Origin of the sequence: Citrobacter sp. L55 (assembly GCF_002850715.1) — a bacterium.
Taxonomy (GTDB): Bacteria; Pseudomonadota; Gammaproteobacteria; order Enterobacterales; family Enterobacteriaceae; genus Citrobacter; species Citrobacter braakii.
The window spans coordinates 1-230,686 of record NZ_KZ559404.1 but is presented as its reverse complement, the minus strand read 5'-3'; the positions used below and the strand labels follow the sequence as shown (position 1 = coordinate 230,686).

Genomic DNA, 230,686 nt, shown 5'->3' with positions numbered 1-230,686 from the left:
TACCGACCGTTTTACCATGACGTTGAAACTCGCCAACCTCAAACCAGAAGACCTGGTGGTTGCATTTTCTCACTCAGGCGAAACACCGGAAGTGGTTAATGCCTTCCGGCTGGCCAAAAAAGCGGGCGCGCATTGTCTGGCAATAACGCACAGTCCGCAGTCACCGCTGACTGAACTGGCAGACACCTGGTTGCTGACCAGCGGTAGTGCTGGCCCCTACCAGGGAGACTCGATCGCCACCCGTATGTCACAGCTGTTCATGATTGAGTTTCTGTGCACAGAAATCACTCGCCACAATCTGCGCGACAGCGAATCGACCGGACTGTCTATTAAAGAATTGTTGATAAAAGAAAGGATTAAACGTGAGTCTACAGGATAATACTCCGTCAATACGCCCAAAGGGGAAGTGGTGGCTTGAGGGCAAAACCCCCGATTATCGTTTTACGCTCGCCAACGAGCGTACATTTCTTGCCTGGATCCGTACTGCGCTGGCACTCATGGCCGGTGCTGTCGGCATCGAGCAGTTTTCCCCCCAATTATCTTCTGCGGAACTGCGTATCGGTATTTCAACACTGCTGCTGGTCGCTGCATCAGCGATGGGATATATGGCCTGGCGACGCTGGCGCAAGAATGAATATGCTATGCGTCTTGAAAATGATTTACCTTACACCCGTTTGCTGGTGGTTCTGTCAATACTGATGCTGGTTCTCGCAATATTGCTGGGTATATTACTCTGGCAGGGAAGACCATTATGAAAAGAGATCCGGGCTTACAACCAGAACGTACACACCTGTCATGGCGAAGAACAGGATGGTCAATGCTCGCGCCTGGTCTGTTGTGTTTTCGGGGATGGAGTCATACTGGTAATCTTCTCTACGGTGTGGCGGGTATGCTGCTGATGGCTGGTTCTTTCGCTATTTTCTGCGGAGCCCTCACTTGCCGGCATGTAGTGATCTCATTCAATGTAATGATTGCAGGTGTATTGCTCTTGTTATCTCAGTTATAAGCGCACCGTGAAGGACGTAGAGGTAGAATTTAGTTTACAGGAAGGATTTCGTCTCAGGGCAGTCACTCTTTCACTCGGTTGGCGGGCCTGTTTTAGTTGACCTCTACACTGGAAGCAATCGGAATCTCCGATGCGTTATCTGCCGTCGTCCAGCATGTCAGTTGGTGCTAATATTAAATCAATGGATTTATGAGAAATTATCCCCTTAATTATGCATGTAGAAGATGAAGAATGAAAAGACTGCTGATATTGACCCTTCTAGGGTTTTCCTGTGTGTCACAAGCCAAGTCAGTAATGCGTTGTGAGGGCGACAAAGCGGTTGTCTTCGACAAAGAGCGGGCGACCATTGTTTATGACGGTCGTGTTTTGAGAATGCATACCAGAGAACGCTTAGTGGTATGGTCATAATCAGTGGCACTGACGATCTGGGCTATGAAGGTGAATTGTTGTTTTCGAAAGTCGAAGACGTTGGCGCATGGAGCTTCAATATCAGCGAAAGTGACGAAATGACCCCTCCAGAAGCTAAGACGCGGAAAACGATTTTATCCATAGATTGCACTCCACAGTAGGATGGAGGTGCGGGCGTTACTATTGAACTGCCACATGTCCGCTCCTCGTGCCAAGCAGACCGTCACGTTCCCATTTTATTTTTTTGATAAAGCTGATGTTTGTATTGAGCCCTCAATAATGAAGGCTCAATATTATCTCTTTCTATTGCAGATCTTTCTCCTTCAGGAATTGACTCACCAAATCAGCAATCTGCACATTATTTAAATCAGAGAACGGGAAGTGGGTATTCCCTTTGATTCCTTCCTCAGGCAGATGCGTCACAGTGACATTGAATTTTTTACGGTGCTAACGCCAATGGAAGTGAGAGCGCGAACTGGGTTTCATGTAACGCAACAACATGTGAACTGGCTTACATCTTTGACCTCTATCACACTTTATAGTGACATTACTTTTTAGAGGACACATTTCATCATCATGGCTTCCATTAAAGATGTTGCAAAAAAAGCAGGAGTATCAACGGCTACTGTATCGCGGGTGCTTAACAATCACCCCAGCGTAGTGCCTGAAACGCGTCAGGCGGTACGTGATGCAATGGATTTCCTGTGTTATGTGCCCAGTAAAAGCGCGATTCAACTGAGCGGCAAATGTTCAGGCCTCATCGCCGTCGTGTTGCCGAACCTGGTCAATCCGCACTTTTGCGAGCTGCTGGCGACTTTTGAGGAAGAAGCGCGATACATAGGCAAGACGGTGATCGTTAAAACGCATCAAAACCAACCGCAGCAGGATAAACAGATAGTTCATACCCTGATCGGTACGGGAATTGATAGTCTGCTGTGGGTACCGACGGAAGCGGAATCTGAACTTGCAGAGTGGCTCGCGGCTACTCATATTCCGGTTGCGGTGGTAACACAGGTTTCCCGGTTTTTTAATTCGGTATCGATTAATCAGAGCAAAGGTGCAGAAAGCATTGCAGAACATTTTATCCAGACCGGACATACCGCCTTAGGTTTTATTGCGCAGGAGGGGGTCGACAATCGCAAAGTGTCAGCGTGGAGTAAAAAAATCACCGGTCACGGATTAACCATTAACCCACAGAATCAATTCTGGATTACGAAAGGCGAAGGTGAAAAAATATCAGGTCATATAAGTACCCTTGACGACATTATAGAAAAATTAGCCAGGCGGGAAACAGTATGTACATGCCTGATGGTCTATAATGACGTCGCCGCCAGTTATATTATTGATGGATTAAATAATCATGGCATTTCCGTTCCACAGGACATTGCCATTGTCAGTTTTGATAACACATTTTTGGCACAAACTAAAAAAATAACAAGTATAGCTCAGCCGATAAATGAAATTGCGCATCTGGCATTTCAGATGGTCAGCAATAAAAACAATCAGGAGAGTATTGAAATGTATGAAATTGTATCTCGCTTAATTATTCGTGAGAGCAGTGTTAATATTAACATTACAGCTTTGTAAGAATAATATTTACAAATTAAGAAGAACTCAAAGTAGAGAGTATAACCCCGCCTATTTTTACTACGGCATGCGCCGCGCATAAACCGTGCTTTGTAATTATGGCTGTTCAATATTAAGGGATATATATGTCTAATACAGCCGCTGAAAAACACAGCTATTATGAAAGATTGAGCCTGAAAGAAAAGATTGGTTACGGTATGGGTGATGCCGGTTCCTGTATGATTTGGAGCGTACTGGCACTCTATCTGACCTGGTTTTATACCGATGTCTATGGCCTTGATCCCGCGATTGTCGGCACTCTTTTTCTGGTGATCCGCGTTTTTGACGCCTTCAGCGATCCAGTTATGGGGGCGATTTGTGACCGGACCCGCACCCGCTGGGGGAAGTTCCGACCGTGGCTATTATGGATGGCCGTGCCGTTTGGCCTCGGTGCTGTCTTAATGTTCACCACGCCCGACCTGAGCATGAATGGAAAAATCATCTATGCTTGGATCACCTATTTAGTCATGTCATTGATTTATACAGCAATAAATATCCCTTATTGTTCGGTCGCAGGCGTCATTACGCTCAACCCGAAAGAACGCATGGGGTGCCTGTCATGGCGCTTCTTCCTTAACGGCCTGGCCACGCTGATCGTCTCTTCCTCGATTTTACCATTAACCGATTGGCTGGGTGATGGCAGTCGTGCATCCGGTTTCCAGTTAACGATGATGATCATGGGCGGCGCAGCTACCTTAATGTTCCTGTTCTGCTTCTTCAGTATTAAAGAGCGCGTGGTCTCAATTAAAACCAATGAGACCTTAAGAAAGGATCTCAAAGACATTATTAAAAATGACCAATGGTTATTGATGATCTCGATTACCTTCTTGAATGTTTTTCCGGCATTCATTCGCGGGGCCGTGACCATTTATTATGCCACTTATGTGATGCAGGCTTCGGTAGGATTTATTACCTTCTTCATGGCGCTCGGTGTGGCCTGCAACATGTTGGGTAGCGTAATTGCTAAACCGCTAACGGATCGCTTTGATAAAATTAAATTATTCCGCATTATTAATATTATTCTCGGCATACTCTCTTTCGCTCTGTGGTTTGTCGATCCACATTCACTGACGCCGCTGCTGGCACTGTTTATTGTGATTAATATTTTGCACCTGATTCAATCGGGGCCTATTTTGTGGGCAATGATGTCCGACGTTGACGATTATGGTGACTGGAAATTAGGTAAACGTCTGACCGGTATTTCTTTTGCTGGTAATCTATTCATGCTGAAAATGGGACTGGCAGTCGCAGGCGCTATTGTTGCGTGGATATTGTCTTACACCGGTTATATTGCCAATAAACCACAACAAAATACACAGGCCCTCCAGGGCATTATTATGATGTTTTCGTTATTGCCGATGGTGAGTTATTTCCTTAGCGCCTGGATAGTACGCTATTTCAAACTAAACGATACGTTCCTCAGAAAAATTAAAGTCGACCTCGCTAAACGCGAATTGCAAAACGGCTCTGCCCAGACTCAGGAGTATAAAGATGTCCCTGTTGTTGAATGTTAAGCAAGGCCAGCGTATTGATTTATGGCTAAAAGAAACCAAGCCAGCCAGTGAAGCCTTATTTTCCATCCGTATTGAGAGTGAGGTGGTATTCAAAATCAAAACGGCCCCTTGTTATTATTCCTATTTTACCTGGACCGCCTGGCAGGATGGCAATGCTTGTCTGGACTGGTTGCAAGATAATAGCGAGATCTCGCTATGTTATACCTGGCATCCGGATACACTCTCCGAGAATGGAGTCAGTTTTATCGCCACAGAGGGCAATGCGCTTTGTTTGCTGAATGATCGCGACATTGCCAATGGATATCTGCAAGATCCTTTACGTCCGACGCTGCATTTTTCGCCTCACACCGGCTGGATGAATGATCCAAACGGCCTGCATCGCAAAGGCGACGAGTGGCATCTGTTTTACCAGTATCACCCGCATAGCACCCAGTGGGGACCGATGCACTGGAATCACGCGGTGAGCAAAGACCTTTATCACTGGCGGCATTACCCGGTCTTTCTCCAGCCAGAGCAAAATCTGGCGGCGCTGGGGGCGACAGGCGGTGCCTTTTCCGGAAGCGCGTCTATTGATATGCAAGGGCAAACCCATTTTTGGTATACCGAGCGTCTACCGGCATACGATCTATATCGCGGTTATCGCGAAATTCAGAAAATGGCCGTGCCACTGGACAGTTACGACAAACCTGCGTCAGTGAAAACGGTGTTAACTGAACTGCCTTCCGGCGTCGATTGTGATTTTCGCGATCCTAAAGTCTGGTATGAGGAGGCCGATTCCTCTTTTTATATGATCCTCGGCGCCTCTGTGCATGGCGATCCGGCGATGCTGCTGTTCCATTCTTCTGACAGTGAACGCTGGGAATTTCACCATGTGCTATACGTGGCCCCGGCTTACTTTCGTGAAAATGGTGGTCGTTGCGTTGAATGCCCAGACTTTTTCTGCCTTGATGGCGTGTGGGTGTTAATCCTTGGCGTTGTGGGATATACCGAACCTGTCACCGGTCGCCACAACCTGTTGTTCGCACAAACCGGTGATTTTCAACACGGTCATTTCACCCCTTCGGCACAAGCGCTGCAAATGCTGGATTTCGGCACCGATTTCTACGCCCTGCAAACCTGGGGTGAAGAAGAGGGACGTACCGGTTTTGCCTGGTTATATAACTGGGCCACGCAAAAAAACGTTGATTCCACGTATTGCGGCGAAATGTCTTTACCGCGTCGCTTTCATCTCAACGCGCAACAAGAACTGTGTATGACCCCGGTTTTACCGCCAGAGTCACTGGTCATCAATCAGAACAGGCTGGCTGATAACATGCTTTGGTCAAGTGCAGAGGGCAGTAAAGCCTGCATGATCACGTTCACGCCGACAGCCGAGTTTTGTCTGAGGCTAAACGGAAACAGCGGCCAGGAAATTGTCTTCGAATATGACGGCAATTCGTTGTCACTGCGGGAAAAAGGTCAGGATGATGGCCGTTACCATGCACCACTGACCCACGTAGAGGATGTCACATTGTGCTTCGATGCCGGGATCGTGGAAGTCTTCACCAATCAGGGTAGCGTCTGTGGAACACGACGATATTATTCGTGCAATGCACTGACACAAATACAACTCGCCGGTGCTCCGGCAATAGTCACTCATTATCGTGCCGCTTATGCGCAACAATAAAATGGTTTAATTTTAATTCCCCACAAGGATTTAACATATGTCGAGTAATAATTATTACGATGTCACTGAATGGAAAACCGGTAATCCGTATGATGATATTGGTGAAGTTATTAATAGCATCATCGCCGATATTAAGAGCCGACAAACAAACATTGATGTGAATGAAGGCGGTAAACCCGGTGCGGTGATTTATATTCCACCAGGCGATTATCATCTTCTCACCCAAATCGTGATCGATATTAGTTATCTAAAAATAATGGGTTCCGGGCATGGTTTTACGTCCTCCAGCATCCGCTTTAATACCCCCGAAAGTGATTGGCCAAACTGGCACGAAATATGGCCGGGTGGCAGCCGTATCCTGGTGGATAGGTTACCGGAAGATGGCGCAGCGGAATCTGCCGGGGCCGCATTCTATATCGCACGCAGTGGCGACCCACGTATAAGCTCGGTCGAGTTTGCAGACTTCTGTATTGACGGCTTGCACTTTGGTGATGACGGTACTGGTAGCAATGATCCGGAGAATAGCTATCTCAATGGCAAGACGGGCATTTACATTTCCAGCGCGCAAGACTCCTTCCGCATCAACGGCATGGGGATGGTCTATCTTGAGCACGGAGTGACGATTTATAATGCTGATGCCTTGGCTATCCATAACAACTTCATTGCTGAATGCGGGAACTGCATCGAGTTACGCGAGTCTGGCCAGGCCTCGAAAATAACCGATAACTTGATAGGTGCTGGCTACAGAGGCTATTCTGTTTATGCGGAAAACTTCGGTGGCTTGTTAATTACCGCTAACAATATCTTCCCGCGTGGTAAAAGTAGCGTTCATTTATCCAATGTGGTTCGCTCATCCATTAGTAGTAATCGCTTCCATTCATTTTATCCAGGCATGCTGATCATGGAAAATGGTTGCACTGAAAACCTGGTTTCGTCCAACCATTTATTCCGCGAACGTGAACCATGGGGACCGATGCAAGTTTACGATAACGGGTTAGATGATTTATATGGACTGCTGTATATCAGTGGCGATAATAACTCGATCATTGCCAACCATATTTCTGAAACTATAGATAAGCAATATATTATGCCAACTGGCGCAACCCCGGTTATTATTCGGGTTGTCTCTGGCAAAGGCAATACGGTTTCTAATAACCATATTGTTGCTACGACCGAAACCTCCGACGTACAGACAGTAGCTAACGCCAATGCATGTTTCTCTACCCAGGTCAGTGCGTTGTTGTCTACACAGGGCCTGGAAACGCTGACGGTAACTACCGTCCAGATAGAAGCGGCCTCGCAGCAAAATATCGTGTTGGACTCAGGCACTGACGGCCAGGTAATGATAGATAAAACCCTGAATGCTTTCAGAGCGACACCCGTTCCCGGAGTGACGGTGGAGGAACACCGTTAATGCGTGGTCACAACATCGCCTGCATTGGCGAACTGTTAATTGATTTTGTCTGTACCGACATTGGTCTGGGGCTGGAGTTCGGGGCCTCCTTCCTCAAAAAAGCTGGGGGAGCCCCGGCAAACGTTGCCGTAGCAATCAACCGTAGCGGTGGGCAAGCCAGGCTGGCGGCAAAAGTCGGCTACGATCCCTTTGGTGATTTCCTGCTTCACACGCTGAAATCGGAAGGCATCGATTGCAGTGGTGTGTCGCGCAGTTCTACAACCACAACGTTAGCATTTGTCGGATTGCAGAACGATGGCGAGCGCGATTTTACCTTTTGCCGTGGTGCGGATGGTGAGCTTGGCTGGCAGGATATCCCCTCAGATTTTCTTGACGATGTCGGCATCGTTCATTTTGGTGCCGCCACAGGCCTGCTGGACGGCGAACTCTATGCTACTTATCAGCGCCTTCTGCATGAAGCCAAACGGCGTGGTTTATTGGTCTCATTTGATCCCAACTATCGAGGAGGGTTGTGGGGGCAAAATCCCCAAGAATTTATCGTCCGCTGCACACCCTGGTTTCAGCAGGCGGATATCGTGAAAGTCAGTGAAGAGGAACTGCACTTCATTACCGGTGCGAAAACGGATACAGAGGGGTGTCAGATACTGCATGAGGCTGGTGTCAGCTATGTCACTGTCACCTGTGGTCGTCGAGGAACGTGGGTCAGTCATCGAGCTGGCATGCAACAACTTATCCCCTCTGTGCCAGTGGATGCTGTTGATTCGACCGGGGCGGGGGATGCGTTTATCGGTGCCTTGTTAGCGCAAATTGCCCGGTCCGGCAGCAGATTAGACGATGGTCCACAGTTCCTGCATGCGGTGCGTTGGGCCAATATCTGTGGCGCATTAACTTGCATGAAATTTGGTGCTATTGACGCTATCCCCGTTCTGCAAGATGTTGATAAATATTTAAACAAGTAGTTAGTGTCGAGAAAAGAAGTTGAAATATCCTGAACTTTCCAGCGCCAAAAATGGCGCTGTGTCGGTATATCCCATTCTGGAAACAGAAGTCGACGTTATAAGGCTATGTTCCTGTTTCTTGCTCATGAAATTCATACGAACATTGTTAATGTGTACAACTGACCGACTTCCCATAGCTCAAGAAGGTTCGATGTAAGAATAAATTCAGAACGTCCGCTTTTCGCTGTGAGTTCAACCGATGGACGCAACACAGGGCTATTGGTAGATATGCTCGTGTAATATAACTTACAATCCGTAAGGAAATGACTTAGGTCTTCATTTACATAAACTGGAAAACAATCATGAATAACCTCGATGATTTGCCTAAGCGCGATCAGAATCATGTTCACGATACAATTGCTAAGACTGCGTTCGAAGCTTGTATCGCTTCGTCAGGTGTGGTTCTGTAGTGGCACAGTTCATTTGGCTACTTGAACAGCCGATTATCGTTGATTCCATGCTCACGAGCGAGTTTCGCCACGGAGATCTCTGGTCGATCTGAGCGTTCAACCATTTTGATTTTGAACTCAACGAGATAATTAGGGCTTTTTTACGCACTGTAGTTAACAATTTCATGGATAGCGCCCATCTTATTTGGTGTCCGCTATGCTGTCAGAAAATTGAGAGTCTGCCAGACGGTGCTGAAATGACGCCTACAATAGGTGAGCTGGGTGTGGATGACAAGCCTGAAAAAGACGAAGGCATCACCACAGTGATGGCTATTCTCGTCAAAGGAAAAAGGGAATATCTGTACCGTTCACAGGGAACAGTGGGCGGCACAGTATATTCTGCGGGTACTGGTTTTTTACTTAATACTGGCCAGATCCTTCGCAATATCACGACGGCGTCCATTATCAGCAATCTCTCGTCCTGGGCGCGCCGGAGCTTTCAGTGCTTTATCCAGATAGCGCTTCGCGTCCTGGTTTTTTTTCTCCTGCAATAGAAAGTCACCATAAAAATAGTTAGGGTCAATACCGTCAGGATTGATCGCCAGCGCTTTCTTTAACATTTCTTCGGCTTTTTCTTTATCACCAAAACCAATCGGCCAGCCTGGTACCTGATAATACAGCGCACCGAGGCTAGTCCAGGCTGACCCCTGCAATGCGCCTGGATCAATCTCAATGGCTTTTTCCAGATTACTGCGCGCCTGTTTAACAAGGCTCAGCGCGCCAAGACCGCCTTTGGCGCCAGCCCAACTGCTGTCAATGATACCTGACCAGATTAACAACGGTGCATCGGTATTGTTAGCTTGAATAGCATTGTGGGTCTTTTGGCTGAGCGCACTGAAACAACTCTCTTTTTTCGCGGCTAACGTCTGATATTGGCAAATGGACCACTCATGCTGTAAATCTTCCAGCGTCGTATTCGCCATTGCAGAGACAGGTATCACTGTCGCAATAATGAGTACATGTAGAATTCTCATTTATGTTCTCCCTTGAGCGGTTTTCTGGCAAATAACTGAATCACAGGTAATTTCTTTCCTAATGCCCCATCGATGACGGTGGGAAACCAGGCATTGATTTTGACAAACAGGCGTTCCATCACGCCAAAGCGGTAGCGTTTCTGTTCAGTTTCAAGTAGACGGGTGAGTCGCGCGGCAACAAAGTCGGGGGAATCGCTACTGTTGCCGAGTTTCTGATTCAGGGCATACACATGTTCGTTGTTCAGCAAGGTTTCTGTTGAACGCGGAGCGGCATACAGTACCGTGATGCCGCTACCCTGTAATTCACGCCCTAATGCTTCAGAAAAACGGTGTGTCGCTGCTTTGGTCGCACTGTAAACGCTCCAGGCTGGATGACCAATTTCCCCAAAGATAGACCCTATATTGAGCACGATCCCTGGTGTATTCATCTTTTGCATTAAAGCACGGGTGAGTAAGGCCGGGATCTCAATGTTGGCGCGGATCTGCTCACGAATATCGTCAAAAGATTGCTGTTCAAACAACGCAAAGCGACTACTTCCCGCATTGTTTATCAGGATATCCAGCCCACCATCCTGGCTAAATCGTGCGGCCAGCGCGTTGATTTCATCATCAGAATAATTACGCATTAGCGCGATGCTGTGCCGCTCCGCATAGGGAAGTGTCTGTTGCAGAAGCTTCATTGCCTGCTCGTTGCGCCCGACAAGGCAAAGCCGTGCCCCTTTTTTCGCCAGCGACAGTGCCAGCGATTGACCGATACCCCCGCTTGCGCCGGTGAGTAAAACCGTCTTGTCATGCAGGTTCATTTGCGTCATTTCCCAGTTGCTCAAGCATCTGCCCATACAAGTTATAAACACGACGGGCGGTGTGGATAATGGCAGTCTGATCGTCCTTATCGGTAATGGTATCCATCAGAGATGCAAAAAATCGCAAATGTCCCTGATCAAGCTCGCCATGTGAACGCAGATAAGTGGTAGCCTGCTCAGGTAGCGCCAGCGTATGCTCAACTTGTGCGGCAACGGCTGATGCTATCGACACGCTGGTACCTTCCAGTACCTGGACCATGCCAAAGAGGCTCATTGGATTGATTCGTTCAATACGATAGTAGAGGTAAGCGATCATCATTTCGATTGGCAGCCCAGGCGTTCCATTTCTGACTTTTTCCGCGTCGCCACCACAGGTGCGAATATCATTGAGGATCCATTCCTGATGTCCGTACTCTTCATCAATATATTCGGCAATGGCTCCTCGCACTGCTTCATGTGAAGCACCAAGACGACTGCCGGCGCACATCAGCAGCGGTACGGTATGGCTGACGTGGTAATATGCCTGCGTCAGAAAGTGGATATACATTGCGCGGGAAATATCGCCTTGCTGGCAGCGGGCGATGATTGGCGATGCCAGTAACCGCTGACGGTCCTCAGCGGTTTGTTTTTGCAGTTCCTGATAAAAACTCATGATTATTCCTCCTCACTGCAGGTGAGAATATCTTGTTTCAGGGAGTGCCAGATGGCGCTCCGCCGGGGACGCCCATTGGCGGTAAACATATCGGGAGATGACAGGACTGAAGTAAAAAGCAGTCGATGGAACCGGGCATAGTCAGGCAAGCGAGCGGAGAGGGCCTGAAGTTGCTCACGGGCCAGTTCCTGTTGACCTTCAAAGACATCAACCAGGGCAACATTGCGTCGCAATCCCTCGCCGAAGATCACAATACGTCGGACCGCCGAACATGCCATTGCTTCAGCTTCCGGCCATTCTGGCGAGAAATTGCGACCAAAAGCATTTATCTGAATATTTTTTAGACGCCCATGAAGATATATAAATCCTTCTTCATCCACTTTGCCGAGATCGCCAGTCGCAACATTCTGCGAGGGTGGTTCAGTCCCCAGATAGCCCAGCGCATTGGCCGGGCTGTTTACATACAGTTGCTGACTGGCATCAACCGATACCTTGATACCCGGTAACGGTTTGCCGACGCTGCCCGCTTTTGCCGCATCAGGCAGATTCAGTGCCACAACGGAACCACATTCCGAAAGGCCGTACCCTTCAAATACCGGTAGACCGCTTTGTCCCGCCAATGCCAACAACTGGGTTGAAATTTTTCCACCGCCGACGGCGATAAAGCGCAAGGATTGCGTGCTTTCCGGGATCTGCTGGTGCAGGTGGAGCAGCGCCCGTAACAGTTCTGGCACCAACACCAGACTTTGTGGATGCCATTTCATCAACACGTGGAAAAACTGAGAGGGATTAAACTGGCTGGAACCTGCGAATCCAATCTGTGCAGAGGGCAGTACCACTGTCTGTGCGCCCAGCAACATAGGGATATAGATTCCGCACAAATTCTCCAGCAGAATGCTGAGCGGTAGTGTGACCAGATGCTTTTGCGAATTGATATTCTGCAGGGCCCTGGCCAGCGTTTGTGCAGTCCAGAACATCCCTTCCTGGCTCAGACAGACGCCTTTAGGTTCACCTGTAGTGCCAGAGGTATACGTTATTTTGGCCGTCCCGGCAGGCAGGGGCGTTGGAGCAGTAATCTGGCGAGTTTGCAGTCTGCCGAATGGGAAATCATGCCTCAGCCAGCCGACCATCAACTCGCCGCCGATTTGCGCATCAACCGATGCCGATGCGCGTACCCACTCTTTTTGTGCGTCGGTGAAGAAGGCGGGGACAGGGATAATAATGATCCCACAAGCCAGACAGGCGAGATCGATGATCGCCCACTCCGGGCTGTTGTCGGCTTCCAGCGCCAGACATTTAACTCCGAGTGACTGTAATCGTGTTGCGGTGTCAATCACGGTTTCATGATATTGCCGCCAGCTCCAGAACCGGGTTTCTCCTTGCAGGGCTACGCTATCGGGATGTAGACGAGCCTGCTGCTCAAGCGCGTTAAGAAACATGGCGTCCTCCTGAAAGATCAGTCCATGGGGCATCTGGTAATGGCGTAAACAGGGCTAACAGCATGGTGTTCTGACTCAGCGCTGTGTATCCGCCAGTCAGTTCTCCTGCCATTATTTGTGGATCATGTTGGTAGTACTCACCCCATTCCAGGGCCGCATCGCCCAGTCTGCCAGGATCAGCAGACATCAACTGAATGGGATGTAGATTCAGACGGTAGAAGGTGTTGCGGATTTTCTTCGTACCAGTAAACACGATCCATCCGTAGTGATATTGATTAAGCAACAGACAGAGGGCGGCATACATAATCCGCGCGCTGGCACCATCACGCGCGCCGAAATTGCCGATTTCGACAATTGCTTCACGCGGAACAGGCAGTTCCAGCCGCGACGATAATGTCGTTTCAATTGGAGTATCAAGGTATTGTTCCAGGTATAACGTTCCATGAGATGCCACCTGGACGCCGCATGCGGCTTTAAGTTCACCGTTGGCGTCATACATACCAAGAAGCCAGGGCATACAGCGGGAAAGTGAAGCATGGTAAACCTGATGATAGTTTTCGCGTATTAATGCAGAAATATCATTATGTTCGCTTCCGCCATGTAGCCATTTTAATGTGTAGGGCGAGATTATTCGCATGATAAGACCTCTCACAGATGTCCTATCAATAATGGGGAGATATTATTATGTTAACCTTAAGATGACTGATTATTTAAATTTTCCAAATTTAATAAAACTTTAAGGTTTTCTATCTATAATTCATCACTTTCGTTAACGGCTTTACGACATGCCCCTTTTTTAGAAGTAAATACCGGTATTTATGCTCGGGTATATGGTGAAAGAACACCAACTGGGATGCTATCCTTAATATAATGTGAAATTAGCGGGAAGCAAAATTCCGCCTCTCCCTTATAGCAGACTTTCGCTCCCCCATTTTATTTTTTTTTGATATAACTGATGATTGTATTGAGCCCTCAATAATGAAGGCTCAATACTAGCTCTTCCTATTGTAGATCTTTTTCCTCCAGGAATTTACTCACCATATCAGCAATCTGCACGTTATTCAGATCCGAGAACGGGAAGTGGGTATTCCCTTTGATTCCTTCCTCAGGCAGATGCGTCACAGTGACATCCCCGCCATGCTTGTTCACCACGTCACGCCACTCGCGAGCCATTGCCAGACGTACGCGCCAGCTGTCCTGCGCGGGCATGGCGACAGGTTTATCCGGGATGTTATCGCCGTAAATAATCAGAATCGGAATTTTAGTCAGTGCCATAAACTGCTCCATCGGCACCGGTTCACCCTTCAGCGTGTCGAACGCGCTTGGCATTGGGGCAGGGAGCTCTTTCTCCGGGAAGACAAAGCTGCTACCAGGCTCGAAGGCGACAATGGCTTTGACCTTGTCATTTTTCATCGCCGTGTACCAGCCTGGTCCGCCACCCTGGGAGTGGGTGAAAAGGATAGCCGGGCCAGATTTATCCACGACGGCGGACATCGCATCGGAGATAACATTGATATCAAACGGCCCGGTATTTGGGGTCATCTGACGGAAATACTGATTCAGGGCTTCTTTGTCGTGAGAAAACTGAACGCCCTTAAAATACTCTGGCCACACGCCAACGCGGAACTGGTTAAACCACATCTGTTCATCCGGTTTAGGCGTAACCGTACCTTCTACCGTCGTGCGCCCGGCGCTGCCCCGGCGGGGCTGATCGACAAGATAAGTTGAGAATCCACGACGCAGGAATATGTTCTGGAATCCTTCGCGACCATCCGGGGTGGTTTCCCAGGTGCGGGAGAACTGGCCTGCGCCGTGCAGCATGACGATAGGGTATTTATGCGGATTCTCCGGAATTTGGTAGAACACAGACGCATGATCGCCATGCCAGGTTTGACCCGCAGAGTCCAGCGGCGTTTTCGCGTCAAATTTCCCTGGTGCGGTGATGATTGTGCCACCAGCAGAAAAGCTTCCCTGTTCCTGAATGACCAGCGGCTCGGCGTATACCGACTGAGCCACCATGCCACCCGCCATCGCGCAGATGGCCAGCGTTTTTAAGACAGTTTTCAAGATTACATCCTCTGTTATGTTTGCCGTTCAATCATATCTGAGTTGTCAGCGTGAATTATTTAGCACCTTTGATTGCCCTTATTTGGCAGACTCATGAATGCGGAGGATTAGCACCGTATCGTCTCAAACGAACGCCTAACTGTTTGCTAACGCCTGTTGCAGCGCCTGTTCCGCCCGCGTAGCCGCATCTTCTTCGCCATGTTCACGCAGAACCTGTGCCAGTTGGCGCAGTTGCGCTGCCGTCAGGCCGACTCGCATGCTGGCTCGCGTATGCGATAACAGCTGAGCTTCAACGCCCGGCGTGGCGGCTAATGCGCCAACCGTTGCCAGCTCGCGGCTTTGCCAGTCGAGGTTATCGCGGGCGAAAATGTCGCCGAACAGATGCGTTTGTAGAAATTGATTAATGACCGGGGCAAAATCAAACAGAGGTCCCTGGACGGGGGCGCCGGAGATTTTAGTCTGGTTTGCGGTACCGACACGGCGAAGCTCATCTCCGACAGGGATGGCGGCGACCGGCTCTTTACCTTCAACGTCTTCAACGCCACGTTGTTTACGTGCTTCGACGACTTTCATCAGTTCATTCAGCGCGTTCAGGCTACGGGGAAATCCCGTATAGGCATAGAGCTGGACGAGAATCTCTTTGGTCTCGTTTATCGTGAGTCCTGCATCAAGCCCCTGATTCAGTGCCGCATTCAGCTTATCCATCTGACTGCTGGCCATTGATGCCGCAATCAACGGAATGGCTTGCTGGCGAGCTGACAGCGTATCTGAAACCGTTTGTTCGTGGTTCATTTCTGAGGCTCCTTTATTGACGGGCGCAGCATGTGCCGTGAGACCCAAACCAAAGGTCAGCAGTACCGCTGCCGTTAATGCCTTAATGGGCGTGGTATTGTTCATCTGTCACTTTCTCCATCCAGTTAACGCTTTTGCCATCCACAATCCCGGTTATCGCCAGGTGCGTCATTGCGCTGCCGGGTGCCGCCCCGTGCCAGTGTTTGACGCCCGCTGGGCAAGAGACAACGTCGCCAGCGCGGATGACCTGCACCGGCTGGCCTTCTTGTTGGGTAAGCCCAACTCCCGAGGTCACAATCAGCCGCTGGCCTGCCGGATGCGTATGCCAGGCGGAACGAGCACCTGGCTCAAAGGTGACATAAGCCCCGGAAACGCTAATTTCGTTATCTGGTTTGAAGAGAGGATCAACCCGGACGCGACCGGTAAAGTTCTCTGCTGCCCCGTACACCGCATTCTGGCTTCCGGCGGTGGCGATATGGACAGCGGGATTTTGCTCCGCCGCCCAGGATGAAAACGTAAAGAGGGGCAGTAACAGCCCGAGGTAACGTAAATGTCTGATCATGCAAAGCGTCCTTATCTACAATGATGGAGAGGGTCTGCAATGATTCTAATCAGGGGGAGATGTCGTCAGACTGACGCCAGCCTGACAATTCTGTCAGTTAACCCTTATTATGGTGACGCGGCTTTGTCTTTTCTAAAAATAAGGCCCCAAAGCGAAAACCGTGTCATTAATGAAAATAAAACAATAATGGCCAGGTAGCGTAGATAAAAAAGTAGGGCAGATTCATCGTAATCGAAAAAGGAGAAATCGACCTTTATCAACAAATAATCGAGATAGTCCTGGTTCAGTAATTCGTACAATCCCAGTAGTGCGATTAGCGAAAAAACTCCTGGCATCATGACATTTGCAAAGAATAAATTGCTGGAGATGTTCAGGACCCGGCAGAAAAAAGTCGCCAGCATTTTCCAGTGCAACCCGATATGCAGCGCCAGAATGAGCATTCCCCAGTGGACGGACGTCATGTGTACTTTCCTGACCCAGCTCGCCGGGTTGTGGAACGCCTGGTCCAGAAGGATATGTCGGGACAGCATCATGCCCGAGACAATCGCGGTCAGAATGACAACGAATGTCACTGCATTAATGATTCTGTTAACTACCAGCATGGTTAACGGAATATTGGGCGACAGTGACCACAAGCGATGCCGGTTAAGATATAAATGCAGCATGATGAGCAGCGTAAAAATAATACCCGCCCATTCATGCACGATTTCACCGTGAAGGTGAAATCCCATCAATACCAGCAGAAGTAACGTCATCAGCGCATCCTGCATGACCTGGAAAATATAAATTTTCTTCATGTCGAGGGATTAACGCTGTGACTGGACTTGTTTTACCCATTGCTCAACCTGCGCGGGCACGTCAGGAGCTGAAATATCGTTGCGCGAGATCGCGAGCGCACGAGTGATTAATTTGGCCTGTGGCTGCATGCGAGCAATTTCTCGCAGGGAGTCGGCTAACCTGCTGCCACCATGGGTGGTAAAGGGAACGACCGTTTTGCCTGCAAAGTCATTTTGCTCAAAGAGGCTGTATATCACCATTGGCATGGTATACCACCAGATGGGGTAGCCGACGTAAATGGTGTCGTAATCGCTCAGGTCAGGGAGCGGCGTTTTTAGCGAGGGTCTGGCTTTCGTTTGCTGTTCCTTTTCGGCAACGCGCAAAAGTGCATCATGCTGGCGAGGGTAGGGAGTGGCGGTTTCAATGCGAAACAGGTCGCCGTGAGTCTGCTTCTGAATCAGTTGCGCAATAAACTGCGTGCTGCCGGTCTCCGGCGTATTTTTTTGTAATACGCTGGCCCCGGAAAAACCATCCACGGCACCAGGTTTCATCTCCTCTGGCTGTGAAAAGTAGATAATCAGCGTGCGGGCGTGTGCGGATGAATCCTCTGATGCGAACGCGGGCTGCCCCAGAAGCCCCATGACCATCATCGCCAGAAACCCGCTAAATACCTTTTTCATTCTCACTGTTTCATTCCTTCAATCAGCCGTGGTGAGTATCAGCAGTGATTCTGGCGCAGATAGCCTGACATCAGACTGACGACTCTCTGACAATTTTGTCAGAAGTCTTTGCGCGCGGAGATCCCGATTTTGTCTCTGAAATCAGTCTCCCGGGTCGGATAGCGTCAGGCTGTTTAGCAAACGTCAGGCCAAAGGTATTGATACCGTTCTCGCTACGGGCAAAGACATCTCCCCGGTGCATAATGGCGACGGCGCGGACGATCGACAGGCCCAGCCCATGATGGGTATCACTCCTGGCTCGGGAGGTGTCAACACGATAGAACCGTTCGAAAAGCCGGTGTAAGTGCTCTGGCGCTATCGGATCGCCAGGGTTAGAAACGTCTACACAAGCTTGATTGCCTTTTTCGCTTAAGCGCACCGTAACCGTGCTATTGGAGGGGGAATGCCTGGCGCTATTTTCCAGCAAATTAGCCAGTGAACGATGAAACAGCCGCCTGTCGATATGCGCCGTGACGTCGCCCTCAACCTCCAGCGAAAGCTGTTTTTCAGCAAAAGAGGGTTCAACATATTCCGCTGTTTTCAGGGTTTCTTCTCGCAGGGAGACTTGCGTAAGCTGGGAAGCATGTTCACCCGCGTGCGCGTGCGACAGGAACAGCATGTCGTTAACTATCGACGTCATGCGTTCAAGCTCTTCCAGATTGGAACCCAATAACTCTTCCAGTTCATCTTGTGAACGTCGGCGTGATAGCCCGAGTTGCGTCTGACCGATCAGGTTAGTCAGCGGGGTACGAAGTTCATGCGCAACATCGGCATTAAAGCTCTCGAGCTGTCGCCAGGCGATTTCCTGACGCTCTAACACACCGTTAAATGATGATGCCAGTTGCTGCAGTTCTTCGGGCAACGCGCAGGTATTCAGGCGCTGGCCATGGTCACCTGGTGCAAGGTGTTGTGCCTGCTGACTGAGCATGCCCACCGGACGCAGGCCAATCCGTGAAACAACGTATCCCAGTAAGGCGACAATCAGTACGCCCAGCGCGGCAATAATCAGCAGCGTCCGTGTGAACGCATCAAGTGTGCCCATATACGGCGTAGAGTCGATGGCAACCACATAGCGCAGCTCAGGCCTTTCACCGTTGGCGGGGATGGTTTTCACTAACAGGAACAGTGAGCATGCACCTTCCGATGCGCCGGGCACTTTATTAAATCCCTCCTGCAAAGAAGACCACTGAACGCCCACCGGTGGTATTCCCCCCATGCTAAAGCGCGGGTTATCGCTCACTATCCAGTAGCGAACGCGCTCACCTTCAGAATTGGTTAGCAGAGTAAATTTATTAGCCAACGTCGACCAGCCGTCAGCCGAGGTTCGTGCGGCGATCCACGGACTCATTAATGATTCCCGGAACAACAGTTCGTTGTGCATCTGCTTTTGCAAAGAGTCATGTAAGGAGCTTCTGAGCAAGATGCCGATAATGGACACAATCAGCAGCGCGGATAAGGCAAACATCAGCGCCAGGTGAACGGAGATGGAACGTTTAGGCATGCTGAGCCTCTTCATTTATTCCGACCGGACTTCGAGGACATACCCCATGCCACGAACGGTATGTAACAGTTTGACGTCGAATGGGGCATCCACTTTGGCTCGCAGACGTTTAATGGCGACTTCAACCACATTGGCATCGCTGTCAAAATTCATGTCCCATATCTGCTCAGCAATCATCATTTTTGACAGGATCTCCCCCTGATGCCGGGCCAGAAGACTTAACAGGGAAAACTCTTTTGCGGTCAACTCCAGTCGCGTTCCGGCGCGAAATACGCGGCGGGCCAGCAGGTCGAGATGCAGATCGTGAATTTGCAGCTGGGTGATGTCTGCGCCATCCGTAGCGCGGCGACGCACCAGTGCCTGAATGCGCGCCACCAGTTCAATCAGCGAAAAGGGCTTAGGGAGATAATCATCCGCGCCAAGCCGAAGCCCTTTGACGCGCTCGTCGACCGAACCGCGGGCCGAGAGCATCAGTACCGGCGTTTGTTTGACGGCCCGCACCCCCTCGAGTACCCGGTAGCCATCCATCCCCGGCAGCATTACATCAAGGATTATCGCGTCGTAGTCAAGCTCCAGTGCGTAATGTAGACCTTCAGCGCCATCTGCAGAGACATCTACCGTAAATCCGGATTCACTCAACGCACGGTTGAGATAGGTTGACGTTTTTTCTTCATCTTCGACTAGCAACAGGCGCATAACGGGATTTCCTCTTAACTGTTCAATCGGGCTTATTCTGCCTCTTGATTGCCAACATAAAGCTGACGCTTACCTGACAGCATTGTCAGAAACATGAAGCCATCTCAGCCTGCTTGCTGACAAAAATGTTATTTACCTGTCACGATGCTGACAGGCCTCTCTCTCTAACCTGAGTCTGCACATTTAAATCCGCAAGCCTGAAACTCATCGGGAGAGACCATGAAATTCAATCTGTTAACTGCAATACTGCTCACGGCAATAACCGGGGCCACCTCAGTCAATGCGGCTGATTACAAAAAAAATCCATTCACCCTGGCCTATGACGGTGCCATCACTGAGAACGTCAAAGGCAAGGTCAACATTCATCCGGTGAAGTACGATCTGCATGGCATTCAGATAGCTGCGAATGTCTATACCCCTGCTAACTACGATCCCGCCGAAAAATATCCTGCTGTGGTGGTTGCACATCCGAATGGCGGCGTAAAAGAGCAGGTCGCAGGCTTGTATGCCCAGCGTCTCGCCGAACAGGGCTACATCACGATTACTGCCGACGCGGCTTATCAGGGCGCGAGCGGTGGGATGCCTCGCAGCGTGGATAAACCCGCTAATCGCATCGAGGATATCCACGGCATGGCTGACTACATCAGCCAGTATCCGGGAGTGGATACTTCCCGCCTCGGTCTGCTGGGTATTTGCGGAGGTGGCGGTTATTCACTTGTTGCGGCCGAAACGGATCAACGGTTTAAATCGATCGCAACCATCAGCATGTTTAATTCAGGCCTGGTGCGCCGCAACGGTTTTCAGGACTCACAGCTGGATACTATTCAGCAACGTCTTCAGCAGGCTTCTGACGCACGTGCTCAGGAAGCTTCCGGAGGCGAAGTCCTGTACTCCGGTGATGCCAATCTGACTGATGAACAGATCGCTAAGTTACCCTTTGCCTTATATCGACAGGGCTATGAGTACTACTGGAAAACTCACGCGCACCCGAACTCTACGTTTAAATACACGACAAGCAGCCTGTTAGATTTGATGAGTTTTGACGTTACGGACCATATCAATCTCATCAATAAACCGCTGCTGATGATTGCTGGCACAAAAGCGGATACGCTCTATATGACGGAAGATGCGTTTGCGAAAGCCACCGGTACAAAAGACAAAGAACTCTTCCTGATCGATGGCGCTACCCATATCGAGACGTATTGGGTTCCTGAGTACGTCGACAAGGCTTTGCAAAAGCTGGACGTCTTCTTCGATAAGAGTATTTAACCCCTATCAGACGATACCTTTGGCCAGCCACTCAGGCTGGTCATATCAGGACATAATGAGTGTGTCCGCATGTGACCAAGACTAACGAAGTCGGGAGGAAAGATAATTACGCACATTAAATAGCCGCTATGAATGAAATTCATAAAACGGCAGCGACATCAGAGGATTATTTTTTGCCTGTAAGGTTTTACTTCGTGGTACAGGCCAACTTTAGGTTTAGCATTACGGCATTGAATTCCGGTGAGCATAACGAGCTCTTGTTTGTACTGTCTCGTTACGAGATGGATTTACACTCTATGAAATGAAAAAATCCACGCAATTGCGTGGATTTTATAGACTTTTTCGATATTCATGAGATTTGATGAAACCTCATGAGACGAGAAGTTTTATTAGACGTTGAACAGGAAGTTCATCACATCGCCATCTTTAACGATGTAATCTTTACCTTCTGCACGCATCTTACCGGCTTCTTTCGCGCCTTGTTCACCTTTATAGGTGATGAAATCTTCAAAAGCGATGGTTTGTGCGCGGATAAAGCCTTTCTCGAAGTCAGTATGAATTTTACCCGCCGCCTGCGGAGCCGTTGCGCCAACAGGAATGGTCCATGCACGAACTTCTTTCACGCCAGCGGTGAAGTAGGTCTGCAGGTTCAGCAGTTCGTAACCAGCGCGGATTACGCGGTTCAGACCAGGTTCTTCCAGACCCATTTCAGCCATGAATTCTTCACGGTCAGCATCATCGAGTTCTGCGATGTCAGCTTCAACGGCAGCGCAAACTGCAACAACCACGGAGCCTTCAGCTGCGGCGATTTCACGCACTTTATCGAGGTATGGGTTGTTTTCAAAACCGTCTTCGTTGACATTGGCGATATACATGGTTGGCTTCAGCGTCAGGAAGCTCAGGTATTTGATAGCCGCTTTGTCTTCATCGGTCAGCGTTTTCAACGCACGCAGCATGCCAGCGTTTTCCAGCTGTGGCAGGCATTTTTCCAGTGCAGCCAGTTCCGCTTTAGCGTCTTTATCGCCGCCTTTAGCCTTCTTCTGTACGCGATGGATAGCGCGCTCACAGGTATCCAGGTCAGACAGCGCCAGTTCGGTATTGATAACCTCAATGTCGTCAGCCGGATCCACTTTGTTATTAACGTGGATGATGTTGTCGTTTTCAAAGCAGCGAACCACGTGGCCGATAGCTTCGGTTTCACGGATGTTCGTCAGGAACTGGTTACCCAGACCTTCGCCTTTGGACGCACCTTTTACCAGACCGGCAATGTCGACGAATTCCATCGTTGTTGGCAGGATACGCTGCGGTTTGACGATTTCGGCCAACTGATCCAGACGCGGATCGGGCATCGGGACAACACCTGTGTTCGGCTCGATAGTACAGAACGGGAAGTTTGCCGCTTCAATACCCGCTTTTGTGAGCGCGTTGAACAGGGTGGATTTGCCTACGTTTGGCAAACCGACGATACCGCATTTGAATCCCATGTTTAAATCACCTTAATCTTTTGATATTCAACCTGTTATGGAAAACAGATTGTAGAAAAGTAAATAACTCTGCCTATTATACACAGCACGCGAGAAAAATGCCGCACATCGCTGCTTATTGCGCTTTAAAGGTGTGTAACCGGCTCGTTGCCTTGGTCAGACCATCTTTGAATAAAATCTCGGTACAACGTGCCGCTTCGTCAATTGCTTCATCAATTAACTTCTGTTCTGAAACAGGCGGTTTGCCTAAAACAAATCCGACAACTTTGTTTTTATCACCCGGATGACCAATTCCCACGCGTAAACGATGAAAGTTGGGGTTATTGCCCAACTTGCTGATGATGTCTTTCAGGCCATTATGTCCGCCATGACCGCCACCGAGCTTAAATTTTGCCACGCCAGGCGGCAGGTCTAATTCGTCGTGCGCGACCAAAATTTCATCGGGGTTGATACGATAAAAACTGGCCATCGCACCCACTGCCTTGCCGCTGAGATTCATAAATGTGGTCGGTACCAGCAAACGGACATCTTCCCCTTCGAGCGTTACTCTGGAGGTGTAGCCGAAGAATTTCGGCTCATCACGCAGGGGCGCGCGTAATCTCTCTGCCAGTAAATCGACATACCATGCGCCTGCGTTGTGTCGCGTTGCCGCATACTCTGCGCCGGGGTTCGCCAGGCCGACAATCAATTTAATCGTCACGTGTTTTGTCCTGAGTGTTTCCATAAACGACGTGTAGTTTACTGTCTGATGCTGCTCTTGACAAAAAACTGCGTTCTAATCGCCAAAAACTGAATAATTGCACAAATGGACTATTAGAAATTGAGTATGTTCAGTAGCTTATTTGTAAAGTTTTGTTGCGCGAGTGTTTGTAATTGTGATCGCTCCCGCACTTGCGAACGGCAGTGTTGTCTATACTTTACACATAAGGATTAGGGGTATTCCCTGTAGCAACCCAAAGTTCCGGAGGTGACACATGAAACGCAAAAACGCTTCGTTACTCGGTAACGTGCTCATGGCTTTAGGGTTGGTGGTGATGGTGGGGGGTGTTGGTTACTCTATTTTAAACCAATTGCCGCAATTTAATCTGCCACAGTTTTTCGCACATGGTGCTGTGCTCAGTATTTTTGTAGGTGGTGTTCTGTGGTTGGCGGGAGCCAGAGTGGGCGGGCACGAGCAAATCAGTGACCGTTACTGGTGGGTACGCCATTATGACAAACGCTGTCGTCGCGGTGATACCACTCATCGTCATAACTAAATCGTTTCCCGGCAGAAAGGGCTGCGGTTTGAATACAAAGTCCTGGTTGAAAAACCAGGACTCTGCTTGTTCATTATCCTTGCATAGAAAGCACTTTTATATTCGCTACGGAATATAAGAAACGTTATTCGAATAACCGATAATGTAACGTTTTAACCGCGCTATCCGCGTCTTCAGCGGGCAACAGGAAACACAGGTTGTCATTTGACGCGCCGTGGCAAATCATTCGCACCGTATGCTCTTCAAGCCAGGCAAAAACGTCTTTGCAAACCCCCGCCGCCTGAGTCAGCCGATTCCCCACCAAAGTCACTAATGCCAGTCCGGTTTCCACTTCCACACGACAGTGGGAGGACAATGCGGTAAACAATGCGCTGGTCAGTATATGATCTTCACCTGAGGTTGCGTGAGTCGCGTCCAGCGCCAGCGCAATACTGTTCTCTGAGGTTGTAACCAAATCCACCGTGACCGCGTGGCGAGCTAAAATGGCGAAGGACTGCGCCAGGAAAGAACCGGACGGTTGTGTCTCCAGACTATGTAATCGCAACAGCGTCTGTTTACGGCGCACGGCAAGCGCACGATAGCGAGGTGGGTTGTCGGTGGTGTTATGCACCAGCGTACCACCGGCAGCCGTATCCTTACTTGAGCCAACAAAAACCGGAATGCTTTTGCGCATTGCCGGAAGCAGCGTAGCCGGGTGGAGGACCTTCGCACCGAAGGCGGCCATATCGCTGGCCTCGGAAAATGAGATGTGGTCAATCCGTTTGGCCCGCGGCGCAATGCGCGGATCGGTGGTGTAGATCCCTGCGACATCGGTCCAGATGTCCACGCGTGCGGCGTGAAGCGCCTCACCGAGAAGCGTCGCCGTGTAATCACTACCACCGCGTCCCAGCGTAGTGGTATGCCCTGCGGCATCCCGGCCGATAAACCCCTGGGTCACCATAATCGCTTGCTCAAGACGAGGGCGCAGGTGAGTCTCCACCAGGTGGTGCAAGGTACTGAGTTCGGGTTCGGCGCAGCCGAAACTCGAGTTGGTACGCATCACGCTGCGGGCGTCAAACCACCCGGCCTCGGCATGCCGTTCACGTAAGACTTCAGTAAACAGTAAAGAGGACATCAGCTCGCCGTGACTGACCAATTCATCGCTTAGCGCATCAGACGGTGAAACGGTCGCCGTTTGTGCAAGATGGCGGATGTTGTTGAGAAGATTATCGATTTCCGTGCTGATAACGGACGGCTGCTTCAGGCGGGAAATAATGTTGTATTGGATGGCGCGTAAGGTCTCAAGCTTATCTAATTGTTGATGCGTTTCCAGACCTTCAGAAAGCTCGACCAGTAAGTTTGTAACGCCTGCAGAAGCAGACAGTACGACTAAACGGACATCTTGATCAGCAAGGACAATGCTGGCGCTTCGGTTCATCGCATCAAAATCAGCGACGCTGGTGCCGCCAAATTTGGCAACGACGGATGGTGGATAAATGCGAGTCATAACAATCTCATATCAGGGCGCCATAAAAGTATGGCTAGAAAATTTTCATTCTCGGCATAAGGGGAAACGGTGTTCGCCTTACGAAATGTCCGCCCGCGAACATTTCTGCTGACAACCCAGGGAATTCCTGTTGTCGAAAACGCGTGTCGCCTGTACGCGTTACCGGGTGCTGCGCATTAATTTTATTTACATAGCCTGCAAATAAGCGCGCCATACTAAGTGATTTATATTTAGGGATCGACTTTTTTATTCGATTTATCGACAAATAAGTGAAAAATCATGTCGTAACAAGAAAACGCGTACATTATTAATGGTAAAAACGTGTAAAAAAATAATAAAAACATGAAAATTACATGGTTTTTATAACATCGTATGCGTTGCAATTGGCTACGGTAATTGTTAATTAAATAGATATATTTCTTTAGGATTTCGTAATGAAGGGTGGCTGTTACACTTTGAATTATAAAGAAAAAACACCCGCTAAATGTGTTGAAAAATAAATGATTGAGTCCAGGGCTAAAACAACATATATTAGCCGCGCTTTTTTACAGGTAACCCTTATAACCATTTATTCAATCAGGCGTTAATCTACACCTGGTTGTAGGAGTGATATGATGACGGATAAAGTCCGTATTGATACTTTAAGTGCTAATTCATTACCACAGAGCAATGATACCTTTTTAGCAAGACAGGCTGAGTTTGAATCTAATGTCCGCAGCTATCCACGTAAACTGCCATTAGCGATTGCTAAAGCGCAGGGCGTCTGGATTACTGACGTAGAAAATAATCAATATCTTGATTGCCTGGCAGGTGCCGGAACCCTGGCGCTTGGTCATAATCATCCTGAAGTGCTGCAGAGCATTCAAAGTGTCATCACAAGCGGCTTACCGTTACATACGCTTGACCTTACCACACCGTTAAAAGATGAATTCTCATCGTATTTACTTTCTTTATTACCGGGCCAGGGCAAAGAGTATTGCCTGCAGTTCACCGGGCCGTCCGGTGCCGATGCCGTTGAAGCGGCGCTGAAGCTGGCGAAGAAAGTTACCGGCCGTTCCAGCATCATCAGCTTCTCCGGTGGCTACCACGGGATGACCCACGGCGCGCTGTCCGTGACCGGCAACCTGTCGCCGAAAGAAGCCGTCAGCAACATGATGGCGGAAGTGCAGTTTATGCCGTATCCGCATCAGTACCGTTGCCCGCTGGGTATCGGCGGCGACGCTGGCGTCAAAGCATTGACCTACTACTTCGAAAACCTGATCAACGACGTTGAGAGCGGCGTGCGTAAACCGGCTGCCGTGATCCTCGAAGCGGTGCAGGGCGAAGGCGGGGTAAACCCGGCTCCGATCGAGTGGCTGCAGCGTATTCGTAAAGTGACCCAGGAACACGGCATTCTGCTGATTATCGATGAAGTTCAGGCAGGCTTCGCGCGCACGGGTAAACTGTTCGCCTTCGAACACGCCGGTATTGAGCCGGATATCATCGTGATGTCCAAAGCGGTTGGTGGCGGTCTGCCACTGGCGGTACTGGGCATTAAAAAGCAGTTCGATGCTTGGGCCCCGGGCCATCACACTGGCACCTTCCGCGGCAACCAACTGGCGATGGCGACCGGTCTGACAACGCTGAAAATCCTCAAAGACGACAAGATTGCCGATAAAGTTGCTGCCCAGGGCGAGTGGCTGAAAGGCAAACTGACTGACCTGCAGAAACGTTACCCGGTTATCGGCCAGGTACGTGGTCTGGGCCTGATGATTGGTCTGGAAATCGTTAAGCCGAACGAAGCGCAGGATCACATGGGCTGCTACCCGGCCGATGGAGAGCTTTCCGCGCTGCTGCAGAAAAAATGTTTCGAAAACGGCCTGATTCTGGAGCGTGGCGGCCGTAACGGTTGCGTACTGCGTCTGCTGCCGTCTCTGTTGATCACCAACGCAGAGCTGGAGATTTTCCTCGATAAATTCGAAAATGCCCTGCTGGGCGCTGGCGTGAAGCCGGTTTAAACGGAGTTGGATCGAATGTCAGACGTAAATCCGATTCTGTCCGGCTCGGCACAAAGCATTGCTGCCTACCAGGACGCTATCGAGCAGAGTACGCAAGCGGTCGTTGAATGGTTGAAGCAACCTGAGATGTATCAGGGCAAAACCGTTGAGCAACTGCGCGAACGTATCAACCTGAATTTTACGTCTCAGGGCCTGGGCAACCAGGCCGCTATTGAGCGTGCGGTTGAATACTTTCTGAAAGACAGCTTGTTGGTTCACCATGCGCAGTGCGTGGCGCACCTGCACTGCCCGAGCCTGGTGATTAGCCAGGCGGCAGAAGTGCTGATCAACGCCACCAACCAGAGTATGGACTCCTGGGATCAGAGCCCGTCGGCGACCATCATTGAGATCAAACTGATCGAATGGTTGCGTGAGCAGGTGGGCTATGCGGCAGGCGACGCGGGCGTGTTCACCAGCGGCGGCACCCAGAGCAACCTGATGGGCCTGATGCTGGCGCGCGACGCCTTCTTTGCCCGCCAGGGGCATTCCATTCAGCAGAATGGTCTGACCGGCGACCTGAGTAAAATTAAAGTATTTTGCTCTGAAAGCGCGCACTTCTCTGTGCAGAAGAACATGGCGCTGATGGGGCTGGGTTACCGTTCCGTCACCCAGGTGAAGACTGATGCGTTCTCACGCATGGATCTGGCTGACCTGAAAGACAAGCTGGCCCAGGCGAAAGCCAACGGCGAACAGGTGATGGCGATTGTCGCCACTGCTGGTACTACCGATGCGGGTGCGATCGACCCGTTAGCGGACATTGCGGCGCTGGCGGCAGAACACCAGATCTGGATGCATGTGGATGCAGCATGGGGCGGGGCGTTACTGCTTTCTGAGCAGTATCGTCACTTCCTGAACGGCCTTGAACTGGCGGATTCCGTGACGCTGGACTTCCACAAACAGTTCTTCCAGACCATCAGCTGCGGCGCGTTCCTGCTGAAAGACGCGCGTCATTACGAGCTGATGCGTTACCAGGCGGCGTACCTGAACTCTGATTTTGATGAAGAGGCGGGCGTACCGAATCTGGTGTCGAAATCGCTGCAGACCACGCGCCGTTTTGACGCGCTGAAGCTGTGGATGGGGCTCGAAGCGCTGGGCAAAAAGCAGTATGCCGAAATCATTGATAACGGCGTAACGCTGGCGCGTGATGTGGCTGCGTTTGTGAAAACTCAGCCGCATCTGGAACTGGTGATGGAGCCGCAACTGGCAAGCGTGCTGTTCCGTTTCCGTCCGCACAGTGACGACATGGCGTTCGTTGCGCTGTTGAACCAGCGTATTGGCGACGTTCTGCTGGCTTCTGGTAGCGCCAATGTTGGCGTGACCGAAGCGGATGGCGTAACCTGCCTGAAGCTGACGCTGCTGAACCCAACGGTGTGTCTGGAGGATGTCAAAGTCCTGCTGGCAAGCGTGAAAGCGACAGCTGAGCAACTGCTGAACGCGTAAGCAATAAGCTGATTATAAAAATGGCTCCCACACACGGGAGCCATTTTTTTGCCTGTCATTTGTAGTCCGGCGGCGCTTCGCCTGGCTGGGCTACACGTCAGCTGATATCTGCCAGCGCGGCGTCTTTATTCGGGAAGAACGTCAGGCGTCCGGCAATCGGCTGAATGCCCGCGCGCGCCATGGTACGTAACGGCTGGAATTCCAGATTACTGATCCGCAGTTCACACCCTTCCGGGAGGCGTTTTACAAAACGCTGGAAAGCGTCCAGACCACCGGCATCCAGTACCGGGACCGCGTCCCACTTTAAGACCACAATACGTTTACCTGCAATACGCGATTCGAGATCGGTAAATAATCCCTCCGCAGCGGCAAAGAAAAGTGGGCCAATAACGCGCAGCACCAGCACATCGTCAGGTACATCTACGTTGACCGGCGCCAGACGCGTCATGCGCGCGATACGACGCATAAACAGCAGGGAGGCGAGAACGATACCGACGCTGATGGCGATCACCATGTCGAATAGCACGGTCAGCGACATACACATAAGCATGACAATGATGTCGTCTTTTGGCGCATGACGCAGCAGATCCACCACTTTATGCGCTTCACTCATGTTCCATGCCACCATCAGCAGCAGGGCGGCCATGGCGGAAAGCGGTAACCAGGAAAGCAGCGGCGCAAGCACCAGCAGGGCAAGGATCACCAGAATCGCGTGGATGACCGCTGAAATTGGTGAGGTCGCCCCGGCGCGGACGTTTGCCGCAGAACGGGCAATTGCCGCCGTGGCGGTGATACCACCGAAGAACGGTGCCACGATGTTACCCAGGCCCTGGCCAATCAGCTCACTGTTGGCTTTATGCTTGGTGCCAGTCATCCCATCAAGTACGACGGCGCACAGTAGAGATTCAATCGCCCCGAGCATCGCCATGGAGAAGGCGGCCGGTAACAGCGCCTGTAACGAACTCCAGCTCAGGGTAAAGTTTGACTCCGGCATGTCCCACGGTAATACCAGTTGCGGCAGCAACTGCGGGATGCCATTACCCTGCGAGCCATCAGCCAGAATGTAGTGGAACTGAGAACCGATGGTGGCGACATGGCCGCCGGTCAGGTTCACAATCCCCATTACCGCACAGCCTGCCAGCAGCGCAGGAAGGTGGCCCGGCAGTCGGATCCCCAGACGCGGCCAGAAAATCAGGATCCCCAGCGTCACCACGCCAATTGCGGCATCGCCAACGTTGAGGGTTGGCAGGGCCATAAACAGCGCGCCGACCTTTTGCAGGTAGTGCTCCGGGACATGGGCCATTTGCAGACCGAGAAAATCTTTAATCTGCATGGTACCGATGGTGATACCAATACCCGATGTAAAACCTAACGTAACGGATACCGGGATATATTCGATCAGGCGACCAAAACGGGCGAGGCCGAAAAGGATCAGGAATATCCCGGACATTAGCGTTGCGACCAGCAGGCCTGCCAGCCCAAACTGTTGCGACACCGGATACAGAATCACCACGAAGGCGGCAGTTGGTCCAGATACGCTAAAACGTGAACCCCCGGTAAGGGCGATAACAATCCCAGCCACGGCTGAGGTATACAAGCCGTACTGCGGCGCCACGCCACTGCCTATTGCCAGGGCCATCGCCAGCGGAATGGCAATGATCCCAACGGTTATCCCGGCGATCAGGTCGCGGGTAAAGCGAGAAGCGGTATATTTTTCTTTCCAACAAGCGTCGATGAGGGCGCGGAAAGGCATCACATGTGAGGAAAATAATCTGTTCACAATAATGTTTCATCCATGAGCGCATCATCTGTCAACTAAATGGCAGGTGAAGGAGGCATAAGTCATACAAATAGATGTTGCAGATAAAAAAACCCGCCGCAGCGGGTTTTTGAGCCGGGCTCGATTAATGTTCGAACATAGCAGAGATGGATTCTTCGTTGCTGATACGACGAATCGCTTCGGCCAGCATACCCGACAGGGTCAATGTACGCACGTTTGGCAGTGCTTTGATTTCGTCAGTCAGTGGAATAGTGTCACAGACAACGACTTCATCAATCACTGAATTGCGCAGGTTGTTTGCCGCATTACCTGAGAAGATCGGGTGGGTAGCGTAAGCAAATACGCGTTTTGCACCACGTTCTTTCAGTGCTTCTGCTGCTTTACACAGCGTACCGCCGGTATCGATCATATCATCAACCAGCACGCAGTCACGACCTGCAACGTCACCAATAATATGCATCACCTGAGAAACGTTCGCGCGCGGGCGTCGTTTGTCGATGATAGCCATGTCGGTATCGTTCAGCAGTTTAGCGATAGCGCGGGCACGCACGACGCCACCGATGTCCGGAGAAACCACAATCGGGTTGTCCAGATTCAGCTGCAGCATGTCTTCTAACAGAATCGGGCTACCGAATACGTTATCAACCGGTACGTCAAAGAAGCCCTGGATCTGTTCAGCATGCAGGTCAACGGTGAGGACGCGGTCAACGCCAACGCTGGACAGGAAATCAGCGACGACTTTAGCAGTAATCGGTACACGAGCGGAACGTACGCGACGATCCTGACGTGCATAGCCGAAGTAAGGAATAACGGCGGTGATACGGCCTGCGGAAGCACGGCGCAGCGCATCAACCATAACGACCAATTCCATCAGGTTGTCGTTAGTAGGGGCACAAGTGGACTGGATGATGAAAATATCACCACCGCGTACATTTTCATTAATTTGTACGCTGACTTCGCCGTCGCTAAAGCGACCTACAGCGGCGTCGCCGAGTGAAGTGTACAGGCGGTTGGCAATACGTTGTGCTAGTTCCGGGGTGGCGTTACCAGCAAAAAGCTTCATATCAGGCACGAGAAGAACCTCAGGCATGCGTCCATTGGTGGAAAGAATCTGCCGAAAACTGTGCGGGCCAGGCAGTATCCTCTCCATGCGGTGTATTAAAGAGCGCGATGCAACGTCTGGAACAGGGTGACGTTGTCACCGCAACTCAGCTTGCCCGGCTTACTCGTCATCTTTCACGTTTCATGTGTGCTGGCATATTTCGCCATCTTCCTGAAACCCGAACGATTTAGAGTAACGCTCTGTGCAATGGGGAGAGGTTGACACCTTTCGCCACAAAGCCTTTGAGCCATTCCGGGGCTTGCTCAAGCACCTGGCGAGCACGAGACTCAGTGTCAAATTCAGCAAAGACACAAGCCCCTGTACCAGTCAGGCGCGACGGCGCGTATTCTAACAGCCAGGAAAGCGCCGCATCAACCTCGCGAAAACGTTTTCTTGCGATAACCTCGCAATCATTGCTGAATTCACATTTTAGTAACGTTTTTATTGACCTTTTTGGCGTGTTGCGCGGGAGGTCGGGATCTTTAAAAATCACCGGCGTCGGAATACTGACTCCCGGGTGGGCGACCAGATACCATTTTTCCGCTGGCTCGACCGGGGTCAGAATTTCACCTACGCCTTCAGCAAAGGCCGCATGGCCGCGCACGAATACGGGAACGTCCGCCCCCAGCGTTAAGCCGAGTCCTGCCAGTTCATCAACCGAAAGTCCGCACTGCCAAAGGTGATTCAGCGCCACCAGGACGGTAGCTGCATTAGACGAACCTCCGCCAAGACCGCCGCCCATCGGCAGGCGTTTTTCGATACTGATGTCGGCGCCGCTCCCTTTGGGAAGGCGATCGCTTTCAGACGCCGCCTTCATCAGCAAGCGCGCCGCACGGACAATGAGATTGTCTTCATGTGCAACGCCTTCCACCGGCGTTAACAGGCGGATTTCGCCGTCGCCACGCAGCGCAATACCTATCGTGTCGCCATAATCAAGAAACTGGAATAGCGTCTGCAAGGTGTGATAACCGTCCGCACGCTGCCCGGTGATGTATAAAAACAGATTCAGTTTTGCCGGAGAGGGCCAGTGGGTCATCATTTCACAATCCAGTTATCCATTTTCAGCTTAATACGCTGATCGCCGTCGGACAGTTCCATGTTTGCCGGCATCGCAGGCTTAATTTTGCTGTCGTAGGCGCTATAGACCACTTTCCAGTTTTTACCGTCTTTGCTGTAGTTCACTTCACTCAGACGATACTGATCGTCGAGTTTGTAATCGCTGGCGTCTCCCGGCAGGCCAAGGATCCACTGGCGCAGGCTATTCAATGGAATAGGCATGCCGGTCAGCTTACCAATCATCTCTTCGGCGTCGTCAGCGGTGTAGTGCTTGCCTTTGTTATCGACAAGTTCGACGTTGCCCGGCTGGGCATTGAGTTCCAGTTCAGTGCTGCCCAGGGGATTGGTCAGCAGGAGACGGTAGCGATCCTGTCCGGTTTGTTGCCAGAAAAAGCGGGCATAGACTTTCTGTTGATCGGAAATATACGCAAATGCACCGCGCGTCTGATATTGGTTCAGGGCGCGTACTTCCTGCTGGTGCTGGCGCCACTGTGGAGAGTCAGGGCTTTTGCCGGGACCTTTCGGCGCATTGAGCGTACAGGCGGTAAGAGCCAGGGCCGCGAGCGGCAGCAGGCGAATCAGGCGAAAATCAGGCAGGGTCATAATGATGACAAATCCTTGAGATACGTTGCAGTTATAACTCTTAATGCTAGCGCCGCCATCATACATCGTCTACGTTCAAGTTATCTTAAATCGCTCAAATTTGTGCACTAAGCTATTACTCCAAAAGGGGGCAGTCTCTTTTATTGACCGCACGCATCCTGTATGATGCACCCAGTCTAACCTTATCAACGCTGGTACTATTCCCGCACACATGACCCTTTTAGCGCTTGGTATTAACCATAAAACGGCACCTGTATCGCTGCGAGAACGCGTAACGTTTTCGCCGGATACGCTCGATCAGGCGCTGGACAGCCTGCTTGCGCAGCCAATGGTGCAGGGCGGGGTGGTGCTGTCGACGTGTAACCGTACGGAACTGTATCTCAGCGTTGAAGAGCAGGATAACCTGCAAGAAGCGCTGGTTCGCTGGCTGTGCGATTACCATAATCTTAATGAAGAAGACTTGCGCAATAGCCTGTACTGGCACCAGGACAACGACGCCGTCAGTCATTTGATGCGTGTTGCCAGCGGTCTGGATTCGCTGGTGCTTGGTGAACCGCGATTCTGGGGCAGGTGAAAAAAGCTTTTGCGGATTCGCAAAAAGGTCACCTGAACGCCAGTGCGCTGGAGCGCATGTTCCAGAAATCATTCTCTGTCGCTAAACGTGTACGTACAGAAACAGACATCGGTGCCAGCGCCGTGTCCGTGGCTTTTGCCGCCTGTACGCTGGCGCGGCAAATATTTGAATCGCTCTCCACGGTGACCGTGCTGTTAGTGGGCGCAGGCGAAACCATTGAGCTGGTGGCGCGACACCTGCGTGAGCATCAAGTGAAGAAGATGATCATCGCCAACCGTACCCGCGAGCGGGCGCAAGTGCTGGCGGATGAAGTCGGCGCCGAAGTGATTTCGCTGAGTGATATCGACGCGCGTTTACAGGATGCTGATATTATTATCAGTTCTACCGCCAGCCCGCTGCCGATTATCGGCAAAGGAATGGTGGAGCGCGCGCTTAAAAATCGCCGTAATCAACCTATGCTGCTGGTGGATATCGCCGTACCGCGCGATGTCGAGCCGGAAGTGGGTAAGTTGTCCAACGCCTATCTGTACAGCGTTGACGACCTGCAAAGCATCATTTCGCATAACCTGGCCCAGCGCAAAGCGGCGGCCGTGGAAGCCGAAACCATTGTGGCGCAGGAAACCAGCGAATTTATGGCCTGGCTACGCGCTCAGGGCGCAAGTGAAACTATCCGCGAGTATCGCAGTCAGTCAGAACAGATCCGTGATGAACTGACCGCCAAAGCGTTGGCCGCTCTTCAACAGGGTGGTGATGCGCAAGCCATTATGCAGGATTTGGCCTGGAAACTGACCAACCGCTTGATCCATGCACCAACCAAATCACTTCAACAGGCCGCCCGTGACGGGGATAATGAACGCCTGAATATTCTGCGCGACAGCCTCGGGCTGGAGTAGCAGCACACCAATCTTATTTTTTACAGGGTGCATTTACGCCTATGAAGCCTTCTATCGTTGCCAAACTGGAAGCCCTGCATGAACGCCATGAAGAAGTTCAGGCGCTGCTCGGGGATGCGGGTACTATCGCAGACCAGGAACGCTTTCGTGCACTGTCGCGCGAATATGCGCAATTAAGCGATGTATCTCGCTGTTTTACGGACTGGCGACAGGTTCAGGAAGATATCGAGACGGCTCAGATGATGCTCGACGATCCTGAAATGCGTGAAATGGCGCAGGATGAACTGCGTGAAGCAAAAGATAAATGCGAGCAGCTGGAGCAACATCTGCAGGTTCTGCTGTTGCCTAAAGATCCTGATGACGAACGTAACGCCTTCCTCGAAGTGCGTGCGGGAACCGGTGGTGATGAGGCCGCGCTGTTTGCCGGCGATCTGTTCCGCATGTACAGCCGTTACGCTGAATCGCGTCGCTGGCGGGTAGAGATCATGAGCGCCAGCGAAGGCGAACATGGTGGGTTTAAAGAAGTCATTGCCAAAATTAGCGGCGAAGGCGTGTACGGTCGACTGAAATTTGAGTCCGGTGGGCATCGTGTGCAGCGCGTACCTGCGACGGAGTCACAGGGCCGTATTCACACTTCTGCCTGTACGGTCGCGGTCATGCCGGAACTGCCGGATGCCGAACTGCCGGACATCAACCCGGCCGATCTGCGTATTGATACCTTCCGCTCATCAGGCGCAGGGGGGCAGCACGTTAACACCACCGACTCCGCAATCCGTATTACCCACTTGCCGACCGGTATCGTAGTGGAATGCCAGGACGAACGTTCGCAGCATAAAAACAAAGCGAAAGCGATGTCGGTGCTGGGGGCGCGAATTCGTGCCGCCGAAGTGGCAAGACGTCAACAGGCAGAAGCCTCTGAGCGTCGCAATCTGTTGGGCAGTGGCGATCGCAGCGATCGCAACCGTACCTATAATTTCCCGCAGGGTCGCGTGACCGATCACCGCATTAACCTGACGCTCTACCGTCTGGATGAAGCGATGGAAGGCAAACTGGATATGCTCATTGAGCCAATTGTCCAGGAATACCAGGCCGACCAACTGGCGGCGTTGTCCGAGCAGGATTAATGGATTATCAGCACTGGCTGCGTGAAGCGATAAGTCAATTACAGGCAAGTGAAAGCCCGCGCCGTGACGCCGAGATTTTGCTCGAGTTTGTTACCGGTAAGGGACGCACCTTTATTTTGGCTTTCGGTGAAACGGTATTAACCGAGGCGCAGCGTCAACAGCTCGACACATTACTGGAGCGCCGTCTGCGGGGTGAGCCGGTGGCGCATTTAACCGGCGTGCGGGAGTTCTGGTCGCTGCCGCTGTTTGTGTCTCCGGCTACGCTTATCCCTCGTCCGGATACTGAGTGTCTGGTGGAACAGGCGCTGGCTCGCCTGCCGACCTCAGCGTGCCGCATTCTCGACTTGGGAACCGGCACGGGCGCCATTGCGCTGGCACTGGCAACCGAACGTCCGGATTGCGCAGTAACGGCGGTTGACCGCATGCCGGATGCCGTTGCGCTGGCCACTCGCAACAAACAGCATCTGGGCATCGACAATGTTTGCGTGCTGCAAAGCAACTGGTTCAGCGCTTTGCAGGGACAGCAGTTTGACATGATTGTCAGCAATCCGCCGTATATCGACGAACAGGATCCGCACCTGGCGCAAGGCGATGTACGCTTTGAACCTCTGTCGGCACTGGTGGCGGGCGATCGGGGACTGGCGGATATTGTGCATATCATTGACCAGTCTCAGCGCGTGTTAACGCCCGGCGGCTATCTGTTGCTGGAACATGGCTGGCAGCAGGGGCAGGCCGTCCGGGACGTCTTTACTCGTGCGGGTTACCAGGCGGTTGAAACCTGCCGTGATTATGGCGGCAACGAGCGAATTACGCTTGGACGCATCCCATCATGAGTACCTTCAGTGTGTTACTCAACATTCATCTCATCAGTATTGCGCTTTCCGTTGGCTTGCTGACGCTGCGTTTTTGGTGGCGTTACACCGACTCGCGTCTTGCCTGCGCACGCTGGACGCGCATTGTGCCACCGGTTGTGGATACCGTTTTATTACTCAGCGGCGTGGCGCTAATGGTTAAAGCGCACATCCTGCCATTCACTGAGCACGGGACATGGCTGACTGAAAAGCTGTTTGGGGTTATCATTTACATCGTTTTGGGTTTTATTGCGCTCGATTATCGTCGGGCGCGCAGTCAGCAGGCGCGATTAGTCGCATTTCCGCTGGCGCTGGTGGTGCTGTACATCATCATTAAACTCGCCACCACAAAAATACCGTTACTGGGGTAAGCATGAGGTCGTTAGCTGATTTCGAATTTAATAAAGCGCCATTGTGTGATGGGATGATCCTGGCGTCGGAGTCTATCCGTCTGGATTTTCCAACACAAACTGTCTACGACGAACTGGAACGTCTGGTCAGTCTGGCGCAAGAAGAAATTAGCCAGCTCCTGTCTCAGGATGAGCAACTGGAAAAACTGCTGGCACTTTTTTACGGCGAATGGGGATTTACGGATACCCACGGCGTCTATCGTCTTTCTGATGCACTCTGGCTTGACCAGGTACTGAAAAATCGGCAGGGTAGCGCCGTGTCTCTGGGGGCGATCTTATTGTGGATTGCCAACAGACTGGAGCTGCCGCTGGTACCGGTGATTTTCCCGACGCAACTGATCCTTCGTATTGAGTCGCTCGATGGCGAAATGTGGCTAATCAATCCATTCAATGGCGAAACGTTAAATGAGCACACGCTGGAAGTGTGGTTGAAGGGGAATATCAGCCCGGTCGCGGAGCTGTTTAACGAAGACCTGGATGAGGCGGATAACGCGGAAGTGATCCGCAAACTGCTCGACACGCTGAAATCATCACTGATGGAAGAGCGGCAAATGGAGCTGGCGCTGCGTGCCAGTGAAGCACTATTGCAGTTTAATCCTGAAGATCCGTATGAAATTCGCGATCGTGGTTTAATATACGCGCAGCTCGAGTGCGAACATGTTGCGCTGACAGATTTAAGTTATTTCGTTGAACAGTGTCCGGAAGACCCGATCAGCGAAATGATTCGTGCGCAAATTAATACTATTTCGCACAAACAAATTGTATTGCATTGATTAATCACACTTTACCTACCGTTTAAGGCGATCCTATGAAACAAAAAGTGGTTAGCATTGGCGACATCAACGTGGCAAATGACCTGCCGTTCGTGCTGTTTGGCGGAATGAACGTGCTGGAATCCCGCGATCTGGCGATGCGCATTTGTGAGCACTACGTAACTGTTACTCAAAAGCTGGGTATCCCTTACGTGTTTAAAGCCTCCTTTGATAAAGCCAACCGTTCTTCCATCCACTCTTACCGTGGACCGGGCCTTGAAGAAGGGATGAAAATCTTCCAGGAACTGAAACAGACTTTTGGCGTTAAAGTGATCACCGACGTTCACGAAGCCAGCCAGGCACAGCCTGTTGCTGATGTGGTGGATGTGATTCAGCTTCCGGCATTCCTTGCTCGTCAGACCGATCTGGTGGAAGCGATGGCGAAAACCGGTGCTGTAATCAACGTTAAGAAACCGCAGTTCATCAGCCCGGCTCAGATGGGCAACATCGTGGATAAATTCCATGAAGGCGGCAACGATAAGGTTATTCTGTGCGACCGTGGTGCGAACTTTGGTTATGACAACCTGGTTGTGGACATGCTGGGCTTCAGCGTGATGAAGAAAGTCTCCGGCAACTCACCGGTGATTTTTGACGTTACCCATGCGCTGCAGTGCCGCGATCCGTTTGGCGCAGCAAGCGGTGGTCGTCGTGCGCAGGTTACCGAACTGGCGCGTGCCGGTATGGCGGTTGGTCTGGCAGGTCTGTTTATTGAAGCGCATCCGGATCCAGCCAATGCGAAATGCGATGGCCCATCCGCGCTGCCGCTGGCGAAGCTGGAACAGTTCCTGACGCAGATTAAAGCGATTGATGACCTGGTGAAAAGCTTCGACGAGCTGGATACCGAGAACTAAGTGAGTGTGACAGGCCGGAGTTTCCCTCCGGCCTGCTATTTGAAAAGGGTATAAAGGTCGCCGTCAGGCACCAGACGCGCCATCGATTGTGTTATATCGACAGAAAAGAAAACGGCCCTGAAGCGGACCGTGGGGTACGTCTAAAATAATAATCAGGCAAATATTGTCATCAGATAGGCGATAAACAGTGCCAGATGCGCTGCACCGTTAAGCACATTGGTGCGTCCGGTGGAGAAAGAGATCTGACACAGAACCAGTGATGAAACCATCACAATCATCTCTGGCGCACCCAGCGCAAACATCAAATCATTCCCGGTTGCCCATGCAATCAGCGTCACCACCGGTACGGTCAGCGAAATTGTGGCTAATACCGAACCGAAGAATAAATTCATTGCCCGCTGTACCTGATTGCTCAGAACCGCTTTCAGTGCGCCCAGTCCTTCAGGCGAGAGGATCAGTAACGCGACCAGGAAACCCGTAAATGCGACTGGCGCATTCAGTTCAGTCAGCAAGGTCTCAAGCGGGCTGGCGTTCATCTTGGTCACGGCAATAACAGCGATCAGATGAATGATAAGCCAGGCGGCGTGCCACAGATTGCTGTGCGCAGACGGCTTACCGTGATGCGGGTCATCGTCGTCACCCTCGTCTTCATGCTCGTAAATGAACAGACTTTGGTGCGTTTTAGTTTGAATCAGCAAAAATACGCCGTACATCGCCGCAGAAATTAACGCCACCAACAGCGCCTGCGCGGTAGTGAAATTTGCCCCCGGCAACGCCATCGGGAATACCAGTACAATAATGGCCAGTGGGAACAGGGCGATTAAATACTGCTTAATACCAAATAGGTTCATATACTGAGTGGCAAATTTACGGCCACCTAATAGTAATGAAAAACCGACCAGCCCCCCGGTTACGATCATAATGATTGAATACAGCGTATCGCGCATGAGCGTAGGTGCGGCATCGCCGGTTGCCATTAATGCGGATATTAAGCTGACTTCAAGAATAACAACGGACAAACTGAGGATCAGCGACCCGTAGGGTTCGCCAAGTCGATGGGCTAATACGTCCGCATGACGGACAACGCTGAATGCGCTGCTTAATATACCAATAAGGGCCAGCGCATTAATACCGATGACCACTGGTAGTGACTGACTGCTCCCCCAGAAGAACAGGACTACCAGCGCCAAAATCGGGAAGACGAGAGAGGTCTCCTTGTGGCGGGTTTTTACCGCCTCATGTGCTTGTGTCATTGCATTAATTCTCCATCTCTGCAGGTATTTATAATTATAAAAAGTATTAAAGAATGTAAAAAATAACAGAAAACGTGGTTTTGTAGGTGACATTTTACGAAATTTTACTACATCACCTGTTTTCCCTCTCAAAGCGGCCAAAAACCAATTTCTTGTTTATAGACTGTTTAATTAACAGAAGGTTAGGTAAAGAAAATTTCTAAAAATGTCCATTATTGGCGTCTCGCCGCATTGTTAACCACACTTAAGGTTTAGCCTAAAAAGAGGAGTTCACAATGCCCTATAAATCTAAAAGCGATCTGCCTGACAGCGTGCAGCACGTTCTGCCAGCCCATGCTCAGGACATTTATAAAGAAGCTTTCAACAGCGCCTGGGAACAGTATAAAGACAAATCTGACCGCCGTGACGATGCCACCCGAGAAGAGACGGCACATAAGGTGGCGTGGGCCGCGGTTAAAAATGATTACCAAAAAGGTGATGATGGTAAATGGCATAAAAAGACGTAACAGTATCAATTATAATGCCTTTATAAACTCGCTTGCATCAGGCGTTAGCGAATCGTGCTACGCCGCGCGGTTACTGGCTTGCAAGCGAGCGGTGAATTGCCTATTGTCCAGCTATTGGTTTCAAAATGAGCAGTAAAAAAGCCCGGAAGGCGTCAAAAAAGTTGTCGCAGGGAAGCAGCAGTGGCGGAGGTGTAAGGTGTTAACGCGTGATTTTTTATTGAATGCCGACTGTAAGACGGCATTTGGTGCTATTGAAGAATCACTACTCTGGTCAGCGGAGCAACGTGCAGCCTCACTGGCCGCCACGCTCGCTTGTCGACCAGATGATGGACCGGTGTGGATCTTCGGTTATGGATCGTTGATGTGGAACCCGGCCTTAGAGTTTGAAGAGTCCTGTACCGGCACATTAGTCGGCTGGCACCGTGCATTTTGTCTGCGCCTGACGGCGGGGCGAGGAACGGCGTGTCAGCCAGGCCGCATGCTGGCCCTGAAAGAGGGCGGACGTACCACCGGTGTGGCCTACCGCTTGCCGGACGCGTCGCTGGAACAAGAGCTTTCTCTGTTGTGGAAGCGAGAAATGATCACCGGATGCTATCTGCCGACCTGGTGCCAGCTGGCGCTTGATGACGGCCGTACGGTGAACGCGCTGGTGTTTATTATGGATCCGCGCCATCCGTTGTTTGAGTCAGACACGCGCGCGCAGGTGATCGCGCCGCTTATTGCCGCGGCCAGCGGACCTTTAGGCACTAATGCCCAGTATCTGTTCTCGCTGGAACAAGAGCTGGTCAAGCTGGGGATGCAGGATGATTGTCTTAATGATCTGGTGATCACGGTCAAACGATTGCTGGGAGAGAACCTGCCGGAAGGCGTTATGCGGCCAGGGTTTGCCTGAACCCGGCGTGGAATTGTATGCCCGAAAGCCAGGTGCTTTTCGGGCATGTCACGCTTAGGCTGCAATATAACTTATCGAATGCTCAAGCGACTGACTGTGGCTGTCGATCAGCACGTTCCAGACGCCGGTATAGGGCACGGTCAACCATGCGTTATCACGATCCTGCACGCTTAAGATGTCGGACTGCGTGTCTTTGACGTGATTTTTTTCGCTCATCAGATGGATGTGACAGCGCTCGGAACAGCGCACAACCACCGTATCGCCACCAAATAACTTTAAACTTGCCTTCACTAATGCCATTTTTCACCCCGTTCTTGAAAACAACGTACTTTCTGTCGAAAGTGCTGCGTGATGTTGTTCACATTTCACTCATTGCATAACACCAAAGGGGGAGCAACAGGATGCTGATTTTGATCAAAAAATGGCATAACGATTAAACAAAAGTGACAAAACACCTCAGAAGGGTTGAACGGGCGTGCTAACGTTCAACGAAACCGCGCCCATCAAATATTAAATCCGGAAATTATCGACACTTTCAGTGCGCTTGCCTGAAAACGGTATATCAGAAGGTCAACACTTTATCTGCAGCCAGCGTCCATTGAGCCAGTTCTACCAGCGTGCCGACGGCCACTCCGTCAATTAACGGCAGCGCCGTGACCCCACGACCATCGGTGCAGGTTTTGCATAGTTTTACCGGAACATTTTGCGCTGTCAGGATCTCCAGCATTTGCTGAATATTGTAGCCTTCCGCGGGTTTCTGACCACGTAATCCTGCGGTTACGGCATCAGACATTAAAAACAGACGCAGGTCGAGAGCGGCTTCTTGTTCGCGCAGGGCGATAGCCAGACGCAGGCTGTTAAATAACGATTCGCTTCCATAAGCCGCTCCGTTTGCGACGATCACTATCTTTTGCATTTTTACTCCTGTTACTGCATGTAAGCGTTAATAACCGACACGTATGTTACACCTATTTCTCAATGCCAGGATAATGCCGAAAAAAGGGGGAGGGGCTGAAAATCAACGCTGAAAACGTTATGGTTTAAGATAAGTATGCCACTGTGGCTAATTGATGTAAGAAACCACTAACGATTTGAGCCGTATTATCTGTTCTTCTCTTGCTGTATTCGCACTCTTGCCGCTGGCAGGCGGTACTGCTAACGCGCAGTCGTCCTTTGTGCACCAGGCTGAAAACCCTTTCGATAACAATAGTGATGGCTTGCCCGATCTTGGCATGGCCCCGGAGTCGCGGGCAGGCGAAAAGCATTTTGCCGAAATGGTCAAAGCGTTTGGTGAAGCCAGCATGACTGATAACGGGCTTGATACCGGTGAACAGGCGAAGCAGTTCGCGTTTGGCCAGGTGCGAGATACGGTCAGCGAACAGGTGAATCAGCAACTGGAATCCTGGCTTTCTCCCTGGGGAAACGCCAGCATCGGGTTGCAGGTGGATAACGAAGGCAGTTTTACCGGGAGTCGGGGAAGCTGGTTTGTGCCGTGGCAGGACAACCAACGTTATCTTACCTGGAGCCAGCTAGGAGTGACGCAACAGGACGACGGCTTAGTCAGTAATGCGGGGATTGGGCAACGTTGGGTACGCGACGGTTGGTTACTGGGTTACAACACCTTTTATGACAACTTACTGGATGAAAATTTGCCCCGGGGAGGCCTCGGCGCGGAGGCATGGGGCGAATATTTGCGCTTATCCGCTAACTATTATCAACCGTTGTCTTCCTGGCAGGATCGTTTTGCAACCCAGCAACAACGGATGGCCCGCGGCTACGATCTGACTGCGCAAATGCGGATGCCGTTCTATCAACACCTCAATACCAGCGTCAGCGTGGAACAGTATTTTGGCGACCGGGTGGATCTATTTCATTCGGGAACCGGGTATCACAATCCGGTGGCGGTGAACCTCGGGCTGAGCTATACACCGGTGCCGCTAATCACGGTGACAGCGCAGCATAAGCAGGGGGAAAGCGGCATCAGCCAGAATAACCTCGGCTTAACCCTTAGTTACCGTTTTGGCGTGCCGTTAAAAAAACAGTTGATGGTCAGTGAGGTGGCGAACAGCCGTTCACTGCGCGGCAGTCGTTATGACGATCCGCAGCGTAACAATTTGCCGACGCTGGAGTATCGCCAGCGTAAAACGCTGTCGGTATTTTTGGCCACGCCACCCTGGGATCTCAAACCGGGAGAGACGGTGGCGCTGAAGCTGCAGGTGCGTAGTTTGCATGGGATCCGCCACCTGACGTGGCAGGGCGATACTCAGGCGTTGAGCTTAACGGCTGGCAGCAATAACCGAAGCGCGCAGGGCTGGACGATTATTATGCCGAAGTGGGACAGCAGAGAAGGTGCGACGAACCGCTGGCGGTTGTCTGTGGTGGTAGAAGATGAGCAGGGCCAGCGTGTCTCTTCCAATGAGATCACGCTATCACTGACCGAACCGTTTACTACCGTTTCGGAAAATGATCCTCGTTAACAATGACGCATACGCGCGTTATCAGAAAATACGTTCCTGGTGCACCCATACCGCGGCTTCAACACGTGATTTGAGCTTCATTTTCTTCAGCATATGCTTCACGTGAACTTTTACCGTGCTTTCGGTGATGTCCAGGCGGCGAGCGATCATCTTGTTAGGCAGGCCCTGGGCGATGAGCTTAAGAATATCGCGTTCGCGCGGCGTCAGTTGAGTAACATCACGGTCGGACGTTGCACGATTGGCGCGTAGGCTGGCGGCCAGAACCGGCGTTAAGGCTTCGCTCAGCACCATTTCACCGGCAGCCGCTTGCTGCAATGCTTTCAGCAAATCTTCCGGCTCCATATCTTTCAGTAGATAACCGTCGGCACCGCGCTTCAGTGCAGTAACCACGTCTTCTTCATGGTTGGATACGCTAAACACGACGATACGGCCTGACAGTGATTTCTCACGCAGCTTGTCGAGTGTTTCCAGACCGTTCATGCCGGGCATGTTGAGATCAAGAAGGATCAGATCGGGATCAAGGGATTCTGCCAGCTCGATACCCTGCTCACCATTGCTGGCTTCGCCGACAACGGTGATATCGGGCGCCATGCTGACAAGCTGTTTTACACCGGTTCGCAGCATCGGATGATCGTCGATCAACAGGATGGTTGCCGGTTCCAGATTACTCATGGGTATCTCCTTGGACTTCTGTGAAGTTTGTTTCGGGAATAAAAGTGACAGCAACTTCAGTACCGCCTGTCTCGCGACGGCGTACACGGCAATCGCCGCGCAAGCTCTGCGCACGGTCGCGCATGATTATCATGCCGTAGTGGTTACTGCGTTCGGCGTTTTCCGGTACGCCGCAGCCGTTATCTTGCACTGTTAGTTTGACCTGCTTACCATTTTGCACCACCGTCACGACCACTTCATCGGCCTGAGAGTGTTTGAGGGCGTTGCTCAGGGCTTCGCGCGCAATTTGTAGCAGGTGAATCGCCTGATGCGAAGGGACCAGACGCGGTGGCAGCTGATAATCCAGCTTAACCGTAAAGCCAAAACGCGCGCTGTATTCCTGACAGCTGGCTTCCAGCGCCGGTCTCAACCCAGGTTCCGTCAGCTGTAAACGGAAGGTCGTTAACAGCTCGCGCAGTTGCGCCCAGGAAGCGTTTAGCTCGTTACGAATCTGACTGAGCAGCTCGCGGCAGTTATCTGAAAGCGCATCGCCCTGCATCTGCAAACAGCTCACCTGCATCTTCATACAGGAGAGCGATTGTGCAATAGAATCATGAAGTTCGCGCGCAATGGTGGCACGCTCTTCCATCACGATCAACTGCTGCTGACGCTCCTGATGCCTGTCGAGTGCAAGCGTTGCGGTCAGTTGCTCAACCAGGGTATCAACCAGTTGCTGCTGATCGTGGCTGAGATGGCGTCCGTACGGCAAAGTCGCGAGCAGGATACCATACTGGGTATGGGCGTCGGTTAGCCGCCATTTCAGTGTGATACCGCCGTCAATGGCGGGTAGCGTACCGCGCGGACACAAATGGCAGCCTTTCTCATCACAGCTGACATTGGACTGGCAGGTAAATTCCTGATGATTATCTTCATCTTCCAGGTCATAGACCCGCAGTTCAATATCATGCAGCAGGGTCAAATTTTGCAGACCGTTCAGTACCGGAGAGAGGCGTTCGCACAACGGCACCTGAGAGTGCAGACGGCGGTTGGCTTGCCACAGGAAAGAGAGGATCTGATTTTTGTGCTCCAGACCCGCCGTTTTCTCCTGTACCCGCTGTTCCAGCACCGCGTAACTTTCGGCCAGTTCTTCCGACATATTATTCAGCGCCGAGCCCAGCGCTGCCATCTCATTACGCCCACTGATATGTGCGCGTTGGGTAAAATCACGTTGACTGACGGCTCGCGCCATCGCCAGCAGTTGTTTCCACGGCTGTAACAGGCGCACGCGTAGCCAGATAATGGTGAAGACCAGCAGCAATGCCATAAATACGGCCATCAGGCGATGCAGCAGAACGACGCGTTCAATGCGTAACTCGGTGGTATGGTCAAAGGCGGTGACCAGCTTATCCAGTCCGCCCACAAAGCGCCTGACATCCTGCGCTACCGCATCAGGCGTTTGCGCATGCGCAAGCCCCGGTGCCAGTTTGGTGTGCCAGTAATCCTGTAAGGCTTTTAATTGCGCCTGTTGTCGGTCACGCTGCGCGGCACGCGTCAATTCCGGGCTAAACGCCGTTTGCTCCATTTCATCCAGCAGTGGTTGATCGTTGGCGTCCAGCGGTATGGCCGCCAGCAGGCGATAGCTTTGCATGCGTAGCGATCCCGCTTTGTTGATTGCATGCGCGCTACCCTGAACGCCCTGAACCAGCCAGCCAGAGACTGCCATACCCGCCACGCCGATGGCAGTAGACAATAAAACAATCAGCGCCACCTGGTTGACCAGCGTAAGCGGGGAAAGACAACGTTTAAACATGGTGACTTGTTCCTTCGGGTTTTCGTAAAACCGAAAACCTTATTGAATGACGATTCTGCTGCAGGCAGTGGCGTTATTCTCGGCGATACACTGGAGTATACCCATACCTCAAACGGGCTACCCCTTAATTGCCGCCAGAGGGAGAGATCCTAAACGAGGGGGAGTAGGGGACGACAGAAGCGTGAAAAACCACATCTTTTTTACCGAAGTTATGTACTCATTTAGGATGATGATAAATTTCAGGCATCAATAATGACACCTTTTCCTTTGATTTATATCAACTTACCTCCAGCTGTAAACCCTAATGTGGCAGGCATCGAAACAAGTATCAGAGGTGTCTATGAGTCACTCATCTGCCCCGGAAAGGGCATCTGGAGCTGTAATTACCGAATGGCGGCCGGAAGATCCCGCCTTCTGGCAGCAGCGTGGTCATCGAATCGCCAGCCGTAACCTGTGGATTTCCGTCCCTTGCTTGCTGTTGGCGTTTTGCGTGTGGATGTTATTTAGCGCCGTGGCGGTGAACTTACCGAAAGTCGGATTTGATTTCACCACTGAACAACTGTTCATGCTGACGGCATTACCTTCGGTGTCCGGCGCGCTGCTGCGTGTACCGTACTCCTTTATGGTCCCCCTGTTTGGTGGACGTCGCTGGACGGCGTTCAGCACCGGTATCCTGATCATTCCTTGCGTATGGTTAGGTTTTGCGGTGCAGGATACCTCCACGCCATTTAGTACCTTTATCATTATCTCCCTGTTGTGCGGTTTTGCCGGCGCGAACTTTGCCTCCAGCATGGCAAACATCAGCTTCTTCTTTCCAAAACAGAAGCAGGGCGGCGCGCTGGGTCTGAACGGTGGTCTGGGTAACATGGGCGTCAGCGTGATGCAGTTGGTCGCTCCGCTGGTGGTTTCACTGTCAATCTTTGCCGCATTTGGCAGCCAGGGTGTTGAACAACCGGATGGTACGCAGCTGTATCTGGCAAACGCCGCATGGATTTGGGTCCCGTTCCTGGCTGTATTAACGCTGGCCGCATGGTTTGGTATGAATGAACTGGCAACCTCAAAAGCTTCGCTGAAAGAGCAATTGCCGGTGCTGAAACGCGGGCACCTGTGGATTATGAGCCTGCTGTATCTGGCAACCTTCGGTTCATTTATCGGTTTCTCTGCCGGTTTCGCGATGCTGTCAAAAACGCAGTTTCCTGAGGTACAGATCCTGCATTACGCCTTCTTTGGACCGTTGATTGGCGCTCTGGCTCGTTCAGCAGGCGGCGCAATCTCTGACCGACTGGGGGGGACCCGCGTAACGCTGGTGAACTTCGTGCTGATGGCTATTTTCAGTGCCTTACTGTTCCTGACGCTGCCATCAAACGGTGTCGGTGGCAACTTTATCGCCTTCTTTGCGGTGTTCCTGGCGCTGTTCCTGACGGCTGGTCTGGGGAGTGGTTCAACCTTCCAGATGATCTCCGTTATCTTTCGCAAGCTGACGATGGACAGAGTGAAAGCTGAAGGCGGTTCAGAAGAGAAAGCGATGCGCGAGGCGGCGACCGACACCGCGGCGGCGCTGGGCTTTATCTCAGCTATTGGTGCGATCGGCGGCTTCTTTATCCCGAAAGCATTCGGTACGTCCCTGGCATTAACTGGCTCCCCGGTCGATGCGATGAAAGTATTCCTGATCTTCTATGTCGCCTGTGTGGTTATCACCTGGGCGGTGTACGGACGTCATTCTAAAAAATAAAAAAGTAGTAACTGTTGATTATCCATTGCGCGGTGTTAGACCGCGCTTTTTTTTGCCCGCTATTAGTTACAACATACTTTTATATTGTGACGCGACAACAGCCTGTTAGAACGGCGCTCGCAATATGCTAAACAGGGGGGATACCCCTTAATACCCACTTATAAAGAATTTAACATTTGTATGATAAGTGAGTTTAAAAAAACTCAATAAAATTCAATATGTTGATTGATTTATCGATATCCCACTAAGGGGGTATGTGAAAATCGACCCTTAATTTTCATCCCTGCCTGCCTTGATCGTTATCAATTCTCACGCCCTTTCAGAGCGTTACCTTCGCTCTCAATCAAGCAATGTCGATTTATCAGAGAGCCGTCAGGCTCCTACAGGAGAAAACCGATGAGTAAATTCCTGGACCGGTTTCGCTACTTCAAGCAGAAGGGCGAAACCTTTGCCGATGGGCACGGCCAGCTTCTCAATACCAACAGGGACTGGGAGGATGGATACCGCCAGCGTTGGCAGCATGACAAAATCGTGCGTTCAACCCACGGTGTAAACTGCACCGGCTCATGCAGCTGGAAAATCTATGTGAAAAATGGTCTGGTGACCTGGGAAACCCAGCAAACTGACTACCCACGCACTCGTCCAGATATGCCCAACCACGAGCCTCGCGGCTGCCCGCGTGGTGCAAGCTATTCATGGTATCTCTACAGTGCTAACCGTCTGAAATACCCGCTGATGCGCAAACGTCTGATGAAGATGTGGCGTGAAGCAAAAAGACTGCACAGCGATCCGGTAGATGCATGGGCATCCATTATCGAAGACGCCGATAAAGCAAAAAGCTTCAAACAAGCGCGTGGTCGTGGTGGATTCGTTCGTTCTTCCTGGCAGGAAGTGAATGAGCTGATTGCCGCATCTAACGTTTACACCATCAAAACCTATGGTCCTGACCGCGTCGCAGGCTTCTCGCCGATCCCGGCGATGTCGATGGTTTCTTATGCGTCCGGCGCACGTTATATGTCGCTGATTGGCGGGACCTGCCTGAGCTTCTATGACTGGTACTGTGACCTGCCGCCAGCTTCCCCGCAGACCTGGGGCGAGCAGACCGACGTACCGGAATCTGCCGACTGGTATAACTCCAGCTACATTCTGGCATGGGGCTCTAACGTACCGCAGACCCGTACCCCGGATGCGCACTTCTTTACTGAAGTTCGTTATAAAGGCACCAAAACAGTAGCAATTACTCCGGACTACGCAGAAATCGCCAAACTGTGCGACCTGTGGCTGGCTCCGAAGCAGGGAACCGATGCGGCGATGGCAATGGCGATGGGTCATGTCATGCTGCGCGAGTTCCACCTCGATAACCCGAGCCAATATTTCACCGACTACGTTCGTCGTTATACCGACATGCCAATGCTGGTGATGCTCGAAGAGCGCGACGGCTACTATGCTGCTGGTCGTATGCTGCGTGCTGCGGATCTGGTTGACTCTCTGGGCCAGGAAAATAACCCGGAATGGAAAACTGTCGCTATTAACAGCAACGGCGAAATGGTTGCGCCAAACGGTTCAATTGGTTTCCGTTGGGGCGAAAAAGGCAAATGGAACCTTGAGCAGCGCGATGGCACGTCCGGTGATGAAACTGAACTGCAGCTCAGCCTGCTGGGTAGCCAGGATGATATCGCTGAAGTGGGCTTCCCGTACTTTGGTGGCGAAGGCACCGAGCACTTCAGTAAAGTCGAACTGGAAAACATTCTGCTGCATAAATTGCCCGTTAAACGCCTGCAACTGGCCGATGGATCTACGGCGCTGGTGACCACCGTTTACGATCTGACTATGGCCAACTACGGCCTGGAACGTGGTCTGAACGATGAAAACTGCGCGACCAGTTACGATGACGTGAAAGCGTACACGCCAGCGTGGGCAGAAAAAATTACAGGCGTATCACGTTCTCAGATTGTACGCATCGCCCGTGAATTTGCGGATAACGCAGATAAAACGCACGGTCGTTCGATGATTATCGTCGGCGCCGGTTTGAACCACTGGTACCACCTCGATATGAACTATCGTGGCCTGATCAATATGCTGGTGTTCTGTGGCTGTATCGGCCAGAGCGGCGGCGGCTGGGCCCACTACGTAGGGCAGGAAAAACTGCGTCCGCAAACCGGCTGGCAGCCGCTGGCGTTTGCTCTTGACTGGCAGCGTCCGCCTCGTCATATGAACAGTACCTCCTACTTCTATAACCACTCCAGCCAATGGCGCTATGAGACGGTGACTGCGCAGGAACTGCTGTCCCCAATGGCAGACAAATCCCGCTATAGCGGTCATTTGATTGACTTTAACGTTCGCGCTGAACGTATGGGCTGGTTACCGTCGGCGCCGCAGTTAGGGACTAACCCGCTGTATATCGCGAAAGAAGCGCAGAAAGCAGGTATGACGCCGGTAGACTACACCGTTAAATCCCTGAAAGAAGGTTCTATTCGCTTTGCGGCAGAGCAGCCGGAAAACGGTAAAAACCATCCGCGTAACCTGTTTATCTGGCGTTCAAACCTGCTCGGTTCTTCCGGTAAAGGCCACGAGTACATGCTCAAGTATCTGCTGGGTACTGAACATGGTATTCAGGGCAAAGATCTCGGCCAGCAGAGCGGCGTGAAGCCAGAAGAAGTGGAATGGCAGGATAACGGACTGGACGGCAAACTGGATCTGGTCGTTACGCTGGACTTCCGCCTGTCGAGTACCTGTCTGTATTCCGATATCGTGCTGCCGACCGCTACCTGGTATGAAAAAGACGACATGAATACCTCGGATATGCATCCGTTTATTCATCCTCTGTCTGCGGCCGTTGACCCGGCCTGGGAATCGAAGAGCGACTGGGAAATCTATAAAGCCATCGCCAAGAAATTCTCTGAAGTTTGTGTGGGCCACCTCGGTAAAGAAACCGACGTCGTTACGCTGCCGATTCAGCACGACTCCGCCGCTGAACTGGCGCAGCCGCTGGACGTGAAGGACTGGAAAAAAGGGGAATGCGACCTGATTCCAGGTGTTACGGCACCGCACATCATGACCGTTGAGCGTGATTATCCGGCAACGTACGAGCGTTTCACCTCCATCGGTCCGCTGATGGAAAAAATCGGTAACGGCGGTAAAGGGATTGCCTGGAACACCCAGAGCGAAATGGATCTGCTGCGTAAGCTCAACTACACCAAGGCTGACGGTCCGGCGAAAGGCCAACCGATGCTGGATACCGCAATTGATGCTGCTGAGATGATCCTGACGCTGGCTCCGGAAACTAACGGTCAGGTTGCCGTTAAAGCCTGGGCGGCGCTGAGTGAATTTACCGGTCGTGACCATACGCATCTGGCGCTGAATAAAGAAGACGAAAAAATTCGTTTCCGCGACATCCAGGCGCAGCCGCGCAAAATTATCTCCAGTCCGACCTGGTCAGGTCTGGAAGATGAACATGTGTCTTATAACGCCGGTTATACCAACGTTCATGAGCTGATCCCATGGCGTACGCTGTCTGGTCGCCAGCAGTTGTATCAGGATCACCAGTGGATGCGTGACTTCGGTGAGAGCCTGCTGGTGTATCGTCCGCCAATCGACACCCGTTCGGTGAAAGCGGTGATCGGCGAGAAATCTAACGGTAACCCGGAAAAAGCGCTCAACTTCCTGACGCCGCACCAGAAATGGGGTATCCACTCCACCTACAGCGACAACCTGCTGATGCTGACGCTGTCTCGCGGTGGTCCGATTGTGTGGATGAGTGAAGTTGATGCGAAGGATCTTGGTATCGAAGATAACGACTGGATCGAAGTCTTCAACAGCAACGGGGCGCTGACGGCGCGTGCAGTTGTCAGCCAGCGTGTGCCGGCCGGGATGACCATGATGTACCACGCGCAGGAACGTATTGTTAACCTGCCGGGTTCTGAAATCACCCAGCAGCGCGGCGGGATCCACAACTCGGTAACCCGTATTACGCCGAAACCAACTCACATGATCGGTGGTTATGCGCAACTGGCATACGGCTTTAACTACTACGGTACCGTCGGTTCAAACCGCGATGAGTTCGTAGTTGTACGTAAGATGAAGAACATTAACTGGTTGGATGGCGAAGGCAATGACCAGGTACAGGAGAGCGTAAAATGAAAATTCGTTCACAAGTCGGCATGGTGCTGAATCTCGATAAGTGCATCGGCTGCCACACCTGTTCAGTGACCTGCAAAAACGTCTGGACCAGCCGTGAAGGTATGGAGTACGCCTGGTTCAATAACGTCGAAAGTAAGCCTGGCGTTGGCTTCCCGAACGACTGGGAAAACCAGGAAAAATGGAAGGGCGGTTGGATCCGTAAAATCAATGGCAAGCTGCAGCCGCGCATGGGTAACAAAGCACTGCTGCTGGGTAAAATCTTTGCTAACCCGCATCTGCCGGGCATGGATGATTACTATGAGCCGTTTGATTTTGACTACCAAACGTTGCACAACGCCCCTGCAGACAGTAAGGCGCAGCCGATTGCCCGTCCGCGTTCGCTGATCACCGGTCAGCGGATGGATAAAATCACCAGCGGTCCGAACTGGGAAGAAATTTTGGGGGGCGAGTTCGAAAAACGCGCCAAAGACCAGAACTTCGAAAACATGCAGAAGGCGATGTACGGTCAGTTCGAAAATACCTTCATGATGTATCTGCCGCGTTTGTGTGAGCATTGCCTTAACCCGGCGTGCGTGGCGACCTGCCCAAGCGGCGCTATCTACAAGCGTGAAGAAGATGGCATCGTGCTGATCGACCAGGATAAATGCCGCGGTTGGCGTATGTGTATCACTGGCTGCCCGTATAAGAAGATCTACTTCAACTGGAAGAGCGGGAAATCTGAGAAGTGCATTTTCTGCTACCCGCGTATCGAAGCCGGTCAGCCGACCGTTTGTTCCGAAACCTGCGTAGGCCGTATTCGTTACCTCGGCGTACTGCTGTATGACGCAGATGCGATTGAAAGTGCGGCAAGCACGGAGCACGAGAAAGATCTGTATCAGCGTCAACTGGACGTGTTCCTCGATCCGAACGATCCGGCTGTTATTGAACAAGCGCTGAAAGATGGTATTCCGTTGAGCGTCATTGATGCTGCACAGCAGTCGCCGGTTTACAAAATGGCGATGGACTGGAAGCTGGCGCTGCCGCTGCATCCGGAATACCGCACGCTACCGATGGTCTGGTACGTGCCGCCTTTGTCACCGATCCAGTCTGCCGCCGATGCGGGCGAGCTGGGCAGCAACGGTATTCTGCCGGACGTTGACAGTCTGCGTATCCCGGTTCAGTACCTGGCGAACCTGCTGACCGCAGGCGACACTCAGCCGGTACTGTTGGCGCTGAAACGTATGCTGGCGATGCGTCACTACAAACGTGCGGAAACCGTTGACGGTAAAGTTGATACCCGTGCGCTGGAAGAGGTGGGCTTAAGCGAAGCGCAGGCACAGGAAATGTATCGTTATCTGGCGATTGCTAACTACGAAGATCGTTTCGTGGTACCGAGCAGCCATCGTGAACTGGCGCGTGACGCGTTCCCGGAGAAAAGCGGTTGTGGCTTTACCTTCGGTGACGGTTGCCACGGTTCTGATACTAAATTCAATCTGTTCAACAGCCGCCGCATCGACGCTGTCGATGTGACCAGCAAAACGGAGCCGCACCAATGATTGAACTTGTCATTGTTTCGCGTCTGCTCGAGTACCCGGATGCTGCCTTGTGGCAGCATCAGCAGGAACTTTTCGATGCACTCGCGTCATCTGAGAACCTGGATAAAGAGGATGCCCAGACTCTGGGCATTTTCCTGCGCGATCTCACCGCGCAGGACATGCTGGATGTGCAGGCAAGCTATAGCGAACTGTTTGACCGTGGCCGCGCCACCTCGTTGCTGCTGTTTGAACATGTACACGGCGAGTCCCGCGATCGTGGTCAGGCTATGGTTGACCTGATGGCGCAGTATGAACAGCACGGTCTGCAGCTCGACAGCCGCGAACTTCCCGATCATCTGCCGCTGTATCTGGAATACCTTGCGCAGTTGCCGAAAAGCGAAGCATTAGGGGGGTTACAGGATATCGCGCCGATTCTGGCGCTGCTCAGCGCTCGCTTGCAACAGCGTGAAAGCCGTTATGCGGTGCTGTTCGATCTGCTGTTAAAACTGGCGAATACCGTTATCGACAGCGATAAAGTGGCTGAAAAAATTGCAGATGAAGCGCGTGACGATACCCCACAAGCGCTGGATGCGGTCTGGGAAGAAGAGCAGGTGAAATTCTTCGCCGATCAGGGGTGTGGTGAGTCGGAAATTTCCGCTCACCAGCGTCGTTTTGCCGGGGCTGTTGCGCCGCAGTATCTGAATATCACCACCGGAGGACAGCAATAATGCACTTCCTGAATACGTTCTTCTTTGACATCTATCCATACATCGCGGGTTCTGTCTTTCTGATTGGCAGTTGGCTGCGTTATGACTATGGGCAGTATACCTGGCGCGCGGCTTCCAGTCAGATGCTGGATCGCAAAGGGATGAACCTGGCGTCAAACCTGTTCCACATCGGGATCCTGGGGATTTTTGCCGGGCACTTCCTTGGCATGCTGACACCACACTGGATGTATGAAGCGTGGCTGCCGCTTGAAGTGAAACAAAAGATGGCGATGTTCGCGGGTGGTGCCAGTGGTGTGATGTGTTTGATTGGCGGCGTTCTGCTGCTGAAACGCCGCCTGTTCAGCCCACGTGTGCGGGCGACCACTACCGGAGCGGACATTCTGATCCTCTCCCTGCTGGTGATCCAGTGTGCGCTGGGCCTGCTGACCATTCCGTTCTCCGCCCAGCATATGGACGGCAGCGAGATGATGAAGCTGGTGAACTGGGCGCAGACAGTGGTGACCTTCCAGGGGGGGGCGTCTCAATATCTGGATGGCGTCGCGTTCATTTTCCGTATGCACCTGGTGCTGGGTATGACGCTGTTCCTGTTGTTCCCGTTCTCGCGTCTGGTGCACATCTGGAGCGTTCCGGTCGAATATCTGACGCGCAAATACCAGATTGTTCGTGCGCGTCATTAATCGGTTATCTGTGTAAGACAAAACCCCGCTCCGGCGGGGTTTTTTTACGACTAATTGCCGGATAAGCATAGTGCATCAGGTAAATTGCCGACCCGAATTGAGGCTTGATCGAGGGCAGAATATGAGGCATTACAGATGGATTGGATGCTGGTGCGTTATGAAGTGATGGTGGTGGGGGAAGGATTCGAACCTTCGAAGTCGATGACGGCAGATTTACAGTCTGCTCCCTTTGGCCGCTCGGGAACCCCACCAGGGGTATACTAATTTTATGAATCTATCGGAATGAATGGTGGTGGGGGAAGGATTCGAACCTTCGAAGTCGATGACGGCAGATTTACAGTCTGCTCCCTTTGGCCGCTCGGGAACCCCACCACGGGGTAATGCTAGTTACTGGCCTGCTTCCGTTGGAAGCGGGGCGCATCATATCAAATGATGCGCCCCTGTAAAGTATTCCGTTGATAAAAAAGAACTGGTTGCCTGATTTTTACGCGTAAAGATGTAAAGGTAACCAATTCAATTATCAATCGATTACAGAATAATCGTTCGGTTACCGTAAACAAAGACGCGTTGAGCCAGAACCTGATACAGCGCGCGGCTTAATACATTTTTCTCAACGTCGCGACCCGCACGCATCATGTCTTCCGCGGTGTAGGTGTGATCCACATGAATTACGTCCTGCATAATGATTGGGCCTTCATCGAGGTTATCATTCACGTAGTGGGCTGTCGCACCGATGATCTTCACGCCGCGCTCATAAGCCTGATGGTAAGGGCGAGCGCCAATAAACGCTGGCAGGAATGAATGGTGAATATTGATAATCTTATTCGGGAAGCGTGAAACAAATGTTGGCGTCAGAACGCGCATGTATTTTGCCAGCACGACATAGTCAGGTTGGTGCGCGTCGATAGCGTCGGCCATTTTCAGATCATGTTCGTCACGCGTTAAACCTTCGTGGCTGACCAGCTCAAACGGGATATCAAACCGCTCAACCAAAGGTCGCAGCGTCTCGTGGTTGCCGATCACAGCGGCGATTTCAACATCCAGCCCGCCATAATTGGCCTTCATTAACAGATCACCCAGACAATGTGCTTCTTTGGTGACCAAAATGACGATACGGCGGCGTCCTGCTGGCGTTAATTCACGAATGGAGCCATCTGGAAGGGCACTATCCAGATCGGCAAGCAGCGTGACGTCGTTAAAAATACCCTCCAGTTCGGTACGCATAAAAAAGCGCCCGGTACGGTGGTCCACGAACTCATTGTTCTGCACGATGTTCAGTTCATGCTTGTAACAGATATTCGTAATGCGCGCGATCAGACCTTTTTGGTCCGGGCAAATAGTACGCAGCACTTTTCGTTGTAATGAATGCATTTGCAGCGGTGATCCTGTTGAGAATGTTTGCAAAATTGATACTGTCGGGCGTTGATTAGCCGCAGCACTTTTTAAATTTTTTACCGGAGCCACAAGGGCAGGTATCGTTTCGTCCAATTTGAGGGCGTGTACCGTCTATATAGTACCACTGACCGTTTTCTTTTAAAAAACGAGAGCGCTCGATAATTGCACCTGTTTTACCTTGTTCAGAAAATCGCGCAACAAAGCTGACATAGCCGATATTTTCTGTGTCTGCCGTTTGTTGTTCAAAAACGGTCAGCCCGAGCCATTCAGTGTGGCTAAATCCTGCGATAATGTCGTCGCGAAACTCGGCTGCATGACAGTCCGGATGCCAGGTCTTGATAAGGTAATCTGCGTCTTTCATCACAAAAGCACAGTAACGAGAACGCATGAGATGTGACGGCGTAGGTGCTACTTGCGCGCCAGACACATAACGGTAGCAACATAGGCTATACTCGACAGCGCTACCACAGGGACAAAGCTGAGACACAAAGTACTCCCTGGAATAAAAAAACGGCGTAAAAACGCCAGGGTAGCACTATGTTAACTGAGCGGTAGCGATGTTGCTACGTCTGCAAGCCAGGGGAAGTTTGTACGTACAATGAGAAAAATAAAAATTGGGCTGGCGCTAGGTTCCGGCGCGGCGCGAGGTTGGTCGCATATTGGCGTTATTAAAGCCCTAAAGCATATGGGCATTGATGTTGATATTGTGGCAGGGTGCTCCATTGGTTCGCTGGTTGGTGCAGCCTACGCATGCAATAAGTTACCTGCTCTCGAACAATGGGTTTGTTCTTTCAGCTATTGGGATGTCTTACGTCTGATGGATCTCTCGTGGCGCAGGGGCGGTTTACTGCGTGGTGAACGGGTATTCAATCAGTACCGTAATGTCATGCCGGTAGAAGCAATTGAGCAATGCACTCGCCGTTTCGCAACTGTGGCTACTAATCTGAGTACGGGTCGGGAGCTCTGGTTCACGGAAGGTGATTTGCACCTGGCTGTTCGGGCCTCCTGCAGTATTCCTGGTCTGATGTCCCCTGTAGCGCATAATGGTTACTGGCTGGTCGATGGCGCGGTGGTGAATCCCGTTCCTGTATCCTTAACTCGCGCGCTGGGCGCTGACATCGTTATTGCCGTCGATCTGCAACACGATGCGCATCTTATGCAGCAAGATTTACTCTCCTTTAACGTCAGCAGTGATGCCGAAACGGGTGATGATGTCGACGCGCTTTCATGGCGTGCCCGACTGAAAGAGCGCTTGAGCAACATAACGGCCAGGCGTGCGGTAACCGCGCCGACGGCGATGGAGATCATGACGACTTCTATTCAGGTTCTGGAAAACCGTCTGAAACGTAACCGCATGGCCGGTGACCCGCCAGACATCCTGATTCAGCCGTTTTGTCCGCAAATATCCACGCTGGATTTTCACCGCGCCAGCGCAGCCATTGCTGCTGGACAACTGGCGGTCGAGAAGAAAATGGATGAGCTTCTACCCCTGGTGAAAACCAACATCTAACGCATTTTTTATCAACACTTAAGCAAATTCTGACAGGCGTGAGTAGCAATAGCATGCCACTATTTACTAAAGCCAGTCAGGGGGGAGAATATGACGCAGCCATTGGTCGGAAAACAGATTCTTATCGTTGAGGATGAGCCGGTATTTCGCTCACTCATGGACTCATGGTTTTCCTCTTTGGGAGCGACAACGGCGGTAGCTGGCGATGGACTTGAAGCACTTGAATTACTCGGGCACTTTAACCCCGACCTGATTATCTGCGACCTGGCTATGCCACGAATGAACGGCCTTAAGCTAGTAGAGTATCTGCGTAATCGTGGCGATCAGACCCCAATCCTGGTGATATCAGCGACGGAAAACATGTCTGATATAGCCAAAGCACTGCGATTGGGTGTGGATGATGTGCTGCTAAAGCCGGTAAAGGACCTGAACCGCCTGCGCGAAACCGTCTTTGCGTGTCTGTATCCGAATATGTTTAATTCACGCGTGGAAGAAGAAGAGCGGCTGTTTCGCGACTGGGATGCGATGGTTGGTGATCCCGCCGCTGCAGCGAAGCTGTTGCAAGAATTACAGCCTCCTGTGTCGCAAGTTATTTCACGATGTCGGATCAACTATCGTCAATTGGTGGCTGCCGATCAGCCGGGGCTGGTACTGGATATTGCACCGCTATCGGACCATGACCTTGCTTTTTATTGTCTGGATGTGACGCGGGCAGGGGATAATGGCGTTCTGGCAGCATTGTTACTGCGGGCGCTATTTAACGGTTTGCTGCAGGAACAGCTCGCGCATCAAAATCAACGATTGCCGGAGCTCGGTGCGTTATTGAAACAGGTTAACCATTTATTGCGCCAGGCTAATTTGCCCGGACAATTCCCTTTGCTGGTGGGTTATTACCACAGCGGATTAAAAAACCTGATTCTGGTATCAGCAGGGCTGAATGCGACATTAAATACAGGTTCCCACAATGTACAAATCAGCAATGGCGTTCCGTTGGGAACCTTAGGGAATGCGTATCTTAATCAACTGAGCCAACGTTGCGAATCCTGGCAATGCCAAATTTGGGGGGCCGGTGGTCGGCTGCGCCTGATGTTGTCTGCAGAATGAACAACCGAGTGGAGTGAGAATGAAATTGGCTCACCCCCCTCATGCTGTGAGTGCTACTATCAGCGCCAGATTTATTCGTATTTATCTTAATTATACCGACGCGCGTCCTTTTCAGACCAGAAGCTTGTCGCGGTACTGATATACTTGGATGCGATACAGATTGATGAACACGTTCAATACATGAACAGTCCAGGAGAGTTTTAAATGGCTGCCCTTAATTCAAAAGTCAAAAAGGCCGTTATCCCGGTTGCGGGATTAGGAACCAGGATGTTACCGGCTACGAAAGCAATCCCGAAAGAGATGCTACCGTTGGTTGATAAGCCATTAATTCAGTACGTCGTAAACGAATGTATTGCTGCGGGCATCACTGAAATTGTACTTGTAACTCACTCGTCTAAAAATTCGATTGAAAACCACTTCGATACCAGCTTTGAACTTGAAGCTATGCTGGAAAAACGTGTAAAACGCCAGCTTCTGGAAGAAGTGCAATCTATTTGTCCGCCACATGTCACTATTATGCAGGTGCGTCAGGGACTGGCCAAAGGTCTGGGCCACGCGGTATTGTGCGCGCACCCGGTGGTTGGCGATGAGCCCGTTGCGGTTATCTTGCCGGACGTCATTCTTGACGAATACGAATCTGATTTATCACGCGACAACCTTGCCGAAATGATTCATCGTTTCGATGAAACAGGCAGCAGCCAGATTATGGTTGAACCGGTAGAAGATGTTACCGCTTATGGTGTTGTTGATTGTAAAGGCGTTGAATTAGCACCAGGCGAAAGCGTACCGATGGTTGGCGTTGTTGAAAAGCCGAAAGCGAATGTTGCGCCATCTAATCTGGCCGTCGTGGGGCGTTACGTCCTTAGCGCGGATATCTGGCCTCTGCTGGCAAAAACGCCTCCGGGAGCCGGTGACGAAATTCAGCTGACTGATGCTATCGATATGCTGATTGAAAAAGAAACGGTTGAAGCTTATCACATGAAGGGCAAAAGCCATGACTGTGGTAATAAGCTTGGCTATATGCAGGCGTTCGTTGAATATGGTATTCGCCATAATACTCTCGGCGCTGAATTTAAAGCCTGGCTGGAAGATGAGATGGGTATTAAGAAGTAACCTGCTGGTATTATCAGGTCTGAACGGTGCTGTTAATCCAGCACCGTTTTTTTATACCTGAACTGGGTAGGGACTGTGCGAAGTACAGGTAAAAAAATCCCGCCACTGGCGGGATTTTAAGCAAACTATTTCTGGATTATTCTTTGATTAAGAAATCGTCCAGTTGTTTACCTTGTTCTTCCATCGCTTTTTTGATCACTGCCGGTGTACGACCCTGACCAGTCCAGGTTTTAGTTTCACCGTTTTCGTCAACATAGCTATATTTAGCCGGACGTGCAGCGCGTTTAGCTTTGGTGCCAGATTTAACAGCAGCCATGCTATTCAGCAGTTCGTTCGGGTCAATGCCGTCAGCGATCAGCATTTCACGATATTGTTGCAGTTTACGAGTACGTTCTTCAACTTCAGCAGCTGCAGCGCTTTCTTCTTCACGGCGCTCGCTAACAACAACTTCTAATTTTTCCAGCATTTCTTCAAGCGTTTCCAGAGTACATTCTCTTGCCTGCGCACGAAGAGTACGGATGTTGTTCAGAATTTTAAGTGCTTCGCTCATTGTAGTAATCTCAAACTTATATTGGGGGTGGTTTGTTGAGCTAATAATAGAGCGATAAATTCAGTTGTGCAATAGCCAGGAATGTAAGGAATTCAAAATTGCGCTTTATTTAGTATCAGAATTAATTCATCTGTCTTAAATTCACCGCGACGTTGGGCATAAAAAAGGCTTATTGGTGAGGGGGCTTCTCAGCGGCTGAGAGTAAAAATTCAAGATTCAGGTCACATTTTATGGTGTACAAATAGTATCTCTTTGCAGTGATTTCAACCTTTTGTATTAGTTTTGCTTACATGAATTCGCTAATACATGGCGACAGTGGGTAGATTCAATAACAATAAGGGAAGGGTTTCTTTATTGCCGTAAGAAGATAAGAGGTATGGATAAATTTCATGAGCACTATTTGTGAAAGAGTGTGTATATACCCGTCAAGTTTCAGGCTACCTGGGCTATGACTGGAGTGTACTAGCGCTCCCATGTCACTTAAAGGATCGGTTATTTAGGCGACACTGAGCGAGTCTGAACGCCTATTTATACGCCTATGCAGGCAACGCTACACCGACACGTTCGTGAAATATGGTACAATCCTTCCCATATTTATTTCCCCGGGTGAGGGCCTACGGTCAATGGCACAGCTATATTTTTACTATTCTGCAATGAATGCCGGTAAGTCGACTGCATTGCTGCAATCTTCGTACAATTATCAGGAACGTGGGATGCGTGCCGTGGTATATACAGCGGAAATTGATGACCGCTTTGGTGCTGGAAAAGTAAGTTCGCGTATAGGTCTGTCGTCACCTGCAAAATTGTTTAACCAAAATTCATCATTGTTCGAAGAGATTCGGGCTGAGAATGAGCAGCAAAGAATTCACTGTGTACTGGTTGATGAGTCGCAGTTTCTGACTCGACAGCAGGTTTATGAATTATCTGAAGTTGTCGATCAGCTGGATATTCCCGTGTTGTGCTACGGTTTGCGTACCGATTTTCGTGGTGAGTTATTTGGCGGCAGCGAATACCTGTTGGCGTGGTCAGATAAACTGGTTGAATTAAAAACCATTTGTTTCTGTGGGCGTAAGGCCAGCATGGTGTTACGTCTTGATCAGGCAGGACGACCTTATAACGAGGGCGAACAGGTGGTGATTGGCGGGAACGAACGCTATGTATCGGTATGCCGTAAGCATTATAAGCAAGCACAGTCTGAGGGCTCTCTGACGGCGATACAAGAACGACACAACCACGACTAACTCTACGCGCTTCTGGGCGCTTATTAGCACAGGGTAGGCTGAGCATTCGCTAATGTTCGCTACCCTGTCAGACACTCTCCTGACGCTATTCTCGCATCCTCCTAAGCATCCTTTTACAGGTCCATCCTTTAAACGTCGCTGAATTGGTCATGTTTCGATTCTGATAACGTAAGATGCAAAAAAAAACGGCCCCAATTCGGGACCGTTTATGGTGAAACTAAAACTTATCTGGATGAATTAAGCGGATTTCTTCGCTTTCTTCTCAGCTTTCGGAGCAGCTACTGCTTCAGTCTTAACGGCGGTTTGATCTTCGCTGTATTCACGACCGTAGTAGGTATCCATCAGGATCTGTTTCAGTTCAGAAATCAGCGGGTAACGCGGGTTAGCACCAGTACACTGGTCATCAAACGCATCTTCAGACAGTTTGTCCACGTGTGCCAGGAAGTCAGCTTCCTGAACACCAGCTTCACGGATAGACTTAGGAATACCCAGTTCAGCTTTGATTTCGTCCAGCCAGCCCAGCAGTTTCTGGATTTTTGCAGCAGTACGGTCGCCCGGTGCGCTCAGACCCAGATGGTCTGCGATTTCAGCGTAGCGACGACGAGCCTGCGGACGGTCGTACTGGCTGAATGCAGTCTGTTTAGTCGGGTTGTCGTTCGCGTTATAACGAATAACGTTGCTGATCAGCAGGGCGTTCGCCAGACCGTGAGGAATGTGGAACTGAGAACCCAGCTTGTGCGCCATTGAGTGACATACACCCAGGAAGGCGTTAGCAAACGCAATACCGGCGATGGTTGCTGCACTGTGTACACGCTCACGCGCTACCGGGTTCTTAGAACCTTCGTGGTAGGACGCTGGCAGGTTTTCTTTCAGCAGTTTCAGCGCTTGCAGAGCCTGACCGTCGGAGAACTCAGAAGCCAGCACGGATACGTAAGCTTCCAGGGCGTGAGTGACGGCATCCAGACCACCGAACGCACACAGGGACTTAGGCATATCCATCACCAAGTTGGCGTCAACAATCGCCATATCCGGAGTCAGCGCATAGTCTGCCAGCGGGTATTTCTGACCAGTTGCATCGTCAGTAACAACCGCAAACGGAGTAACTTCAGAACCAGTACCGGAAGTGGTGGTGACGGCAACCATCTTCGCTTTTACGCCCATTTTCGGGAACTTGTAGATACGTTTACGGATGTCCATAAAGCGCAGTGCCAGTTCTTCGAAGTGGGTTTCTGGGTGTTCGTACATAACCCACATGATTTTCGCGGCGTCCATCGGGGAACCGCCACCCAGCGCGATGATCACGTCTGGTTTAAAGGAGTTAGCCAGCTCAGCACCTTTGCGTACAACGGTCAGAGTTGGGTCAGCTTCAACTTCAAAGAACACTTCGGTTTCAACGCCAGCAGCTTTCAGCACGGAGGTGATCTGGTCAGCATAGCCATTGTTAAACAGGAAGCGGTCGGTCACGATCAGCGCACGTTTGTGACCATCGGTAATCACTTCATCCAGTGCGATTGGCAGAGAGCCACGACGGAAGTAGATAGATTTCGGAAGTTTGTGCCACAACATGTTTTCAGCTCGCTTAGCAACGGTTTTCTTGTTGATCAGGTGCTTAGGACCAACGTTTTCAGAGATGGAGTTACCACCCCAGGAACCACAACCCAGAGTCAGGGAAGGCGCGAGTTTAAAGTTGTACAGGTCACCGATACCACCCTGTGAAGCTGGGGTGTTAATCAGGATACGTGCGGTTTTCATCATCTGACCGAAGTAAGCAACACGTTCAGGCTGGTTGTCCTGGTCGGTGTACAGGCAAGAGGTATGACCGATACCGCCCATCGCAACCAGTTTTTCAGCTTTAATAACGGCGTCTTCGAAGTCTTTCGCACGGTACATTGCCAGCGTTGGAGACAATTTTTCGTGAGCGAACGGTTCGCTTTCGTCAACAACTGTCACTTCACCGATCAGAATCTTAGTGGTTTCTGGTACGGAGAAGCCTGCCAGTTCAGCAATTTTGTATGCCGGCTGACCAACGATAGCCGCGTTCAGTGCGCCATTTTTCAGGATAACGTCCTGAACGGCTTTCAGCTCTTTGCCTTGCAGCATGTAGCCGCCGTGAGTCGCGAAACGCTCACGTACTGCGTCGTATACAGAGTCAACAACGACAACGGACTGTTCAGAAGCACAAATCACGCCGTTATCGAAAGTTTTAGACATCAGAACAGATGCAACAGCACGCTTGATATCAGCGGTTTCATCGATAACCACAGGGGTGTTACCTGCGCCTACACCGATTGCCGGTTTACCGGAGCTGTATGCTGCTTTAACCATGCCTGGACCACCGGTCGCAAGGATCAGGTTGATGTCCGGGTGGTGCATCAGCGCGTTTGACAGTTCTACGGAAGGTTGATCGATCCAGCCGATCAGATCTTTCGGTGCGCCAGCAGCAATTGCTGCCTGCAGAACGATATCAGCCGCTTTGTTAGTGGCATCTTTAGCACGCGGATGCGGAGAGAAGATGATGGCGTTACGCGTCTTCAGGCTGATCAGTGATTTGAAGATTGCAGTAGAAGTCGGGTTAGTGGTTGGAACGATACCGCAGATGATACCAATCGGTTCAGCGATGGTAATGGTACCGAAAGTGTGGTCTTCAGCCAGCACACCACAGGTTTTTTCGTCTTTATATGCGTTATAAATGTATTCGGAAGCAAAGTGGTTTTTAATCACTTTATCTTCGACGATGCCCATGCCAGATTCGGCAACGGCCATTTTCGCGAGAGGGATTCGAGCGTCTGCGGCAGCCAGAGCGGCGGCACGGAAGATTTTGTCAACCTGTTCTTGAGTGAAACTGGCATATTCACGCTGGGCTTTTTTTACGCGCTCTACAAGTGCGTTAAGTTCAGCGACATTAGTAACAGCCATAATGCTCTCCTGATAATGTTAAACTTTTTTAGTAAATCATCTGCTCGATACGAGAGTATAGACAGATCGACGAAAATTTGTGTAACGTTTTGAAAATCAAACGGTTAATTAACGTCCACTTTACCTTGATTTACTAAAAGAGCTTATACGCTAGCGCCACTTAATTCTAACGCGCTACCTCCAGGTAGCGTAAGCAAGATTACTCACTTCTGAGTAGTAATTGCGTGATCTGGATCAAAATTTTGCAAAGCTGACACCTTTCAGCAGGCCCTTTTAGCGTTTATCGGTAAGTGTTAATAAATTGATGGGGTGAATGTCATTAACATTAGCATATTTAATACATATTAATAACACTAAGTATTGGAAGTGTATTTACGTAGATATACACAGATAGAAGGTGAAGTATGCTGACAAAAGGCGTATCTTCAGCGCGGATTTTATCAATTTTTATGACTCATTTTATCCGGCTAACGCTTCGGAGCTAACCGTGATCCAAACGCTATTTGATTTTCCTGTCTATTTTAAATTTTTCATTGGGTTATTCGCATTGGTTAACCCGGTCGGGATCATCCCAGTCTTTATCAGTATGACCAGCTATCAAACGGCTGCTGCGCGAAATAAAACCAACCTTACGGCAAACCTGTCAGTTGCCATCATCCTGTGGACTTCGCTGTTCCTTGGTGACGGTATTCTGCAGCTCTTCGGTATCTCGATAGATTCGTTCAGGATTGCCGGCGGCATTCTGGTGGTGACTATCGCGATGTCGATGATTAGCGGAAAACTGGGCGAAGATAAGCAAAACAAACAGGAAAAATCAGAAACAGCAATCCGCGAAAGTATCGGCGTAGTGCCGCTGGCATTGCCGCTGATGGCGGGGCCAGGGGCGATAAGCTCAACTATTGTTTGGGGTACGCGTTATCATAGTGCGATTAACCTGTTTGGTTTTTTTGTGGCGATTGCGTTGTTTGCCCTGTGCTGTTGGGGACTGTTCCGCATGGCACCGTGGCTGGTACGGCTGCTGGGCCAAACCGGTATCAACGTCATTACGCGTATTATGGGGTTGTTGTTAATGGCCTTAGGGATCGAATTCATTGTGACTGGAATCAAGTCCATTTTCCCCGGTTTGCTTGCCTGATATTCCTCTTCGGCATCAACGGAGCCTCTTTCGGCTCCGTTTCCTTTCGTTATTAGTAAAACTTCTCACTAAAGTTGAAAATCAGCATAGAAATATAAAAAGATCTGATGGTTATTCATTAATTTATTCATTGATTTTATGGATATAACACTCAATGGTCCACCAGAGGGATCCCGATGTCACTGTTATTTTATTAACATCATACTCTGGGGCTTGCTGAAGGATTATCGAAATGTTATTAGTTATTTCAGCGTTTTTTTTAGATGAATGTGCTAATTAATAACCAATTGTTAAATTTATGTGCATTTTGGCGTGGTGTTGACACAGGACTGGGGAGTTAACACTGCGCGTTATGCAATATATTGATTTTTATCGTTTTATTGTCATAATCTTTCATTCGTAAGACTTTTTTAGTGAGATTTATTTCCAATAAAAGAGAATTGGTTAACAAATTTGTAAATGTATTGGCGGTTAAGAAACGCATTTGATACTTTCCGGCCAGGTATTATGCAGAAGAATTCACGTTGATGAGAATCATTTTCAATTAGTTTCTCTCAACAGGGTAATAGCGTGTTTCCGGCAGGGGAGGCACGTAGATAATCGACGCAAGGCGATCATACGAATCGCCAGAAATAAATAAAGTCGGTGATAGCAAGCAGTAAAACAAGAAACTACCTGACGGCAGAAAATCTCCGGTGCCGTACAGGGATCCTGACAGGATTAACAGTCTGGTTAAAAAACCAGCCATAATAATGAGGGAGTACAAACACAATGACTAACATCACTAAAAAAAGTTTAGTAGCTGCGGGGATCCTAACTGCGCTAATCGCTGGGAATGTTGCTACGGCGGCAGTTGTGCCAGCAGGTGTGCAGCTTGCTGAAAAGCAGACTCTGGTGCGTAATAACGGTTCGGAAGTTCAGTCACTCGATCCACATAAAATCGAAGGTGTACCTGAATCCAATATCAACCGTGACCTGTTTGAAGGTTTATTAATCAGCGATGTCGATGGCAAACCATCGCCTGGCGTGGCTGAAAAGTGGGAAAATAAAGACTTTAAGGTGTGGACATTCCATCTGCGTAAAGACGCTAAATGGTCTGACGGCACGCCTGTTACCGCGCAAGATTTCGTGTATAGCTGGCAACGCCTGGCTAATCCAAATACCGCGTCACCGTACGCCAGTTATTTACAGTACGGTCACATTGTCAATATTGACGATATTATCGCCGGCAAAAAGCCGATCACCGATCTCGGTGTCAAAGCTCTCGACGATCATACATTTGAAGTCACCCTGAGCGAGCCGGTTCCTTATTTCTACAAATTGCTTGTGCACTCATCCGTTTCTCCGGTTCCTAAAGCAGCGGTTGAAAAATACGGTGAGAAATGGACCCAGCCCGCTAACATCGTCACCAACGGCGCCTATAAGCTGAAAGACTGGGTGGTCAACGAGCGCATTGTACTTGAGCGTAACACCAACTACTGGGACAACGCCAAAACGGTTATTAACCAGGTTACCTACCTGCCAATTTCTTCTGAAGTGACTGACGTTAACCGCTATCGCAGCGGCGAAATCGACATGACCTATAACAACATGCCGATCGAGTTATTCCAGAAACTGAAAAAAGAGATCCCGAACGAAGTTCACGTTGACCCGTATCTGTGCACCTATTATTACGAAATCAACAACCAGAAAGCACCGTTCAACGATGTTCGTGTTCGTACCGCCCTGAAACTGGCGTTGGATCGTGACATTATCGTCAACAAAGTTAAAAACCAGGGGGACCTGCCGGCGTATAGCTTTACCCCTCCTTACACCGATGGTGCGAAACTGGTTGAACCAGAGTGGTTCAAATGGTCTCAGGAAAAACGTAATGAAGAAGCGAAAAAACTGCTGGCTGAAGCCGGGTATACCGCTGAAAAACCGTTGACCTTTGACCTGCTGTATAACACCTCAGATCTGCATAAAAAGCTGGCCATCGCTGCGGCATCTATCTGGAAGAAAAATCTGGGCGCCAATGTGAAGCTGGAAAACCAGGAATGGAAAACATTCCTCGATACGCGCCATCAGGGTAACTATGATGTTTCGCGTGCGGGCTGGTGTGCGGATTACAACGAACCAACATCCTTCCTGAATATGGTGCTGTCTGACAGCTCCAACAACACCGTCCACTATAAGAGCCCGGCGTTTGATAAGCTGATTGCGGATACGCTGAAAGTGACTGATGAAGCGCAGCGCAGCGAACTGTATTCGAAAGCGGAACAGCAGCTGGATAAAGATTCTGCGATTGTACCGGTTTATTACTATGTTAACGCCCGCCTGGTAAAACCATGGGTTGGCGGATACTCCGGTAAAGACCCGATGGATAATATCCACGTTAAAGACTTGTATATTATCAAGCATTAATGGCAAGACGTGGGGCAATCATTTTGCCCCACAGTGTCTTTTTCTTCGAACTATTAACACCGCTTTACCTGAACGTCGGGGTAGAAGAGGTGTAAAGGCACACGCCAGAAGGTACGGGCAATGTTAAAATTTATATTACGTCGCTGTCTGGAAGCGATTCCGACGCTGTTTATACTTATTACGATTTCATTCTTTATGATGCGCCTTGCGCCGGGAAGCCCATTCACCGGGGAACGCGCGTTACCGCCAGAGGTACTGGCTAATATCGAAGCGAAATATCATCTTAACGATCCTATCTCGACGCAGTACTTCAGCTACCTCAAGCAGCTGGCACATGGCGATTTTGGGCCATCTTTTAAATATAAAGACTATACGGTAAACGACCTCGTGGCCTCGAGCTTTCCGGTTTCTGCGAAGCTGGGAGCTGCGGCCTTTATTCTGGCGGTCCTCGTTGGCGTTAGCGCTGGGGTGATAGCCGCGCTGAAACAAAATACGCGTTGGGACTACACGGTGATGGGGGTGGCAATGACCGGGGTGGTTATCCCCAGTTTCGTGGTCGCTCCCTTATTGGTCATGATATTTGCCATAACCTTGAAATGGCTGCCCGGAGGCGGCTGGAACGGCGGGGCGTTGAAATTTATGATCCTGCCGATGGTGGCCTTGTCACTGGCTTATATCGCCAGTATCGCCCGTATTACCCGCGGTTCGATGATTGAAGTGCTGCACTCTAACTTTATTCGTACCGCGCGCGCTAAAGGGTTGCCGATGCGGCGGATTATTTTCCGCCATGCGTTAAAACCTGCGCTGTTGCCCGTGCTGTCCTATATGGGACCAGCATTTGTCGGCATTATTACCGGTTCGATGGTTATTGAAACCATCTATGGTTTGCCGGGCATTGGCCAGCTGTTCGTCAATGGAGCGTTAAACCGCGACTATTCGCTGGTCCTGAGCCTCACCATACTGGTAGGGACGCTGACCATCGTGTTTAACGCGATTGTTGACGTGCTGTATGCCGTTATCGACCCGAAAATTCGTTACTGATACTGGAGCTCGCTATGATGTTAAGTAAGAAAAACAGCGAAGCGCTGGAGAATTTCAGTGAAAAGCTGGAGGTCGAGGGCCGCAGTCTGTGGCAGGACGCGCGTCGACGCTTTATGCATAACCGCGCGGCGGTAGCAAGCCTGGTCGTGCTGGTGATTATTGCGCTGTTTGTGACGCTGGCGCCGATGCTGTCGCAGTTTACCTACTTCGATACCGACTGGGGCATGATGTCCAGCGCGCCGGATACAGAATCTGGACACTATTTCGGCACCGACTCGTCAGGTCGAGACCTGCTGGTTCGTGTGGCGATTGGCGGTCGCATCTCGCTGATGGTCGGCATTGCCGCGGCGTTGGTCGCGGTAGTTGTCGGCACGCTATACGGTTCTCTGTCGGGCTACCTCGGCGGTAAAATCGACTCCGTGATGATGCGTCTGCTGGAAATCCTCAACTCCTTCCCGTTCATGTTCTTCGTGATTCTGCTGGTCACTTTCTTTGGGCAAAATATCCTGCTGATTTTTGTCGCTATCGGGATGGTATCCTGGCTGGATATGGCGCGTATCGTGCGTGGACAAACGCTGAGTCTCAAGCGCAAAGAGTTTATTGAAGCAGCGCAAGTGGGTGGGGTATCTACCGTGCGCATCGTTATCCGTCATATTGTGCCGAACGTGCTGGGCGTGGTGGTGGTGTACGCTTCGTTGCTGGTGCCCAGCATGATCCTGTTTGAATCCTTCCTGAGCTTTTTGGGATTAGGGACGCAGGAGCCGTTAAGTAGCTGGGGGGCGTTGCTGAGTGATGGTGCCAACTCGATGGAAGTCTCACCATGGCTGCTGCTGTTCCCGGCAGGATTCCTGGTGGTCACTTTGTTCTGTTTTAACTTTATTGGCGATGGCCTGCGTGATGCCCTCGACCCGAAAGACCGTTAAGGAGTGCAGCCATGAGCGTAATTGAAACCTCAACCGCGCCGCTCGCGCAACAACAGGCTAACGCACTGCTGAACGTTAAAGATCTGCGCGTGACGTTTGCCACCCCCGACGGCGATGTAACTGCGGTAAACGATTTAAACTTTTCTCTGCGAGCTGGAGAAACGCTGGGTATTGTTGGGGAATCCGGTTCAGGGAAATCGCAAACGGCCTTTGCCCTGATGGGCCTTCTGGCAGCAAATGGCCGTATCGGAGGATCTGCAACTTTCAACGGACGTGAAATTCTGAATTTACCGGAACGTGAGTTGAACAAACTGCGCGCCGAGCAAATCTCGATGATTTTCCAGGACCCGATGACCTCTCTCAATCCGTACATGCGAGTCGGCGAGCAGTTGATGGAAGTTCTCATGCTGCATAAAGGCATGAGCAAAGCGGAAGCCTTTGAAGAATCGGTCAGAATGCTGGATGCGGTGAAAATGCCGGAAGCGCGTAAGCGTATGAAAATGTATCCGCATGAATTCTCCGGCGGGATGCGTCAGCGCGTGATGATCGCCATGGCGCTGTTGTGCAGGCCTAAATTACTGATAGCCGATGAGCCGACTACTGCGCTTGATGTTACGGTACAGGCACAAATCATGACCCTGCTGAATGAACTGAAAAGCGAATTCAACACTGCGATTATCATGATCACCCACGATCTGGGAGTAGTTGCCGGTATTTGCGATAAAGTTTTGGTGATGTACGCCGGACGTACCATGGAATATGGCAGTGCGCGGGATGTCTTTTATAAGCCCGTTCATCCGTATTCGATTGGTTTGCTGAATGCCGTACCTCGTCTGGATGCCGAAGGGGAAGAGATGCTGACTATCCCGGGCAACCCGCCGAACCTGTTGCGTTTACCAAAAGGTTGCCCATTCCAACCGCGTTGCCCGCATGCGATGGAAATCTGTAGCAGTGCTCCGCCACTGGAAGAGTTTAGTCCGGGCCGCCTGCGCGCCTGCTTTAAACCGGTGGAGGAACTGGTATGAATGCGGTCACCGAACAACGAAAAGTGCTCCTTGAAATTGCCGATCTTAAAGTCCATTTCGACATTAAAGACGGCAAGCAGTGGTTCTGGCAGCCGTCTAAAACCCTGAAAGCGGTTGATGGCGTGACTCTGCGACTGTATGAAGGTGAAACCCTGGGCGTGGTCGGCGAATCAGGCTGTGGAAAATCGACTTTTGCCCGTGCGATTATTGGCCTGGTGAAAGCCACCGATGGAAAAGTCGCCTGGCTGGGTAAAGATTTGCTGGGCATGAAACCCGATGAGTGGCGGGAAGTGCGTAGCGATATTCAGATGATTTTCCAGGATCCGCTGGCATCACTGAACCCGCGCATGACCATCGGTGAAATCATTGCCGAACCGCTGCGGACTTATCATCCGAACCTGTCTGGTCAGGAAGTCCGCGACCGTGTGAAGGCGATGATGATGAAGGTGGGGTTGCTGCCAAATCTGATTAACCGCTACCCGCATGAATTTTCAGGCGGTCAGTGTCAGCGTATTGGTATTGCCCGGGCGCTGATCCTCGAGCCGAAGCTGATTATTTGCGATGAACCGGTTTCGGCGCTGGACGTATCCATTCAGGCCCAGGTGGTGAACCTGTTACAACAGCTCCAGCGTGAAATGGGATTATCGTTAATCTTCATTGCTCACGACCTGGCGGTGGTGAAACATATCTCCGATCGCGTGCTGGTCATGTATCTCGGACACGCGGTGGAATTAGGGACTTATGATGAGGTGTACCATAATCCGCTGCACCCTTATACCAAGGCGTTGATGTCTGCAGTGCCGATTCCCGACCCGGATCAGGAAAGGAACAAGGTTATCCAGTTGCTGGAAGGCGAATTGCCGTCGCCGATTAATCCTCCTTCCGGCTGCGTGTTCCGTACGCGCTGCCCGATTGCCGGACCGGAATGCGCAAAAACCCGCCCGGTTCTCGAAGGAAGTTTCCGTCACGCAGTTTCCTGCCTGAAAGTAGACCCGCTATAATCCTGAGGGCTGACAAAGGTCAGCCCTTCTTTTTGGTGAGGTATATGTGTCAGGTTTAGTCTCTTCTGTCCGCCGCGCGCTCTATCGCAAATTATTCGATTTAAGCACCCGTTCAGGGCGTCGCTTTGAAGGTATGTGCGCGCTGTTCGCCTTGCTCAGCGTTATTGTTATCTTCATTGAGTCCGGCGTCGGGGCGCAATACCATTTAACCTTCGAGGAATGGCGCATTTTTGTCTGGCTGGAGGTCTTTATTACTCTGGTCTTTACTCTCGAATATTTTCTTCGCTTATGCAGCTGGGCCAATCCCGCTAAATATGTGTTTAGCTTCTGGGGGATTATCGATCTGGCCACCATTCTACCGCTGTACGTGATGTGGCTATGGCCTGAAATCAGTTTGAGTTATGTCTTCGCCTGGCGAGCGATGCGTGTCCTGCGCGTCTTGCGTATTCTCAAGCTGCTGCGTTTTATGCCTTCTCTGCGAGTGTTCTGGAATGCGTTAAAAAGCGCCCGTCATCAACTGATGTTGTTCTATTCCTTTATTGCCATTCTGATGGTTGTTTTCGGCGCGATGATGTATCTGATAGAAGGGCCCAAATATGGCTTTACTACGCTGAATGCGTCAGTGTATTGGGCAATTGTTACGGTCACCACCGTCGGCTACGGTGACATTACACCGCACACGCCGTTGGGACGCATGGTGGCGTCAGTGCTTATCCTGATTGGATACTCTGTGATTGCGATACCGACCGGATTGATAACCACACACATGAGCAGTGCGTTCCAACAGCGCGGATATCAGCGTAGATGCCCACAGTGTCAGCAGGCGCAGCATGAACATAGTGCGCAGTTTTGTAACCGCTGCGGAAGTAAACTGCCGGGCTAAAAATGAAAAAAGCTGCGAGAGCAGCTTTTTTGTTTGTTATTCGCGCCAGAGAATATGGCAGAGTTTGTGATCTTTTTCGCGACATAATAAAACGCGCGCAAAAATATCGTTAATCTCGCCGTCTTCTGTATCTGCCAGACCAATCACCACTTCAGCAAAGAAGTCAGGGTTCAGGTCAAAATCAACATGCTCCTGCCAGTCTTCTGCCGGGTCGAATAACTCGGCACCACCGCGCTCTTCAAACTGTAAATTGAACAGAATGATGTCGGCTGGATCCAGGTTGTCCGCAGCCAGTTCGAGAAAAATATCGTAAGCCTGCTCAAGCGTTTCGTCTTCAGTCAGGCGATTGTTCAAATCCATATCCATAATGACTACCTGTTTACTGTCTGATGGGCACGTTTTACAGCAACGGACTAAAGAAGTAAAACAGTCGCTCAGCGATCCGCTGCCAGAGTGGTCGTTTTACCCACAAACGGGCATCAAGCAGACGGGAACGCGAAATATAATCATCCTGTACTGCCGCGAGATCGCCACCGAACCCGGCATCATCAATGACCAGCGTGATCTCAAAATTGAGCCACAGACTGCGCATATCTAGGTTAACGGTACCGACCAGGCTCAGCTCGCCATCGACCAGTACGCTCTTGGTGTGCAGTAAGCCACCTTCGAACTGATAGATTTTAACGCCAGCCGCCAGCAACTCAGTGAAAAAGGCCCGGCTTGCCCAGCCAACCAGCAGGGAATCATTCTTGCGTGGAAGAATAATACTGACGTCGACCCCGCGCTGCGCCGCTGTACAGATCGCGTGCAGCAGATCGTCGCTGGGAACGAAGTAGGGCGTGGTCATTATTAAATATTCACGCGCCGAATAAGCTGCGGTTAACAGCGCCTGATGAATCAAATCTTCAGGGAAACCAGGTCCCGAAGCGATTGTGTGAATGGTGTGGCCGCTGGCCTGCTCAAACGGCATGATATTGACGTCTGGCGGCGGGGGCAGAATGCGCTTGCCGGTCTCAATTTCCCAGTCGCAGGAATAGACAATGCCCATAGCGGTGGCTACCGGGCCTTCCATTCTCGCCATCAAATCCACCCATTGCCCGACGCCGGCATCTTGTTTGAAGAAACGCGGATCGACCATGTTCATGCTGCCGGTATAAGCAATATAGTTATCGATCATGATCATTTTGCGGTGCTGACGCAGGTCCATACGGCGTAAAAATACACGCATCAGGTTTACTTTCAGCGCTTCAACAACCTCGATACCCGCGTTACGCATCATCGCCGCCCATGGGCTGCGGAAGAACGCCACGCTACCCGCGGAATCCAGCATCAGGCGGCAGTGAATTCCACGCCTTGCGGCAGCCATTAATGACTCGGCGACCTGATCGGCCATACCGCCTGGTTGCCAGATGTAGAACACCATCTCGATGTTGTGACGCGCCAGTTGAATATCACGGATCAATGCCTGCATCACGTCCTCTGAACTGGTGAGCAACTGCAGTTGATTCCCTTTAACGCCAGCGATTCCCTGACGACGCTCGCACAGCTTAAATAAGGATGACGCGACACTGCTGTTTTCCTGCGCAAAAATATGCTTACAGGCTTTTAGATCGTTCAGCCACTTGGCCGTTGACGGCCACATTGCCCGGGCGCGTTCGGCGCGACGTTTACCCAGGTGGAGCTCACCGAAGGACAGATAAGCAATGATCCCTACCAATGGCAGAATATAGATGATCAAAAGCCAGGCCATTGCGGAGGGCACTGCGCGTCGTTTCATTAGAATGCGTAATGTTACGCCAGCAATGAGTACCCAGTAACCCAGAATGACCAGCCAACTCACCACGGTGTAGAAGGTTGTCATAAATTTAAAAATCCTTTTGAAAGCGTATTGTTAAGAGTTTACGCATCAGGATTAATCTGGCAAATAAAAACACGGGAAAACCACTGGTCTGCATTCGGTGTGGCGTTATAATGGCCGCTCAGTGACTGAAAGAGTAGTAAACATGAAGCGTAGTAGAACGGAAGTGGGACGCTGGCGGATGCTGCGTCAGGCAAGCCGCCGTAAAGCACGTTGGCTTGAAGGACAATCGCGCCGTAATATGCGTATCCATACCATCAGAAAGTGTATTCTCAACCATCAACGTAACTCGTTGCTGTTTGCGATCCACAACATCTGATCTCAAAAGGGCACCGCTGTCGGTGCCCAATGTCTGCTTTTCGTTTTGTTTTTAAAATACTTTTTTGTACGGTTTTACTGAAACCTGCGCATAAACACCTGCCGCCACGTAGGGATCGGCTTCAGCCCACGCCTGCGCGGCTTCTAAAGATTCAAATTCTGCAATCACCGTTGAGCCGGTAAAGCCTGCGGCGCCCGGATCGTTACTGTCAACCGCTGGCATGGGACCCGCCGTGAGCAAACGGCCTTCGTCATGAAGGAGTTGCAGACGAGCCAGATGAGCAGGGCGTACGGAAAGACGTTTTTCGAGAGAGTCTGCGATATCTTGAGCGTAAATAACGTACAGCACGGGTAGAGCTCCTTGAACGGTAAAAGGTCATATTTACGTTATTGGAAAGGCCTGGTAACTGCAACGGAAAGATAACTAATATGTTAAGGCCATACTTTGAAAATGGTTTTTTATCATAAAATCGCGTTTTAAATGCCAGTTAGCTTCACGGTCTTATTGAATATGATTGCTATTTGCATTTAAAATCAGGGCCTGGTTTTTTTACTGAAACGATTATGACTTCAATGACCCTTGATTTACCTCGTCGCTTTCCCTGGCCTACGTTACTTTCTGTCGGCATTCATGGTGCTGTAGTGGCAGGTTTGCTGTATACCTCGGTACATCAGGTTATTGAACTGCCTGCGCCAGCGCAGCCGATCTCCGTTACGATGGTTGCGCCTGCCGATCTTGAACCGCCTCAGGCCGTTCAGCCGCCGCCGGAACCCGTCGTCGAGCCTGAACCGGAGCCAGAACCGATCCCCGAACCGCCAAAAGAAGCGCCGGTAGTGATTGAGAAACCGAAGCCCAAGCCTAAACCGAAGCCAAAACCGGTGAAAAAGGTGGAAGAGCAGCCGAAGCGTGATGTTAAACCAGCAGAGCCGCGTCCGACGTCCCCGTTTGAAAATACGGCGCCTGCGCGTCCAACAACCAGTACCGCTCCGGCAACCACTAAACCGGCGGTGAGTGCTCCATCGGGTCCGCGAGCCTTAAGTCGTAATCAGCCTCAATATCCGGCACGTGCACAGGCGTTGCGCATTGAAGGCCGTGTGAAGGTCAAATTTGACGTGACCTCGGATGGCCGGGTTGAAAATGTGGAAGTTCTGTCCGCACAGCCTGCGAATATGTTTGAGCGTGAAGTGAAAAATGCGATGCGCAGATGGCGTTATGAAGCCGGTAAGCCAGGTTCCGGGCTGGTGGTGAATATTGTTTTCCGCCTGAACGGCACAACACAGATCGAGTAAGCATCAGGCCGGATTTGGCGTTACGTCGCCAAATCCGGCAGAATGATTGCCGGATTGCGATGCTTGGGCGTGCTATCAGGCCAGGGAGGGAATCGGCCGCGGTTTACCGTCTTTATCAACGGCAACGTAGATAAACAGGGCTTCGGTAGCTTTATAGCGCTGGCCAATAGGTTCTGAAGCGACTTTCTTCACCCAGACTTCAATATTAATGCTGATCGAGGTCGTCCCGCGTTTCACGCAGCGTGCGTAGCAACAAACCACATCGCCCACGGCAACCGGGCGCAAAAAGCTCATTCCTTCAACCCGCACCGTTACCACGCGACCATGTGCGATCTCTTTGGCCTGAATAGCGCCACCTATATCCATTTGTGACATCAGCCAGCCGCCAAAAATATCACCGTTTGCGTTGGTATCGGCAGGCATAGCCAGAGTGCGTAAAACCAGTTCGCCCTGGGGAGTGTTATTCGTTATTGTCATTGTAGAACCGACTATAGAGAAAGATTACAGGCGCGATGCTACTAGAATTTACGCGCTGAGAACAGAGGGGATGCGGTCTGCGGGGCGGAAGTAAGCCAGGTTGATGGCAACAAGGAACGCGAAGGGATAAAAATTCGCCAGATCCGGAGATCTGGCGAGCATTTATTACGATTTATCTTCCTGCGGAAGGTGGCGGTAAATATAGACTCCGCTCAGTAACGTAAATAGTAAAGTCAAGGCGGTCAGGCCGAACACTTTAAAGTTGACCCAAATATTCTGCGGTAGCCAAAACGCGATATAGATATTCGCCAGACCGCACAGGATAAAGAAGACGGCCCAGGCGAAGTTAAGTTTTGTCCAAACCGGCTGTGGCAAGCTCAGCTCTTTACCTAACATGCGCTGAATCAGCGGCTTTTTCATTACCCATTGGCTAACCAGCAGCGCACCGGCAAACAGCCCGTAAATCACCGTTACTTTCCACTTAATGAATTCATCATTGTGGAAGAAAATGGTCAGGCCACCGAACACGGCTACCAGAACAAAAGTGATCAATGCCATCTTCTCGACCTTGCGATAGCGGACCCAGCTGTAAATCAAAACCACAGCCGTCGCAACAATCAGCGCCGAGGTCGCCGCGTAGATGTCATAGAGCTTATAAAAAGCAAAAAAGACAACCAGCGGTAAAAAATCAAGAAACTGCTTCATTCTTCGATTCCGTCATCAAAAGCACCGGGTACAAGCCCGGAATGCGTTCAGGGTTTATTGGCGAATTAGCATGTACAGGCGGAACAAATAGATCAGCAACACGGCGGAGATCATATTGCTCAGCGTATTCGCCAATACCGCGCCTACATTTGGCGTAAGTACCGCAAAACTTGGCGCAAAAAGCAACAACAACGTTTTTGCCAACAGCCAACCGATCACTGCTGGTGCAACCAGGCGCATATTCGACCACGCCAGACGCATACTGTTGCGCATCGCGGCAAAGACACCCATTTTGTCCTGTACTAACATCACCGGTGCAAGTGCCAGCAGGATAGCCAGCAGAATACCGGGTACCACCACCAGCATAATACCGATTTGCACCAGCAGAGTAGTCAGAAAAATCAGAATAAACAGCTTCGGCAAAACCGGCGCGCTGGCACCGATGGCGCGTAACGCGCTGACCCGATGACCGGCTGAAATCAGCTGAATCATCAGGATAATGCCTCCGGCGAGGATGGCATTACCAATCAGACCGGAAAACGTCGACGCCGCGGAAGCGCGTAGCAAAATTTGCTGTTGCTCCGGGGTCATGTTTTGCACCAGATCGAACAATCCCACGCTGCTGGTTAACTGATCGCCTTCACTGAGTTGCGCAATTTGTGCGTCGGTGGGAGAAAAGGCATGCCCTAACACCACTGTGATAAACGCGCACAACAACGATACCAGCAAGATGGTAATGAATTGATTACGGAAAAAGTTTCCCGTGTCACGGTAAACGGATTTCGCCGTGATAGACATGCACTCTCCTTGAGTTTTGCAGGTGTTCATTTGTGGGCAATTGTACCCTGGATAACTCTACAGTGGCAGCATCGCGCGGTGTATGGAAAAGCATATCTTTGTAAAGCCCCGGTAATTTTTGACTATGACTTCAGCGTCATGCAAGAACGTTGGTTGTTCTCTGCGCATCACGAACAAATAACCATCGCTATTCTGCAACGGAGGCCAGGTACTTGCGTGGCGAAAATATATCAAAATTGATCTGAATTAGGTTAACCAGGATTTTGAATGCAAGTTCTAACTTAATCTGGATCAATAAATGTTAAATTATCAAAGTCAATGTGATCCAGGTTAGATCACTTATTACTCCAATGTGGGTATATTCGTTCCGCTTTTATAACCATAACGATGGAGCGGACATGAAAAAATTAACAGTTGCAGCAGTGGCTTTAACAACTCTTCTCTCTGGTAACGTATTTGCGCATGAGGCCGGAGAATTCTTTATTCGTGCAGGTTCTGCCACCGTCAGACCGACGGAAGGCGCGGGTGGTACGCTGGGAAGCCTGGGTGGCTTTGATGTCAGCAATAACACGCAGTTGGGTCTGACATTTACCTACATGGCAACCGACAATATCGGTGTTGAATTACTGGCAGCTACGCCGTTCCGCCATAAAATTGGCACTGCCACAACAGGTGATATTGCGACCGTTCACCATTTACCACCAACCTTAATGGCGCAGTGGTATTTCGGCGATTCCAGCAGCAAACTGCGTCCGTACGTTGGTGTCGGTGTGAACTACACCACCTTCTTTGACGAAGGCTTTAACAATAACGGCAAAGAAACCGGTTTATCTGACCTGAGCCTGAAAGACTCCTGGGGCGCAGCAGGGCAAGTGGGTATGGACTATCTGATTAACCGCGACTGGCTGATTAACATGTCGGTCTGGTACATGGATATCGACACCACCGCGAGCTATAAACTGGCTGGCGCGCAGCAGCATGACAGCGTCCGCCTCGATCCGTGGGTGTTTATGTTCTCCGCGGGTTATCGCTTCTAAGTCCGTGATTAAAATACGGAAAAGCTGATCGTTCCACGGTCAGCTTTTTTATTACCAGTTTATTTCTTCCTGCCTTTCTCCCCGTCGATGTAATGCTACTCTTTAAGCAAACTGGCTTTGAGGGCATTGACGATGATGTTGACTCGCCACCTGCTACAACAAAAAATCACACTTTTGGAACCATTCACCGGAGATGAAACGGCAGAGTTCGCCGTGAGCGCTGCGCGTGACTTATTGAATTTTATGGATAAAATTGAAGTGCTGGAGAAACGCATTGCGACTCCGGTTAAACTACCTTATTGCAGCGCCAGTCCTGTTTGTGAGATCGAAGCGGGCTATGCCGCAGGCGTGAGCGATTGTCGTGAGGCTATTCGTCGGGCAGGGTATCCGATTGAGGGTGATGATTAGTTTGCATTTATGTTAACAAAAATGTGCTTTTATTGTATAAGTCTGTAACTTTAGCGCACACAACGGCGGGCTTCTAAGGCATCAGCTTAGGGACGGTTAACATTCTCAATCAACATACAGCGCAGCTATGCAATGACAGAAACGGGTAACCGGTTTGGCAATATGTTAACTATCAGGGTGAACTCGTGAAGATTGTGCAGGACAAGCTCAGAAACAGGCAGGCACTGCTGGTATCAGGGCTCATTACGTTGATATTTACGTCGTTGTTTCTGTTTATAATTTATGAGCAGCGGATGGCTGCAGTCAGTGACGGTGTTAACCGCATGCAAGCGCGCATGATGGACATTTTTAACGATAATGAGCTGATCGCCGATGCGATTGGTGAGCGCTATCACCATATTAAATCGGGTGAGCAATGTGGCGATATTTCACAATTTGCTCCCCGCAATGAAATGGAATGGGGAATTAACGCCGACCCAAAGCGTCTGCATTCGGTAACGGGGACAATTATTGCCCAGCAAGCCAGCCACAACGCGCTGTGTATGTATACGGCGGCGGAGTTTATTCGCGGTATGGTTAATGAGCTAAATCCGGGCAGCTTCGATGCACATCGTTATATTATCGCCAAAAATTCAGATTATTTTTACTGGTTTATGGCTTCCGATTCGCGCAACTTCAGTTTCTCAAATTCTGAAATGGCGCGGGATCTCACCAACTTTTTCTATCCGCCGGTCGATTTCTATACCCGACTGTTGCAAAAAAACGTCAAAAACAAAGCCCTTAGTTCAACGAACTTCTATACCGATAAAATTACCGGTGAAAAAGCTTACAGCGTGGTGAGCTATATCTACGATCTGTCTGGCAAAGAGATATCAGACCAAATCGTGGCCTATCTGGTTTATGACCATTCAAAGCCCGAATTGCAGGAAGCGTTGGCTCAAGCATTTGACTACCGACTCCCACCAGAGCTGAATGTGGAATTGGTAAATTTGACCAACAATAAAAGTCTTTGTTTATCCGGTAAATGTACAGGTCAATCCCGTTTTTTAGTGCGCAATTTTTCGGAGAAATATGCGCTGCACTATTCGCTTTCATTAGGCCGTTTTATGACACGCGATCCCCATGCCGGGATCGTGATCCTGCTGGCACCGTTCTTTTTCATCATGATTAGTTTCTCGCTAAAATCATGGCTAAACGAAAGCGACCTGAAGGTTTATATAGACACCCTGACCGGTTGCTTTAATCGCCGAATACTCGACATCATCAAGCGCCGTGATTTATCCCACTGTTCGGTGGTGCTACTGGACTGCAATAAGTTCAAGGCCGTCAATGATACCTGGGGTCACGCGGCAGGCGATCGTGCGCTGCAAATTATCGCCAACAGGATGTTATCAAACACCCGCACCAGCCACGATATTGTGATTCGTACCGGCGGGGATGAATTTATGATCCTGCTGTTTCGCTCGCAGGCAACTGATGCCATCGCAATTGCTCAACGTATCAGCGGGCAGGTGACCAGTCATGTGTTTGTAGTGGACGGTCATACCGTGCCATTGTCAGTATCGTGGGGGATTGCAGAGGTGAACGGTGAACTGGATGTGGCTATTCAGAATGCAGATAGCGCCATGTATAAAATGAAGCACACGAAAGAAGCGTAAAACCGCCAGAAGTCTCTGGCGGTTGATTTAGCTTACTGCCGGGTGGCGGCTTTCATCGCGCTGACAAAAGCTTTCAGCTCAGCCAGCATCTGTTCCGGTGCCGCAACATTTTTCTCAATGATTTTCACAATTGCCGAGCCGGAAATAGCGCCGGCAGCGCCAGCGTCAATCGCGCCGGTTACCTGTTCAGGTGCAGAGATACCAAACCCCTGTAAAGAAGGCGGAGCATCATATGCTTTCAACTTTTCGACCAGGTGATGCAGCGGTAATGCCGCTCGATTTTCTGCACCGGTCACGCCCGCACGCGAAAGCAAATAGGTATAGCCGCGGCCATGAGAGGCGATCTGGCGCAGCAGTTCTTCATCAGCGTTCGGTGGGCAGATAAAAATTGGCGCAATGTTGTGGCGGAGCGCCGCAGCTCTGAATGGCGCGGACTCTTCAACGGGAACATCGGCTACTAACACGGAATCCACGCCCACTTTTTCACACTGGGCGTAAAACTCGTCAATGCCCTTGCTAAACACCAGGTTGGCATACATCAGCAAGCCAATGGGAATCGTAGGGTGCTTCTGGCGAATCAGCGCCAGCATTTCAAAGCATTGCGACGGCGTGACGCCGGCGGCAAACGCACGCAGGGTGGCTTCCTGAATGGTTGGACCGTCAGCCAGCGGATCGGAGAACGGAATACCGAGCTCAAGGGCATCGGCACCGGCTTCAATCAGCGTATCAATGATTTTCAGTGACTGCTCAACAGACGGATCGCCCAGGGTTACGAAGGGGACAAAAGCACCTTCTTTGCGGTCCTTCAGCTGTGCAAACAGGTTTTCGTAACGTTCCATCAGATTTCCCCTCGCGCTTTCAGAATATCGTGTACGGTGAAAATGTCTTTGTCGCCGCGACCGGAGAGATTAACCACCAGTAACTGCTCTTTTTCCGGGTTTTCACGCATCATTTTCAATGCGTGTGCCAGGGCATGGGAGGACTCCAGCGCCGGAATAATCCCCTCGTGCAGACACAGCGTTTTAAAGGCCTCGAGCGCTTCGTCGTCGGTGATCGAAACATAATCGGCGCGACCAATGCTGTTCAGATACGCATGCTGCGGCCCGACAGACGGGAAATCCAGCCCCGCGGAAATAGAGTAAGACTCTTCAATCTGTCCTTCTTCGGTCTGCATCATCGGGGACTTCATGCCGAAGTAAATCCCGACACGACCATGCTTCAACGGTGCGCCATGTTCCCCTGATTCAATCCCATGACCGCCAGGCTCGACGCCAATCAGACCGACGCTGGTTTCATTAATAAAGTCCGCGAACATACCGATGGCGTTAGAACCGCCGCCCACGCAGGCGATAACCGCGTCCGGCAGGCGACCTTCTTTTTCAAGGATCTGCGCTTTAGTTTCCTCGCCGATCATGCGCTGAAATTCACGAACAATGGTCGGGAAGGGATGTGGACCCGCCGCCGTACCGAGCATATAGTGCGCGGTATCGTAGCTGCCAGACCAGTCGCGCAGCGCTTCGTTACAGGCATCTTTCAGCGTTGCAGAACCGCTGTGAACCGGGATAACTTCAGCCCCCATCAGACGCATACGGAAAACGTTTGGCGACTGGCGTTCAACGTCTTTTGCACCCATATAAATACGGCATTTCAGCCCCAGCAGTGCGCTGGCGAGAGCTGATGCAACACCGTGCTGGCCCGCGCCGGTTTCGGCGATGATCTCCGTTTTCCCCATACGTTTCGCCAGCAATGCCTGGCCCAGCACCTGGTTGGTTTTGTGCGCGCCGCCGTGCAGCAAATCTTCACGTTTGAGATATAGCGTAGTGTTGGTGCCTTGAGTAATGTTCTGGCATTTGGTCAGTGCAGTTGGACGACCAGCATAGTTTTTCAGCAGGTCTGTAAACTGCGCCTGAAATTCAGGATCCTTTTGCGCGCTGACAAAAGCTTCTTCCAGCTGGCGCAGGGCAGGCATCAGAATCTGTGGCACATACATACCGCCAAATTCACCAAAATACGGATTGAGTAATGTTGTCATGTCCTTTTCCTTAATATGCGCGCAGCGTCTGAAAGACCGAAGCCAAAAGACGTGCATCCTTGATGCCCGGCTGTGACTCTACGCCAGAATTGAAATCGAGACCGGCACAGCCGGTTTTTGCCGCGTCAACGCAGTTATCAGCGCCGAGTCCGCCAGCCAGTAAAACGTTATCCAGCGATTGTCCGCCTAAAAGTGACCAGTCGAAGCGTTGACCGCTGCCGCCTTGACCATTGTCGAATACGTATTTATCGACGTGCTGATAATCACGAGTTGGCAACGTTTCGCTGACGCTTAATGCCTTCCAGATTTGCACCTGTTCGGGTAGCGCGTCGCGCAGGGCGTCAACATAGGCCTGGTCTTCGCTACCATGCAATTGCACGGCTGTTAGCCCCAGAGCCACCGCTGTTTCGCGCACGTCGGTGATCTCTGTGTTGCGGAACACCCCGACATATTGCAGCGGTGCGCCGGTCATGACCTCGCGTGCGCGTTCAACGCTGACCGCGCGTGGCGATGTGGACACAAAAATCAACCCGCCGTATATGGCACCCGCTTCGTATGCCGCGTTTGCATCCTGAGCCCGGGTTAAACCGCAGACTTTATTTTCGCCGAGCAGAACGCGACGCACGGCAGCATGCAGATCATCATGCGACATCAACGCGGAGCCAATCAGAAAACCGTTGGCGAAGTGGCTGAGTTCTCGCACTTGACCATAGGTATTGATACCGGACTCGCTGATGACGGTTACGCCATGACCCAGTCGCGGCGCCAGTTGGCGGGTGCGATTCAGATCGATCGACAGGTCGCGTAAATCACGGTTGTTGATACCGACGACTTTGGCACCCAGTGCGATAGCACGCTCCAGCTCTTCATCGTTACTGACTTCAGTCAGTACGCCCATTTTCAAACTGTGGGCGACGGCGGCGAGTTGACGATATTGCTCATCATCAAGCACCGACAGCATCAGCAGACAGGCGTCCGCCTGATAGAAGCGCGCCAGGTAAATCTGGTAAGGATCGATAATAAAGTCCTTACACAGAATCGGCTGCGGTGCGATGCGGCTGACGATGGGCAGGAAATCAAAGCTCCCCTGGAAATATTTCTCATCGGTCAGTACGGAAATCGCGGAAGCATATTGTTTATATACGCCCGCAATCTGTGCCGGGTCGAAGTCATCACGGATCACGCCTTTTGACGGAGACGCTTTTTTGCACTCCAGAATAAAGGCGGTGCGTGCACCTTGCAGCGCATCGTAGAAATCACGAGCGCTGGGTTGAACATCATTCTGAAAGCTGGCCAGCGGTTGTTGCTGTTTGCGGGCTTCTACCCAAATCGCCTTGTCTGCGACAATTTTCGCTAAAACGGTTTGCATCATTTACCCTCTTGCTGCCAGTGCAGTGACACGGTCATAGGCCGCACCGCTGCGCAGTACATTAATCACGGTTTGCGCATTGGCTTTTAAATCTTCTTCACCGTGCAGGCGCATTAACATGGCGACATTCGCGGCAACAGCAGCTTCATGAGCGGCTTCACCTTTACCTTGTAACAAGCGACTAAGAATGTCACGGTTTTCTTCCGGCGTGCCGCCAGCCAGCTGTTCCTGGTGGTAAGGCGTCAGGCCAAAGTCTTCTGCCGTCAGTTGATAGCTCTTGATTTCGCCATCATGCAGCTCTGCCACAATGGTCGGTGCATGCAGCGAAACTTCATCCATGCCACCGCTGTGCACCACGGCTGCCCGCTGGTACCCCAACACGCGCAGCGTTTCGGCAATCGGCAGCACCAGTTCCGGACTGTAAACGCCGATCAGCGCCAGCGGCGGATGTGCCGGGTTAATCAACGGGCCGAGGACGTTAAACAGCGTACGGGTTTTCAACTGTTGGCGTACCGGCATAGCATGGCGAAAACCGGTGTGGTATTTCGGCGCAAACAAGAAACACACTCCGAGGTCGTCAAGTGCCTGACGGGATTTATCGGCGTTCATATCCAGATTGATGCCAAAAGCCGCTAACAGATCCGAAGAGCCCGACTTGCTGGAGACGCTGCGGTTGCCGTGTTTGGCGACTTTCAGTCCGCAAGCGGCCGCCACAAAGGCGCTGGCGGTGGAAATATTGATACTGTTGCTGCCGTCCCCGCCGGTACCAACAATATCGGCAAACAGATAATCAGGTCGCGGGAACGGGGCGGCGTTTTCCAGCAACGCGGTTGCCGCACCGGCAATTTCATTCGGGTGCTCGCCGCGAATTTTCATGCTCACCAGCGCCGCAGCCAGTTGTTCCGGCTTCAGTTCACCGCGTACCACGGCGGAGAACAGCTGGTGGCTTTCCTGCTGAGACAGCGTCTGGGCCTGATACAGTTTCTCCAGAATAGGTTGCAGGGTATTGGTCTGTTCGAGTTTCTGTTGCGCCCAGGCCAGCGTTTGCTCCAGCAGACGTGCGCCCTGGGTGGTCAGAATGGATTCTGGATGGAACTGGAAGCCACATACGCGATCGGTATCGTGACGTACCGCCATCACCATGCCGTTAAAGTGGGCGTTGATGGTCAATCCGGCCGGAACGTTGCTGCCAACCAGCGAGTGATAGCGCGCCACCGGCAGCGGATTTGCCAGACCGGCGAACATTGCCTGACCGTCGTGTTCAATGCTGGACGCTTTGCCGTGCAGGATTTCCCCCGCCTGTCCCACGTATCCACCATAGGCCTCGACAATGGCCTGATGCCCCAGACAAATGCCGATGATCGGCAGCTTGCCGCGCAGGCGGGTTAACAGCTCCGGCATGCAGCCCGCTTCGCTTGGCGCACCTGGACCTGGGGAGAGCATCAGCACCGGATTTTTCATGGTCGCTAAGCGGTCTATTAATGTCTGGGCCGGAATATGGTTGCGGTAAATCACCACGTTATGACCGTTAGTACGCAGCTGATCTGCCAGGTTATAGGTAAAAGAGTCGATATTATCGAGCAGCAGAATATCAGCCATTAGAAGGTCTCCTGTGCGTGGTGTGCGGTGGCGATAGCACGCAGAACCGCACGCGCTTTATTACGGGTTTCATCGGCTTCTGACTGCCCAACGGAATCCAGAACAATTCCGGCGCCAGCCTGTACGGTGGCAATACCGTCTTCCACGAGGGCGGAACGAATCACAATACAGGTATCCAGATCGCCATGAGCCGTGAAGTAACCTACTGCACCGCCATAGCTGCCGCGACGACGGCCTTCGGCCTCGGCGATAAGCTGCATGGCGCGAACTTTCGGCGCGCCGCTTAGCGTACCCATGTTCATACAGGCGCGGTAAGCATGCAGCACATCCAGATCGCTACGCAGCTCGCCGACTACGCGGGAAACCAGGTGCATAACGAAGGAATAACGATCCACTTTGGTGAGGTCAGCAACGTAGCGGCTGCCGGGCGTACAGATGCGCGCCAGGTCGTTACGCGCAAGGTCTACCAGCATCAGGTGCTCGGAAAGCTCTTTATGATCGGTACGCATCTCCAGCTCAATACGGCTGTCGAGATCGCGGTCCAGTGACCCGTCCGCACGACGACCGCGTGGGCGGGTCCCGGCAATCGGATAGATTTCAATCTGCCGGCTGGTGGCATCGTATTTCAGCGAGCTTTCCGGAGAGGCGCCGAACAGTGTGAAATCGTTGTCCTGCATAAAAAACATGTACGGGCTGGGGTTACTTTTCTTCAGCACATAGTAGGCCGCCAGCGGTGACGGGCAGGGCAGCGAGAAACGACGGGATGGAACCACCTGGAAAATTTCGCCAGCGCGAATGGCCTTTTGCATACCACGAACTACGGCGGCAAACTCTTCATCGCTCTGATTGCATTCGCAGCGCATGTGCGGAACTTCAGTGACGGGCAGCGGCGGCGCAGGTTCGGTAAGCTGCTGGCTCAGTTGCGCCAGACGGGCATTAAGACGCTGTTTTTCTGCATCGCTGGGGGTAAATATGCTGGCCTGAATGCGGGTGCTTTTCTTCTGATGGTCGATGACCATGAGCGTTTCTGCCAGATAGAAGCAGTAGTCAGGGCAACGGTTGCCCGCTTCAAGCTGAGGTAAATCTTCAAAACCGGCAACCAGGTCGTAGGAAAACAGACCGCCGAAGAACATCGCTTCACGTTCTTTCGCAGGAACATTGACCAGCTCCTGCAATAAACGGAAGGCATCAAATACGGACAGGGAACATAAGCGGGCGTCTTCATCCAGCAGCGGGCTAACAGCAGGGAATCGCAGATGGCGACCATTCGGCTGTTGTTTGTTCTCAACACCCGCGGGCAGGGCAGCATCCAGCAGCGGCAGCAGCGATGCGCCGTTAGCGGATAATGCCTGAATGGTGACAGTGTCACCGATGGCGGTAATGCGTAATGCGCTGTCGACCAGCAGCAGGCTCTTCAGATCGTCTTTGCTGTCGATATCGGCAGATTCCAGCAGCAGCGTTGCCGGACGTGCGCCACACACCTGATGAAACAGCGCCGTCGGATTTTCACGGTAGGCGGCATCGCAGGCAAGCAGTTCGAGTGTCGGTTTTTGTGTTTGCATCGTTATTCTCATTAATTTTGTTCAAAAAAAAGCCCGCTCATTTGGCGGGCCGGGTATCTGGTTGCATATTGCAGACGTAAGACACTGCCCGAAATCAGGAAGTGCGCCACCAACCGTGCAGAACAAATGTTGCTTTCATCTCAGATACCTTCTTCATGTGAACTTGCGTACTAGTTAACTAGTTCAATGGAATAAAGTCAACACCTGATTTCAGTATATTTGTCTAAACCGCTATGATGGGCGGGTTAAGACATTTAGTGAAACGGGAGCCGCATTGAGCGACACGAATTACGCAGTGATTTATGACCTGCACAGTCATACTACAGCCTCCGATGGGCGATTAACGCCAGAAGCCTTAGTACACCGTGCGGTAGAGATGCGAGTCGGTACACTGGCGATCACCGATCATGACACCACGGCGGGTATTGCGGCGGCAAGAGAAGAAATTTCACGTGCGGGTTTAGCGTTAAATTTGATCCCTGGCGTCGAGATATCAACAGTCTGGGAAAACCATGAGATCCATATCGTGGGTCTGAACATTGATATCGCCCATCCAATGATGTGCGAATTTCTGGCGCAGCAAACGGAACGTCGTCAGCAGCGCGCGCGCCTGATTGCTGAACGACTCGACAAAGCGCATATTCCCGGCGCGTGGGAAGGGGCATTACGCCTGGCTGATGGCGGGGCGATCACTCGGGGGCATTTCGCGCGTTTCCTGGTGGAGTGCGGAAAAGCCACAACCATGGCGGATGTCTTTAAAAAATATCTTGCTCGTGGGAAAACCGGTTACGTTCCGCCACAGTGGTGTACAATAGAACAAGCTATTGATGTCATTCATCATTCTGGCGGTAAGGCAGTTCTGGCTCATCCTGGGCGGTACGATCTTAGCGCTAAGTGGCTGAAAAGACTGGTTGCGCATTTTGCTGAACATCACGGCGACGCGATGGAAGTGGCACAGTGCCAGCAGTCTCCCAATGAACGCACCCATCTGGCGACGCTTGCGCGTCAGCATCAACTGTGGGCATCGCAAGGGTCTGATTTTCATCTACCCTGCCCATGGATTGAGCTGGGTCGTAAACTCTGGTTGCCCGCAGGCGTAGAAGGCGTCTGGCAACTTTGGGAACAGCCCGAGACCACAGAGAGGAAAGTATGAGCCAGTTTTTTTATATTCATCCCGAAAACCCACAGCAGCGCCTGATCAATCAGGCCGTTGAAATCGTGCGTAAAGGAGGGGTGATCGTCTATCCAACTGATTCCGGCTATGCGTTGGGTTGCAAAATTGAAGATAAAGGCGCAATGGAGCGCATTTGTCGCATCCGTCACCTGCCGGACGGGCACAACTTTACGCTGATGTGTCGTGACCTGTCCGAACTGTCGACCTATTCGTTTGTCGACAACGTGGCCTTCCGTTTAATTAAAAACAACACGCCGGGCAACTACACGTTCATCCTGAAGGGGACGAAAGAAGTACCACGTCGACTGTTGCAGGAAAAACGTAAGACCATTGGTTTGCGTGTACCCTCGAATCCGATTGCGCTGGCGCTGCTGGAAGCGCTGGGTGAGCCTATGCTCTCTACATCACTGATGCTGCCGGGCAGCGAATTTACCGAGTCAGATCCGGAAGAAATCAAAGATCGTCTGGAGAAAGTGGTGGATTTGATTATCCACGGTGGATATCTCGGCCAGCAGCCAACCACGGTTATCGATTTAACCGATGATTCCCCGGTGGTATTGCGCGAAGGCGTCGGCGACGTTAAACCTTTCTTATAAGGGCGCGAACCGCTATACTACGCGGCCTTAAAATGGCGCTGACTGGCGCCGTTGATTCTCCTGTTCGACGCCTGTGAAGGCGACATCTAAAGGAAGCTCTATGAGCGAAAAGTTACAAAAAGTGCTGGCGCGCGCTGGCCACGGTTCTCGCCGTGAAATTGAATCCATAATTGCCGCGGGTCGCGTGAGCGTTGATGGCAAAATTGCCACGCTCGGCGATCGCGTTGAAGTTACGCCGGGTCTGAAAATCCGTATCGACGGTCATCTGATTTCGGTGAAAGAATCTGCGGAGCAAATCTGCCGTGTTCTGGCTTATTACAAGCCAGAAGGTGAACTGTGTACCCGTAACGACCCGGAAGGTCGTCCGACCGTGTTTGATCGTCTGCCAAAACTGCGCGATGCGCGCTGGATTGCCGTGGGACGTCTGGACGTGAATACCTGTGGTTTACTGCTGTTTACCACCGATGGCGAACTGGCGAACCGTCTGATGCACCCAAGCCGCGAAGTTGAACGTGAATATGCAGTGCGTGTGTTTGGTCAGGTTGATGACGCAAAACTGCGCGATCTGAGTCGTGGCGTGCAGTTGGAAGATGGTCCGGCCGCATTTAAAACGATCAAGTTCAGCGGCGGTGAAGGGATCAACCAGTGGTATAACGTCACGTTGACCGAAGGGCGTAACCGTGAAGTCCGTCGCCTGTGGGAAGCCGTGGGTGTGCAGGTAAGTCGTCTTATCCGTGTACGTTACGGTGATATCCCACTGCCGAAGGGCCTGCCGCGTGGCGGCTGGACGGAACTTGACCTCGCGCAGACCAACTATTTGCGTGAACTGGTGGAACTGAAGCCGGAAACTACCTCTAAAGTTGCCGTCGAGAAAGATCGTCGCCGTATGAAGGCAAACCAGATCCGCCGTGCGGTGAAGCGCCACTCGCAGGTTGGCGGCAGCCGTCGTCCGGGCGGTCGCAGCAACAACGGTTAATCATGAGTAGGCCTGATAAGCAACGCGCCATCAGGCGTTAGCGTGGAGCCGGATGCGGCGTAAGCGCCTTATCCGGCCTACTGTCAGTAATCGATCCCCATCTGGGCTTTCACGCCCGCTTCAAAGGCGTGCTTAACCGGCCGCAGTTCGCTGACCGTATCCGCTAACTCCAGAATATCGCGATGACATCCACGACCGGTGATAATGACCGTTTGATGGGCAGGGCGCGCGTTTAGGGCATTGATGACCTCGTCGAGTGGCAGATAGTCGTATGCAACCATATAGGTCAGCTCGTCCAGTATCACCATATCCAGCTCAGCGTCGGCCAGCATCCGCTTGCCGTGTTCCCATACGGCCATGCAGGCTGCGGTGTCGGACTCGCGGTTCTGCGTTTCCCAGGTAAATCCTGTCGCCATGACCTGAAACTCAACGCCGTGGGGTTCGAGTAAGTTTCGTTCACCGTTTGGCCATGTCCCCTTAATAAATTGCACTACGCCGACTTTTTTACCGTGGCCTACTGCGCGCGTGGCGGTACCGAACGCGGCGGTGGTTTTACCCTTACCATTTCCGGTGAACACAATAATAATCCCGCGCTCGTCTCTGGCGGCGGCAACACGGGCGTCAACCCGGTCTTTTACGCGCTGCTGGCGCTGCTGATAGCGTTCTTCACTCATTGGGCGATTCCTGGTTTACGGCCCGGCTGGGCATCGAAAGTCATACCGGTTTTACGGCGGCTGTCATCGCCCATCAGCCACAGGTAGAGCGGCATAATATCGGCGGGGGTTTTCAATTTTTGCGGATCTTCCGTCGGGAACGCGCTGGCTCGCATGCCGGTACGCGTTCCACCAGGATTGATACAGTTTACGCGCAGGTGGCGGTTCTGATATTCATCAGCCAGAACCTGCATCATTCCTTCGGTAGCAAATTTGGAGGTGGCGTATGCCCCCCAGTTGGCGCGCCCCTGGCGACCGACGCTGGAGGAGGTAAAGACCAGCGATCCGGCATCGGATTTGAGCAACAACGGCAGCAATGCCTGAGTCAGCATAAAGGTGGCGTTCACGTTTACCTGCATCACGTCCTGCCATACCTGCGGGTTTTGCTCGCTCATCGGGCAAATGTCACCGAGCAATCCGGCATTATGCAATACGCCATCCAGACGCGGGAAATGCGCGGCAATGCGCTGTGCGAGCTGGTGGCATTCGTCAGACGTACAGGTGAGCAGATCCAGCGTGAACCAGTGTGGTTGCGTACCTTTTTCTTCGGCGATGGAGCGGGCAACCTGACGCAGTTTTTCTTCGTTACGCCCTAACAGAATCACGGTCGCGCCGTAACGCGCGTAGGTCTGTGCGGCTTCACGCCCGATACCATCGCTGGCACCGGTGACCAGAATAATGCGGTCCTGTAGAAGATCTTGTTTCGGTTGATAATGCACGGCTACTCCTCGGCGACGTCCTGGCCATCTCGTTCGCGATAACTTTTGGGCTTTATGCCTTAAACCCTGTTCTTTTTCAATCAGCCAAAGGCAATAACACCGCAAAATGAACGTGTTGTCATGCTTTTTACTGAATGGATGAAGCAAGACGGGTTAACAAGGCTGTTGTACACTGAGCGAAAGTAGCGTTGTTTAACCAAGGTGGGTCACGTGGAATTGTTGTCTGAATATGGGGTGTTTTTGGCAAAAATTGTCACTGTCGTGGTGGCTATTGCGGTGGTAGTTATGCTGATCGTAAACGCGACACAACGCAAACGTCAGCGTGGGGAATTGCGGGTTATTAATCTCAGCGATCAATATAAAGAGATGAAAGAAGACCTGTCGCTGGCTTTATTGGATGGGCATCAGCAAAAATTCTGGCATAAGGCGCAGAAAAAGAAACACAAACTTGAGGCGAAGGCCGCTAAGGCAAAAGCGAAACTGGGAGACAGTACGTCATCTGATAAACCACGGGTATGGGTACTTGATTTTAAAGGCAGTATGGATGCCCATGAGGTCAGCGCATTACGCGAAGAGGTGACGGCAGTGCTGGCGGTCGTTAAACCCCAGGATCAGGTCGTGGTTCGTCTGGAAAGTCCGGGCGGCGTAGTACACGGCTATGGCCTGGCCGCGTCCCAGTTACAACGTCTGCGCGATAAGCAGATCCCGCTGACCGTTACGGTAGATAAAGTCGCTGCGAGCGGCGGATATATGATGGCTTGCGTGGCGGATAAAATTGTCTCGGCGCCGTTTGCTATTGTCGGCTCTATTGGCGTTGTGGCACAGATCCCGAACTTTCACCGCTTCCTGAAAGGGAAAGATATTGATATCGAACTGCACACCGCCGGACAGTATAAGCGTACGCTGACCTTACTTGGTGAAAACACGGAAGAAGGGCGGCAGAAATTCCGCGAAGATCTGAACGAAACCCATCATCTGTTTAAAGATTTTGTACAGCGCATGCGTCCGGCTCTGGACATTGAACAGGTTGCCACGGGTGAACACTGGTTTGGTCAACAGGCGCTGGCCAACGGGCTGGTGGATGAGATCAATACCAGTGATGAGGTGATCCTCGGACTGATGGACGGTCGTGACGTATTAAACGTACGTTATCTGCAGCGTAAAAAACTGATGGACCGTTTTACCGGCAGTGCCGCCGAGAGCGCCGATCGTTTACTGATGCGCTGGTGGCAGCGGGGGCAAAAACCGCTGATGTAAAATTGTAATTGCCGGATGAGGCGCAGCCGCCATCCGGCAAATCATTTCTCGTGTTAATCGATCAAGTGATACTTTTCAGAAAGTACGTGCGCCAGATGTTTAAACATATTAAACACCGCCGTACTTTTGGGCGTCGGTAGCCCTTGCTCGTCTAAAAAGTAATCTCCGCTGAAAACCAGCACGCCATTTCGCTGCGTTACGCCGGTGGCGACAATCCCCGCCAGCGTGTCCTCATGCTCACGAATGATTTTGTTGGCTTCAATCAGCAGTGTTTCGCGATCGATGGGTTGAGTGTCTTTATGCATTATTTACTCCTTAAACAAGGACATTAGTCTACGCCGAGCCCGGCTTATGGGCAAATATTCCCTGACTTAAATGAAGGTCTTACGACAGTGTTGCAAGTGGCGAGATTTGTTTTTGCATGCTAATAAAGTTGCGTAACGCATTTTATCAGGTACAGTGTGACGCTTTCGTCAATCTGGCAACAGATTTGCTTGACATTCGACCAATACTCCGTCGTGCTATAGCGTTTGTGAGCGAAAAAGCCTGTTAACTCAGTTACATGAGAGTTACATTACAAGCGCGAATCAGTTTAAGGGTTGATATCCGCCGACGCAGAGACCATATCGATGTCTCGTCGCCAGTGGAAGGTGAATCAACGTGCGACGCATTCTGGAAGAATCAAATTAGGTAAAGGTGAATATGGGTAAAGCTCTTGTCATCGTTGAGTCCCCGGCAAAAGCCAAAACGATCAACAAGTATCTGGGTAATGACTACGTGGTGAAATCCAGCGTCGGTCATATCCGTGATTTGCCGACCAGTGGCTCAGCAACTAAAAAGAGCGCCGACTCAACCTCCACCAAAACGGCTAAAAAGCCCAAAAAGGATGAACGTGGCGCTCTCGTCAATCGTATGGGTGTTGACCCGTGGCACAACTGGGATGCGCGCTATGAAGTGCTGCCCGGTAAAGAAAAAGTTGTTTCTGAACTGAAGCAACTGGCTGAAAAAGCCGACCACATCTATCTCGCAACCGACCTTGACCGCGAAGGGGAAGCCATTGCGTGGCACCTGCGGGAAGTGATCGGCGGCGACGACACCCGCTACAGTCGCGTGGTGTTTAACGAAATTACCAAAAACGCTATTCGTCAGGCGTTTGAAAAGCCGGGCGAGCTGAACATCGACCGCGTCAATGCGCAACAGGCGCGCCGCTTTATGGACCGTGTTGTGGGCTATATGGTGTCGCCGCTGCTGTGGAAAAAAATTGCGCGAGGCCTGTCAGCAGGCCGCGTACAGTCGGTTGCCGTGCGTCTGGTGGTTGAGCGTGAACGCGAAATCAAAGCATTCGTTCCTGAAGAGTTCTGGGAAATTGATGCTAACACGACGACGCCAGGCGGTGACGCGTTACCGCTTGAGGTGACGCATCAGAATGATAAACCGTTCCGTCCGGTCAACCGGGAACAAACGCTTGCCGCCGTTAGCCTGTTGGAAAAAGCGCGCTACAGCGTTCTGGAACGCGAAGATAAGCCGACCAGCAGCAAGCCGGGTGCGCCGTTCATCACCTCCACGCTACAGCAGGCCGCCAGCACGCGTCTGGGGTTCGGCGTGAAGAAAACCATGATGATGGCGCAGCGCTTGTATGAAGCGGGCTACATCACTTATATGCGTACTGACTCAACCAACCTGAGCCAGGATGCGGTGAACATGGTTCGCGATTACATCAGCGATAATTTCGGCAAAAAGTATCTGCCGGAGAGCGCGAACCAGTACGCCAGCAAAGAGAACTCGCAGGAAGCGCACGAAGCTATCCGTCCTTCCGATGTCGCCGTTCAGGCGGAATCGCTGAAAGATATGGAAGCCGATGCGCAAAAACTGTATCAGCTGATCTGGCGCCAGTTTGTTGCCTGTCAGATGACGCCTGCTAAATATGATTCCACCACGCTGACGGTGGGCGCGGGTGATTTCCGTCTGAAGGCGCGTGGTCGTATTCTGCGCTTCGATGGCTGGACGAAAGTGATGCCTGCGCTGCGTAAGGGCGATGAAGACCGCATTTTACCTGCGGTGGATAAAGGCGATACGTTGACGCTCATCGAACTGACACCTGCGCAACACTTTACCAAACCGCCTGCGCGCTTCAGTGAAGCTTCGCTGGTTAAAGAGCTTGAAAAACGTGGTATTGGTCGTCCATCCACGTATGCGTCGATCATTTCTACGATTCAGGATCGCGGTTATGTTCGCGTTGAGAACCGTCGCTTCTACGCTGAAAAAATGGGTGAAATCGTCACCGATCGTCTGGAAGAAAACTTCCGCGAACTGATGAACTACGACTTTACCGCGCAGATGGAAGACAGCCTCGACCAGGTGGCAAATCACGAAGCCGAATGGAAGGGCGTACTCGACAACTTCTTCACTGATTTTACTCAGCAACTGGATAAAGCCGAGAAAGATCCTGAAGAGGGCGGTATGCGTCCGAACCAGATGGTGCTGACCAGCATTGATTGCCCAACCTGCGGACGCAAGATGGGTATTCGTACCGCCAGCACTGGCGTTTTCCTGGGTTGTTCTGGCTATGCGCTTTCCCCGAAAGAGCGTTGCAAAACCACCATTAACCTGGTGCCGGAAAACGAAGTGCTGAACGTGCTGGAAGGCGACGATGCGGAAACCAACGCTTTGCGCGCCAAACGTCGCTGCCAGAAGTGCGGCACGGCGATGGACAGCTACCTTATCGATCCTAAGCGCAAGCTGCATGTATGTGGTAATAACCCTACCTGCGACGGCTATGAGATCGAAGAAGGCGAATTCCGCATCAAGGGTTATGACGGTCCTATTGTTGAGTGCGAGAAATGTGGCTCTGAAATGCACCTGAAAATGGGACGTTTCGGCAAGTACATGGCGTGTACCAACGACGAGTGCAAAAATACCCGTAAGATCCTGCGTAACGGTGAAGTTGCTCCACCGAAAGAGGATCCGGTTCCGTTGCCGGAACTGCCGTGTGAAAAATCTGATGCGTATTTCGTGTTACGTGATGGCGCTGCAGGGATCTTCCTGGCGGCAAATACGTTCCCGAAATCACGTGAGACACGTGCGCCGCTGGTTGAAGAGTTGTACCGCTTCCGCGATCGTCTGCCGGAAAAACTGCGCTATCTGGCAGATGCGCCGCAGACTGACCCGGACGGCAACAAGTCGATGGTTCGTTTCAGCCGTAAAACCAAGCAGCAATACGTTGCTGCGGAGAAAGACGGTAAGGCGACCGGCTGGTCCGCGTTCTTCGTTGACGGTAAATGGGTAGAAGGGAAGAAATAACAGCATTGCGGCTGAATTTCTCCTCAAAGGGTCGCGTAAGCGGCCCTTTTTGTTTCTGGCGTATTATTTTTTGTCATCCCTATACAGCTCACATAGAAATGATATAGTGGTTATAGTTAACACACTTTTTATTATTAAATCGTATTAGCAGCGCCAACGAGCCTGCTCTGAAACGATGATTTGATGGCGCAAATCGGGATGGCTTAACATGAAATTACAGCAGCTTCGCTACATTGTTGAGGTGGTGAACCACAACCTTAATGTCTCCTCAACGGCGGAAGGGCTTTATACCTCGCAGCCAGGTATCAGTAAGCAAGTTCGTATGCTGGAAGATGAACTTGGCATCCAGATTTTTGCCCGTAGCGGTAAGCACCTGACCCAGGTTACGCCAGCGGGGCAGGAAGTCATTCGAATCGCGCGAGAAGTTTTGTCGAAGGTGGACGCCATTAAGTCCGTTGCTGGCGAACATACCTGGCCGGACAAAGGCTCACTGTATATCGCCACCACGCACACTCAGGCGCGTTACGCTTTGCCGAACGTTATTAAAGGCTTTATTGAGCGTTATCCACGCGTCTCATTGCATATGCACCAGGGGTCGCCGACGCAAATCGCCGAAGCCGTCTCGAAAGGGAATGCAGATTTTGCTATCGCGACGGAAGCCCTGCACCTGTATGACGATCTGGTGATGCTGCCTTGCTACCACTGGAACCGTTCGATTGTCGTTACGCCGGACCATCCGTTGGCGGGCAAATCCGCCGTATCCATTGAAGAACTGGCGCAGTACCCGCTGGTGACCTACACGTTTGGATTTACCGGACGTTCGGAACTGGACACCGCGTTCAACCGTGCGGGTCTGGAGCCGCGTATAGTTTTTACCGCGACCGATGCCGATGTCATTAAGACCTATGTACGCCTGGGACTCGGCGTGGGGGTAATTGCCAGTATGGCGGTTGATCCTGTCTCCGACCCTGACCTGGTGCGCGTTGATGCCCATGATATCTTCAGCCATAGCACCACCAAGATTGGTTTTCGTCGCAGCACTTTTTTACGCAGTTACATGTATGATTTTATTCAACGTTTCGCGCCGCATCTGACGCGTGATGTGGTGGATACTGCGGTGGCGCTACGTTCCAACGACGATATTGAAGCCATGTTTAAAGATATTAAATTGCCTGAGAAATAATAACGGCTGTTACCTCGTCGGTATCCTCAAACATAAAGCGATACCGACGGCAGAGTCTGAATCTATTCAATATTTTTCCTCTATATATTAACCATATATTGTTTATGGTAAACACTTGCTAAAGTAGTTTCAAATTAGTAAGGTCGCCAAAAATCCCTCTCAAATATTTATAACCGATCAAATAATTAATTTATTTATCAGGTCGAGTATGAAAATTAACTGGCTTTTTTTGACCTTTTTTATTAGGATTCCTCCTATCTGATGATTAATTGTACCGATTGTTTGGTGCTTAAATGATAAGTGATTTCGATAGTATGAGGTTAGCGATGCCTTCAGGAAACCAGCCAGCACGCCGGGATCCCGTCATGAAACGTAAAGCCTGGTTCGCTGTGTTTCTTGGCTCTGCCGTGTTCTGGGTTATTGTCGCGCTCGTGGCCTGGAATGTGTGGGGGTAGGTCATGTCCACACTGGAACAACGCTCCACCGTGATGCCATCTCCGGATGACCATGAACAAGAGGGTCAACGCAGCGCAGAGAATAAGCCGAATATTCCAGCGACCTGGAAACTCTCTCCTGAACAACGGGCGTTTATCGATCTGTTTACGGATGATGATGAACAGAAACAATAATTGATACGAATTTTATAATTATTATTAGTCCGTTGTCTTGTACTGCAAATATTTTATTCCGGGCAATCGTGATGAGCCATGCTTATCACCGTATTAACCTTGACCGCTTAAACCTTTCTCCTCGCCAGATACTTCAGTTGCCCCTTTTGTAGCCCTCCACTTTTATCAATTTGAGTTGTTATCAAAGCGTTACATTTTGTTTGTGTTATCTTTAATACTAACCCTGAGGAAAATCAGGGGATCCAACCCTGTCATTAAGGAGGAGCTATGTCGTCGACCCTAGAGAAGCCAGTAAGGACACATTGCAGGTTAAAGATAAAACCTACCGTTACTACAGTCTGCCGCTGGCCGCTAAATCACTGGGTGATATCACCCGTTTACCGAAATCGCTAAAAGTTTTGCTGGAAAACCTGCTTCGCTGGCAGGACGGTAATTCCGTTACCGAAGATGATATTCATGCGCTTGCGCATTGGCTGAAGACCGCTCATGCCGATCGAGAAATTGCCTATCGACCTGCTCGTGTTCTGATGCAGGATTTTACCGGCGTGCCGGCGGTGGTCGATCTCGCCGCCATGCGCGAAGCGGTGAAACGTCTGGGTGGGGATACGGCAAAAGTGAATCCGCTTTCGCCAGTGGATCTTGTCATTGATCACTCTGTAACGGTGGATCGTTTCGGTGATGATGATGCTTTCGAAGAAAACGTGCGCCTGGAAATGGAACGTAACCATGAACGTTATGTGTTCCTGAAATGGGGACAGCAGGCATTTAGTCGCTTCAGCGTTGTACCGCCGGGTACGGGGATTTGCCACCAGGTTAACCTTGAATATCTTGGCAAAGCTGTCTGGAGCGAGTTACAGGACGGTGAGTGGGTGGCTTATCCCGATACACTGGTCGGTACCGATTCCCATACCACGATGATTAATGGTCTCGGTGTGCTGGGCTGGGGCGTTGGAGGCATTGAAGCTGAAGCAGCAATGCTGGGTCAACCGGTCTCAATGCTGATCCCGGATGTTGTGGGCTTTAAACTGGTGGGTAAACTGCGGGAAGGCATCACTGCCACCGACCTGGTTCTGACCGTCACCCAGATGCTGCGTAAGCACGGTGTAGTCGGTAAATTCGTTGAATTCTACGGTGATGGGCTGGACACCTTACCTCTGGCCGATCGAGCAACCATTGCGAACATGGCACCGGAATACGGCGCAACCTGCGGTTTCTTCCCGATCGATGACATTACCCTTGAGTATATGCGTCTGAGCGGGCGCAGTGAGGAACAGGTTGAGTTGGTCAATGCCTATGCCAAAGCGCAGGGAATGTGGCGTAACCCAGGGGATGAACCTGTGTTTACCAGTTCGTTGGAGCTGGATATGGGCAGCGTAGAGGCAAGCCTTGCTGGACCGAAGCGTCCGCAGGATCGGGTGGCGCTGGCTGATGTGCCGAAAGCCTTTTCGGCGAGTAATGAACTCGAGGTGAATAGCTCGCTGAAAGACCGTCAGCCAGTGGACTATACCATGAGCGGTCAGCAGTATAAGCTGCCGGACGGCGCGGTGGTGATAGCCGCTATCACCTCTTGTACCAACACCTCAAACCCAAGCGTATTGATGGCGGCGGGGCTGCTGGCGAAAAAAGCCGTAACGCTTGGTTTGAAACGTCAGCCATGGGTGAAAGCCTCGTTGGCGCCAGGATCGAAGGTGGTTTCCGATTATCTGGCAAAGGCAGGGTTCACTCCGTACCTTGATGAGCTGGGATTTAATCTTGTGGGTTATGGCTGTACCACCTGTATTGGCAACTCTGGACCCTTACCCGATCCTATCGAAACAGCCATCAAAAAAGGCGATCTTACGGTTGGGGCAGTGCTTTCTGGTAACCGTAACTTTGAAGGTCGTATCCATCCGCTCGTGAAGACCAACTGGCTGGCGTCTCCGCCGCTGGTGGTAGCCTACGCGCTGGCGGGGAATATGAATATCAACCTGACGAAAGATCCGTTAGGCCATGACAGAAAAGGCGATCCCGTTTATCTGAAAGATATTTGGCCGACAGCCAAGGAAATTGCCCGCGCCGTTGAGCAGGTCTCTACCGCCATGTTCCACAAAGAGTATGCTGAAGTCTTTGAAGGCACGCCAGAATGGAAAGCAATCCAGGTTGATCGCGCTGATACCTATGGCTGGCAGTCTGACTCGACCTATATCCGTTTGTCACCGTTCTTCGATGGTATGCAGGCTACGCCGGATCCGGTTCAGGACATTCACGGTGCGCGTATTCTGGCGATGCTCGGAGATTCTGTTACCACCGACCATATTTCTCCTGCCGGCAGTATTAAACCAGACAGTCCGGCGGGGCGTTATCTGCAAAGCCATGGCGTTGAGCGTAAAGATTTTAACTCCTACGGTTCGCGACGCGGGAATCATGAAGTGATGATGCGTGGTACCTTCGCCAATATTCGTATTCGCAATGAGATGGTACCTGGCGTGGAAGGTGGCATGACGCGTCATTTGCCGGGAACCGAAGTGGTGGCTATTTATGATGCGGCCATGCAATACCAGCAGGAGAACGTGCCTCTGGCGGTGATTGCTGGGAAAGAGTATGGATCCGGCTCCAGCCGTGACTGGGCGGCGAAAGGCCCACGTTTGCTGGGCGTTCGCGTGGTTATCGCAGAGTCTTTTGAGCGAATTCACCGTTCTAACCTGATTGGCATGGGCATTTTACCGCTGGAATTCCCGCAGGGCGTCACGCGTAAAACGCTGGGATTAACCGGTGAGGAGGCGATCGATATTACGGACCTACAAAACATTAAACCGGGGGCGACAGTTCCGGTGAGTATGGTACGCGCAGATGGGCGTAAAGAGGTGATTCTATGCCGCTGTCGCATTGATACCGCGACGGAGCTAACGTATTACCAAAACGACGGCATTCTGCACTACGTGATTCGTAATATGTTGAATTAAAATGCAAAAAAGCCTGCGAGAGCAGGCTTTTTGATAGGCGGTGACAACGATTATTTGCCCAGCAAATGTCCCATCTTGGCGGCTTTGGTGTCCAGATAATGTTCATTTTTTGGATTACGGCCCACGATCAGCGGCACGCGTTCAACAATATTGATTCCCGCTTCGGTCAGGATTTCTACTTTCTTCGGGTTATTGGTCAGCAAACGTACCGCATCCACGCCCAGCAGCTTGAACATATCGGCACACAGCGTGAAATCGCGCTCGTCTGCCGCAAATCCCAACTGATGATTCGCTTCAACGGTATCATAACCCTGGTCCTGCAACGCGTAAGCGCGGATTTTGTTGAGCAGGCCAATGTTGCGTCCTTCCTGACGGTGATAAAGCAGAATGCCACGCCCTTCTTCAGCAATGTGGGTGAGGGCCGCTTCAAGCTGGAAACCGCAATCGCAACGCAGGCTAAACAGCGCATCACCAGTCAAACATTCGGAGTGGACGCGCGCCAGGACAGGTGTTTGGCCTGTTATATCACCAAAAACCAGTGCGACATGATCGTGTCCGGTTGCCAGTTCTTCAAATCCCACCATCAGGAAATCACCCCAGGGGGTTGGCAGTTTGGCTTCTGCCACACGTTTAAGCTGCATGTAATTCTCCAGATTATGCTGGCACTCGTCGTGCCTTCGCCTGTCGGCTTCTGTTCTGTATTACACTATTTTGCCATAAGGCAACGACGTTCACCTAATCGCGACCACGGATTCGCTTTTGGAATGGCACAAAATTGTCAATTTTCCCGACGTGTGAATTTTTCAGTTATGATTGTGATACTTATCGACGAAAGGAGAGGCAATGCTGTCTATTGCAAAGCGCACCGCAGTGGGGACCGGACTGCTACTTATCATGCCGGTTGCCGTATGGGTATCAGGCTGGAGCTGGCAGCCGGGGCACAATGTCTGGTGGTTAAAGTCCTTGTACTGGGTAACGGAAACGGTGACGCAGCCGTGGGGAATTATCACTCACGTTGCGCTTTGTGCATGGTTTCTGTGGTGCCTGCGTTTTCGTCTTAAAGCCGCGGTAATGTTGTTTGCTATTCTGGCCGCAGCGATTTTAGTGGGACAGGGCGTGAAGTCCTGGGTCAAAGACAGGGTGCAAGAACCGCGACCTTTTGTTGTGTGGCTGGAAAAAACGCACCATATTCCGGTTGATGAGTTCTACACTTTAAAACGTAAAGATCGTGGGCATTTAGTCAGAGAACAATTGGCTGAACAGCAGGATATTCCAACGTTTTTACGCAAGCACTGGCAAAAAGAAACGGGTTTTGCCTTTCCGTCCGGACATACGATGTTTGCCGCCAGTTGGGCTTTACTGGGCGTAGGGCTGTTATGGCCGCGCAGACGTACGCTGACGATTGTGTTTTTGCTGATCTGGGCGACCGGCGTGATGGGCAGCCGCTTGCTGTTAGGCATGCACTGGCCCCGTGATTTGGTGGTGGCAACGCTGATTTCGTGGCTGCTGGTGACGCTGGCAACCTGGCTTGCACAGCGGGTATGCGGACCATTAACCCCACCAGTGCAGGAGAAAAAAGAAATCGCGCAGCGAGAACAAGAAAGCTAGCGATGATTGATTTTTCAAATTTTGCCCTCAAATCAGAAAGTGGAAAGCGCTTTTCCGTTTCGCACTCGTTGTGAAAATGGTAATTTAAAGGGCTCAACGCGGTAAGTTGGACACGATTTATTCGCTCAAACCACATAACGGGAAGTAATGTGAAATATTTACTCATTTTCTTACTGGTGTTGGCGATTTTTGTTATTTCGGTGACATTGGGTGCGCAAAACGATCAACAGGTTACGTTTAATTACCTGCTGGCTCAGGGTGAGTATCGTATCTCTACGCTGCTTGCTGTATTGTTTGCCGCAGGGTTTGCGATTGGTTGGCTAATTTGCGGCCTTTTCTGGCTGAAGGTTCGTGTGTCTCTTGCGCGCGCCGAACGTAAAATCAAACGACTGGAAAACCAGCTTGCGCCTGCGACCGACGTTGCGGTATCTGCCGATTCGTCGGTTGTGAAGGAATAATTATTTATGTTGGAGTTGTTGTTTCTGCTTTTACCTGTAGCCGCTGCCTATGGGTGGTATATGGGTCGCAGAAGTGCGCAACAAACCAAGCAGGATGAAGCTAACCGTCTTTCTCGTGACTATGTCGCCGGGGTTAACTTCCTCCTGAGCAATCAACAAGATAAAGCGGTGGATCTGTTCCTTGATATGCTAAAAGAGGACACAGGCACCGTTGAGGCTCATCTCACCCTCGGAAACCTGTTCCGCTCTCGCGGTGAAGTCGATCGCGCAATCCGCATCCATCAAACGTTAATGGAAAGTGCCTCGCTGACCTACGAGCAGCGTTTGCTGGCCGTGCAACAGCTGGGGCGCGACTACATGGCCGCGGGACTGTACGACCGCGCGGAAGACATGTTCAATCAGCTTACCGATGAAACTGATTTTCGGGTTGGCGCATTACAGCAACTGTTGCAAATTTATCAGGCCACCAGCGAATGGCAAAAAGCCATTGATGTAGCAGAGCGTCTGGTAAAACTCGGCAAAGACAAACAGCGTAATGAGATAGCCCACTTCTACTGCGAACTGGCCTTACAGCAAATGGGTAGCGACGATATGGATCGCGCCATGACGCTGTTGAAAAAAGGCGCGGCGGCAGACAAAAACAGTGCACGGGTATCCATCATGATGGGTCGTGTGTACATGGAAAAAGGTGATTACGCGAAGGCGGTTGAAAGCCTGCAACGGGTCATTTCCCAGGACAAAGAGCTGGTCAGCGAAACGCTGGAAATGCTGCAAAGCTGCTACCAGCATCTGGGGAAAAACGATGAGTGGGCGGAGTTTTTACGTCGTGCCGTCGAGGAAAATACTGGTGCCGCCGCCGAACTGATGCTGGCTGATATTCTTGAGGCGCGTGAGGGGGCTGATACCGCTCAGGTCTATATCACTCGTCAGCTGCAACGTCATCCTACGATGCGCGTGTTCCACAAGCTGATGGATTATCATCTCCACGAAGCCGAAGAAGGGCGTGCCAAAGAGAGCCTGATGGTTCTGCGCGATATGGTCGGAGAGCAGGTACGCAGTAAACCGCGTTACAGCTGCCAGAAGTGCGGTTTTACGGCGTATACGCTGTACTGGCACTGTCCATCCTGCCGTTCATGGTCAACCATTAAGCCCATTCGCGGACTTGATGGGCTGTAATTTTTTAAAAAATCTCATTTTAGTTACAACATACTGTTGGGGTGTAATAGATCCATCCTCAACCTCCGTTGCCGGTTCGCCTGGCAGAAATGTAATCGCGCCTGTTAATTTTCTATTACCGCAGGTAGAATGCACGCCGTTTACCCATTTCGCGCCGCCGTGGGCGCCCATCCTCAAGAAGGTCTGGTCATGACGTTTACTGCTTCATCTTCTTCTCGTGCTGTTACCGATTCTCCTGTCGTTGTCGCTCTCGATTATTCTAATCGTGATAAAGCATTAGCTTTTGTCGACAGAATTGATCCTCGTGATTGCCGTTTGAAAGTGGGCAAAGAGATGTTCACGCTTTTTGGACCTCAGTTGGTTCGCGATCTACAACAGCGTGGTTTTGACATCTTTCTTGATTTGAAATTTCATGATATTCCCAATACCACCGCACATGCAGTTGCCGCTGCTGCTGAACTTGGTGTCTGGATGGTTAACGTTCACGCTTCTGGCGGGGCGCGTATGATGACTGCAGCCCGTGAAGCCTTAGTGCCTTTTGGCCAGGACGCGCCGCTGCTGATTGCCGTGACGGTTCTGACCAGTATGGAAGCCAGCGACCTCGCCGATCTCGGCGTGACGTTGTCACCTGCGGATTATGCTGAAAGACTGGCGCGCTTAACCCAGAATTGTGGTCTGGATGGTGTCGTATGCTCAGCTCAGGAAGCGGTGCGATTCAAGCAGGCGTTGGGCCAGGCATTTAAGCTGGTGACGCCGGGGATTCGTCCAGAAGGCAGCGAGGCGGGCGATCAGCGTCGTATTATGACACCGGAACAGGCGCAGTTAGCAGGTGTGGATTACATGGTGATTGGTCGTCCGGTCACCCAGTCGGCCGATCCCGCGCAGACGCTTAAGATGATCAATGCTTCCCTGAAACGAGGTGCGTAAATGAACGACTCAAACTCTCGTCTGGTCTACTCTACGGACTCCGGGCGTATTGATGAACCGAAAACAGCGCCTGAGCGTCCAAAAGGCGATGGCATTGTTCGTATCCAGCGCCAGACCAGTGGTCGCAAAGGGAAGGGCGTGTGCCTGATTACCGGTATTGATCAAGACGATGCCGAACTGACCAAATTAGCCGCAGAACTGAAGAAAAAGTGTGGTTGCGGTGGAGCAGTGAAAGATGGCGTGATTGAAATTCAGGGGGATAAACGCGACCTGATTAAATCGCTGCTGGAAGCTAAAGGAATGAAAGTTAAACTGGCTGGCGGTTAATAAAAAAGCCACGGAAAATTTCCGTGGCTTTTTAATAATACAGACCTGAAAAAGTAAACGTATTATTATATCGAGCCGTTTAACCGTAGATTATTTACCCACCTGGTGGCCAATAATACCACCTACTGCAGCACCACCCAGCGTACCCAGCGTGCTACCGTCAGTCAGGACTGCACCACCTATTGCACCTGCACCAGCACCGATTGCGGTGTTACGATCTCGTTTGGACCAGTTAGAGCAGGCACTCAGCGACATTGCCAGAGTAATCGCCAGAATGGCAGCGGTCATTTTTTTGCTCGTTACTAACATAATACTTTCTCCTGAATTATTGATTCACGGAATCCAGTGTTCTTTAAGGATAGCGTCAAATTAAGACTATCGAAGATATTTCCGTGAAACCGTTTAGCGAAGGCATTACAAACACTATCCTGAAGTTGGAGGTTCGTTCCTGTTATATCGCTAACATTAATTTTACGACTTTATCCTGTTAACGACAGGTAAAAAGTCTTAATTGGATTGTCAGATAACTCTCAGAGAGCAGATGATTTGTCTGCTGACAAACCATCTACTGAAGATTTTATGCGTGGGCATCAATGATATTGACGATTAATCCTGAATGTTCGAGCTGCATTTGTACGCTGGCGCTGAGTCTGGAGTCCGTTACTACGCGGCTGAATCGCTCTAATGGACCCAGCGTGTAAGGGTGAATGGCGTCGAATTTTGAGCTGTCGGTCAACACAATAACTTCTGCGCCTTTTTCCAGCACCGCGTTAACCACGTCAGAACGCATCATATCGCGCCCGGTAAAACCGGTATCAGCCTGCCAGCCGTCAATGCCGATAAAGGCCTTACTGAAGTGTACCTGTTGGATAAACTGGCGAGTTAAGGGGCCGACCATGCTCTCACTTTTTTTCTGGTAAATTCCACCGAGAAGTATCACTTCACAGGGCGTTTCTTTGAGCAGATGAGCAATGTAGCTGCTCACGGTGATGATGGTGACATCTTTTTGCTCTGCCAGCGTTCTGGCCAGAAGTGCATTGCTGCTGCCATTCTCAATGAATACGGATTCGCCTGGACTGACCAGAGATGCAGCGAATTCAGCCAGTTCACGTTTCAGAGTGAAATTGGTCATCATGCGCGTTTCAACATCATCGCTGTTCAATGAAACAGCAAAACCGTGAGCTCGGCGTAAGTAACTCTGTTTTTCCAGCGTGTTCAGATCCTGTCGAATCGTCACTTCGGAGACACCGGTGACTTTTGCCAGATCGGCGACGCTCATCTGACCTTTATCGGTCACCATCTGCAAAATAGATTGTTGTCGGGAATTCATAGTATTAATTTTATTGCGATATCGTATCGGAAATTAAACGGAAACTGCATTATCTGCAGTTTGCTGATAGCAGCGACATCAAAAGATCACTGTCATCAGATCTCCCATGGCGCCTTCTGCTTTTTCGCCAAAGATTCGGCATCTTCTTTGACTGTGTTTAACAGTTCAGCTTTCAAAATTTCAAGATTGTGGATGGCTGAGTGGTAATCACCTGCAACGAGGATATCCAGCACGGTATCAATACGTTCGGCCAGACGCTGAGCGTCGATATCAGACATGGTCGTCATCCTAATGGCAATAGAGTGTGAATTTCATGATGCAGAATTTCATGGCAAAAGAGAAGGGAAAAATAGTATTAACCTGAACGATTGAAGAATATTATATATTCTGTGATTACATGCGGATAGCGTCGTCATGTAATGTCCATTTATGGCTATTTATCGCCTTCATTCTCTCTGCATTAGCGCAGTTTTTTACTCAGGTGGCGGCGATACCAACGTTCAAATGCGGCTGCTGGCATTGGTTTGGCGAATAAAAACCCCTGACGCTCATTGACGCCATTTTTGGTCAGAAACGCATCCTCTTTCGCGCTTTCCACGCCTTCGGCGATGACCTGCAGGTTGAGCGCCTGTGCTACCGCAACTATGGCCCGTACCAGCGATTGTGAAATGGATTGTTTGTGGATCTCTCTGACAAAGGTCTGATCCAGTTTAATGGCATCTAGCGGGAAGCGGGCCAGTTGAGACAGCGACGAATAACCGGTACCAAAATCATCCAAATGGATTTGCGCACCTAACTGGCTAAACTGCTGAATGACTGACAACGCCAGTTGCTCATTTTCTATCAAACTGCTTTCTGTTAATTCAACATCGATGGGGCAATACTCAAAGTTGAGCTCGTGAAGCACCTGCTTAAGTGCGGTAAAAAGCGTCTGGTCGGCGAGCTGGCGGGCAGAAACGTTTACCGCCACGCGCAGGTTTATTCCCTTGTCACGCCATTTCGCGACCTGGCGCACAACGTCGAGAATAACCCAACGCCCCAGCGGGACGATGAGCCCCGATTCTTCGGCGTAGGATATAAACTCCAGCGGTGGAATGAGGCCGCGTTCCGGAGATTGCCAGCGAACCAGCGCCTCCAGGCTGCGCACTTCACCGCGCCAGGTTATCTTTGGCTGATAATGGATAACCAGTTGATCGTTATCCAGTGCCTTACGCAGATTAGTATCCAGCCACAGATATTCAAATACCCGCTGATTCATTTCCGGAGAAAAAACACAAAACTGCCCACGGCCGCCTTCTTTCGCGGTGTACATGGCTGTATCCGCGTTACGAATGACGCTCTCGCAGTCCTGACCATGCTGAGGCGCGAGGGATATACCAATAGAGCATCCGGTATAGACTTCAATCAGACCGATGCGGAAGGGCTGGCGCAGGCGCGTCAGAATGCGTGATGCGGTGGCTTCCAGTGTGCCCTGGGATGTTTCGGTGGCAAGAACAATGAATTCATCGCCGCCAAATCGCGCCAGGATCTGGTTGTCTTCGAGGCAACTGAGGATTGCCAGCGACACGCTTTGTAGTAGCTGATCGCCAAACATATGCCCGTAGGCATCGTTTACCTTTTTGAAGTTATCCAGATCGAGGTACGCAATACCGACCTGCGTATCGCCCGCGTTCTCAATCGCATTGCTGATCAGTTCATGAATTGCGTTGCGGTTTGGTAATCCAGTGATGGAGTCGGTATTCGCCAACACCCGCAGTCGTTCCTGCGCGCGGCGTTCTTCAGTGATATCGGTCCCGGAACAGATCAGAAAAATTTCGTTCTTGCCGCTACCGTTATGCACAAATTTATTGCGAAAAAGAAACAGACGCTGGCCTTTGCAGGTCTTGACCCAGCGTTCAACCTCATACGAGTTACCTTCGCGAAAAAAGACCTCAATATTGCGCCGTGAAGCCGCCGCTTCACGACGGCTCATAAATAATGTGAATACACTTTGACCAATGACTTCACGTTCTTTGAGGCCGGTGTACTCTTCGCACAGGCGATTAAACCGCTGAATGTTGCCCATGCGGTCAAGAATGACAATAACGGAATTGGCTTCGGAAACGACTTGTTCGGCAAAAGAGAGGCCGTGGGCCAGATCGCGGGCGACGGAAGGGGTGTCATCCCAGGCGGATGCGCTACCAGCCCATTCGCGCTTATTGATTTTTCGACCGACCAGATGCACGGGAATGTCGTCATCTTCAATGGGCAACGTCATTAACAGACTTGACGTGATCACCGTCATCTCGCGAATGCGATCGGCTTGTTCAGGTAATAATTCGATGGTCTGATCAGCTTCTGACGCTTCGTCGATAGAGAAATGCAGGATGTTGCAATCCTCTGACAAACGCCAGTAGGGGTTATGAGTGCCCACATAGCTATACAACGTAACCAGCTCCCGGACGTCTTTCATCATGTGTACTATCCCGTTTAAAGCGCATAGAGCCTCAAAAGTATGGGTAGCCATGATTCATTCGGGGTGATTATGGCTGAACGTATTGTTTTTTTTATATATTTATGTTTAATCCAGAATCCGTAAAAAGCAAAGCCAGCGGAACTGAAAAAAGTAAAAAAATAAAATTGACCGAATGAAAGAAGTGTAGTGCGGTGGTGGGAATTTGGGCGGAAAAAAGAAACGACCTTTCACAAAATGAGAAAGGTCGCTGGATTGATACGAGTTACGCGGCTGGACGCGCGATAACGCTGCGGGTTTCCATGCGAACTTCGGCGATGGTTACGTCAATCACATCCGTGACTTTGTAAACCACTTCACCTTTAATTTGCACCGTGCCGCTTTCCTGGCTGCATACCAGCTCGTCCCGAACGGCGTGCAGGAATGGGGCAGGAATAAATGCGACTGCGCCATTATCAACTAAACGTACGCGCATACCGCCGCGGCTAACGTCAATTATCTCGGCCGCAAAGCGGGTATCGGTCCCGGCTTTGTCACTCAGGAAACGGGCATATAACCAGTCGCCCACATCGCGCTCAGCCATCCGGTTCAGGCGACGACGTTCCGCCATTTGCACCGTGGTATCATCCCCAGGGCGGGCGATGGTTTCACCTTTGATGACGGCCTTAAGCAGGCGGTGGTTAATCATATCGCCATATTTTCGAATAGGAGAGGTCCAGGTGGCATAAGCCTCCAGACCCAGCCCAAAGTGCGGCCCTGGCTCGATACTGATTTCAGCGTAAGACTGGAAACGGCGAATTCGGCTGTCGAGGAAACCAGAAGGCTGCGCATCCAGCTCGCGGCGCAGTTTGCAGAAACCTTCCAGCGTCAGGACTTCCTCGGCATCAACGTGCATACCATGGGTTTTTAGCAGCGCGGCCAGAGCGTCGGCGTTGGCCGGGTCGAATCCCATATGGACGTTATAAATACCGAAGCCGAGCTTGTCGCGAAGCACGCGGGCGGCGCATATGTTTGCCGCAATCATGGATTCTTCCACGATTCGGTTTGCGATGCGGCGTGGCTCAGCGACGATGTCCAGGACTTCACCTTTTTCACCAAGAACAAAACGGTAATCCGGGCGATCTTTAAATACCAGAGCATGGTTATGACGCCATTCACCGCGGCTCAGGCAAATACGGTGTAGCAGACGGATTTGTTCAGCAATCGCGTCATTTGCAGGCTGCCAGTCGCCGGCGCCTTCCAGCCAGTCGGAGACGTTGTCGTAGACCAGCTTCGCTTTCGACTCAATCGTCGCTGCGAAGAAGGTGATGTTGTCTTCAATCGCGCCATCCGCGGCGATGGTCATACGACAAGCCAGAACCGGACGCACTTCGTTCGCGCGTAAAGAGCACAGATCGTCAGACAGTTCGCGTGGTAGCATCGGGATGTTGAACCCCGGCAGATAGTTAGTAAACGCGCGAATTTTTGCTGTTTTATCCAGCTTGCTGCCTTCTGCAATCCAGGCCGTAGGGTCGGCAATGGCGACAGTTAATTGCAGTTTGCCGTCGGCCAGCTCTTCAGCATAAAGCGCATCGTCCATATCTTCGGTGCTGGCGCTGTCGATGGTGACAAAGTTGAGGGCGGTTAAGTCCTGACGAACCAGACCTTCATCCAGCATCTCAGTTGCCACACCGTCCGGCGCTTCTTTTTCGAGATTATGGCGTGCCAGCGTGACCCACCACGGGACAAAGTGGTCATCAGCAAAAGTGATAAATTGGGTTAACTCGGCATAGAAGGTGCGATCGCCTTTCAGCGGGTGGCGACGCATTTCAGCGACGGCCCAGTCACCTTCTTTAAAATCGTGCTCAACGCCGCGGGCGGCACGGCAAGGGATCGCTTCTTTCAGTAACGGATGATCCGGCACAATGGACAGACGATCATTTTTGCCCTGAACTTTACCCACGAAGCGCGTCAGGAAGGGTTCGATCAGTTCTTCCGGCTCGGCAGATTCACGATCTTTTTCTGTATGGATAACCGCAACAATGCGGTCGCCATGCATCACTTTTTTCATCTGCGGCGGTGGAATGAAATAGCTTTTTTGTGCATCGACTTCCAGGAAGCCAAAGCCTTTTTCCGTGGCTTTTACCACCCCTTCAGCACGTGGCGTCTGGGAATGCAGTTGCTGTTTAAGCTGCGCTAGCAGCGGGTTGTCCTGAAGCATAATTGTCTATTTTCGTGGCTAAAAGAGCGGCTGACAGTTTTACGCGATTCTCTCAGTTGCGGCAAGCGCTCTTTCAGTAAGTGGATCGGTTAATAAGTCTCGCCCAGCGCGATTTTCAAGCGATTCAACCATCCGCACAATCCGCTCCAGGCCAGCAGGTTAATCGCTTGTTCAGAAGAGATGCCCTGATCGAACAAAGGGGTTAACAGCGCGGCGCTAAAACGGTCGGGCGCTCGGGTTAGCCATTGTACCGCCTGCAGGGTGACGCGCTCAACCGGATGTCGCTGTTCCCAACGCTGTAATTCACGTTCCTCCTGGCGAAGCAGGGCGATAACGTTGGCTAATTCATTGGCTGTATGTGCCTGTTCATTAAAGCAGGCCACGCTGCCGTTAATCCGTGACGTCATTAGCGCCGCCAGTGAAAATGCCCGCACCGGTACAGCGCTACGCCGGGTACTGGAAATCAGTGTCGTGAATAAATCCAAAATGACCGGTGAATGGATCAGTAATGGCACCAACGCTTGCAGTTCATCGGGAAAATGTCTGGCCGTCGTCTCGTCCTGAGAATGATATTTTTCGATTGGGAATGGCGCAGCGTGCCAGGTAGCGTTTGTTGCACTAAATGGCGAAGCGTGAGCGAATTGCTGTATATCCAGCCCCGGTATTCGGCGTACCGGATGTCCAAACCAGGCCTGAAACAGGGCCACGGTCCGGGCCTGAAAACCGACGAACCCGATGATTTGATTCATCAAAATACTATCGCTGGTAGTCAGCCCGACCGCATCCAGATGCTGGCGATCGCGTGCGCCTATCACGTCAGGAGAGCTGGCAAGTTGGCGAGCATATTGGGTGATTTGCGCCAGCCGATGGTTACTTTCCCGTGACGAGTCAGGACCAGGAAGCGGTGTTAACCGCGCGGCATAGTGATTGCACAATCGCTGGACGCCATACACCTGAGCGACGGTTAGCGCCGTACTCATCCGCTCATAGGCGCTGAATGTGTGCATCTGATTCAGGTTTACGTGAACCGGGAAGAGAACCTGGGCAAGTTTACGGGCAGGGGTTAACCAGGATTGAAAAGGCAAAAGGGCGTCATCAGGTATCGCCAGATCCAGTAAAAAGCAGTCGTCGACATGAGCGGCTTCCGGCACCAGCGGCAGAATATCTTGCGGATGCTTGCTGGATTGCGTCTCATGATACCAGTGGCTTTTGCCTTCAATTCGGCGTTGTTCCATGGGCGGTCCTTGGTCTAAAAAGTGGCGACCCGGACACGTCGTCTACTACTACGCCGGATCGTTTGCGCTGCAATATCCTGACGTAAGCAGAAGAGGGGATGAAAGATTGTTCCGTGATAATAAATATCAGAAAAGCATATATGGCGGCAGGCAGAGGAGAGTCATGGGCGGGGCAAGACCGCCCATAGAAGACTTACGATTATTTCAGTTCCAGTTCGTTCATTGCCGCGATACTGAAGCCACCATCGACGTGAACGACTTCACCCGAGATGCCGGCAGCGAGATCGGAGCACAAAAATGCTGCGGAGTTACCCACATCTTCAATGGTTACAGTGCGGCGAATCGGCGTAACCGCTTCACAATGCGCCAGCATTTTACGGAAATCTTTAATGCCGGAAGCGGCGAGTGTACGGATAGGACCGGCAGAAATAGCGTTCACACGCACACCTTCAGGACCCATCGCATTAGCCATATAGCGGACGTTCGCTTCCAGTGAGGCTTTTGCCAGGCCCATCACGTTGTAGTTAGGGATGGCGCGCTCTGCGCCCAGATAGGATAGCGTCAGCAGCGCCGAGCCTGGGTTCAGCATGGAACGGCAGGCTTTTGCCATCGCCACAAAGCTGTAAGCACTGATGTCATGAGCAATTTTGAAGCCTTCGCGGGTGACTGCATTCACATAGTCGCCATCCAGTTGGTCTGCGGGCGCAAAACCAATGGAGTGCACGAAACCGTCGAATTTCGGCCAGGCTTTGCCCAGTTCGGTAAACAGTGCATCAATGCTGGCATCTTCCGCCACATCACACTGCAGTACGATGCTGGAACCCAGTTGAGCTGCAAATTCTTCGACGCGGCCTTTTAGTTTGTCATTCTGGTAGGTGAACGCCAGTTCAGCCCCTTCGCGATGCATTGCCTGAGCGATACCCCAGGCGATGGATAGTTTGCTGGCAAGACCCGTTACCAGAATGCGCTTACCGGAAAGAAAACCCATAGCTTTAATCCTTATGGTCATTGCTTATTTTTAGCAATCAATGAGTTATGATCACAATTTGAAGGTGTTTCGAAATGGGGCAGCAATTATATCCCACTCTTTGTGCCTTGTAGAATAGTTATCATCCCTTACTGATAATCACTTTTCATTACACATGAGGGTTATAACACTTTCCCTGGTTAAGTCTCATTCATTCTGCGAAGCGCGGGGGGATGGAGAAAATACAAGGCTTTAAAGGCATCTCAATGGTATTATTAACTGCTAGCTTATGTTTTAAAACATAGCAATGTAGGAACTTTCTTAAAACAAAAAATATGACCGTATTCAGTTCGTTATGATATATTGTTTTTATCGATCGATATTGATACATTGATCGATATTATTGATTGATTGTGATTAAAAGTGCATTATCAGGAAGTTATGATCAATTGGAGTGGTCTTATGCACTATCATTTCATCGCGGAACCGATGAGAGACACAACTGATACGTTACTGGGTGTTGAGATGAGCGTCCGGTTTGCTTCAGATACGGTTTCGCCGATACACCCAGAGTTCATCATTTCAGCGTGGAATAGCGAACAAAAACGTAATTTCATGCTCGAGCAAATTCGATTAATTGCCGAAAAGCGTAATTGGTTTGAGAGCCACAACCTTTTCTGTACTCTGAACCTCATTGATGAAATGGCGCTGCTGGCAATTGGCGACCCGAGCGTTAAATCGGCGCTACATGCCATGCCTTTTGTCGCCCTGGAACTTTCAGAGCGTTTTCTGACGAATACCGTATGTCTGAATAATCTGCTGATTAATTCACTTTGCGACGGTCCAAACGCATTATGGCTGGGCGATCTGGGCTCCGGCAGCATTGGGGCCAGTCCGCTGGTTTGCGGTCGTTTTGATGTGGTGAAGTTGGATCGTGGTTTTTTCCTGGATCAGGCTGAAAAACCGATGTTCCCGGTGCTAATTAAAAACATCCGCGAATATTGCGACCGCATTGCGGTGGAGGGCGTGGAAACCAAACAGCTTATCGACGAAGTAGGCGCGGCTGGTGTTTGGGTGATGCAGGGATCTCTTTTCCCTTCGGTCGCGTTTAGCGAGGTTGATACACTGCTCTTACCAAATGTTTGTCACTGATTGCAAAATTGCCCTCCGGTTGAGGAGGGCTGCATCTGTTAGCGATCTTTACGCCACGCGTCAGCGGTAAGCGCTTCGCCGAAATGACCGGCGATCAGGCGACGGGTCAGCTCATGCAACGGCGAGGCCAGAACATCTGCTGTACTGCCGCGTTCAACCACTTCACCCTGGTGCATGACTAATACCTGATCGCTGATGTGCTTCATCATGCCGATGTGCTGAGTCACATAGATATATGAAATCCCCTGTTTTTCCTGTAATTCCAGCATCAGATTGATGAGCTGCGAACGCATCGACATGTCCAGAGAGGCCAGGGCTTCGTCGGCGATAATGACTTTGGGGCGCAAAATGAGCGCTCGGGCAAGGCCCAGACGCTGTTTTTGTCCCGGAGCCAGCATATGCGGGTAATAACTCACATGGTCAGGCAACAGACCGACCATGCGCATGGTCTCGATGATCTGTTTGCGACGCTGTTCAGGCTCGAGGTCGGTGTTCAGACGTAGCGGGAAATCGAGGATCTGCGAAATACGTTGCCGTGGGTTAAGCGACGTTGACGGATCCTGGAAAATCATACGGATACGCTGACTACGGAATGAATAATCACCATATTTTAACGGGTGATCGTCAATCAGCAGCTCACCGCTGGTGGGCTCAATCATACCGGCCAGCATCTTCGCCAGCGTAGATTTACCGGAACCATTTTCACCTATGACGGCGAGCGTCTGACGCTCGCGCAGGGTAAAGCTCAGCGGCTTAACGGCCTCAACGGTCTGACGGCGGAATAATCCCGTCCGGTAGCGAAAGGTTTTGCTCAGATTACGAACTTCGAGCAGGGTTTCTACCATCTCACTCTCTCTCCATGTTCAACGGGAAATGACAGGCGTAGAGATGATTCTTTGCTCCGGTCAGTCTTGGGGTTTCGATACATTCGCGCTGAGCATAAGGGCAGCGCGGCCCCAGACGACAGCCGATAGGTAATTGTTCCAGCAATGGAATGGCTCCTGGCATGGTATTCAGGCGGCTTTTGTGCGGCATTGCGCTACCAAAATCAGGAATGGCGCGAATCAACGCTTGGGTATAAGGATGATGCGGAATAGTCACCAGCTCTTTACTGGGCGCAGTTTCCACCGTTTGCCCACAGTACATCACGTTAATTTTGTCAGCCCACTGGCTGAGCATTTGCAGGTCATGGCTGATCAACAAAATGGTGGTATTGCTGTTTTGGTTCAGCCGGGTCAGCAGGCGGAAAATTTGCGCCTGAGTGGTTGGCTCCATCGCGTTCGTTGGTTCGTCGGCAATCAGTAAACGCGGCTGATTAGCCAGGGCGATTGCGATCATCACCTTCTGGCATTCGCCGTCGGTCAGTTCATACGGGAAGCTGCGCATCGCATCTTTATGATCTTTTATCCCGACGCGGTGCAGGAGTTCAATCGCGCGGCGTTTACGCCAGCCGATGCGCTGCCACCAGCGGCCTTTATAAGTCCATGCCGGAATATTTTGCATCAGTTGTCGTCCAATGCGCTCAGACGGATCGAGACACGATTGCGGTTCCTGAAAGATCATGGAAACGTTATGGCCGACCAGCTTGCGTCGTTCACGCGCTGAAAGGCGCAACAGATCGATATCATCAAAGCGCATGCGGTCTGCGGTTACGCGCCAGTTATCTTTAGCGACGCCGCAAATGGCCTTGGCGATCAGGCTTTTGCCCGATCCAGACTCGCCAACCAGTCCGCGGATTTCACCTTCATTGAGGGTCATGCTGACGCGGTCAACCGCCTTCACCCAGTCGTCGCCGGTTCTGAATTCAATGGTCAGGTTGCGGATATCCAGTAATGGCATTATTCCACCCCCGCAATAATTGCCCGGCGCACGCCATCACCCAGCAGGTTAACCAGCAGCACGCTTATCATAATCGCCGCACCTGGCAGCATAACCGTCCAGGGTGCGACATAAATCAGCTCCAGCGCGTCGCCAAGCATGGCTCCCCATTCTGGTGACGGCAACTGTGCGCCAAGGTCGAGAAAACCCAGCGCGGCGATGTCCAGAATCGCCATCGACAGCGCACGGGTGATTTCAGTGATAAGTCCGGCGGTAATATTGGGCAGAACGGCAAACCACAGGATATTGAGCGTGGTTGCGCCGTCCAGGCGAGCGGCGATAACGTACTCTTTTTCCAGCTCGTCATGCACCATGCTGTAGACGGAGCGTACCATGCGCGGCAGCAGCGCCAGCCAGACGGCAAACATCGCGTGTGTCAGATGCGGTCCGGCAAAGGCCACCACAATAATCGCCAACAGCAGCGAAGGGATCGAGAGCAGGGTGTCCAGAATGTGGTTCAGCACCGCGGAGCGCAAACCGTGCGTTGCGCCGGCAACCACGCCCAGTAACAGGCCACATAGTGTGGCGGCGAGGGTGACGACAAACGCGCCGCCAACGGTTGGGGCCGCGCCGCTGAGCAGGCGACTTAGCACGTCACGCCCGAGATCGTCAGTTCCGAGGAAAAATGAGACTTCGCCATAGCGCGACCATGACGGCGGTAAAAGCTGATAGCCGAGAAATTGCTGGTCGATGCCATAAGGGGCAAACCAACCACCAAAAATACACAGAATCGCCAATCCTGCGCAGCCATACAGGCCGATCATCGCAGTCGCATCGCCGTAAAAATTGCGCCATGCGGTGCGCAACGTACCCGGCGGGCGCTTTTCGCTGTAGACGCTATCGTAAGGCATACCATTCCTTATGTTTCAGAGGGTTAGCCATAGCACCCAAAATATCAGAGATGACGTTAACGATGATAACCAGTGAGCCAATCACCATGACGCCCGCCGAAATTGCCGCGTAATCCTGCTGGCGAATTGCGTTAATCAGCCAACGGCCAAGACCTGGCCAGCTAAAGACCATCTCGGTGATCATCGCCAGCGTCAGCATGGTGGAAAACTGTAAGCCCAGACGCGGGATCACCGGCGGAAGGGCGTTGTGCAGAACGTGACGGCGCAGAATGGTTAAGCGTGACAGACCGCGCGTGGCGGCCGCTTTAACATAGTTTTGATCAAAGACCTCAATGGTGCTGATTCGCATCAGGCGAATAACTTCCGTGGTAGGGGCGACGGAAAGCGTCAACACCGGAAGCACCATGTGACGGATTGCGCTGACCAGCATTTCATCGCGCCAGGGCGAGTCGGAGATCCACGCATCAATAATGGCAAATCCGGTAACGGGCTTCACTTCATAGAGAAGATCAAAGCGTCCCGAAACGGGAAGCCAGCCGAGAGTCAGTGAGAAGAGCAACGTCAGCAACAGCGCCAGCCAAAAAACCGGAATGGAAAAGCCCATCAACGCTAAGGCGCTGATGCAGCGGTCCTGCCATTTGTTCCGCGTGATCCCTGCCAGCATACCAACGGGGATCCCAACCATCAGCGCAAAACCAAAGGCCAGAATGCACAGTTCCATCGTCGCCGGGAACACCTCCTTCAATTGTTCTGAAATCAACTGGCCGTTAATACTGGATACACCAAAATCCCAGTGAATGAGGCCATTGAACCAGAATACCCAGGCGTTCCACAGCGATGCGCCCTGTAACGGCGCATGAGGTGTGAAGTAGCTCAGGCTGAATCCAATAAAGGTCAGGAAGAAGAGGGTGACCAGCAGCAATAAAAAACGACGCAGGGTGAAGATAATCATGGCTTTTTCACCTCATCTTTCTTTTCCCTGGAAACCCCGGCAAAAGATGCATTGCCGAACGGACTCAGCACCAGTCCTTTGATATCGTAACGATAAGCCTGTAGACGCAGTGAAGAGGCCAGCGGCAGGATCGGTAACTCTTTCGCGAGAATATTTTGCGCTTCGTCATAGGCATCAATTCGCGATGAGAGTTGCTGCGAAGAGAGGGCCTTGCGCAGAACGCTGTCAAATTCCGGATTACACCAGTGGGCGAAGTTAGTCTGCGAGTTGATGGCGGCGCAGCTTAGCAACGGTCGGAAAAAACTGTCAGGATCGTTACTGTCCGTCGCCCAACCGGATAACGTTAGATCATGGTTCATATCCATTAATCGCGCCTCCTGAAAACGACCTTCTACCGGAATGATTTTAACTTTCACACCCACCTGAGCCATGTCAGCCTGAATCAGCTCGGCGGTTTTCAGTGGACTGGGGTTCCAGGCCTGAGAACTGGTGGGTACCCAAAGCTGTAATGTCAGGTTCTCCAGCCCCAGTGCTTTTAACTGCTCGCGCGATTTTGCCGGATTGTACTCTGTAATTTTAGCTTCGTTGTCATAAGCCCACGAGGCGCGAGGCAAAATAGATGCTGCGGTTTCCGCCGTCCCGTAGTAGATGGACTGCATCAGCCGTTGGTTATTAATGGCCAGCGCCAGCGCATGCCGCACGGCGGGATTATCCATCGGTGGTTTATTGGTGTTGAATGCCAGATAGGCGATGTTCATCCCCGGGCGCAGGGTCAGACGCAGGCGCGGGTCATCACGCAAAATGCTGAGCTGACTGGCGGCAGGCCAGGCCAGAACATCACACTCACCGGTCAGGAGTTTCGATAGACGTCCGGTGCCGCCAGAGCCGAGGTCCACAACCACCTGCGGCATCAGAGGAGTACCACGCCAGAATTTTTCATGGCGCTGCAGTCGAACATATTGCCCTGCGCGATTCTCCGAAAGCTGGTACGGTCCGGTGCCGACGGGTTGTCTGTCGAGCAGCTCTTGACGATCCTGTTTTGCCAATTTAGCCGCATATTCTGCTGACATCACGGAGGCATAGTGCGTGGCAAGGTGCCACATGAAGGAGGCATCGGGCTGAGTTAAGCGGAACTCAACGGTGTTGTTGTCCAGCTTGCGTACGCTTTGGACGTTATCGGCGAACTGTAGGCTGTCGAAGTAGGGGAAACTGCTACCGTTTACATTGTGCCACGGATGCTGGCGATCAAAGATGCGCTCGAAGGTAAACACCACGTCGTCTGCATTCAGTTTGCGGGTGGGGGTGAACCAGGCCGTCTTCTGAAACTGGACGTCACGACGCAGATGGAAGCGGTAGGTTGCGCCGTTATCCAGCACCTCCCAGCTTTCAGCCAGCTCAGGCACCAGTCGATAGGTGTACGGATCGACATCGAGTAGTCGGTCATACAGCTGGGCTGCCAGGGTGTCGACGATAAGACCGCTGCTCGCTTTTTGCGGGTTGAACGTATTGACCTGCCCGCTAACGCAATAGACAAAGCCGCTGTCACGAATATCAGCATGCGAAGCCTGTTCAGGCGCGGCAGCAGCCTGACCACTCAGAAATCCAGCCATCACGATCAGAGATGATAAAACCAGGCGCATAATTTTAAAGGATTATAAATAAAGAGGCTATCTTACTAATATTTAATGACATTTGCCATTACCGTTTGTGTTTGGGGGCCGCACAGGTGATAACCGCGAATTCAACATCGCGACAGGGTCACCCTTCATACCCGCTATCCACTTTGAATTTACTCTGTTAACTATCTTAGCATTTTCATGACCCATCTGACTCGTTAAAACGCGGGATTCGCTGGCTGACAGAAAAATGTGAGGGGGACGTGGGGGAAAGTGACCATGACCGCCAGGAGAGAGCATCAGCAATATCGCGGGGAAAGTGAAATATAAAAAATAATCTCATAATGGCGCTATGGATAATTTCATTCGTTCTCCATTTCGATAGGGCTGAGATGTTAAATTTGGTTGCTATTTATTTATGCTGATTGTTGGATAATTCTTAAATGATAACGAGTATTGAATCATAACGTTGGTAAAATATAAGCGAGGCGACGTAGGTAGATGAATACAGGAAAAACAATTGCATAGGACTCTATTAACCTCTCGCTTCTGAGTGGTATCTCGTTACTCAATAAAATTGTCTGGCCTGTTAAGGTTTTATTTATATAGCTCATTGATATATATGGATTTAAGTGCTATGGGTTAAGCAGGGATTAATCTCATAAAATACTCGAAAGCGCGATGCGGTGATTAGTTTATCGGTAGAGGTGATATTACGCGAAATATTAAATTGCGGTGAATTACAAAGGTCATGCCACTCATTTTGGTCTACGCTTAATAATCTTTGTGATAAAAAATGAGAGGTATTTAAATGGCTGACTTAAACAATGAAAAAAAGACCATCAATAAAACTCATTCTGCGCGTTTTCCGGCACCGCCTTTTCCACAGCAGAAGCAACCCTTCCCAGGGCTGGCCGGAAAAATGCAACCGCGTCCCGATCATGGGGAGGAGAGCTATCAGGGAAGCGGTCGATTGAATGGGCGCAAGGTATTAATTACCGGGGGGGATTCAGGGATTGGCCGTGCTGTTGCCATTGCTTATGCCCGTGAAGGCGCTGATGTTGCGATCAACTATTTACCTGATGAAGAAGACGATGCGCGTGAAGTGGTCGACTTGATAAAAAAAGCAGGCAGAAATGTCGTGGCTATCCCCGGAGATATTCGAGATGAAACTTTTTGCGGCCAACTGGTTAAACAGGCGGTAAAAGGGCTGGGTGGGTTGGATATCCTCGTCAATAATGCGGGTCGTCAGCAATTTTGCGAGTCTATTGAGGCGCTCACCACAGAAGATTTCGATGCCACATTCAAGACTAATGTCTACGCTATGTTTTGGATCACCAAAGCGGCTATCCCCCATCTTTCACGAGACAGCGTGATAATTAATACCTCCTCGGTACAGGCTTATGAACCTAGTGAAATCCTGCTTGACTATGCTCAGACCAAAGCGGCGATCGTGGCATTTACTAAATCGCTGGCGAAACAGCTGGCACCGAAAGGGATACGGGTTAATGCCGTAGCGCCAGGCCCATACTGGACTGTACTGCAATGCTGTGGCGGTCAGCCACAGGAAAAAGTGGAGAAGTTTGGGGCAAATGCACCGCTGGGTCGTCCGGGTCAACCAGTGGAAATTGCGCCGCTTTATGTCACTTTGGCCGCTGAAGAGAACAGTTATACATCCGGCCAGGTTTGGTGCTCTGATGGGGGGACAGGGACCCTCTGACGTTTATGCTCCGTGAGTCGAAAAGTCAGAGGGGAAAGTGACTTTAATGGACGAGTGCTGACAATAAAGCGTCAAACCCTCCAATATAACGTTGGCAGAGGCGCGCTAAATCTGGTGTTTCTTAAGCAACGCGCGTAGCTGATGGTAAGTCAGACCCAGTAACTCAGCGGCTTTTTTCTGATTAAATTTCGCCTGCTGCAAGCTGGTTTGTAGAAAGTCTTTCTCTTGTTGCTGCTGGAATTCACGCAGATCCAGCGGTAATGCTACAGATGTCTGCTTTGGTGGTGCTGCCTGTGGCTGCGCAACGTGGCGGCGGAAGGGGTCAATGATGATCTCATCCAGCGGGTAATCGCTGGTACCGTGCCGGTAAACGGAGCGCTCCACGACGTTTTTCACTTCACGAATATTACCCGGCCAACGGTAATGGAGGAGGGTTTCTCTGGCCTCGGCGCTGAATCCCGGAAAAAGCGGTAACCCGATCTCGCGGCACATCTGAATGGCAAAGTGTTCGGCCATTAACATGATGTCGCTTTGACGCTCGCGTAGTGGGGGAAGTTGCACCACGTCAAAGGCCAGACGATCCAGCAGGTCCGCGCGGAAAGTGCCTTCGCTGACCATACGTGGCAGGTCGGCATTGGTCGCGCAGACCAGACGCACGTTAACCTGCAAGGGCTGGCTGCCGCCGACGCGTTCCAGCTCGCCATACTCAATTACGCGCAGCAGTTTTTCCTGTACCAACATTGGCGCGGTCGCCAGTTCATCAAGAAACAGCGTGCCGCCGTCGGCGCGTTCGAAACGTCCAGGATGGCGTTTTTGTGCACCGGTAAACGCACCGGCTTCGTGACCAAACAGTTCGGAATCAAGTAAGTTCTCGTTGAGGGCCGCGCAGTTAAGCGAAATAAATGGGCCCTGCCAACGGCTGGAGAGGTAGTGCAGGCGGTTGGCAATAAGCTCTTTCCCCGTACCTCGCTCACCGATAACCAGTACAGGTTTATCCAGCGGCGCCAGATGAGAAACCTGTTCCAGCACTTCAATAAAGCTGTTCGCTTCGCCCAGAATATTGTCTTTGTATCCTGCCATGATGAAATTCACCACTTGTTAGTGTTATTCACCAATTTACCCTAATTCTCTCGTCAGGTAAAATTGGGTATTTACATTAAAATCAATTAGTTAAAAAGTTGGCACGCCAAGTGCATTACGAAAACAGCAGGGCATAGCCCGATATCAGAACAGTAAGTGAGGATTACATTATGGGTATTTTTTCTCGTTTTGCCGACATCGTGAACGCCAACATTAATGCGTTGCTGGAAAAGGCTGAAGATCCGCAGAAGCTGGTGCGGTTAATGATCCAGGAAATGGAAGATACGCTGGTTGAGGTGCGCTCAAACTCCGCACGCGCTCTGGCAGAAAAGAAACAATTATCTCGCCGTATCGAACTGGCCAGCGCACAACAGGCAGAGTGGCAAGAAAAAGCCGAGCTGGCGCTGCGTAAAGAGAAAGAAGATTTGGCGCGTTCTGCCTTAATCGAAAAACAGAAACTGACTGATCTGATTGCTTCTCTGGAGCATGAGGTGACGCTGGTTGACGATACGCTGGCGCGAATGAAAAAAGAGATCGGTGAGCTGGAAAATAAACTCAGTGAAACCCGTGCTCGTCAGCAGGCATTGATGCTGCGCCATCAGGCTGCGAGCTCTTCGCGTGATGTTCGTCGTCAACTGGACAGCGGTAAGCTGGATGAAGCGATGGCACGCTTTGAATCTTTCGAGCGTCGTATCGATCAGATGGAAGCTGAGGCTGAAAGCCATAACTTCGGTAAACAGCAGTCTCTGGATCAGCAATTTGCTGACCTGAAAGCAGATGATGAAATCAGCGAGCAGCTGGCGCAACTTAAAGCCAAAATGCAGCAAGATAAGCAATAATAACATCTGGCGGCGCCCGAACGCGCCGCCGCTCATCACCTGTAAGGAGTACTCATGAGCGCGCTATTTCTGGCTATCCCATTAACCATCTTTGTGCTGTTCGTTTTACCGATTTGGCTCTGGCTGCATTACAGCAACCGTTCCAGTCGTGGCGAACTGGCGCAAAGTGAACAGCAACGTCTGGTAGAACTCAACGATGACGCACAGCGGATGCGCGAGCGCATTCAGGCGCTGGAAGACATCCTTGATGCTGAACATCCAAACTGGAGGGACCGCTAATGGGAGGCGTTAATCTGAACAAAAAACTGTGGCGTATTCCGCAGCAGGGCATGGTGAAGGGAGTTTGCGCAGGTATAGCGCATTACCTCGATGTGCCTGTGAAGCTGGTACGGATCCTGGTGGTGTTGTCCGTCTTTTTTGGTCTGGCCTTTTTTACCTTCGTCGCTTACATCGTGCTGACGTTTGTGTTGGACCCGATGCCGGACAATGTGGTTTCCGGTGAGCAGCAGCCATCAAGCGGCGAGCTGTTGGCTGCCGTCGATCGCGAGCTGGCGGCAAGTGAAAAGCGTTTGCGTGAAATGGAGCGTTATGTCACGTCTGATACCTTTTCATTGCGTAGCCGTTTCCGCCAATTGTGAGGATAGAAATGAACAATCGCTGGCAACGTGCCGGGCAAAGGGTTAAGCCGGGCTTTAAAATAGCAGGTAAGCTGATGCTTTTAACTGCGCTTCGTTACGGCCCGGCGGGGGTAGCAGGGTGGGCGGTGAAGTCCGTCGCCCGACGCCCGCTTAAAATGCTGCTGGCGTTGGTCCTGGAGCCGGTTTTGAGTCGGGCAGCGGCAAAATTATCGAAACGCTAATCAGGTAATCAACCCTGATATCCGAATCAGCAAAAGCAAGCAACAATTAATCAACATTCCCTCTGTTAATTTGCGGCAGCTCACAAATACGATTTTTTGGCTGCCAAAATTCTTTTATTATCCCCCTCCTGGCCACCTCAGCCGATTGACAGCTTATTTCCCGCAGAGTAGTCTCTTGATTCATGGGACCGCTACCACGAGAATTGAAGGTGAACCAAAAAATCCAAAAATGCCTGGCAGAAGTTTATGGTGATACGTTTACTTCATGCCACTATGAAGCGCTGATTGCACGTTTAGAGAAATCACAGGGATTAATTAAAAAAATCCGTAAAGCGCATTGGGACGAGGGCGATGTGGTTCTTATTACCTACGCCGATCAATTCCACGGGGCAGGCAAAAAACCACTGCCGATGTTTAATCAATTTTATAATGAATGGCTTAAGTCGACATTTTCTCATGTGCATCTGTTGCCGTTTTATCCGTGGTCATCGGATGATGGTTTTTCCGTAATTAATTACCATCAGGTTGCCGAAGAAACCGGTGACTGGAATGATATTAAGCAATTGGGTAAATCCAGTCGACTGATGTTTGATTTTGTTTGTAACCATATGTCAGCGAAAAGCGAATGGTTTAATAACTATTTGCAACAGCTTGACGGTTATGAAGATTTCTTTATTGCGATGGATCCTGATACGGACCTGAGCAACGTAACGCGTCCACGCGCATTACCGTTACTGACGCCTTTTACGCTGAAAGATAACACCGTACGCTATTTATGGACGACGTTCAGCGACGACCAGATTGATCTCAACTATGCCAACCCGATAGTGTTACTGGCGATGGTCGATGTGCTATTGAGTTATCTTGAGCAGGGCGCTGATTATGTCCGCCTGGATGCGGTTGGCTTTATGTGGAAAGAGCCAGGAACGACCTGTATTCACCTGGAAAAAACGCATCAGCTTATCAAACTATTTCGCGCTATTGCTGACTGCGCGGCGCCTGGTACGGCGATTATTACTGAAACAAACGTTCCGCATAAGGATAATGTGTCCTACTACGGAAATGGTCGTGATGAAGCGCATATGGTGTACCAGTTCTCGTTACCGCCGCTGGTGCTGCATGCGGTACAACGCCAGGATACCTCAACCTTGTGCCAGTGGGCGCAATCACTGGAACTGCCGTCCAGTGAGACCACCTGGTTTAATTTCCTCGCATCGCATGACGGCATTGGTCTCAACCCATTACGTGGTTTGTTACCTGAAGACGAGATCGTGCGCCTGGTGACGGAATTACAACAGGAAGGCGCGCTGGTTAACTGGAAAAATAACCCTGATGGTAGTCGCAGTCCGTATGAAATTAACGTGACATATATGGACGCACTGACGCCAGGCAATTGTAGTGATGCCGAACGTTTTTCCCGTTTTATTCTCGCACATGCCATTTTGCTGAGTTTTCCGGGTGTACCTGCGGTTTACATTCAAAGCATTCTTGGGTCACGCAATGATTATAAAGGTGTCGAGGCGCTAGGTTATAACCGCGCGATCAACCGCAAAAAATATCAAATAAGCCAAATCGAAACGGAGCTGGCAGATGAAACCAGTTTGCGCCACGCTATTTATCATGAATTATCCCGATTAATTGTAATACGTCGTAGTAATAAAGCATTTCACCCTGATAGTGATTTTCAGATTAGCTGTGTTACACCGGCTGTAATGCAAATTAAACGTACGGCGGAAACAGGCGAAAAAATTACCGGATTATTTAATGTCAGCGGTCATACGCAAACCATTAGTATTGATGTTGAAAATGGATTTGATTTGATTAGCGGTAAAACTATTTCAGGTAAAGAATTAACGTTGAGCGCCTGGCAGGTCATGTGGGTTAAGTAATAAAAAGGAACATTTCATGCTTAAAACTAAAATTGTGCTGATTTCAGCACTGGTTTCCTGCGCCCTGGTTTCCGGGTGTAAGGATGATAAAACGTCCTCTGTTGCGATTGAATTTATGCACTCTTCTGTTGAACAGGAGCGGCAGGCGGTTATTGCAAAACTGATCGAGCGTTTTGAAAAAGAGAACCCGGGGATCAGTGTCAAACAGGTTCCTGTAGAAGAAGATGCGTACAACACCAAGGTCATCACCCTGGCGCGGAGCGGTTCACTGCCTGAAGTCATTGAAACCAGCCATGACTACGCGAAAGTTATGGATAAAGAATCACTTATCGATCGTAAAGCCGTAGCGCAGGTCATCAACGCTGTAGGTGAAGGTACTTTTTATGATGGCGTGCTGCGTATTGTGCGCACTGAAGACGGTACCGCCTGGACCGGGGTTCCGGTTAGCGCCTGGATTGGCGGGATCTGGTATCGCAAAGATGTGCTGGCAAAAGCTGGGCTGGAAGAGCCAAAAGACTGGCAACAACTGCTGAGCGTGGCGCAGAAGCTAAACAATCCTGGTAGTAAGAAATATGGTATTGCGCTACCCACGGCGGAAAGCGTTTTGACCGAACAGTCATTTTCCCAGTTCGCGCTCTCAAACCAGGCCAACGTTTTTGATGCGCAAGGAAAGATAACGCTCAACACACCTGAAATGGCGCAGGCGCTGCAGTATTACCGCCAATTGGCAATGAACACCATGCCGGGCTCAAACGACATCATGGAAGTCAAAGACGCGTTCATGAACGGCACGGCGCCGATGGCGATTTATTCCACCTATATCCTCCCGGCGGTGATTAAAGAGGGCGATCCTAAAAATGTGGGCTTTATGGTGCCGACGGAAAAAAACTCTGCTGTTTACGGCATGCTGACGTCGTTAACCATTACCGCGGGTCAAAAGTCTGAAGAGACAGAAGCGGCAGAGAAATTTGTCACCTTTATGGAGCAGGCCGACAACATCGCGGACTGGGTCATGATGTCGCCAGGGGCGGCGCTGCCGGTTAACAAAGCGGTGGTGAATACCCCGACGTGGAAAGATAACACTGTCATCAAAGCGCTGGGTGAATTACCCGATCAGCTAATTGCCGAACTGCCGAATATCCAGGTGTTTGGCGCCGTCGGCGATAAGAACTTCACCCGCATGGGTGACGTCACAGGCTCCGGTGTTGTGAGCTCAATGGTGCACAACGTGACGGTAGGCAAAGCCGACCTCGTCACCACGATTGAAGCGAGCCAGAAAAAACTGGATGACCTCGTTGAACAGCGCTAATGGGGAAATGGAAAGCCGTGATGAATAAGTTCTTTTCAGGTCGATCTGATATGCCATTCGCCATGCTGCTGCTGGCGCCCAGCTTGCTGTTGCTGGGCGGTTTAGTGGCGTGGCCGATGATATCAAACATCGAAATCAGCTTTATGCGACTGCCGCTGAATCCGCAAATTGAGTCTACGTTTGTCGGGCTAAGCAACTATATCCGTATCTTATCCGATCCCGGATTCTGGCATTCGCTGTGGATGACGGTCTGGTATACCGCGCTGGTTGTGGCAGGAAGCACGGTACTGGGGCTGGGCGTAGCGATGTTTTTTAACCGTGAGTTTCGTCTGCGGAAAACGGCGCGCTCACTGGTCATCCTCTCTTACGTGACGCCATCAATTTCGCTGGTGTTTGCCTGGAAATACATGTTCAACAACGGCTACGGCATTGTGAACTACCTCGGCGTGGATCTGTTGCATCTCTACGATCAGGCGCCGCTGTGGTTCGACAATCCCGGCAGTAGCTTCGCGCTGGTCGTGCTGTTCGCCATCTGGCGCTACTTCCCGTATGCCTTTATCTCGTTTCTGGCGATTTTACAGACGATTGATAAATCGTTGTATGAGGCGGCAGAAATGGACGGCGCGAACGCCTGGCAACGGTTTCGTATCGTCACGCTGCCAGCGATTATGCCGGTGCTGGCAACCGTGGTCACGCTGCGCACGATCTGGATGTTTTACATGTTCGCCGATGTTTATCTGCTGACCACTAAAGTCGATATTCTCGGGGTCTATCTCTATAAAACAGCATTTGCATTTAACGACTTAGGCAAAGCGGCCGCTATTTCTGTCGTCCTCTTCGTCATTATTTTCGCTGTTATCCTGCTGACCAGAAAACGGGTGAACCTCAATGGCAACAAATAAGCGCACGCTTGGCCGCATCGGCTTTTACTGTGGATTAATTGTCTTCCTGGGCATCACGCTATTCCCATTTTTTGTGATGCTGATGACCTCATTTAAAAGCGCCAAAGAGGCGATCTCGCTGCATCCGACGTTGTTACCGCAGCAATGGACGCTGGAACATTACATCGACATCTTCAACCCGATGATTTTCCCGTTTGTTGACTACTTCCGTAATAGCCTGGTGGTATCGGTCACTTCTTCGGTGGTGGCGGTATTTCTCGGCGTACTCGGAGCGTATGCGCTTTCCCGCCTGCGTTTTAAGGGGCGAATGACCATCAATGCCAGCTTTTACACGGTGTACATGTTTTCGGGGATTCTGCTGGTGGTGCCGCTATTCAAAATCATTACGGCACTTGGCATCTATGACACCGAAATGGCGTTGATTATCACCATGGTCACCCAGACGCTGCCGACCGCGGTGTTCATGCTGAAAAGCTACTTCGACACCATTCCGGATGAAATAGAAGAAGCCGCGATGATGGATGGATTGAACCGTCTGCAGATCATCTTTCGCATTACCGTGCCGTTGGCGATGTCCGGTCTGGTTTCGGTCTTTGTGTACTGCTTTATGGTGGCGTGGAATGACTATCTGTTTGCCTCGATTTTCCTCTCCAGCGCCAGCAATTTTACCTTACCGGTCGGTCTGAACGCGCTGTTCAGTACGCCTGACTATATCTGGGGACGCATGATGGCGGCATCGTTAGTCACCGCATTGCCGGTCGTCATTATGTATGCGCTTTCCGAACGTTTTATTAAAAGTGGTTTGACCGCAGGCGGCGTGAAAGGCTAAGCGGCCAGTTTAATTAAGGAGTTGTAAATGAAGAAGTTAGTTGCCACAGAACCGCGTGTTGCGGCGCTGGTGGAATATGAAGACAGAGCTGTATCCGCCAATGAAGTGAAAGTTCGCGTTCGCTTTGGTGCGCCAAAACATGGCACGGAAGTGGTCGATTTTCGCGCTGCCAGTCCGTTTATTGACGAAGATTTTAACGGCGAATGGCAAATGTTCATGCCGCGTCCGGAAGAGGCGCCGCGCGGGATTGAATTCGGCAAGTTCCAGCTTGGCAACATGGTGGTGGGCGATGTTATTGAGTGTGGCAGCGATGTGACCGAATACGCCGTTGGCGATTCAGTTTGCGGCTACGGCCCACTGGCAGAAACGGTTTTCTTTAATGCGGTAAACAACTACAAACTGCGCAAAATGCCGGAAGGTAGTTCGTGGAAAAATGCCGTGTGCTATGACCCGGCACAGTTCGCCATGAGTGGCGTGCGCGACGCCAATGTGCGTGTCGGCGACTTTGTTGTCATCGTCGGCTTAGGGGCGATTGGCCAGATTGCCGTCCAACTGGCTAAGAAAGCGGGAGCCTCGGTGGTCATTGGCGTGGATCCGATTACCCATCGTTGCGATATCGCGCGTCGTCATGGCGCGGATTTCTGTCTGAATCCTATTGGCACCGATGTCGGCATGGAAATTAAGAAGCTGACCGGCAAGCAGGGCGCGGATGTGATTATCGAAACCAGTGGCTATGCGGATGCGTTGCAATCGGCGTTACGCGGTCTGGCTTATGGTGGAACCATCTCCTATGTCGCTTTCGCGAAACCTTTTGCTGAAGGCTTCAACCTGGGGCGTGAAGCGCACTTCAACAACGCCAAAATTGTCTTCTCCCGTGCCTGCAGTGAGCCAAATCCGGATTATCCGCGCTGGAGCCGCAAGCGTATTGAGGAGACCTGTTGGGAACTGTTGATGAACGGTTACCTGAACTGTGAAGAACTTATTGACCCGGTAGTGACATTTGCCAGCAGCCCGGAAAGCTATATGCAGTATGTCGATCGCCATCCGGAAAAGAGCATCAAAATGGGCGTGACGTTTTAATTAAGGAATGCAGAAGATGAAAATTGGAACACAGAACCAGGCTTTTTTTCCGGAAAATATTCTCGAGAAATTCCGTTACATCAAAGAGATGGGGTTTGACGGTTTTGAAATTGACGGCAAGCTGCTGGTTAACAACCTGGCAGAAGTGAAAGCGGCAATCAAAGAAACAGGCCTGCCCGTCACCACCGCCTGTGGAGGATATGACGGTTGGATCGGTGATTTTATCGAAGATCGTCGTTTGAATGGCTTACAGCAGATTACCCGCATTCTCGAAGCGCTGGCCGAAGTCGGTGGGCAGGGCATTATTGTACCCGCTGCATGGGGCATGTTTACCTTCCGCTTACCGCCGATGACCTCTCCGCGCAGCCTGGCGGGTGATCGTAAAGCAGTAAGTGATTCATTGATTTATCTCGATAAAGTTGCCGAGCGTACGGGGACGGTGGTGTATCTGGAACCGCTCAATGCTATCAGGATCATATGATCAACACCCTGGCGGATGCCCGTCGCTATATCGTGGAAAACAACCTGAAGCATGTGCAAATCATTGGTGATTTTTACCATATGAATATCGAAGAAGACGATATGGCTCAGGCGCTGCATGACAATCGCGATCTGCTGGGACACGTCCATATTGCGGATAACCATCGTTATCAGCCGGGGAGCGGTACGCTGGATTTCACTGCGCTGTTTGATCAGTTGCGTGAAGATAATTATCAGGGTTACGTCGTGTACGAAGGGCGTGTACGGGCAGAGAACCTGCCGGAAGCGTACCGTCAGTCACTGGCCTGGCTGCGTACCTGCTAAGAGGATTTCTGTGAAAAGTGCACTGACAAGCTCTCCGCTACGCATCGCCATTATCGGCGCCGGGCAGGTGGCGGATAAAGTTCATGCTTCGTACTACTGCACCCGCAACGATCTGGAACTGGTGGCTGTCTGTGACAGCCGCCTGTCACAGGCGCAGGCGTTGGCAGAGAAATACGGCAATCCGCAGGTTTGGGACGATCCTCAGACGATGCTACGCGAGGCTAAGCCAGATATCGTCAGCATCTGTTCACCCAATCGTTTTCATTATGAACACACCATGTTGGCGCTGAACGCCGGATGCCATGTGATGTGTGAGAAACCTCCGGCGATGACGCCAGCCGAGGCGCTGGAAATGTGTAACACGGCGCGTCGAATGGGGAAAGTTCTGGCTTATGATTTTCATCATCGTTTCGCACTGGATACGCAACTGCTTCGTGAGCAGGTGATGGCCGGCGTGCTGGGTGAAATCTATGTCACCAATGTCCGCGCTTTGCGCCGCTGCGGCGTGCCCGGCTGGGGGGTATTTACCAACAAAGAACTGCAGGGCGGCGGGCCGCTGATTGATCTCGGCATCCATATGCTTGATGCCGCCATGTATGTGCTGGGGTTTCCGGCAGTAAAGCGCGTTAACGCACACAGTTATCAACGCATTGGCACGCGTAAAAACAGCGGCCAGTTTGGGAAATGGGATCCCGAGACGTATACCGTGGAGGATTCTCTGTTCGGGACGATTGAATTTCATAACGGCGGTATCCTGCGACTGGAAACCTCTTTTGCGCTGAATATCCCGGAACAATCGATTATGAACGTTAATTTCTGCGGCGATCTGGCAGGGGCGACGTTATTCCCGGCCCAGGTTTATACCGATCGTGAGGGTACGCTTGACGTACTGCTTCAGCGCGAAATGGCCGATGACAATCGTCATTATCGCAGCATGGAAGCTTTTGTGAATCATGTCCAGGGCGAGCCTGTCACTATTGCCGACGCAGAGCAAGGCGTCGTTATTCAACAACTGGTTGCCGCACTGTATCAATCGGCTGAAACAGGGACCTACGTAGACTTATGACGAGGCCAGTAATGCTAACTGAACCGGCTTTTTGCTCACACAGCCTGAATAAATATGCGTCACTCATGACGACCGGTAACGGTTATATGGGGATTCGCGCCAGCCACGAGGAAGCCTACACCTTACAAACTCGCGGCATGTACCTTGCTGGACTGTATCACCGGGCAGGGAAAGGCGAGATTAATGAACTGGTTAATCTGCCTGATGTGGTGGGGGTGGAGATTTCACTCAATGGTGAGATTTTCTCGCTCACCAGCGGCGTTATCGAAAGCTGGCAACGTGAACTGGATTTTGCCAGTGGGGAATTACGCCGTACGCTTACCTGGCGTGCGTCTGGCGGGGCGCGTTTTGCCATTGAGAGCCGGCGATTTGTCTCGGCACAAAAACTGCCGCTGTTTGCGATGGAAGTTGTCGTCACGCCACTGGATGGCGATGCCAGCATTGGTATCTCGACCGGAATTGACGCCACGATGACCAATCATGGTCGTCAGCATTTGGATGAAACGCAGGTCCGGGTCTTTGGCCAGCATCTTATGCAAGGGATTTACACCACCCAGGACAATCGTAATGATATCGCTATCACCACCTATTGCGATGTAGACGGTGCAGCGCAGCGCTGCTTCACGGCGAAAGAACGTCGGTTGTTACAACACAACAGCGTGCAGGCGAAAGCCGGACAGCGCGTCACACTGACAAAAATTAGCTGGGTAGACTGGGCGAGCGAACGCAGCCTGTCGCTTGAGACCTGGGGACGCCAGTCGCTGCGCAACCTGGAAGTGTGCGCGCAGCAAGGCTATGACGCTCTGCTGGCGGAGTCGGCTGCTAACTGGCATGCCTGGTGGCAAAATCGTCGCGTTCAGGTCACCAGCACTGATGCCAGCGATCAGCGAGCGCTGGACTATGCGCTCTATCATCTGCGTGTGATGACTCCTGACCACGATGAGCGCAGCAGTATTGCGGCCAAAGGTCTGACGGGGGAAGGGTATAAAGGTCACATATTCTGGGATACCGAGGTCTTTCTGTTACCGTTTCATCTCTTTACCGAGCCGAAAACCGCGAGAAGTTTGTTGCGTTACCGCTGGCATAATCTGTCGGGGGCGCGTGAGAAAGCCCGCCGTAACGGTTGGCAGGGAGCGCTTTTCCCTTGGGAAAGCGCTCGCAGCGGTGATGAGGAAACGCCTGAATTTGCGGCGATCAACATCCGTACCGGACTGCGTCAGAAAGTGGCCTCCGCGCAGGCTGAACATCACCTCGTGGCGGATATTGCCTGGGCGGTAATCAATTACTGGCATGCTTCAGGGGATCTAAACTTCATGTCCCGTGAGGGAATGACGTTGCTGCTGGAAACGGCGAAGTTCTGGATCAGCAGGGCGGTCATGGTTAATGATCGTTTAGAGATCCACGATGTGATTGGCCCGGATGAATACACTGAGCATGTGAACAACAACGCGTTCACCAACTACATGGCCTGGTACAACGTGGAACAGGCGCTGGGTTTTGCCCGTCGGTTGGGCTGCGGTGATGAGACGTTTATTCACCGCGCAGAGTATTTTTTACAGCATCTCTGGCGACCGGAAGTTCAGCCCGATGGCGTGCTACCTCAGGACGATACCTTCCTGAGCAAACCGGCTATCGATCTGTCACAGTACAAAGCCAAAGCGGGCAAGCAGACGATTTTGCTCGATTACTCCCGTGCAGAAGTCAATGAGATGCAAATTCTCAAACAGGCCGATGTGGTGATGCTGACCTACATGCTACCGGAGCAATTTTGCCCGCAAACCTGTCTGGCAAACCTGCGCTTTTACGAGCCGCGCACAATTCATGACTCCTCGTTGAGTAAAGCGATCCACGGGATTGTGGCAGCGCGTTGCGGTGATCCGGCTCAGGGCTATCGGTTCTGGCGTGAAGGATCGCTTATCGATCTCGGGGAGGACCCACATAGCTGCGATGACGGCATTCATGCTGCGGCAACGGGCGCCATCTGGCTGGGCGCAATCCAGGGATTTGCCGGCGTGAATATTCGCCACGGGGAGTTACACCTTGCTCCTGCCTTACCGGCTCATTGGCAAACGCTGTCTTTCCCGCTGCGCTGGCAGGGCATCGATATGCAGGTAATCATTAATGCGGCTGAAATCCGTATTAACAGCACTGAGCAGATTGTCCTTTGGGTCAATGGTGAAAAGGTCTCCGTGCAGGGGGAAACCGTAATCCGCAATGACGCCATTATTTCGCCCATTTATGGGACCGCTACCACAGAAAGGGGCGATGAATGATACTCAAACCACAGGCCATCATTTTTGATTTGGATGGTGTGATTACCGATACCGCGCATCTGCATTTTCTGGCCTGGCGGCAGGTAGCCGATGAAATAGGGATTGTGATCGACGAAGCATTTAATGACAGCCTGAAAGGGATTAGTCGCGGCGAGTCACTCCAGCGTATTTTGCACCATGGTGGGAAAGCGGGGGCGTTTTCTCCCGAGGCCTGCGCACAATTGGCAGAGAGAAAAAACAGACTGTATGTCCATTCTTTGCGCCAGCTGACGGTTAACTCGGTATTACCGGGAATACGTGAGCTGTTGATGACGTTGCGGGAAGAACGGATTCCGGTGGGGTTGGCCTCTGTGTCGCGCAATGCCCCGGCTATTTTACAAGCGCTTAATCTTAGCTCTTGCTTTGATTTTTGTGCGGATGCGGCATTGATCACCCGCTCGAAACCGGATCCGGAAATTTTCCTGGCAGCCTGCGCGGGTCTTGGCGTTGACCCGCAACAATGTATTGGCATAGAAGATGCACAAGCGGGAATTGATGCAATCAACGCCTGCGGCATGCTTTCTGTCGGCATCGGTAAAGGGCTGAATGGGGCAGACTTGCTGCTTCCGGCAACCGAATTTCTGACGTGGCCGTGCTTATCGGCTTTCTGGCAACACTACAAGTAAAGGATTCAACATGGCACAGCTTTCGTTGCAACACATTCAAAAAATTTACGACAACCAGGTACACGTCGTTAAAGACTTCAATCTGGAAATTGAAGATAAAGAGTTTATTGTTTTTGTTGGACCTTCCGGCTGCGGGAAGTCAACTACGTTACGCATGATCGCCGGTCTGGAGGAGATCAGCGGCGGCGATCTGCTGATTGACGGTAAACGGATGAACGATGTGCCGGCGAAATCACGCAACATTGCGATGGTTTTTCAGAACTACGCGTTGTACCCACACATGACCGTCTATGACAACATGGCGTTTGGTCTGAAAATGCAGAAAATAGCGCCTGATGTGATTGAGGAGCGCGTCAACTGGGCGGCGCAGATCCTTGGCCTGCGCGATTATCTGCAGCGTAAACCCGGCGCGTTATCCGGTGGTCAGCGTCAGCGTGTGGCGCTGGGGCGTGCGATTGTTCGTGAAGCGGGGGTCTTCCTGATGGATGAACCCTTATCGAATCTCGATGCCAAACTTCGCGTTCAGATGCGGGCTGAAATTAGCAAACTGCATCAGAAACTCAATACCACCATGATCTATGTTACCCACGATCAAACCGAAGCCATGACTATGGCGACGCGTATTGTGATTATGAAGGATGGCATTGTTCAGCAGGTTGGTGCGCCGAAAACGGTTTATAACCACCCGGCTAATATGTTTGTCGCCGGATTTATTGGCTCACCGGCCATGAACTTTATTCGTGGCGCGATTGATGGTGATAAGTTTGTTACTGAAACACTGAAATTAACGATTCCACAAAATAAATTAGCACAATTAAAAGCGCAGGGTTATGAACATCAGGCGGTCACTCTGGGAATTCGTCCTGAAGATATACACCCGCAGCTTAATAATGAAAATAGTATATCGGCAAAAATTAGCGTTGCAGAATTAACCGGCGCTGAATTTATGCTTTATACCATTGTTGGGGGGCATGAGTTGGTGGTCCGTGCTGGGGCAGTGAATGATTATCATGCAGGAGAAAATATCACTATTCATTTTGATATGGCGAAATGCCATTTCTTTGATGCTGAAACTGAAGTGGCTATTCAATAAAATTCCGGGGGGATAAATCCCCCCCAAGGCTTGGGGGGGATAAATCCCCCCCAAGCCTTGGGGCATTTTTGCGAGTATTTTAACAAGGAATAATAATGAAAACCCTACTGTCCGCTACTGCGCTGATTATGAGCGCAGGAATGGCCTGCGCGCAGGCTGCTGAAAATAATGACTGGCACTTTAATATTGGTGCTATGTACGAAATAGAAAACGTTGAAGGTCAGGGCGAAGATATGGATGGACTGGCTGAGCCGTCCGTCTATTTCAACGCTTCTAATGGGCCATGGAAAATATCGCTGGCCTATTATCAGGAAGGACCGGTTGATTACAGCGATGGTAAGCGTGGTACCTGGTTTGATCGCCCAGAACTGGAAGTCCGCTATCAATTCCTGGAAAGTGAAGATGTTAATTTCGGTTTGACCGGTGGCTTCCGTAATTACGGTTATCACTATGTCAATGAACCTGGAAACGACACCGCCAATATGCAGCGCTGGAAAGTTCAGCCGGATTGGGATGTTAAACTGACCGACGACCTGCGCTTTAGCGGTTGGCTGTCGATGTATCAATTCGTTAATGATTTGAATACTACTGGCTACTCCGATAGTCGTGTCGAAAGCGAGACCGGTCTGAATTACAGGTTTAACGAAACGGTGGGCTTAACGGTCAACTATTACCTTGAGCGCGGCTTTAATCTGGCTGATTCGCGCAATAATGGTGAGTTCTCAACCCAGGAAATTCGTGCATATTTACCGTTGTCTTTAGGCAATACCACCCTGACGCCGTATACCCGTCTGGGGCTTGATCGCTGGTCAAACTGGGACTGGCAAGATGATCCGGAACGTGAAGGCCATAATTTCAATCGTCTCGGTTTACTGTATGCATATGATTTCCAGAATGGTTTATCAATGTCACTGGAGTATGCCTATGAGTGGGAAGATCACGACGAAGGCGAAAGCGACAGATTCCATTATGCTGGTATAGGCGTGAACTACGCCTTCTAAAATATACTGGGGCATTTATGCCCCAGTTTTTACACCAGTGAGTCGGCCAGCGATATTTGTGTGCTCACCGTGATATTTTGTAATCCTTTCTCGCCCGCAATCAGGTTAAATAATAAATTACAGCTTTGTTCACCCAACTGCTGGGTAGGCACATCAATTCCCCCAGGAACGGGCGTGAGCATAAAAGACAACAGCTCATTACTGTAGCCCACAACGGCAAGTTGTTGTGGGATGATTATATTTTTCTCAGCCGCCACGCGATATAAGCTCATTAATTTCAAGCTGTCGGTGGCAAATACGGCGTCGGGTAACGGCTGCTGACTCAGTAATTTTCGTGAAGCAAGCAGGGCTGTTTCATGAGTATAGCCCCCGTCAACAATCCATTCATCGCGCATTTTAATATTATGCGCCTGAAGGCTGGCTTTATATCCGTTAACGCGATCGATAGAAACATGAACATCAAGCGGCGCGTGCAAGCAGGCTATATTACGGTGTCCACTCTTAATCAGCGCATCAGTTAGCGTAATGCTGTCGCGATAATTATCTGTGTCTACAGAATAGACATTGGCGTAGTCGCCTTCAACCTTTCCAATAACCACGACCGGTACGTTGTATTTATCCAACCTCGCAAAAAAAGATTCATCGGCGGGAGAGCTCAGCATAATGATACCTTTGATCAATTTCTGCTTAATTTTGCTCTCACATTTTTGTAAATCATCTTCAGTGCTTCGCGACGTCTGTAATATGACATCAAAACCGACCTCTTCAGCCTTGGCAGTAATAGCATGCAGCACTTCAGAGAAAAACGGATTACCGGCGGTTGTTTTTGCTGAACGGGTAGATATCACCATTATTGCATCAAACCCGGAAGAGGTGAGTGCGCGAGCAAGTTTATTGGGCTGGTACTGTAACTCATCAATAGCACGCAGCACTTTTTCAAGCGCTTCCGGCGAGATATTGGTTTGCTTATTAAGCACGCGCGATACCGTGGATTTTGATACGCCAGCGGCTCGTGCAATATCATAAATGGTAGGAGACATAGATCCCAAGCTCCGTCCGAGAGTCAATGGCGAACATATTATGGAGTTAATTGGCGAATGACAACAATATCGGAATGCGGGCAGAAAAATCAAAAAACTAACCGCAGTATGCGCAACCATAGGAAGAGTCGTCCACGGGTGCCGAGGGTGATAATGCAATCGCAATATTTTCTTAAGAACTGGCGTATAGTGTGTTGGTTAAATCCAACTATCAGTCAGGAAGATATTATGTTGAAAAAAGGCGTATTAGCGTTGGCACTGGTCATCGGCATGCCGGTTTTTGCAGCCGAGCACTGGATTGATGTTCGCGTTCCTGAACAGTATCAACAGCAGCATATTCAGGGGGCGGTCAACATTCCATTAAAAGAGATGAAGGCGCGTATCGCTGCTGAAGTTCCTGATAAGACCGACACTGTGAAGCTGTACTGCAACTCCGGGCGTCAATCGGGGCAGGCGAAGGATATGTTGACGGAAATGGGCTACACGCAGGTGACCAACGAAGGTGGCATCAATCAGATAGCGCTTCCTAAAGTCGAGAATCAATAAACCGCTCGCATTCCTTCTGCTTCAGGCGGTAAGAATAATGCCGCCTGTTACAGCTCAGGTAGTTGATAAGTAAGAATTGACCCCTATCTTTACTTCCTGTTTGTTATAATTTCTTCGGTTCCTTCAGCAAAACGGGATGGCGATGAAGCGACTTAAAAATGAACTCAATTCGCTGGTTAATCGCGGCGTAGACCGGCATTTGCGCCTGGCTGTCACCGGACTTAGCCGTAGCGGTAAGACGGCATTTATCACCGCGATGGTAAACCAGTTACTCAATATTCATGCCGGTGCGCGTCTGCCGTTGCTCAGTTGCGTGCGCGAAGAGCGTCTGCTCGGCGTTAAACGGGTTCCACAACGCGATTTTGGTATTCCGCGCTTTACCTATGATGAGGGACTGGCGCAGTTGTATGGCTCTCCACCGACCTGGCCGACACCTACGCGCGGTGTGAGTGAAATACGCCTCGCGCTGCGCTACAAATCCAATGATTCTTTACTGCGCCACTTTAAAGACACCTCCACGCTGTACCTGGAAATCGTCGATTATCCGGGGGAGTGGCTGCTCGATTTACCGATGCTGGCCCAGGATTATCTCAGCTGGTCGCGGCAAATGACCGGATTATTACAGGGACAGCGGGGCGAATGGTCGGCAAGATGGCGGCAGTTATGCCAGGGGTTGGATCCGCTGGCGCCTGCTGATGAAAACCGTCTGGCGGAAATCGCTGCCGCCTGGACGGAGTATCTGCACCAGTGCAAGCAGCAGGGACTGCATTTTATTCAGCCGGGCCGTTTTGTTCTGCCCGGAGATATGGCGGGCGCGCCTGCGCTGCAGTTCTTCCCGTGGCCGGACGTTGATGCCTGGGGGGAATCGAAGCTGGCGCAGGCAGACAAACACACCAATGCGGGCATGCTACGCGACAGGTTTAATTATTACTGTGAAAAAGTCGTGAAGGGATTTTATAAGAATCACTTCCTGCGCTTTGACCGTCAGATTGTGCTGGTCGATTGTTTGCAACCGCTCAACAGCGGGCCACAGGCGTTTAACGACATGCGTCTGGCACTCACCCAACTGATGCAAAGCTTCCATTACGGACAGCGTACGCTGTTTCGTCGGCTGTTTTCCCCGGTGATCGACAAACTGCTGTTTGCCGCCACCAAAGCCGACCACGTCACGGTCGATCAGCACGCCAATATGGTGTCGTTATTGCAGCAGTTGATCCAGGACGCCTGGCAAAACGCTGCGTTCGAAGGTATCAGCATGGATTGTCTGGGACTGGCATCAGTACAGGCAACCACCAGCGGCCTGATCGATGTGAAAGGCGAAAAAATCCCGGCGCTGCGTGGTCATCGTCTGAGCGATGGTGAACCGCTAACCGTTTATCCGGGGGAAGTGCCTGCGCGTTTACCTGGACAAGCATTCTGGGACAGCCAGGGCTTTCAGTTTGAGGCGTTTCGTCCGCAGGTTATGGATGTTGATAAACCCTTACCGCATATTCGTCTTGATGCCGCGATGGAGTTTTTAATAGGAGATAAATTGCGATGAGCGAGCCGTTAAAACCGCGTATCGATTTCTCAGGTCCGCTGGACGTGGAACAAAACGCGGCGTTTAAAGCGCAGCAGATGTTCAATGAAACAGAGGCGCAGACTTTTTCTCCGGCGACAGTGGATGAACCTCTGCAAGACGAAGGTCAGGCTGAGGCCGTCATTGATGCGGCCCTACGCCCCAAACGCAGTTTGTGGCGCAAAATGGTGATGGGCGGGTTGGCGCTGTTTGGCGCGAGCGTTGTCGCTCAGGGCGTACAATGGACCATAAATGCCTGGCAAACTCAGGACTGGGTCGCGCTGGGAGGATGTGCCGCTGGCGCATTGATTATCGGCGCAGGTGTCGGATCGGTTGCGACCGAGTGGCGTCGGCTATGGCGTTTGCGCCAGCGTGCGCATGAGCGTGATGAAGCGCGAGATCTGCTCCACAGCCATGGAACCGGAAAAGGTCGTGCATTTTGTGAAAAGCTGGCGCAGCAGGCGGGTATTGATCAGTCCCATCCGGCGCTACAGCGCTGGTATGCCTCAATTCATGAAACGCAGAACGATCGCGAAGTCGTCAGCCTGTATGCCCATCTTGTGCAGCCGGTGCTGGACGCGCAGGCCCGACGTGAGATTAGCCGTTCAGCGGCGGAGTCCACGCTGATGATTGCCGTCAGTCCGCTGGCATTGGTGGATATGGCGTTTATTGCCTGGCGAAACCTGCGGCTGATTAATCGCATCGCATCGCTGTATGGCATTGAACTCGGTTATTACAGCCGCCTGCGTTTGTTCCGCCTGGTGCTGCTAAATATCGCTTTTGCCGGGGCCAGTGAGCTGGTGCGGGAAGTGGGAATGGACTGGATGTCGCAGGATTTAGCCGCCCGCTTATCGACGCGTGCCGCGCAGGGTATTGGCGCGGGGTTATTAACGGCGCGTCTGGGTATTAAAGCCATGGAACTTTGCCGACCGCTACCGTGGATCGATGACGATAAGCCACGACTGGGCGATTTTCGCCGTCAACTGATTGGTCAGGTGAAAGAAACCTTACAAAAGAACAAATCTCCGCGCGAAAGTTAGCTAAAAATTGGGCGCCAGTCGTTTAACTTTACGTCCCGGCGCCTGATTTTCCAGCGAGCTGTCAATATTTGTTGACAGAGTTCTTCCTGCAAACCCAATACTGTCTTATCATTTAATACATAATCCCTTGTCCAGGTGAAGGTTCCTATGCGTTTGGAAGTCTTTTGTGAAGACCGACTTGGTCTGACCCGCGAATTGCTCGATTTACTGGTGCTGAGAAGCATTGATTTACGCGGTATCGAGATTGACCCCATCGGGCGGATTTACCTCAATTTTGCGGAACTGGAGTTCACCAACTTCAGTAGTCTGATGGCTGAAATCCGCCGTATTTCAGGGGTTACGGATGTGCGTACCGTGCCCTGGATGCCTTCCGAACGAGAACATCTTGCGTTGAGCGCGCTGCTTGAGGCGTTACCAGAACCGGTCCTTTCTCTGGATATGAAAAGCAAAATCGAGATGGCGAACCCTGCGAGCTGTCAGCTTTTCGCGCACACTCAGGATCGGATGCGCAATCATACCGCCGCCCAGTTAATCAATGGGTTTAACTTCCAGCGCTGGCTCGAAAGCAATCCGCAGGATTCTCATAGCGAGCATGTCGTAATTAACGGACAGAACTTCCTGATGGAGATTACGCCTGTCCATTTGCAGGGTGAAAATCAGGAGCAGATGCTGACCGGTGCTGTTGTCATGCTGCGCTCCACCATCCGGATGGGGCGTCAGCTGCAAAATATGACTACGCAGGATTTGAGCGCGTTTAGCCAGATTATTGCCGTCAGCGCCAAAATGAAACACGTAGTGGAACAGGCGCGTAAGCTGGCGACACTGAGTGCGCCGCTGCTGATTACTGGTAATACCGGCACCGGCAAAGATCTCTTTGCCCATGCCTGCCACCTGGCAAGCCCGCGTGCGTCGAAGCCGTATCTGGCGCTGAACTGCGCGTCAATTCCTGAAGATGCAGTCGAAAGTGAGCTGTTTGGCCATGCCCCGGAAGGCAAAAAAGGCTTCTTTGAGCAGGCGAATGGCGGCTCGGTTCTGTTAGATGAAATTGGTGAAATGTCGCCGCGTATGCAGACCAAATTGCTGCGTTTTCTCAATGACGGCACGTTCCGCCGCGTGGGAGAAGATCACGAAGTTCATGTTGATGTCCGCGTGATTTGCGCGACGCAAAAGAACCTTGTGGAAATGGTGCAGAAAGGGCTTTTCCGTGAAGATCTCTATTATCGACTGAATGTACTGACGCTAAATCTGCCGCCGCTACGCGATTGCCCGCAGGATATTATGCCGCTTACCGAACTGTTTGTGGCGCGCTTCGCCGACGAGCAGGGCGTGCCGCGTCCGAAGTTGTCTGCCGATCTCAGCACGGTGTTAACCCGCTACGGTTGGCCGGGCAACGTGCGTCAGCTTAAAAATGCCATCTACCGGGCGCTGACCCAGCTTGAAGGCTATGAGCTGCGGCCGCAGGATATTTTACTGCCGGATTACGATGCGGCAACGGTTGCGGTCGGAGAAGAGGTGATGGAAGGATCGCTGGATGAAATTACCAGCCGCTTTGAACGCTCTGTGCTGACGCAGCTTTATATGAATTATCCCAGCACGCGCAAACTGGCCAAGCGCCTCGGCGTTTCGCATACCGCGATTGCCAACAAATTGCGCGAATACGGCCTGAGCCAGCAGAAAAAAAGCGAAGAGTAACGCGGTAAATGAAAATGCCTCCTGGCCGGAGTAATGCTTGTCAGTTAAGCATTATGGAGAACATGTGATTTCGGCTCAGGGTTCCGTTCACCTCAGTGGTATTACTTTTCTGAAGCGCAGATACCTGTGAACGTGCAAGGGAGGCTCACCGCCGCCTCCCTTGCAACCCAGGCTCCCGGCGGGAAAATCGTCGCTGCGCGATTCATTCGTCTTATGCCGTCTGCCTGTCGGGTCGGGACCGAGCCTGCGTCCCTGCAGGCCGTTCCCTCTGCCCGCATCCCTGCGGGCAGACCCGGTCAGCCGTCAACGCCTCATCGATTTTCAGCCGGACCGGGGTCATCGCTGCTGCGCACTGACTTCCAGTTAAATCTGTTTTGCTGTTCAGATATATTCCAATAAAAGTGCAGGAGGTCAGGTGTGGGCTGGTCCGGCTGAAAATTGCCGACGTGTTTGCGTAAGGCCGGGAGAACCCGCAGGGATGCGGGTTCAGGGCGCGTTTTGCAGGGATGCTACCTCGCGCCCGGCCCGGTAGCCTGGAGGAATAAACGGAGGGAACCGCGGAGCGGCAATTTTCCCGCCGGGAGCCGGGATTGTTAAGGGTACGGCGATAGTACCCTTAACACGTTCACAGGTCGTATTGTCTCAGAGAAGTGACAAACATAAGGTGAACGTAGCAATACGCCGGAGGCAACAGATTCATTACCTCCGTATGTGCAAGACGTGGCTTAAGCTTTCAGTACGTCCAGCGCAGCAGTGTAGTCTGGCTCGTTGGTGATTTCATTGACCAGTTGGCTGAAAACGACGTTGTCATTTTCATCAATAACGACCACGGCACGTGCGGCCAGACCTTTCAGTGGGCCTTCAGCGATTTCTACGCCGTAGTTTTTCAGAAATTCTGCGTTGCGCAGGGTGGACAGCGTGATAACGTTGCTCAGACCTTCCGCGCCGCAAAAACGTGAATGGGCGAATGGCAGGTCGGCCGAAATGCACAGTACGACGGTATTGTCGATTTCTGTCGCCAGTTGGTTAAACTTACGTACCGATGCCGCACAAACGCCGGTATCGATGCTTGGGAAAATATTCAGCACTTTGCGCTTGCCTGCGAACTGGCCCAGCGTAACGTCAGACAGGTCTTTAGCCACAAGGGTAAAAGCCTGAGCTTTGCTTCCAGCCTGAGGAATTGAGCCGGCAACTGTAACCGGGTTGCCCTGGAAATGAACGGTTTGTGACATGGTTATCTTCCTGTTTACATATAGTTAACGTCGAGGCTAGTTTATGCCATCAGCAGTTAGCACGGCAAACGCTATTTGCGGATATCCGCTTCAGGGACTGCATTAAGGAAAGCAAATGAGAACAGTTAAGGTGTATGAGGAAGCCTGGCCGCTGCACACTCCCTTTGTTACTGCCCGTGGGAGCAGAACCGAAGCGCATGTGGTGGTGGTTGAAGTGGCAGAAAACGGCGTCACGGGTATCGGCGAGTGCACACCGTACCCGCGCTATGGTGAAAGCGATGCCTCAGTGCTGGCGCAAATTATGAGCATTGCCCCACAACTGGAAAATGGACTGACGCGTGAAGAGCTGCAAAAGCTGCTGCCAGCGGGAGCCGCGCGTAATGCTGTGGACTGCGCGTTGTGGGATCTGAGTGCGCGTCAACAGCAACTGTCACTGGCAGAGTTGGTGGGAAGTGAGCTGGCGGAAGTGGTGACGACGGCGCAAACCGTGGTAATTGGCACGCCGGAACAAATGGCGGTGAGTGCGGCTGCACTGTGGGAAAATGGCGCGAAACTGCTAAAAGTTAAACTGGATGCGCGCTTGATTAGCGAGCGGATGGTTGCTATTCGTGCAGCAGTCCCTGATGCCACGATTATTGTCGACGCCAATGAATCCTGGCGGGCAGAAGGTCTGGCGGCGCGCTGCCAGCTTCTGGCTGATTTAGGGGTGGCGATGCTGGAGCAGCCGCTGCCAGCGCAGGACGATGCCGCATTGGAAAATTTTGTGCATCCGCTGCCGATCTGCGCAGATGAAAGCTGCCACACCCGCAGCAGCCTGAAAGCGCTGCACGGGCGCTATGAAATGGTCAATATCAAACTGGATAAAACAGGCGGCCTGACGGAGGCGCTGGCGCTGGCAACCGAAGCCCGCGAGCAGGGATTTGCGCTAATGCTGGGCTGCATGCTGTGCACTTCCCGGGCGATTGGCGCGGCGTTACCCCTTACGCCGCAGGTTAACTTTGCCGATCTTGATGGCCCTACCTGGCTTGCCAGCGACGCGGAGCCGGCCCTGCATTTTACGACCGGACAACTTCATCTCTAGGGTGCCAGCGCAGGAGATTGGACATGGTCAGCAGGTATTTCTCGCTCGCTTCATCTGAAGAGATGGGCGGAAATTCGGCGGTTATACAGTGTAAGTTCAGGTCTGCGCACCAGCTTCCAAATGAGCCGGGCGTTTCATAACCTACGCTGGTGACGAGAGGTAATTCAAACGACTGCGCCAGCCACGCGCCTAATTCGCTGCGCCTGGGATCTTCAATACAGGCCAGCGGATCGTGAAAAGAGATCACCCACGCAGGATGAATTCGGTGAATAAGCTGGCACAGCGCCTGGGTTTCTGGTTCTGAGCCCGGATTTTCGCCGGTCAACAACACCACATCGCGTTCTTCTGCGCTGCTGTTCCAGCGATACACCGTTTCACCCGCTTTCCAGTTGGCAGCGGGAAAGTTACGGTTTAGATCCACTCCGTTCGCATTTGCGCGCAGCCCGAGCTGGCAACCGTCAGGGTTAACCGCCAGCACCACATGGTGACGACGTAAGGAAGGGTTAAGCGTACGCAATGCGCAGGAAAGGGTGACGACCGATGCGTTTTCGTCGCCGTGCGTTCCTGCCAGTATCAGACCGCTTTCGCGATCGGCCGCCATTGCGGGAAACCAGATTAGCGGCGCGCCTAATAATGATCGTCCGTAATGTTCGGTTCCAGGTGGGAATGCGCCGCGCTCGGCACGGGGGCGGGTAACGGTCATAGTCATCTCTGAATGCGTGGATTGTTACTCGCAGTGTTGTGCAAAATGTATGGATAATCAAATCGTTTTCACACACTTGTCTTTTCAGATGTAATATCATTTCCTTGTCGAAAGTTAATTGCATTTCCTGCTGGCGATACAAATAATTACACATTCACTTAGTAGCCGGAATTGAGGGTATTTTATGCAGCATTCTGTTTCAGTAACCTGTTGTGCGCTATTGGTAAGCAGCATTTCATTATCCTGGGCTGCTGATGTTCCCAGCGGAACGGTACTGGCAGAAAAGCAAGAACTGGTGCGTCATATCAAAGACGAACCGGCGTCATTGGATCCGGCAAAGGCCGTCGGGCTTCCTGAAATTCAGGTTATTCGTGATTTATTTGAAGGGCTGGTCAACCAGAATGAGAAGGGCGAGATTGTGCCCGGTGTTGCCACTCAGTGGAAAAGCAACGATAACCGTATCTGGACGTTTACGCTGCGCGACAATGCGCAATGGGCAGATGGTACGCCGGTAACGGCGCAGGATTTTGTCTATAGCTGGCAGCGTCTGGTTGACCCGAAAACGCTGTCGCCGTTTGCCTGGTTTGCTGCGCTGGCGGGTATTAACAACGCACAGGCGATCATCGATGGAAAAGCCTCGCCAGATAAGCTCGGCGTTAGCGCGATCGATGCGCGTACATTGAAGGTCCAACTTGATAAACCGCTGCCATGGTTTGCTAATCTGACGGCGAGTTTTGCTTTCTATCCGGTACAAAAAGCTAACGTTGAGAGCGGTAAAGATTGGACCAAACCAGGCAATCTAATTGGTAACGGCGCCTATGTGCTCAAAGATCGCGTGGTGAACGAAAAACTGGACGTTGTGCCGAACACGCATTATTGGGACAACGCCAAAACGGTGCTGCAAAAAGTCACCTTCCTGCCTATTAACCAGGAATCGGCAGCGACCAAGCGCTATCTTGCTGGTGATATCGATATTACCGAGTCGTTCCCGAAAAACATGTATCAGAAACTGTTGAAGGACATCCCGGGCCAGGTTTACACCCCGCCGCAGCTTGGCACTTACTACTATGCCTTTAATACCCAGAAGGGACCAACTGCCGACTCACGCGTGCGCCTGGCGCTCAGCATGACTATCGATCGTCGCCTGATGGCGGAGAAAGTTCTGGGTACCGGCGAAAAGCCCGCATGGCATTTTACGCCGGATGTAACGGCAGGGTTTGTGCCGGAACCTTCACCGTTTGAGCAAATGAGTCAGGAAGAGCTGAACGCGCAGGCGAAAACGCTGCTGCGTGCGGCGGGCTATGGTCCACAGAAACCACTTAAACTGACGTTGCTGTATAACACCTCTGAAAATCATCAGAAGATCGCTATTGCTGTTGCGTCTATGTGGAAGAAAAATCTCGGCGTTGACGTGAAACTGCAAAACCAGGAGTGGAAAACTTATATCGATAGCCGCAATACCGGTAATTTTGATGTGATCCGCGCCTCGTGGGTGGGCGATTACAATGAGCCATCTACGTTCCTGTCGCTATTAACATCAACCCATACGGGCAATATCTCCCGCTTTAATAATCCGGCGTACGATAAAGTGTTGACCCAGGCAACCCTGGAGAATACGCAGAAAGCACGCAATGCTGATTATAACGCTGCGGAGAACATTCTGATGGAACAGGCTCCCATTGCGCCGATTTATCAGTACACCAACGGGCGTTTAATTAAACCGTGGCTGAAAGGGTATCCGATTACTAACCCTGAAGATGTGGCTTATAGTCGTACAATGTATATTGTGAAGCACTGATATCGCTGGCATGTTCGGGACGTTGCATTGGCGATTTCCCGAACAGACAAGGCTGTGGAGAAGGTGGCTCATAAAAGCAATGGAAAAGTATCACCCAATAGAATGGGTTACACTGTATAAATACGAATGTCGTGCGCCTGAAACGCCGTGGCATACTCTTTGCTGATATTTTCCTCGACGACAATTACATCGATATTGCTGCTTTCGGTAACGACATAACGGGCGATGGCCGGGATCTTTTCAGCCGTCAGCGCGACAATAGTTTCATTACACTGTTTGATCACCGCTTTTTTGAACTCACAATCCGCGTAATCAAATCCGGTTAAGCCGGATTCTGGCGACATCGCGCAGCCGCCAATAAATCCCTGATCGAATAAAATGCCCTGCACCTGCGAGATAGCGGTGGCACCCACGCACCCTCCAGAAGATCGTTGCACCGCGCCGCCCAGCATAATGACGTCAAACAGTGGTTTTTTTAGTAAAACGGCGGCAATCTCCGGGGAATTTGTTACCACGGTTAACGCCAGCTCGGCGGGTAGGGCTTCAGCCATCGCCAGATTAGTACTGCCCGTGTCGATAAAAATGCAGCTTCCGGATTTGACCATCCGGGCGCATCTCTGCGCGATATTGCTCTTTTTCGCCACATTAATACTCTTGCGCACGGTGATGTCTTCGGATTCAGGGAGTGCAATGACCGCGCCTCCATAGACTTTTTTACACACGCCATCTTTACTCAGTTCATGCAGGTCGCGGCGGATTGTATGTTCCGAAACGCCTAACCTGCTGGCAAGTTCGGAACAGATGACTCTGCCGTTTTCCTGCAGGATCTGATAGATAAGCGCCTGGCGCTGTTCAGGGAATGCTGCGTAATCGAGCATCAATACTCCAGTGAAATAAACATCGAGCAATAACAAGCATAATTGTGCATTATGGTTCACGATGTCAACATCCCTTTAGGGAACCTATTGTTTGGATACAACAAGAAGAGGTTAGCTATGAAGGTTGCGCATATGGCGTTATGGACACGGGATCTTGAGCAACAAGCTCAATTCTGGGTCACGTTTTTTGACGCAAAGATCAACGAAAAATACTGCAGTAAAACCAATCCTGGATTTGAATCCTATTTTGTCAAAATTGGTGAGGATATCGCGATTGAGTTAATGACTAAGCCTGGACTGACAAAACATGCTCCCGACAATAACACCTCAGGCTGGGTGCATCTCGCCATTTCAGTTGGCGGCAGTGAAAACGTTGATGCCATGGCGATGCGTGCAAAAGAACAGGGGATATTAGTTTCTGGCCCGCGCACCACCGGTGATGGCTATTACGAAGCGGTGATACGCGATCCTGACGGCAACTTGATTGAAATTGTGGCCTAAGGCTTCACGCCATCTCCAGTAGAAATGTTGTACCTGTTACCGACTATTGATGAGCATGATTCATAAGGTTGTCCTTCTTTTCACCTCTAATCACCCGCCTGTCGAGTCTCTATAATTTTTATAGTTTTCAGCATCGGTGGCGCGTGCTGCCACCGTTTTGGAGAGTCGAAATGCAAAATCAACGGAATACCGTCTCCAGCGCCGGCGCGGAGATTATGAGTCAACAATTTGATGGTAACAGCGTCTTTCCTCGCGGAGAGAAAAATGAAGCGTATGCGAAATATTTCACTGGCGACAGCTATCTGACTATGCTCTCCATGGAAGGCGTGGTCATTGGTAACGTAGCATTTGAGCCGGGCTGTCGTAACTTCTGGCATATCCATCATCAAGGGGGACAAATCTTGCTGGTGACCGGCGGCAGAGGCTGGTATCAGGCGTGGAATCAACCGGCGCGCGAACTGAAAACTGGTGATGTCGTACACATCCCGGCGGGAATGAAACACTGGCACGGTGCTGCGCGTGATAGCTGGTTTGCCCATATCGCTGTGGAAATCCCGGCAGCGGGCGCATCGAACGAGTGGCTTGAACCGGTAAGCGACGCTGAGTACAACCTGCTCCCCTGAGCTGTGCGGGGCACGCGTTCTGCAGGTAAAGAATCCGATGCCCGAAGTGAATCAGTTTGAGCTGATTATTGATACAGTCCTGTATCTACATGACCTGAATCCGTATATTCCAACGCTGGCGCTGGTACTGCTTTGTCATTGATATTGCCTCATTGAAATAAGTGCAGAAAAAAGACGCGGATTTCCGCGCCTTTTCTTTTGTTAGTGTGTCGATGGCGATACTTCAGGATTATCCATATACAGCGTCTGGCTGGGGAACGCAAAGTCGGCGTCGTGTGCCTTGACTATCGAAATAATCTTTAAATAAACGTCCTGCTGTACCGCAAGCCATTCCTGCCACACGGTGGTTTTCGTGAAGCAATACACCATGATATTCAGCGATGAGTCGGCGAATTCATTAAAATAAACCAACAGGGTTTGTTTCTGGTCTATTCCCGGATGGTTTTGCAGCATTTCTCTGACCGACTCGACAACGGCACTGACTTTATCAGCATCTTCATATCGTAACCCGATCACCGTTTTGATGCGGCGATTCGTCATCCTTCCTGGGTTTTCTACGCTGATAGAGGAGAAAATCGAGTTCGGGACATATAACGGACGATGATCGAAGGTGTTTATTTTGGTCATTCGCCAGCCGATTTCCGTAACTGTACCTTCAATATTGCGGTCCGGGGAGCGGATCCAGTCGCCGATGCTAAAGGGTCTGTCGAAGTAGAGCATAATCCCTGAGAAAAAGTTGCTCAGAATGTCTTTGCCTGCCATACCTACAGCGATACCGCCGATGCCGCCGAAGGTTAACAGGCCGGATAAGCTCATACCGAAATGTTCGCCATACAGCAAAATGATGGCAACCACGATGGTAATCTTGATGATTCGCGACAGGATCCTCGCGCTGGTGATATCTCTACCTTTATTAATCTGCGTCTTTTCAAACTGATTAATTACCAGAAAAAGTTTGATGGTAAGGATCAGCGCAATCAACGAGGTGCAGATAAAGTCGACCACGCTGGAGGAGATAAATTTCAGGCTGTAATTTTCGATAACGTTATTAGCAATACTGCCTAACGTCCCGATGATAATGGCATAGACAAGAAATTGCGCGGCATGAAATATGAATCCTTTGCAGCGACGCTCTCCACGATGATACCAGACGCTCATCAGAACCAGCGCGGCACAGCAGCTGAGAATTACCGTCAAATTAAACGCATTATTTATAAACAGTTCAGCGATCATGATTCTTCCAACAGCTCCGTGGTAGTGAAATATCTTCTGATATCCTAATCCTCGAATATTTTACTCAGTTCTGGCGGTCAGATCATTAATCCATAGGGGAGATATATAATGCAATTAGCGCTATTTTCGGCGAAATAGCGCTGGTATCCACCCTGAAAGCGGTTTATGTAGCAGACAGTCAGTTGATGTCATGGTATTGTTAGCGCAAAGTAACAAGGTTTTCATCTGCAAAAGGACAGTACTATGATCATGGCTAAGCTGAAGACAGCGAAGGGACGGAAGTTTCTGTTGTGCCTGCTTGGGGTGTTTATTATCGCAGCGTCGGTCGTGACGCGAGCGACGATCGGTGGTGTGATTGAACAGTATGACATTCCCCTATCCGACTGGACCGCTTCAATGTACGCCATTCAATCGGCAATGATTTGTGTCTACAGCATGGTGTTTACGATTCTGTTGGCTATCCCGCTGGGAATCTATTTCCTCGGCGGCGAGGAGCAACACTAAGCGTTTGTTATGCCGGATGAGATCGCCATCCGGCATTGAGTTGTGTGGTTAATCGTCTTCTTCATCATCCAGTTCAACTGGCGTCTGATATTCATCCGGCTTGATGACCAGCAGGTCGCAGCGTAGGTGATCGATAACCTGTTCAGCGGTGTTACCAAGGAACGCGGCAGAAATACCGGTACGACCGACGGTACCCAGTACTACAATACCCGCCTGCAAGTGCTCGGCTAAATCAGGAATGACCTCTTCAGGCAATCCTTTTTCAACGTGCGTCACTTTCTCATCGATACTGAATTTCTGGCGCAACGCCTTCATGGCCAGCAGATGCTGTCCACGGATCGCGTCGTTATAAACGCTGGGGTCAAACTCAGGTAGTTCAATTGCGATATTGATTGGCGTAACAGGGTAGGCGCCAACCAGATGCACTTCAGTATGGTTAACCTGTTCTGCTAGTTGCAGCGTCTCTTTGACCAGTTTTTCATTGAGCGCGTTGTGATAAGGCTCTTCACTGGCGAGGTTCACCGCAACCAGCGCTTTACCCTCTTCAGGCCATGGCTGATCTTTAACCATCCATACCGGGCTTGGACATTTGCGCAATAAATGCCAGTCGGTAGGCGTGAAAATTACGGCTTCGAGGCGGTCGTGTTGGTGTGCCATTTTGAGGACCAGGTCATGCTGAGCGCTAATGACTTCCTGGATGATGGCTTCAAAGGGACGGTTGTGCCATACCACTTTAATTTCAAGAGGGATCCCTGCTTCGATGTAGTATTTTGCTTGTTCACGGATCCAGGCTGTTCGCTGGCTGATGACCCCCTGACGCATTGCCGTACGCTCATCGGGCGACAGCAGGGTAGTCATTTCGTAGGAAAAGTCATAGATTGGCAAAAAGGCTTTAATTTTGCCACCAATCCGTTGATGCAAATAAACAGCTCGCCGTAATGCTGGTTGATCGTCCTGGTTTGGATCGATGACGACCAGCATATTTTTATACATAGCCATACAGGGTCTCCTTACAACTGTCATCGCAGTTTGTAATTAAAAGAGTAACCCAATAATGTGGATTGAAACAGGGGAGAACCTCCTGCCAGATCAATAAATCGGGAAAATTTAGCGATTTGACAGAAGGATAACAGAAATGCTTGCGGAAAGATTACGCTACGTTACGCGTGTGGCCAGCAAGAACTGCCAGCGCGTCGCTATTCTCAATAGTTATGTATTTGCCTTTCACTGCCAGCATACCGCTTTTCTGGAAACGACCCAACAGGCGGCTGATGGTTTCAACCGTCAGGCCCAGGTAGTTACCGATGTCGCCGCGGGTCATGGTCAGGCGGAACTCACGAGGCGAGAATCCGCGCTGGGCAAAGCGGCGAGACAAGTTGTAGATAAAGGCCGCCAGGCGCTCTTCTGCATTTTTCTTCGACAACAGCAGGATCATATCCTGGTCGCCTTTGATTTCGCCACTCATCAGACGCATCATCTGCTGACGCAGATTCGGCATTTTTCCGGACAGGTCATCAAGGGTTTCGAAAGGAATTTCGCAAACCATTGAGGTTTCCAGCGCCTGGGCAAAGCTCGGGTGATGTCCGCTGCCAATCGCGTCAAAACCGACCAGATCACCCGCCAGATGGAAGCCGGTAATTTGCTCATCGCCTTGTTCGGTAATGGTATAGCTTTTAATCGTTCCGGAGCGGATAGCGTAGAGTGATTTAAGTTCATCACCTGCTTTAAAGAGCGTTTGCCCCTTTTGGATAGGCTTTTTGCGCTCGATGATGTTATCGAGCTGGTCAAGCTCATGCTCGTTAAGTGTGAACGGGATGCAAAGCTGGCTGATGCTGCAATCCTGGCAATGGATAGCACAACCGCCAGACTGAATGCGCCGTATAATTCGCTTTTCCGGGATCATAGGTCTGCTCAAGCCGTAATTGATATTTGTCAATTTTAACATCTTTTTGGTGAGCACGTAAGCCTGAGCTACTCCCAATAGAGAATAATTCAGGTATAACCGGAATGAATGTTTGTATCTCCTTGATTAACCGCATTAAATTTGTTGTCACATTATGCGAAAGTGTGACGAATAAGGCATTAATTGCCTGGAATCTAGAGTAGCAAATAGCCTTCGTGACGCAATAACCACTCTTTTCGCTGTACCCCGCCAGCATATCCAGTCATGGTGCCGTTACGCCCAATGACGCGATGGCAGGGGACCACAATGCTTACCGGGTTGGCGCCATTGGCCGCACCGACGGCTCTTGCAGCACCGGGGCGCCCTAACTGTTCGGCCAGTTGACCATAGTGCATGACCTGCCCACACGGGATAGTGCGTAATGCTTGCCAGACTTCACGCTGGAAAGGCGTGCCAGCCGTTGCCGTTTCCAGCGTGTCAATAATGCTGAGATTCCCGGCAAAATACTCCGACAGTTTATCGCTTAATCCGCCAGGGTTATTGGCTGTAATGCGCTGATAACCTTCTGTGCGGTAATGAATATCCAGCAATTGTTCCATGCGATCTCGGTGCTGATCCCATTCCACCGCGCGCAGGCGAAATTGCTCATCACAAATAACCCACAGCGGGCCCAGCGGCGTGTCGATGGTGTCTTCCAGTAAGTTCAGCATCCGTTTCTCTCATTACAGCGTTCAGGCGAGGTTACACATTATCACGGCAGCAACAGTTGCAGCTATACCCCTAAAAACGGATATCTGTATGTCGTGAGTAGATCTTTTCAGCGGAGCGAGCCAGGTGAATTATTGGAAATAATCGTAAACCGTTGTCGGTATAATAGTGCGCGGTTATGATAATGCTCGTCGTAATTCGCTGGAGGAAGAAACATGAATCTTGATGATGCTTCGCTGTTTCTGGATGCTATGGGGGATGTCCAACCACTGAAGGGCTGCGCCGATGTACACTGGCAGCCAACGCGTAATATCCGCACTCCGGCGCGTATCGATACGCTTCAACTGGATAACTTTCTCACGACGGGGTTTCTCGATATTATCCCGTTGAACGAGCCGCTTGAGTTTCGTCGCGAAGGTTTACAGCACGGCGTGACTGACAAACTGCGAACCGGAAGATATCCGCAGCAGGCGAGCCTTAATCTCATCCGCCAGCCCGTAGAAACATGCCGCCAGATGCTATTCAGTTTTATTCTGCAGGCACAGCAAGATGGATTACGTAATGTGCTAGTGATACACGGTAAGGGGCGTGACGATAACGCTCATGCCAATATTGTTCGCAGCTATGTGGCGCGCTGGCTGACAGAATTTGATGACGTCCAGGCCTACTGCGCCGCTTTGCCGCATCACGGCGGCAGCGGGGCATGCTATGTGGCATTACGTAAAACCGCGCAGGCAAAACAGGAAAACTGGGAGCGTCACGCTAAGCGCAGCCGTTGAGCCACGTATTCATCAGGCGGCCAATACTCTGTTCCTGCCTTCGTGCTTGGCTTTGTACAACGCGTCGTCCACGCGTTTGAATAATTCATCAATACTTTCGTTCGTTTCGTGCCGCGCAACGCCAATGCTGACGGTAAAGCGGGGAAGACCAGGGAGAGTAACCTTGGCTACCGTTGCGCGGATCACTTCTGCAAGATTGAGGGCGACATCCAGCGAGGTTCGCGGCAGCAGCAGCACAAATTCTTCACCACCCCAGCGAAAAATAAGATCGTCTTTTCGTGCACAGGATTCCAGTGTGCGGGCCAGAGCACAAAGCACTTCATCGCCTTTTAAATGACCGAAGAGATCGTTAATGCTTTTAAAACGATCGGTGTCGATCAATAAAAGGCTGTAGTCCTGCGTCAATGATACCGCATGCGTCTGCTCCGGCTCGGTTACCTGATAAAAATGTCGGCGATTAAGTAATCCCGTTAAAGGGTCACGCAGAGCGGCATGCTCAAGCTCCTGTTCCAGCCGTTTTTGTTCGGTAATGTCATGAATAATGCACAACATGAGTTTATTACCGTAAATTTCAATCGGTCCGGCGTAGGTTTGTACATGACGTGAGGTGCCGTCTGCCAGTTTATGGACAAAGTGCAAAGGCTTATGGCCGCCGGGCAGATGGGCGATTTCATGCATTACCGGCAATATATGGCGGCCCAGCATGTTGATCTCCCAGGTATGTTTCTGGCACATCACATCAAGGTTGTAACCATAAAAATTCAGGGCACTGAGGTTTGCATCAACGATCAGGCCATCGCGGGACGGATCAATCAGTAACATTGGCGCGGAGTTGGTCTGGAAAAAACGCGCATAAAAGCCCTGTTTTTTTCGTTGATAAGTTGCTGAACGGCTGGCTTTCAGACCTTGCGCAGTTGGCGTTTCAATGCCTTCGAAAAGGATAACATCCCCCACGCCCGGCAGAGATTTAATGGACAGGCGGCTGGCCAACGCGATTTCCTCACCATCGCGGTAAACCGTGAGGATCTCAACAACGTGATGATGATTGCTCAAGTCACTGAGATACATGGTTAAATCATTTTGAGAATGCGTTGAGAATATGCCCTTGCGCAGTGGGGAAAAACAGAGATCCTGCATTAGCTCACGTGCAACGATATTAGCGAACACCAGTTCTTCGGTTTGTGGCGAAACAATCCACACCGGAAAGGTTAACAAATCCAGTGAATGCAGCTCGGTTGTGCTCATCGATAATCCCGTTATCTTTATCTGCTGTGTTGCCCGTTTAATGGCGAATATTTTAGATATTACAGTCTCACAAAGTTATTGATTGTCGGTGAGACAAAGGTTGTACGACTGGCTTTTGTTTGATGCTGTTTTCTGGTTGTATCAGTTCATGAATCTTATGCGCTGGCAGCGGTTTTGCAAACAGGAAACCTTGCAGCATGCTACATCCCATCTGGGTAAGAAGTAATTCCTGCTCCTGGGTTTCTATTCCTTCAGCCACCACGCGCATATTCATGGAGTGAGCTATGTCAATAATGGTAGACACAATTTTTGTATTTTTACTGTTCTCGCTAATATCTTTGACAAATATCCTGTCGATTTTTAATTCCCGTGCCGGAAGTGACTTCAACATCAGTATATTTGAATAACCAGTGCCGAAATCATCAATAGAAACGGTGATCCCCAAAGCAGAGAAAGCATTCAGGATTTCAATACTGCGTTTTAAATTTTTAAGTGCAGTGCTCTCCGTGAGCTCCAGCGTGAGACAGGCAGGTGAAAGTTGGTATTGCGCCAGGGCGTTGCAAACAACATCAATAATATCATGCTGTTCAAACTGGGCGGGGGAGAGGTTAACGGCGAGCGTCCATTCTGTATTCCCTTGTAATGTCCACTGATGCAACTGCAAACATGCCTGTTGGATAACCCATTTGCCGACGGGAATAATCAGGCCCGTTTCTTCCAGCGCAGGCAGAAATTCAGCCGGTAGCAGCATGCCGCGCTCCGGATGATGCCAGCGTAATAATGCTTCAAAACCAGTCAGGGAATGATCTCCGGCGGTATATTTAGGCTGATACCATAGCTCAAACTGGTTGCGTTCAAGCGCTTGTGAAAGTTCCTGTAGAAATGTCGGCGGCGTATCAGCGATAGCTTCCATCTGGGGACTATAAATAGCCCAGCCGTTTCTGCCCGCCTGTTTGACATGATACATCGCCATATCGGCCTTCACTTTTAGCTCATGCAGTGTCGAGCCATGTTCGGGATAAATACTGCTCCCCGCACTTAACGAAACCCGAATGGTATGACCGAATAAGGTAAAGGGGTCACCGATCGCATCTGAAATTTGCGCAAGCAAGGCGGAGATAGCCTGCGGGTTGCAGTCTTGAACCAGCAGGATAAATTCATCTCCCCCCAGTCTTGCCAGCGTCATTGAGTCATCAAGGCAACTGTAGATACGCTGTGTACTGGCAATCAGCAGTTGATCACCGATGTGATGCCCCCAGGTATCGTTAACGACTTTAAAACGATCGAGGTCGATAAATACCAACGCGAAATGCTGTTGATGCAATTTGGAATGCCGCAGGCAGGCCTGTAAGCGGGTATCTATTTGCGTTCGATTAGCAAGTCCGGTCAGCGCGTCGAAGTGGACCTGATGTTCAAGCTGGCAGTTCAACTGATGCAGGTTGTCAGCCAGTCGGGAAGTGCGCAGTTGTGAATCCACCATTGAGACGACCAGCATGATACCCAAAATAATCAGCGTGACGGCGCAGACCCAGACAGAGAGTTCCAGCGTACTGAGCCCATCGTGCGCAGTGTGTCCAAAATGGGTGAACGTTGCCGCTCCCATACCGGTGTAATGCATAGAAGCAATTGCCAGCGCCATAATAAGGGCAGCAATAAGTCGGTTAATCAGCACGCGACGGGTGTTTTGGCGTAAATGGAAGGCCAGCCATAAACCTACGCCAGACGCAACGACGGCAATAATTACAGAGAGCAAAATCAGCGAGCGATCCCATGAGATGGCCACATGTTCGATAATGGCATACATGCCAACGTAGTGCATCGTGACAACGCCGGCACTCAATATGCTGGTGGCAATGACCAGTCGTTTTGTTGATAACGTATTACCGGAAATAGCGATATTGATGGCGAGGGTTGCAGAAATGAGCGCAATAAAGAACGAAAACGCGGTGAGTGATAGGTGATAATTGATCGGCATAGTCATTTTCATGGCCAGCATACCGATAAAATGCATCGACCAGATCCCCATACCCAGCGTAGCGCCGCCAGATAGCCGCCAGAAGGTAGATTCACGTTTGCTGGAGATTGCTACCTTACCCGCACTGTCGAGGGCAATAAAGGAGGCAATAAATGCGACAACAAAGGAAATCCCAATCAATACAGGGTCCCACGACACGTGCAACATCTTACTACCTATCGAAAAAAAGCCGTGATGATAAATCTAGCAGGTTTTGTCCAGTTAACCTGATAAAACCAGGAATGTTCTTGTGTTTTTACAATGAGTATTAGAGCGAAGAGCAAGATATTGAAAATGACAAGCCATTACTTATATAAACATTCATAAAAATTATGTTTCTGTGTGTTTTATGCTCGTCACGTGCTCACCATCACAATAATCTGATGGTGGGGAACATTACCGCCATTGGCGGGATAAAGTGCTGAGCTATTATGAATGGCTAGTGTAATTTATTGACTTAAGTAAAAGGTCTGCTGGCTCTCATTGAAAGTTCAGCTTTCGTCACAGAGCAATGGAAATCTGTATTGCAGATGCTATAAAAATAACATCCACGTTATTTCTTGGTGCACAGGGTTAAAATGTTAAATGATATTAGCGTCAGAACCTTTATTATTTTATTTCTGCTCATTACGGCGGTTGCGCTCAATGTTGTTGAAATAATTTTTTCGGCTACCCCAGAAATTATTATTGGCACTAATGCGGTAAGCATTATTTCTATATTATGTTTGTGGTGGTACATGACGAAATATCTGGTCATGCCGATTAATACGGTTAAAAGAAGCATTGAAGAGGTAACATCCGGGAATCTGGCAATCAGTATTCCCGAATTTGGTAATAACTGTGCGGGTAGACTAATTCCTGGCATCAATAGCTTATCAAGTAATATTTCAGCACTCGTTAATGAGATCAGAACATCCTCGCAAACGGCGATGGCGCTTTCTGAACAGCTGGCGGAACGCAGCGCCGAGCTTTCAGTGAAAACAGAACAGCAATCCGGAGCATTAATGCAGACGGCTGCCAACATGGATGAAATAGCGGTTAATACGCGAAATAATGCTGATAACACGCAAATAGCCAGCGCCCAGGCAACAATTGCCACGCAATGCGCCCGTCAGGGTGGCGAATTAATGGTGCAGGTTGCGACAAATATGCGTTCAATCACCGAATGCGCACAGCAAATGACAGAAATTATTACGCTGATAGATGGTATTGCATTCCAGACAAATATTCTGGCATTGAATGCTGCTGTGGAAGCTGCAAGGGCCGGTGAACATGGCAAAGGGTTTTCCGTGGTGGCCGGTGAGGTAAGAATGCTTGCACACCGTAGTGCAGATGCTGCTAAGAATATTAAGCAACTGATTGCCCAAACCCATCAAAATGTTCAGCAAGGCGCTGCTATTGTGCGTGAAGCTGAGAAAAACATGCATGATATTGTCGGGGGAGCCGGGCAATTAAACCAACTGATGGGCGAGATATTAACCACTACGCAGGAGCAGGAGAAAGGAATTATCAGAATTACCCATGCTCTGGCCGAACTGGAGAACGTCACCCAAAGTAATGCCATTATGGTTGATGAGCTTTCTGACTCCTCAGGTATCCTGAAAAACCAGGTGATTGACCTTCAATCGCGAACGCATAAATTTCGCTTAAGTCATGCGCTTGAATCAGAGAGACGCCAGCGGGCCTGAGAGGGGCATCTCGTAACCAGCGCCGCATTCGTCGGCGCTTTTCTTATTATCAGATACTTTTTATGAATCATTTCAGCACAATGGGACAATGAGATATTGCTTAACATATTCTGACAGCTAGACTAACGAAAAAAGCTGAATGTTTGTGGAGGCGCTGTGGAAGCCATTAAGGGAACGGATGTTAATGTGCCGGATGCCGTGTTTGCCTGGCTGTTGGATGGCCGTGGTGGGGTGAAGCCACTGGAAGATAACGATGTTATCGACAGTCAACATCCCTGCTGGCTGCATCTTAATTATACCCATCCTGAAAGCGCGCAATGGCTGGCGACAACGCCTTTACTTCCCAATAACGTGCGTGATGCGCTGGCGGGTGAAAGCACGCGCCCACGCGTAAGCCGAGTAGGGGAAGGTACGTTGATTACGCTGCGCTGTATTAACGGCAGCACCGACGAGCGACCTGACCAACTGGTTGCGATGCGCTTATATATGGATGAACGTCTGATTGTCTCAACGCGTCAGCGTAAAGTCTTGGCGCTGGATGATGTGGTCAGCGATCTCCAGGAAGGCACGGGAGCAGCTGATTGTGGTAGTTGGCTGGTGGATGTTTGCGATGCACTAACCGATCATGCCAGTGAGTTTATCGAACAACTGCACGATAAGATTATCGATCTGGAAGATAACCTGCTCGATCAGCAAATTCCGCCGCGTGGTTTCCTGGCATTGCTGCGTAAGCAGTTAATTGTGATGCGCCGCTATATGGCGCCTCAACGCGATGTCTATTCCCGGCTGGCGAGCGAACGTTTTTCCTGGATGACCGACGACCATCGGCGGCGGATGCAGGATATCGCTGACAGGCTAGGGAGAGGGCTGGATGAAATAGATGCCTGTATTGCCAGGACCGGTATTATGGCGGATGAAATTGCGCAGGTTATGCAGGAGTCTCTGGCTCGCCGAACGTATACAATGTCATTGATGGCAATGGTTTTTCTTCCCAGCACATTTTTAACCGGGCTGTTTGGCGTTAACCTCGGCGGTATCCCTGGCGGTGGCTGGCAGTTTGGCTTCTCACTTTTTTGTATTCTGTTAGTGGTCCTGATTGGTGGTGTTACTTTATGGTTGCATCGTAGTAAATGGTTGTAACAACAACGTTTTTTAGTGACTTTTGCGCATGAAAACGTCCTGGTTTTTGAGCGAAGTCAATAAACCATCTACCTATTCGGGGCAATATCTCTCTCGCAGGTGAATGCAACGTCAAGCGATGGGCGTTGCGCTCCATATTGTCTTACTTCCTTTTTTGAATTACTGCATAGCACAATTGATTCGTACGACGCCGACTTAGATTAGTCGGCTTTTTTTTGCCTGCAGGAAATCAGCGTCTACCCTAAAAGAGCCAACCTGAATAACTGGAGGGGTATATGAACTGTCTGATTGCAACGCCGCACACTGATTCGCTACCGACCGACCCGGTTCCCATTCCCGATCCCATACCTCGTCCGCAGCCAATGCCGGATCCCCCACCGGATGAAGAGCCGATTAAATTGTCGCATCGCGGGCGCAGATCTGCGAGGATACGCGCCTGCTGATTGTGAGTTTTTACCGCGAGATTAAATTGTGACCGCTTTTTCAACCCTGAATGTTTTACCTGCTGCCCAACTCGAGAATCTTAACGAGCTGGGTTATCTTGAAATGACGCCTGTTCAGGCTGCTGCGTTACCGGCAATTCTGGCGGGGAAAGATGTTCGCGTGCAGGCTAAAACCGGCAGTGGCAAAACGGCGGCTTTTGGTCTTGGATTATTACAGCATGTTGATGTCGCGCTGTTTCAGACGCAGTCCCTGGTGCTGTGCCCAACGCGCGAGCTTGCTGACCAGGTGGCGGGTGAGCTGCGTCGCTTAGCGCGCTTTCTGCCTAACACCAAGATCTTAACGTTGTGCGGTGGGCAGCCCTTTGGCGCACAGCGTGACTCCCTGCAGCATGCGCCACATATTATTGTCGCAACGCCAGGGCGTTTACTCGACCATCTGCAAAAAGGCACTGTTTCTCTGGATGCCCTGAATACGCTGGTGATGGATGAAGCCGATCGCATGCTGGATATGGGCTTTAGCGATGCGATTGATGATGTCATTCGCTTTGCGCCGGCTTCGCGTCAGACCTTACTGTTTTCTGCGACCTGGCCGGAAGCCATTGCCGCCATTAGTGGCCGGGTGCAACAAAATCCATTAACGATCGAAATTGATACCGTTGACGCGCTGCCGGCGATTGAGCAGCAGTTTTTCGAAACTTCCAGCCACGGCAAAATTGCGCTGCTGCAAAAATTGCTCAGTCAGCATCAACCTGCATCATGCGTAGTTTTTTGTAATACCAAAAAAGATTGTCAGGCCGTGTGTGACGCACTGAATGCGGCGGGGCAAAGCGCTCTCTCACTGCATGGCGATCTTGAGCAGCGCGATCGCGATCAGACGCTGGTGCGTTTTGCCAACGGCAGCGCGCGCGTTCTGGTTGCTACCGATGTGGCCGCGCGTGGTCTGGATATTAAATCACTTGAGCTGGTGGTTAACTTCGAACTGGCGTGGGATCCGGAAGTCCACGTCCATCGTATCGGACGTACCGCGCGTGCCGGCAACAGTGGTCTGGCGATTAGCTTCTGTGCACCGGAAGAAGCGCAGCGGGCCAATATTCTTTCTGAAATGCTGCAACTGAAGCTGAACTGGCTGCCAGCTCCAGCTAACGGCCCAATCCTGCCGCTGGAAGCTGAGATGGCGACGTTATGCATTGATGGCGGTAAAAAGGCTAAAATGCGTCCCGGCGATGTTCTCGGTGCGCTGACCGGTGATATTGGTCTGGAAGGCGCCGATATCGGCAAAATTGCCGTTCATCCGGCGCATGTCTATGTCGCTGTTCGCCAGACTGTAGCGCATAAGGCATGGAAGCAATTGCAAAACGGTAAGATAAAAGGCAAGACTTGCCGGGTTCGGTTATTGAAATAACCACTCGTCGGAGCGCCTGATGGCGCTCCGCTTATCCGGCACTATCGACTTACTTCACTTCCACGACGTTCAGGCGCAGCTCATCCAGTTGAGCATCATCTTCTTCTGGCTGCCACCCCGCAGGCTGCAACGGGATCTCTTCACGATCGAACGCTAAATCACCGCCGTCCACAACCTCTGAACCGTGCCTGATGCCTTTAAAATCGAACAGATTGATATCGCTCAGATGTGAAGGTACAACGTTCTGCATTGCGCTGAACATGGTTTCAATACGCCCTGGATAGCGTTTGTCCCAGTCGCGCAGCATATCGGCAATGACCTGACGCTGCAGGTTAGGCTGTGAGCCGCACAGATTACATGGAATAATCGGGAAACCTTTCGCTTCGGAGAAACGCTCGATATCTTTCTCACGGCAGTAAGCCAGCGGACGGATAACGATATGTTTACCGTCATCGCTCATCAGTTTCGGCGGCATACCTTTCATCTTCCCGCCGTAGAACATGTTTAAAAACAGTGTTTGCAGGATGTCGTCGCGATGGTGACCGAGCGCAATCTTGGTGGCGCCTAACCAGTTGCCGTGCGGTACAGAATGCCGCGACGCAGGCGAGAACAGAGCGAGCAGGTCGTTTTGCCTTCAGGGATTTTATCTTTGACGATCCCGTAGGTGTTTTCTTCGACAATCTTATACTCCACGCCCAGTTGTTCCAGATATTCCGGCAGAATATGCTCCGGGAAGCCTGGTTGTTTCTGATCGAGGTTAACCGCAACTAAGGAAAAACTGATCGGGGCGCTTTGCTGCAAATTACGCAGGATCTCCAGCATGGTATAGCTGTCTTTCCCCCCGGAAAGGCACACCATAATGCGATCGCCGTCTTCGATCATATTGAAGTCGGCAATGGCTTCGCCCACGTTACGGCGCAGACGTTTTTGCAATTTGTTCAGGTTGTATTGTTCTTTCTTGCTAATATCTTGATTTTGCGACATTTAATAGAGGCTCAATTCATAGTGTGGCATCAGAAGAGTATGCATCACGCCGGATAGTCCGGCAAAAGAAGTCTGATATAAAAACTGTGGCGTGTATGGTACGGATAAGCGGGAAAAATGTCAGCACATTTAGGACAGGAATCGTGGGGTATAACAGGTAGAAACAAAAAGCCCGCAGCGATGTGCGGGCCAGACAGCTTAGCGGACTACCAGTACCGAACACTCCGCATGACGCACCACGGCTGCGGCGTTAGACCCCAGCAGGTAGGTGGTGATGTCAGGTCGATGTGAGGCAATAATGACCATATCAGCCGGTAATTTTTTGGCCATCTCCAGAATCTTATCTTTTGGCGCACCTTCTGTGACATGAACGTGCACTCTGTCCGTTGGGATATTGAACTTCTTGATAATCTCTTCCAGTTGAGATTTTGCTTCGGCTTTCAGATCTTCCATGGCCGGTAACTCTGCCGAGTAGGCCAATCCCAGGGAAGCATAATAGGGCAGTGACGGAATTACGGTCAAAAAATGAACCTGTGCATCGTCAATTTTTGCCTCTGCTTCAACATGGGCAATAACACGTTGAGTTAATTCTGAGTCTGAAATATCGATGGGTACAAGAATCGTTCTGTTCATAAAACCTCCTGTTTAAGTATCCACCCAAAGCTTACCGCGTAATGGCACTTTATGTACAATGACAAAGATCACATTTTGGCATCACTTTATTTTTATTTCAGGAAACTTTCCTTTTATTACTCCATCGTAAAATCGACCTTTAGAAACGACGCTCAGGAAATCACGAAAAATACGAGCAGGGACATGCTGATATTGCAGAGTAGCCAACTGGTGAAAGCGAATTTCTAGCGTGCGGGAGGATTCGTCATAGCCGACGGATGCAATACGGGATGATTTTACAGGATGATGATTCATTGCAGGTATCCTCTACTACAGGTCTTAATGCAAGATATCATCTATCAGAGATGTGTTTTAGCGCAACAGATATAATGTTTTGATCTGGATAAAACAGAATTGTTAGAACATAAAGAGAGCCCGCTGTTGCCAGCGGGCTGACGGATTAGAACTGGTAAACCATACCCAGTGCTACTACGTCATCGGTAGAGATGCCGTTGTTAGCGTAGAAGCTATCGTCTTCGTCCAGCAGGTTGATTTTGTAATCAACGTAGGTAGACATGTTTTTGTTGAAGTAGTAAGTCGCACCTACGTCAGCATATTTAACCAGATCTTTGTCGCCATCGACATTGTTCAGATCTTTACCTTTAGACATCAGGAAAGACACTGCCGGACGCAGACCGAAGTCAAACTGGTACTGAGCAGTAACTTCAAAGTTTTGAGTTTTGTTTGCAATGCCACCGCCGTTATCACTATCCGTGCTTCCAAACGGAGTCATGTTGCGGGTTTCAGAATACATGGTTGCCAGATAGATGTTATTTGCATCGTATTTCAGACCCGCAGTCCAAGCGTCAGCTTTGTCACCGCCTGCATACTGACCAAGAGCATTACCTGCACTGACTTGTTCATTCGTACGGTCAGATGATGCGTATGCCACGCCAGCGCTGAAGCCCTTACCAAAGTCATAAGTGGTGGAAATACCAAAGCCGTCGCCGTTTTCATGACGAACATCGCGACCGTTATTGGTGCCTTCCTGACCATTAGAAGCACCTTCATTGTTACCCTGATACTGTAGGGCAAAGTTCAGACCGTTAACCAGACCGAAGAAATCAGTATTACGGTAGGTTGCCACACCGTTAGCACGACCTGTCATAAAGTTATCGGCGTTGGTGTAAGAGTCGCCACCAAATTCCGGCAGCATATCAGTCCAGCCTTCCACGTCGTACAGAACGCCGTAGTTACGGCCGTAGTCGAATGAGCCGTAGTCGCCAAATTTCAGGCCAGCAAATGCCAGACGGGTCCAGGACTGATTCTCTGAAGATTCAGTATTGTTAGCTTGAACGTTGTATTCCCACTGACCGTAACCAGTCAGTTGGTCGTTAATCTGAGTTTCGCCTTTGAAGCCCAGACGAACATAAGACTGATCACCATCTTTGGAAGAATCATCAGAGAAATAATGCAGGCCGTCTACTTTGCCATAGAGATCTAATTTGTTGCCGTCTTTATTATAAACTTCAGCCGCGTGAGCAGCGCCTGCAGCCAGCAGGGCAGGAATTACGAGAGCCAGTACTTTTCTGTTCATTGAAATAATCCTTTAGTTTTTTTATTAACCTGTGACTACCCATGTAGGGAGTAAAAGCATGCTAAAGGAGAAGTTCCGTAAAGGGATAAATATGAATTGTTACGCCTTAAGTAAAACCTTAAAGAAATAATTCTACGGAAATGATGATAATTGTGGTGAATGTATTGATGGTAAATATATAAAATAAAAATTATACAAGTGAAGTGTGTTGGGCTATTCTGCGCGTGTTATATGCCTTTATTGTCACGTTTTATTTTTCGTTGACGTATTGATAGCTATTATTAATTAGCCAGCGAATAAATTGACAAGCCCGAACAACTGTTCGGGCTTTTTTTTGGGTTCCAGGTTAATACTGAGATAAACGCATTACTCGGTACCGCTCTTTTCCGCTTTTCCAGCCAACTGCGCAAGGAAGTCGTAGCGTTTTTGCAGATCGGCTGCGGCGTCTTTCCAGAGCTGTTCTGCGACTTCTGGCTGTTGGGCATTCAGGCGACGGAAGCGCTGCTCGTTAAGCAATGTTTCGGCCAGGGCGTCTGACGGTGGCCGAGAGTCCAGCGCCAGCGGCAGCTTACCTTCATCTGCTCGACGTGGATCAAAGCGGTACAGCGGCCAGAACCCGGTTGCCGTGAGCTGACGCATCTGATCATGGCTTAGTGCGAGATCGTAACCATGCTCTTCACATGGGCTATAGGCGATAATCAGCGACGGACCTGGATAGGCCTCCGCTTCCTGGATAGCTTTCACCGTCTGGTTCAACTGCGCGCCCAGAGAGATTTGTGCAACATACACGTGCCCGTACATCATCATACTGACGCCAAGATCTTTGCGAGCTTTGCGCTTGCCATGTTCACCAAATTTAGTGACGGCCCCGAGCGGCGTAGCTTTCGACGCTTGTCCGCCTGTATTGGAGTAACACTGGGTATCCAGTACCAGAATATTGACGTTCTCGGTCAGGCTCAGGACGTGATCCAGGCCACCAAAACCAATATCGTAAGCCCAGCCATCACCGCCAATCAGCCAGATAGATTTCTCGACCAGCGCGTCGGCATCGGTTAACAACTGCTGTGCGCCTTCGACATCTTTCAGGTGCTGGCGCAGTGCTGCAACTTGCTCACGGCGCACCTCTGGCGTAGCTTCAGCGTGCAGGGCGTCATTCAGTTCAGCCGGAATGTTATCAGCAAACTGTTCCACTAAACGCATGACGCGTACACGGTGCTGATCCACCGTCAGGCGGAAGCCCAGCCCAAACTCGGCGTTATCCTCAAACAGGGAGTTTGCCCACGCAGGCCCGCGACCATTGGCGTCGGTGGTATAAGGCGTTGAGGGCAGGTTACCGCCATAAATTGATGAACAGCCGGTCGCATTGGCGATCAGCATGCGGTCGCCGTACAACTGCGTAAGCAATTTGATATACGGCGTTTCACCACAGCCAGAGCAGGCCCCAGAGTACTCAAACAGCGGCGTTATCAACTGCGAGGTACGAATATCAATGCGTTCCAGTTTAGTGCGATCGATTTCCGGCAGATTGAGGAAGTAGTCATAGTTAACTTTTTCTTCTTCCACGTGCTCAAGGCGCGACATCATATTGATGGCCTTGATCTCCGGGTTCTGGCGATCTTTCGCCGGGCATACTTCGACGCACAGATTACACCCGGTGCAATCCTCTGGCGCAACCTGCAGGACATATTTCTGACCGCGCATATCGCGTGATTTCACGTCCAGAGAATGCAGGCTGGCAGGGGCATTTTCCATCGCTTCTGGTGAAACCACTTTGGCGCGGATAGCCGAGTGCGGGCAAGCGGCTACGCAGTGGTTACACTGGGTACACAGCTCTTCTTTCCAGATGGGGATCTCTTCGGCGATATTGCGTTTTTCCCAACGCGTGGTGCCCATCGGCCAGGTGCCGTCTGGCGGCAGCGCTGAAACGGGGAGGGCATCGCCCAGACCGGCGAGCATCGCCGCGGTGACGGTTTTCACGAAATCAGGTGCGGCATCAGAAACCACCGGTGGGCGATTAGTGCTATGTGGATCAACTGGCTGAAGCGCCACTTCGGCGACGGATTCACGCGCCAGGGCCAGCGCCTGCCAGTTACGTTCAACCAGATCCTGCCCTTTGCTGCTATAGCTTTTCGCAATCGCACCCTGCAATTCAGCCAGAGCGCTGTCGCCTGGTAAGATTTGCGTCAGATGGAAGAACGCCATCTGCATAACGGTGTTAATACGTGCAGCCAGACCGCACTCGCGGGCGATTTTGGCCGCATTAATCACGTAGAAACGCGCTTTCTTCTGATTCAGAACAGCCTGAACTTCCTGCGGCAGACGTGTCCAGACTTCATCCACACTGTACGGGGTATTAAGCAGGAATATACCGCCAGGTTTCAGGCGCTCAGCCATCTGATACTTATCGATAAATTGCAACTGGTGACAACCAACAAAATCGGCTTGCGACACCAGATACGCTGAGCGAATAGGTTGTTCACTAACGCGCAGGTGAGAAACCGTCAGACCGCCTGCTTTTTTCGAGTCATAGACGAAATAACCCTGCGCATACCACGGCGTAGAGTTACCGATAATCTTGATGTTGTTTTTAGTGGCCGACACGCTACCGTCACTGCCCAGCCCGTAAAACAGCGCCTCGAGCTTCGCGGTACCGGGCAGAGTGTTTTCCGGTAACGGTAGCGACAAGTTGGTGACATCATCATAGATACCGACCGTAAAGCGAGATTTCGGCTTCGCGCTACTCAGTTCATTAAAGACCGCCATGACGCAGTCCGGGCCAAACTCTTTGGAAGAAAGGCCATAACGCCCGCCAATCACCCGCGGCAGCGTTTCTCGTTCGCCGCAGTTAAAGGCTTCCGCCAGCGCGGTCATTACATCCAGATACAACGGTTCAGCTTGCGCACCGGGCTCTTTGGTGCGATCCAGGACGGCGATGCTCCGTACCGTTTCCGGCAGGGCGCGCAGTAAATGTTTGGCAGAGAATGGGCGGAACAGACGCACTTTCAGAACGCCAACTTTCTCGCCGCGTGCCAGCAGCTCTTCGACGACTTCTTCACTGGTTCCAATCGCCGAGCCCATCAAAATAATGATGCGTTCTGCCTGCGGGTGACCGTAGTATTCAAATGGCTGGTACTGACGGCCCGTCGCAGCAGCGAAATCGTTCATCGCCTGTTCTACATGATCGTAAACCGCGTTGTACCACGGGTTTGTTGCTTCGCGTGACTGGAAGTAGGTGTCCGGGTTCGCAGACGTACCGCGAATAACCGGATGCTCTGGGTTGAGCGCGCGCGCGCGGTGAGCATCAATTTCCGCCTGCGGCATCAGCCCGAGGATTGTGTCATCGGCCAGCGGCACTATTTTATTGATTTCATGCGATGTGCGAAAACCATCAAAGAAATGAATAAACGGGACCCGGCTTTTCAGGGTGGCCATTTGCGAAATTAGCGCAAAGTCTTGTGCTTCCTGAACGCTGCTGGCGCACAGCATTGCGCATCCCGTCTGGCGCACCGCCATCACGTCGGAATGATCGCCAAAGATGGATAATGCGTGAGTGGCAATCGTACGCGCCGCAACGTGCAGCACAAACGGAGTCAACTGACCGGCCAGTTTGTACAGCGTCGGGATCATTAGCAACAGGCCCTGCGATGAAGTAAACGACGTAGAGAGCGCACCGGTCTGCAACGCGCCGTGAACGGTCGCTATCGCACCGCCTTCCGACTGCATTTCTACGACACGAGGGGTATCCCCCCACACGTTTTTAAGCCCGTTCCCGGCCCAGGCATCCGCCTGTTCCGCCATCGTCGAACTGGGCGTAATCGGGTAGATGGCGATAACCTCGCTGGTACGAAATGCGACCGAAGCAACCGCACCATTACCGTCAATTGTGATCATACTGACACCCTTACATTGCGCAAAAAAAGGGACACGCGTAACAGCGGCGAATCCTGTAGTTATCCTTTTAGTTTAGCAAAAGCGCTAAAGACAGATTTTCGCTTTTGTGTCCCTCGAATAAACAGAATGAATGGTTTGATCAAAGGAGCAGCCAAAAAATTGCCAGAAAATGTAAACAGTGCGCATAAATGCGCATATTGCCTCTCGACGGCGGTGTTTCCGCTGCCTATTATTTATGGCTGTGTCGTTTGGTTAATATTCAGAGGGGAGTAAGATGCGCGCAGCGTTTTGGGTAGGGTGTGCCGCGTTATTATTATCGGCTTGTAGTAGTGAACCTGTTCAGCAGGCAACCGCCGCGCATGTCGCTCCGGGGATGAAGGCCGCAATGTCCAGTTCTGGAGAAGCTAATTGCGCCATGATTGGTGGTTCGCTCTCCGTTGCCCGTCAGCTTGATGGTTCAGCTATCGGAATGTGTGCGTTACCCAACGGCAAACGCTGTAGTGAGCAGTCGCTTGCCGCCGGAAGCTGTGGCAACTATTAAGCCACCGCGTTTCCTACATTAAATCCGCGAGTTTATACGTCAGCGTTTGTTCTGCTGTTGCCAGTGTTAACTGGTCAGCAGTCAGATCGACCTGTGCGCCTTGCTTAAACATGTCGCTGACGATCCCGTCGAGCGCGTTAAGCTGCGGATCGGCGCACATCATGCGGGTCATCGCCATATCTTTAACCTTCAACTCGCCGTCGGACAGTTTGCCCTGACCGTGGAATTGATTACACATCTTTCCCGATACCGTCATGTTTTCGCCAAAACTCAATTCGGGTTGGTTATTAGCGACGGTGACGGCTTTACCATTCACGCTCTGCAAAACGAAGCGGTGATGCTGCAACTGTTCGCGATTGACGGAAACTTTTCCATTGCTCACACAGCCAGCCATCAGCATGCTGAGCGCAATCAACGTGACAACTTTTTTCATTCAATTTCTCTACGTTTGTGACGGGAATACATTCAATATAATAATGATACTGAAGATTTTAGCATCGGTGATTATCTGAAAATGCCCCCCTGAATCCAGGGGAGCACAGGGATTAGAAGAGGGCGTTTGGACAGGTTTCGCCTTTGGAGATCTGTGCCAGATTCTGCAGTGTGGTCTCAGAAATGCTGGTCAATGCTTCGGCAGTCAGGAACGCCTGGTGACCGGTGAACAGCACGTTATGACAGGCCGACAGGCGGCGGAACACATCATCCTGAATCACGTCATTGGATTTATCTTCAAAGAACAGGTCGCGTTCGTTTTCATACACGTCCATACCCAGAGAACCAATTTTCTGGTTTTTCAGCGCATCGATAGCGGCTTGTGAATCGATCAATGCCCCGCGGCTGGTGTTAATAACCATCACGCCATTTTTCATTTGCTCAAAGGCTTCGTGATTGAGCAGGTGATAATTCTCCGGCGTTAACGGACAGTGCAGGGAGATGACATCGGACTCCGCGAACAGCGTTATAAGATCGACATATTCAACGCCTAACTCCAGTGCGGCAGCGCTTGGGTAGGGATCAAACGCCAGCAGGCGCATCCCAAAACCTTTCAGGATCCGCAGTGCCGCAATCCCAATCTTACCGGTACCGATCACCCCAGCTGTTTTGCCATACATGGTAAAGCCGGTCAGCCCCTCAAGAGAGAAGTTGGCATCACGAGTACGCTGATAGGCGCGGTGAATACGGCGATTCAACGTCATCATCATGCCAATCGCATGTTCAGCGACGGCTTCCGGTGAATAGGCTGGCACACGGACGACCTGCAGGCCGAGTTCTTTTGCCGCGTCGAGATCGACGTTATTGAAGCCGGCGCAACGCAGCGCAATATATTTCACGCCATGCTTTTTCAGCTCTTCCAGAACCGGGCGGCTGCCATCGTCGTTGACGAAGATACAGACAGCTTCACAGCCATGGGCTGTTTTGGCTGTTTTCTCCGTCAGCAGAAAGTCAAAGAATTCAAGTTCAAAACCAAAAGCCTCGTTAACCTGCTGCAGATACTTCTTGTCGTACTGTTTTGTACTATAGATGGCGAGTTTCATAAGACTTTCTCCAGTGATTTTGACGTCACATTAATTCAATTCAAATTATTTTACAAAATCTAAAAAGTTATTGATAGTCATAGGCGTAATGAATAATTTCAGCGCATCTGTTGTTAGTGTGGGCAGGTTACTCAATTTCAACAACTGGATATTTTTCCGTCCAACTCAATACCCGTAATCGATGCAGGTAAAAAGCCAGCCGAATCACATCCAGACAGCTACGCTTATACAGGTAGCAAATATCGGGAGGGGTCATGTTAACTCACTCTGAAGCAAAGCGATGGGCCACCTTAATGCTTAAGGCGGCATTATGTGATGGTATGAAACCTGAGGAGATTTCCCGGCAGGTACATCTGGTCTGCGATCATCATGGTAGAGAGTGCCTCGAAGAGCTCATTGAGGAAATTCTGATAGAAGCTGGTCGTTTAGGACCTAAACATAGCGATGGAGAACTGAGGCCTCATTGAGTCTGAGTTCTTTATATTCCCGACGGCACGTGTAACAGCGTGCCATATAAAATTATGCATTATCTTATTGAATTGATTATTATTTTATTGATTCCCGTTGATTAATAAATAGTGCATATACTTCATGGGAATTTATTCTTAATGTGGGCATATCCTGTTAAACATGCCACAATACTGGCCTAAACCGGCTTAAATTTTCGCTAAATCAGGATATTAACTACCCATGAAGGGTAAATATAAAGCCGCTCTGGCACTTCTCTTATTATTGATTCTCGTGCCGCTGACGTTGGTCATGACGCTTGGCCTGTGGGTTCCTACGCTGGTGGGCGTCTGGTTACCTGTTGGCACGCGCATCGCGCTGGATGAGAGCCCACGGCTGACACGGCATGGGCTGCATATTCCGGAACTCCGCTATCTGGTCGATGATTGCCCGCTAGCGCGTATTACTCAGGCCGATCTTTCTCATCCCAGCCGCTGGTTGCTCAATGTCGGGACAATTGAGCTGGATTCCGCTTGCCTGGCTAAATTACCGCAGACAGAAGCGTCTCCGGCAGCGCCCAAAACGCTGGCTGAATGGCAATCGATGCTGCCCAATACCTGGATTAACATCGACAAAGTTATTCTCTCCCCCTGGCAGGAGTGGCAGGGAAAACTGTCTCTCTCGCTAACGCCATCGACCCAGCAACTGCGCTACCAGGGTGAAAAAGTGAAATTCCAGGGGCGTCTGCACGGGCAAAATCTCACGGTAAATGAGCTGGATATAGCCGCATTTGAAGGGCAACCGCCGGTAAAACTGGTCGGTGAATTTACCATGCCGCTGGTTCCTGATGGACTACCGGTGAGCGGTCATGCGGTTGCTACTCTGAGCTTGCCGCAGGAGCCCTCACTGGTGGACGCCGAACTGGAGTGGCAAGAAAACAGCGGACAACTGATCGTCATGGCGCGGGATAATGCCGATCCGTTGCTCGATCTTCCGTGGGAAATAACCCGTCAGCAATTAACCATCAGCGACGGTCGCTGGAACTGGCCTTATCAGGGATTCCCGCTCAGCGGGCGGTTGGGCATGAAAGTTGAAAACTGGCAGGCCGGGCTGGAAAATGCGGTGGTGAGCGGGCGTCTGAACATACTGACCCAAGGCGATGCAGGTAAAGGAAACGCCGTATTAACGCTGGGGCCGGGTAAGCTGGGTGTGGATAGTAGCGACATGCCGTTACAGTTGATAGGCGAGGCGAAACAGGGTGACCTGATCTTCTACGCCAAATTACCCGCCAGACTCACCGGAAGCCTGAACGACCCGCAGCTGGCTTTCGAGCCTGGAGCGCTGCTGCGTTCGCGTGGACGGGTGATTGACTCGCTGGATATTGACGAAATTCGCTGGCCGCTGGCGGGCGTAAAAGTAACGCAGCGCGGCGTAGATGGCCGTCTGCAGGCTATATTGCGCGCGCATGAAAACCAGATGGGCGGTTTTGAATTGCATCTGGATGGTCTGGCAAATGATTTTCTCCCTGACGCGGGTCGCTGGCAGTGGCGGTACTGGGGCAAAGGCAGCTTTACGCCAATGCATGCGCGTTGGGACGTGGCGGGTAAGGGCGAATGGCATGACAACACTCTGAAGCTTTTTGATCTCTCCACCGGATTTGACCACCTGCAATACGGCACCATGAAGGTGGAAACCCCACGCCTGGTGATGGACGAGCCGATCGTCTGGGTACGGGATGCCAACAAACCGACGTTTAGCGGCGCGCTGTCGCTGGACGCAGGGAACACCACCTTTACCGGGGGGAGCGTGTTACCGCCGTCAACCCTGAAGTTCAGCGTGGAAGGCACCGACCCGACGATTTTCCAGTTTAAAGGCCAGCTTCACGCGGGCGCGATAGGTCCAGTACAGGTAAATGGCCGTTGGGACGGGATCCGCCTGCGCGGACAGGCCTGGTGGCCAAAACAATCGCTCACCGTATTCCAACCGCTCATCCCACCAGACTGGAAAATGAAGCTACGTGAAGGTGAACTGTATGCGCAGGTTGCGTTTTCGGCTGCCCCGGAACAGGGCTTTGAAGCGGGCGGCCATGGGGTATTAAAAGGCGGTAGCGCCTGGATGCCCGATAACCAAATTAATGGCGTCGATTTTGTGTTGCCTTTCCGGTTTAGTGAAGGCGCATGGCAACTGGGTACGCGTGGACCTATTTCACTGCGTATTGCGGAAGTGGTGAATCAGGTGACGGTGAAAAATATCGCCGCCGATCTACAGGGGGCGTATCCCTGGAGTGAAGACAATCCGTTACTGTTAAGCGATGTCAGCGCCGAACTGCTGGGGGGCAAAGTCATCATGCAACAACTGCGGATGCCGCAGCACGATCCGGCATTATTACGGGTGCAGAATATCTCTTCCAGCGAGCTTATCAGCGCGGTTAATCCCAAGCAATTCGCCATGTCTGGCCCGGTCAGCGGTGCGTTGCCGTTATGGCTGGATAACGAAAAGTGGATCATTAAAGACGGCTGGCTGACCAACCCGGGACCTATGACGCTGCGTATTGATAAAGACACGGCGGATGCCGTCGTCAAAGATAATATGGCAGCCGGTGCGGCCATTAACTGGCTGCGTTATATGGAAATAAGCCATTCCTGGACGAAAATAAATTTGGATAATCTCGGTGTCTTAACCATGCAGGCAACCGTAACTGGCAATAGCCGGGTGGATGGCAAAGTGGGGACGGTTAATTTGAATTACACCCATGAGGAAAACGTCTTTACGCTATGGCGTAGTTTGCGTTTTGGCGACAATTTACAGGCATGGCTTGAACAAAATGCAGCGCTGCCAGAATCCCATTGCCCGGAAGGCAAGGAATGTGAGGAACAACAATGAAAACGATAGCTGCCATGTTGGGTCTGCTGGCTTCATCTCTGCTGATCGGGTGCACACCCAGAATCGAAGTGGCTGCGCCTAAAGAGCCGATCACTATTAATATGAACGTCAAAATCGAGCATGAGATCCATATCAAAGTCGATAAAGACGTTGAGAGCTTATTAAAATCGCGCAGCGATTTGTTCTGAGGTCACGATGAAAAAACAGCTTGCAGTGATCCTGGTGGCATTGAGTTTATTCAGTGGCAATGGGTGGGCATTGACCTTGAATGAAGCCAGATCCCAGGGGCGGGTGGGCGAAACGCTTAATGGTTATCTGGTGGCATTGCAAACCGACGCCGAAACGCAGGCGCTGGTGAGTGAGATTAATAAAGCACGCAGCGCCAGCTATCAGCAACTGGCTGAGAGCAATAACATTCCTCCAGATGAAGTGGCGAAAATGGCCGGACAAAAGCTGGTCGCTCGGGCTAAACCAGGGGAGTACGTCCAGGGCATCAATGGTAAGTGGTTGAGAAAATAATAAATCTTCTCTGCACACAACCGGAGAGGCACGACGCTGACTTATTCATCGACATCGCAATAGTTGCCACACTGCATCAAACTGAGGCTGATATAGTTCAACACCGGTCGCGTTGCGGAGTGAAATCATGTGGCTTTTCAAGTGGTATGTCTGGAATCGTTGGATATTCAAGCTGTTAAGCCGGGATGTTGCCGAGCCAGAACAATTTTTGCTGCATTGCTGGGAAGAGAATCTGGCGAAGTGCAGAGATTATGCAACCATCTGGCGGGATATTAACCGCATTCACGGCAAACAGGTGCAGGTAAAGAAGTAAATGCTGGAGAAACCCTCCCACCGGATGGTGAGAGGGTGAATTATCAGGCAGCGACGACGCTGTCGATAGCGGCTTTCGCATCGGACTGCGCTTTGGACGCCACTTCCGGGCCGTACGCAATGCCTTCAGCAAAGACGACGTTCACGTCGGTGATGCCAATAAAGCCCAGGAATACGTTCAGATACGGCGTGATCAGGTCGGTCGGCGTATCTTTATGGATACCACCACGGCTGGTCAACACGACTGCGCGTTTACCCGTCACCAGACCTTCCGGACCTTTCTCGGTATAACGGAAAGTCACACCTGCACGGGCAATCAGATCGAAATAGTTTTTCAGCTGGGTTGGGATGTTGAAGTTATACATCGGCGCGGCGATAACAATCACATCATGCGCTTTCAGCTCAGCAATCAGCTCATCGGACAACGCCAGCGCTTCCTGCTGACGCGGTGTCAGCGGCGCATCGCTCGGGCGCAGCGCACCCACCAGTTCGCCATCCAGTACCGGAACAGGATTTGCAGCCAGGTCACGGACGGTGATTTCATCAGCGGAGTGCTTTTCACGCCACTGTTCAACAAAATAATCAGACAACTGACCAGACTGAGAGTACCCTGCCAGAATACTGGATTTAAGAACTAATACCTTGCTCATGGGTGTTTCCTTTTATGTGTTTGAAGGGGGAGTGCCCCGTTGCTTGTTGACACTTTATTCACAATCCTGTCGCAGTGATAGCGCAATATATCGAATCCTATGTTCGAAATTATTGAACAACACATGAAAAGCGCTGATGTGGTACTCTATACCTATCATCTAAAAGAGATTTAACCCGGCAGAGCACTGCCTTTTAACGCTATGACAGAACAACAAAAATTAACCTTCAACATGTTGCAGCAACAGCTGGATTCACTGATGCTGCGTGACAGACAGCGTTTTGCCCGCCGCCTGCAGGGCGTGAAGAAGGTTAAAAATCCTGATGCACAACAGGCCATTTACCAGGAGATGGCAAAAGAGATTGATCACGCTGCAGGTAAAGTTGTGCTGCGTGAAGCTGCGCGTCCGGTCATCAGCTTCCCGGAAAACCTGCCCGTCAGTCAGAAAAAACAGGATATTCTGGAAGCGATACGCGATAACCAGGTGGTGATTGTCGCCGGGGAAACGGGGTCAGGGAAAACCACTCAGTTACCCAAAATCTGTATGGAGCTCGGGCGCGGGGTAAAAGGGCTGATCGGCCATACCCAGCCGCGTCGTCTGGCGGCGCGTACCGTGGCGAACCGTATTGCAGAAGAGCTGGAAACCGAGCCGGGCGGTTGTATCGGTTATAAAGTCCGTTTTAGCGATCATGTCAGCGACAACACCATGGTTAAGCTGATGACGGACGGTATCCTGCTGGCGGAAATCCAGCAGGATCGGCTGCTGATGCAGTACGACACCATCATCATCGATGAAGCGCATGAGCGCAGCCTGAATATCGATTTTCTGCTCGGCTATCTGAAAGAGCTTCTGCCACGCCGTCCGGATCTAAAAATTATCATCACTTCGGCGACCATCGATCCGGAGCGTTTTTCAAAGCATTTCAATAATGCACCGATTATCGAAGTCTCTGGTCGAACCTATCCGGTGGAAGTTCGCTATCGTCCAATTGTTGAAGACGCAGATGACACCGAGCGTGACCAATTGCAGGCAATTTTTGATGCCGTAGATGAGTTAGGCCGTGAAAGTCAGGGCGACATTTTGATCTTCATGAGCGGCGAGCGCGAAATCCGCGATACCGCCGATGCGCTGAATAAGCTGGATTTGCGCCATACCGAAGTGCTACCGCTTTATGCGCGTCTTTCCAACAGCGAGCAGAACCGTGTGTTCCAGTCGCACAGCGGTCGCCGTATCGTGCTGGCGACCAACGTGGCGGAAACCTCGCTGACCGTTCCGGGGATCAAGTATGTGATTGATCCGGGTACTGCGCGTATCAGCCGTTACAGTTACCGCACCAAAGTTCAGCGCTTGCCGATTGAACCGGTGTCGCAGGCCTCTGCCAACCAGCGTAAAGGCCGTTGCGGTCGTGTTTCGGAGGGGATCTGTATTCGTCTGTATTCCGAAGACGATTTCCTGTCGCGCCCGGAGTTTACCGACCCGGAGATCCTGCGTACCAACCTGGCGTCCGTTATTTTGCAGATGACCGCCTTGGGGCTGGGCGATATCGCGGCGTTTCCGTTTGTTGAAGCGCCGGATAAACGTAACATTCAGGACGGTGTACGCCTGCTCGAAGAACTGGGGGCGATAACCACCGACGAACAGGCAACCGCTTACAAACTGACGCCATTGGGCCGTCAGCTCTCGCAATTGCCGGTGGATCCACGTCTGGCGCGCATGGTGCTGGAAGCGCAAAAACATGGCTGCGTACGTGAGGCGATGATTATCACCTCGGCGCTGTCTATTCAGGATCCGCGCGAGCGCCCGATGGACAAGCAGCAGGCCTCCGACGAGAAGCATCGCCGTTTCCACGACAAAGAGTCTGATTTCCTCGCATTTGTGAATCTGTGGAACTATCTCGGCGAGCAGCAGAAAGCGCTGTCGTCAAACCAGTTCCGTCGTCAGTGCAAACTTGATTTTCTGAACTACCTGCGCGTGCGTGAATGGCAGGATATCTACACGCAACTGCGTCAGGTGGTGAAAGAGTTAGGGATTCCTGTTAACAGCGAACCCGCTGAATACAGAGAGATCCACGTCGCGTTGCTGACCGGTTTACTGTCACATATCGGGATGAAAGATGCCGATAAACAGGAATTTACCGGGGCGCGTAACGCTCGCTTCTCGATCTTCCCAGGCTCTGGTCTATTTAAAAAACCGCCGAAGTGGACGATGGTAGCGGAGCTGGTGGAAACCAGCCGCCTGTGGGGACGTATTGCTGCACGCATCGATCCTGAGTGGGTCGAACCGGTTGCCCAGCATCTGATCAAACGTTCATACAGTGAACCGCACTGGGAACGTGCGCAGGGCGCAGTGATGGCAACAGAAAAGGTTACCGTCTACGGTTTACCGATTGTTGCAGCTCGTAAGGTGAACTACAGCCAGATCGATCCCGCGTTGTCGCGTGAACTGTTCATCCGCCATGCTCTGGTGGAAGGCGACTGGCAAACGCGCCATGCGTTTTTCCGTGACAATTTGAAGTTACGCGCAGAGGTGGAAGAGTTAGAGCACAAATCGCGCCGTCGCGACATTCTGGTTGATGATGAGACGCTATTTGAGTTTTACGACCAACGCATCAGCCATGATGTAGTCTCCGCGCGTCACTTTGACAGCTGGTGGAAAAAGATCAGCCGTGAAACGCCGGATCTGCTCAACTTTGAAAAGAGCATGCTCATCAAAGAGGGTGCGGAAAAAATCAGTAAGCTGGATTACCCGAACTTCTGGCATCAGGGCAATCTCAAACTACGGTTAAGTTACCAGTTCGAACCCGGAGCCGATGCGGACGGTGTGACCGTACATATTCCGCTCCCGCTGCTCAATCAGATCGAAGAGAGCGGTTTTGAATGGCAAATTCCGGGGCTGCGCCGTGAACTGGTTATCGCCCTGATTAAGTCTCTGCCGAAACCGGTACGACGCAACTTTGTGCCCGCGCCGAACTATGCGGAAGCGTTTTTAGGCCGCGTCACGCCGCTGGAACTGCCGCTGCTGGACTCGCTGGAGCGTGAACTGCGCCGCATGACCGGCGTGACCGTTGACCGTGAAGACTGGCATTGGGATCAGGTGCCCGATCACCTAAAAATCACCTTCCGGGTAGTGGATGATAAGAACAAAAAGCTGCAGGAAGGACGTTCGCTACAGGATCTGAAAGACGCACTGAAGGGTAAAGTGCAGGAAACATTGTCTGCGGTGGCGGATGACGGTATCGAACAGAGCGGGTTGCACATCTGGAGCTTCGGTCAGCTTCCGGAGAGTTACGAGCAAAAACGCGGTAACTATAAGGTAAAAGCCTGGCCAGCGCTGGTGGATGAGCGTGACAGCGTTGCCATCAAACTGTTTGATAACCCGCTGGAGCAACAGCAGGCGATGTGGTGCGGTTTACGCCGCCTGTTGTTGCTGAATATTCCTTCACCAATCAAATATTTGCATGAAAAACTGCCCAACAAAGCCAAGCTGGGGCTGTATTTTAACCCGTACGGTAAAGTGCTGGATTTGATTGACGACTGTATATCCTGTGGTGTGGATCAACTGATCGACGCCAACGGTGGTCCGGTGTGGACCGAAGAAGGCTTTGCGGCGCTGCATGAAAAAGTGCGGGCTGAACTGAACGATACGGTGGTGGATATTGCTAAGCAGGTCGAACAAATTCTGACCGCAGTGTTTAATATCAACAAACGTCTGAAAGGGCGCGTGGATATGACCATGGCGCTGGGGCTTGCGGATATCAAATCGCAGATGGGCGGGCTGGTGTACCGTGGATTTGTTACCGGCAATGGTTTCAAGCGTCTGGGCGATACGCTGCGTTATTTGCAGGCTATCGAAAAGCGTCTGGAAAAACTGGCTATCGACCCGCATCGTGACCGTGCGCAGATGCTGAAAGTGGATAGCGTGCAGCAAGCCTGGCAGCAGTGGTTCAATAAACTGCCTCCCGCTCGCCGTGAAGATGACGATGTCAAAGAGATCCGCTGGATGATAGAAGAGCTGCGCGTCAGCTATTTTGCCCAGCAGCTTGGTACGCCGTATCCGATTTCCGATAAACGTATTTTGCAGGCGATGGAGCAGATTTCGGGATAAATCGGTACCAGACAGCATACCGGGTAAGGTGACGTCACCGCCCGGTATGCAACCCGATAAAGTATTAAGATCAGGAGTCATGAGTATGAGCCAGTTTCCGACACTTTCCGCAACCACGCTTGCGGCGATCAATACCGTAGGGCGATGGTTGGCGCAGAATGATTTTACGGGGAATATCACCGTTCAGTCAGATTGCGTGATTCTGGCAGGGAACGCGGTTATTCCGACCATCGACGCCGCCTGCCGGATCGCGAAAGAGCAACAGGTTCCCTTGTTGATTAGCGGTGGCATCGGTCACTCCACACGATTTCTGTATGACGCGATTGCAGAGCATCCTCGTTACAACATCATTCGTACCACCGGGCGCGCGGAAGCGGCGATCCTTGCCGATATCGCACATCAGTTCTGGCAAATCCCAGGTGAGAAGATTTGGGTGGAAGACCAGTCAACAAACTGCGGTGAGAATGCCCGTTTTAGCTGTGCATTATTGAATCAGGCGACGGAAAGTATTCATACCGTCATTGTGGTACAGGATCCCACTATGCAACGTCGCACGATGGCAACCTTTCAGCGTGTAACCCGCGATGAGCCGCATGCGCCGCGCTGGTTGAGTTTCCCTGGATTCATCCCTGAGCTGGCCCAACAGCAAGACGGCGTGGATTTTGTGCCAGCAGCAGAAGGTTTGTGGTCAGTGGATCGCTATCTGTCTCTCATAACCGGTGAACTTCCTCGCCTGCGTGATGATGCCACCGGTTATGGGCCGTGCGGCCGCGATTTTATCGCCCATGTTGATATTCCTCAGAACGTTGAGCAAGCCTGGCAGCAGTTGCAAAATGACATCGTGCTGACTGACTTACTGGAGAGCCGCTCTCTGTAATTCCTGTTGCCCGTTTGTCGGCGTTTTGCGGCAAACGGGCAAAAATCACACCTGTTTTTTCCCTTCATCATCACTTTGCCAGACGCTTTTATGAAGCCGCTCACAGAACAGCCACTCCAGCCATAATACGACCTGCATGATTGATATTAATTAACAATAGTTTTACTTGTTAAAAACAAATCAATCACAGGAGAGCCGCATGTCAGTACCCGTACAACATCCTATGTATATCGATGGGCAGTTTGTGACCTGGCACGATGATGCCTGGATTGATGTCGTCAATCCGGCCACGGAAGAGGTGATCTCGCGTATTCCCGATGGACGTGCCGAGGATGCGTGTAAAGCGATCGATGCTGCACAGCGCGCTCAGCCGCAATGGGAAGCGCTGCCCGCCATTGAACGGGCGAACTGGTTACGCAAAATTTCTGCGGGTATCCGTCAGCGAGCCAGTGAAATCAGCGCGCTGATTGTGGCGGAGGGGGGAAAAATACAGCAACTGGCTGAGGTCGAAGTCTCGTTTACCGCCGACTATATCGATTACATGGCGGAGTGGGCGCGTCGCTATGAAGGCGAGATCCTGCAAAGCGATCGTCCGGGCGAGAATATTCTGCTGTTTAAGCGCGCTTTGGGCGTGACTACGGGCATTCTGCCGTGGAACTTTCCATTTTTCCTGATTGCCCGCAAACTGGCTCCCGCACTGTTGACGGGTAATACCATTGTCATTAAGCCGAGTGAATTTACACCGAATAACGCCATCGCCTTTGCCAAAATTGTTGATGATATTGGCTTGCCGCGCGGCGTATTTAATCTGGTGCTGGGACGTGGTGAAACGGTCGGTCAGGCGCTGGCCGCAAACCCGAAGGTGGCCATGGTGAGCATGACCGGTAGCGTCGGGGCGGGTGAGAAAATTATGGCTGCGGCGGCTAAAAATATCACCAAAGTTTGTCTGGAGTTGGGCGGCAAGGCCCCGGCTATCGTGATGGATGATGCCGATCTTGAACTGGCCGTAAAGGCAATTGTTGACTCGCGGGTGATCAACACCGGACAGGTATGCAACTGTGCCGAGCGCGTGTACGTTCAGAAAGGTATTTATGACCAATTCGTCAATCGTCTGGGTGAGGCGATGAAAGCCGTGCAGTTTGGCAATCCGGCTGAGCGCAATGATATTGCGATGGGGCCGCTGATTAACGCCGCTGCGCTGGAGCGTGTAGAGCAGAAAGTTGCACGAGCGGTGCAGGAAGGCGCCAGAGTGGTGCTGGGCGGTAAGGCCGTTTCCGGCAAAGGGTATTACTATCCTCCGACGTTACTGTTAGACGTGCGCCAGGAGATGGCGATTATGCACGAGGAGACGTTTGGTCCGGTGCTGCCGGTGGTAGCGTTTGATACGCTGGAACAGGCGCTGACGATGGCCAATGACAGCGATTACGGTCTGACCTCATCGATCTATACGCAGAATCTGAATACGGCGATGAAAGCGATTAAAGGGCTGAAGTTTGGCGAAACCTATATTAATCGTGAAAACTTCGAGGCGATGCAGGGCTTTCATGCTGGCTGGCGCAAGTCCGGGATTGGCGGAGCTGACGGTAAACACGGTCTGAACGAATATCTGCAAACGCAGGTGGTGTATCTGCAGTCCTAAGTTTTCGCCGGGTGAGTCAGTACGCCACCCGGCGCAATTCTCACACTTTGCTGGCGATCCATAAGAATAAGCCGGGTGAGCAAAAGTTAATGAATTTTTAACAAAAGCCCGTTATGGTGACGCATTATTGTTTTTATTCAGGAAGTGTTATGGGGAATAAGTATTCTGGCCTGCAAATTGGCATTCACTGGCTGGTCTTTTTGTTGGTCATTGTGGCCTACAGCGCTATGGAGTTTCGCGGATTTTTCCCGCGCAGCTATCGTCCCTTATTTAACATGGTGCACGTATCCTGTGGCATCACTATTTTAACGCTGATGGTGGCGCGTCTGCTGGTCAGGCTAAAATATCCGGCACCGCCGATTGTGCCAAAACCGAAGCCGATGATGACCGGAATGGCGCATCTGGGGCATCTGGTTATCTATCTGCTGTTTATTGTTCTGCCGATTATTGGGCTGGTGATGATGTACAACCGGGGTAACCCGTGGATTGCATTCGGCATTGTTATGCCGCATGCGGCAGAGGCCAATTTTGATGTAGTGGATATGCTGAAGTCCTGGCACGTGACGCTGGCAAATCTGGGCTATTTTGTTATTGCTCTGCATGCCGCTGCCGCCCTGATGCACCACTATTTCTGGAAGGACAATACGCTGCTGCGCATGATGCCGCGAAAACGCTCCTGATGTAATGCCCCGCAAATGCGGGGTATTTTTTTAGCCGATTATTTTTCCAGACATCATAAAAACTTACCGGCAAGATGGTTAAACAACGTCCAGTTCATCACACTCGCTACTTGATTGCTGCTCTTATTAAAACTACTGTATATAAATACAGTAAATGAGAGGCAGATTATTATGTTGTTTTTCCAGCCTGCGGAACGCCGCGAAATTAAACACTTTCCGTTATTTAGCGATCTTGTGCCCTGCGGTTTTCCATCTCCTGCGCAGGACTACGTTGAGAAACGTATCGACCTCAATGACCTGCTGGTACGGCATCCCAGCGCAACCTATTTTGTTAAATCATCTGGCGACTCCATGAGGGGGGCAGGGATCGGCGAGGGTGATTTACTGATTGTCGACAGCGCCAGAAAACCTGCCCATGGAGACATCGTTATTGCCGCCGTTGAGGGCGAATTCACCGTTAAACGCCTGCAATTACATCCGGTTGTGATGCTGAAGCCAGAGAACAGCGCCTACGCGCCGATCATGATTAGCAGCGAGGACACGATGGATATATTTGGCGTGGTGACATTTATCATTAAAGCAGCGGGCTGATGATGTTTGCACTGGTGGATGTTAACGCGTTTTATGCCAGTTGTGAGTCGGCATTCCGGCCTGATCTGAAAGGGAAGCCCGTTGTCGTTCTTTCAAATAACGATGGTTGCGTTATTGCCAGCAGCGTAGAGGCAAAGGCGCTTGGCGTTAATATGGGCGCTCCGTACTTCAAACAGAAAGATCTGTTCAGGCGCTATGGCGTGTTCTGTTTTAGTTCGAACTACGAACTGTATGCGGATATGAGCAGCAGGGTGATGTCGATTCTGGAGGAGTTGTCGCCACGCGTGGAGATATACAGTATTGATGAAGCCTTTTGTGATTTAACGGGCGTGCGAAACTGCAGGGATCTTACGGATTTTGGTCAGGAAATCAGAGCAACCATTTTGCAGAAAACACGTCTCACGGTTGGGGTCGGCATCGCTCAGACCAAAACCCTGGCCAAACTGGCGAACCATGCGGCCAAAAAGTGGCAGGAACAGACGGGCGGAGTCGTGGATCTCTCAAATATTGAACGCCAGCGTAAGCTGATGGCAGCACTCCCGGTTGATGAAGTCTGGGGCATCGGACGCCGTATCGGCAAAAAACTGGACGTTATGGGCATTAAAACGGTTCTCGACCTCGCGGATACCGATATTCGCTTCATTCGTAAACATTTCAGCGTCGTGCTTGAGCGAACCGTCCGGGAATTGCGCGGTGAGCCTTGTCTGGCGCTGGAAGAGTTTGCGCCGGATAAGCAGGAAATTATCTGCTCAAGATCGTTTGGTGAAAAACTCACGGATTACAACGCCATGAGAGAGGCCATTTGCACCTATGCTTCACGTGCTGCGGAAAAGCTGCGCAGAGAACACCAGTACTGCCGGTTTATTTCTACGTTTATCAAAACCAGTCCGTTTGCCCTGAATGAACCTTATTACGGTAACAACGCATCGATAAAACTGCTGACGCCAACTCAGGATAGCCGGGACATTATTACAGCAGCCACGCGCAGCCTGGACGCCGTTTGGCGAGAGGGGCTACGTTATCAAAAAGCGGGCGTTATGCTGGGGGATTTTTTTAGCTCTGGCGTTGCACAGCTGAATCTTTTTGATAATAACGCCCCGCGGCGTAACAGCGATAAATTGATGGACCTACTGGATACTCTTAATGCTGAAAAGGGGAAAGGAACGCTCTACTTTGCCGGGCAAGGGATACAGCAGCCGTGGGCGATGAAGCGAGACATGCTTTCACCACGTTATACAACGAGATACAGTGATTTGCTGCGGGTAAATTGATAGCCAAACAAGGCTTCCGCCCACCTTATTTATACCGGATCAATTATCCTTTCAATGACAGGACGTTGTAAATTGCCAACGATTCCATAACCTTGGATACCTTTCCAGCGCGGCTAAATTAGCGCTCCTTTAATACTTCGATAAGATACAAAGTTGATATTCAAAAAGTTGGATTGTTGTGAACTCAGGAGTAGGATTATTTCTATCTGATAGAACCAGTTATCGAACTGGCTTATACGAGTTGTTTGTTTTTCACTTACGAAAAGGTGGTGCTGGTAATGAGTACATTCATCATTCGTTTATTAATTTTTTCTCTCTTATGCGGTTCTTTCTCAATACATGCTGAAGAGCAGAACGGTATGAAACTTGAGCGGGTTGTGATAGTGAGCCGTCATGGAGTAAGAGCACCTACGAAGTTCACTCCAATAATGAAAGATGTCACACCCGATCAATGGCCACAATGGGATGTGCCGTTAGGATGGCTAACGCCTCGTGGGGGAGAACTTGTTTCTGAATTAGGTCAGTATCAACGTTTATGGTTCACGAGCAAAGGTCTGTTGAATAATCAAACGTGCCCATCTCCAGGGCAGGTTGCTGTTATTGCAGACACGGATCAACGCACCCGTAAAACGGGTGAGGCGTTTCTGGCTGGGTTAGCACCAAAATGTCAAATTCAAGTGCATTATCAGAAGGATGAAGAAAAAACTGATCCTCTTTTTAATCCAGTAAAAATGGGGACATGTTCGTTTAACACATTGAAGGTTAAAAACGCTATTCTGGAACGGGCCGGAGGAAATATTGAACTGTATACCCAACGCTATCAATCTTCATTTCGGACCCTGGAAAATGTTTTAAATTTCTCACAATCGGAGACATGTAAGACTACAGAGAAGTCTACGAAATGCACATTACCAGAGGCTTTACCGTCTGAACTTAAGGTTACTCCTGACAATGTATCATTACCTGGTGCCTGGAGCCTTTCTTCCACGCTGACTGAGATATTTCTGTTGCAAGAGGCCCAGGGAATGCCACAGGTAGCCTGGGGGCGTATTACGGGGGAAAAAGAATGGAGAGATTTGTTAAGTCTGCATAACGCTCAGTTTGATCTTTTGCAAAGAACTCCAGAAGTTGCCCGTAGTAGAGCCACACCATTACTCGATATGATAGACACTGCATTATTGACAAATGGTACAACAGAAAACAGGTATGGCATAAAATTACCCGTATCTCTGTTGTTTATTGCTGGTCATGATACCAATCTTGCAAATTTAAGCGGGGCTTTAGATCTTAACTGGTCGCTACCCGGTCAACCCGATAATACCCCTCCTGGTGGGGAGCTTGTATTCGAAAAGTGGAAAAGAACCAGTGATAATACGGATTGGGTTCAGGTTTCATTTGTTTATCAGACGCTGAGAGATATGAGGGATATACAAACGTTGTCGTTAGAAAAACCTGCCGGCAAAGTTGATTTAAAATTAATTGCATGTGAAGAGAAAAATAGTCAGGGAATGTGTTCGTTAAAAAGTTTTTCCAGGCTCATTAAGGAAATTCGCGTGCCAGAGTGCGCAGTTACGGAATAAGTAACTAATTATTATATATAGCGTATTAAAAAATAGAACCCCCCGGTTTGTAGTCGGGGGTATTCGTATTGTTCATAATTACATGAGTCTTCAACTGACTGTTCTTTGCGAGTGACAAACCAGTTACGCTGCTCCAGAAAAAATCCGGACTGTTCAGTTATGCAGAATACATCGACAAAGCGCCCGGTGTTGCGGCTCTAAAACCGCTTAACACGGTGATATGCCCACATATGTCTAAATGTGCTGTTTGTGCAACTCATTAAAGAGTAACAAGTTATTTATTTTACAATTAGTTAAAAATACTGATAGTATACCCCTCTATAGTATTTGGAGGGCGTATGCCGCATTCACCCGAAGATAAAAAACGCATTCTCACCCGTGTACGCCGTATTCGCGGTCAGGTTGATGCGCTTGAGCGCGCGCTGGAGTCCGGCGAGCCGTGTTTGGCTATCCTGCAACAAATTGCCGCCGTGCGCGGCGCATCCAATGGCCTGATGGGCGAAATGGTTGAGATCCACCTGAAAGACGAACTGGTCAGCGGGGAAACAACCCCAGACCAGCGTGCCGTGCGCATGGCTGAAATCGGCCATCTTCTGCGTGCTTATCTAAAATAACACCATCACCTCGCAATAATGGGAAGAGACAAATGAAATCACGTGCAGCAGTTGCATTCGGCCCCGGCCAACCGTTAAAAATTGTCGAAATCGATGTCGCACCGCCAAAGAAAGGTGAAGTGCTGGTTAAAATTACCCACACAGGCGTGTGCCATACTGATGCTTTTACGCTCTCAGGCGACGATCCGGAAGGGGTTTTCCCGGCGGTGCTCGGCCATGAAGGTGGCGGCATTGTGGTTGAAGTGGGTGAAGGCGTTACCAGCCTGAAACCGGGCGATCATGTGATCCCGCTATACACCGCAGAATGCGGCGAGTGTAAGTTCTGTAAATCGGGTAAAACTAACCTGTGTCAGGCCGTACGTGCGACCCAGGGCAAAGGTCTGATGCCGGATGGCACAACCCGTTTCTCGTATAACGGCGAGCCGATTTATCACTATATGGGCACCAGCACCTTCAGCGAATACACCGTTTGCGCGGAGATCTCTCTGGCGAAGGTTAACCCGCAGGCTCCGCTGGACAAAGTGTGTCTGCTGGGGTGTGGCGTGACCACCGGTATCGGAGCGGTCCATAACACCGCAAAAGTGAAAGAAGGTGATACCGTCGCCGTATTTGGTCTGGGCGGCATTGGCCTGGCGGTGATTCAGGGCGCGGCGCAGGCGAAAGCCGGGCGTATTCTGGCCGTTGATACCAATCCGGAAAAATTTACGCTGGCAGGTGAAATGGGCGCGACCGATTTCATCAATCCGAAGGATTACGACAAACCGATTCAGGATGTGATTGTCGAGCTTACCGATGGCGGCGTGGACTTTAGTTTCGAATGTATCGGTAACGTTAACGTGATGCGCGCTGCGCTGGAATGCTGCCATAAAGGATGGGGCGAAAGCATCATTATTGGCGTGGCAGGAGCCGGACAAGAGATCAAAACGCGTCCGTTCCAGTTAGTTACCGGGCGTGTCTGGCGCGGTTCCGCGTTTGGCGGCGTGAAGGGGCGTACTCAGCTTCCTGGTATGGTTGAAGATGCGATGAGCGGGAAAATTCAGTTGGATCCGTTTATTACCCACCGTTTACCGCTGGAGCAGATTAACGACGCGTTCGATTTAATGCATCAGGGTAAATCCATCCGTACCGTTATCCACTTTGGCGATAACTAATTCATTGGCCAGCGGATTTCACCGCTGGCACTTTCCTGAATTTTTTTGAATTATGTTGTGAAAGTGTGACGAATCTGGCGCTTTTCACGGTAAGTAAACTTCCCGGATTGCCGATGACTATCTAACGGGCGTGTTTTCACGCATAAACCCTACAAGAGAGTCGACGGTCATGGACAACACTACATCGATGCAAGCCGCCCAGCATAAACTGGGCTTTCTGCATCAAATCCGGCTGGTTCCGCTGTTTTCCTCCATTCTCGGTGGCATCCTTCTGCTGTTCGCCTTAAGTTCCGGGCTGGCAAGCTATTTTCTTATGCAGGCCGATCGCGATCAGCGCGACGTAACCGATGAGATTCAGGTCAGGATGGGGTTATCTAACAGCTCTAACCACTTGCGTACCGCGCGTATCAACATGATCCACGCCGGCGCGGCGAGCCGTATTGCCGAAATGGATGACATGAAGGCCAATATCGCCGAGGCAGAAAAACGGATTAAGCAATCGCAGGACGGTTTCAATGCTTATATGTCACGCGCGGTAAAAACGTCTGCCGATGAAGCGTTAGACGCTGAACTGAGCGCCAGCTTCAAAGCCTATACCGACGGCTTACAGCCGATGCTGAAGTACGCTAAAAACGGCATGTTTGAAGCGATCATCAACCATGAAAATGAACAGGCCAGACCGCTGGACTCTGCGTACAACAAGGTGCTGTTAAAGGCGATCGACATTCGTACCACCAGGGCGCATCAGTTAAGCGAGCAGGCGCATCAGCGTACACAGCTTGGTATGGCTTTTATGCTGGGCGCATTTGTTCTTGCGCTGGCGCTGACCGTGATGACGTTCATTGTTCTGCGCCGTACCGTCATTCATCCTCTGTTGCGTGCCGCCCAGCGTATTGAGCAAATTTCAGCGGGGGATCTCACCATGCCGGAGGAACCGACCGGGCGCAGCGAAATTGGTCGCCTGAGCCGCCATCTGCAAACAATGCAACGTTCGCTGGGGACAACGGTAGGCACGGTGCGTCAGGGCGCGGAAGAGATTTATCGCGGTACCAGTGAGATTTCGGCGGGGAACACCGATCTGTCTTCACGTACTGAACAACAGGCTGCGGCGATTGAACAAACGGCGGCCAGCATGGAAGAGTTGACGGCGACGGTGAAGCAAAACGCCGACAACGCGCATCATGCGAGCAAGCTGGCAGAAGATGCCTCCGGTAAGGCCAGTCGGGGCGGTCAGATGGTTTCTGGCGTGGTCAAAACCATGGGCAATATCTCAACGAGTTCAAAGAAAATCTCCGAAATCACAGCCGTTATTAACAGCATTGCTTTCCAGACCAATATTCTGGCGCTGAACGCAGCGGTTGAAGCGGCGCGGGCTGGAGAGCAGGGCCGTGGATTTGCCGTGGTTGCCAGTGAGGTGCGCACGCTGGCAAGCCGCAGCGCTCAGGCGGCAAAAGAGATTGAAGGATTGATCAGCGAATCAGTCCGACTGATTGACCAGGGCTCCGGAGAAGTGGTCGCTGCGGGCAATACGATGACGGATATTGTCGATGCGGTAAAACGCGTCACCGACATTATGCTGGAAATTGCAGCGGCCTCTGATGAGCAGAGCCGGGGTATCGTCCAGGTGAGTCAGGCAATTTCAGAAATGGATAAGGTAACGCAGCAAAATGCCTCGCTGGTTGAAGAAGCCTCTGCCGCTGCGGCATCGCTGGAAGAGCAGGCGGCGCGCTTAACGGAAGCTGTTGGCACATTCCGTTTAACAGGGACAAGTGCTATTAAACGCGCGCCTGTGACGACAAAGCCTGACCATTCACGCCCGCAGGCGGCAACTGCCAGTGGCGATAACTGGGAAACGTTTTAACAATAAAATCAATTAAGGGACCTGATGGTCCCTTAATTTTAGGCATCAAAACGGCACGGTTTTGCGTATTGCGGCGATCAGGATCTGCGCGGCCTGAGAGAGCTGCACATCGACACGGGTAAGAATACCGATGGGTTCACCCGCACCGTGGGTGGGTATCGGCAACGACACCAGCGTCGCCTGGCGTAAATCTTCTCTAACCGCGCCTGAAGGGACAAACCACACATAGTCGTAATCGACCGTCAGTTGGCGGGAGAGCGATGCTGACAGCGTTTCAATACAGCCCGGCGGCATTTTGCAGCCCTGACTTTGCAACAACGCCTCTGCGTGCTGGCGAGGGGCGGTTCCTTTTGGTGAAACCACCACCGGCCACTCCATCACCCGACTCAGCGTGATGGTTTCCTGCAACAACGGATGGTTAGGGCGCACGACCAGTTTGAGCGATTCCAGAAATAACAGCTCGTAGTTCAGACCAACCATCAATTCCGGATCGGCCATACGGCCAATGCCGAGATCAATTTCCCCTGACTTTAAACCCGCCAGGATCATGGGATTACTCATGGTGGCAACCTGCAGCGTGGTCTCCATTTGCTGCTTATGGAACGGGCCAATGACCGCCGGCAGAATGCCCAGGGCCGCGGTGGGTAAGGCGCCAATCCGTACAACATCCGTCTGTGACTCTTCGCGCTGGTTTAAGGCTTGTCCGGCGGTGTTGAGCGCATCCAGCACTCTGACTGCGTGGGTAAGAAACTGTTCTCCGGGCAGCGTTAATTGCGCGCCAAGGCGGCCACGCTCAAAGAGCCGGGTACCGGTCAGTTGCTCCAGTTCATTCAGCGTTTTGGAGAGGGCTGGTTGGCTCAGGTTAAGGGTCTCAGCCGCGCGGCCCAACGTTCCCTGCTGTGCAACGGCGACAAAAGTATGAAGGTGGCGCAAGCGAATGCGCTGATTGAACAGAACATTTTTTTCCATAAGCGATGTTAAAAACAGAGTCGTATCGGTGACAAGTGAAGTTGTTCGATTTTGATAACTTGATAGCAAAATATTATTAACATTTATCCTATTTTACTTACAACTGATTTATTTTGCTTATGTTTTGTACAGCGCAGCCGGGGGGGGGATCATGGAAGATAATCCGTCCAGTCGATATACTTTCGTTATTGTTTGCTTTTGAACCATTCTCTTCACAAGGTACTGATTAATGATAGATGTAATAGGGCACCTTAACCCCGATAGCGATGCCATTTGTACCGCCACCATGACGGCGCGTTGGCTTACTTTACGTGGCCAGCAGGCGACGGCATGGCGTCTGGGCGAATCTAACCGCGAAACGCAATTTATCTTTGAGCATGCGGGACTGACGATGCCCGAACGGCTGACGTTTGAACTGACCGATCGTGATGTGTGGCTGGTCGATTTCACCGAGCCTGCCCAGGGGCCGGCATCGCTGGCAGAAAGTAACGTCGTGGGAATTATCGATCATCACCGACTCGGTGGATTAGTCACTCGTCTGCCACCAGAAGTGTGGGTGAAGCCAGTCGGCAGCAGCGCGACGCTGTTATGGCAACTGATGACGGAAGAGGAGCGCAACCAGTTGTCTGCCGCTGAGGCCGTTTTATTGCTGGGTGCCGCATTGAGTGACACTGTCACGCTTCGTTCGCCAACGACCACCTCTGACGATCGCCTGGCGGTGGAGGCCCTGGCCCAAAAAACCGGTGTGGATCTCGAGGAGTTTAGTCGCGACCTGCTGTCTGCTAAAACAAGCGTGGAAGGCATGAGCGCTCGCGAGCTTCTGCAGAAAGACATTAAAACCTTCACCATTCATGGACATTCGGTTTGTGTGGCGCAGCTTGAACTGTATGCGCTGCAACAGGTGGATGCGGTGCTGGACGATCTCCGTCTGGAAATGGCGCGCTATGCAGAGGAAAAGAATGCCGCGCTGGTTGTACTGATGCTCACCGATATCAATCTGGGCGACACCAGCCTGTGGTTTACCGGTACAGCGCTGTCAGACATCCCGCAGCCCTGTAAGGTGGAGGGGATGCTCAGCCGTAAAAAACAGATGTTGCCCTGGCTGGAAAGTCATTTAAAACCACGCCAGTAGGTTCTGTTCACCGTCTGTAGGGGTGGGAAATTTACGCGGGGTCACACTTTGTAAATTCTTCCCACCGGAGTCAGCGGCGTTTTCTACACTCCAGGTAATATTCACTGGAGGCATGACATTATGGCGAACACCATCACGGCAGATGAGATTCGGGAACAATTTTCGCAGGCAATGTCAGCAATGTACCAGCAGGAAGTCCCGCAATATGGCACGTTGCTGGAACTTGTCGCTGATGTGAATCTGGCGGTACTGGAAAATAATCCTACGCTGCATGAAAAACTGGCGAATGCAGATGAGCTGGCCCGGCTAAACGTTGAGCGCCACGGCGCCATTCGGGTGGGCACTGCGCAGGAGCTTTCTACGCTACGCCGGATGTTTGCCATTATGGGCATGTATCCGGTGAGTTATTACGATCTCTCCCAGGCCGGTGTTCCCGTGCATTCCACCGCGTTTCGTCCCATTGACGATGCGTCGCTTTCGCGCAACCCGTTTCGGGTATTCACCTCGTTATTGCGGCTCGAATTAATCGAAAACGCCGCGCTACGGCAAAAAGCCGCGGAGATCCTCGCGAAACGCGATATTTTCACCCGTCGTTGTCACGAACTGCTGGATGAGTTTGATGTGCAGGGCAGTTTTACGCCTGAGCAGGCGCAGGAGTTTGTGCAAGAAGCGCTGGAAACTTTCCGCTGGCATCAGCATGCCACGGTCGATGAGGCGACCTATCACGCATTGCACAATGAGCACCGGCTGATTGCTGATGTGGTGTGTTTCCCTGGGTGTCATATTAACCATCTGACGCCGCGTACGCTGGATATCGACCGGGTTCAGTCGATGATGCCGGAGTGCGGCATTGAACCCAAAATACTGATTGAAGGGCCGCCGCGCCGCGAGGTGCCCATTTTATTGCGCCAGACCAGTTTTAAAGCGCTGGAAGAGCCGGTGTTATTTGCCGGTGAAATGCGTGGCACTCACACGGCGCGTTTTGGTGAAATCGAACAGCGCGGCGTGGCCCTGACGCCGAAAGGCAGAGCGTTGTACGACGAATTGCTGAATAAAGCGGGAACGGGAAAAGACAACCTGACGCATCAGTTGCATTTGCAGGAGGTGTTCAAAGCATTCCCGGACAGCGAATTTCTGCTGCGCCAGCAGGGGCTTGCCTGGTTCCGCTACCGGCTGACGCCGTCGGGCGAGGCGCATCGACAGGCGATTCGCCCGGATGACGACCCGCAACCGCTCATTGAGCGGGGTTGGCTGGTTGCTCAGCCCATTACCTACGAAGATTTTTTACCGGTGAGCGCCGCGGGGATTTTCCAGTCTAATCTGGGGAATGAAACTCAGGCTCGTAGCCACGGTAATTCCAGCCGCGACGCGTTTGAACAGGCGCTGGGTTGTGCGGTTTATGATGAGTTTGCGTTGTATCAGGAGGCGCAAGATCGAAGTAAACGGCGGTGTGGTTTACTTTAATTGAATTTACATGGGATTCGGTCTGTTCCCATCGACATAAAATATTTTCGATTTTGTACAGATAATCGGCGACCAACAATTGGATTATTAATGAATTTTGTCTAGAGTGAGCGGTCAGAAATGTGCACTCTCTTGCCGCTGATTATGGCCGGCGCGGGACCATTTACACGACCAGAAGGACTCACTTTCAGGCATGAATCGCAGACGATTTATTAAAGGTTCAATGGCAATGGCCGCCGTGTGCGGAACCAGTGGTATTGCATCACTCTTTTCCAGCGCCGCCTTTGCGGCAGAGTCTGACATTGCAGACGGAAAAACCGTACGTTTTGATTTTTCCGTTCTGCAATCGATGGCCCATGACTTAGCACAGAAGCCCTGGGGCGGCGCACCGCGCGCGTTACCTGACACGCTGGCCAAACTGACGCCGCAGGCCTACAACAGCATTCAATATGACCCAGAGCAGTCTCTGTGGAACAATGTTGAAAATCGTCAGCTTGATGCGCAGTTCTTCCACGTGGGAATGGGCTTCCGTCGCCGCGTACGCATGTTCTCGGTTGATGGCAGCACGCATATGGCGCGCGAAATCCACTTCCGTCCGGAACTGTTTAAATACAATGATGCGGGCGTGGATACCAAACAGCTGGAAGGGCAGACTGACCTCGGGTTCGCCGGGTTCCGCGTGTTTAAAGCGCCAGAATTAGCCCGTCGCGATATCGTTTCTTTCCTGGGCGCCAGCTATTTCCGCGCCGTGGATGACACCTATCAGTATGGTTTATCGGCCCGCGGTCTGGCGGTAGATACCTACACCGACAGCAAAGAAGAGTTTCCTGATTTCACCTCTTTCTGGTTCGAAACGGTCAAACCGGGCGCAACCTCCTTTACCGTGTATGCGCTTCTCGACAGCCCCAGTGTAACCGGCGCATTTAAGTTCGTGATCCACTGCGAGAAAACGCAGGTGATCATGGATGTACAAAACCACATCTATGCGCGCAAAGACATCAAGCAGCTCGGTATTGCACCGATGACCAGCATGTTTAGCTGCGGCAACAACGAACGTCGGATGTGTGACACCATTCACCCGCAAATTCATGATTCCGACCGTCTGGCGATGTGGCGGGGCAATGGCGAGTGGATCTGCCGCCCGCTGAATAACCCGCAAAAACTGCAGTTCAACGCCTATACCGATAACAACCCGAAAGGGTTTGGCTTGCTGCAGCTCGATCGCGACTTCTCCCATTACCAGGATATCATGGGCTGGTACAACAAGCGTCCGAGCCTGTGGGTCGAACCGCGTAACCAGTGGGGCAAGGGGACTATCGGCCTGATGGAGATCCCGACGACCGGCGAAACGCTGGATAACGTCGTCTGCTTCTGGCAGCCTGAAAGGTCGATCAAAGCGGGCGATGATCTGGAATTCAAATATCCCTGTACTGGAGTGCTCAGCCGCCGGTGCGTTCACCGCTGGCTCGCGTGATGGCGACCCGAACAGGCATGGGCGGCTTCCCGGAAGGATGGGCGCCGGGCGAGCACTACCCGGAAAAATGGGCGCGACGTTTTGCTGTTGATTTCGTTGGTGGCGATCTAAAAGCCGCAGCGCCGAAGGGTATTGAACCGGTGATTACGCTCTCCAGCGGTGAAGCGAAACAGATTGAGATCCTTTACGTGGAACCTATCGACGGTTATCGCATTCAGTTTGACTGGTATCCGACCTCTGACTCAACCGATCCGGTAGATATGCGTATGTTCCTGCGTTGTCAGGGCGACGCCATCAGTGAAACCTGGCTGTATCAGTACTTCCCGCCAGCGCCTGATAAACGTCAGTACGTTGACGACCGCGAGATGCGTTAATCACTCCCTTTACGGCTCTCCGAATGGGGAGCCGTATCTGTAATCCTCTTCACAACCATTCTGTACACTATTTACTCGATCCCGTTCGCATTTTTCTGTAAGTCAAGTGGGTACTCTGGAGGTGTGTATTTCTTATACACGTTCTTTTCCACTAACAGGGAGAAAGTATGTTTCCAGAATACAGAGACCTTATTTCCCGACTGAAATCCGAGAACCCTCGCTTTCTGTCCTTATTCGAAAAACACAACAGCCTTGATCATGAGATCTCCAGACTGGAAGGTTCGGATGGTCGGGGGTATAGTTTGGACATTGTTCGCCTTAAGAAACAGAAACTCCACCTGAAGGAAGATCTGCTCAAAATATTGCAAAAAGAGAGTGTCAGTGAGAGCTAAGTAAAACGGCGCTTGCTGTGTAAAAGGGCTTCCAAAAGGGAGCCCTTCCTGTTTTTATTTGATGAGCAGGGTGGCCTGCTTAACCATCATAATGGAATGAAAATGTCAGAAGTGATTACCATCAATGACACGCTGGAACTGCGTGCCGTAGAAGAGCAACACGTCACGCCTTTGCATCACTTGGTGCTTAAAAATAAAAGCTGGCTCCAGCAGTCGCTGAACTGGCCGCAGTTTGTTGCCTCTGAGGAGGACACCCGCAAGAATGTGCAGGGCAATATGATGTTACACCAGCGCGGTTACGCCAAAATGTTCCTGATTTTTGCGCAAGAAAATGTGGTCGGGGTTATCTCGTTTAACCAGATAGAACCGCTGAACAAAGCGGCTTATATCGGCTACTGGCTGGATGAGGAGCATCAGGGTAAAGGCATCATGTCCCAGGCGCTACAGGCCTTAATTCATCATTATTCGCAGCGTCAGGAGATTCGCCGTTTCGTGATTAAATGTCGCGTAGAAAACGTTGAGAGTAATCAGGTGGCGCTGCGTAATGGCTTCCAACTGGAAGGATGTATGCAACAGGCGGAATTCCTTAATGGTGATTACTATGATGTGAATCTCTACGCCCGCATCATTGATGGCTCTTCAGAATAAACCTGCGATAGGCGTGCGCGTAATGCGCTGTTCACCGTTAATCACTTTCGGTCCGCGTAGGTGAATGGTATCGCCATCAAACGCCTGGATATGCGCCTGACCGGTTATCTCAATATGATGCTCGATCAGCACTTCGCCCAGCACGCAGACGTGGCCTTCAATCAGGATGTGGTCGTCTAACTGGAGCGGTCCACCGCGTAATTGCGCATGACCGCCGACCAGCACGTGGTGTTTCAGCACGCAGTTACCTTCAACTACCGCGTGCTCCGCCACCTGCGAGCTGTAGCGTAGGGTAGGTATGGCATCTTCTTCGCTCCCGGCGATGACGCGCGCATATCCATAGACTTTGGCGCAATCGCAAATCCAGACATTGTTCTCTTCATTACCTTCCACCTGTGCGAAATCAAAAACTTCCGCCCGATGTTCAATAAAGGCATAGTTGATTTTCGCATCGCCATAGATCTGCGCCTGATGCACCACTCGTGAGTGGCTGACAAAAGTCCGATCATAAATTTGCAGGAGCTGGTCGCTTTCACGGGTTAGCCCCCTGGCGGCGATGATTTCAGAATCACACACCACGCGCGCATCACCAAAGAGAAGGCACTCGCCGCGAACCACAGAATCCTGAATGGTGACGTTGTCACGTATTTGCGCGTTATGACTAATTTCAGCCCGGTCAATCCACACGTCATCGCCAATCTGCGCGCCATCTCTGACCACGCTTGCCTGAGTAATGCGGGCGTTTCCTGTAATCGTCGCGCCGGAAAATGCGAGCGCGTTTTCATCGTAAATCCAGCAATCACCGCTTTGTGACAGCACGCTTTCATTGTCGATCCAGCCACCGGGCGTGCCGGCCTGGACATCATTAAAATCAGTGAGCGCAATGATTTGGCGTAGTAATACGCTTTTTTTATTGCCATTATCCTGGTAACTAAAGGATCGAGACTCATCGCTGAGACGATATTTGGTCATAGCTCATTTCCATGTTGCGCACCTTAGTTAAACGTAGCAAAGTTTTCCGCACTGGCTAAATCAGCGGAAATTCCATAAAATGCATTTCAAATATACTTTAAAAAATAAACAAAATGAGTAAGAACAAGCAGAGTGAGCGGGTCCTCAATCTTCCGGCCGGTTATTTTGGCATGGTACTGGGCATCATTGGGATGGGGTTTGCGTGGCGTTATGCCAGTCAGGTGTGGCCAGTGAGTCACTTGATTGGCGACGGTTTAGTGATCCTCGCAATGGTCATTTGGGGGCTGCTGACGCTGGCTTTTCTGAGCCGTTTACTGCGTTTTCCGCATAGCGTATTGGCGGAAATTCGTCACCCGGTGATGAGCAGTTTTGTCAGTCTGTTTCCGGCCACAACGATGCTGGTCGCGATTGGTTTTGTCCCGTGGTATCGACCGCTGGCGATTGGGTTGTTCAGCATTGGCGTAGTGATACAGCTGGCCTACGCCGCCTGGCAAACGGCAGGGTTGTGGCGTGGATCGCATCCAGAGGAAGCCACCACGCCGGGTCTGTATCTGCCGACCGTCGCCAATAACTTTATCAGTGCAATGGCCTGTGGCGCACTGGGTTTCAACGACGCAGGATTGGTGTTTTTGGGCGCCGGGTTTTTTTCCTGGCTCAGTCTGGAGCCGGTGATTCTGCAACGTTTACGTAGCTGCGGCGAGTTGCCTGCGGTGTTACGTACTTCACTTGGCATTCAACTGGCGCCTGCGCTGGTCGCCTGCAGCGCCTGGCTTAGCGTCAACGGCGGCGAGGGCGATACGTTAGCCAAAATGTTGTTCGGCTATGGTCTGCTGCAACTTTTGTTCATGCTGCGGCTCATGCCGTGGTATTTGTCACAGCCATTTAATGCGTCTTTCTGGAGCTTTTCGTTTGGCGTATCGGCTCTGGCAACAACAGGGCTGCATCTGGGCCACGGTAGCGAGTCAGGATTTTTTCATACGCTGTCGATCCCACTGTTTATTTTTACCAATTTTATCATTGCATTATTACTGGTACGTACGTTTGCATTGCTGATGCAGGGGAAACTGCTCATCCGCACGGAGCGTGCTGCATTACTGAAATCTGAGGATAAATAATGACCCTTTGCGACGAAAACTACTTTACTGAGAAATACGATTTAACTCGTACGCATTCCGATGTTGTTGAAGCGGCAAAAATTGTTAAGCCAGGTAAAACGTTAGACCTGGGCTGCGGTAACGGTCGTAACAGCCTGTACCTTGCGGCAAACGGTTATGACGTGACAGCATGGGATAAAAATCCCATGAGCATCGCTAACCTTGAGCGTATCAAAGCGGCGGAAGGACTGACCAATCTGCACGCTAACGTCGCGGATCTCAACGCATTACGCTTTGACGGCGAATATGATTTTATTCTTTCTACCGTTGTGCTGATGTTCCTTGAAGCCAAAACTATCCCTGGCCTTATTGAAAATATGCAGCGTTGCACTAAACCGGGCGGATATAACTTAATTGTCGCGGCGATGGATACCGATGATTTTCCGTGTACCGTGGGTTTCCCGTTCGCGTTTAAAATCGGAGAATTGCGCAATTATTACAGCGGATGGGATCTGCTGAAATATAACGAAGACGTGGGTGAACTTCATCGTACGGATGAAAACGGTAATCGAATTAAACTGCGCTTTGCCACAATGCTGGCACGCAAAACTGCCTGAACCTCCCGCCTGGGTTAACTCTTTCTGCGCTCAGCATTTTTTGTGCCGGGCGTAGAGAGAAAATTGTGCGGTGTTTACCATTTTTAGTACATCCAAAATGAAACGGTTTTGCTATCCTTTTTAAGCATCATTGCGAAAACTAAAGGGATCGTTTCATGCGTACTCAAACTTTATTTAAAGTTGCAGTGCTTACTGGCTTGTTGGCATTATCCGGCTGTGCGTCAAAAGTGACTGCGCCGGATAAATATTCTGGGTTTTTAAAAAATTACTCTGATTTGAAGGAAACACAATCAGCATCGGGACAAACCGTACTCCGTTGGGTTGATCCGAGCTACAACGAATCCAAATATGACAACATTGTATATAACCCGGTAACGTATTATCCGGTTCCTAAACCTACCACGCAGGTAGGGCAGCAGGTTCTTGATCAACTGCTGACCTACACCAATACCCAGTTGAAATCCGCCATCAGCAAGCGTAAGCCCCTGGTTACTACCCCTGGGCCACGTAGCCTGATTTTCCGCGGAGCGATTACCGGTGTTGCAACGAGCAAAGAAGGACTGCAGTTCTATGAAGTGATCCCGGTTGCGCTACTCGTTGCGGGAACACAAATGGCAACGGGTCACCGTACCATGGATACCAACCTCTATTTCGAGGGTGAGTTGATTGATGCTGCGACCAATAAACCGGTAATTAAAGTTGTACGTAAGGGTGAAGGTAAAGATCTGAGCAACGAAAATACGCCGATGGCGTTCGAAACGTTGAAGAAAGTTATTGATGACATGGCGACGGATGCCACCATGTTTGACGTGAACAAAAAACCACAATAATAATCAACGCACCATCTCAGGATGGTGCGTTTTTTTTATGCCACCCGGCGTCTATAGAATAGTTTACCCATCAGCACTTCTGGTCGGGCAAACATCACCATATTCCCCAGTAAAATCAATACTAATCCGGCAATAGCGTTAACTTGCCAGACGTATCCTTCATACAATGTTGACAGCGTTAGCGCAACCAGCGGGAAAAGCAGGGTACTGTATGCCGCCCTACTGGGACCAATGCGACCTACCAGTGTGAAATAAGCGCCGAAAGCAATCACTGAGCCAAAAATAGCCAGATATAACAGCGCGCTGAGATAGCTGAATGTCCACTGTGGCGTAAAATTGTCCCCGCGCATCAGCGCAATGGCAGCGATCAACAGCGTGCCGTACAGCATGGCCCAACTGTTGGTCGTTAACACTTCCAGCCCTTTTTTCTGGTGACGCATGCTGATCATATTACCCAATGAGAAACCGAAGGTTCCAAGGGCGCTTAAGCCGATACCCAGCAGCAAGGAATGATTGAATCCGCTGTTGAGCAAATCCTGCCAGAACAGAGTCACAATGCCCGTCAGTCCGAGACCGGCTGCGATATAGAAACGCAGCGGTGGTCTTTGCCCAAAAAAGATGAAGCTATTGACCGCATTGAACAGGACGGCCATTGAGAAAATTACCGACTCCAGGCCGGTATTAATCCAGGCCGCAGCCGTATAAAAACACCAGAAGTTGAAGCAAAAAACGCATCCACCCTGTAACAGACAAAACAGATGATCGCGACCAGACAGTTTGCGTAATTTACCGCTAACCAGCAGGACCACTATCATCAGCGAACTGGCAACGGCGAAGCGCCAAAAGATAGAAACCGGCGCAGAAACCGGGCCCTGCTGCAAATAAATCGCAATCCATGTCGTTCCCCAAATTACCACCACCAGGCAGTACAACAGTGCGTTCATACAACTCTCTCTTTTTTGGATTCAGGTTCACACTGTGTCATGTCTGGCGGCAGGAGGCTTTCATCGGTTTGCGGCGGACTTGCAAAATCTTGCGCTTTTTTAGCGTAAAAGCGAAAAGGAAGCTGTTAACAATATGTGGCTGTTATAGACTGAAAGCCTGCTAACTTATTTTGAATGTGATGGTATGCCTCAGCCCTACGATGCCTTTGAAAACTTACGCAAACATAATGCCGTGCTGCATGAATCGGTTGCGTTACATTCAGGGATCCAACTGGCGGCCTGGTCAAACAAGCGCGATACCATCACCCAGTATTGCGATCACCATACGCTCAGTTTATATATCGCGGATGGCTACGAGAGTTATCACAAAACGGCGGGGGGCTGGAAGAATGGCGGCGGACCGGACCGTTTTTGCCTGATGCCGAAAGAGAGCGAGTCGAGTTGGGATATCCGCGACGATCTCTCCTTTGTTCACCTCTATTGTACCGATGCACATCTGCGCGAAGTGGGGGAAAAAGTCTGGGATAAAAGTCCCTATAGCTTCACGCTGGACGAGCACACGTTTGGCAGTGACCCGGGGATCACGGCGGTTTACCGTCAGTTTTTACTTGGTAACGACTGGCAGCAACCGGCCAATCACCTCACGCTCAGCGCGGCATCTTCGCTACTGTTAACGCATCTGATCCAGCATTACAGCAACGTCCAATGGCGACTGCCCACCGTCACCGGGGGACTCGCGCCCGTCACCTTGCGTAACGTGCTGGCCTATATTGACGCGCATCTGGCGTACCCAATCACCCTGAACGATCTGGCTAGCGAGGCGGCGCTTAGCGAATTCCATTTTGCCAGAATGTTTCGCCAGTCGATGAATATGGCACCGCATCAGTACGTGATGCAACGTCGTATGGCGCTGGCGCAGCATCTGGTCTGTTACACTTCACGCAGTTTGTCAGATATTGCGATGACCTGCGGATTCAGTTCGGCAAGCCATTTTAGTAACCGATTTAAACAGGTAACCGGTAAAACGCCAACGCAGCTACGTGCGGCGAAATAACGTCAACACGGCGTAGCAGATACCGCCTACGACCAGCCCCCAGAATGCAGATCCAATCCCCAATAACGTCAGGCCACTGGCCGTGACCAAAAACGTAACGATGGCTGCGTCGCGTTCCGCTTCATTATGCAACGCCTGATACAAACTACCGCTAATCGTCCCGAGCAAGGCCAGACCGGCCAGCATCTGGATCCAGCTTACGGGCAGTGCCGCCATTAGTCCTGTGACTGAACCGCCAAACACCCCAGCCAGAAGATAGAAGACGCCAGCCGCGGCGGCGGCGAGCCAGCGTCGTTTGGCATCAGGATGCGCTTCGGGACTTTGGCAAATTGCGGCGGTTATGGCGGCAATGCAGATGGAGTAGACGCCAAACGGCGAAAAAATCAGCGCCAGCAGGCCGGTAAAGATAATGAGCGGTGAAACGGGTAATGAATAGCCCGACGCATTCATAGTGGCAATACCTGGGGCATTTTGCGAAGCCATAGTAACCAGAAACAGTGGTAGCGCAATGCTGATACTGTGGGCAAATGAAAAGTGTGGGGCTATAAACGCAGGCATGACCGGCGACAAATCCACTCCGTTTGTGACAATGTCACCTTTTATTAGCGCGATAGCGATACCCGCCAGCATCGCGGCGATCGTCGCGTACCGTGGGGCTGTGACTTTAAATACCAGCCATGCCACCAGCATACTACCGCACAAAATAAGCTCACTGTTGAGGCTATTAAAGGCCTGCAGACCAAAGCGCAGCAGGATCCCGGCCAGCATGGCTGATGCCAGTGAGTGGGGGATTATTTTCATCAGACGGGCAAACAATCCGGTTATGCCGCACAGCACAATCAACGCGTTAGCTACGATAAAAACGCCGATAGCATCCTGAATCGATACCCCGTGCAGACCCGTAACCAGCAGCGCGGCGCCAGGTGTTGACCAGGCCGTGAGCACAGGAGCGCGATACCATAACGTCAGCGCCAGCGTACTGACGCCCATTGCAATCCCCAGCGCGGTCATCCAGCCCGCGATTTGATCGGTGGTCGCACCTGCGGCCAGGGCCGCTTGCCAGATAATGGCAGCCGAGCTGGCGTAACCGACCAGGACGGCCACAAACCCCGATAATACGGTGGGTAGTGGGATGGAAAATGCGCGCATAGTCACTCCGTGTGCGTTATAACGGTCAATCAATGTAGCACTGTGCGTTATAGCGTACAAGTGCTAAGCTGTAGCCTTGAGAAAGGAGAGTCAGGAAGGCGAAAAATGGAAAACTTAACCCACTATCTGGCCACAACGCTCCGCACGCTACGTCACCAGCGGGAATGGAGCCTGTCACGTTTAGCGGAGGAAACCGGCGTGTCAAAAGCCATGTTGGGGCAGATTGAGCGCAACGAATCCAGCCCAACGGTGGCGACATTGTGGAAAATTGCTACCGGACTGAACGTGCCATTCTCGACGTTTATTTCACCGCCAGAGTCAGACGGCGCGCCAACATTCGATCCCCAGCAGCAGGCGATGGTCGTCACGCCATTGTTTCCGTGGGACCCACAGCTGTGCTTCGATCATTTTTCGATACAGCTGGCACCCGGCGCACTCAGTGAATCGACTCCGCATGAAACCGGCGTTATAGAGCACGTGGTGGTGATAAATGGGCTGCTGGATATGTGTATTGAGGGGCAGTGGCGCACCATGAAATCCGGCGAGGGGGTGCGTTTTGCGGGAGACAGGGCGCATAGCTACCGTAACAGTAGCGAACAAACGGTTCACTTTCATTCCCTGATCCATTACCCGCGCGGTTAATCGGGAAAACTATTCCGAAAAGCCGCGCTTGTGACTACAATAGCCGCCATTTTTACCACTTGTGGATGGTAACAACTGTATGCGCCAGCAGCCTCATCACCTTGAATTGTTAAGCCCGGCCCGGGATACCGCCATTGCACGTGAAGCCATTTTGCACGGTGCTGACGCCGTTTACATTGGCGGACCGGGTTTTGGCGCGCGTCATAACGCCAGTAACAGTCTGAAAGATATCGCCGAACTGGTGCCGTTTGCGCATCGTTACGGGGCGAAAATCTTTGTGACGCTGAATACAATCTTGCATGATGATGAGCTGGAGCCCGCACAGCGATTAATTACCGATCTGTATCAGACCGGCGTTGACGCCCTGATTGTGCAGGATATGGGGATTCTGGAGCTGGATATTCCTCCCATTGAGCTGCACGCCAGCACCCAATGTGATATTCGCAGCGTCGAGAAGGCGAAGTTTCTTTCTGACGTCGGATTCACCCAAATTGTCCTCGCGCGCGAACTGAGCCTTGAGCAAATAAACGCCATCCATCAGGCTACGGATGCGACTATTGAATTTTTCATTCACGGTGCGCTGTGCGTCGCCTATTCAGGCCAGTGTTATATTTCACATGCGCAAACCGGACGTAGCGCTAACCGCGGTGACTGTTCTCAGGCTTGTCGCCTGCCGTATACCCTGAAAGACGATCAGGGGCGCGTGGTGTCCTATGAAAAACATCTGCTGTCGATGAAAGATAACGATCAGACCGCCAACCTCGGCGCGTTGATTGACGCAGGCGTGCGCTCCTTCAAAATTGAAGGGCGCTATAAAGACATGAGCTATGTGAAGAATATTACCGCGCATTATCGTCAGATGCTGGACGCCATTATTGAAGAGCGCGGCGATCTTGCCCGTTCTTCAGCCGGGCGTACCGAACATTTCTTTACTCCATCCACGGAAAAGACCTTCCATCGCGGCAGCACCGATTATTTTGTGAATGACCGTAAGGGGGATATCGGCGCATTCGACTCACCAAAGTTCATCGGTCTGCCGGTTGGCGAAGTCCTGAAGGTGGCAAAAGATCATCTCGATGTTGAGGTAACAGAACCGCTGGCCAACGGGGATGGTCTGAACGTGTTAATCAAGCGTGAGGTCGTCGGATTTCGCGCCAATACCGTTGAAAAAACGGGGCACAATCGTTATCGGGTGTGGCCGAATGAAATGCCCGCCGACCTGCACAAAGTGCGCGACAACCATCCGCTGAACCGCAATCTCGATCATAACTGGCAGCAAGCGTTGACCAAAACCTCCAGCGAACGCCGCGTCGCGGTCGATATTGAGCTGGGCGGCTGGCAGGAACAGTTGATCCTGACGCTCACCAGTGAGGAGGGGGTGAGTATCACCCATACGCTGGACGGCCAGTTTGAGGAAGCGAACAATGCAGAAAAAGCGTTGAGCAACCTGCAGGATGGCCTGGCAAAACTGGGACAAACGCTTTATTACGCCCGTAATATTCAGGTGAATCTGCCGGGAGCATTGTTCGTGCCTAACGGTCAACTGAATCAGCTGCGACGTGAAGCGGTCGACATGCTGGATGCAGCTCGTTTGCAAAACTATCAGCGCGGTCGCCGTAAACCGGTTGCCCAGCTGGCGCCGGTTTACCCGCAAACGCATCTGAGCTTTCTGGCTAACGTCTACAACCATAAAGCGCGAGAGTTTTATCACCGTTATGGCGTGCAGTTGATTGATGCCGCCTATGAGGCGCATGAAGAGAAGGGCGATGTGCCGGTGATGATCACCAAACATTGCCTGCGTTTTGCGTTTAACCTGTGTCCGAAACAGGCGAAAGGAAATATCAAAAGCTGGAAAGCCACGCCGATGCAACTGGTTAACGGCGATGAGGTCCTGACGCTGAAATTTGATTGCCGACCGTGCGAAATGCACGTGATCGGCAAGATGAAACATCACATTCTGAAGATGCCGTTGCCGGGCAGCGTGGTGGCTTCCGTCAGCCCTGAAGAACTGCTGAAAACGTTGCCAAAGCGTAAAAGCTAACGGTTAGCTCTGATGTGTATCGGGTTTGCGTGATTTTTGCCAGTAATGGTGTTCGCGAAGATCGGCGGCGGATTCTTCCGCCGTCATTCGTAGCTCATCGCTGTCGGCCGTGTGTCGTAATAAGTGATCGGCATCCTGCACCTGAAGATACTCATGTCCCTGATTAGTAGCGAGAAGTTGACCGGAAAAAAGCGCGCTGGCCAGCAATAACACCGTTAACCCTTTCTTAAACATCATGCACCCTCTGGTACGTTAGCTGCGGAATTGACGATAATTTCGCCAGGTGACTATTCAATATTTTAATCGGGTTAATGACAATCTCTGTTTTGTCATTTCGATGTTTTTTACATTTTTGTTTAGATAACGTTGGGATTTGTCACAACCGGGCAGTGCAGCGCTGCCCGGTTGTTATCAGAGAGAGAATCAGGATTTAAATCCGGCGGCCGTCATCAAGAGACGAAAGAACATACCAACGGCGGCCAGGGCCAGCACGCTGCCGCCCCAGAGGATCACCAGCCACATCAGGCGTTTCCAGATTGTTTGTTGCATCAATGATACCCCTCACCATGTTGAACTTTGCCGCGGAAAACGTAGTAGCTCCAGAAGGTGTACACCAGGATTATCGGGATAATCAGCAGCGCGCCAACCAACATAAAGCCCTGACTCTGCGCCGGAGCTGCCGCCTGCCACAGCGTAATGGAAGGTGGAATGATGTGGGGCCAGATACTGATCCCCAGCCCGCTGAACCCGAGAAAAATTAGCCCCAGCGTCAATACAAAAGGCAGCGTATGGCTGTTTTGCTGACCCAGCGAGCGCCACAGCCAGAGGCTAATCAGCGCAACCAGGAGCGGAACCGGCATCAGGAACCACAGATTGGGCAGGCTAAACCAACGCTCGGCAATGGCGCTGTGCGCCAGCGGCGTCCACAGGCTGATAATGGCAATGACAACCAGCATCGCCAGCAGCAGTTTTCTTGCCACGCAGCGCATTTTATCCTGCAACGGATTTTCGCTTTTCATCACCAGCCATGTTGCCCCCAACAGGGCGTAGGCTACAACCAGGCCCACGCCGCAGAACAGGGTAAAGGGGGTCAGCCAGTCGAAAGGACCGCCGCTGTAGCTGCGTCCGGTGACGGAAAATCCATTGAGTACGGCACCGACCACAATACCCTGAGTGAATGTCGCGAGGATTGAACCGCCGAGAAAAGCTTTATCCCAGAATGGTCGATGCGCCGGCGTGGCTTTGAAGCGAAACTCAAACGCGACGCCGCGAAATATCAGGCCGATGAGCATCAGGGTCAACGGGATCGTTAGCGCATCGACAATCACCGCATAGGCCAGGGGAAAAGCGCCGAATAATCCGGCGCCACCCAACACCAGCCAGGTTTCATTACCGTCCCATACCGGGGCGACGCTGTTGACCATCACATCGCGGTCATCCGCATCCGAAATCGCAGGGAATAAAATACCGATCCCGAGATCAAAACCGTCCATCACGATATACATCAGCGTGGCGAACACGATAATTACAAACCAGATAACTGATAAATCGATACCCATTAGCGGTGTGCCTCCGGTTGAGAATCGAGAACGACAGCAGAAAGCGGCCGCGCCGGCGTGCCTGTTGGTGGAATGGTCGGCTCATCTTCCTGTGGCCCTTTGCGGATCAGGCGGATCATGTAGCTGTAACCCACGCCAAACACCGAGCTATACACCACAAAGAAAGACAGTAGGCTGATGCTCATATGTAAATCACCATGTGCGGAAACCGCATCCGCCGTACGTTGCAAACCGTAAACCACCCACGGCTGACGGCCAACTTCGGTGGTCACCCAGCCAGCAAGGATGGCAATCAGACCGGAGGGCCCCATCCACAATGCAAAACGCAGGAAAGGACGTGAGGTGTATAGCCGCTGCTTATAACGCAGCCACAGGGCAAACGCGCCCAGCAGGATCATCAGCATGCCTAACCCTGCCATAATGCGAAACGACCAGAACACGATGGTGGAATTGGGCCTGTCTTCCTTCGGAAATTCTTTTAACGCCGGGACCTGTTTATCCAGACTATGAGTCAGGATCAGGCTGCCCAGCGCCGGGATTTCCAGCCCATAGCGGGTGCGCTCCTGCTCCATATCCGGCCAGCCGAACAACAGCAGCGGGGTCGGTTCACCAGGCGGATTTTCCCAGTGTCCTTCAATCGCCGCAATTTTTGCAGGCTGGTGCTTCAGCGTATTCAACCCGTGCATATCGCCAATTAAGGCCTGCAGCGGAGCGACGATTAACGTCATCCACAGCGCCATTGAAAACATAGCGCGAATTGCTGGCGTGCTATTACCGCGCAATAAATGCCATGCGGCTGAAGCCGCGACAAACAGCGCGCTGCTCAGGAAGGCGGCAACGGACATATGCAGCAAACGATAAGGGAATGACGGATTGAAAATCACGGCGAACCAGTCGACGGGAACGACTTGCCCGTTAACAATTTCATAGCCCTGTGGCGTTTGCATCCAGCTGTTGGAGGCGAGGATCCAGAAGGTAGAAATAATAGTACCCAGCGCAACCATACAGGTCGCGAAGAAGTGAAGTCCTGGGCCAACCCGGTTCCAGCCAAACAGCATTACCCCAAGGAAGCCCGCTTCGAGGAAGAAGGCGGTTAATACTTCATAGGTCAGCAGCGGCCCGGTGATGCTACCGGCGAACTCGGAAAAACCACTCCAGTTCGTGCCGAACTGATAAGCCATCACCAGCCCGGAAACCACGCCCATACCAAAGTTTACGGCGAATATTTTCGACCAGAAATGGTATAGCGAGCGCCAGGTCGGATTTTTCGTTTTTAACCATAACCCTTCGAGCACCGCCAGATAACTGGCGAGGCCAATGGTAATCGCCGGAAAGATGATGTGAAAGGATACCGTAAACGCGAACTGGATCCTCGCCAGGTGAAACGCGTCAAGACCGAACATGCTTAGCTCCGCAGGAAAAATTGATTTGGCGCAATTCTAAGGCTGCGAAGCAATGGAAGGCAGAAACAGAACAGTTCTTTTTAACCATAACAGTTGTCGTGCTGTTATAGGTTAGCCTGGCTGATATGAAATCTGGAACCTGGATTCCTGTTATCAAAAAGCGTCCACGTCTTGAAACACGCGCCTTAGGCAAGGAGCTGTCAGTAACAATGTTGTAAAACTGTTAACTATAACAGTTATAAAAAACACCCTGATTATGTAAACTGATATATACAGTGCGTGTCACCGACACCGATTATCAGGACGAAAAATGAAAAAATACCAGCGACTGGCTGAGCAAATTCGCGATCAAATCGCGTCTGGCGTATGGCAGCCCGGCGATCGCTTGCCATCCTTGCGCGAGCAGGTGGTCAGCAGCGGCATGAGTTTTATGACCGTCGGACATGCATATCAGTTGCTGGAAAGTCAGGGCCGGATTATCGCCCGGCCGCAGTCGGGTTACTATGTTGCCGCGCGCCCTGAACGTGAGCTGGCAGCGCCGCAGGCGCAGGTGATGCGCGATGAAGCGGTGGATATCAACACCTATATTTTTGATATGCTGCAGGCCAGCCGGGATGCGTCAGTGATGCCATTTGCCTCTGCATTCCCTGACCCGCGTCTGTTTCCCCTCCAGCAGTTGAACCGCTCGCTGGCGCAGGTCAGTAAAACCGCGACCGCCATGAGCGTGATAGAAAACCTGCCGCCGGGAAATGATGAGCTGCGCCATGCCATTGCCCGCCGCTATGCTCAACAGGGGATGACCATTTCACCTGATGAAATTGTCATCACTACCGGTGCGCTGGATGCCCTCAACCTGAGCCTGCAGGCGGTTACCGAACCGGGAGACTGGGTGATTGTCGAAAATCCCTGTTTCTATGGGGCGTTGCAGGCCCTGGAGCGATTACGGCTGAAGGCGCTTTCGATTGCCACCGACGTGAAAGAGGGGATCGATCTTACCGCGCTGGAGCAAGCGTTGCAGGAGTATCCGGTAAAAGCCTGCTGGCTGATGACCAACAGCCAAAATCCGCTGGGTTTTACGCTCAGCCCAGAGAAAAAGGCGCACCTGGTCGCATTGCTGGAAAAATATCATGTAATGCTGATAGAAGATGATGTCTACAGCGAGCTGTACTTTGGTCGCGAAAAACCACTGCCTGCCAAAGCCTGGGATCGCGCCGACAGCGTTTTGCATTGTTCGTCTTTCTCGAAGTGCCTGGTGCCCGGATTTCGCGTGGGCTGGGTGGCGGCCGGGAAGCATGCTCGACGTATTCAGCGACTCCAGCTCATGAGCACGTTATCCACCAGTTCCCCCATGCAGCTTGCGCTCGTGGATTATCTGTCAACCCGGCGCTATGACGCGCATCTGCGCCGCTTACGCCGTCAACTGGCGGAACGCAAACAGCAGGCCTGGCAAACGTTGCTGCGCCATCTTCCGGCGGAAGTCAAAATTCACCATAACGACAGCGGCTATTTTCTGTGGCTGGAACTGCCTGAACCGCTTGATGCAGGCGTGCTCAGCACCCAGGCACTGGCGCACCATATCAGCATTGCACCGGGAAAAATGTTTTCGACCTCGGGGAGCTGGACTCGTTTTTTTCGCTTTAATACCGCATGGCACTGGGGAGAGCGTGAGGAACAGGCAGTGAAACAGCTGGGAAAATTAATTCGCGAGATGATGAAATAAAACGTAACGCGCTATTCAATATAAAAGAATAGCGCGTTCTTATTTTCGAAATAGAGAATACCTAACCCCGATGTTATTTATATCGGGTGCTACCATACAAAAAATCAATAGTTCTTACTATTGCCACCGTTGCACCTAACTCCTTGTCTATACTCCAGAAGATTAAAGCTCCCGATCAGCATCAGTAGCGTAATGAGCGTTAGCTCACAACCTGATTAAATTTCCTTGCGCCAGCAGGAACGCTTACAACACCCCGACTATTTTTAGGAAAGGACATATATTTACGGCAAGGCTGCCGCTCATTATTTTTTAGACAGGAGTAAGACGTTATGAGCAAGCAGTTTGCCCTCAGTAGCCTGTGCGCACTCAGTATGACGCTGATGACTGCACAAGCAGCCGAACCCCCGACATCCTTAGATAAACCGGAAGGCCGTCTGGATATTATTGCCTGGCCGGGCTACATCGAACGTGGACAGACCGATAAACAATATGATTGGGTTTCGCAGTTTGAGAAAGAGACCGGCTGCGCGGTCAATGTTAAAACAGCGGCCACTTCTGATGAAATGGTCAGCCTGATGGCAAAAGGCGGCTACGACCTGGTTACCGCTTCCGGTGATGCCTCCTTGCGTCTGATTATGGGAAAACGCGTTCAGCCGATTAATACCGCGCTGATCCCTAACTGGAAAAGCATCGATCCGCGCGTGGTAAAAGGCGAGTGGTTTAACGTTGGCGGAAAAGTTTACGGCACACCGTACCAGTGGGGGCCAAACCTGCTGATGTACAACACCAAAATTTTCCCAACGCCGCCGGATAGCTGGAACGTGGTATTTGTTGAGCAAAAACTTGGGGACGGAAAAAGCAATAAAGGGCGCGTTCAAGCCTACGATGGCCCGATCTATATTGCCGATGCTGCATTATTCGTTAAGGCGACTCAGCCGCAACTGGGCATTACCGATCCCTATCAGCTCACCGAACAACAGTATCAGGCGGTGATCAAAGTTCTGAGCGATCAGCACGCGCTGATCCATCGCTATTGGCACGATACCACCGTACAAATGAGCGACTTCAAAAACGAAGGTGTGGTGGCGTCCAGCGCCTGGCCTTATCAGGCGAACGCCCTGAAAGGAGAAGGCCAGCCTATTGCCACGGTCTTCCCAAAAGAAGGGGTTACCGGATGGGCTGATACCACCATGCTGCACAGCGAAGCCAAACACCCGGTGTGCGCTTACAAATGGATGAACTGGTCATTAACCCCGAAAGTTCAGGGCGACGTCGCAGCCTGGTTTGGTTCTCTGCCAGTCGTGCCTGAAGGTTGTAACGCCAGCCCGCTGCTGGGTGAAAAGGGCTGTGAAACCAACGGCTATAGCTACTTTGACAAAATTGCCTTCTGGAAAACGCCGATCGCAGAAGGTGGCAAATTCGTTCCTTACAGTCGCTGGACGCAGGATTACATCGCCATTATGGGCGGTCGTTAATTCCGCTGGGGGTTTTATGACGTACGCAGTGGAGTTTCATAACGTCTCGCGTCTGTACGGGGATGTTCGTGCAGTTGATGGGGTGAGTATTGCGATTAACGACGGTGAGTTTTTCTCTATGCTGGGGCCATCCGGCTCCGGCAAGACCACTTGTCTGCGCCTTATTGCAGGGTTTGAGCAACTGTCAGGCGGCGCAATCACCATTTTTGGTAAGCAGGCCAGCGAATTGCCGCCCTGGGAACGGGACGTCAATACGGTATTTCAGGATTATGCGCTATTCCCGCATATGTCGATTCTCGACAATGTCGCCTACGGGCTGATGGTCAAAGGTATTGATAAAAAACAGCGTCACGCTAAAGCACGTGAAGCGCTGGATAAGGTTGCGCTAGGTTTTGTTTATGAACGCAAACCATCGCAACTTTCCGGTGGTCAGCGGCAACGCGTGGCGATTGCCCGCGCGCTGGTCAATGAACCGCGGGTCCTGCTGTTGGATGAACCGCTCGGGGCATTGGATCTTAAGCTGCGTGAGCAGATGCAGCTGGAACTGAAAAAGCTACAGCAATCCCTGGGTATCACCTTCATTTTTGTCACCCACGATCAGGGTGAAGCCCTGTCGATGTCCGATCGTGTGGCGGTGTTTAATAATGGTCGCATCGAACAGGTGGATTCTCCGCGTGAACTGTACATGCGTCCGCGCACACCGTTTGTGGCAAGTTTCGTCGGGACGTCAAATGTTTTTGATGAAACGATGTCAGCGAACGTTTGCGGACTACAGGGTATGTTTTCCCTGCGTCCGGAACACATTCGCTTGAATGATACCAGTGGTGAAGTCCAGGCTCGGGGGGTTATCCAGGCTGTGCAGTACCAGGGTGCCGCGACACGTTTTGAGCTGAAACTTGTCGGCGGTGAAAAATTGCTGGTTAGCCAGGCGAACCTGACGGGAGAAATGCTGCCGACAACGCTGTCGCCAGGTCAACAGGTCATGGCATCGTGGTCACGCGACGTGATGGTACCGCTGGTTGAGGAGAGGTGAATGGCTATGAATGTCTTACATTCGCCTCCACAGTCGACAAGTCTGAACCGGATCTCAGGGTTCTTCTGGCGTAATCCGGGCCTGGGGCTGTTTTTGCTGCTCCTCGGACCGCTGATGTGGTTTGGGATCGTCTACTTCGGCTCATTACTGACGCTGTTGTGGCAAGGTTTTTATACCTTCGATGATTTCACCATGTCGGTCACGCCCGACCTGACGCTGGCGAATTTGCAGGCGCTGTTTAATCCCGCCAACTACGACATCATTTTGCGTACCCTGACGATGGCGGTGGCAGTCACCATTGCCAGCGCGATTCTGGCGTTTCCGATGGCGTGGTATATGGCGCGATATACCAGTGGCAAAATGAAAGCCTTTTTTTACATTGCTGTGATGTTGCCGATGTGGGCCAGCTACATTGTTAAAGCCTACGCATGGACGTTACTGTTGGCTAAAGACGGGGTGGCGCAGTGGTTTTTAACTCATCTGGGACTGGAGCCTCTGCTGCTTTCGTTCCTGACGCTGCCTGCGGTCGGCGGCAATACGTTGTCGACTTCAGGGTTAGGGCGTTTTCTGGTGTTCGTCTACATCTGGCTGCCGTTTATGATCCTGCCGGTACAGGCCGCGCTGGAGAGACTTCCGCCTTCGCTCTTACAGGCCTCCGCTGATTTGGGCGCTCGTCCGCATCAGACTTTCCGCTATGTGGTCCTGCCACTGGCGATACCCGGTATCGCGGCAGGGTCGATCTTTACTTTTTCTCTGACGTTGGGCGATTTTATCGTGCCGCAACTGGTGGGGCCGCCAGGCTATTTCATCGGCAATATGGTGTATTCGCAACAAGGGGCGATCGGCAATATGCCGATGGCGGCGGCATTTACTTTGGTGCCGATTGTGTTAATCGCACTGTATCTGGCGTTCGTGAAGCGTCTGGGAGCTTTCGATGCACTCTGAACGCGCGCCCTGGTTACTCAAATTGGCGGCATGGGGCGGGGTTATTTTCCTGCACTTTCCCATCCTCATCATCGCCACCTATGCTTTTAATACTGAGGAGGCTGCTTTTAGTTTTCCACCGCAGGGGTTAACGCTGAAGTGGTTTAGCGTTGCGGCGCAACGTAGCGACATTCTGGAATCGGTGACGTTGTCACTTAAAATCGCTGCATTGTCGACGGCCATTGCTCTCGTTCTGGGGACGCTGGCCGCTGCCGCACTGTGGCGCAGGGACTTTTTTGGTAAAAGCGCAATATCGCTGTTGCTGCTGTTGCCGATCGCGCTGCCGGGGATTATTACCGGTCTGGCGCTACTGACGGCGTTTAAAACTATCAACCTGGAACCCGGTTTTCTCACCATCGTGGTCGGCCATGCGACGTTTTGCGTGGTGGTGGTATTTAACAACGTCGTGGCGCGTTTTCGCCGTACCTCATGGAGTCTGGTTGAAGCGTCTATGGATCTTGGCGCCAACGGCTGGCAAACCTTTCGTTATGTCGTGCTGCCAAACCTGGCATCGGCACTGCTGGCGGGAGGGATGCTGGCGTTTGCTTTGTCGTTTGATGAAATCATCGTGACAACGTTCACCGCCGGACATGAAAGAACACTTCCTTTGTGGCTGCTCAATCAACTGGGTCGACCACGAGATGTGCCTGTCACCAACGTTGTGGCATTGCTGGTAATGCTGGTGACAACACTGCCAATTTTAGGGGCCTGGTGGCTAACGCGTGAAGGCGACACTCTCGCCGGAAACGGTAAATAAACGACGATATGGGAAATTGCTATGCAACATCAATTACTGATTAATGGCGAGCTGGTCAACGGTGAAGGTGAAAAGCAGCCAGTCTATAACCCTGCCACTGGAGAACGCATTCTGGAGATTGCCGAGGCGTCAGCCGGGCAGGTTGATGCGGCGGTACGTGCAGCAGACAGCGCATTTGCCACCTGGGGACAAACCACACCGAAAGTCCGTTCCGAACTGCTGCTGAAACTGGCGGATGCTATCGCCGATAACGCGCAAACCTTCGCTGAGCTGGAATCGCTTAACTGTGGTAAGCCGCTGCACTGTGTCCTTAACGATGAAATTCCGGCAATCGTCGACGTTTTCCGCTTCTTCGCCGGGGCAGCTCGTACCCTGCAAGGACAGGCGGCCGGAGAGTATCTGGAAGGGCATACGTCGATGATTCGTCGGGATCCGCTGGGCGTGGTGGCCTCTATCGCGCCGTGGAACTACCCGCTGATGATGGCGGCGTGGAAACTGGCACCGGCGCTGGCGGCGGGTAACTGTGTGGTGATTAAACCGTCAGAAATTACCCCGCTAACGGCACTTAAACTGGCTGAATTTGCCAAAGATATTTATCCGCCTGGCGTTATCAACGTGCTGTTTGGCCGTGGCAAAACGGTGGGTGACCCGCTGACCGGTCATGAAAAAGTCCGGATGGTTTCCCTGACCGGCTCCATTGCGACAGGTGAACACATTATCCAGCACACCGCGCCTTCGATTAAGCGCACACATATGGAGCTGGGCGGCAAAGCCCCGGTCATCATTTTTGATGATGCCGATCTGGATGCGGTGGTGAGCGGCGTGCGAACCTTTGGGTATTACAACGCCGGACAAGACTGTACCGCCGCTTGTCGAATCTATGCCCAGAAAGGCATTTATGACGCGTTGGTTGAGAAACTGGGGGCCGCGGTTGCCAGCCTGAAAATCGGTGCACCGAATGACGAATCGACGGAGCTGGGGCCGGTAAGCTCGCAGGCGCACCTCGATCGCGTGACTAAAGCGGTCGATGAAGCTAAAGCACTGGGGCATATCAAAGTCATCACCGGTGGTAAAAAAGTGGACGGCGCAGGCTACTATTTTGCTCCGACGCTGTTGGCCGGGGCGAAGCAGGAAGATGCTATCGTGCAGAGGGAAGTTTTCGGTCCGGTGGTCAGCGTCACCGTATTTGAGGATGAAGATCAGGTGCTGGCGTGGGCTAACGATTCGAAATACGGCCTGGCATCCTCCGTCTGGACTCGGGATGTGGGGCGCGCGCATCGATTTAGCGCTCGCCTGCAGTATGGTTGCACCTGGGTCAATACCCACTTCACGCTGGTCAGCGAGATGCCGCACGGCGGACAAAAACAGTCTGGTTATGGCAAGGATATGTCGGTTTACGGGCTGGAAGATTACACGATTGTTCGCCATGTCATGATCAAGCATGAGTAATATCTGAAGCGCGAGCAATAAATGCGGCACGGATAGCTAAATACTGGCAAACGTGTGTCTATATTATTCGCGCCACTGGCCTCGTCGCCATCGGACGGCGGTAAGTTGGAAATATCCGCGAGGTCAGGCTATTAATACAACAAAGCCCCGGCTTATTAATGTCAGGGCTTTGTGCTTTCAGGATCGTCATCCGGTTATCCGCGGCGCAAGCTGCAAATCCAGGCGAGTAGCGCACAGACGCTCAGAACCAGCCCCAGTTGTTGCACCATGCCTGCCACCCCCAGCATCATTCCCAGCAACAGGTAATAGCTTAATCCGAATAATGCACCGGCGGCCCCGGCCTGTTCACGATAGTGGCGTAGGGCCTGACTCAGCACATTAGGGATCGCGATGCCATAGGCAATAACCGCGCCGAAAACCGGTATCAGAATCCACGCGGAGTGCTGTAACCACCACGCGGCGAGGCCTGACAATGCTGCCAGCGCACAGGCATAACGTACCCTCTGTTCCGATGTCAGGTCTGTCGTCAATAATCTCCGGTTCAGCAGGCTGCCCGACAGCGAAGCAAACGCAAGTAGTCCCCCCGTCCAGCCAAAGGCTCTGGAACTCCATCCCAATTGCCCGAAAAGAAACGGAGCCAGGCTGTAATAGCTAAACAGCATGGTGTTCAGCAGCGCAACCAGCATGGTATTTTTCCACAGATCGCGGTCATTCATCATGCGGGAGAGCAGTGCAGCAAGGCTGGGTCTGAGCGTATTTTCGGGCCGGGTTTCTGGCAGCATGGTCGCAGTCAGTAGTAGCAGTAGCAGCGCCAGCAGCACAAGGGCAATAAATACACCGGTATGACCATACAGGCTAACCAACCAACCTCCGCTTAGCAGGCCGAAAACGGGACTCAATGCCAGCGCAGCGCCCATCACGGAAAAGACGCGGGATAGTGCAGTTGATTCATACGTGTCCCGTAACATGGTCTGTACCACCACTGACCCGGCAGCCGCGCCGATGGCTGAGATCATCCGCGCCAGCAGCAAAACGCTGAAGTCAGTGGCAACCACGGCCAGGGCACAACCTGACCCATAGCAGATAAGTCCAGCCAGCATCGCCCAACGTCGACCGATGCAGTCGCTCAGCCAACCCCACATCGCCACGCCGATGGCGAAGGCAATAAAATAAACGGAGAGTGTTTGCGCCGCGCGCTCACTGCTTACGTGAAAAGACGTGGCGATTCCTGGCAATGCCGGGCTATAAATGGTTTCCACCAGTTGCGGAAACATAATCAGCAAAGTAAGAAGCCACAGCGGCGGGCGGCGAAGAGTGTTCATTGCAATATCCAGAGAGACAGAAAACTGGCGGGCATTATTGCTGAAAAGGAGGTGTCGCATTACCATTATCAAGACTTTAAATATCAACTATCGGACAGATAATGGAAATTGCCCCGGATGATGATTTCAATGCAGATAGTTTTGATAAACCGGTAATCGGGATTGCCTCCGAGATGGGCGTACACGATTCCGGCCGGCATAGCCATCTTCGTCATCAGCTACTTTTTTCGGCAGCGGGAAGCATTACGATTGAGCTGGAGCATGCCCTGTGTCTGCTACCGCCACGGCGCGCGGTCTGGATCCCGGCTGGTACGGTACATCGCGCCATAATGCGCGGGGTGATGGCTTATCGTTCATTGTATTTTTCAACTACATTGCCGTTATCTAAGTTACCGCTGCAGATAGTCGACGTTAATCCTCTCTTTTTTGAAGTAATAGAACGTATGGCTTTCTGGCCGTGGGAAATGCCTGCCGCGCAGCAGGCCAGTCTTATCACCGTTTTCTGTGAGGAAATGCGGGCCGCCCACAGTGAAAACTGGACGTTGCAGTTTCCCTCAGATCCACGGCTGAACGTGTGGCTTGAAGGAGTACGTATGGGCGAATTGCCACCACGACTAAATCAATTATCCCAACGGGTTGGGGCATGCGAGAGGACGATCAGTCGAATATTTACCAGGGATACCGGGATGAATTATCAGAGCTGGCGGCAGCAATTTAGACTATTAAAAGCCATGGAGATGCTGGCTGATGGGGGGCAGATCAGCCAGGTGGCACAATATCTGGAATTTGTCAGTGACAGTGCTTTTATCGCTTTTTTCCATCAGCATACCGGCACAACACCGAGCCGTTATGCGGGCAATATAATGCCGCAGAAGGATTAGGGGTATTACATACTAAGGATAATTTACCGGGTGGCAGGAGAGTGGGAAAATCGTGTACTAATGGCAGAGAGAAGAGCCTCTCTGCCAGCGGACGCTGCAATTAATCAAGAAGAACGACATCAAGCAAACCAGCCAAACCTTGCGGAAATCAGACTGAAAAGTCCTACAGCAGCAAATATATTTATCAGCACCACAGTTTTACTGGAAACATTCATTTGTGCCACCTTTCGTTTTAACCCTTATGGGTATAGTACGGGTTATAACTATCCGCAATAGTACGGATTCTGAACATAATGAAAACGGCTTGTTTTACCGGCGTTTCTCTTAAAATAATTAATAAAACTTGATGTGGGTCATGAAAAAGAGCATATTGCGCGCGATTTTACCTTTCGGCCCGGATGCCTGACATGTCTCTGTACCAAAAAATGCTGGTTTTTTATGCGGTGATGGCCGCTATCACGGCAATCATCACCTGGTTTCTTTCCCGCGATAAAAAGCGGATTCGTTTTCTCAGCGCGGTATTAGTCGGGGCGACCTGGCCGATGAGTTTTCCCGTCGCGTTAATGTTTTCTCTCTTCTGATGACGGCGTAAACGCCGTTTCAGGAGGAAAGCAGGGCATCTAATCGTTTTTTGTCGGCTGCGCAAACATCCATTGGATGCTGATATCCCACGTTTTCATTGGCGCGGGTATACAAAGCGACCAGCCAGTCGTAAACGTAACGGCTTGCGCCATGCGAAGGTTGTTCATCCAGTTTCGTCAACCGTAACATCGGCTGTTGCGCCGGGGCACTAAAAATAGCCGATCCTTTTTGGATCCTGCTGGCCGGACGCTGTTCCTCTGCCACGCTGGCAAATCCAAGCCAGGTAATAAAATCCCCAATATCGGCGTGAAGCTGCGCGGCGCAGACGTTTTCTCGCTGCATAATGCGCTGTAAGCGTTGCGGCATCTCCAGCCGATAGCTGGTGGTGACGAGGATATCGGCAACCTGCCTTAGCGTACGCGGCTCGAGACGTAATCGGCGCGCATTATTTTCATCGCGACACCACTGGCGCACGTGGTTAACCCACATTTTGTGCGCCTGATACCCGGTCTCTTTGCTTTCCGGCGAGTGCGGTGTGTCACGCACCTCGGCAAACAGGTCAATCTCTTCATTAAATAATCCGCTCACCTGTTCCTCGCGCGGCTGCTGAACACGCAGTAGCGACTCAAAGAGGCGCATCGGCGGGAGCAAACCGTCCAGGAGTTCTCCATGTTTTGCCGCCTGGGCCTGGAGCTGGCGGATCACCGACTCATTGCTACCCGATTCGGTTTCAACGGGGTTAATCCAGCCGATCAGGGTTTCGCGTACGCGCTGCTGGTGCTGCTCACGCAGGGAGGTCAATCTCGCCTGGCGTTGCTGGGGCGAGGTTGCCTGAGTCAGCCATTCGACGAGGCGTTGTAAGCTGTGTTTATCCAGCGCCTGCAGCGTGCCCCAGTGCAGTCCGGGCTTGCCCATTAATTGCTGCACAGATTCATCAAGATTTTGCTGAGTGCTAAACCGCGCATCCTGCGGAGTAATGGCCCAGACCACTCCCGGCAATGCGGCGTCATGTACGGGCTGAGTGTCGTTAACCCAGCCCAGTAGTTTGCGGGTGATGGCGGGCGTCTGGGAGCGGGTAGATACCGCATTACAGATTAAAAGTACATCCGGTTGCAGATGCTGGCGATAATGTTCCAGCATCCAGCCTAATTTGGCCTGCCACAATGGATGGGGATGAACATCCGGGGCGAGGGGAATATCCAGCAGATCGACATTCTCCAGTACCGCGTCTTCAACCGTCAGGACCAGCTCGCGCGTGAGCAGCGCCAGCGAAGCCTGAGAAAGGCTGACCGCATTGAGCAACTGATCATTTTCTATTGGATGAACCACCACATCGCTTTGCGCCTCATTCCCGTTCAATGCTACCTGAGTCAGGAAACTCTCGGCAGGTAAACCAAAATGGTCAACCAGCAGGCTCAGCGGAGCCGCGAGTTCTTGCGCGCTCCCGGTTTGTTGCAGCGTATGCGCCAGCGCCAACCACTGTTGCGTCAACTCTGGTTGTTCTCCCCACAGTAACGCCCAGGCGTTTGCCCGGGTAGTCAGATCCAGAGCGGGTAGCAGCGTGGCAAACTGATGCCATAGCGCGTCGTCAAATTGCTGTTGTCTGGCCGGTACGCAGGCGCGCCAGAAACGGCCAATTGCCGCGACATCATGCGCGGTAATGCCCGGCACCGGATGACGCTGGCGCAACGTTTGCCATTTTTCCAGGCGCGCCTCAATAATCGATTTCTCGACCTGGCGGTTGTCCGCAAGCGCACAGAACTGGGTAATAAATAGCTGTACCAGTTCGGCTTCACTGAGTAGCCGCAGGCGCAACGGCCATTCACCATCGAGCGGATTTTCATCACGCGTAAAGCGGATCGCCATATTGGTTGGCGCATGACCAGGATTAATATGTGAAAAGTAATCAAAGCTGCGATCCGGGGTAACGATATTCACTTTGCCATTGGCGTTGCTGCACAATGCTGTGAGCAGGTGCGCTTTTGCCGATTGCGAATGTCCGTAAAGCCCAACGCATCCTCGCGATGAAAAGGTCGTCTTCAACGCAGATTCATTAACGGCGGCCAGGGTGAGCTGTGCCAACAGGGCATCCGCTTCATCATCAAGACGCGCCGCACGCTGACGGGTATCAGTTACCCACTCGATGGCGGCCTGCGCGGTGTTTAACATCTTACTCATTTCAGGTACACGCTCCCGCTATCAATCCAGTAATGGCTCCCGCTATGGCGTCGGTCTGCCAGCGTATTCAGTTTTAACGTTAAGGCATTGGCGGCAACGGGAGTGCCATCCTGTAACCACGCATCGCTCAGTACGAAAAATTCCGGGCCGCTTTCTTTGCTACCACCGCGTAGCTGCAGCCGTACATTCAACACGCCATCTCCGGCGATGGTTTTTGCCAGTTCGGCAGAATTTATGCTGAGCGTATACAGCGGTGTGGCAGGCCAACGGCTGTTGGCCAGTTGACGGAAACCTAACGTAACGTTGCCGCGCAATGGGAAGTGCAGGCGGGCATCCAGCTTCGCGCCGGGCTTATCCAGATCGATATCGTGATACCAGATGTTCTCATCACGCAGCGTATTGACCGTATTATCCAACACGCCGAGATAACGTACAGTCGAGTAAGCGCCGATATCGGCAGCTTTAAAGTTGAAACGCGGCAAGCGTAGATCCAGCGCCAGGCTACACAACATGGCACCAACTGCTGCGGTGGATTTGGGGTTACCAATCCGCCCTTGTTGGCTGAACGGATACCACTCATGTACGCGGTAGTTATCCATCCAGATCATACGATTAACCGGAACGGGCTGCAGATGGCGGATCAACGCCTGTACGCCCGGTAAACAGGCGGGTCTGCCGGTCACTAATAAAATATCGCAGCGATAGTGTGAAATGGCCTCACAGACCGCGTGCAGTGGGGAGGTCAGGGTAAACTGGCCCGCCAGTAACGCTTCTTGTAACTGCCTGAACTGCACCTGTAACGGCACGCTCAGCACATCAAACGCTGGCGATCCCGCAGGCAACGCATGATCGATAGCCTGCTGGATGTAATTCAGCACGTTGCGCGTTGGTTGCTGGCTCAGGAGTTCGCCAAAGGTGGCATGCAGACCCGCTACCGGATCGTTAATATCACTTTGTTCCCAGGCAGAAAGTACCGCATGACCGAGCGGCATAAAGAGTTGTAACGCCGTTTGTTGACGCAAAATCGCCTGGGTGTCGATGCGCCCGGAATCTCCAAATAGCGTAGCCAGCAATGCGGCCGCGTCGGTCACGCCAGCCTGTTGCAGACGGGTTTGCAGCGCAGGCAACACGCAGCGCTGAATCACGTCCAGCAGCATGTCATCGCCCGCAACCTTAAAGCCTTCACGGAACAGCAGGTGCGGGGTAATTTTGACGTTTGTACCCACGCCGTCATCAAGCTGGTAATGGACGACGGCCATATCCGTTGTCCCGCCGCCAATGTCGATCGATGCCACGCGCAGCGCACGACCTTTAGTCTCACCAGGCTCCGGCAAACGGTCCGGGCGGGCAAGGGCGTTAAAGAACGATTCGGTGTGACCATCGTAGTGAGAGATTGCTTCGTTATACAGCCACACCAGTTGCCCGCAGCTGGCCTCATCCCATTCCATCTGGATCTCAGGTACGGGAACCACGCTCTTTTCCTGCTGTTTACGGGTGGTGAAGTCTTCATCCTGCGGGTGCCAGCCCATTGCTTTCCAGACCAACGCAATGGCTTCAAACATGCGCAGGCGGAAAATCTCACGCTCCTGTTTGGGCATCGCCGACGGCAGGGTCAGGATCAGCGTACGCAACTGACGAGGAGATGCCGGGAATCCGAGGCGCAAACGCGTCGCCACGCTGTTAATTTGCCCCAGCGCCTGGGCCAGTATTTCGCACAACATATGCGTCATCAGCGTACTGCGGCTGTATTGCGGTGAGAATACCGGCAGACGATCATCCTGCGGCAGGCTGAACAGCGGTTGCCCGTCATCGTTCATCAGGTTCATCAGTGGGAAGGCGGTAGCCAGTGGTTCGCGCTGGGTTTTGCCATTCATCTGGCTAAAGCGCCAGTCATGCAACACCGGCGTTTCGTCCCACAGATAACGGCGCGGGCTGGAGATCCCACTGCTGCCTTCAGTGCCCATGCGCTGCATCGCCAGCTTTCGGGCTTCATCGCCAACGCGGACAATCGACGGCCAGATAAAGGCATCATCACGACCGCTCTCCACGGAAAAGTGCTGCTTACCAAAACGCGCTTCGGAAAACTCCAGTCGGCTGGTGAACAACGGATCGTTGAGAAACTGTGGCTCGCTTAACGAACGCACCTGCAATTCGGCTGTCTGGCGTAGTCCGTCATTGGCATCCCCGTGATCTTCAATCAGGACGCCACAGGTATGGGTGTTACCGATATCCAGGATAAGATCAACGGGAATGGCGGGCGTGCTGAGGGTATGCGTGACCAGTTTCACTTCCGGGACGGAAAGCTGCTCGCCTAACAGGGTCAGCACATTCAGCCAGTGCGCCTGATATTCAAAGTTACGCAGCGCCTGTTGGATCTCTTGTTCTGAGCGGTTCTCATGCTGTGTGACATGATGCATAAAGGATTCGCGCAACCAGCCGTCAATCCAGGTCTGGTCGAGGAAATCGGCAATTTCGTTGTCATGCCAGGCCAGCGCAAATCGCGTACCGTTCAGCAGGTCATTTTCGTTGGGGGTTAACGCCGCAGGGGCATTTTCAGTGAGCTGGCTGTCCAGCGCCACGGTGACGCGGTGGGTGTTGCCCGCGCTGTCAGGTTGCGCCAGCTTTCGCACCTGTACGCGCGCCCAGTTATCCGGGCCTTCAACGAACGTACGCGGCGGATTAAAGCGCAGGAACGGCAGCGGCAGCCAGACACCGTCGAGCACGTCCAGCGAATAATGCAGCTTTTGGGTGCTTTCCGGCTTCACCACTTCGGGCTGAGCGCCGGTGCTGCCTGGTAAGGTATAACGTCCGGTTGTCAGATCGAAATCCAGCCGCAGCAGGGGACCGTTTGCCGTTTTGCGCACAAAGCGGCCATGATGCGCAGATTCCTGCGGCGTCAGGCCAAAATCCAGAAATTGCACACCGCTATTGGCGATGAGCGTCACGCTCTGTTTGTAGTCACACAGATTCACCAACATAAAATCAGGCACCTATCTTTTTGATCGTCAGAGGGATTTCCGCGTGATCGTCATAACGTGCGGTACAGGCGGCGACGTCATTGGTTCCCGCTTTGCAGGTAATTTCCGGCATCGGATAACGTGACCCGTCCGTACAACGGGCATTCCCGCGACTCTTAATCATTAATTCACCTGACTGATGCAAACCGGAGAAAATCTCGGCACGACAAACAATATTGTCGCCATGAACCACGCGCGCAGTACCTTTATTGGCCTGGATCTGATAGCGCAGCGACGGCGCTTTACCGCTAACCGGATCTTTAACATCAACCATTACGCGCCAGTTACCGTTGAGAAAACGCGTCGTTCCTGCCTTCATCTGGTTGGCATCCATCACCAGCGCATCTTTCGGAATCGCGGCGATCACGACCGGTCCCTCGACAGGTTTTTCTTTTTTGGCAGCCGGAACCACTTCAGCCCGATGCAGCGGCAGTGCAGATGTCAGTTCTGGCAGCGGTGCCATATCTGCCTTAGCGACGTCTCCAGGGGGAACAGCGGGTACGGGCTGGGTGGTCTGTTGCTTCCACAGCAGCGGCCCAACCATGGCTGCAATGATCACCGCGGCAACGGGCAGGCTCCACAACGGCAGGCGGCGTGCGGGTTTCTTCTGTGCGAGCGGCGGCGAGACTTCAGGTTCGTTAACAACGACCAGGGGTTGTGGTTCAGGTTCAGCCGGTTTAGGTAGCTCAACCACTGGAGTCAGCAAAGGTGCGTCGGCCTCGACGAAGGTGATTGGGGCAGTGATTTCTTCTTCCGGCTCAGGCTCCGCTACGGTGACGACCGGAGGAATATCGGCAAGGCGCAGGCAATCGAGCACATCGTCGCGAGGATTTTCATTCAGATTGACGAAACCCCAGAACGTAATAACGGGTTTACCTTCAACCAGAAACACGTGATTCTCACCAGGAAACTGGATGGCTTTTTCCAGCAGTGAGCCAAACAGTTGCAGAGAGGTTTTACCCGATTGCAGACTTTTACGGCTCAGCGCCGCCGCATTTTCCAGCGTGCTCCCCAGATAGCGCAGCGCACGAAAACGGGCGTCTTCATCAGCGGCTTTCCATGCAACGGCTTTCCCTTCAATCGGCGAATACCAGTCAACGCGATCGCCGTTGTCGTTAATTTGTGGGATCGCCAGACAATCCACCATCGCCTGCTGTTTACGCAGGCGAAGCGTTTCACGAATTTGCAATGCTGAATCAAACACGGCCTGACCACCGCCGCCCACGGCCTGATAGTCATCCAAATTGCCGCTGCGCAAGAGAGTTTTTGCCACGTTGTTACCCCTTAGACTTCTTCACGTATCTACTTTACGTTTTATAAAAACGAGCAAACGGTGGAAGAGAGGCAAAAAGGGGCGAATTTTCATGGCATAGAGTGCCGGGAAAAATCTTGACGTTTTGAAAAAGACTTAAGGGAAATTAATTCGCTTAGGGTGATGAATTATTCAGCGAAATACACCGGATTAGAATAACCTGATAGTGATTTGTTATTGGTCAGTTTTTGTCAGCTATGCTCTGATATCCCGGTTAATAATAAAATAAGAAGGCTTATAACCATGATTGCAAGGAAAACGTTACTCGCGCTGGCGCTCAGCGCCGTCTTACCATCAGGCGCGGCGTTCGCGGCCAATACTGACACTCTCATTTACTGCTCAGAAGCGTCGCCAGAGTCATTTAACCCGCAAATCGCCAGTTCAGGTCCATCGTTTGTAGCCAGCTCACAGGTGCTCTACAACCGACTCATCAACTTTGATCCGGTAAAAAATACGCCAGTTCCGTCTCTGGCAACGGACTGGACGATTTCGCCGGACGGTAAGATCTACACTTTTACCCTGCGTCAGGGCGTGAAATTCAACAGTAATAAATTCTTCAAACCAACCCGCGACTTCAACGCTGATGACGTGGTTTTCTCGGTATTACGACAGAAAGATGCCGATCATCCGTACCACAAAATTTCTCAGGGAAGCTACGAATACTTCAACGATGTCGGTCTGGATAAACTGATTAAAGAAGTGAAGAAGGTCGATGATTATCACGTTCAGTTTATCCTTAATGAACCTAACGCCGCGTTTCTTGCCGACTGGGGAATGGATTTTGCCTCCATCCTCTCTGCAGAATATGCCGACGTGATGCTGAAAAAAGGCACTCCGGAAAACGTCGATAACTGGCCAATTGGCACCGGGCCATACGTGTTGCAGCAGTACAAGCAGGATTCGCAAATCCGCTATCTCGCCAACCCGAACTACTGGGACGGCGCCGTCCCCACGAAGCACCTGATCTTTTCAATCACGCCAAACGTTCAGACCCGATTGGCGAAACTGCAAACCAATGAATGCCAGATAATTCCGGCACCTGCGCCCGTACAGTTTGACGAGATTAAGAAGAATAAAGATTTGACGCTGCATTCGGTTGAAGCGCTGAACGTCGGGTATCTGGCGTTTAATACCGAGAAAAAACCGTTTGATAACGTGCTGGTGCGTCAGGCGCTTAACTACGCGACAGACAAAAAGGCCATTATTAACGCCGTCTTTTTAGGTTCCGGTACGGTGGCAAAATCGCCAATTCCGCCGAATATGTTGGGATTCAATAAAGATTTGCAGGATTACGCTTATGACCCGCAAAAAGCGAAAGATCTGCTGAAACAGGCAGGACTGGAAAACGGCTTTGAAGCGACGCTGTGGTCAATGCCGGTTCAGCGCCCATACAACCCGAACTCCCGACGGATTGCCGAGATGATCCAAAGCGACTGGGCGAAGGTTGGCGTGAAGGCGAAAATTGTGTCGTACGAGTGGGGCGAATATCTCTCCGGAATGCGTAAAGGTGAGCATGACACCGCGTTGTTCGGTTGGATGTCAGACAACGGCGATCCGGACAACTTCGCCGATGTACTGCTGGGCTGTGACAGCATTAAAACCGGATCTAACGCCGCGCGCTGGTGCGATAAAGAGTATAATTTGCTGGTTCAAAAGGCGAAACTGGTGAGTAAACCGGAAGAACGCGCCGCGCTTTACCAGCAGTCGCAAGAGATTTTCTACCAACAGGCTCCGTGGATTGCGTTGGCAAACGGGAAAACGTTTTACGCGACGCGCAGCAACGTCAGCGGATACAGCGTTAGCCTGATGGGCAGCGATTTTTCAAAAGCAAAATTAAATTAATGAGTTAAGGAGAGGTTATGTCGCATCTGGATGAGGTCAGCGCACGTGTTGATGCCGCCATTGAAGAGAGCGTCATTACGCATATGAATGAATTGCTGATTGAACTCAGCGATGATGTCGTGCTGAGCCGGGAAGAACGTTACACCCAGCAACAGCGTTTGCGTACGGCTATCGCACATCATGGCCGTCAGCATAAAGAGGATATGGAAACCCGTCGCGAACAGTTGACCAAAGGCGGCACAATCCTGTAATTCGTTGTGGCCAGATGGCGAAGTAACACCTTATCCGGCCTGCATGTTCAGGCCGATGTGATGGACACCTCCCACCTTACGGCATCATCGTGCCAGACTGAGGTGTTAACTTCAGTTCCCAGGGGGAGGTGTCCACATGAATATTAAACGTATTGGCCTCGATCTCGCAAAGCAGGTTTTTCAGCTT

Annotated in this window: 208 protein-coding genes, 2 tRNA genes, 6 pseudogenes and 1 other annotated feature (1 of these 217 cut by a window edge); of the genes and pseudogenes, 123 read left to right on the top strand and 93 right to left on the bottom strand. The window is 51.3% G+C overall.

From position 1 onward, the window contains the following. The 3 genes in view from B9P82_RS14665 to B9P82_RS29430 are tightly spaced (each overlapping or abutting the next) and all read left to right on the top strand, a layout consistent with a single transcriptional unit that may run on beyond the window. Positions 1-379 carry the 3' portion of a MurR/RpiR family transcriptional regulator gene (locus B9P82_RS14665; protein ID WP_047416661.1) on the top strand. Its footprint begins 503 nt before the window's first position, so only the last 379 of its 882 coding nucleotides appear in the window; its start codon lies beyond the left edge, outside the window; the stop codon is at positions 377-379. Then, on the top strand, positions 363-755 hold the full coding sequence (locus B9P82_RS14660; protein ID WP_016156755.1) for a YidH family protein: 393 nt from the start codon (positions 363-365) through the stop codon (positions 753-755). Before B9P82_RS14665 ends, B9P82_RS14660 begins: the two co-directional genes overlap by 17 nt. Further along, on the top strand, positions 752-1,006 hold the full coding sequence (locus B9P82_RS29430; protein WP_071600325.1) for a DUF202 domain-containing protein: 255 nt from the start codon (positions 752-754) through the stop codon (positions 1,004-1,006). The genes B9P82_RS14660 and B9P82_RS29430 overlap by 4 nt, the downstream gene beginning before the upstream one ends. A 711-nt stretch (positions 1,007-1,717) precedes the next feature. Here the strand turns inward: B9P82_RS29430 and B9P82_RS14650 are convergent. Next, positions 1,718-1,846, bottom strand: a pseudogene (locus B9P82_RS14650) (alpha/beta hydrolase); the annotation flags it as partial. A gap of 144 nt (positions 1,847-1,990) precedes the next feature. Here B9P82_RS14650 and B9P82_RS14645 point away from each other — a divergent pair. The 5 genes from B9P82_RS14645 (at position 1,991) to B9P82_RS14625 (ending at position 8,593) form a co-directional block, all read left to right on the top strand. Continuing rightward, positions 1,991-3,001: a LacI family DNA-binding transcriptional regulator gene (locus tag B9P82_RS14645; protein ID WP_047416667.1), complete on the top strand. Its 1,011-nt coding sequence runs from the start codon at positions 1,991-1,993 to the stop codon at positions 2,999-3,001. A 125-nt stretch (positions 3,002-3,126) separates the two neighbouring features. After that, positions 3,127-4,554 carry a glycoside-pentoside-hexuronide (GPH):cation symporter gene (locus B9P82_RS14640; protein WP_047416669.1) on the top strand — a complete coding sequence of 476 codons (1,428 nt, stop codon included), beginning with the start codon at positions 3,127-3,129 and terminating at the stop codon, positions 4,552-4,554. Further along, complete coding sequence (locus B9P82_RS14635) at positions 4,532-6,220, top strand: glycoside hydrolase family 32 protein (RefSeq protein WP_101700531.1); 1,689 nt, start codon at positions 4,532-4,534, stop codon at positions 6,218-6,220. The genes B9P82_RS14640 and B9P82_RS14635 overlap by 23 nt, the downstream gene beginning before the upstream one ends. A 37-nt stretch (positions 6,221-6,257) precedes the next feature. Continuing rightward, entirely contained in the window at positions 6,258-7,634 is a 1,377-nt protein-coding gene (locus B9P82_RS14630) for a NosD domain-containing protein (RefSeq protein WP_101700530.1), read from the top strand. Then, entirely contained in the window at positions 7,634-8,593 is a 960-nt protein-coding gene (locus B9P82_RS14625) for a carbohydrate kinase family protein (RefSeq protein WP_101700529.1), read from the top strand. The genes B9P82_RS14630 and B9P82_RS14625 overlap by 1 nt, the downstream gene beginning before the upstream one ends. A 466-nt stretch (positions 8,594-9,059) precedes the next feature. Here the strand turns inward: B9P82_RS14625 and B9P82_RS29425 are convergent, their stop codons facing one another. From B9P82_RS29425 to B9P82_RS14560, 13 genes are all read right to left on the bottom strand, one after another. Beyond that, a complete protein-coding gene (locus tag B9P82_RS29425; RefSeq protein WP_353057862.1) occupies positions 9,060-9,152 on the bottom strand; it encodes a hypothetical protein in 93 nt (30 codons plus the stop codon). A 285-nt stretch (positions 9,153-9,437) separates the two neighbouring features. Continuing rightward, the gene (locus B9P82_RS14615; RefSeq protein WP_109017614.1) at positions 9,438-10,055 is read right to left on the bottom strand and encodes a tetratricopeptide repeat protein; all 618 of its coding nucleotides are present in this window, start codon (positions 10,053-10,055) and stop codon (positions 9,438-9,440) included. Continuing rightward, the gene (locus B9P82_RS14610) at positions 10,052-10,867 is read right to left on the bottom strand and encodes an SDR family oxidoreductase (protein WP_230852504.1); all 816 of its coding nucleotides are present in this window, start codon (positions 10,865-10,867) and stop codon (positions 10,052-10,054) included. The genes B9P82_RS14615 and B9P82_RS14610 overlap by 4 nt, the downstream gene beginning before the upstream one ends. After that, entirely contained in the window at positions 10,845-11,510 is a 666-nt protein-coding gene (locus B9P82_RS14605) for a TenA family transcriptional regulator (RefSeq protein WP_047416676.1), read from the bottom strand. The genes B9P82_RS14610 and B9P82_RS14605 overlap by 23 nt, the downstream gene beginning before the upstream one ends. A gap of 2 nt (positions 11,511-11,512) precedes the next feature. After that, the gene (locus B9P82_RS14600) at positions 11,513-12,949 is read right to left on the bottom strand and encodes an AMP-binding protein (protein WP_047416679.1); all 1,437 of its coding nucleotides are present in this window, start codon (positions 12,947-12,949) and stop codon (positions 11,513-11,515) included. Beyond that, positions 12,939-13,586: a thermostable hemolysin gene (locus B9P82_RS14595; RefSeq protein ID WP_065554730.1), complete on the bottom strand. Its 648-nt coding sequence runs from the start codon at positions 13,584-13,586 to the stop codon at positions 12,939-12,941. Before B9P82_RS14595 ends, B9P82_RS14600 begins: the two co-directional genes overlap by 11 nt. A 365-nt stretch (positions 13,587-13,951) precedes the next feature. Continuing rightward, positions 13,952-15,016 carry an alpha/beta hydrolase gene (locus B9P82_RS14590; protein ID WP_047389853.1) on the bottom strand — a complete coding sequence of 355 codons (1,065 nt, stop codon included), beginning with the start codon at positions 15,014-15,016 and terminating at the stop codon, positions 13,952-13,954. Positions 15,017-15,151: 135 nt separating this feature from the next. Next, the gene (locus B9P82_RS14585; RefSeq protein WP_101700528.1) at positions 15,152-15,913 is read right to left on the bottom strand and encodes a carboxymuconolactone decarboxylase family protein; all 762 of its coding nucleotides are present in this window, start codon (positions 15,911-15,913) and stop codon (positions 15,152-15,154) included. Then, positions 15,891-16,370, bottom strand: a complete 480-nt coding sequence (locus B9P82_RS14580) for a (R)-mandelonitrile lyase (protein ID WP_016153327.1) — start codon at positions 16,368-16,370, stop codon at positions 15,891-15,893. The genes B9P82_RS14585 and B9P82_RS14580 overlap by 23 nt, the downstream gene beginning before the upstream one ends. Before the next feature lie 107 nt (positions 16,371-16,477). Continuing rightward, positions 16,478-17,125, bottom strand: coding sequence for a DUF4405 domain-containing protein (locus tag B9P82_RS14575; RefSeq protein ID WP_101700562.1), 648 nt, complete (start codon positions 17,123-17,125; stop codon positions 16,478-16,480). A gap of 51 nt (positions 17,126-17,176) precedes the next feature. Then, positions 17,177-17,827: a flavodoxin gene (locus B9P82_RS14570; protein WP_371412085.1), complete on the bottom strand. Its 651-nt coding sequence runs from the start codon at positions 17,825-17,827 to the stop codon at positions 17,177-17,179. Positions 17,828-17,897: 70 nt separating this feature from the next. Next, positions 17,898-19,367: a heavy metal sensor histidine kinase gene (locus B9P82_RS14565; protein WP_101700526.1), complete on the bottom strand. Its 1,470-nt coding sequence runs from the start codon at positions 19,365-19,367 to the stop codon at positions 17,898-17,900. Positions 19,368-19,382: 15 nt separating this feature from the next. Continuing rightward, positions 19,383-20,063, bottom strand: a complete 681-nt coding sequence (locus tag B9P82_RS14560) for a heavy metal response regulator transcription factor (protein WP_049282242.1) — start codon at positions 20,061-20,063, stop codon at positions 19,383-19,385. Positions 20,064-20,282: 219 nt separating this feature from the next. On the opposite strand from B9P82_RS14560, the gene B9P82_RS14555 reads away from it, so the two are divergent. Beyond that, positions 20,283-21,332, top strand: a complete 1,050-nt coding sequence (locus tag B9P82_RS14555) for an alpha/beta hydrolase (protein WP_101700525.1) — start codon at positions 20,283-20,285, stop codon at positions 21,330-21,332. A 389-nt stretch (positions 21,333-21,721) separates the two neighbouring features. On the opposite strand, the gene ychF is transcribed toward B9P82_RS14555, so the two are convergent. After that, on the bottom strand, positions 21,722-22,816 hold the full coding sequence (gene ychF, locus B9P82_RS14550) for a redox-regulated ATPase YchF (RefSeq protein WP_016153303.1): 1,095 nt from the start codon (positions 22,814-22,816) through the stop codon (positions 21,722-21,724). A gap of 115 nt (positions 22,817-22,931) precedes the next feature. Beyond that, entirely contained in the window at positions 22,932-23,516 is a 585-nt protein-coding gene (gene pth / locus B9P82_RS14545; protein WP_016153302.1) for an aminoacyl-tRNA hydrolase, read from the bottom strand. A gap of 274 nt (positions 23,517-23,790) precedes the next feature. Here pth and ychH point away from each other — a divergent pair, with 274 nt between their 5' ends. Beyond that, positions 23,791-24,072, top strand: coding sequence for a stress-induced protein YchH (gene ychH, locus B9P82_RS14540; protein WP_016153301.1), 282 nt, complete (start codon positions 23,791-23,793; stop codon positions 24,070-24,072). Positions 24,073-24,196: 124 nt separating this feature from the next. Here the strand turns inward: ychH and lysC are convergent, their stop codons facing one another. Further along, positions 24,197-25,558 (bottom strand): lysine-sensitive aspartokinase 3, encoded by a 1,362-nt coding sequence (gene lysC / locus B9P82_RS14535; RefSeq protein ID WP_094761141.1) that lies wholly within the window; start codon positions 25,556-25,558, stop codon positions 24,197-24,199. Positions 25,559-26,169: 611 nt separating this feature from the next. Here lysC and B9P82_RS14530 point away from each other — a divergent pair. Next, the gene (locus tag B9P82_RS14530) at positions 26,170-27,555 is read left to right on the top strand and encodes a diaminobutyrate--2-oxoglutarate transaminase (RefSeq protein WP_019076946.1); all 1,386 of its coding nucleotides are present in this window, start codon (positions 26,170-26,172) and stop codon (positions 27,553-27,555) included. Between the two features lie 15 nt (positions 27,556-27,570). Beyond that, positions 27,571-29,034, top strand: coding sequence for a pyridoxal phosphate-dependent decarboxylase family protein (locus B9P82_RS14525; RefSeq protein WP_016156743.1), 1,464 nt, complete (start codon positions 27,571-27,573; stop codon positions 29,032-29,034). A gap of 97 nt (positions 29,035-29,131) precedes the next feature. On the opposite strand, the gene dauA is transcribed toward B9P82_RS14525, so the two are convergent. The 4 genes from dauA to lolB all read right to left on the bottom strand — a co-directional run bounded on the left by dauA (position 29,132) and on the right by lolB (position 33,575). Next, positions 29,132-30,814 carry a C4-dicarboxylic acid transporter DauA gene (dauA, locus tag B9P82_RS14520; RefSeq protein ID WP_029139565.1) on the bottom strand — a complete coding sequence of 561 codons (1,683 nt, stop codon included), beginning with the start codon at positions 30,812-30,814 and terminating at the stop codon, positions 29,132-29,134. Positions 30,815-30,938: 124 nt separating this feature from the next. After that, positions 30,939-31,886: a ribose-phosphate diphosphokinase gene (gene prs, locus B9P82_RS14515; protein WP_001518537.1), complete on the bottom strand. Its 948-nt coding sequence runs from the start codon at positions 31,884-31,886 to the stop codon at positions 30,939-30,941. Between the two features lie 217 nt (positions 31,887-32,103). After that, positions 32,104-32,955 carry a 4-(cytidine 5'-diphospho)-2-C-methyl-D-erythritol kinase gene (gene ispE / locus B9P82_RS14510; protein WP_101700524.1) on the bottom strand — a complete coding sequence of 284 codons (852 nt, stop codon included), beginning with the start codon at positions 32,953-32,955 and terminating at the stop codon, positions 32,104-32,106. After that, positions 32,952-33,575, bottom strand: coding sequence for a lipoprotein insertase outer membrane protein LolB (gene lolB / locus B9P82_RS14505; RefSeq protein WP_047358971.1), 624 nt, complete (start codon positions 33,573-33,575; stop codon positions 32,952-32,954). The genes ispE and lolB overlap by 4 nt, the downstream gene beginning before the upstream one ends. A gap of 211 nt (positions 33,576-33,786) precedes the next feature. Here lolB and hemA point away from each other — a divergent pair. The 6 genes and pseudogenes from hemA (at position 33,787) to kdsA (ending at position 39,090) form a co-directional block, all read left to right on the top strand. Further along, positions 33,787-35,042 (top strand): annotated as a pseudogene (gene hemA / locus B9P82_RS14500) (glutamyl-tRNA reductase). A 41-nt stretch (positions 35,043-35,083) separates the two neighbouring features. After that, positions 35,084-36,166, top strand: a complete 1,083-nt coding sequence (prfA, locus tag B9P82_RS14495; RefSeq protein ID WP_101700523.1) for a peptide chain release factor 1 — start codon at positions 35,084-35,086, stop codon at positions 36,164-36,166. After that, positions 36,166-36,999 (top strand): peptide chain release factor N(5)-glutamine methyltransferase, encoded by an 834-nt coding sequence (gene prmC / locus B9P82_RS14490; RefSeq protein ID WP_101700522.1) that lies wholly within the window; start codon positions 36,166-36,168, stop codon positions 36,997-36,999. The genes prfA and prmC overlap by 1 nt, the downstream gene beginning before the upstream one ends. Beyond that, positions 36,996-37,388, top strand: coding sequence for an invasion regulator SirB2 (sirB2, locus tag B9P82_RS14485; protein WP_016153291.1), 393 nt, complete (start codon positions 36,996-36,998; stop codon positions 37,386-37,388). Before prmC ends, sirB2 begins: the two co-directional genes overlap by 4 nt. 2 nt (positions 37,389-37,390) lie before the next feature. Beyond that, complete coding sequence (gene sirB1 / locus B9P82_RS14480; protein ID WP_003020775.1) at positions 37,391-38,200, top strand: invasion regulator SirB1; 810 nt, start codon at positions 37,391-37,393, stop codon at positions 38,198-38,200. Between the two features lie 35 nt (positions 38,201-38,235). After that, positions 38,236-39,090: a 3-deoxy-8-phosphooctulonate synthase gene (gene kdsA, locus B9P82_RS14475; protein WP_016156739.1), complete on the top strand. Its 855-nt coding sequence runs from the start codon at positions 38,236-38,238 to the stop codon at positions 39,088-39,090. Between the two features lie 152 nt (positions 39,091-39,242). Here kdsA and chaA read toward each other — a convergent pair whose 3' ends face one another. Beyond that, positions 39,243-40,343: a sodium-potassium/proton antiporter ChaA gene (gene chaA, locus B9P82_RS14470; RefSeq protein WP_016153289.1), complete on the bottom strand. Its 1,101-nt coding sequence runs from the start codon at positions 40,341-40,343 to the stop codon at positions 39,243-39,245. A gap of 275 nt (positions 40,344-40,618) precedes the next feature. Here chaA and chaB point away from each other — a divergent pair, with 275 nt between their 5' ends. Together chaB and B9P82_RS14460 are read left to right on the top strand one after the other, a co-directional pair. Continuing rightward, positions 40,619-40,849, top strand: coding sequence for a putative cation transport regulator ChaB (gene chaB, locus B9P82_RS14465; RefSeq protein WP_016153288.1), 231 nt, complete (start codon positions 40,619-40,621; stop codon positions 40,847-40,849). Positions 40,850-41,045: 196 nt separating this feature from the next. Beyond that, positions 41,046-41,741 (top strand): gamma-glutamylcyclotransferase, encoded by a 696-nt coding sequence (locus tag B9P82_RS14460; protein WP_016156738.1) that lies wholly within the window; start codon positions 41,046-41,048, stop codon positions 41,739-41,741. 54 nt (positions 41,742-41,795) lie between these two features. On the opposite strand, the gene B9P82_RS14455 is transcribed toward B9P82_RS14460, so the two are convergent. Together B9P82_RS14455 and B9P82_RS14450 are read right to left on the bottom strand one after the other, a co-directional pair. After that, positions 41,796-42,041, bottom strand: a complete 246-nt coding sequence (locus B9P82_RS14455; protein WP_003833405.1) for a DUF1883 domain-containing protein — start codon at positions 42,039-42,041, stop codon at positions 41,796-41,798. A gap of 262 nt (positions 42,042-42,303) precedes the next feature. Beyond that, positions 42,304-42,657, bottom strand: a complete 354-nt coding sequence (locus B9P82_RS14450) for a DsrE/DsrF/TusD sulfur relay family protein (protein WP_047415412.1) — start codon at positions 42,655-42,657, stop codon at positions 42,304-42,306. A 175-nt stretch (positions 42,658-42,832) separates the two neighbouring features. On the opposite strand from B9P82_RS14450, the gene B9P82_RS14445 reads away from it, so the two are divergent. Then, the gene (locus B9P82_RS14445) at positions 42,833-44,218 is read left to right on the top strand and encodes a YchO/YchP family invasin (RefSeq protein WP_071600324.1); all 1,386 of its coding nucleotides are present in this window, start codon (positions 42,833-42,835) and stop codon (positions 44,216-44,218) included. 21 nt (positions 44,219-44,239) lie between these two features. Here B9P82_RS14445 and narL read toward each other — a convergent pair whose 3' ends face one another. Then, complete coding sequence (narL, locus tag B9P82_RS14440; protein ID WP_003020756.1) at positions 44,240-44,890, bottom strand: two-component system response regulator NarL; 651 nt, start codon at positions 44,888-44,890, stop codon at positions 44,240-44,242. Next, entirely contained in the window at positions 44,883-46,679 is a 1,797-nt protein-coding gene (gene narX, locus B9P82_RS14435; RefSeq protein WP_101700521.1) for a nitrate/nitrite two-component system sensor histidine kinase NarX, read from the bottom strand. The genes narL and narX overlap by 8 nt, the downstream gene beginning before the upstream one ends. 340 nt (positions 46,680-47,019) lie before the next feature. Between narX and B9P82_RS14425 the strand changes: the two genes are divergently transcribed. The 5 genes from B9P82_RS14425 to narI all read left to right on the top strand — a co-directional run bounded on the left by B9P82_RS14425 (position 47,020) and on the right by narI (position 55,470). After that, positions 47,020-48,411 (top strand): NarK family nitrate/nitrite MFS transporter, encoded by a 1,392-nt coding sequence (locus B9P82_RS14425; RefSeq protein ID WP_016153284.1) that lies wholly within the window; start codon positions 47,020-47,022, stop codon positions 48,409-48,411. A 396-nt stretch (positions 48,412-48,807) separates the two neighbouring features. Next, the gene (locus B9P82_RS14420; protein WP_047358964.1) at positions 48,808-52,551 is read left to right on the top strand and encodes a nitrate reductase subunit alpha; all 3,744 of its coding nucleotides are present in this window, start codon (positions 48,808-48,810) and stop codon (positions 52,549-52,551) included. Then, the gene (narH, locus tag B9P82_RS14415; protein WP_003833388.1) at positions 52,548-54,086 is read left to right on the top strand and encodes a nitrate reductase subunit beta; all 1,539 of its coding nucleotides are present in this window, start codon (positions 52,548-52,550) and stop codon (positions 54,084-54,086) included. Before B9P82_RS14420 ends, narH begins: the two co-directional genes overlap by 4 nt. Next, on the top strand, positions 54,083-54,793 hold the full coding sequence (narJ, locus tag B9P82_RS14410; protein WP_016153282.1) for a nitrate reductase molybdenum cofactor assembly chaperone: 711 nt from the start codon (positions 54,083-54,085) through the stop codon (positions 54,791-54,793). The genes narH and narJ overlap by 4 nt, the downstream gene beginning before the upstream one ends. After that, entirely contained in the window at positions 54,793-55,470 is a 678-nt protein-coding gene (gene narI / locus B9P82_RS14405) for a respiratory nitrate reductase subunit gamma (protein ID WP_016153281.1), read from the top strand. The genes narJ and narI overlap by 1 nt, the downstream gene beginning before the upstream one ends. Before the next feature lie 166 nt (positions 55,471-55,636). Here the strand turns inward: narI and B9P82_RS14400 are convergent. The 4 genes from B9P82_RS14400 to B9P82_RS14385 form a co-directional block, all read right to left on the bottom strand. Next, positions 55,637-55,721: transfer RNA gene (locus B9P82_RS14400), tRNA-Tyr, on the bottom strand. 36 nt (positions 55,722-55,757) lie between these two features. After that, positions 55,758-55,842: transfer RNA gene (locus B9P82_RS14395), tRNA-Tyr, on the bottom strand. A 156-nt stretch (positions 55,843-55,998) separates the two neighbouring features. Beyond that, positions 55,999-56,841, bottom strand: coding sequence for a formyltetrahydrofolate deformylase (purU, locus tag B9P82_RS14390; RefSeq protein ID WP_016153278.1), 843 nt, complete (start codon positions 56,839-56,841; stop codon positions 55,999-56,001). A gap of 55 nt (positions 56,842-56,896) precedes the next feature. Further along, entirely contained in the window at positions 56,897-57,352 is a 456-nt protein-coding gene (locus B9P82_RS14385; protein ID WP_029139563.1) for a YchJ family protein, read from the bottom strand. Between the two features lie 111 nt (positions 57,353-57,463). Between B9P82_RS14385 and rssA the strand changes: the two genes are divergently transcribed. The 3 genes from rssA to galU all read left to right on the top strand — a co-directional run bounded on the left by rssA (position 57,464) and on the right by galU (position 60,592). Beyond that, positions 57,464-58,375: a patatin-like phospholipase RssA gene (rssA, locus tag B9P82_RS14380; protein WP_016156731.1), complete on the top strand. Its 912-nt coding sequence runs from the start codon at positions 57,464-57,466 to the stop codon at positions 58,373-58,375. Positions 58,376-58,465: 90 nt separating this feature from the next. Further along, the gene (gene rssB / locus B9P82_RS14375; protein WP_016153275.1) at positions 58,466-59,479 is read left to right on the top strand and encodes a two-component system response regulator RssB; all 1,014 of its coding nucleotides are present in this window, start codon (positions 58,466-58,468) and stop codon (positions 59,477-59,479) included. A 204-nt stretch (positions 59,480-59,683) separates the two neighbouring features. Continuing rightward, positions 59,684-60,592, top strand: coding sequence for a UTP--glucose-1-phosphate uridylyltransferase GalU (gene galU / locus B9P82_RS14370; RefSeq protein WP_016153274.1), 909 nt, complete (start codon positions 59,684-59,686; stop codon positions 60,590-60,592). A 136-nt stretch (positions 60,593-60,728) separates the two neighbouring features. Here galU and hns read toward each other — a convergent pair whose 3' ends face one another. Further along, complete coding sequence (gene hns / locus B9P82_RS14365) at positions 60,729-61,142, bottom strand: histone-like nucleoid-structuring protein H-NS (protein ID WP_003020723.1); 414 nt, start codon at positions 61,140-61,142, stop codon at positions 60,729-60,731. Positions 61,143-61,765: 623 nt separating this feature from the next. On the opposite strand from hns, the gene tdk reads away from it, so the two are divergent. Further along, the gene (tdk, locus tag B9P82_RS14360) at positions 61,766-62,383 is read left to right on the top strand and encodes a thymidine kinase (RefSeq protein WP_019076935.1); all 618 of its coding nucleotides are present in this window, start codon (positions 61,766-61,768) and stop codon (positions 62,381-62,383) included. Between the two features lie 237 nt (positions 62,384-62,620). Here the strand turns inward: tdk and adhE are convergent, their stop codons facing one another. Beyond that, a complete protein-coding gene (gene adhE, locus B9P82_RS14355; RefSeq protein ID WP_016153272.1) occupies positions 62,621-65,299 on the bottom strand; it encodes a bifunctional acetaldehyde-CoA/alcohol dehydrogenase in 2,679 nt (892 codons plus the stop codon). Between the two features lie 487 nt (positions 65,300-65,786). Here adhE and ychE point away from each other — a divergent pair, with 487 nt between their 5' ends. The 7 genes from ychE to B9P82_RS14310 all read left to right on the top strand — a co-directional run bounded on the left by ychE (position 65,787) and on the right by B9P82_RS14310 (position 73,710). Then, positions 65,787-66,434, top strand: coding sequence for an NAAT family transporter YchE (gene ychE / locus B9P82_RS14350; protein WP_003020714.1), 648 nt, complete (start codon positions 65,787-65,789; stop codon positions 66,432-66,434). A gap of 771 nt (positions 66,435-67,205) precedes the next feature. Then, on the top strand, positions 67,206-68,837 hold the full coding sequence (gene oppA / locus B9P82_RS14335) for an oligopeptide ABC transporter substrate-binding protein OppA (protein ID WP_016153271.1): 1,632 nt from the start codon (positions 67,206-67,208) through the stop codon (positions 68,835-68,837). 120 nt (positions 68,838-68,957) lie between these two features. Further along, positions 68,958-69,878, top strand: a complete 921-nt coding sequence (gene oppB, locus B9P82_RS14330) for an oligopeptide ABC transporter permease OppB (RefSeq protein WP_003020708.1) — start codon at positions 68,958-68,960, stop codon at positions 69,876-69,878. A gap of 14 nt (positions 69,879-69,892) precedes the next feature. Beyond that, entirely contained in the window at positions 69,893-70,801 is a 909-nt protein-coding gene (gene oppC, locus B9P82_RS14325) for an oligopeptide ABC transporter permease OppC (protein WP_003020701.1), read from the top strand. A gap of 11 nt (positions 70,802-70,812) precedes the next feature. Next, positions 70,813-71,826 (top strand): murein tripeptide/oligopeptide ABC transporter ATP-binding protein OppD, encoded by a 1,014-nt coding sequence (gene oppD / locus B9P82_RS14320; RefSeq protein ID WP_003833364.1) that lies wholly within the window; start codon positions 70,813-70,815, stop codon positions 71,824-71,826. Continuing rightward, on the top strand, positions 71,823-72,827 hold the full coding sequence (gene oppF, locus B9P82_RS14315) for a murein tripeptide/oligopeptide ABC transporter ATP-binding protein OppF (protein ID WP_016156729.1): 1,005 nt from the start codon (positions 71,823-71,825) through the stop codon (positions 72,825-72,827). The genes oppD and oppF overlap by 4 nt, the downstream gene beginning before the upstream one ends. Positions 72,828-72,873: 46 nt before the next feature. After that, the gene (locus B9P82_RS14310; RefSeq protein ID WP_101700520.1) at positions 72,874-73,710 is read left to right on the top strand and encodes an ion transporter; all 837 of its coding nucleotides are present in this window, start codon (positions 72,874-72,876) and stop codon (positions 73,708-73,710) included. A 36-nt stretch (positions 73,711-73,746) separates the two neighbouring features. Here B9P82_RS14310 and B9P82_RS14305 read toward each other — a convergent pair whose 3' ends face one another. Together B9P82_RS14305 and cls are read right to left on the bottom strand one after the other, a co-directional pair. Continuing rightward, a complete protein-coding gene (locus tag B9P82_RS14305) occupies positions 73,747-74,076 on the bottom strand; it encodes an HI1450 family dsDNA-mimic protein (RefSeq protein WP_003020691.1) in 330 nt (109 codons plus the stop codon). Positions 74,077-74,110: 34 nt separating this feature from the next. Further along, entirely contained in the window at positions 74,111-75,571 is a 1,461-nt protein-coding gene (gene cls / locus B9P82_RS14300) for a cardiolipin synthase (RefSeq protein ID WP_016156727.1), read from the bottom strand. Between the two features lie 142 nt (positions 75,572-75,713). On the opposite strand from cls, the gene B9P82_RS28280 reads away from it, so the two are divergent. Beyond that, entirely contained in the window at positions 75,714-75,887 is a 174-nt protein-coding gene (locus B9P82_RS28280) for a YciY family protein (RefSeq protein WP_016153268.1), read from the top strand. 51 nt (positions 75,888-75,938) lie between these two features. On the opposite strand, the gene B9P82_RS14295 is transcribed toward B9P82_RS28280, so the two are convergent. Next, complete coding sequence (locus B9P82_RS14295) at positions 75,939-76,235, bottom strand: YciI family protein (protein ID WP_003020675.1); 297 nt, start codon at positions 76,233-76,235, stop codon at positions 75,939-75,941. A gap of 224 nt (positions 76,236-76,459) precedes the next feature. Between B9P82_RS14295 and tonB the strand changes: the two genes are divergently transcribed. After that, positions 76,460-77,176 carry a TonB system transport protein TonB gene (gene tonB, locus B9P82_RS14290; RefSeq protein ID WP_016156660.1) on the top strand — a complete coding sequence of 239 codons (717 nt, stop codon included), beginning with the start codon at positions 76,460-76,462 and terminating at the stop codon, positions 77,174-77,176. A gap of 75 nt (positions 77,177-77,251) precedes the next feature. On the opposite strand, the gene yciA is transcribed toward tonB, so the two are convergent. From yciA to B9P82_RS28990, 4 genes and pseudogenes are all read right to left on the bottom strand, one after another. Beyond that, positions 77,252-77,653, bottom strand: coding sequence for an acyl-CoA thioester hydrolase YciA (gene yciA / locus B9P82_RS14285; RefSeq protein WP_016156659.1), 402 nt, complete (start codon positions 77,651-77,653; stop codon positions 77,252-77,254). Between the two features lie 165 nt (positions 77,654-77,818). Continuing rightward, complete coding sequence (locus B9P82_RS14280) at positions 77,819-78,358, bottom strand: septation protein A (protein WP_016153265.1); 540 nt, start codon at positions 78,356-78,358, stop codon at positions 77,819-77,821. A gap of 54 nt (positions 78,359-78,412) precedes the next feature. Further along, positions 78,413-79,156, bottom strand: a complete 744-nt coding sequence (locus tag B9P82_RS14275) for a YciC family protein (protein WP_016153264.1) — start codon at positions 79,154-79,156, stop codon at positions 78,413-78,415. 28 nt (positions 79,157-79,184) lie between these two features. Beyond that, a pseudogene (locus tag B9P82_RS28990) lies at positions 79,185-79,271 on the bottom strand (YkgJ family cysteine cluster protein); the annotation flags it as partial. A 283-nt stretch (positions 79,272-79,554) separates the two neighbouring features. Between B9P82_RS28990 and ompW the strand changes: the two are divergent. The 3 genes from ompW to B9P82_RS14260 all read left to right on the top strand — a co-directional run bounded on the left by ompW (position 79,555) and on the right by B9P82_RS14260 (position 82,259). Then, a complete protein-coding gene (gene ompW, locus B9P82_RS14270) occupies positions 79,555-80,193 on the top strand; it encodes an outer membrane protein OmpW (RefSeq protein WP_016153263.1) in 639 nt (212 codons plus the stop codon). Positions 80,194-80,325: 132 nt separating this feature from the next. Continuing rightward, complete coding sequence (locus tag B9P82_RS14265) at positions 80,326-80,601, top strand: hypothetical protein (protein WP_016153262.1); 276 nt, start codon at positions 80,326-80,328, stop codon at positions 80,599-80,601. 185 nt (positions 80,602-80,786) lie between these two features. Next, complete coding sequence (locus B9P82_RS14260; protein WP_101700519.1) at positions 80,787-82,259, top strand: GGDEF domain-containing protein; 1,473 nt, start codon at positions 80,787-80,789, stop codon at positions 82,257-82,259. 32 nt (positions 82,260-82,291) lie between these two features. On the opposite strand, the gene trpA is transcribed toward B9P82_RS14260, so the two are convergent. From trpA to trpL, 6 genes are all read right to left on the bottom strand, one after another. Continuing rightward, positions 82,292-83,098 carry a tryptophan synthase subunit alpha gene (trpA, locus tag B9P82_RS14255; protein WP_016156657.1) on the bottom strand — a complete coding sequence of 269 codons (807 nt, stop codon included), beginning with the start codon at positions 83,096-83,098 and terminating at the stop codon, positions 82,292-82,294. Continuing rightward, the gene (trpB, locus tag B9P82_RS14250; protein ID WP_003020645.1) at positions 83,098-84,291 is read right to left on the bottom strand and encodes a tryptophan synthase subunit beta; all 1,194 of its coding nucleotides are present in this window, start codon (positions 84,289-84,291) and stop codon (positions 83,098-83,100) included. Before trpB ends, trpA begins: the two co-directional genes overlap by 1 nt. 10 nt (positions 84,292-84,301) lie before the next feature. Further along, complete coding sequence (trpCF, locus tag B9P82_RS14245) at positions 84,302-85,660, bottom strand: bifunctional indole-3-glycerol-phosphate synthase TrpC/phosphoribosylanthranilate isomerase TrpF (protein ID WP_101700561.1); 1,359 nt, start codon at positions 85,658-85,660, stop codon at positions 84,302-84,304. A gap of 3 nt (positions 85,661-85,663) precedes the next feature. Then, positions 85,664-87,259: a bifunctional anthranilate synthase glutamate amidotransferase component TrpG/anthranilate phosphoribosyltransferase TrpD gene (gene trpD, locus B9P82_RS14240; protein WP_003020639.1), complete on the bottom strand. Its 1,596-nt coding sequence runs from the start codon at positions 87,257-87,259 to the stop codon at positions 85,664-85,666. Further along, on the bottom strand, positions 87,259-88,821 hold the full coding sequence (locus B9P82_RS14235; protein ID WP_101700518.1) for an anthranilate synthase component 1: 1,563 nt from the start codon (positions 88,819-88,821) through the stop codon (positions 87,259-87,261). The genes trpD and B9P82_RS14235 overlap by 1 nt, the downstream gene beginning before the upstream one ends. A gap of 23 nt (positions 88,822-88,844) precedes the next feature. Continuing rightward, positions 88,845-88,939: a sequence feature (Trp leader region), on the bottom strand. After that, the gene (gene trpL / locus B9P82_RS14230; protein WP_012905981.1) at positions 88,916-88,960 is read right to left on the bottom strand and encodes a trp operon leader peptide; all 45 of its coding nucleotides are present in this window, start codon (positions 88,958-88,960) and stop codon (positions 88,916-88,918) included. Its footprint overlaps the feature before it by 24 nt. A 135-nt stretch (positions 88,961-89,095) precedes the next feature. Between trpL and rnm the strand changes: the two genes are divergently transcribed. The 3 genes from rnm to rluB all read left to right on the top strand — a co-directional run bounded on the left by rnm (position 89,096) and on the right by rluB (position 91,567). After that, positions 89,096-89,974: an RNase RNM gene (gene rnm / locus B9P82_RS14225; RefSeq protein ID WP_029139558.1), complete on the top strand. Its 879-nt coding sequence runs from the start codon at positions 89,096-89,098 to the stop codon at positions 89,972-89,974. Beyond that, entirely contained in the window at positions 89,971-90,591 is a 621-nt protein-coding gene (locus B9P82_RS14220) for an L-threonylcarbamoyladenylate synthase (RefSeq protein WP_016153256.1), read from the top strand. Before rnm ends, B9P82_RS14220 begins: the two co-directional genes overlap by 4 nt. A 100-nt stretch (positions 90,592-90,691) precedes the next feature. Continuing rightward, the gene (rluB, locus tag B9P82_RS14215; protein ID WP_006684306.1) at positions 90,692-91,567 is read left to right on the top strand and encodes a 23S rRNA pseudouridine(2605) synthase RluB; all 876 of its coding nucleotides are present in this window, start codon (positions 90,692-90,694) and stop codon (positions 91,565-91,567) included. A gap of 83 nt (positions 91,568-91,650) precedes the next feature. Here rluB and cobO read toward each other — a convergent pair whose 3' ends face one another. Together cobO and B9P82_RS14205 are read right to left on the bottom strand one after the other, a co-directional pair. After that, positions 91,651-92,241 carry a cob(I)yrinic acid a,c-diamide adenosyltransferase gene (gene cobO / locus B9P82_RS14210; RefSeq protein ID WP_016153255.1) on the bottom strand — a complete coding sequence of 197 codons (591 nt, stop codon included), beginning with the start codon at positions 92,239-92,241 and terminating at the stop codon, positions 91,651-91,653. Continuing rightward, the gene (locus B9P82_RS14205) at positions 92,238-92,999 is read right to left on the bottom strand and encodes a YciK family oxidoreductase (protein WP_016156651.1); all 762 of its coding nucleotides are present in this window, start codon (positions 92,997-92,999) and stop codon (positions 92,238-92,240) included. Before B9P82_RS14205 ends, cobO begins: the two co-directional genes overlap by 4 nt. Before the next feature lie 210 nt (positions 93,000-93,209). Here B9P82_RS14205 and sohB point away from each other — a divergent pair, with 210 nt between their 5' ends. Continuing rightward, a complete protein-coding gene (gene sohB, locus B9P82_RS14200) occupies positions 93,210-94,256 on the top strand; it encodes a protease SohB (RefSeq protein ID WP_101700517.1) in 1,047 nt (348 codons plus the stop codon). Positions 94,257-94,309: 53 nt separating this feature from the next. Here sohB and B9P82_RS14195 read toward each other — a convergent pair whose 3' ends face one another. Beyond that, on the bottom strand, positions 94,310-94,561 hold the full coding sequence (locus B9P82_RS14195; RefSeq protein ID WP_003020616.1) for a YciN family protein: 252 nt from the start codon (positions 94,559-94,561) through the stop codon (positions 94,310-94,312). Positions 94,562-94,958: 397 nt separating this feature from the next. Here B9P82_RS14195 and topA point away from each other — a divergent pair, with 397 nt between their 5' ends. From topA to acnA, 5 genes are all read left to right on the top strand, one after another. After that, on the top strand, positions 94,959-97,556 hold the full coding sequence (gene topA / locus B9P82_RS14190) for a type I DNA topoisomerase (protein ID WP_016153252.1): 2,598 nt from the start codon (positions 94,959-94,961) through the stop codon (positions 97,554-97,556). Between the two features lie 208 nt (positions 97,557-97,764). Then, on the top strand, positions 97,765-98,739 hold the full coding sequence (gene cysB / locus B9P82_RS14185) for an HTH-type transcriptional regulator CysB (RefSeq protein WP_016153251.1): 975 nt from the start codon (positions 97,765-97,767) through the stop codon (positions 98,737-98,739). Positions 98,740-99,053: 314 nt separating this feature from the next. Further along, positions 99,054-99,194, top strand: a complete 141-nt coding sequence (locus B9P82_RS14180; protein ID WP_213083732.1) for a YmiA family putative membrane protein — start codon at positions 99,054-99,056, stop codon at positions 99,192-99,194. Positions 99,195-99,197: 3 nt separating this feature from the next. Beyond that, positions 99,198-99,368, top strand: a complete 171-nt coding sequence (locus B9P82_RS28495) for a hypothetical protein (RefSeq protein WP_168188448.1) — start codon at positions 99,198-99,200, stop codon at positions 99,366-99,368. Positions 99,369-99,616: 248 nt separating this feature from the next. Then, entirely contained in the window at positions 99,617-102,310 is a 2,694-nt protein-coding gene (acnA, locus tag B9P82_RS14175) for an aconitate hydratase AcnA (protein WP_101700516.1), read from the top strand. Between the two features lie 50 nt (positions 102,311-102,360). On the opposite strand, the gene ribA is transcribed toward acnA, so the two are convergent. Then, positions 102,361-102,951 carry a GTP cyclohydrolase II gene (gene ribA, locus B9P82_RS14170; protein WP_016153247.1) on the bottom strand — a complete coding sequence of 197 codons (591 nt, stop codon included), beginning with the start codon at positions 102,949-102,951 and terminating at the stop codon, positions 102,361-102,363. A 202-nt stretch (positions 102,952-103,153) separates the two neighbouring features. Between ribA and pgpB the strand changes: the two genes are divergently transcribed. The 5 genes from pgpB (at position 103,154) to yciH (ending at position 106,806) form a co-directional block, all read left to right on the top strand. Next, the gene (gene pgpB, locus B9P82_RS14165) at positions 103,154-103,918 is read left to right on the top strand and encodes a phosphatidylglycerophosphatase B (protein ID WP_101700515.1); all 765 of its coding nucleotides are present in this window, start codon (positions 103,154-103,156) and stop codon (positions 103,916-103,918) included. 149 nt (positions 103,919-104,067) lie between these two features. Next, positions 104,068-104,376, top strand: coding sequence for a LapA family protein (locus B9P82_RS14160; RefSeq protein ID WP_006684318.1), 309 nt, complete (start codon positions 104,068-104,070; stop codon positions 104,374-104,376). Between the two features lie 6 nt (positions 104,377-104,382). After that, a complete protein-coding gene (gene lapB, locus B9P82_RS14155; protein ID WP_047417273.1) occupies positions 104,383-105,552 on the top strand; it encodes a lipopolysaccharide assembly protein LapB in 1,170 nt (389 codons plus the stop codon). Positions 105,553-105,741: 189 nt separating this feature from the next. Then, on the top strand, positions 105,742-106,479 hold the full coding sequence (pyrF, locus tag B9P82_RS14145) for an orotidine-5'-phosphate decarboxylase (RefSeq protein WP_049282555.1): 738 nt from the start codon (positions 105,742-105,744) through the stop codon (positions 106,477-106,479). Then, a complete protein-coding gene (gene yciH / locus B9P82_RS14140) occupies positions 106,480-106,806 on the top strand; it encodes a stress response translation initiation inhibitor YciH (RefSeq protein ID WP_016153243.1) in 327 nt (108 codons plus the stop codon). Positions 106,807-106,896: 90 nt separating this feature from the next. Here the strand turns inward: yciH and osmB are convergent, their stop codons facing one another. The 7 genes from osmB to fabI form a co-directional block, all read right to left on the bottom strand. After that, positions 106,897-107,115: an osmotically-inducible lipoprotein OsmB gene (gene osmB / locus B9P82_RS14135; protein WP_003020583.1), complete on the bottom strand. Its 219-nt coding sequence runs from the start codon at positions 107,113-107,115 to the stop codon at positions 106,897-106,899. A gap of 268 nt (positions 107,116-107,383) precedes the next feature. Continuing rightward, entirely contained in the window at positions 107,384-108,136 is a 753-nt protein-coding gene (locus B9P82_RS14130) for a DNA-binding transcriptional regulator YciT (RefSeq protein WP_016153242.1), read from the bottom strand. Positions 108,137-108,231: 95 nt separating this feature from the next. Beyond that, positions 108,232-108,414, bottom strand: a complete 183-nt coding sequence (locus B9P82_RS14125) for a YciZ family protein (protein ID WP_016153241.1) — start codon at positions 108,412-108,414, stop codon at positions 108,232-108,234. A gap of 182 nt (positions 108,415-108,596) precedes the next feature. Further along, entirely contained in the window at positions 108,597-110,588 is a 1,992-nt protein-coding gene (gene pdeR / locus B9P82_RS14115; RefSeq protein ID WP_029139557.1) for a cyclic di-GMP phosphodiesterase, read from the bottom strand. 265 nt (positions 110,589-110,853) lie between these two features. Further along, positions 110,854-112,788 (bottom strand): exoribonuclease II, encoded by a 1,935-nt coding sequence (locus B9P82_RS14110; RefSeq protein ID WP_047417275.1) that lies wholly within the window; start codon positions 112,786-112,788, stop codon positions 110,854-110,856. 89 nt (positions 112,789-112,877) lie between these two features. Then, positions 112,878-114,023, bottom strand: a complete 1,146-nt coding sequence (locus tag B9P82_RS14105) for a carboxymuconolactone decarboxylase family protein (protein ID WP_101700513.1) — start codon at positions 114,021-114,023, stop codon at positions 112,878-112,880. A 199-nt stretch (positions 114,024-114,222) separates the two neighbouring features. Then, the gene (fabI, locus tag B9P82_RS14100) at positions 114,223-115,011 is read right to left on the bottom strand and encodes an enoyl-ACP reductase FabI (protein WP_016156642.1); all 789 of its coding nucleotides are present in this window, start codon (positions 115,009-115,011) and stop codon (positions 114,223-114,225) included. Between the two features lie 441 nt (positions 115,012-115,452). Between fabI and B9P82_RS14095 the strand changes: the two genes are divergently transcribed. Next, entirely contained in the window at positions 115,453-116,142 is a 690-nt protein-coding gene (locus tag B9P82_RS14095; RefSeq protein ID WP_047500365.1) for an EAL domain-containing protein, read from the top strand. Between the two features lie 38 nt (positions 116,143-116,180). Here B9P82_RS14095 and sapF read toward each other — a convergent pair whose 3' ends face one another. Genes sapF through sapA form a run of 5 tightly spaced genes read right to left on the bottom strand, consistent with a single transcriptional unit; the run spans position 116,181 to position 121,463 of the window. Then, on the bottom strand, positions 116,181-116,987 hold the full coding sequence (gene sapF / locus B9P82_RS14090) for a peptide ABC transporter ATP-binding protein SapF (protein ID WP_016153235.1): 807 nt from the start codon (positions 116,985-116,987) through the stop codon (positions 116,181-116,183). 1 nt (position 116,988) lies between these two features. Next, the gene (gene sapD / locus B9P82_RS14085) at positions 116,989-117,981 is read right to left on the bottom strand and encodes a peptide ABC transporter ATP-binding protein SapD (protein WP_016153234.1); all 993 of its coding nucleotides are present in this window, start codon (positions 117,979-117,981) and stop codon (positions 116,989-116,991) included. Continuing rightward, positions 117,981-118,871 (bottom strand): peptide ABC transporter permease SapC, encoded by an 891-nt coding sequence (sapC, locus tag B9P82_RS14080; protein WP_016156640.1) that lies wholly within the window; start codon positions 118,869-118,871, stop codon positions 117,981-117,983. Before sapC ends, sapD begins: the two co-directional genes overlap by 1 nt. Beyond that, complete coding sequence (sapB, locus tag B9P82_RS14075; protein WP_003020545.1) at positions 118,858-119,823, bottom strand: peptide ABC transporter permease SapB; 966 nt, start codon at positions 119,821-119,823, stop codon at positions 118,858-118,860. Before sapB ends, sapC begins: the two co-directional genes overlap by 14 nt. Continuing rightward, positions 119,820-121,463 carry an ABC transporter substrate-binding protein SapA gene (sapA, locus tag B9P82_RS14070; protein WP_016153232.1) on the bottom strand — a complete coding sequence of 548 codons (1,644 nt, stop codon included), beginning with the start codon at positions 121,461-121,463 and terminating at the stop codon, positions 119,820-119,822. Before sapA ends, sapB begins: the two co-directional genes overlap by 4 nt. Before the next feature lie 787 nt (positions 121,464-122,250). Between sapA and B9P82_RS14065 the strand changes: the two genes are divergently transcribed. Continuing rightward, positions 122,251-123,159, top strand: a complete 909-nt coding sequence (locus B9P82_RS14065) for an SDR family oxidoreductase (RefSeq protein WP_016156638.1) — start codon at positions 122,251-122,253, stop codon at positions 123,157-123,159. Positions 123,160-123,264: 105 nt separating this feature from the next. On the opposite strand, the gene pspF is transcribed toward B9P82_RS14065, so the two are convergent. After that, on the bottom strand, positions 123,265-124,254 hold the full coding sequence (gene pspF / locus B9P82_RS14060; RefSeq protein ID WP_168188447.1) for a phage shock protein operon transcriptional activator: 990 nt from the start codon (positions 124,252-124,254) through the stop codon (positions 123,265-123,267). Between the two features lie 155 nt (positions 124,255-124,409). Here pspF and pspA point away from each other — a divergent pair, with 155 nt between their 5' ends. From pspA to B9P82_RS13985, 15 genes and pseudogenes are all read left to right on the top strand, one after another. Continuing rightward, positions 124,410-125,078, top strand: a complete 669-nt coding sequence (gene pspA / locus B9P82_RS14055) for a phage shock protein PspA (RefSeq protein ID WP_016153228.1) — start codon at positions 124,410-124,412, stop codon at positions 125,076-125,078. 54 nt (positions 125,079-125,132) lie between these two features. Further along, on the top strand, positions 125,133-125,357 hold the full coding sequence (pspB, locus tag B9P82_RS14050; protein WP_016153227.1) for an envelope stress response membrane protein PspB: 225 nt from the start codon (positions 125,133-125,135) through the stop codon (positions 125,355-125,357). Beyond that, the gene (gene pspC, locus B9P82_RS14045) at positions 125,357-125,716 is read left to right on the top strand and encodes an envelope stress response membrane protein PspC (RefSeq protein ID WP_101700511.1); all 360 of its coding nucleotides are present in this window, start codon (positions 125,357-125,359) and stop codon (positions 125,714-125,716) included. The genes pspB and pspC overlap by 1 nt, the downstream gene beginning before the upstream one ends. An 8-nt stretch (positions 125,717-125,724) precedes the next feature. Beyond that, on the top strand, positions 125,725-125,937 hold the full coding sequence (gene pspD / locus B9P82_RS14040) for a phage shock protein PspD (protein ID WP_101700510.1): 213 nt from the start codon (positions 125,725-125,727) through the stop codon (positions 125,935-125,937). A gap of 182 nt (positions 125,938-126,119) precedes the next feature. Beyond that, on the top strand, positions 126,120-127,826 hold the full coding sequence (locus B9P82_RS14035) for a sugar phosphorylase (RefSeq protein WP_101700509.1): 1,707 nt from the start codon (positions 126,120-126,122) through the stop codon (positions 127,824-127,826). A 16-nt stretch (positions 127,827-127,842) separates the two neighbouring features. Then, the gene (locus tag B9P82_RS14030; RefSeq protein WP_019076863.1) at positions 127,843-129,135 is read left to right on the top strand and encodes an ABC transporter substrate-binding protein; all 1,293 of its coding nucleotides are present in this window, start codon (positions 127,843-127,845) and stop codon (positions 129,133-129,135) included. 20 nt (positions 129,136-129,155) lie between these two features. Beyond that, on the top strand, positions 129,156-130,037 hold the full coding sequence (locus B9P82_RS14025) for a carbohydrate ABC transporter permease (protein ID WP_003840754.1): 882 nt from the start codon (positions 129,156-129,158) through the stop codon (positions 130,035-130,037). Then, positions 130,024-130,866 (top strand): carbohydrate ABC transporter permease, encoded by an 843-nt coding sequence (locus B9P82_RS14020; RefSeq protein ID WP_003020474.1) that lies wholly within the window; start codon positions 130,024-130,026, stop codon positions 130,864-130,866. Before B9P82_RS14025 ends, B9P82_RS14020 begins: the two co-directional genes overlap by 14 nt. Positions 130,867-130,893: 27 nt before the next feature. Then, complete coding sequence (locus tag B9P82_RS14015; protein ID WP_101700508.1) at positions 130,894-131,946, top strand: zinc-dependent alcohol dehydrogenase; 1,053 nt, start codon at positions 130,894-130,896, stop codon at positions 131,944-131,946. 16 nt (positions 131,947-131,962) lie between these two features. Further along, a pseudogene (locus B9P82_RS14010) lies at positions 131,963-132,750 on the top strand (sugar phosphate isomerase/epimerase family protein). A gap of 10 nt (positions 132,751-132,760) precedes the next feature. Further along, the gene (locus B9P82_RS14005; protein WP_016156633.1) at positions 132,761-133,816 is read left to right on the top strand and encodes a Gfo/Idh/MocA family protein; all 1,056 of its coding nucleotides are present in this window, start codon (positions 132,761-132,763) and stop codon (positions 133,814-133,816) included. Further along, positions 133,813-136,089, top strand: coding sequence for a glycoside hydrolase family 65 protein (locus B9P82_RS14000; protein ID WP_101700507.1), 2,277 nt, complete (start codon positions 133,813-133,815; stop codon positions 136,087-136,089). The genes B9P82_RS14005 and B9P82_RS14000 overlap by 4 nt, the downstream gene beginning before the upstream one ends. Next, a complete protein-coding gene (gene pgmB / locus B9P82_RS13995) occupies positions 136,086-136,754 on the top strand; it encodes a beta-phosphoglucomutase (RefSeq protein WP_101700506.1) in 669 nt (222 codons plus the stop codon). The genes B9P82_RS14000 and pgmB overlap by 4 nt, the downstream gene beginning before the upstream one ends. Before the next feature lie 10 nt (positions 136,755-136,764). Further along, positions 136,765-137,847, top strand: coding sequence for an ABC transporter ATP-binding protein (locus tag B9P82_RS13990; RefSeq protein WP_101700505.1), 1,083 nt, complete (start codon positions 136,765-136,767; stop codon positions 137,845-137,847). A 95-nt stretch (positions 137,848-137,942) separates the two neighbouring features. After that, on the top strand, positions 137,943-138,848 hold the full coding sequence (locus B9P82_RS13985) for an OmpG family monomeric porin (RefSeq protein WP_101700504.1): 906 nt from the start codon (positions 137,943-137,945) through the stop codon (positions 138,846-138,848). Positions 138,849-138,877: 29 nt separating this feature from the next. Here the strand turns inward: B9P82_RS13985 and B9P82_RS13980 are convergent, their stop codons facing one another. Beyond that, a complete protein-coding gene (locus tag B9P82_RS13980; RefSeq protein ID WP_101700503.1) occupies positions 138,878-139,888 on the bottom strand; it encodes a LacI family DNA-binding transcriptional regulator in 1,011 nt (336 codons plus the stop codon). A 228-nt stretch (positions 139,889-140,116) separates the two neighbouring features. Here B9P82_RS13980 and pspE point away from each other — a divergent pair, with 228 nt between their 5' ends. The 4 genes from pspE to tyrR all read left to right on the top strand — a co-directional run bounded on the left by pspE (position 140,117) and on the right by tyrR (position 144,724). Beyond that, positions 140,117-140,434 carry a thiosulfate sulfurtransferase PspE gene (gene pspE, locus B9P82_RS13975; protein WP_016153216.1) on the top strand — a complete coding sequence of 106 codons (318 nt, stop codon included), beginning with the start codon at positions 140,117-140,119 and terminating at the stop codon, positions 140,432-140,434. A gap of 142 nt (positions 140,435-140,576) precedes the next feature. After that, entirely contained in the window at positions 140,577-141,974 is a 1,398-nt protein-coding gene (locus B9P82_RS13970) for a YcjX family GTP-binding protein (protein WP_016153215.1), read from the top strand. Next, a complete protein-coding gene (locus tag B9P82_RS13965) occupies positions 141,971-143,032 on the top strand; it encodes a YcjF family protein (protein ID WP_101700502.1) in 1,062 nt (353 codons plus the stop codon). The genes B9P82_RS13970 and B9P82_RS13965 overlap by 4 nt, the downstream gene beginning before the upstream one ends. Before the next feature lie 147 nt (positions 143,033-143,179). Next, on the top strand, positions 143,180-144,724 hold the full coding sequence (gene tyrR, locus B9P82_RS13960; protein WP_016153213.1) for a transcriptional regulator TyrR: 1,545 nt from the start codon (positions 143,180-143,182) through the stop codon (positions 144,722-144,724). A gap of 725 nt (positions 144,725-145,449) precedes the next feature. On the opposite strand, the gene tpx is transcribed toward tyrR, so the two are convergent. Next, complete coding sequence (tpx, locus tag B9P82_RS13945) at positions 145,450-145,956, bottom strand: thiol peroxidase (protein ID WP_016153212.1); 507 nt, start codon at positions 145,954-145,956, stop codon at positions 145,450-145,452. Between the two features lie 115 nt (positions 145,957-146,071). On the opposite strand from tpx, the gene ycjG reads away from it, so the two are divergent. Continuing rightward, on the top strand, positions 146,072-147,037 hold the full coding sequence (gene ycjG, locus B9P82_RS13940; protein WP_101700501.1) for an L-Ala-D/L-Glu epimerase: 966 nt from the start codon (positions 146,072-146,074) through the stop codon (positions 147,035-147,037). Here the strand turns inward: ycjG and mpaA are convergent. Then, entirely contained in the window at positions 147,012-147,740 is a 729-nt protein-coding gene (mpaA, locus tag B9P82_RS13935) for a murein tripeptide amidase MpaA (protein WP_101700500.1), read from the bottom strand. The two genes, ycjG and mpaA, sit on opposite strands and share 26 nt — an antisense overlap. A gap of 184 nt (positions 147,741-147,924) precedes the next feature. Between mpaA and mppA the strand changes: the two genes are divergently transcribed. After that, positions 147,925-149,538 carry a murein tripeptide ABC transporter substrate-binding protein MppA gene (gene mppA / locus B9P82_RS13930; protein ID WP_016153209.1) on the top strand — a complete coding sequence of 538 codons (1,614 nt, stop codon included), beginning with the start codon at positions 147,925-147,927 and terminating at the stop codon, positions 149,536-149,538. Between the two features lie 107 nt (positions 149,539-149,645). Here the strand turns inward: mppA and B9P82_RS13925 are convergent, their stop codons facing one another. Next, a complete protein-coding gene (locus B9P82_RS13925; protein WP_046274549.1) occupies positions 149,646-150,416 on the bottom strand; it encodes a DeoR/GlpR family DNA-binding transcription regulator in 771 nt (256 codons plus the stop codon). Between the two features lie 117 nt (positions 150,417-150,533). Here B9P82_RS13925 and B9P82_RS13920 point away from each other — a divergent pair, with 117 nt between their 5' ends. Together B9P82_RS13920 and B9P82_RS13915 are read left to right on the top strand one after the other, a co-directional pair. Continuing rightward, complete coding sequence (locus B9P82_RS13920) at positions 150,534-150,917, top strand: VOC family protein (RefSeq protein ID WP_019076857.1); 384 nt, start codon at positions 150,534-150,536, stop codon at positions 150,915-150,917. 215 nt (positions 150,918-151,132) lie between these two features. After that, positions 151,133-151,540 (top strand): cupin domain-containing protein, encoded by a 408-nt coding sequence (locus tag B9P82_RS13915; protein ID WP_172976620.1) that lies wholly within the window; start codon positions 151,133-151,135, stop codon positions 151,538-151,540. Between the two features lie 201 nt (positions 151,541-151,741). Here the strand turns inward: B9P82_RS13915 and B9P82_RS13905 are convergent, their stop codons facing one another. After that, positions 151,742-152,773 (bottom strand): mechanosensitive ion channel family protein, encoded by a 1,032-nt coding sequence (locus B9P82_RS13905; RefSeq protein ID WP_016153205.1) that lies wholly within the window; start codon positions 152,771-152,773, stop codon positions 151,742-151,744. A gap of 243 nt (positions 152,774-153,016) precedes the next feature. Here B9P82_RS13905 and B9P82_RS13900 point away from each other — a divergent pair, with 243 nt between their 5' ends. Then, positions 153,017-153,277: a DUF2534 family protein gene (locus B9P82_RS13900; RefSeq protein WP_003020403.1), complete on the top strand. Its 261-nt coding sequence runs from the start codon at positions 153,017-153,019 to the stop codon at positions 153,275-153,277. Positions 153,278-153,325: 48 nt separating this feature from the next. Here B9P82_RS13900 and uspE read toward each other — a convergent pair whose 3' ends face one another. The 3 genes from uspE to ogt form a co-directional block, all read right to left on the bottom strand. Then, positions 153,326-154,276, bottom strand: coding sequence for a universal stress protein UspE (uspE, locus tag B9P82_RS13895; protein ID WP_016153204.1), 951 nt, complete (start codon positions 154,274-154,276; stop codon positions 153,326-153,328). Between the two features lie 151 nt (positions 154,277-154,427). Continuing rightward, the gene (fnr, locus tag B9P82_RS13890; protein ID WP_003020397.1) at positions 154,428-155,180 is read right to left on the bottom strand and encodes a fumarate/nitrate reduction transcriptional regulator Fnr; all 753 of its coding nucleotides are present in this window, start codon (positions 155,178-155,180) and stop codon (positions 154,428-154,430) included. Between the two features lie 194 nt (positions 155,181-155,374). Beyond that, on the bottom strand, positions 155,375-155,890 hold the full coding sequence (gene ogt / locus B9P82_RS13885; RefSeq protein WP_046274552.1) for a methylated-DNA--[protein]-cysteine S-methyltransferase: 516 nt from the start codon (positions 155,888-155,890) through the stop codon (positions 155,375-155,377). Between the two features lie 213 nt (positions 155,891-156,103). On the opposite strand from ogt, the gene smrA reads away from it, so the two are divergent. Further along, on the top strand, positions 156,104-156,667 hold the full coding sequence (gene smrA, locus B9P82_RS13880; RefSeq protein WP_053388543.1) for a DNA endonuclease SmrA: 564 nt from the start codon (positions 156,104-156,106) through the stop codon (positions 156,665-156,667). Between the two features lie 12 nt (positions 156,668-156,679). Here the strand turns inward: smrA and B9P82_RS13875 are convergent, their stop codons facing one another. Next, positions 156,680-157,912, bottom strand: coding sequence for a GGDEF domain-containing protein (locus B9P82_RS13875; protein WP_016156622.1), 1,233 nt, complete (start codon positions 157,910-157,912; stop codon positions 156,680-156,682). Between the two features lie 67 nt (positions 157,913-157,979). After that, entirely contained in the window at positions 157,980-160,094 is a 2,115-nt protein-coding gene (locus B9P82_RS13870) for a putative bifunctional diguanylate cyclase/phosphodiesterase (protein WP_101700498.1), read from the bottom strand. 410 nt (positions 160,095-160,504) lie between these two features. On the opposite strand from B9P82_RS13870, the gene B9P82_RS13865 reads away from it, so the two are divergent. The 4 genes from B9P82_RS13865 to dbpA all read left to right on the top strand — a co-directional run bounded on the left by B9P82_RS13865 (position 160,505) and on the right by dbpA (position 164,599). Next, positions 160,505-161,614, top strand: coding sequence for a methyl-accepting chemotaxis protein (locus tag B9P82_RS13865; RefSeq protein ID WP_101700497.1), 1,110 nt, complete (start codon positions 160,505-160,507; stop codon positions 161,612-161,614). 156 nt (positions 161,615-161,770) lie between these two features. Continuing rightward, positions 161,771-162,754 (top strand): zinc transporter ZntB, encoded by a 984-nt coding sequence (gene zntB, locus B9P82_RS13860; protein WP_016153198.1) that lies wholly within the window; start codon positions 161,771-161,773, stop codon positions 162,752-162,754. A 275-nt stretch (positions 162,755-163,029) separates the two neighbouring features. After that, on the top strand, positions 163,030-163,197 hold the full coding sequence (locus tag B9P82_RS28490) for a proline-rich small protein YnaL (protein WP_016153197.1): 168 nt from the start codon (positions 163,030-163,032) through the stop codon (positions 163,195-163,197). Positions 163,198-163,225: 28 nt separating this feature from the next. Further along, positions 163,226-164,599 carry an ATP-dependent RNA helicase DbpA gene (gene dbpA / locus B9P82_RS13850; RefSeq protein ID WP_016156618.1) on the top strand — a complete coding sequence of 458 codons (1,374 nt, stop codon included), beginning with the start codon at positions 163,226-163,228 and terminating at the stop codon, positions 164,597-164,599. Positions 164,600-164,648: 49 nt separating this feature from the next. Here the strand turns inward: dbpA and ttcA are convergent. The 5 genes and pseudogenes from ttcA to nifJ all read right to left on the bottom strand — a co-directional run bounded on the left by ttcA (position 164,649) and on the right by nifJ (position 171,683). Further along, positions 164,649-165,583, bottom strand: a pseudogene (ttcA, locus tag B9P82_RS13845) (tRNA 2-thiocytidine(32) synthetase TtcA). A gap of 198 nt (positions 165,584-165,781) precedes the next feature. Beyond that, the gene (uspF, locus tag B9P82_RS13840) at positions 165,782-166,216 is read right to left on the bottom strand and encodes a universal stress protein UspF (protein WP_016153190.1); all 435 of its coding nucleotides are present in this window, start codon (positions 166,214-166,216) and stop codon (positions 165,782-165,784) included. Positions 166,217-166,297: 81 nt separating this feature from the next. Beyond that, positions 166,298-166,510, bottom strand: coding sequence for a KTSC domain-containing protein (locus tag B9P82_RS13835; RefSeq protein WP_043016208.1), 213 nt, complete (start codon positions 166,508-166,510; stop codon positions 166,298-166,300). 145 nt (positions 166,511-166,655) lie between these two features. Then, positions 166,656-167,792: a porin OmpC gene (gene ompC, locus B9P82_RS13830; protein ID WP_047417332.1), complete on the bottom strand. Its 1,137-nt coding sequence runs from the start codon at positions 167,790-167,792 to the stop codon at positions 166,656-166,658. 366 nt (positions 167,793-168,158) lie between these two features. Further along, positions 168,159-171,683: a pyruvate:ferredoxin (flavodoxin) oxidoreductase gene (gene nifJ / locus B9P82_RS13825; RefSeq protein WP_101700496.1), complete on the bottom strand. Its 3,525-nt coding sequence runs from the start codon at positions 171,681-171,683 to the stop codon at positions 168,159-168,161. A 274-nt stretch (positions 171,684-171,957) separates the two neighbouring features. Here nifJ and B9P82_RS13815 point away from each other — a divergent pair, with 274 nt between their 5' ends. After that, positions 171,958-172,224 carry a putative hemolysin gene (locus B9P82_RS13815; RefSeq protein WP_003020360.1) on the top strand — a complete coding sequence of 89 codons (267 nt, stop codon included), beginning with the start codon at positions 171,958-171,960 and terminating at the stop codon, positions 172,222-172,224. A gap of 13 nt (positions 172,225-172,237) precedes the next feature. On the opposite strand, the gene hslJ is transcribed toward B9P82_RS13815, so the two are convergent. After that, complete coding sequence (gene hslJ, locus B9P82_RS13810; protein ID WP_046274558.1) at positions 172,238-172,657, bottom strand: heat shock protein HslJ; 420 nt, start codon at positions 172,655-172,657, stop codon at positions 172,238-172,240. A gap of 112 nt (positions 172,658-172,769) precedes the next feature. Then, the gene (locus B9P82_RS13805; RefSeq protein WP_101700495.1) at positions 172,770-173,759 is read right to left on the bottom strand and encodes a 2-hydroxyacid dehydrogenase; all 990 of its coding nucleotides are present in this window, start codon (positions 173,757-173,759) and stop codon (positions 172,770-172,772) included. A gap of 690 nt (positions 173,760-174,449) precedes the next feature. On the opposite strand from B9P82_RS13805, the gene B9P82_RS13795 reads away from it, so the two are divergent. The 4 genes from B9P82_RS13795 (at position 174,450) to B9P82_RS13780 (ending at position 177,921) form a co-directional block, all read left to right on the top strand. Then, on the top strand, positions 174,450-177,089 hold the full coding sequence (locus B9P82_RS13795) for a YdbH family protein (protein ID WP_101700494.1): 2,640 nt from the start codon (positions 174,450-174,452) through the stop codon (positions 177,087-177,089). After that, a complete protein-coding gene (locus B9P82_RS13790; protein WP_016156612.1) occupies positions 177,086-177,277 on the top strand; it encodes a YnbE family lipoprotein in 192 nt (63 codons plus the stop codon). The genes B9P82_RS13795 and B9P82_RS13790 overlap by 4 nt, the downstream gene beginning before the upstream one ends. 7 nt (positions 177,278-177,284) lie before the next feature. Continuing rightward, entirely contained in the window at positions 177,285-177,608 is a 324-nt protein-coding gene (locus B9P82_RS13785; RefSeq protein WP_016156611.1) for a YdbL family probable chaperone protein, read from the top strand. A 127-nt stretch (positions 177,609-177,735) separates the two neighbouring features. Beyond that, a complete protein-coding gene (locus B9P82_RS13780; protein ID WP_016153181.1) occupies positions 177,736-177,921 on the top strand; it encodes a hypothetical protein in 186 nt (61 codons plus the stop codon). Between the two features lie 43 nt (positions 177,922-177,964). Here B9P82_RS13780 and azoR read toward each other — a convergent pair whose 3' ends face one another. Continuing rightward, positions 177,965-178,570, bottom strand: a complete 606-nt coding sequence (gene azoR / locus B9P82_RS13775) for an FMN-dependent NADH-azoreductase (RefSeq protein ID WP_006684422.1) — start codon at positions 178,568-178,570, stop codon at positions 177,965-177,967. A 201-nt stretch (positions 178,571-178,771) separates the two neighbouring features. Here azoR and hrpA point away from each other — a divergent pair, with 201 nt between their 5' ends. The 10 genes from hrpA to B9P82_RS13725 all read left to right on the top strand — a co-directional run bounded on the left by hrpA (position 178,772) and on the right by B9P82_RS13725 (position 192,938). Continuing rightward, on the top strand, positions 178,772-182,674 hold the full coding sequence (gene hrpA, locus B9P82_RS13770; protein ID WP_101700493.1) for an ATP-dependent RNA helicase HrpA: 3,903 nt from the start codon (positions 178,772-178,774) through the stop codon (positions 182,672-182,674). 85 nt (positions 182,675-182,759) lie between these two features. Beyond that, the gene (locus B9P82_RS13765) at positions 182,760-183,551 is read left to right on the top strand and encodes a YdcF family protein (protein ID WP_047417340.1); all 792 of its coding nucleotides are present in this window, start codon (positions 182,760-182,762) and stop codon (positions 183,549-183,551) included. 199 nt (positions 183,552-183,750) lie between these two features. Then, positions 183,751-185,190, top strand: a complete 1,440-nt coding sequence (aldA, locus tag B9P82_RS13760; protein WP_016153178.1) for an aldehyde dehydrogenase — start codon at positions 183,751-183,753, stop codon at positions 185,188-185,190. 149 nt (positions 185,191-185,339) lie between these two features. Further along, entirely contained in the window at positions 185,340-185,870 is a 531-nt protein-coding gene (gene cybB, locus B9P82_RS13755) for a cytochrome b561 (protein WP_019076843.1), read from the top strand. Positions 185,871-186,041: 171 nt separating this feature from the next. Beyond that, entirely contained in the window at positions 186,042-186,461 is a 420-nt protein-coding gene (locus B9P82_RS13750; protein ID WP_101700492.1) for a translesion error-prone DNA polymerase V autoproteolytic subunit, read from the top strand. A gap of 2 nt (positions 186,462-186,463) precedes the next feature. Continuing rightward, entirely contained in the window at positions 186,464-187,732 is a 1,269-nt protein-coding gene (locus tag B9P82_RS13745; RefSeq protein ID WP_047417344.1) for a Y-family DNA polymerase, read from the top strand. Positions 187,733-188,010: 278 nt separating this feature from the next. Then, positions 188,011-189,312, top strand: a complete 1,302-nt coding sequence (locus B9P82_RS13740) for an AppA family phytase/histidine-type acid phosphatase (protein ID WP_101700491.1) — start codon at positions 188,011-188,013, stop codon at positions 189,310-189,312. Between the two features lie 338 nt (positions 189,313-189,650). Continuing rightward, positions 189,651-189,926, top strand: a complete 276-nt coding sequence (locus B9P82_RS13735) for a metal/formaldehyde-sensitive transcriptional repressor (protein ID WP_003833178.1) — start codon at positions 189,651-189,653, stop codon at positions 189,924-189,926. Between the two features lie 32 nt (positions 189,927-189,958). After that, positions 189,959-191,077 (top strand): S-(hydroxymethyl)glutathione dehydrogenase/class III alcohol dehydrogenase, encoded by a 1,119-nt coding sequence (locus B9P82_RS13730; protein WP_016153173.1) that lies wholly within the window; start codon positions 189,959-189,961, stop codon positions 191,075-191,077. Positions 191,078-191,246: 169 nt separating this feature from the next. Continuing rightward, the gene (locus tag B9P82_RS13725; protein ID WP_101700490.1) at positions 191,247-192,938 is read left to right on the top strand and encodes a methyl-accepting chemotaxis protein; all 1,692 of its coding nucleotides are present in this window, start codon (positions 191,247-191,249) and stop codon (positions 192,936-192,938) included. Positions 192,939-192,983: 45 nt separating this feature from the next. Here the strand turns inward: B9P82_RS13725 and pcaQ are convergent, their stop codons facing one another. Then, positions 192,984-193,907, bottom strand: a complete 924-nt coding sequence (pcaQ, locus tag B9P82_RS13720; RefSeq protein ID WP_003020288.1) for a pca operon transcription factor PcaQ — start codon at positions 193,905-193,907, stop codon at positions 192,984-192,986. Between the two features lie 229 nt (positions 193,908-194,136). On the opposite strand from pcaQ, the gene B9P82_RS13715 reads away from it, so the two are divergent. From B9P82_RS13715 to rimL, 5 genes and pseudogenes are all read left to right on the top strand, one after another. After that, positions 194,137-195,039 (top strand): manganese-dependent inorganic pyrophosphatase, encoded by a 903-nt coding sequence (locus B9P82_RS13715; protein ID WP_101700489.1) that lies wholly within the window; start codon positions 194,137-194,139, stop codon positions 195,037-195,039. Between the two features lie 120 nt (positions 195,040-195,159). After that, positions 195,160-196,503, top strand: coding sequence for a 2-oxoadipate dioxygenase/decarboxylase HglS (locus B9P82_RS13710; protein ID WP_016156596.1), 1,344 nt, complete (start codon positions 195,160-195,162; stop codon positions 196,501-196,503). Positions 196,504-196,696: 193 nt separating this feature from the next. Then, positions 196,697-198,351, top strand: a pseudogene (locus B9P82_RS13705) (glucan biosynthesis protein D). 167 nt (positions 198,352-198,518) lie between these two features. Beyond that, complete coding sequence (locus B9P82_RS13695) at positions 198,519-198,743, top strand: YdcH family protein (protein WP_003833168.1); 225 nt, start codon at positions 198,519-198,521, stop codon at positions 198,741-198,743. A 102-nt stretch (positions 198,744-198,845) separates the two neighbouring features. Then, positions 198,846-199,391 carry a 50S ribosomal protein L7/L12-serine acetyltransferase gene (rimL, locus tag B9P82_RS13690; protein WP_101700488.1) on the top strand — a complete coding sequence of 182 codons (546 nt, stop codon included), beginning with the start codon at positions 198,846-198,848 and terminating at the stop codon, positions 199,389-199,391. On the opposite strand, the gene ydcK is transcribed toward rimL, so the two are convergent. Continuing rightward, on the bottom strand, positions 199,383-200,363 hold the full coding sequence (ydcK, locus tag B9P82_RS13685) for a YdcK family protein (protein WP_101700487.1): 981 nt from the start codon (positions 200,361-200,363) through the stop codon (positions 199,383-199,385). The two genes, rimL and ydcK, sit on opposite strands and share 9 nt — an antisense overlap. 113 nt (positions 200,364-200,476) lie before the next feature. Here ydcK and tehA point away from each other — a divergent pair, with 113 nt between their 5' ends. The 3 genes from tehA (at position 200,477) to B9P82_RS13670 (ending at position 202,904) form a co-directional block, all read left to right on the top strand. Continuing rightward, a complete protein-coding gene (tehA, locus tag B9P82_RS13680) occupies positions 200,477-201,478 on the top strand; it encodes a dicarboxylate transporter/tellurite-resistance protein TehA (RefSeq protein WP_101700486.1) in 1,002 nt (333 codons plus the stop codon). Then, positions 201,478-202,074, top strand: a complete 597-nt coding sequence (gene tehB / locus B9P82_RS13675) for a tellurite resistance methyltransferase TehB (RefSeq protein ID WP_016153165.1) — start codon at positions 201,478-201,480, stop codon at positions 202,072-202,074. Before tehA ends, tehB begins: the two co-directional genes overlap by 1 nt. 155 nt (positions 202,075-202,229) lie before the next feature. Continuing rightward, positions 202,230-202,904 carry a DUF3313 domain-containing protein gene (locus B9P82_RS13670; protein WP_019076834.1) on the top strand — a complete coding sequence of 225 codons (675 nt, stop codon included), beginning with the start codon at positions 202,230-202,232 and terminating at the stop codon, positions 202,902-202,904. A gap of 35 nt (positions 202,905-202,939) precedes the next feature. Here B9P82_RS13670 and B9P82_RS13665 read toward each other — a convergent pair whose 3' ends face one another. After that, complete coding sequence (locus B9P82_RS13665; protein ID WP_101700485.1) at positions 202,940-203,848, bottom strand: DMT family transporter; 909 nt, start codon at positions 203,846-203,848, stop codon at positions 202,940-202,942. A gap of 184 nt (positions 203,849-204,032) precedes the next feature. Here B9P82_RS13665 and B9P82_RS13660 point away from each other — a divergent pair, with 184 nt between their 5' ends. Continuing rightward, positions 204,033-204,902 carry an AraC family transcriptional regulator gene (locus B9P82_RS13660; protein ID WP_101700484.1) on the top strand — a complete coding sequence of 290 codons (870 nt, stop codon included), beginning with the start codon at positions 204,033-204,035 and terminating at the stop codon, positions 204,900-204,902. On the opposite strand, the gene B9P82_RS13655 is transcribed toward B9P82_RS13660, so the two are convergent. Beyond that, the gene (locus B9P82_RS13655; RefSeq protein WP_047358124.1) at positions 204,885-206,051 is read right to left on the bottom strand and encodes a benzoate/H(+) symporter BenE family transporter; all 1,167 of its coding nucleotides are present in this window, start codon (positions 206,049-206,051) and stop codon (positions 204,885-204,887) included. The two genes, B9P82_RS13660 and B9P82_RS13655, sit on opposite strands and share 18 nt — an antisense overlap. Before the next feature lie 105 nt (positions 206,052-206,156). Between B9P82_RS13655 and B9P82_RS13650 the strand changes: the two genes are divergently transcribed. Further along, positions 206,157-206,693, top strand: a complete 537-nt coding sequence (locus tag B9P82_RS13650) for a helix-turn-helix domain-containing protein (RefSeq protein WP_016153160.1) — start codon at positions 206,157-206,159, stop codon at positions 206,691-206,693. 79 nt (positions 206,694-206,772) lie between these two features. Then, positions 206,773-208,734 carry a peptidase U32 family protein gene (locus B9P82_RS13645; protein WP_101700482.1) on the top strand — a complete coding sequence of 654 codons (1,962 nt, stop codon included), beginning with the start codon at positions 206,773-206,775 and terminating at the stop codon, positions 208,732-208,734. 3 nt (positions 208,735-208,737) lie between these two features. Here the strand turns inward: B9P82_RS13645 and B9P82_RS13640 are convergent, their stop codons facing one another. The 4 genes from B9P82_RS13640 to B9P82_RS13625 all read right to left on the bottom strand — a co-directional run bounded on the left by B9P82_RS13640 (position 208,738) and on the right by B9P82_RS13625 (position 211,696). Then, positions 208,738-208,968 carry a DUF2554 family protein gene (locus B9P82_RS13640; protein ID WP_016153158.1) on the bottom strand — a complete coding sequence of 77 codons (231 nt, stop codon included), beginning with the start codon at positions 208,966-208,968 and terminating at the stop codon, positions 208,738-208,740. Between the two features lie 189 nt (positions 208,969-209,157). After that, positions 209,158-209,283 carry a DUF2474 domain-containing protein gene (locus B9P82_RS13635; RefSeq protein WP_003020230.1) on the bottom strand — a complete coding sequence of 42 codons (126 nt, stop codon included), beginning with the start codon at positions 209,281-209,283 and terminating at the stop codon, positions 209,158-209,160. Next, complete coding sequence (gene cydB, locus B9P82_RS13630) at positions 209,283-210,293, bottom strand: cytochrome d ubiquinol oxidase subunit II (RefSeq protein ID WP_016153157.1); 1,011 nt, start codon at positions 210,291-210,293, stop codon at positions 209,283-209,285. Before cydB ends, B9P82_RS13635 begins: the two co-directional genes overlap by 1 nt. Next, entirely contained in the window at positions 210,293-211,696 is a 1,404-nt protein-coding gene (locus tag B9P82_RS13625; RefSeq protein WP_047417372.1) for a cytochrome ubiquinol oxidase subunit I, read from the bottom strand. Before B9P82_RS13625 ends, cydB begins: the two co-directional genes overlap by 1 nt. Positions 211,697-212,006: 310 nt before the next feature. Between B9P82_RS13625 and B9P82_RS13620 the strand changes: the two genes are divergently transcribed. From B9P82_RS13620 to patD, 6 genes are all read left to right on the top strand, one after another. Further along, entirely contained in the window at positions 212,007-213,416 is a 1,410-nt protein-coding gene (locus tag B9P82_RS13620) for an aminotransferase-like domain-containing protein (protein ID WP_019076828.1), read from the top strand. Positions 213,417-213,745: 329 nt separating this feature from the next. Continuing rightward, positions 213,746-214,891, top strand: coding sequence for a putative ABC transporter substrate-binding protein YdcS (gene ydcS / locus B9P82_RS13615; protein ID WP_101700481.1), 1,146 nt, complete (start codon positions 213,746-213,748; stop codon positions 214,889-214,891). A gap of 16 nt (positions 214,892-214,907) precedes the next feature. Further along, positions 214,908-215,924 carry an ABC transporter ATP-binding protein gene (locus B9P82_RS13610; protein WP_016156582.1) on the top strand — a complete coding sequence of 339 codons (1,017 nt, stop codon included), beginning with the start codon at positions 214,908-214,910 and terminating at the stop codon, positions 215,922-215,924. After that, positions 215,925-216,869, top strand: a complete 945-nt coding sequence (locus B9P82_RS13605; protein WP_016153152.1) for an ABC transporter permease — start codon at positions 215,925-215,927, stop codon at positions 216,867-216,869. Beyond that, the gene (locus B9P82_RS13600; protein WP_003020204.1) at positions 216,859-217,665 is read left to right on the top strand and encodes an ABC transporter permease; all 807 of its coding nucleotides are present in this window, start codon (positions 216,859-216,861) and stop codon (positions 217,663-217,665) included. Before B9P82_RS13605 ends, B9P82_RS13600 begins: the two co-directional genes overlap by 11 nt. A 21-nt stretch (positions 217,666-217,686) precedes the next feature. After that, entirely contained in the window at positions 217,687-219,114 is a 1,428-nt protein-coding gene (patD, locus tag B9P82_RS13595) for an aminobutyraldehyde dehydrogenase (protein ID WP_016156580.1), read from the top strand. A 194-nt stretch (positions 219,115-219,308) separates the two neighbouring features. Here the strand turns inward: patD and B9P82_RS13590 are convergent, their stop codons facing one another. Continuing rightward, positions 219,309-220,436 (bottom strand): multidrug effflux MFS transporter, encoded by a 1,128-nt coding sequence (locus B9P82_RS13590; protein WP_101700480.1) that lies wholly within the window; start codon positions 220,434-220,436, stop codon positions 219,309-219,311. A 101-nt stretch (positions 220,437-220,537) separates the two neighbouring features. Here B9P82_RS13590 and B9P82_RS13585 point away from each other — a divergent pair, with 101 nt between their 5' ends. Continuing rightward, complete coding sequence (locus B9P82_RS13585; RefSeq protein WP_101700479.1) at positions 220,538-221,317, top strand: AraC family transcriptional regulator; 780 nt, start codon at positions 220,538-220,540, stop codon at positions 221,315-221,317. Positions 221,318-221,436: 119 nt separating this feature from the next. Here B9P82_RS13585 and yncL read toward each other — a convergent pair whose 3' ends face one another. Beyond that, positions 221,437-221,532, bottom strand: coding sequence for a stress response membrane protein YncL (yncL, locus tag B9P82_RS13580; protein WP_071524268.1), 96 nt, complete (start codon positions 221,530-221,532; stop codon positions 221,437-221,439). A gap of 192 nt (positions 221,533-221,724) precedes the next feature. On the opposite strand from yncL, the gene B9P82_RS13570 reads away from it, so the two are divergent. Next, positions 221,725-221,898: a GhoT/OrtT family toxin gene (locus B9P82_RS13570; protein ID WP_016153148.1), complete on the top strand. Its 174-nt coding sequence runs from the start codon at positions 221,725-221,727 to the stop codon at positions 221,896-221,898. 19 nt (positions 221,899-221,917) lie between these two features. On the opposite strand, the gene B9P82_RS13565 is transcribed toward B9P82_RS13570, so the two are convergent. The 3 genes from B9P82_RS13565 to B9P82_RS13555 are packed head-to-tail and all read right to left on the bottom strand — an operon-like array spanning position 221,918 to position 228,367. Continuing rightward, positions 221,918-224,077, bottom strand: coding sequence for a virulence factor SrfC family protein (locus B9P82_RS13565; protein ID WP_101700478.1), 2,160 nt, complete (start codon positions 224,075-224,077; stop codon positions 221,918-221,920). Beyond that, entirely contained in the window at positions 224,074-227,055 is a 2,982-nt protein-coding gene (locus B9P82_RS13560; protein WP_047358152.1) for a virulence factor SrfB, read from the bottom strand. Before B9P82_RS13560 ends, B9P82_RS13565 begins: the two co-directional genes overlap by 4 nt. 4 nt (positions 227,056-227,059) lie before the next feature. Next, positions 227,060-228,367: an SrfA family protein gene (locus tag B9P82_RS13555; protein ID WP_101700477.1), complete on the bottom strand. Its 1,308-nt coding sequence runs from the start codon at positions 228,365-228,367 to the stop codon at positions 227,060-227,062. Between the two features lie 282 nt (positions 228,368-228,649). Here B9P82_RS13555 and B9P82_RS13550 point away from each other — a divergent pair, with 282 nt between their 5' ends. Further along, positions 228,650-230,248: an ABC transporter substrate-binding protein gene (locus B9P82_RS13550; protein ID WP_101700476.1), complete on the top strand. Its 1,599-nt coding sequence runs from the start codon at positions 228,650-228,652 to the stop codon at positions 230,246-230,248. A gap of 17 nt (positions 230,249-230,265) precedes the next feature. After that, positions 230,266-230,499, top strand: a complete 234-nt coding sequence (locus B9P82_RS13545; RefSeq protein WP_016153143.1) for a YdcY family protein — start codon at positions 230,266-230,268, stop codon at positions 230,497-230,499. Positions 230,500-230,686 lie beyond the last annotated feature (187 nt).

Excerpts from the sequence above, each read along its gene's own strand:
- B9P82_RS14635 (WP_101700531.1), top strand. The coding sequence starts at position 4,532 with ATGTCCCTGTTGTTGAATGTTAAGCAAGGCCAGCGTATTGATTTATGG.
- sapF (WP_016153235.1), bottom strand. The coding sequence starts at position 116,987 with ATGGTAGAAACCCTGCTCGAAGTTCGTAATCTGAGCAAAACCTTTCGC.
- B9P82_RS14015 (WP_101700508.1), top strand. The coding sequence starts at position 130,894 with ATGAAGAAGTTAGTTGCCACAGAACCGCGTGTTGCGGCGCTGGTGGAA.
- ychH (WP_016153301.1), top strand. The coding sequence starts at position 23,791 with ATGAAACGCAAAAACGCTTCGTTACTCGGTAACGTGCTCATGGCTTTA.
- sapC (WP_016156640.1), bottom strand. The coding sequence starts at position 118,871 with ATGCCTTACGATAGCGTCTACAGCGAAAAGCGCCCGCCGGGTACGTTG.
- B9P82_RS13710 (WP_016156596.1), top strand. The coding sequence starts at position 195,160 with ATGGCGAACACCATCACGGCAGATGAGATTCGGGAACAATTTTCGCAG.
- B9P82_RS13870 (WP_101700498.1), bottom strand. The coding sequence starts at position 160,094 with ATGTTGCACGTGTCGTGGGACCCTGTATTGATTGGGATTTCCTTTGTT.
- B9P82_RS14265 (WP_016153262.1), top strand. The coding sequence starts at position 80,326 with ATGATGTTGACTCGCCACCTGCTACAACAAAAAATCACACTTTTGGAA.
- B9P82_RS14180 (WP_213083732.1), top strand. The coding sequence starts at position 99,054 with ATGAGGTTAGCGATGCCTTCAGGAAACCAGCCAGCACGCCGGGATCCC.
- B9P82_RS14575 (WP_101700562.1), bottom strand. The coding sequence starts at position 17,125 with ATGACGTTACTTCTGCTGGTATTGATGGGATTTCACCTTCACGGTGAA.
- B9P82_RS13715 (WP_101700489.1), top strand. The coding sequence starts at position 194,137 with ATGATAGATGTAATAGGGCACCTTAACCCCGATAGCGATGCCATTTGT.
- B9P82_RS13765 (WP_047417340.1), top strand. The coding sequence starts at position 182,760 with ATGAGCCAGTTTCCGACACTTTCCGCAACCACGCTTGCGGCGATCAAT.
- B9P82_RS13780 (WP_016153181.1), top strand. The coding sequence starts at position 177,736 with ATGTGGCTTTTCAAGTGGTATGTCTGGAATCGTTGGATATTCAAGCTG.
- rssA (WP_016156731.1), top strand. The coding sequence starts at position 57,464 with ATGAGAAAAATAAAAATTGGGCTGGCGCTAGGTTCCGGCGCGGCGCGA.
- yciA (WP_016156659.1), bottom strand. The coding sequence starts at position 77,653 with ATGACAATAACGAATAACACTCCCCAGGGCGAACTGGTTTTACGCACT.
- B9P82_RS14565 (WP_101700526.1), bottom strand. The coding sequence starts at position 19,367 with ATGCCTAAACGTTCCATCTCCGTTCACCTGGCGCTGATGTTTGCCTTA.
- B9P82_RS13600 (WP_003020204.1), top strand. The coding sequence starts at position 216,859 with ATGCACTCTGAACGCGCGCCCTGGTTACTCAAATTGGCGGCATGGGGC.
- narH (WP_003833388.1), top strand. The coding sequence starts at position 52,548 with ATGAAAATTCGTTCACAAGTCGGCATGGTGCTGAATCTCGATAAGTGC.
- B9P82_RS14305 (WP_003020691.1), bottom strand. The coding sequence starts at position 74,076 with ATGGATATGGATTTGAACAATCGCCTGACTGAAGACGAAACGCTTGAG.
- B9P82_RS13740 (WP_101700491.1), top strand. The coding sequence starts at position 188,011 with ATGAGTACATTCATCATTCGTTTATTAATTTTTTCTCTCTTATGCGGT.
- B9P82_RS14605 (WP_047416676.1), bottom strand. The coding sequence starts at position 11,510 with ATGAGTTTTTATCAGGAACTGCAAAAACAAACCGCTGAGGACCGTCAG.
- B9P82_RS13805 (WP_101700495.1), bottom strand. The coding sequence starts at position 173,759 with ATGAAACTCGCCATCTATAGTACAAAACAGTACGACAAGAAGTATCTG.
- sapB (WP_003020545.1), bottom strand. The coding sequence starts at position 119,823 with ATGATTATCTTCACCCTGCGTCGTTTTTTATTGCTGCTGGTCACCCTC.
- B9P82_RS13795 (WP_101700494.1), top strand. The coding sequence starts at position 174,450 with ATGAAGGGTAAATATAAAGCCGCTCTGGCACTTCTCTTATTATTGATT.
- B9P82_RS13965 (WP_101700502.1), top strand. The coding sequence starts at position 141,971 with ATGAGCGAGCCGTTAAAACCGCGTATCGATTTCTCAGGTCCGCTGGAC.
- B9P82_RS13650 (WP_016153160.1), top strand. The coding sequence starts at position 206,157 with ATGGAAAACTTAACCCACTATCTGGCCACAACGCTCCGCACGCTACGT.
- B9P82_RS13640 (WP_016153158.1), bottom strand. The coding sequence starts at position 208,968 with ATGTTTAAGAAAGGGTTAACGGTGTTATTGCTGGCCAGCGCGCTTTTT.
- B9P82_RS13610 (WP_016156582.1), top strand. The coding sequence starts at position 214,908 with ATGACGTACGCAGTGGAGTTTCATAACGTCTCGCGTCTGTACGGGGAT.
- B9P82_RS13980 (WP_101700503.1), bottom strand. The coding sequence starts at position 139,888 with ATGTCTCCTACCATTTATGATATTGCACGAGCCGCTGGCGTATCAAAA.
- narX (WP_101700521.1), bottom strand. The coding sequence starts at position 46,679 with ATGTTTAAACGTTGTCTTTCCCCGCTTACGCTGGTCAACCAGGTGGCG.
- B9P82_RS13925 (WP_046274549.1), bottom strand. The coding sequence starts at position 150,416 with ATGCTCGATTACGCAGCATTCCCTGAACAGCGCCAGGCGCTTATCTAT.
- hslJ (WP_046274558.1), bottom strand. The coding sequence starts at position 172,657 with ATGAAAAAAGTTGTCACGTTGATTGCGCTCAGCATGCTGATGGCTGGC.
- B9P82_RS14555 (WP_101700525.1), top strand. The coding sequence starts at position 20,283 with ATGAAATTCAATCTGTTAACTGCAATACTGCTCACGGCAATAACCGGG.
- sapD (WP_016153234.1), bottom strand. The coding sequence starts at position 117,981 with ATGCCATTACTGGATATCCGCAACCTGACCATTGAATTCAGAACCGGC.
- pspC (WP_101700511.1), top strand. The coding sequence starts at position 125,357 with ATGGGAGGCGTTAATCTGAACAAAAAACTGTGGCGTATTCCGCAGCAG.
- trpA (WP_016156657.1), bottom strand. The coding sequence starts at position 83,098 with ATGGAACGTTACGAAAACCTGTTTGCACAGCTGAAGGACCGCAAAGAA.
- B9P82_RS13565 (WP_101700478.1), bottom strand. The coding sequence starts at position 224,077 with ATGAGTAAGATGTTAAACACCGCGCAGGCCGCCATCGAGTGGGTAACT.
- B9P82_RS13660 (WP_101700484.1), top strand. The coding sequence starts at position 204,033 with ATGCCTCAGCCCTACGATGCCTTTGAAAACTTACGCAAACATAATGCC.
- patD (WP_016156580.1), top strand. The coding sequence starts at position 217,687 with ATGCAACATCAATTACTGATTAATGGCGAGCTGGTCAACGGTGAAGGT.
- oppA (WP_016153271.1), top strand. The coding sequence starts at position 67,206 with ATGACTAACATCACTAAAAAAAGTTTAGTAGCTGCGGGGATCCTAACT.
- trpCF (WP_101700561.1), bottom strand. The coding sequence starts at position 85,660 with ATGCAAACCGTTTTAGCGAAAATTGTCGCAGACAAGGCGATTTGGGTA.
- tonB (WP_016156660.1), top strand. The coding sequence starts at position 76,460 with ATGACCCTTGATTTACCTCGTCGCTTTCCCTGGCCTACGTTACTTTCT.
- mppA (WP_016153209.1), top strand. The coding sequence starts at position 147,925 with ATGCAGCATTCTGTTTCAGTAACCTGTTGTGCGCTATTGGTAAGCAGC.
- cybB (WP_019076843.1), top strand. The coding sequence starts at position 185,340 with ATGGGGAATAAGTATTCTGGCCTGCAAATTGGCATTCACTGGCTGGTC.
- rluB (WP_006684306.1), top strand. The coding sequence starts at position 90,692 with ATGAGCGAAAAGTTACAAAAAGTGCTGGCGCGCGCTGGCCACGGTTCT.
- rimL (WP_101700488.1), top strand. The coding sequence starts at position 198,846 with ATGTCAGAAGTGATTACCATCAATGACACGCTGGAACTGCGTGCCGTA.
- B9P82_RS14020 (WP_003020474.1), top strand. The coding sequence starts at position 130,024 with ATGGCAACAAATAAGCGCACGCTTGGCCGCATCGGCTTTTACTGTGGA.
- chaA (WP_016153289.1), bottom strand. The coding sequence starts at position 40,343 with ATGACACAAGCACATGAGGCGGTAAAAACCCGCCACAAGGAGACCTCT.
- cobO (WP_016153255.1), bottom strand. The coding sequence starts at position 92,241 with ATGAGTGAAGAACGCTATCAGCAGCGCCAGCAGCGCGTAAAAGACCGG.
- B9P82_RS14455 (WP_003833405.1), bottom strand. The coding sequence starts at position 42,041 with ATGGCATTAGTGAAGGCAAGTTTAAAGTTATTTGGTGGCGATACGGTG.
- tehA (WP_101700486.1), top strand. The coding sequence starts at position 200,477 with ATGAGTAAGAACAAGCAGAGTGAGCGGGTCCTCAATCTTCCGGCCGGT.
- tpx (WP_016153212.1), bottom strand. The coding sequence starts at position 145,956 with ATGTCACAAACCGTTCATTTCCAGGGCAACCCGGTTACAGTTGCCGGC.
- B9P82_RS14425 (WP_016153284.1), top strand. The coding sequence starts at position 47,020 with ATGAGTCACTCATCTGCCCCGGAAAGGGCATCTGGAGCTGTAATTACC.
- B9P82_RS13695 (WP_003833168.1), top strand. The coding sequence starts at position 198,519 with ATGTTTCCAGAATACAGAGACCTTATTTCCCGACTGAAATCCGAGAAC.
- B9P82_RS14035 (WP_101700509.1), top strand. The coding sequence starts at position 126,120 with ATGGGACCGCTACCACGAGAATTGAAGGTGAACCAAAAAATCCAAAAA.
- lapB (WP_047417273.1), top strand. The coding sequence starts at position 104,383 with ATGTTGGAGTTGTTGTTTCTGCTTTTACCTGTAGCCGCTGCCTATGGG.
- B9P82_RS13590 (WP_101700480.1), bottom strand. The coding sequence starts at position 220,436 with ATGAACACTCTTCGCCGCCCGCCGCTGTGGCTTCTTACTTTGCTGATT.
- adhE (WP_016153272.1), bottom strand. The coding sequence starts at position 65,299 with ATGGCTGTTACTAATGTCGCTGAACTTAACGCACTTGTAGAGCGCGTA.
- B9P82_RS14645 (WP_047416667.1), top strand. The coding sequence starts at position 1,991 with ATGGCTTCCATTAAAGATGTTGCAAAAAAAGCAGGAGTATCAACGGCT.
- B9P82_RS13875 (WP_016156622.1), bottom strand. The coding sequence starts at position 157,912 with ATGAGCACAACCGAGCTGCATTCACTGGATTTGTTAACCTTTCCGGTG.
- pyrF (WP_049282555.1), top strand. The coding sequence starts at position 105,742 with ATGACGTTTACTGCTTCATCTTCTTCTCGTGCTGTTACCGATTCTCCT.
- B9P82_RS14030 (WP_019076863.1), top strand. The coding sequence starts at position 127,843 with ATGCTTAAAACTAAAATTGTGCTGATTTCAGCACTGGTTTCCTGCGCC.
- B9P82_RS28495 (WP_168188448.1), top strand. The coding sequence starts at position 99,198 with ATGTCCACACTGGAACAACGCTCCACCGTGATGCCATCTCCGGATGAC.
- kdsA (WP_016156739.1), top strand. The coding sequence starts at position 38,236 with ATGAAACAAAAAGTGGTTAGCATTGGCGACATCAACGTGGCAAATGAC.
- B9P82_RS13665 (WP_101700485.1), bottom strand. The coding sequence starts at position 203,848 with ATGAACGCACTGTTGTACTGCCTGGTGGTGGTAATTTGGGGAACGACA.
- B9P82_RS13670 (WP_019076834.1), top strand. The coding sequence starts at position 202,230 with ATGCGTACTCAAACTTTATTTAAAGTTGCAGTGCTTACTGGCTTGTTG.
- pspB (WP_016153227.1), top strand. The coding sequence starts at position 125,133 with ATGAGCGCGCTATTTCTGGCTATCCCATTAACCATCTTTGTGCTGTTC.
- B9P82_RS13570 (WP_016153148.1), top strand. The coding sequence starts at position 221,725 with ATGTCTCTGTACCAAAAAATGCTGGTTTTTTATGCGGTGATGGCCGCT.
- B9P82_RS13865 (WP_101700497.1), top strand. The coding sequence starts at position 160,505 with ATGTTAAATGATATTAGCGTCAGAACCTTTATTATTTTATTTCTGCTC.
- B9P82_RS13730 (WP_016153173.1), top strand. The coding sequence starts at position 189,959 with ATGAAATCACGTGCAGCAGTTGCATTCGGCCCCGGCCAACCGTTAAAA.
- B9P82_RS14220 (WP_016153256.1), top strand. The coding sequence starts at position 89,971 with ATGAGCCAGTTTTTTTATATTCATCCCGAAAACCCACAGCAGCGCCTG.
- oppF (WP_016156729.1), top strand. The coding sequence starts at position 71,823 with ATGAATGCGGTCACCGAACAACGAAAAGTGCTCCTTGAAATTGCCGAT.
- B9P82_RS13985 (WP_101700504.1), top strand. The coding sequence starts at position 137,943 with ATGAAAACCCTACTGTCCGCTACTGCGCTGATTATGAGCGCAGGAATG.
- pgpB (WP_101700515.1), top strand. The coding sequence starts at position 103,154 with ATGCTGTCTATTGCAAAGCGCACCGCAGTGGGGACCGGACTGCTACTT.
- nifJ (WP_101700496.1), bottom strand. The coding sequence starts at position 171,683 with ATGATCACAATTGACGGTAATGGTGCGGTTGCTTCGGTCGCATTTCGT.
- cysB (WP_016153251.1), top strand. The coding sequence starts at position 97,765 with ATGAAATTACAGCAGCTTCGCTACATTGTTGAGGTGGTGAACCACAAC.
- B9P82_RS14000 (WP_101700507.1), top strand. The coding sequence starts at position 133,813 with ATGACGAGGCCAGTAATGCTAACTGAACCGGCTTTTTGCTCACACAGC.
- smrA (WP_053388543.1), top strand. The coding sequence starts at position 156,104 with ATGAATCTTGATGATGCTTCGCTGTTTCTGGATGCTATGGGGGATGTC.
- B9P82_RS14195 (WP_003020616.1), bottom strand. The coding sequence starts at position 94,561 with ATGCATAAAGACACTCAACCCATCGATCGCGAAACACTGCTGATTGAA.
- prmC (WP_101700522.1), top strand. The coding sequence starts at position 36,166 with ATGGATTATCAGCACTGGCTGCGTGAAGCGATAAGTCAATTACAGGCA.
- B9P82_RS14525 (WP_016156743.1), top strand. The coding sequence starts at position 27,571 with ATGTCAGACGTAAATCCGATTCTGTCCGGCTCGGCACAAAGCATTGCT.
- B9P82_RS14530 (WP_019076946.1), top strand. The coding sequence starts at position 26,170 with ATGATGACGGATAAAGTCCGTATTGATACTTTAAGTGCTAATTCATTA.
- B9P82_RS13735 (WP_003833178.1), top strand. The coding sequence starts at position 189,651 with ATGCCGCATTCACCCGAAGATAAAAAACGCATTCTCACCCGTGTACGC.
- sirB2 (WP_016153291.1), top strand. The coding sequence starts at position 36,996 with ATGAGTACCTTCAGTGTGTTACTCAACATTCATCTCATCAGTATTGCG.
- B9P82_RS13990 (WP_101700505.1), top strand. The coding sequence starts at position 136,765 with ATGGCACAGCTTTCGTTGCAACACATTCAAAAAATTTACGACAACCAG.
- B9P82_RS14570 (WP_371412085.1), bottom strand. The coding sequence starts at position 17,827 with ATGAAAAAGGTATTTAGCGGGTTTCTGGCGATGATGGTCATGGGGCTT.
- B9P82_RS13605 (WP_016153152.1), top strand. The coding sequence starts at position 215,925 with ATGGCTATGAATGTCTTACATTCGCCTCCACAGTCGACAAGTCTGAAC.
- B9P82_RS13655 (WP_047358124.1), bottom strand. The coding sequence starts at position 206,051 with ATGCGCGCATTTTCCATCCCACTACCCACCGTATTATCGGGGTTTGTG.
- B9P82_RS14630 (WP_101700530.1), top strand. The coding sequence starts at position 6,258 with ATGTCGAGTAATAATTATTACGATGTCACTGAATGGAAAACCGGTAAT.
- B9P82_RS13545 (WP_016153143.1), top strand. The coding sequence starts at position 230,266 with ATGTCGCATCTGGATGAGGTCAGCGCACGTGTTGATGCCGCCATTGAA.
- B9P82_RS14640 (WP_047416669.1), top strand. The coding sequence starts at position 3,127 with ATGTCTAATACAGCCGCTGAAAAACACAGCTATTATGAAAGATTGAGC.
- fnr (WP_003020397.1), bottom strand. The coding sequence starts at position 155,180 with ATGATCCCGGAAAAGCGAATTATACGGCGCATTCAGTCTGGCGGTTGT.
- B9P82_RS29430 (WP_071600325.1), top strand. The coding sequence starts at position 752 with ATGAAAAGAGATCCGGGCTTACAACCAGAACGTACACACCTGTCATGG.
- B9P82_RS13790 (WP_016156612.1), top strand. The coding sequence starts at position 177,086 with ATGAAAACGATAGCTGCCATGTTGGGTCTGCTGGCTTCATCTCTGCTG.
- sirB1 (WP_003020775.1), top strand. The coding sequence starts at position 37,391 with ATGAGGTCGTTAGCTGATTTCGAATTTAATAAAGCGCCATTGTGTGAT.
- chaB (WP_016153288.1), top strand. The coding sequence starts at position 40,619 with ATGCCCTATAAATCTAAAAGCGATCTGCCTGACAGCGTGCAGCACGTT.
- B9P82_RS13835 (WP_043016208.1), bottom strand. The coding sequence starts at position 166,510 with ATGAATCATCATCCTGTAAAATCATCCCGTATTGCATCCGTCGGCTAT.
- yncL (WP_071524268.1), bottom strand. The coding sequence starts at position 221,532 with ATGAATGTTTCCAGTAAAACTGTGGTGCTGATAAATATATTTGCTGCT.
- B9P82_RS14610 (WP_230852504.1), bottom strand. The coding sequence starts at position 10,867 with ATGACGCAAATGAACCTGCATGACAAGACGGTTTTACTCACCGGCGCA.
- ompW (WP_016153263.1), top strand. The coding sequence starts at position 79,555 with ATGAAAAAATTAACAGTTGCAGCAGTGGCTTTAACAACTCTTCTCTCT.
- B9P82_RS28280 (WP_016153268.1), top strand. The coding sequence starts at position 75,714 with ATGAAGCGTAGTAGAACGGAAGTGGGACGCTGGCGGATGCTGCGTCAG.
- prfA (WP_101700523.1), top strand. The coding sequence starts at position 35,084 with ATGAAGCCTTCTATCGTTGCCAAACTGGAAGCCCTGCATGAACGCCAT.
- oppC (WP_003020701.1), top strand. The coding sequence starts at position 69,893 with ATGATGTTAAGTAAGAAAAACAGCGAAGCGCTGGAGAATTTCAGTGAA.
- B9P82_RS13750 (WP_101700492.1), top strand. The coding sequence starts at position 186,042 with ATGTTGTTTTTCCAGCCTGCGGAACGCCGCGAAATTAAACACTTTCCG.
- pspA (WP_016153228.1), top strand. The coding sequence starts at position 124,410 with ATGGGTATTTTTTCTCGTTTTGCCGACATCGTGAACGCCAACATTAAT.
- oppB (WP_003020708.1), top strand. The coding sequence starts at position 68,958 with ATGTTAAAATTTATATTACGTCGCTGTCTGGAAGCGATTCCGACGCTG.
- B9P82_RS13905 (WP_016153205.1), bottom strand. The coding sequence starts at position 152,773 with ATGATCGCTGAACTGTTTATAAATAATGCGTTTAATTTGACGGTAATT.
- B9P82_RS13635 (WP_003020230.1), bottom strand. The coding sequence starts at position 209,283 with ATGCAACAAACAATCTGGAAACGCCTGATGTGGCTGGTGATCCTCTGG.
- pgmB (WP_101700506.1), top strand. The coding sequence starts at position 136,086 with ATGATACTCAAACCACAGGCCATCATTTTTGATTTGGATGGTGTGATT.
- sapA (WP_016153232.1), bottom strand. The coding sequence starts at position 121,463 with ATGCGCCTGGTTTTATCATCTCTGATCGTGATGGCTGGATTTCTGAGT.
- B9P82_RS14560 (WP_049282242.1), bottom strand. The coding sequence starts at position 20,063 with ATGCGCCTGTTGCTAGTCGAAGATGAAGAAAAAACGTCAACCTATCTC.
- lysC (WP_094761141.1), bottom strand. The coding sequence starts at position 25,558 with ATGACTCGCATTTATCCACCATCCGTCGTTGCCAAATTTGGCGGCACC.
- B9P82_RS14125 (WP_016153241.1), bottom strand. The coding sequence starts at position 108,414 with ATGTCTGATATCGACGCTCAGCGTCTGGCCGAACGTATTGATACCGTG.
- B9P82_RS14235 (WP_101700518.1), bottom strand. The coding sequence starts at position 88,821 with ATGCAAACACAAAAACCGACACTCGAACTGCTTGCCTGCGATGCCGCC.
- B9P82_RS13785 (WP_016156611.1), top strand. The coding sequence starts at position 177,285 with ATGAAAAAACAGCTTGCAGTGATCCTGGTGGCATTGAGTTTATTCAGT.
- B9P82_RS13625 (WP_047417372.1), bottom strand. The coding sequence starts at position 211,696 with ATGTTCGGTCTTGACGCGTTTCACCTGGCGAGGATCCAGTTCGCGTTT.
- B9P82_RS14625 (WP_101700529.1), top strand. The coding sequence starts at position 7,634 with ATGCGTGGTCACAACATCGCCTGCATTGGCGAACTGTTAATTGATTTT.
- B9P82_RS14065 (WP_016156638.1), top strand. The coding sequence starts at position 122,251 with ATGGCTGACTTAAACAATGAAAAAAAGACCATCAATAAAACTCATTCT.
- aldA (WP_016153178.1), top strand. The coding sequence starts at position 183,751 with ATGTCAGTACCCGTACAACATCCTATGTATATCGATGGGCAGTTTGTG.
- yciH (WP_016153243.1), top strand. The coding sequence starts at position 106,480 with ATGAACGACTCAAACTCTCGTCTGGTCTACTCTACGGACTCCGGGCGT.
- tehB (WP_016153165.1), top strand. The coding sequence starts at position 201,478 with ATGACCCTTTGCGACGAAAACTACTTTACTGAGAAATACGATTTAACT.
- B9P82_RS13585 (WP_101700479.1), top strand. The coding sequence starts at position 220,538 with ATGGAAATTGCCCCGGATGATGATTTCAATGCAGATAGTTTTGATAAA.
- trpB (WP_003020645.1), bottom strand. The coding sequence starts at position 84,291 with ATGACAACATTACTCAATCCGTATTTTGGTGAATTTGGCGGTATGTAT.
- B9P82_RS14580 (WP_016153327.1), bottom strand. The coding sequence starts at position 16,370 with ATGATCAGACATTTACGTTACCTCGGGCTGTTACTGCCCCTCTTTACG.
- ycjG (WP_101700501.1), top strand. The coding sequence starts at position 146,072 with ATGAGAACAGTTAAGGTGTATGAGGAAGCCTGGCCGCTGCACACTCCC.
- pdeR (WP_029139557.1), bottom strand. The coding sequence starts at position 110,588 with ATGAAAGACGTCCGGGAGCTGGTTACGTTGTATAGCTATGTGGGCACT.
- B9P82_RS14130 (WP_016153242.1), bottom strand. The coding sequence starts at position 108,136 with ATGAATTCCCGACAACAATCTATTTTGCAGATGGTGACCGATAAAGGT.
- uspE (WP_016153204.1), bottom strand. The coding sequence starts at position 154,276 with ATGGCTATGTATAAAAATATGCTGGTCGTCATCGATCCAAACCAGGAC.
- tdk (WP_019076935.1), top strand. The coding sequence starts at position 61,766 with ATGGCACAGCTATATTTTTACTATTCTGCAATGAATGCCGGTAAGTCG.
- narL (WP_003020756.1), bottom strand. The coding sequence starts at position 44,890 with ATGAGTAATCTGGAACCGGCAACCATCCTGTTGATCGACGATCATCCG.
- ychF (WP_016153303.1), bottom strand. The coding sequence starts at position 22,816 with ATGGGATTCAAATGCGGTATCGTCGGTTTGCCAAACGTAGGCAAATCC.
- B9P82_RS13550 (WP_101700476.1), top strand. The coding sequence starts at position 228,650 with ATGATTGCAAGGAAAACGTTACTCGCGCTGGCGCTCAGCGCCGTCTTA.
- B9P82_RS14275 (WP_016153264.1), bottom strand. The coding sequence starts at position 79,156 with ATGTCTATCACGGCGAAATCCGTTTACCGTGACACGGGAAACTTTTTC.
- B9P82_RS14280 (WP_016153265.1), bottom strand. The coding sequence starts at position 78,358 with ATGAAGCAGTTTCTTGATTTTTTACCGCTGGTTGTCTTTTTTGCTTTT.
- pspD (WP_101700510.1), top strand. The coding sequence starts at position 125,725 with ATGAACAATCGCTGGCAACGTGCCGGGCAAAGGGTTAAGCCGGGCTTT.
- B9P82_RS13970 (WP_016153215.1), top strand. The coding sequence starts at position 140,577 with ATGAAGCGACTTAAAAATGAACTCAATTCGCTGGTTAATCGCGGCGTA.
- ompC (WP_047417332.1), bottom strand. The coding sequence starts at position 167,792 with ATGAACAGAAAAGTACTGGCTCTCGTAATTCCTGCCCTGCTGGCTGCA.
- uspF (WP_016153190.1), bottom strand. The coding sequence starts at position 166,216 with ATGAACAGAACGATTCTTGTACCCATCGATATTTCAGACTCAGAATTA.
- cls (WP_016156727.1), bottom strand. The coding sequence starts at position 75,571 with ATGACAACCTTCTACACCGTGGTGAGTTGGCTGGTCATTCTGGGTTAC.
- B9P82_RS14025 (WP_003840754.1), top strand. The coding sequence starts at position 129,156 with ATGAATAAGTTCTTTTCAGGTCGATCTGATATGCCATTCGCCATGCTG.
- B9P82_RS28490 (WP_016153197.1), top strand. The coding sequence starts at position 163,030 with ATGAACTGTCTGATTGCAACGCCGCACACTGATTCGCTACCGACCGAC.
- pspE (WP_016153216.1), top strand. The coding sequence starts at position 140,117 with ATGTTGAAAAAAGGCGTATTAGCGTTGGCACTGGTCATCGGCATGCCG.
- B9P82_RS14600 (WP_047416679.1), bottom strand. The coding sequence starts at position 12,949 with ATGTTTCTTAACGCGCTTGAGCAGCAGGCTCGTCTACATCCCGATAGC.
- ribA (WP_016153247.1), bottom strand. The coding sequence starts at position 102,951 with ATGCAGCTTAAACGTGTGGCAGAAGCCAAACTGCCAACCCCCTGGGGT.
- B9P82_RS14595 (WP_065554730.1), bottom strand. The coding sequence starts at position 13,586 with ATGCGAATAATCTCGCCCTACACATTAAAATGGCTACATGGCGGAAGC.
- B9P82_RS14095 (WP_047500365.1), top strand. The coding sequence starts at position 115,453 with ATGCACTATCATTTCATCGCGGAACCGATGAGAGACACAACTGATACG.
- mpaA (WP_101700500.1), bottom strand. The coding sequence starts at position 147,740 with ATGACCGTTACCCGCCCCCGTGCCGAGCGCGGCGCATTCCCACCTGGA.
- purU (WP_016153278.1), bottom strand. The coding sequence starts at position 56,841 with ATGCATTCATTACAACGAAAAGTGCTGCGTACTATTTGCCCGGACCAA.
- rssB (WP_016153275.1), top strand. The coding sequence starts at position 58,466 with ATGACGCAGCCATTGGTCGGAAAACAGATTCTTATCGTTGAGGATGAG.
- B9P82_RS13915 (WP_172976620.1), top strand. The coding sequence starts at position 151,133 with ATGAGTCAACAATTTGATGGTAACAGCGTCTTTCCTCGCGGAGAGAAA.
- hns (WP_003020723.1), bottom strand. The coding sequence starts at position 61,142 with ATGAGCGAAGCACTTAAAATTCTGAACAACATCCGTACTCTTCGTGCG.
- oppD (WP_003833364.1), top strand. The coding sequence starts at position 70,813 with ATGAGCGTAATTGAAACCTCAACCGCGCCGCTCGCGCAACAACAGGCT.
- B9P82_RS13645 (WP_101700482.1), top strand. The coding sequence starts at position 206,773 with ATGCGCCAGCAGCCTCATCACCTTGAATTGTTAAGCCCGGCCCGGGAT.
- B9P82_RS13815 (WP_003020360.1), top strand. The coding sequence starts at position 171,958 with ATGCGCGCAGCGTTTTGGGTAGGGTGTGCCGCGTTATTATTATCGGCT.
- B9P82_RS13725 (WP_101700490.1), top strand. The coding sequence starts at position 191,247 with ATGGACAACACTACATCGATGCAAGCCGCCCAGCATAAACTGGGCTTT.
- trpD (WP_003020639.1), bottom strand. The coding sequence starts at position 87,259 with ATGGCTGATATTCTGCTGCTCGATAATATCGACTCTTTTACCTATAAC.
- hrpA (WP_101700493.1), top strand. The coding sequence starts at position 178,772 with ATGACAGAACAACAAAAATTAACCTTCAACATGTTGCAGCAACAGCTG.
- galU (WP_016153274.1), top strand. The coding sequence starts at position 59,684 with ATGGCTGCCCTTAATTCAAAAGTCAAAAAGGCCGTTATCCCGGTTGCG.
- ogt (WP_046274552.1), bottom strand. The coding sequence starts at position 155,890 with ATGCTGAACTTACTGGAAGACACCATCGACACGCCGCTGGGCCCGCTG.
- B9P82_RS14585 (WP_101700528.1), bottom strand. The coding sequence starts at position 15,913 with ATGAACAATACCACGCCCATTAAGGCATTAACGGCAGCGGTACTGCTG.
- azoR (WP_006684422.1), bottom strand. The coding sequence starts at position 178,570 with ATGAGCAAGGTATTAGTTCTTAAATCCAGTATTCTGGCAGGGTACTCT.
- fabI (WP_016156642.1), bottom strand. The coding sequence starts at position 115,011 with ATGGGTTTTCTTTCCGGTAAGCGCATTCTGGTAACGGGTCTTGCCAGC.
- cydB (WP_016153157.1), bottom strand. The coding sequence starts at position 210,293 with ATGGGTATCGATTTATCAGTTATCTGGTTTGTAATTATCGTGTTCGCC.
- B9P82_RS14420 (WP_047358964.1), top strand. The coding sequence starts at position 48,808 with ATGAGTAAATTCCTGGACCGGTTTCGCTACTTCAAGCAGAAGGGCGAA.
- tyrR (WP_016153213.1), top strand. The coding sequence starts at position 143,180 with ATGCGTTTGGAAGTCTTTTGTGAAGACCGACTTGGTCTGACCCGCGAA.
- narJ (WP_016153282.1), top strand. The coding sequence starts at position 54,083 with ATGATTGAACTTGTCATTGTTTCGCGTCTGCTCGAGTACCCGGATGCT.
- B9P82_RS13620 (WP_019076828.1), top strand. The coding sequence starts at position 212,007 with ATGAAAAAATACCAGCGACTGGCTGAGCAAATTCGCGATCAAATCGCG.
- ispE (WP_101700524.1), bottom strand. The coding sequence starts at position 32,955 with ATGATGACCCACTGGCCCTCTCCGGCAAAACTGAATCTGTTTTTATAC.
- ydcK (WP_101700487.1), bottom strand. The coding sequence starts at position 200,363 with ATGACCAAATATCGTCTCAGCGATGAGTCTCGATCCTTTAGTTACCAG.
- B9P82_RS14110 (WP_047417275.1), bottom strand. The coding sequence starts at position 112,788 with ATGCTTCAGGACAACCCGCTGCTAGCGCAGCTTAAACAGCAACTGCAT.
- lolB (WP_047358971.1), bottom strand. The coding sequence starts at position 33,575 with ATGACCCTGCCTGATTTTCGCCTGATTCGCCTGCTGCCGCTCGCGGCC.
- B9P82_RS14450 (WP_047415412.1), bottom strand. The coding sequence starts at position 42,657 with ATGCAAAAGATAGTGATCGTCGCAAACGGAGCGGCTTATGGAAGCGAA.
- B9P82_RS13920 (WP_019076857.1), top strand. The coding sequence starts at position 150,534 with ATGAAGGTTGCGCATATGGCGTTATGGACACGGGATCTTGAGCAACAA.
- B9P82_RS13900 (WP_003020403.1), top strand. The coding sequence starts at position 153,017 with ATGATCATGGCTAAGCTGAAGACAGCGAAGGGACGGAAGTTTCTGTTG.
- osmB (WP_003020583.1), bottom strand. The coding sequence starts at position 107,115 with ATGTTAGTAACGAGCAAAAAAATGACCGCTGCCATTCTGGCGATTACT.
- B9P82_RS13560 (WP_047358152.1), bottom strand. The coding sequence starts at position 227,055 with ATGTTGGTGAATCTGTGTGACTACAAACAGAGCGTGACGCTCATCGCC.
- topA (WP_016153252.1), top strand. The coding sequence starts at position 94,959 with ATGGGTAAAGCTCTTGTCATCGTTGAGTCCCCGGCAAAAGCCAAAACG.
- ydcS (WP_101700481.1), top strand. The coding sequence starts at position 213,746 with ATGAGCAAGCAGTTTGCCCTCAGTAGCCTGTGCGCACTCAGTATGACG.
- narI (WP_016153281.1), top strand. The coding sequence starts at position 54,793 with ATGCACTTCCTGAATACGTTCTTCTTTGACATCTATCCATACATCGCG.
- B9P82_RS14615 (WP_109017614.1), bottom strand. The coding sequence starts at position 10,055 with ATGAGAATTCTACATGTACTCATTATTGCGACAGTGATACCTGTCTCT.
- B9P82_RS13745 (WP_047417344.1), top strand. The coding sequence starts at position 186,464 with ATGTTTGCACTGGTGGATGTTAACGCGTTTTATGCCAGTTGTGAGTCG.
- pcaQ (WP_003020288.1), bottom strand. The coding sequence starts at position 193,907 with ATGGAAAAAAATGTTCTGTTCAATCAGCGCATTCGCTTGCGCCACCTT.
- B9P82_RS14105 (WP_101700513.1), bottom strand. The coding sequence starts at position 114,023 with ATGGAACAACGCCGAATTGAAGGCAAAAGCCACTGGTATCATGAGACG.